Source organism: Streptomyces echinatus, assembly GCF_014203595.1.
Lineage (GTDB): Bacteria > Actinomycetota > Actinomycetes > Streptomycetales > Streptomycetaceae > Streptomyces > Streptomyces echinatus.
This window is the reverse complement of record NZ_JACHJK010000005.1, coordinates 154,105-379,603: the sequence shown is the minus strand read 5'-3', so window position 1 is coordinate 379,603 and position 225,499 is coordinate 154,105. Positions and strand designations below refer to the sequence as shown.

The 225,499-nt window shown below is 72.6% G+C and carries 203 protein-coding genes, 2 tRNA genes and 4 pseudogenes (1 of these 209 cut by a window edge); 91 read left to right on the top strand and 118 right to left on the bottom strand.

Features of this window, described 5'->3' with window-relative positions; translation table 11 throughout:
* On the top strand, positions 1-5 hold the 3' end of the coding sequence (locus tag FHS34_RS17000; protein ID WP_184966028.1) for a penicillin-binding transpeptidase domain-containing protein. The gene continues 1,630 nt to the left of window position 1, outside the view; 5 of the gene's 1,635 nt are visible here — the last part of the coding sequence; the start codon falls outside the window, past its left edge; it ends in the stop codon at positions 3-5.
* A gap of 96 nt (positions 6-101) precedes the next feature.
* Positions 102-1,769, top strand: coding sequence for a penicillin-binding transpeptidase domain-containing protein (locus tag FHS34_RS16995; protein ID WP_184966026.1), 1,668 nt, complete (start codon positions 102-104; stop codon positions 1,767-1,769).
* On the opposite strand, the gene FHS34_RS16990 is transcribed toward FHS34_RS16995, so the two are convergent.
* A complete protein-coding gene (locus FHS34_RS16990) occupies positions 1,770-2,108 on the bottom strand; it encodes an SsgA family sporulation/cell division regulator (RefSeq protein ID WP_184966024.1) in 339 nt (112 codons plus the stop codon).
* Positions 2,109-2,256: 148 nt separating this feature from the next.
* On the opposite strand from FHS34_RS16990, the gene FHS34_RS16985 reads away from it, so the two are divergent.
* The 6 genes from FHS34_RS16985 (at position 2,257) to FHS34_RS16960 (ending at position 7,234) form a co-directional block, all read left to right on the top strand.
* Positions 2,257-3,300: an energy-coupling factor ABC transporter permease gene (locus FHS34_RS16985; RefSeq protein ID WP_184966022.1), complete on the top strand. Its 1,044-nt coding sequence runs from the start codon at positions 2,257-2,259 to the stop codon at positions 3,298-3,300.
* 1 nt (position 3,301) lies between these two features.
* Positions 3,302-4,063 (top strand): cobalt ECF transporter T component CbiQ, encoded by a 762-nt coding sequence (gene cbiQ / locus FHS34_RS16980; RefSeq protein ID WP_184966020.1) that lies wholly within the window; start codon positions 3,302-3,304, stop codon positions 4,061-4,063.
* Complete coding sequence (locus tag FHS34_RS16975) at positions 4,051-4,809, top strand: energy-coupling factor ABC transporter ATP-binding protein (RefSeq protein WP_184966018.1); 759 nt, start codon at positions 4,051-4,053, stop codon at positions 4,807-4,809. Before cbiQ ends, FHS34_RS16975 begins: the two co-directional genes overlap by 13 nt.
* Positions 4,806-5,273, top strand: a complete 468-nt coding sequence (locus FHS34_RS16970; protein WP_184966016.1) for a MarR family winged helix-turn-helix transcriptional regulator — start codon at positions 4,806-4,808, stop codon at positions 5,271-5,273. The genes FHS34_RS16975 and FHS34_RS16970 overlap by 4 nt, the downstream gene beginning before the upstream one ends.
* Positions 5,274-5,470: 197 nt before the next feature.
* A complete protein-coding gene (locus FHS34_RS16965) occupies positions 5,471-5,875 on the top strand; it encodes an organic hydroperoxide resistance protein (protein ID WP_184966372.1) in 405 nt (134 codons plus the stop codon).
* Positions 5,876-6,073: 198 nt separating this feature from the next.
* Positions 6,074-7,234 (top strand): serine hydrolase domain-containing protein, encoded by a 1,161-nt coding sequence (locus FHS34_RS16960; RefSeq protein ID WP_184966370.1) that lies wholly within the window; start codon positions 6,074-6,076, stop codon positions 7,232-7,234.
* Between the two features lie 31 nt (positions 7,235-7,265).
* On the opposite strand, the gene FHS34_RS16955 is transcribed toward FHS34_RS16960, so the two are convergent.
* From FHS34_RS16955 to FHS34_RS16925, 7 genes are all read right to left on the bottom strand, one after another.
* Positions 7,266-7,547 carry a DUF1876 domain-containing protein gene (locus FHS34_RS16955; RefSeq protein WP_184966014.1) on the bottom strand — a complete coding sequence of 94 codons (282 nt, stop codon included), beginning with the start codon at positions 7,545-7,547 and terminating at the stop codon, positions 7,266-7,268.
* A gap of 99 nt (positions 7,548-7,646) precedes the next feature.
* Entirely contained in the window at positions 7,647-8,492 is an 846-nt protein-coding gene (locus FHS34_RS16950; protein ID WP_184966011.1) for an EamA family transporter, read from the bottom strand.
* Positions 8,489-9,004 (bottom strand): YbaK/EbsC family protein, encoded by a 516-nt coding sequence (locus FHS34_RS16945; RefSeq protein ID WP_184966009.1) that lies wholly within the window; start codon positions 9,002-9,004, stop codon positions 8,489-8,491. The genes FHS34_RS16950 and FHS34_RS16945 overlap by 4 nt, the downstream gene beginning before the upstream one ends.
* A 57-nt stretch (positions 9,005-9,061) precedes the next feature.
* Positions 9,062-9,241 (bottom strand): DUF397 domain-containing protein, encoded by a 180-nt coding sequence (locus FHS34_RS16940; protein WP_308288296.1) that lies wholly within the window; start codon positions 9,239-9,241, stop codon positions 9,062-9,064.
* A 2-nt stretch (positions 9,242-9,243) separates the two neighbouring features.
* Complete coding sequence (locus FHS34_RS16935; protein ID WP_184966005.1) at positions 9,244-10,095, bottom strand: helix-turn-helix domain-containing protein; 852 nt, start codon at positions 10,093-10,095, stop codon at positions 9,244-9,246.
* Positions 10,096-10,256: 161 nt separating this feature from the next.
* Entirely contained in the window at positions 10,257-12,461 is a 2,205-nt protein-coding gene (locus FHS34_RS16930; protein ID WP_184966003.1) for an MMPL family transporter, read from the bottom strand.
* A 101-nt stretch (positions 12,462-12,562) separates the two neighbouring features.
* Positions 12,563-13,168, bottom strand: a complete 606-nt coding sequence (locus tag FHS34_RS16925) for a TetR/AcrR family transcriptional regulator (RefSeq protein WP_184966001.1) — start codon at positions 13,166-13,168, stop codon at positions 12,563-12,565.
* A 211-nt stretch (positions 13,169-13,379) separates the two neighbouring features.
* On the opposite strand from FHS34_RS16925, the gene FHS34_RS16920 reads away from it, so the two are divergent.
* Positions 13,380-17,105 carry a S41 family peptidase gene (locus FHS34_RS16920; RefSeq protein ID WP_184965999.1) on the top strand — a complete coding sequence of 1,242 codons (3,726 nt, stop codon included), beginning with the start codon at positions 13,380-13,382 and terminating at the stop codon, positions 17,103-17,105.
* Positions 17,106-17,274: 169 nt separating this feature from the next.
* On the opposite strand, the gene FHS34_RS16915 is transcribed toward FHS34_RS16920, so the two are convergent.
* From FHS34_RS16915 to FHS34_RS16900, 4 genes are all read right to left on the bottom strand, one after another.
* A complete protein-coding gene (locus tag FHS34_RS16915; protein WP_184965997.1) occupies positions 17,275-17,556 on the bottom strand; it encodes a hypothetical protein in 282 nt (93 codons plus the stop codon).
* Between the two features lie 92 nt (positions 17,557-17,648).
* Positions 17,649-18,533, bottom strand: a complete 885-nt coding sequence (locus tag FHS34_RS16910) for an SDR family oxidoreductase (protein WP_184965994.1) — start codon at positions 18,531-18,533, stop codon at positions 17,649-17,651.
* Positions 18,530-19,531, bottom strand: coding sequence for an alpha/beta fold hydrolase (locus FHS34_RS16905; RefSeq protein ID WP_221509006.1), 1,002 nt, complete (start codon positions 19,529-19,531; stop codon positions 18,530-18,532). The genes FHS34_RS16910 and FHS34_RS16905 overlap by 4 nt, the downstream gene beginning before the upstream one ends.
* Complete coding sequence (locus FHS34_RS16900) at positions 19,528-21,126, bottom strand: flavin-containing monooxygenase (RefSeq protein ID WP_225817491.1); 1,599 nt, start codon at positions 21,124-21,126, stop codon at positions 19,528-19,530. Before FHS34_RS16900 ends, FHS34_RS16905 begins: the two co-directional genes overlap by 4 nt.
* A gap of 231 nt (positions 21,127-21,357) precedes the next feature.
* On the opposite strand from FHS34_RS16900, the gene FHS34_RS16895 reads away from it, so the two are divergent.
* Positions 21,358-21,999 carry a MerR family transcriptional regulator gene (locus tag FHS34_RS16895; RefSeq protein WP_184966366.1) on the top strand — a complete coding sequence of 214 codons (642 nt, stop codon included), beginning with the start codon at positions 21,358-21,360 and terminating at the stop codon, positions 21,997-21,999.
* Here FHS34_RS16895 and FHS34_RS16890 read toward each other — a convergent pair.
* Positions 21,996-23,672, bottom strand: a complete 1,677-nt coding sequence (locus tag FHS34_RS16890) for a hypothetical protein (protein WP_184965992.1) — start codon at positions 23,670-23,672, stop codon at positions 21,996-21,998. The genes FHS34_RS16895 and FHS34_RS16890 overlap by 4 nt on opposite strands.
* A 137-nt stretch (positions 23,673-23,809) precedes the next feature.
* Positions 23,810-24,613, bottom strand: a complete 804-nt coding sequence (locus tag FHS34_RS16885) for an exodeoxyribonuclease III (RefSeq protein ID WP_184965990.1) — start codon at positions 24,611-24,613, stop codon at positions 23,810-23,812.
* A gap of 78 nt (positions 24,614-24,691) precedes the next feature.
* On the opposite strand from FHS34_RS16885, the gene FHS34_RS16880 reads away from it, so the two are divergent.
* A complete protein-coding gene (locus tag FHS34_RS16880) occupies positions 24,692-25,168 on the top strand; it encodes a GNAT family N-acetyltransferase (RefSeq protein ID WP_184965988.1) in 477 nt (158 codons plus the stop codon).
* Between the two features lie 206 nt (positions 25,169-25,374).
* Here FHS34_RS16880 and FHS34_RS16875 read toward each other — a convergent pair.
* The 7 genes from FHS34_RS16875 to galU all read right to left on the bottom strand — a co-directional run bounded on the left by FHS34_RS16875 (position 25,375) and on the right by galU (position 31,061).
* Positions 25,375-25,448 (bottom strand) — tRNA-Ala (locus FHS34_RS16875).
* 85 nt (positions 25,449-25,533) lie between these two features.
* Complete coding sequence (gene sepX, locus FHS34_RS16870; protein WP_184965986.1) at positions 25,534-26,760, bottom strand: divisome protein SepX/GlpR; 1,227 nt, start codon at positions 26,758-26,760, stop codon at positions 25,534-25,536.
* A 179-nt stretch (positions 26,761-26,939) separates the two neighbouring features.
* On the bottom strand, positions 26,940-27,635 hold the full coding sequence (locus FHS34_RS16865) for a GNAT family N-acetyltransferase (protein ID WP_184965984.1): 696 nt from the start codon (positions 27,633-27,635) through the stop codon (positions 26,940-26,942).
* Positions 27,636-27,655: 20 nt separating this feature from the next.
* Positions 27,656-28,192 (bottom strand): MogA/MoaB family molybdenum cofactor biosynthesis protein, encoded by a 537-nt coding sequence (locus FHS34_RS16860; RefSeq protein ID WP_184965982.1) that lies wholly within the window; start codon positions 28,190-28,192, stop codon positions 27,656-27,658.
* Entirely contained in the window at positions 28,189-28,701 is a 513-nt protein-coding gene (gene moaC / locus FHS34_RS16855; protein WP_184965980.1) for a cyclic pyranopterin monophosphate synthase MoaC, read from the bottom strand. Before moaC ends, FHS34_RS16860 begins: the two co-directional genes overlap by 4 nt.
* 129 nt (positions 28,702-28,830) lie before the next feature.
* Complete coding sequence (gene glp, locus FHS34_RS16850; protein WP_184965978.1) at positions 28,831-30,153, bottom strand: molybdotransferase-like divisome protein Glp; 1,323 nt, start codon at positions 30,151-30,153, stop codon at positions 28,831-28,833.
* The gene (gene galU, locus FHS34_RS16845) at positions 30,150-31,061 is read right to left on the bottom strand and encodes a UTP--glucose-1-phosphate uridylyltransferase GalU (protein WP_184965976.1); all 912 of its coding nucleotides are present in this window, start codon (positions 31,059-31,061) and stop codon (positions 30,150-30,152) included. The genes glp and galU overlap by 4 nt, the downstream gene beginning before the upstream one ends.
* A gap of 134 nt (positions 31,062-31,195) precedes the next feature.
* On the opposite strand from galU, the gene FHS34_RS16840 reads away from it, so the two are divergent.
* The gene (locus tag FHS34_RS16840; RefSeq protein ID WP_184965974.1) at positions 31,196-31,777 is read left to right on the top strand and encodes a 5-formyltetrahydrofolate cyclo-ligase; all 582 of its coding nucleotides are present in this window, start codon (positions 31,196-31,198) and stop codon (positions 31,775-31,777) included.
* Positions 31,778-31,912: 135 nt separating this feature from the next.
* Here the strand turns inward: FHS34_RS16840 and FHS34_RS16835 are convergent, their stop codons facing one another.
* A complete protein-coding gene (locus FHS34_RS16835; protein WP_184965972.1) occupies positions 31,913-34,735 on the bottom strand; it encodes a penicillin acylase family protein in 2,823 nt (940 codons plus the stop codon).
* A gap of 223 nt (positions 34,736-34,958) precedes the next feature.
* On the opposite strand from FHS34_RS16835, the gene FHS34_RS16830 reads away from it, so the two are divergent.
* The 6 genes from FHS34_RS16830 to mscL all read left to right on the top strand — a co-directional run bounded on the left by FHS34_RS16830 (position 34,959) and on the right by mscL (position 40,801).
* The gene (locus FHS34_RS16830; protein ID WP_184966364.1) at positions 34,959-36,473 is read left to right on the top strand and encodes a potassium/proton antiporter; all 1,515 of its coding nucleotides are present in this window, start codon (positions 34,959-34,961) and stop codon (positions 36,471-36,473) included.
* A gap of 332 nt (positions 36,474-36,805) precedes the next feature.
* Positions 36,806-38,101, top strand: coding sequence for an MFS transporter (locus tag FHS34_RS16825; RefSeq protein WP_184965969.1), 1,296 nt, complete (start codon positions 36,806-36,808; stop codon positions 38,099-38,101).
* Positions 38,102-38,168: 67 nt separating this feature from the next.
* Complete coding sequence (locus FHS34_RS16820) at positions 38,169-38,489, top strand: FmdB family zinc ribbon protein (protein WP_184965967.1); 321 nt, start codon at positions 38,169-38,171, stop codon at positions 38,487-38,489.
* Between the two features lie 99 nt (positions 38,490-38,588).
* A complete protein-coding gene (locus FHS34_RS16815) occupies positions 38,589-39,422 on the top strand; it encodes an S-methyl-5'-thioadenosine phosphorylase (protein WP_184965965.1) in 834 nt (277 codons plus the stop codon).
* Positions 39,423-39,568: 146 nt separating this feature from the next.
* Positions 39,569-40,186, top strand: coding sequence for a CpaB family protein (locus tag FHS34_RS16810; RefSeq protein ID WP_225817490.1), 618 nt, complete (start codon positions 39,569-39,571; stop codon positions 40,184-40,186).
* A gap of 138 nt (positions 40,187-40,324) precedes the next feature.
* Positions 40,325-40,801: a large conductance mechanosensitive channel protein MscL gene (gene mscL / locus FHS34_RS16805; RefSeq protein WP_184965963.1), complete on the top strand. Its 477-nt coding sequence runs from the start codon at positions 40,325-40,327 to the stop codon at positions 40,799-40,801.
* Positions 40,802-40,820: 19 nt separating this feature from the next.
* On the opposite strand, the gene FHS34_RS16800 is transcribed toward mscL, so the two are convergent.
* Entirely contained in the window at positions 40,821-40,997 is a 177-nt protein-coding gene (locus tag FHS34_RS16800) for a hypothetical protein (RefSeq protein WP_184965961.1), read from the bottom strand.
* Positions 40,998-41,202: 205 nt separating this feature from the next.
* Here FHS34_RS16800 and FHS34_RS16795 point away from each other — a divergent pair, with 205 nt between their 5' ends.
* The 4 genes from FHS34_RS16795 (at position 41,203) to FHS34_RS16780 (ending at position 45,834) form a co-directional block, all read left to right on the top strand.
* Positions 41,203-42,441, top strand: a complete 1,239-nt coding sequence (locus FHS34_RS16795; RefSeq protein ID WP_184965959.1) for a low temperature requirement protein A — start codon at positions 41,203-41,205, stop codon at positions 42,439-42,441.
* Between the two features lie 41 nt (positions 42,442-42,482).
* Positions 42,483-43,508 (top strand): P1 family peptidase, encoded by a 1,026-nt coding sequence (locus FHS34_RS16790; protein ID WP_184965957.1) that lies wholly within the window; start codon positions 42,483-42,485, stop codon positions 43,506-43,508.
* Between the two features lie 201 nt (positions 43,509-43,709).
* Positions 43,710-44,930 carry a L,D-transpeptidase gene (locus FHS34_RS16785; protein WP_184965955.1) on the top strand — a complete coding sequence of 407 codons (1,221 nt, stop codon included), beginning with the start codon at positions 43,710-43,712 and terminating at the stop codon, positions 44,928-44,930.
* Positions 44,931-45,087: 157 nt separating this feature from the next.
* Positions 45,088-45,834, top strand: a complete 747-nt coding sequence (locus FHS34_RS16780) for a DUF6227 family protein (protein WP_184965953.1) — start codon at positions 45,088-45,090, stop codon at positions 45,832-45,834.
* Between the two features lie 39 nt (positions 45,835-45,873).
* Here the strand turns inward: FHS34_RS16780 and FHS34_RS16775 are convergent, their stop codons facing one another.
* The 6 genes from FHS34_RS16775 to FHS34_RS16750 form a co-directional block, all read right to left on the bottom strand.
* Entirely contained in the window at positions 45,874-46,125 is a 252-nt protein-coding gene (locus tag FHS34_RS16775) for a hypothetical protein (RefSeq protein WP_184965951.1), read from the bottom strand.
* A 132-nt stretch (positions 46,126-46,257) separates the two neighbouring features.
* Complete coding sequence (locus FHS34_RS16770; RefSeq protein WP_184965949.1) at positions 46,258-48,537, bottom strand: PTS fructose transporter subunit IIABC; 2,280 nt, start codon at positions 48,535-48,537, stop codon at positions 46,258-46,260.
* Positions 48,534-48,857: a hypothetical protein gene (locus FHS34_RS16765; protein WP_184965947.1), complete on the bottom strand. Its 324-nt coding sequence runs from the start codon at positions 48,855-48,857 to the stop codon at positions 48,534-48,536. Before FHS34_RS16765 ends, FHS34_RS16770 begins: the two co-directional genes overlap by 4 nt.
* Positions 48,854-49,801: a 1-phosphofructokinase gene (pfkB, locus tag FHS34_RS16760; protein ID WP_184965945.1), complete on the bottom strand. Its 948-nt coding sequence runs from the start codon at positions 49,799-49,801 to the stop codon at positions 48,854-48,856. Before pfkB ends, FHS34_RS16765 begins: the two co-directional genes overlap by 4 nt.
* Positions 49,798-50,559: a DeoR/GlpR family DNA-binding transcription regulator gene (locus FHS34_RS16755; RefSeq protein ID WP_184965943.1), complete on the bottom strand. Its 762-nt coding sequence runs from the start codon at positions 50,557-50,559 to the stop codon at positions 49,798-49,800. The genes pfkB and FHS34_RS16755 overlap by 4 nt, the downstream gene beginning before the upstream one ends.
* A gap of 244 nt (positions 50,560-50,803) precedes the next feature.
* Positions 50,804-52,324 carry an MFS transporter gene (locus FHS34_RS16750; RefSeq protein ID WP_184966360.1) on the bottom strand — a complete coding sequence of 507 codons (1,521 nt, stop codon included), beginning with the start codon at positions 52,322-52,324 and terminating at the stop codon, positions 50,804-50,806.
* A 149-nt stretch (positions 52,325-52,473) separates the two neighbouring features.
* Here FHS34_RS16750 and FHS34_RS16745 point away from each other — a divergent pair, with 149 nt between their 5' ends.
* Positions 52,474-53,436 carry a helix-turn-helix transcriptional regulator gene (locus FHS34_RS16745; RefSeq protein WP_184965941.1) on the top strand — a complete coding sequence of 321 codons (963 nt, stop codon included), beginning with the start codon at positions 52,474-52,476 and terminating at the stop codon, positions 53,434-53,436.
* Positions 53,437-53,718: 282 nt separating this feature from the next.
* Here the strand turns inward: FHS34_RS16745 and FHS34_RS16740 are convergent, their stop codons facing one another.
* Positions 53,719-54,495, bottom strand: a complete 777-nt coding sequence (locus FHS34_RS16740) for a TetR/AcrR family transcriptional regulator (protein WP_184965939.1) — start codon at positions 54,493-54,495, stop codon at positions 53,719-53,721.
* A gap of 482 nt (positions 54,496-54,977) precedes the next feature.
* The gene (locus FHS34_RS16735; protein ID WP_184965937.1) at positions 54,978-55,976 is read right to left on the bottom strand and encodes a sigma-70 family RNA polymerase sigma factor; all 999 of its coding nucleotides are present in this window, start codon (positions 55,974-55,976) and stop codon (positions 54,978-54,980) included.
* Positions 55,977-56,170: 194 nt separating this feature from the next.
* Between FHS34_RS16735 and FHS34_RS16730 the strand changes: the two genes are divergently transcribed.
* The gene (locus FHS34_RS16730; RefSeq protein ID WP_184965935.1) at positions 56,171-56,707 is read left to right on the top strand and encodes a GNAT family N-acetyltransferase; all 537 of its coding nucleotides are present in this window, start codon (positions 56,171-56,173) and stop codon (positions 56,705-56,707) included.
* 43 nt (positions 56,708-56,750) lie between these two features.
* On the opposite strand, the gene FHS34_RS16725 is transcribed toward FHS34_RS16730, so the two are convergent.
* The gene (locus FHS34_RS16725) at positions 56,751-57,542 is read right to left on the bottom strand and encodes a dioxygenase family protein (RefSeq protein WP_184965933.1); all 792 of its coding nucleotides are present in this window, start codon (positions 57,540-57,542) and stop codon (positions 56,751-56,753) included.
* A 164-nt stretch (positions 57,543-57,706) separates the two neighbouring features.
* Here FHS34_RS16725 and FHS34_RS16720 point away from each other — a divergent pair, with 164 nt between their 5' ends.
* On the top strand, positions 57,707-58,216 hold the full coding sequence (locus FHS34_RS16720; protein ID WP_184965931.1) for a MarR family winged helix-turn-helix transcriptional regulator: 510 nt from the start codon (positions 57,707-57,709) through the stop codon (positions 58,214-58,216).
* Between the two features lie 28 nt (positions 58,217-58,244).
* On the opposite strand, the gene FHS34_RS16715 is transcribed toward FHS34_RS16720, so the two are convergent.
* A complete protein-coding gene (locus tag FHS34_RS16715; RefSeq protein ID WP_184965929.1) occupies positions 58,245-59,786 on the bottom strand; it encodes an MFS transporter in 1,542 nt (513 codons plus the stop codon).
* Between the two features lie 182 nt (positions 59,787-59,968).
* Entirely contained in the window at positions 59,969-60,616 is a 648-nt protein-coding gene (locus FHS34_RS16710; protein WP_184965927.1) for a TetR/AcrR family transcriptional regulator, read from the bottom strand.
* Between the two features lie 285 nt (positions 60,617-60,901).
* Here FHS34_RS16710 and FHS34_RS16705 point away from each other — a divergent pair, with 285 nt between their 5' ends.
* From FHS34_RS16705 to FHS34_RS16695, 3 genes are all read left to right on the top strand, one after another.
* Positions 60,902-62,182: a M6 family metalloprotease domain-containing protein gene (locus FHS34_RS16705; RefSeq protein WP_184965925.1), complete on the top strand. Its 1,281-nt coding sequence runs from the start codon at positions 60,902-60,904 to the stop codon at positions 62,180-62,182.
* 148 nt (positions 62,183-62,330) lie between these two features.
* Entirely contained in the window at positions 62,331-63,998 is a 1,668-nt protein-coding gene (locus FHS34_RS16700) for an IclR family transcriptional regulator domain-containing protein (protein ID WP_184965923.1), read from the top strand.
* Between the two features lie 378 nt (positions 63,999-64,376).
* A complete protein-coding gene (locus FHS34_RS16695; protein WP_184965921.1) occupies positions 64,377-65,252 on the top strand; it encodes a PP2C family protein-serine/threonine phosphatase in 876 nt (291 codons plus the stop codon).
* A 118-nt stretch (positions 65,253-65,370) separates the two neighbouring features.
* On the opposite strand, the gene FHS34_RS16690 is transcribed toward FHS34_RS16695, so the two are convergent.
* Positions 65,371-65,847 carry a redoxin domain-containing protein gene (locus tag FHS34_RS16690; RefSeq protein ID WP_184965919.1) on the bottom strand — a complete coding sequence of 159 codons (477 nt, stop codon included), beginning with the start codon at positions 65,845-65,847 and terminating at the stop codon, positions 65,371-65,373.
* Between the two features lie 709 nt (positions 65,848-66,556).
* Between FHS34_RS16690 and FHS34_RS16685 the strand changes: the two genes are divergently transcribed.
* Positions 66,557-66,632 (top strand) — tRNA-Arg (locus FHS34_RS16685).
* A gap of 206 nt (positions 66,633-66,838) precedes the next feature.
* Here FHS34_RS16685 and FHS34_RS42600 read toward each other — a convergent pair.
* Positions 66,839-67,114: pseudogene (locus tag FHS34_RS42600) on the bottom strand (DUF3631 domain-containing protein); the annotation flags it as partial.
* Positions 67,115-67,265: 151 nt separating this feature from the next.
* Between FHS34_RS42600 and FHS34_RS16680 the strand changes: the two are divergent.
* A complete protein-coding gene (locus tag FHS34_RS16680) occupies positions 67,266-68,096 on the top strand; it encodes an alpha/beta fold hydrolase (protein WP_184965917.1) in 831 nt (276 codons plus the stop codon).
* A gap of 8 nt (positions 68,097-68,104) precedes the next feature.
* Here the strand turns inward: FHS34_RS16680 and FHS34_RS16675 are convergent, their stop codons facing one another.
* Entirely contained in the window at positions 68,105-68,416 is a 312-nt protein-coding gene (locus tag FHS34_RS16675; RefSeq protein WP_184965915.1) for a hypothetical protein, read from the bottom strand.
* Positions 68,417-68,835: 419 nt separating this feature from the next.
* Positions 68,836-69,480 carry a LysE family translocator gene (locus tag FHS34_RS16665; RefSeq protein WP_184965913.1) on the bottom strand — a complete coding sequence of 215 codons (645 nt, stop codon included), beginning with the start codon at positions 69,478-69,480 and terminating at the stop codon, positions 68,836-68,838.
* A 525-nt stretch (positions 69,481-70,005) separates the two neighbouring features.
* On the opposite strand from FHS34_RS16665, the gene FHS34_RS16660 reads away from it, so the two are divergent.
* Both FHS34_RS16660 and FHS34_RS16655 read left to right on the top strand, forming a co-directional pair.
* The gene (locus FHS34_RS16660) at positions 70,006-70,356 is read left to right on the top strand and encodes a hypothetical protein (RefSeq protein ID WP_184965911.1); all 351 of its coding nucleotides are present in this window, start codon (positions 70,006-70,008) and stop codon (positions 70,354-70,356) included.
* A gap of 218 nt (positions 70,357-70,574) precedes the next feature.
* A complete protein-coding gene (locus FHS34_RS16655; protein ID WP_184965909.1) occupies positions 70,575-71,411 on the top strand; it encodes a slipin family protein in 837 nt (278 codons plus the stop codon).
* Here the strand turns inward: FHS34_RS16655 and FHS34_RS16650 are convergent.
* Entirely contained in the window at positions 71,344-72,546 is a 1,203-nt protein-coding gene (locus FHS34_RS16650) for an MFS transporter (RefSeq protein WP_184965908.1), read from the bottom strand. The genes FHS34_RS16655 and FHS34_RS16650 overlap by 68 nt on opposite strands.
* 85 nt (positions 72,547-72,631) lie before the next feature.
* Between FHS34_RS16650 and FHS34_RS16645 the strand changes: the two genes are divergently transcribed.
* Entirely contained in the window at positions 72,632-73,642 is a 1,011-nt protein-coding gene (locus FHS34_RS16645; protein WP_184965906.1) for an ArsR family transcriptional regulator, read from the top strand.
* Positions 73,629-74,135, top strand: coding sequence for a glutathione peroxidase (locus FHS34_RS16640; RefSeq protein WP_184965904.1), 507 nt, complete (start codon positions 73,629-73,631; stop codon positions 74,133-74,135). Before FHS34_RS16645 ends, FHS34_RS16640 begins: the two co-directional genes overlap by 14 nt.
* 111 nt (positions 74,136-74,246) lie before the next feature.
* On the opposite strand, the gene FHS34_RS16635 is transcribed toward FHS34_RS16640, so the two are convergent.
* From FHS34_RS16635 to FHS34_RS16625, 3 genes and pseudogenes are all read right to left on the bottom strand, one after another.
* Positions 74,247-74,438 carry a DUF397 domain-containing protein gene (locus FHS34_RS16635; RefSeq protein WP_184965902.1) on the bottom strand — a complete coding sequence of 64 codons (192 nt, stop codon included), beginning with the start codon at positions 74,436-74,438 and terminating at the stop codon, positions 74,247-74,249.
* A gap of 189 nt (positions 74,439-74,627) precedes the next feature.
* Positions 74,628-75,484 (bottom strand): annotated as a pseudogene (locus FHS34_RS16630) (helix-turn-helix domain-containing protein).
* Between the two features lie 277 nt (positions 75,485-75,761).
* Positions 75,762-76,517 (bottom strand): GOLPH3/VPS74 family protein, encoded by a 756-nt coding sequence (locus tag FHS34_RS16625; RefSeq protein WP_184965900.1) that lies wholly within the window; start codon positions 76,515-76,517, stop codon positions 75,762-75,764.
* A gap of 181 nt (positions 76,518-76,698) precedes the next feature.
* Between FHS34_RS16625 and FHS34_RS16620 the strand changes: the two genes are divergently transcribed.
* The gene (locus FHS34_RS16620) at positions 76,699-79,596 is read left to right on the top strand and encodes a D-alanyl-D-alanine carboxypeptidase (protein ID WP_184965898.1); all 2,898 of its coding nucleotides are present in this window, start codon (positions 76,699-76,701) and stop codon (positions 79,594-79,596) included.
* Positions 79,597-79,793: 197 nt separating this feature from the next.
* Positions 79,794-81,686 carry a DUF8823 domain-containing protein gene (locus FHS34_RS16615; protein ID WP_184965896.1) on the top strand — a complete coding sequence of 631 codons (1,893 nt, stop codon included), beginning with the start codon at positions 79,794-79,796 and terminating at the stop codon, positions 81,684-81,686.
* 57 nt (positions 81,687-81,743) lie between these two features.
* Here the strand turns inward: FHS34_RS16615 and FHS34_RS16610 are convergent, their stop codons facing one another.
* On the bottom strand, positions 81,744-82,592 hold the full coding sequence (locus tag FHS34_RS16610; RefSeq protein WP_184965894.1) for a hypothetical protein: 849 nt from the start codon (positions 82,590-82,592) through the stop codon (positions 81,744-81,746).
* An 80-nt stretch (positions 82,593-82,672) separates the two neighbouring features.
* On the opposite strand from FHS34_RS16610, the gene FHS34_RS16605 reads away from it, so the two are divergent.
* Both FHS34_RS16605 and FHS34_RS16600 read left to right on the top strand, forming a co-directional pair.
* Complete coding sequence (locus FHS34_RS16605; protein ID WP_184965892.1) at positions 82,673-83,461, top strand: SDR family oxidoreductase; 789 nt, start codon at positions 82,673-82,675, stop codon at positions 83,459-83,461.
* Between the two features lie 148 nt (positions 83,462-83,609).
* A complete protein-coding gene (locus tag FHS34_RS16600) occupies positions 83,610-85,172 on the top strand; it encodes a sodium:solute symporter family protein (protein WP_184965890.1) in 1,563 nt (520 codons plus the stop codon).
* 77 nt (positions 85,173-85,249) lie between these two features.
* Here the strand turns inward: FHS34_RS16600 and FHS34_RS16595 are convergent, their stop codons facing one another.
* Positions 85,250-86,365 carry an ADP-ribosylglycohydrolase family protein gene (locus FHS34_RS16595; RefSeq protein ID WP_184965888.1) on the bottom strand — a complete coding sequence of 372 codons (1,116 nt, stop codon included), beginning with the start codon at positions 86,363-86,365 and terminating at the stop codon, positions 85,250-85,252.
* 296 nt (positions 86,366-86,661) lie between these two features.
* Positions 86,662-87,435: a helix-turn-helix domain-containing protein gene (locus FHS34_RS16590; protein ID WP_225817489.1), complete on the bottom strand. Its 774-nt coding sequence runs from the start codon at positions 87,433-87,435 to the stop codon at positions 86,662-86,664.
* A gap of 404 nt (positions 87,436-87,839) precedes the next feature.
* On the opposite strand from FHS34_RS16590, the gene FHS34_RS16585 reads away from it, so the two are divergent.
* Genes FHS34_RS16585 through FHS34_RS16575 form a run of 3 tightly spaced genes read left to right on the top strand, consistent with a single transcriptional unit; the run spans position 87,840 to position 89,398 of the window.
* Entirely contained in the window at positions 87,840-88,652 is an 813-nt protein-coding gene (locus FHS34_RS16585; protein WP_184965886.1) for a helix-turn-helix domain-containing protein, read from the top strand.
* The gene (locus tag FHS34_RS16580) at positions 88,649-88,837 is read left to right on the top strand and encodes a DUF397 domain-containing protein (protein WP_184965884.1); all 189 of its coding nucleotides are present in this window, start codon (positions 88,649-88,651) and stop codon (positions 88,835-88,837) included. Before FHS34_RS16585 ends, FHS34_RS16580 begins: the two co-directional genes overlap by 4 nt.
* A 54-nt stretch (positions 88,838-88,891) precedes the next feature.
* Positions 88,892-89,398, top strand: coding sequence for a DUF2165 domain-containing protein (locus FHS34_RS16575; RefSeq protein WP_184965882.1), 507 nt, complete (start codon positions 88,892-88,894; stop codon positions 89,396-89,398).
* Here the strand turns inward: FHS34_RS16575 and FHS34_RS16570 are convergent.
* From FHS34_RS16570 to FHS34_RS16560, 3 genes are read right to left on the bottom strand one after another with little or no spacing between them, the layout of a single operon-like run.
* Positions 89,391-89,954, bottom strand: coding sequence for a hypothetical protein (locus tag FHS34_RS16570; RefSeq protein WP_372478575.1), 564 nt, complete (start codon positions 89,952-89,954; stop codon positions 89,391-89,393). The genes FHS34_RS16575 and FHS34_RS16570 overlap by 8 nt on opposite strands.
* Positions 89,955-90,012: 58 nt before the next feature.
* The gene (locus tag FHS34_RS16565; RefSeq protein WP_184965879.1) at positions 90,013-92,598 is read right to left on the bottom strand and encodes a bifunctional FO biosynthesis protein CofGH; all 2,586 of its coding nucleotides are present in this window, start codon (positions 92,596-92,598) and stop codon (positions 90,013-90,015) included.
* Positions 92,599-92,622: 24 nt separating this feature from the next.
* Entirely contained in the window at positions 92,623-93,489 is an 867-nt protein-coding gene (locus FHS34_RS16560; RefSeq protein ID WP_184965877.1) for an LLM class F420-dependent oxidoreductase, read from the bottom strand.
* A gap of 23 nt (positions 93,490-93,512) precedes the next feature.
* On the opposite strand from FHS34_RS16560, the gene FHS34_RS16555 reads away from it, so the two are divergent.
* Positions 93,513-95,036 (top strand): CehA/McbA family metallohydrolase, encoded by a 1,524-nt coding sequence (locus tag FHS34_RS16555; protein WP_184965875.1) that lies wholly within the window; start codon positions 93,513-93,515, stop codon positions 95,034-95,036.
* Here FHS34_RS16555 and FHS34_RS16550 read toward each other — a convergent pair.
* Positions 95,029-95,541 (bottom strand): PadR family transcriptional regulator, encoded by a 513-nt coding sequence (locus tag FHS34_RS16550; RefSeq protein WP_184965873.1) that lies wholly within the window; start codon positions 95,539-95,541, stop codon positions 95,029-95,031. The two genes, FHS34_RS16555 and FHS34_RS16550, sit on opposite strands and share 8 nt — an antisense overlap.
* A 93-nt stretch (positions 95,542-95,634) precedes the next feature.
* Here FHS34_RS16550 and FHS34_RS16545 point away from each other — a divergent pair, with 93 nt between their 5' ends.
* Together FHS34_RS16545 and FHS34_RS16540 are read left to right on the top strand one after the other, a co-directional pair.
* The gene (locus FHS34_RS16545; RefSeq protein WP_184965871.1) at positions 95,635-96,204 is read left to right on the top strand and encodes a hypothetical protein; all 570 of its coding nucleotides are present in this window, start codon (positions 95,635-95,637) and stop codon (positions 96,202-96,204) included.
* The gene (locus FHS34_RS16540; protein WP_184965869.1) at positions 96,201-97,514 is read left to right on the top strand and encodes a carotenoid oxygenase family protein; all 1,314 of its coding nucleotides are present in this window, start codon (positions 96,201-96,203) and stop codon (positions 97,512-97,514) included. The genes FHS34_RS16545 and FHS34_RS16540 overlap by 4 nt, the downstream gene beginning before the upstream one ends.
* 82 nt (positions 97,515-97,596) lie before the next feature.
* Here the strand turns inward: FHS34_RS16540 and FHS34_RS16535 are convergent, their stop codons facing one another.
* Positions 97,597-98,127 (bottom strand): protease inhibitor I42 family protein, encoded by a 531-nt coding sequence (locus FHS34_RS16535; RefSeq protein WP_184965867.1) that lies wholly within the window; start codon positions 98,125-98,127, stop codon positions 97,597-97,599.
* 189 nt (positions 98,128-98,316) lie between these two features.
* On the opposite strand from FHS34_RS16535, the gene FHS34_RS16530 reads away from it, so the two are divergent.
* On the top strand, positions 98,317-98,712 hold the full coding sequence (locus FHS34_RS16530) for a nitroreductase/quinone reductase family protein (RefSeq protein WP_184965864.1): 396 nt from the start codon (positions 98,317-98,319) through the stop codon (positions 98,710-98,712).
* Positions 98,713-98,720: 8 nt separating this feature from the next.
* On the opposite strand, the gene FHS34_RS16525 is transcribed toward FHS34_RS16530, so the two are convergent.
* The 6 genes from FHS34_RS16525 to FHS34_RS16500 all read right to left on the bottom strand — a co-directional run bounded on the left by FHS34_RS16525 (position 98,721) and on the right by FHS34_RS16500 (position 106,176).
* Positions 98,721-100,172, bottom strand: coding sequence for an aldehyde dehydrogenase family protein (locus FHS34_RS16525; protein WP_184965855.1), 1,452 nt, complete (start codon positions 100,170-100,172; stop codon positions 98,721-98,723).
* Positions 100,169-102,004 (bottom strand): N-acyl-D-amino-acid deacylase family protein, encoded by a 1,836-nt coding sequence (locus FHS34_RS16520; RefSeq protein ID WP_308288295.1) that lies wholly within the window; start codon positions 102,002-102,004, stop codon positions 100,169-100,171. The genes FHS34_RS16525 and FHS34_RS16520 overlap by 4 nt, the downstream gene beginning before the upstream one ends.
* A 13-nt stretch (positions 102,005-102,017) precedes the next feature.
* Positions 102,018-103,136, bottom strand: a complete 1,119-nt coding sequence (locus FHS34_RS16515; protein ID WP_184965851.1) for an LLM class flavin-dependent oxidoreductase — start codon at positions 103,134-103,136, stop codon at positions 102,018-102,020.
* A gap of 113 nt (positions 103,137-103,249) precedes the next feature.
* Positions 103,250-104,020: an SDR family NAD(P)-dependent oxidoreductase gene (locus FHS34_RS16510; RefSeq protein ID WP_184965849.1), complete on the bottom strand. Its 771-nt coding sequence runs from the start codon at positions 104,018-104,020 to the stop codon at positions 103,250-103,252.
* Positions 104,021-104,029: 9 nt separating this feature from the next.
* Positions 104,030-104,956: an LLM class F420-dependent oxidoreductase gene (locus FHS34_RS16505; RefSeq protein ID WP_225817486.1), complete on the bottom strand. Its 927-nt coding sequence runs from the start codon at positions 104,954-104,956 to the stop codon at positions 104,030-104,032.
* Positions 104,953-106,176 carry an amidohydrolase family protein gene (locus FHS34_RS16500; protein WP_225817485.1) on the bottom strand — a complete coding sequence of 408 codons (1,224 nt, stop codon included), beginning with the start codon at positions 106,174-106,176 and terminating at the stop codon, positions 104,953-104,955. Before FHS34_RS16500 ends, FHS34_RS16505 begins: the two co-directional genes overlap by 4 nt.
* 190 nt (positions 106,177-106,366) lie before the next feature.
* Between FHS34_RS16500 and afsR the strand changes: the two genes are divergently transcribed.
* The 3 genes from afsR to FHS34_RS16485 all read left to right on the top strand — a co-directional run bounded on the left by afsR (position 106,367) and on the right by FHS34_RS16485 (position 110,896).
* Entirely contained in the window at positions 106,367-109,330 is a 2,964-nt protein-coding gene (afsR, locus tag FHS34_RS16495) for an SARP-family global regulator AfsR (RefSeq protein WP_184965847.1), read from the top strand.
* A 200-nt stretch (positions 109,331-109,530) separates the two neighbouring features.
* Positions 109,531-109,710: a regulatory protein AfsS gene (afsS, locus tag FHS34_RS16490; RefSeq protein WP_184965845.1), complete on the top strand. Its 180-nt coding sequence runs from the start codon at positions 109,531-109,533 to the stop codon at positions 109,708-109,710.
* Between the two features lie 244 nt (positions 109,711-109,954).
* Positions 109,955-110,896, top strand: coding sequence for a PDDEXK family nuclease (locus FHS34_RS16485; protein WP_225817484.1), 942 nt, complete (start codon positions 109,955-109,957; stop codon positions 110,894-110,896).
* Positions 110,897-111,073: 177 nt separating this feature from the next.
* Here FHS34_RS16485 and FHS34_RS16480 read toward each other — a convergent pair whose 3' ends face one another.
* Positions 111,074-112,672: a FadD3 family acyl-CoA ligase gene (locus tag FHS34_RS16480; RefSeq protein WP_184966350.1), complete on the bottom strand. Its 1,599-nt coding sequence runs from the start codon at positions 112,670-112,672 to the stop codon at positions 111,074-111,076.
* 111 nt (positions 112,673-112,783) lie between these two features.
* On the opposite strand from FHS34_RS16480, the gene FHS34_RS16475 reads away from it, so the two are divergent.
* From FHS34_RS16475 to FHS34_RS16465, 3 genes are read left to right on the top strand one after another with little or no spacing between them, the layout of a single operon-like run.
* Positions 112,784-113,938 (top strand): lipid-transfer protein, encoded by a 1,155-nt coding sequence (locus tag FHS34_RS16475; protein WP_184965843.1) that lies wholly within the window; start codon positions 112,784-112,786, stop codon positions 113,936-113,938.
* 5 nt (positions 113,939-113,943) lie between these two features.
* A complete protein-coding gene (locus FHS34_RS16470; RefSeq protein ID WP_184965841.1) occupies positions 113,944-114,351 on the top strand; it encodes a Zn-ribbon domain-containing OB-fold protein in 408 nt (135 codons plus the stop codon).
* Positions 114,348-115,121, top strand: coding sequence for an enoyl-CoA hydratase/isomerase family protein (locus tag FHS34_RS16465; protein ID WP_184965833.1), 774 nt, complete (start codon positions 114,348-114,350; stop codon positions 115,119-115,121). Before FHS34_RS16470 ends, FHS34_RS16465 begins: the two co-directional genes overlap by 4 nt.
* A 159-nt stretch (positions 115,122-115,280) precedes the next feature.
* Here the strand turns inward: FHS34_RS16465 and FHS34_RS16460 are convergent, their stop codons facing one another.
* The 3 genes from FHS34_RS16460 to kbpA all read right to left on the bottom strand — a co-directional run bounded on the left by FHS34_RS16460 (position 115,281) and on the right by kbpA (position 119,315).
* Entirely contained in the window at positions 115,281-115,922 is a 642-nt protein-coding gene (locus FHS34_RS16460) for a hypothetical protein (RefSeq protein WP_308288294.1), read from the bottom strand.
* 122 nt (positions 115,923-116,044) lie between these two features.
* Positions 116,045-118,402 (bottom strand): protein serine/threonine kinase AfsK, encoded by a 2,358-nt coding sequence (gene afsK / locus FHS34_RS16455; protein ID WP_184965832.1) that lies wholly within the window; start codon positions 118,400-118,402, stop codon positions 116,045-116,047.
* 178 nt (positions 118,403-118,580) lie between these two features.
* Positions 118,581-119,315, bottom strand: coding sequence for an AfsK-binding protein KbpA (kbpA, locus tag FHS34_RS16450; protein ID WP_184965830.1), 735 nt, complete (start codon positions 119,313-119,315; stop codon positions 118,581-118,583).
* A gap of 134 nt (positions 119,316-119,449) precedes the next feature.
* Between kbpA and FHS34_RS16445 the strand changes: the two genes are divergently transcribed.
* A complete protein-coding gene (locus tag FHS34_RS16445; RefSeq protein WP_184966346.1) occupies positions 119,450-120,085 on the top strand; it encodes a TetR family transcriptional regulator in 636 nt (211 codons plus the stop codon).
* 73 nt (positions 120,086-120,158) lie between these two features.
* On the opposite strand, the gene FHS34_RS16440 is transcribed toward FHS34_RS16445, so the two are convergent.
* The gene (locus FHS34_RS16440) at positions 120,159-120,611 is read right to left on the bottom strand and encodes an Lrp/AsnC family transcriptional regulator (protein ID WP_184965828.1); all 453 of its coding nucleotides are present in this window, start codon (positions 120,609-120,611) and stop codon (positions 120,159-120,161) included.
* An 82-nt stretch (positions 120,612-120,693) separates the two neighbouring features.
* Between FHS34_RS16440 and FHS34_RS16435 the strand changes: the two genes are divergently transcribed.
* Positions 120,694-121,356 carry a LysE family translocator gene (locus FHS34_RS16435; protein WP_184965826.1) on the top strand — a complete coding sequence of 221 codons (663 nt, stop codon included), beginning with the start codon at positions 120,694-120,696 and terminating at the stop codon, positions 121,354-121,356.
* Between the two features lie 9 nt (positions 121,357-121,365).
* Here the strand turns inward: FHS34_RS16435 and FHS34_RS16430 are convergent, their stop codons facing one another.
* Positions 121,366-121,851, bottom strand: coding sequence for a nitroreductase family deazaflavin-dependent oxidoreductase (locus FHS34_RS16430; RefSeq protein WP_184965824.1), 486 nt, complete (start codon positions 121,849-121,851; stop codon positions 121,366-121,368).
* Positions 121,851-123,059, bottom strand: coding sequence for an acyl-CoA dehydrogenase family protein (locus tag FHS34_RS16425; protein WP_184965822.1), 1,209 nt, complete (start codon positions 123,057-123,059; stop codon positions 121,851-121,853). The genes FHS34_RS16430 and FHS34_RS16425 overlap by 1 nt, the downstream gene beginning before the upstream one ends.
* Before the next feature lie 75 nt (positions 123,060-123,134).
* Between FHS34_RS16425 and FHS34_RS16420 the strand changes: the two genes are divergently transcribed.
* The 3 genes from FHS34_RS16420 (at position 123,135) to FHS34_RS16410 (ending at position 125,584) form a co-directional block, all read left to right on the top strand.
* Positions 123,135-124,307, top strand: coding sequence for a thiolase C-terminal domain-containing protein (locus tag FHS34_RS16420; RefSeq protein ID WP_184965820.1), 1,173 nt, complete (start codon positions 123,135-123,137; stop codon positions 124,305-124,307).
* A gap of 28 nt (positions 124,308-124,335) precedes the next feature.
* The gene (locus tag FHS34_RS16415; protein ID WP_184965818.1) at positions 124,336-125,004 is read left to right on the top strand and encodes a pyridoxine/pyridoxamine 5'-phosphate oxidase; all 669 of its coding nucleotides are present in this window, start codon (positions 124,336-124,338) and stop codon (positions 125,002-125,004) included.
* A gap of 73 nt (positions 125,005-125,077) precedes the next feature.
* Positions 125,078-125,584: a carboxymuconolactone decarboxylase family protein gene (locus FHS34_RS16410; protein WP_184965816.1), complete on the top strand. Its 507-nt coding sequence runs from the start codon at positions 125,078-125,080 to the stop codon at positions 125,582-125,584.
* Here the strand turns inward: FHS34_RS16410 and FHS34_RS16405 are convergent.
* Positions 125,565-125,984 carry a Zn-ribbon domain-containing OB-fold protein gene (locus FHS34_RS16405; protein ID WP_184965814.1) on the bottom strand — a complete coding sequence of 140 codons (420 nt, stop codon included), beginning with the start codon at positions 125,982-125,984 and terminating at the stop codon, positions 125,565-125,567. The genes FHS34_RS16410 and FHS34_RS16405 overlap by 20 nt on opposite strands.
* Positions 125,984-126,433, bottom strand: a complete 450-nt coding sequence (locus FHS34_RS16400; RefSeq protein ID WP_184965812.1) for a DoxX family membrane protein — start codon at positions 126,431-126,433, stop codon at positions 125,984-125,986. Before FHS34_RS16400 ends, FHS34_RS16405 begins: the two co-directional genes overlap by 1 nt.
* 178 nt (positions 126,434-126,611) lie before the next feature.
* Here FHS34_RS16400 and FHS34_RS16395 point away from each other — a divergent pair, with 178 nt between their 5' ends.
* From FHS34_RS16395 to FHS34_RS16380, 4 genes are all read left to right on the top strand, one after another.
* Complete coding sequence (locus FHS34_RS16395; protein ID WP_184965810.1) at positions 126,612-127,796, top strand: flavin-containing monooxygenase; 1,185 nt, start codon at positions 126,612-126,614, stop codon at positions 127,794-127,796.
* Between the two features lie 192 nt (positions 127,797-127,988).
* A complete protein-coding gene (locus FHS34_RS16390; protein ID WP_184965808.1) occupies positions 127,989-130,208 on the top strand; it encodes an acetate--CoA ligase family protein in 2,220 nt (739 codons plus the stop codon).
* On the top strand, positions 130,199-130,990 hold the full coding sequence (locus FHS34_RS16385; RefSeq protein WP_184965806.1) for an enoyl-CoA hydratase/isomerase family protein: 792 nt from the start codon (positions 130,199-130,201) through the stop codon (positions 130,988-130,990). Before FHS34_RS16390 ends, FHS34_RS16385 begins: the two co-directional genes overlap by 10 nt.
* 52 nt (positions 130,991-131,042) lie before the next feature.
* Positions 131,043-131,639: a flavin reductase family protein gene (locus FHS34_RS16380; RefSeq protein WP_184965804.1), complete on the top strand. Its 597-nt coding sequence runs from the start codon at positions 131,043-131,045 to the stop codon at positions 131,637-131,639.
* 6 nt (positions 131,640-131,645) lie between these two features.
* Here FHS34_RS16380 and FHS34_RS16375 read toward each other — a convergent pair whose 3' ends face one another.
* On the bottom strand, positions 131,646-132,953 hold the full coding sequence (locus FHS34_RS16375) for an MFS transporter (protein WP_184965802.1): 1,308 nt from the start codon (positions 132,951-132,953) through the stop codon (positions 131,646-131,648).
* Positions 132,954-133,024: 71 nt separating this feature from the next.
* Between FHS34_RS16375 and FHS34_RS16370 the strand changes: the two genes are divergently transcribed.
* The gene (locus tag FHS34_RS16370; RefSeq protein ID WP_184965800.1) at positions 133,025-134,050 is read left to right on the top strand and encodes a GlxA family transcriptional regulator; all 1,026 of its coding nucleotides are present in this window, start codon (positions 133,025-133,027) and stop codon (positions 134,048-134,050) included.
* Here FHS34_RS16370 and FHS34_RS16365 read toward each other — a convergent pair.
* The 4 genes from FHS34_RS16365 to FHS34_RS16350 all read right to left on the bottom strand — a co-directional run bounded on the left by FHS34_RS16365 (position 133,952) and on the right by FHS34_RS16350 (position 138,661).
* On the bottom strand, positions 133,952-135,217 hold the full coding sequence (locus FHS34_RS16365; RefSeq protein ID WP_184965798.1) for an MFS transporter: 1,266 nt from the start codon (positions 135,215-135,217) through the stop codon (positions 133,952-133,954). The genes FHS34_RS16370 and FHS34_RS16365 overlap by 99 nt on opposite strands.
* A 157-nt stretch (positions 135,218-135,374) precedes the next feature.
* A complete protein-coding gene (locus FHS34_RS16360; protein WP_184965796.1) occupies positions 135,375-136,424 on the bottom strand; it encodes a Zn-dependent alcohol dehydrogenase in 1,050 nt (349 codons plus the stop codon).
* A complete protein-coding gene (locus FHS34_RS16355) occupies positions 136,424-137,572 on the bottom strand; it encodes an acyl-CoA dehydrogenase family protein (RefSeq protein WP_184965794.1) in 1,149 nt (382 codons plus the stop codon). Before FHS34_RS16355 ends, FHS34_RS16360 begins: the two co-directional genes overlap by 1 nt.
* Before the next feature lie 174 nt (positions 137,573-137,746).
* Positions 137,747-138,661 carry an SDR family NAD(P)-dependent oxidoreductase gene (locus FHS34_RS16350; protein WP_184965792.1) on the bottom strand — a complete coding sequence of 305 codons (915 nt, stop codon included), beginning with the start codon at positions 138,659-138,661 and terminating at the stop codon, positions 137,747-137,749.
* 86 nt (positions 138,662-138,747) lie between these two features.
* Here FHS34_RS16350 and FHS34_RS16345 point away from each other — a divergent pair, with 86 nt between their 5' ends.
* Positions 138,748-139,674, top strand: a complete 927-nt coding sequence (locus FHS34_RS16345) for a cyclase family protein (RefSeq protein ID WP_184965790.1) — start codon at positions 138,748-138,750, stop codon at positions 139,672-139,674.
* Positions 139,675-139,920: 246 nt separating this feature from the next.
* Here FHS34_RS16345 and FHS34_RS16340 read toward each other — a convergent pair whose 3' ends face one another.
* From FHS34_RS16340 to FHS34_RS16325, 4 genes are all read right to left on the bottom strand, one after another.
* Positions 139,921-140,394, bottom strand: a complete 474-nt coding sequence (locus FHS34_RS16340) for an ATP-binding protein (protein WP_184966344.1) — start codon at positions 140,392-140,394, stop codon at positions 139,921-139,923.
* A 553-nt stretch (positions 140,395-140,947) separates the two neighbouring features.
* Positions 140,948-141,856: an acyl-CoA dehydrogenase family protein gene (locus FHS34_RS16335; RefSeq protein ID WP_184965788.1), complete on the bottom strand. Its 909-nt coding sequence runs from the start codon at positions 141,854-141,856 to the stop codon at positions 140,948-140,950.
* A gap of 2 nt (positions 141,857-141,858) precedes the next feature.
* On the bottom strand, positions 141,859-142,992 hold the full coding sequence (locus tag FHS34_RS16330) for an acyl-CoA dehydrogenase family protein (protein ID WP_184965786.1): 1,134 nt from the start codon (positions 142,990-142,992) through the stop codon (positions 141,859-141,861).
* Complete coding sequence (locus FHS34_RS16325; RefSeq protein ID WP_184965784.1) at positions 142,992-144,188, bottom strand: amidohydrolase family protein; 1,197 nt, start codon at positions 144,186-144,188, stop codon at positions 142,992-142,994. Before FHS34_RS16325 ends, FHS34_RS16330 begins: the two co-directional genes overlap by 1 nt.
* Positions 144,189-144,250: 62 nt before the next feature.
* Here FHS34_RS16325 and FHS34_RS16320 point away from each other — a divergent pair, with 62 nt between their 5' ends.
* Positions 144,251-145,798: a class I adenylate-forming enzyme family protein gene (locus FHS34_RS16320; RefSeq protein WP_221509000.1), complete on the top strand. Its 1,548-nt coding sequence runs from the start codon at positions 144,251-144,253 to the stop codon at positions 145,796-145,798.
* Positions 145,799-145,838: 40 nt separating this feature from the next.
* On the opposite strand, the gene FHS34_RS16315 is transcribed toward FHS34_RS16320, so the two are convergent.
* Positions 145,839-147,410, bottom strand: a complete 1,572-nt coding sequence (locus tag FHS34_RS16315) for a zf-HC2 domain-containing protein (RefSeq protein ID WP_313149176.1) — start codon at positions 147,408-147,410, stop codon at positions 145,839-145,841.
* Complete coding sequence (locus FHS34_RS16310; RefSeq protein WP_184965780.1) at positions 147,407-147,964, bottom strand: sigma-70 family RNA polymerase sigma factor; 558 nt, start codon at positions 147,962-147,964, stop codon at positions 147,407-147,409. Before FHS34_RS16310 ends, FHS34_RS16315 begins: the two co-directional genes overlap by 4 nt.
* Before the next feature lie 334 nt (positions 147,965-148,298).
* Here FHS34_RS16310 and FHS34_RS16305 point away from each other — a divergent pair, with 334 nt between their 5' ends.
* The gene (locus FHS34_RS16305) at positions 148,299-148,679 is read left to right on the top strand and encodes an STAS domain-containing protein (protein ID WP_184965778.1); all 381 of its coding nucleotides are present in this window, start codon (positions 148,299-148,301) and stop codon (positions 148,677-148,679) included.
* Between the two features lie 181 nt (positions 148,680-148,860).
* On the top strand, positions 148,861-149,373 hold the full coding sequence (locus FHS34_RS16300; protein ID WP_184965776.1) for an EF-hand domain-containing protein: 513 nt from the start codon (positions 148,861-148,863) through the stop codon (positions 149,371-149,373).
* A gap of 25 nt (positions 149,374-149,398) precedes the next feature.
* Here FHS34_RS16300 and purU read toward each other — a convergent pair whose 3' ends face one another.
* Positions 149,399-150,283: a formyltetrahydrofolate deformylase gene (gene purU / locus FHS34_RS16295; RefSeq protein WP_184965774.1), complete on the bottom strand. Its 885-nt coding sequence runs from the start codon at positions 150,281-150,283 to the stop codon at positions 149,399-149,401.
* Between the two features lie 45 nt (positions 150,284-150,328).
* The gene (locus FHS34_RS16290; protein WP_184965772.1) at positions 150,329-150,829 is read right to left on the bottom strand and encodes an SCO4402 family protein; all 501 of its coding nucleotides are present in this window, start codon (positions 150,827-150,829) and stop codon (positions 150,329-150,331) included.
* 117 nt (positions 150,830-150,946) lie between these two features.
* On the opposite strand from FHS34_RS16290, the gene FHS34_RS16285 reads away from it, so the two are divergent.
* Positions 150,947-152,272 carry an ABC transporter substrate-binding protein gene (locus FHS34_RS16285; protein WP_184965770.1) on the top strand — a complete coding sequence of 442 codons (1,326 nt, stop codon included), beginning with the start codon at positions 150,947-150,949 and terminating at the stop codon, positions 152,270-152,272.
* A 40-nt stretch (positions 152,273-152,312) separates the two neighbouring features.
* Here FHS34_RS16285 and FHS34_RS16280 read toward each other — a convergent pair whose 3' ends face one another.
* Complete coding sequence (locus FHS34_RS16280) at positions 152,313-153,977, bottom strand: hypothetical protein (protein WP_184965768.1); 1,665 nt, start codon at positions 153,975-153,977, stop codon at positions 152,313-152,315.
* A 201-nt stretch (positions 153,978-154,178) separates the two neighbouring features.
* Complete coding sequence (locus tag FHS34_RS16275; protein ID WP_184965766.1) at positions 154,179-155,564, bottom strand: NsdA family TPR-like regulatory protein; 1,386 nt, start codon at positions 155,562-155,564, stop codon at positions 154,179-154,181.
* Positions 155,565-155,830: 266 nt separating this feature from the next.
* On the opposite strand from FHS34_RS16275, the gene FHS34_RS16270 reads away from it, so the two are divergent.
* Positions 155,831-156,496, top strand: coding sequence for a bifunctional DNA primase/polymerase (locus tag FHS34_RS16270; protein ID WP_184965764.1), 666 nt, complete (start codon positions 155,831-155,833; stop codon positions 156,494-156,496).
* A gap of 113 nt (positions 156,497-156,609) precedes the next feature.
* On the opposite strand, the gene FHS34_RS16265 is transcribed toward FHS34_RS16270, so the two are convergent.
* Complete coding sequence (locus FHS34_RS16265) at positions 156,610-157,518, bottom strand: alpha/beta fold hydrolase (protein ID WP_184965762.1); 909 nt, start codon at positions 157,516-157,518, stop codon at positions 156,610-156,612.
* A gap of 276 nt (positions 157,519-157,794) precedes the next feature.
* Positions 157,795-158,487: an iron-dependent transcriptional repressor DtxR gene (locus FHS34_RS16260; protein ID WP_184965760.1), complete on the bottom strand. Its 693-nt coding sequence runs from the start codon at positions 158,485-158,487 to the stop codon at positions 157,795-157,797.
* A gap of 397 nt (positions 158,488-158,884) precedes the next feature.
* Here FHS34_RS16260 and FHS34_RS16255 point away from each other — a divergent pair, with 397 nt between their 5' ends.
* Positions 158,885-159,640 (top strand): SIS domain-containing protein, encoded by a 756-nt coding sequence (locus FHS34_RS16255; protein ID WP_184965759.1) that lies wholly within the window; start codon positions 158,885-158,887, stop codon positions 159,638-159,640.
* A 136-nt stretch (positions 159,641-159,776) separates the two neighbouring features.
* Here FHS34_RS16255 and FHS34_RS16250 read toward each other — a convergent pair whose 3' ends face one another.
* The 3 genes from FHS34_RS16250 to pdxH form a co-directional block, all read right to left on the bottom strand.
* The gene (locus FHS34_RS16250) at positions 159,777-161,189 is read right to left on the bottom strand and encodes a PAS domain-containing protein (protein WP_184965757.1); all 1,413 of its coding nucleotides are present in this window, start codon (positions 161,187-161,189) and stop codon (positions 159,777-159,779) included.
* A 117-nt stretch (positions 161,190-161,306) separates the two neighbouring features.
* On the bottom strand, positions 161,307-161,441 hold the full coding sequence (locus FHS34_RS43460) for a hypothetical protein (RefSeq protein ID WP_263978395.1): 135 nt from the start codon (positions 161,439-161,441) through the stop codon (positions 161,307-161,309).
* A 304-nt stretch (positions 161,442-161,745) separates the two neighbouring features.
* Positions 161,746-162,432 carry a pyridoxamine 5'-phosphate oxidase gene (gene pdxH, locus FHS34_RS16240; protein ID WP_184965755.1) on the bottom strand — a complete coding sequence of 229 codons (687 nt, stop codon included), beginning with the start codon at positions 162,430-162,432 and terminating at the stop codon, positions 161,746-161,748.
* Between the two features lie 178 nt (positions 162,433-162,610).
* On the opposite strand from pdxH, the gene FHS34_RS16235 reads away from it, so the two are divergent.
* Positions 162,611-163,711, top strand: a complete 1,101-nt coding sequence (locus FHS34_RS16235; RefSeq protein ID WP_184965754.1) for a citrate synthase 2 — start codon at positions 162,611-162,613, stop codon at positions 163,709-163,711.
* 160 nt (positions 163,712-163,871) lie between these two features.
* Here the strand turns inward: FHS34_RS16235 and FHS34_RS16230 are convergent, their stop codons facing one another.
* The 10 genes from FHS34_RS16230 to FHS34_RS16185 all read right to left on the bottom strand — a co-directional run bounded on the left by FHS34_RS16230 (position 163,872) and on the right by FHS34_RS16185 (position 177,184).
* The gene (locus FHS34_RS16230; protein WP_184965752.1) at positions 163,872-164,897 is read right to left on the bottom strand and encodes an isopenicillin N synthase family dioxygenase; all 1,026 of its coding nucleotides are present in this window, start codon (positions 164,895-164,897) and stop codon (positions 163,872-163,874) included.
* A 259-nt stretch (positions 164,898-165,156) separates the two neighbouring features.
* Positions 165,157-165,792 carry a TetR/AcrR family transcriptional regulator gene (locus tag FHS34_RS16225; protein WP_184965750.1) on the bottom strand — a complete coding sequence of 212 codons (636 nt, stop codon included), beginning with the start codon at positions 165,790-165,792 and terminating at the stop codon, positions 165,157-165,159.
* 4 nt (positions 165,793-165,796) lie between these two features.
* A complete protein-coding gene (locus FHS34_RS16220; RefSeq protein ID WP_184965748.1) occupies positions 165,797-166,543 on the bottom strand; it encodes an enoyl-CoA hydratase family protein in 747 nt (248 codons plus the stop codon).
* Positions 166,540-168,108, bottom strand: coding sequence for a 4-coumarate--CoA ligase family protein (locus FHS34_RS16215; RefSeq protein WP_184965746.1), 1,569 nt, complete (start codon positions 168,106-168,108; stop codon positions 166,540-166,542). The genes FHS34_RS16220 and FHS34_RS16215 overlap by 4 nt, the downstream gene beginning before the upstream one ends.
* Before the next feature lie 52 nt (positions 168,109-168,160).
* Positions 168,161-169,321 (bottom strand): acyl-CoA dehydrogenase family protein, encoded by a 1,161-nt coding sequence (locus FHS34_RS16210; RefSeq protein ID WP_184965744.1) that lies wholly within the window; start codon positions 169,319-169,321, stop codon positions 168,161-168,163.
* A gap of 54 nt (positions 169,322-169,375) precedes the next feature.
* Positions 169,376-171,223 (bottom strand): acetyl/propionyl/methylcrotonyl-CoA carboxylase subunit alpha, encoded by a 1,848-nt coding sequence (locus FHS34_RS16205; protein WP_184965742.1) that lies wholly within the window; start codon positions 171,221-171,223, stop codon positions 169,376-169,378.
* Positions 171,224-171,231: 8 nt separating this feature from the next.
* Positions 171,232-172,830: an acyl-CoA carboxylase subunit beta gene (locus FHS34_RS16200; protein WP_184965740.1), complete on the bottom strand. Its 1,599-nt coding sequence runs from the start codon at positions 172,828-172,830 to the stop codon at positions 171,232-171,234.
* Positions 172,827-174,542 carry an acyclic terpene utilization AtuA family protein gene (locus FHS34_RS16195; RefSeq protein ID WP_184965737.1) on the bottom strand — a complete coding sequence of 572 codons (1,716 nt, stop codon included), beginning with the start codon at positions 174,540-174,542 and terminating at the stop codon, positions 172,827-172,829. Before FHS34_RS16195 ends, FHS34_RS16200 begins: the two co-directional genes overlap by 4 nt.
* Complete coding sequence (locus FHS34_RS16190; RefSeq protein ID WP_184965735.1) at positions 174,539-175,333, bottom strand: TIGR03084 family metal-binding protein; 795 nt, start codon at positions 175,331-175,333, stop codon at positions 174,539-174,541. The genes FHS34_RS16195 and FHS34_RS16190 overlap by 4 nt, the downstream gene beginning before the upstream one ends.
* Positions 175,334-175,474: 141 nt before the next feature.
* Complete coding sequence (locus tag FHS34_RS16185) at positions 175,475-177,184, bottom strand: NAD-dependent malic enzyme (protein ID WP_184965733.1); 1,710 nt, start codon at positions 177,182-177,184, stop codon at positions 175,475-175,477.
* A 133-nt stretch (positions 177,185-177,317) separates the two neighbouring features.
* Here FHS34_RS16185 and FHS34_RS16180 point away from each other — a divergent pair, with 133 nt between their 5' ends.
* The gene (locus tag FHS34_RS16180) at positions 177,318-178,160 is read left to right on the top strand and encodes a helix-turn-helix domain-containing protein (RefSeq protein WP_372478574.1); all 843 of its coding nucleotides are present in this window, start codon (positions 177,318-177,320) and stop codon (positions 178,158-178,160) included.
* Positions 178,123-178,311, top strand: a complete 189-nt coding sequence (locus FHS34_RS16175; protein WP_184965729.1) for a DUF397 domain-containing protein — start codon at positions 178,123-178,125, stop codon at positions 178,309-178,311. The genes FHS34_RS16180 and FHS34_RS16175 overlap by 38 nt, the downstream gene beginning before the upstream one ends.
* A 93-nt stretch (positions 178,312-178,404) precedes the next feature.
* On the opposite strand, the gene FHS34_RS16170 is transcribed toward FHS34_RS16175, so the two are convergent.
* The 3 genes from FHS34_RS16170 to FHS34_RS16160 form a co-directional block, all read right to left on the bottom strand.
* A complete protein-coding gene (locus tag FHS34_RS16170; protein ID WP_225817483.1) occupies positions 178,405-179,334 on the bottom strand; it encodes an EamA family transporter in 930 nt (309 codons plus the stop codon).
* A 107-nt stretch (positions 179,335-179,441) separates the two neighbouring features.
* Positions 179,442-180,233 carry a metallophosphoesterase family protein gene (locus FHS34_RS16165; protein ID WP_184965725.1) on the bottom strand — a complete coding sequence of 264 codons (792 nt, stop codon included), beginning with the start codon at positions 180,231-180,233 and terminating at the stop codon, positions 179,442-179,444.
* Positions 180,230-183,130, bottom strand: coding sequence for an FAD-binding and (Fe-S)-binding domain-containing protein (locus FHS34_RS16160; RefSeq protein ID WP_184965723.1), 2,901 nt, complete (start codon positions 183,128-183,130; stop codon positions 180,230-180,232). Before FHS34_RS16160 ends, FHS34_RS16165 begins: the two co-directional genes overlap by 4 nt.
* A gap of 156 nt (positions 183,131-183,286) precedes the next feature.
* Here FHS34_RS16160 and serC point away from each other — a divergent pair, with 156 nt between their 5' ends.
* Positions 183,287-184,405, top strand: coding sequence for a phosphoserine transaminase (serC, locus tag FHS34_RS16155; RefSeq protein ID WP_184965720.1), 1,119 nt, complete (start codon positions 183,287-183,289; stop codon positions 184,403-184,405).
* A 140-nt stretch (positions 184,406-184,545) separates the two neighbouring features.
* Here serC and FHS34_RS16150 read toward each other — a convergent pair whose 3' ends face one another.
* Positions 184,546-185,514 (bottom strand): WD40 repeat domain-containing protein, encoded by a 969-nt coding sequence (locus tag FHS34_RS16150; protein ID WP_184965718.1) that lies wholly within the window; start codon positions 185,512-185,514, stop codon positions 184,546-184,548.
* 100 nt (positions 185,515-185,614) lie between these two features.
* Here FHS34_RS16150 and FHS34_RS16145 point away from each other — a divergent pair, with 100 nt between their 5' ends.
* From FHS34_RS16145 to FHS34_RS16130, 4 genes are all read left to right on the top strand, one after another.
* Positions 185,615-186,298: a GDSL-type esterase/lipase family protein gene (locus FHS34_RS16145; RefSeq protein ID WP_184965716.1), complete on the top strand. Its 684-nt coding sequence runs from the start codon at positions 185,615-185,617 to the stop codon at positions 186,296-186,298.
* 88 nt (positions 186,299-186,386) lie between these two features.
* Positions 186,387-186,998 (top strand): Uma2 family endonuclease, encoded by a 612-nt coding sequence (locus FHS34_RS16140; protein WP_184965714.1) that lies wholly within the window; start codon positions 186,387-186,389, stop codon positions 186,996-186,998.
* Between the two features lie 168 nt (positions 186,999-187,166).
* Positions 187,167-187,652 (top strand): carboxymuconolactone decarboxylase family protein, encoded by a 486-nt coding sequence (locus FHS34_RS16135; RefSeq protein ID WP_184965713.1) that lies wholly within the window; start codon positions 187,167-187,169, stop codon positions 187,650-187,652.
* 103 nt (positions 187,653-187,755) lie between these two features.
* Entirely contained in the window at positions 187,756-188,751 is a 996-nt protein-coding gene (locus FHS34_RS16130) for an aldo/keto reductase (RefSeq protein ID WP_184965711.1), read from the top strand.
* Between the two features lie 196 nt (positions 188,752-188,947).
* On the opposite strand, the gene thpR is transcribed toward FHS34_RS16130, so the two are convergent.
* Positions 188,948-189,520 carry an RNA 2',3'-cyclic phosphodiesterase gene (gene thpR, locus FHS34_RS16125; RefSeq protein WP_184965709.1) on the bottom strand — a complete coding sequence of 191 codons (573 nt, stop codon included), beginning with the start codon at positions 189,518-189,520 and terminating at the stop codon, positions 188,948-188,950.
* 40 nt (positions 189,521-189,560) lie between these two features.
* Here thpR and FHS34_RS16120 point away from each other — a divergent pair, with 40 nt between their 5' ends.
* The gene (locus FHS34_RS16120) at positions 189,561-190,085 is read left to right on the top strand and encodes a GNAT family N-acetyltransferase (RefSeq protein WP_184965707.1); all 525 of its coding nucleotides are present in this window, start codon (positions 189,561-189,563) and stop codon (positions 190,083-190,085) included.
* A 19-nt stretch (positions 190,086-190,104) separates the two neighbouring features.
* Here FHS34_RS16120 and FHS34_RS16115 read toward each other — a convergent pair whose 3' ends face one another.
* Together FHS34_RS16115 and FHS34_RS16110 are read right to left on the bottom strand one after the other, a co-directional pair.
* Positions 190,105-191,376, bottom strand: coding sequence for an MFS transporter (locus FHS34_RS16115; RefSeq protein ID WP_184965705.1), 1,272 nt, complete (start codon positions 191,374-191,376; stop codon positions 190,105-190,107).
* A gap of 99 nt (positions 191,377-191,475) precedes the next feature.
* Positions 191,476-191,913, bottom strand: a complete 438-nt coding sequence (locus FHS34_RS16110) for a MarR family winged helix-turn-helix transcriptional regulator (RefSeq protein ID WP_184965703.1) — start codon at positions 191,911-191,913, stop codon at positions 191,476-191,478.
* Between the two features lie 155 nt (positions 191,914-192,068).
* Here FHS34_RS16110 and FHS34_RS16105 point away from each other — a divergent pair, with 155 nt between their 5' ends.
* Positions 192,069-192,251, top strand: a complete 183-nt coding sequence (locus FHS34_RS16105) for a ribbon-helix-helix protein, CopG family (RefSeq protein ID WP_073941803.1) — start codon at positions 192,069-192,071, stop codon at positions 192,249-192,251.
* Here the strand turns inward: FHS34_RS16105 and FHS34_RS16100 are convergent.
* Positions 192,244-193,695 (bottom strand): NCS2 family permease, encoded by a 1,452-nt coding sequence (locus FHS34_RS16100; protein WP_184965701.1) that lies wholly within the window; start codon positions 193,693-193,695, stop codon positions 192,244-192,246. The genes FHS34_RS16105 and FHS34_RS16100 overlap by 8 nt on opposite strands.
* A 173-nt stretch (positions 193,696-193,868) precedes the next feature.
* Here FHS34_RS16100 and FHS34_RS16095 point away from each other — a divergent pair, with 173 nt between their 5' ends.
* A complete protein-coding gene (locus FHS34_RS16095) occupies positions 193,869-194,135 on the top strand; it encodes a DUF2530 domain-containing protein (RefSeq protein WP_184965699.1) in 267 nt (88 codons plus the stop codon).
* Positions 194,136-194,205: 70 nt separating this feature from the next.
* A pseudogene (locus tag FHS34_RS16090) lies at positions 194,206-196,596 on the top strand (HAD-IC family P-type ATPase); the annotation flags it as partial.
* 10 nt (positions 196,597-196,606) lie between these two features.
* On the opposite strand, the gene FHS34_RS16085 reads toward FHS34_RS16090, so the two are convergent.
* From FHS34_RS16085 to FHS34_RS16075, 3 genes are all read right to left on the bottom strand, one after another.
* On the bottom strand, positions 196,607-197,455 hold the full coding sequence (locus FHS34_RS16085; protein ID WP_184965697.1) for a hypothetical protein: 849 nt from the start codon (positions 197,453-197,455) through the stop codon (positions 196,607-196,609).
* Positions 197,456-197,877: 422 nt separating this feature from the next.
* Positions 197,878-201,006, bottom strand: coding sequence for a sacsin N-terminal ATP-binding-like domain-containing protein (locus FHS34_RS16080; RefSeq protein WP_184965695.1), 3,129 nt, complete (start codon positions 201,004-201,006; stop codon positions 197,878-197,880).
* 86 nt (positions 201,007-201,092) lie between these two features.
* Positions 201,093-202,055, bottom strand: a complete 963-nt coding sequence (locus tag FHS34_RS16075) for a YihY/virulence factor BrkB family protein (protein WP_184965693.1) — start codon at positions 202,053-202,055, stop codon at positions 201,093-201,095.
* A 173-nt stretch (positions 202,056-202,228) separates the two neighbouring features.
* On the opposite strand from FHS34_RS16075, the gene FHS34_RS16070 reads away from it, so the two are divergent.
* Complete coding sequence (locus FHS34_RS16070; protein ID WP_184965691.1) at positions 202,229-203,854, top strand: alkaline phosphatase D family protein; 1,626 nt, start codon at positions 202,229-202,231, stop codon at positions 203,852-203,854.
* 138 nt (positions 203,855-203,992) lie between these two features.
* Here the strand turns inward: FHS34_RS16070 and FHS34_RS16065 are convergent, their stop codons facing one another.
* Complete coding sequence (locus FHS34_RS16065) at positions 203,993-204,232, bottom strand: DUF397 domain-containing protein (protein ID WP_184965690.1); 240 nt, start codon at positions 204,230-204,232, stop codon at positions 203,993-203,995.
* Positions 204,229-205,074 (bottom strand): helix-turn-helix domain-containing protein, encoded by an 846-nt coding sequence (locus FHS34_RS16060; protein ID WP_225817481.1) that lies wholly within the window; start codon positions 205,072-205,074, stop codon positions 204,229-204,231. The genes FHS34_RS16065 and FHS34_RS16060 overlap by 4 nt, the downstream gene beginning before the upstream one ends.
* A gap of 114 nt (positions 205,075-205,188) precedes the next feature.
* Here FHS34_RS16060 and FHS34_RS16055 point away from each other — a divergent pair.
* Positions 205,189-205,602 (top strand): annotated as a pseudogene (locus FHS34_RS16055) (ATP-binding protein); the annotation flags it as partial.
* Positions 205,603-205,733: 131 nt separating this feature from the next.
* Here FHS34_RS16055 and FHS34_RS16050 read toward each other — a convergent pair.
* A complete protein-coding gene (locus tag FHS34_RS16050) occupies positions 205,734-206,657 on the bottom strand; it encodes a DUF3027 domain-containing protein (RefSeq protein ID WP_308288293.1) in 924 nt (307 codons plus the stop codon).
* Positions 206,658-206,956: 299 nt separating this feature from the next.
* On the opposite strand from FHS34_RS16050, the gene FHS34_RS16045 reads away from it, so the two are divergent.
* From FHS34_RS16045 to FHS34_RS16030, 4 genes are all read left to right on the top strand, one after another.
* A complete protein-coding gene (locus FHS34_RS16045; RefSeq protein WP_221508998.1) occupies positions 206,957-208,357 on the top strand; it encodes an MFS transporter in 1,401 nt (466 codons plus the stop codon).
* A 327-nt stretch (positions 208,358-208,684) separates the two neighbouring features.
* Positions 208,685-209,158, top strand: coding sequence for a DUF2771 family protein (locus FHS34_RS16040; RefSeq protein ID WP_184965688.1), 474 nt, complete (start codon positions 208,685-208,687; stop codon positions 209,156-209,158).
* Positions 209,131-209,880, top strand: coding sequence for a futalosine hydrolase (locus FHS34_RS16035; protein WP_184965686.1), 750 nt, complete (start codon positions 209,131-209,133; stop codon positions 209,878-209,880). The genes FHS34_RS16040 and FHS34_RS16035 overlap by 28 nt, the downstream gene beginning before the upstream one ends.
* Positions 209,870-210,718, top strand: a complete 849-nt coding sequence (locus FHS34_RS16030; protein ID WP_184965684.1) for a 1,4-dihydroxy-6-naphtoate synthase — start codon at positions 209,870-209,872, stop codon at positions 210,716-210,718. The genes FHS34_RS16035 and FHS34_RS16030 overlap by 11 nt, the downstream gene beginning before the upstream one ends.
* A gap of 36 nt (positions 210,719-210,754) precedes the next feature.
* Here the strand turns inward: FHS34_RS16030 and FHS34_RS43455 are convergent, their stop codons facing one another.
* Positions 210,755-211,138 carry a cold-shock protein gene (locus FHS34_RS43455; protein WP_184965682.1) on the bottom strand — a complete coding sequence of 128 codons (384 nt, stop codon included), beginning with the start codon at positions 211,136-211,138 and terminating at the stop codon, positions 210,755-210,757.
* A 165-nt stretch (positions 211,139-211,303) separates the two neighbouring features.
* On the opposite strand from FHS34_RS43455, the gene FHS34_RS16020 reads away from it, so the two are divergent.
* Positions 211,304-211,567, top strand: coding sequence for a hypothetical protein (locus FHS34_RS16020; protein WP_184965680.1), 264 nt, complete (start codon positions 211,304-211,306; stop codon positions 211,565-211,567).
* On the opposite strand, the gene FHS34_RS16015 is transcribed toward FHS34_RS16020, so the two are convergent.
* Together FHS34_RS16015 and FHS34_RS16010 are read right to left on the bottom strand one after the other, a co-directional pair.
* Positions 211,531-212,175, bottom strand: coding sequence for an HAD family hydrolase (locus FHS34_RS16015; RefSeq protein WP_184965678.1), 645 nt, complete (start codon positions 212,173-212,175; stop codon positions 211,531-211,533). The genes FHS34_RS16020 and FHS34_RS16015 overlap by 37 nt on opposite strands.
* A 346-nt stretch (positions 212,176-212,521) precedes the next feature.
* The gene (locus FHS34_RS16010; protein ID WP_184965676.1) at positions 212,522-213,580 is read right to left on the bottom strand and encodes a hypothetical protein; all 1,059 of its coding nucleotides are present in this window, start codon (positions 213,578-213,580) and stop codon (positions 212,522-212,524) included.
* 299 nt (positions 213,581-213,879) lie between these two features.
* Here FHS34_RS16010 and FHS34_RS16005 point away from each other — a divergent pair, with 299 nt between their 5' ends.
* Positions 213,880-216,483 carry a helicase C-terminal domain-containing protein gene (locus FHS34_RS16005; RefSeq protein WP_184965674.1) on the top strand — a complete coding sequence of 868 codons (2,604 nt, stop codon included), beginning with the start codon at positions 213,880-213,882 and terminating at the stop codon, positions 216,481-216,483.
* A 7-nt stretch (positions 216,484-216,490) separates the two neighbouring features.
* Here FHS34_RS16005 and FHS34_RS16000 read toward each other — a convergent pair whose 3' ends face one another.
* Complete coding sequence (locus FHS34_RS16000) at positions 216,491-217,030, bottom strand: hypothetical protein (protein ID WP_184965673.1); 540 nt, start codon at positions 217,028-217,030, stop codon at positions 216,491-216,493.
* 257 nt (positions 217,031-217,287) lie between these two features.
* On the opposite strand from FHS34_RS16000, the gene FHS34_RS15995 reads away from it, so the two are divergent.
* Complete coding sequence (locus tag FHS34_RS15995; protein WP_184965671.1) at positions 217,288-218,931, top strand: DNA repair helicase XPB; 1,644 nt, start codon at positions 217,288-217,290, stop codon at positions 218,929-218,931.
* Positions 218,932-218,970: 39 nt separating this feature from the next.
* Here the strand turns inward: FHS34_RS15995 and FHS34_RS15990 are convergent, their stop codons facing one another.
* The 3 genes from FHS34_RS15990 to FHS34_RS15980 are packed head-to-tail and all read right to left on the bottom strand — an operon-like array spanning position 218,971 to position 220,646.
* Positions 218,971-219,300 carry a hypothetical protein gene (locus FHS34_RS15990; RefSeq protein WP_184965669.1) on the bottom strand — a complete coding sequence of 110 codons (330 nt, stop codon included), beginning with the start codon at positions 219,298-219,300 and terminating at the stop codon, positions 218,971-218,973.
* Entirely contained in the window at positions 219,264-220,445 is a 1,182-nt protein-coding gene (locus FHS34_RS15985) for a glycosyltransferase 87 family protein (protein ID WP_372478573.1), read from the bottom strand. Before FHS34_RS15985 ends, FHS34_RS15990 begins: the two co-directional genes overlap by 37 nt.
* Positions 220,446-220,463: 18 nt before the next feature.
* Positions 220,464-220,646: a hypothetical protein gene (locus FHS34_RS15980; RefSeq protein WP_184965667.1), complete on the bottom strand. Its 183-nt coding sequence runs from the start codon at positions 220,644-220,646 to the stop codon at positions 220,464-220,466.
* A 262-nt stretch (positions 220,647-220,908) separates the two neighbouring features.
* On the opposite strand from FHS34_RS15980, the gene FHS34_RS15975 reads away from it, so the two are divergent.
* Both FHS34_RS15975 and FHS34_RS15970 read left to right on the top strand, forming a co-directional pair.
* Positions 220,909-222,975 carry a HelD family protein gene (locus FHS34_RS15975; protein ID WP_184965664.1) on the top strand — a complete coding sequence of 689 codons (2,067 nt, stop codon included), beginning with the start codon at positions 220,909-220,911 and terminating at the stop codon, positions 222,973-222,975.
* A gap of 213 nt (positions 222,976-223,188) precedes the next feature.
* Positions 223,189-223,809: an LppU/SCO3897 family protein gene (locus FHS34_RS15970; protein WP_184965662.1), complete on the top strand. Its 621-nt coding sequence runs from the start codon at positions 223,189-223,191 to the stop codon at positions 223,807-223,809.
* Positions 223,810-223,819: 10 nt separating this feature from the next.
* Here the strand turns inward: FHS34_RS15970 and FHS34_RS15965 are convergent, their stop codons facing one another.
* Both FHS34_RS15965 and FHS34_RS15960 read right to left on the bottom strand, forming a co-directional pair.
* Positions 223,820-224,518 (bottom strand): copper homeostasis protein CutC, encoded by a 699-nt coding sequence (locus FHS34_RS15965; RefSeq protein ID WP_184965660.1) that lies wholly within the window; start codon positions 224,516-224,518, stop codon positions 223,820-223,822.
* An 89-nt stretch (positions 224,519-224,607) separates the two neighbouring features.
* Positions 224,608-225,276 carry a maleylpyruvate isomerase family mycothiol-dependent enzyme gene (locus FHS34_RS15960; protein ID WP_184965658.1) on the bottom strand — a complete coding sequence of 223 codons (669 nt, stop codon included), beginning with the start codon at positions 225,274-225,276 and terminating at the stop codon, positions 224,608-224,610.
* Positions 225,277-225,499 lie beyond the last annotated feature (223 nt).

Below are 225,499 nucleotides of genomic sequence, written 5' to 3'. Positions count from 1 at the left end.
GCTGACATCACCCGCGCAGGCGGGGACCTTAAGGTGATTGCCGTCGTTGGGGATTGTGAGGGCTGCGAAGACCCTGGGAAAGGCGCGGAGGAACTGAGGCTGTGGGCAAGAGAAGACGCGTCGCCGAGCGAAGGAAGACCAGTCCCGCCGTGCTCGGCGGGATGATCGCCGTGGTGGTCGGCGGCGCCGGGTTCGGTGTGTACGCGCTGTACGACGGCGGGGCCGCGGCCGACGAGGGGTCCGCCGCCTCGGCCGGCCGCCAGGGCGTGAAGACCGGCCCGGTCACCGCGACCGAGATCCGCACGGCCTCCACCCGCTTCCTCACCGCCTGGCAGCACGGCAAGGCCGCCGAGGCCGCGTCCGCCACCGACGAGCCGTCCGCCGCCGGCAAGCTGCTCACCGGCTACGCCAAGTCCGCCCACCTGAAGGACGTCACGTTCACCCCCGGCGCGGCGAAGGGCGCCAAGGTCCCGTTCACCGTGAAGGCGACGGTGGCCTACAAGGGCCTCAGCAAGCCGCTCACCTACACCAGTTCGCTCACCGTCGTGCGCCGGGCGAGCGACGGCGAGCCGCTCGTCGACTGGCACGCGGCCGTCGTCCACCCCGACCTGCGGGACGGCGACACGCTCGTGACCGGCGAGTCCGGCACCCCGCCCGTGAAGGCGCTGGACCGCGACGGCGCCCAGATCACGGCCGCGAAGTACCCGTCCCTGGGGACGGTGCTGGACGGGCTGCGGGAGAAGTACGGCAAGCGGGCGGGCGGCACGGCGGGCGTCGAACTGCGCGTGGTGCGCGGCAAGGAGGCCAAGGAGGCCAAGCTCTCCGACAAGACGCTGCTGGAGCTGAGCAAGGGCACCCCCGGCACGGTGAAGACGACGCTCAGCCCCACCCTGCAGGCGGCGGCCGAGCAGCAGGTGGCCAAGCGCGCGCGTGCCTCGGTGGTGGTCCTGCGGCCCTCGACCGGTGAGATCCTCGCGGTCGCCAACAGCGGGCACGGCTTCAACACCGCTTTCCAGGGCTCCCTCGCGCCCGGCTCCACAATGAAGATCATCACGTCGTCGCTGCTGCTCGACAAGGGCCTGGCGGGGGTGGACAAGACGCACCCCTGCCCGAAGACGTTCACCTACGGCGGCTGGAAGTTCCACAACGACGACGACTTCGAGATCAAGGGCGGCACCTTCAAGGCGAGCTTCGCGCGCTCCTGCAACACCGCGTTCATCAGCCAGGCGAAGAAGCTGGACGACGACGACCTGACCAAGCAGGCCCAGCAGGTCTTCGGACTGTCGATGAACGACTGGGCGATCGGCGTGCCCACCTTCGACGGCTCGGTGCCGGTGCAGTCGGCGGCGCAGAAGGCCGCCTCGCTGATCGGGCAGGGCGGGGTGCGCATGAACCCGCTGAACATGGCCTCGGTCGCGTCGACCGTGCGGTCCGGCACCTTCCGCCAGCCGTATCTGGTGGCACCGTCCGTGGACCACCGCACGCTGGCCACCGCCTCGCGCACCCTGTCGGCCAAGACGCTGTCCCAGCTGCGCGAGCTGATGCGGTACACGGCCGAGGCCGGTACGGCCGCGGAGGCCATGTCGGGGCTCGGCCCGGACTACGGCGCGAAGACCGGCTCGGCGGAGGTCGACGGGCAGAAGAAGCCGAACGGCTGGTTCACCGCCTACCGGGGCGACCTCGCCGCCGCGGGCGTCGTCCAGGCGGGCGGGCACGGCGGCGACACGGCCGGACCCATCGTGGCGAAGCTGCTGAAGCTCGGGAGCTGATCAGGTCCGCACCGGCTCGACGGTGTACGTCCGCCGCAGAAATCTGACCAGCGCCTTCGATTCGAACTGCACCACTTCGACACCGTCGTCGGTGTGGAACTCGACCACGGCCTGCACCCGGCCGCAGGGCCACACCCTGACGTCGCCGCTCGCGGCCGGCGACCGCAGTCCCCGTTCGAGCAGCGCGCGGGAGAAGGTCCACTCGTGCGGGCCGGGCAGGCCCACCCGGACCGACCGGGGATCGCTGTCGGGGTCGTACCGCAGCACGACGGGTACGGCCCCCGGATCCTCCTCGTCCGTGACGATATGAGCGCGCGCGTACTGTTCGACCACAGACATCGGACCGCCCTCTCACGCACCGTGACCTATGCGAAAGCCGTGAATCCGCTTTCCATCAAGAGTCGCACACTTTCCGGTACTCGCCCTGGCGAGAAGGAGAGGTCCTCTCTCTTGCAAGGAGTTCGCAACAAGGGCCTAAAATCGACGGGTGCACGTACCTGACGGATTCATCAACGCCCCGACCTCCGCTGTCACCGGAGTGGTCGCCGCCGGCGCCCTCGCGGTGAGCCTGCGCGGCGCCCGCCGCGAACTCGACGAGCGCACCGCCCCGCTGGCCGGCCTGGTAGCGGCGTTCATCTTCGCCGTGCAGATGCTGAACTTCCCGGTCGCCGCCGGGACCAGCGGTCATCTGCTCGGCGGGGCACTCGCCGCGATACTCGTCGGCCCGTACACGGCCGTACTGTGCGTGTCGGTCGTGCTGCTCATGCAGGGGGTGCTGTTCGCCGACGGCGGCCTCACCGCGCTCGGCGTGAACATCACCGACATGGCGATCGTCACCACCGTCGTCTCCTACGCCGTCTTCCGCGGCCTGCTCGCCGTGCTGCCCCGCAAGCGGCGCTCGGTGACCGTGGCCTCCTTCGTCGCCGCCCTGGTGTCCGTACCGGCCGCCGCGGTCGCCTTCACGCTGATCTACGCGATCGGCGGCACCACCGACGTCTCCATCGGCAAGGTCGCGACCGCGATGATCGGCGTGCATGTGCTGATCGGCATCGGCGAGGCGGTCATCACCGCGCTCACGGTCGGCGCCGTCATCGCCGTACGCCCGGACCTGGTGCACGGCGCGCGCGGCCTGCGGCAGCGGCTCCGGCTGCGGGTGAACGGCGCACTGGTGGACGCGCCCGCCCCCACGGCGCCCGTGGCGGCGCGCACCTCCCGGCGCACGCTGTGGGTGACCGGCCTGGTCACCTCCCTCGTCCTCGCCGGCTTCGTCAGCTTCTACGCCTCCGCCAGCCCCGACGGCCTGGAGAAGGTCGCGCACGACAAGGGGATCGACCAGGAGGCGAAGCAGCACGCGTCGGCCGACTCGCCGCTGGCCGACTACGGCGTCAAGGACATCTCCGACGCCCGGCTGTCCGGCGGCCTCGCCGGTGTGATCGGCGTCGGTGTCACCGTCGTCGCGGGCAGCGCGGTGTTCTGGGCGCTGCGCCGGCGGCGCGGCGCCGACGCGTCCCCCGTGAACACCGGCGTCTGACATGGGCGCCGGACACGCGCACAGGCTCTACCGGCACGGGCACTCGCCCGTGCACGCCCTGCCGCCGCACACCAAGCTCGCCGCCACCTTCCTGTTCGTGGTGGTCGTCGTGTCGACCCCGCGCGAGGCGATGTGGGCGTTCGCGGCGTACGCCGTGCTGCTCGCGGTCGTCGCGTACCGCGCGCGCGTGCCCGCCGGTTTCCTCCTCGGGCGGCTGCTGATCGAGGTGCCCTTCGTCGCGTTCGCGGTGCTCATGCCGTTCGTGGCGGAGGGCGAGCGGGTGCACGTGCTGGGGCTCTCGCTGAGCGTGAACGGGCTGTGGGGCGCCTGGAACGTGCTCGCCAAGGGCACGCTCGGCGTCGCCGCCTCGGTGCTGCTGGCCTCCACCACCGAGCTGCGCGAGCTGCTGCTCGGGCTGCAGCGGCTGAAGCTGCCGCCGCTGCTCGTGCAGATCGCGTCCTTCATGATCCGCTACGGCGATGTCATCACCGACGAGATGCGGCGGATGCGGATCGCCCGTGAGTCGCGCGGATTCGAGGCGCGGGGCGTGCGGCACTGGGGCGTGCTCGCCAAGTCGGCCGGCGCGCTGTTCATCCGCTCCTACGAACGCGGGGAGCGCGTGCACCTGGCCATGGTGAGCCGGGGCTACGCCGGAGCGATGCCCGTCATCGACGAGGTGACCGCCTCCGGCGCGCAGTGGCGGCACGCCCTCGCGCTCCCGTGTGCCGCACTCGTCGTCTGTCTGCTGGGATGGTTGCTGTGACAGCTTCTCTGGAGGTCTCCGGCCTCGCCTTCGCCTACCCCGACGGCCACCAGGCCCTGTTCGGCGTGGACTTCTCGATCGCGCGCGGCGAACGGGTCGCCCTGCTCGGGCCCAACGGCGCCGGCAAGACGACCCTGGTGCTGCACCTCAACGGCATCCTGGGCGGCGGCACCGGCACGGTGGCCGTGGCCGGTCTGCCGGTCGGCAAGGAGCACATGGCGGCGATCCGGCAGAAGGTCGGCATCGTCTTCCAGGACCCCGACGACCAGCTGTTCATGCCGACCGTGCGGGAGGACGTGGCGTTCGGCCCGGCCGCCGCCGGGATCAAGGGCGCCGCGCTGGAGGAGCGGGTGCGCACCGCCCTGGAGCGGGTCGGGATGGCGGACTTCGCGGACCGGCCGCCGCACCACCTCTCCTTCGGGCAGCGCCGCCGGGTCGCGGTGGCCACCGTGCTCGCCATGGAGCCGGAGATCCTGGTGCTGGACGAGCCGTCGTCCAACCTGGACCCCGCCTCCCGCCGCGAACTCGCCGACATCCTGCGCTCCCTGGACGTGACGGTCCTCATGGTCACGCACGACCTGCCGTACGCCCTGGAGCTGTGTCCGCGCTCGCTGGTCCTCAGCGACGGCGTGATCGCGGCGGACGGTCCGACCGGCGAGCTGCTCTCCGACGACGCGCTGATGCGGGCGCACCGGCTGGAGCTGCCGTTCGGCTTCGACCCGCGGTCCGTGACAATGGGCGCGTGACGAACCAGGACCCCGCCGCCGAGGGCTCGCTGCTGCTGGACGACCAGCTGTGCTTCGCGCTGTACGCGGCACAGCGCGCCGTGACCGCCGCGTACCGTCCGCTGCTGGACGATCTGGGGCTCACCTACCCGCAGTACCTCGTGCTCCTGGTCCTGTGGGAGCGCGGCGAGACCAGCGTGAAGGAGCTGGCGGGCGCCCTCCGGCTGGACTACGGCACCGTCTCGCCGTTGCTGAAGCGGCTGGAGGGGGCGGGTCTGGTGCGCAGGGAGCGCGCGGCTGGCGACGAGCGCTCGGTGCTGGTCGCGTGCACCGGGCGCGGGGAGGAACTCAGGGAGCGCGCGGCGCGTGTGCCCGGCGCCCTGCTCGACGCCACGGCGCTGGACGGGGCGGAGGTGGCGAGGCTGCGCGAGGAGCTGTGGCAGCTCGCGCGAAGGGCCGAGAGCGCGGCGAGGCGCGCCCGCTGATCCCACGCGCCGGGTCACGCACCCGGCGGCGCCCCGATCACTCACTCCCCGGTACCCCCCGATCATCACTCCCCCCCACCTGCCCTCCCCTACCTACCAGCCAGTACCTTGTGCACGATGTACTTGTGCACCACTTGTTCCGGGAGAGGCCGGCCACGACCGAGGGCACCGCTGTCGACACACGTCCGACGAAGATCATGTACGTCGCCGAGGCCACCGCCCACGGCGGCCGGGCCGGCTACGTCACCAGCCACGACGGCCGGCTGGAGCTGAAGGTCGCGATGCCGCCGGAGCTGGGCGGCGACGGTGACGGCACGAACCCGGAGCAGCTGTTCGCGGCCGGCTTCAGCGCCTGCTTCCACAACGCGCTGATCCTGGTCGGCAACCGCGCGGGCTACGACCTCACCGGCTCCACCGTGGCCGCGAAGGTCGGCATCGGCCCGAACAGGCACCGCGGCTACGGCCTCGCCGTGGCCCTCAGCGTCTCCCTGCCGGTCCTGGACGCGGAAGTGGCGGCCGGGCTCGTGGACGCCGCCCACGAGGTGTGCCCGTACTCGAACGCCACGCGCGGCAACATCGACGTGTCCATCCTGCTGGGCTGAGCCCCCGCGCCGGGTGGAAGCACGCTCCCGGGTACAACTCCGGTGTCGCCCGGGCGGGCGGGGCAGGGGGGTGCCGTGCACGGGCGGGCCGCAGGACGCCAGACCGTAGCCGAGATCACTGTCCCACCAAGGAATCCAAGGCCGCACCCCTGTGTTTCACTCGTCGTCGCAAGCGAGGGAAGGGATCCGGGCGTGAGTGTGGACGTGAACGGCACGGTGGCCGAGGGCTTCGAGCCGGTCAGGGAGGCGTTCGCGGCGAACTTCGCGCTGCTCGGCGAGCGCGGCGCGGCCGTCGCCGTCTACCGCGACGGACACCGGGTCGTGGACCTGTGGGCCGGCACCAAGGACGTGGACGGCGAGGCCCCCTGGGAGCCCGGAACCGCGCAGATCGTGCGCTCGGCCACCAAGGGCGTGGCCGCCGCCGCCCTGCTGCTCCTGCACCAGCGCGGCGAGCTGGACCTGGACGCCCCGGTCGGCGCGTACTGGCCGGAGTACAAGGCGGCCGGCAAGGAGCACACGCGCGTACGGCACCTGCTCGCGCACCGCGCGGGCGTGCCCGTACTGGACCGCCCGCTGACCCCGGCCGAGGCGGCCGACCCCGACCTCGGCGCCGCGGCGGTCGCCGGCCAGGCGCCGGTCTGGGAGCCGGGCACGGACCACGGCTACCACGCCCAGACCTACAGCTGGCTCACCGGCGAACTGCTCCGCCGCGTCACCGGCCGGCCGGCCGGCGAGTGGATAGCCGAGGAGATCGCCGGGCCCGTCGGCGCCGACCTGTGGCTCGGCCTGCCGGAGTCGGAGCAGGCGCGCGTGGGCCGGGTCGGCCCGGTGCACGCGCCCGAGACCGCGGGCGGCCTGAAGACCCGCCCCAAGCGGGCGGTGGCCGAGGCCTACGCCGACCCGGACTCCCTCACCCGGCGCGCGTTCGCGGCGATCACCCCGCTCCCCGACGAGAACGCGGCCGCCTACCGCGCCGCCGCCCTGCCCGCCTCCAACGGCATCGCCACGGCCGACGGCCTGGCCCGCTTCTACGCCTCGCTCATCGGCGAGGTGGACGGCGGCACCCGCCTGTTCAGCCCCGGCACCACGGCACTGGCCCGCGCCGAGCAGTCCGCCGGACCGGACCGGGTCCTGGTGGTCAACACCCGCTTCGGCCTCGGCCACATGCTGCACGGCGCCGCGTCCCCGCTGCTCTCCCCCGGCTCCTTCGGCCACCCCGGCCGCGGTGGCGCCCTCGCCTTCGCGGACCCGGAGAGCGGCGTCGCCTTCGGCTACGTCACCAACGGCTTCCGGCAGAGCGTGACGGCGGATCCGAGGGCGCAGGCGCTGGTACGAGCCGTACGCACGGCGCTCGCCTGATCCGCGGGCGCCCTCGGAACCCGCCGGCCTGTCACACGTGGATCGGGTGCGAGGTACGCCCGGACTCCGCGTCGATCTCGTCGTGTGCCTTGCTCAGCAGCTGCATGGCCAGTTCATTGAGCGCGCGGGCACCGGCGATCTCCTCGCCGACCCTGGGCTGGTTGGCGTCGACCTGGTGCCTGCTGGCCCGGCCGTGCGCCCGCACCTCGGTTCCGTCGGGCAGCCGCACCAGGGCCGCCGCGCGCGTGTGCAGATCGTCCTCCTCCCTGAATTCCAGCTCGACATGCCAGCCGACAGCGGTGTGCATCGTCATCGCGACCACCTCCGAAATTCACTGCTTCCAGGGTGCGCCACGGCACCCCGGCCCGTCATGTCGGCGCCGGTGGCCGGCGGCGGTCCGCCGCCCCGCGCGCTATCCGGCGTGCAGCATCAGCCCGATGCCCACGACCAGCAGGCCCGCCGCCGCGATCCGGGGCGCGCCGAAGCGCTCCTTGAAGAACAGCGCGCCGATGGCCGCGCCGACGATGATGGACGACTCGCGCAGCGCCGCGATCGGGGCGAGGGCGGCGCGGGTCTGTGCCCACAGGACGAGGGCGTACGCGGCGACGGACAGGGCGGCGCCGAGGAGGCCGAGGGCGGCGTACGGCCGCAGCCGCCGTACCGTGTCGCCCCGCGCGCGTGCGTACATGAACGCGGGGACGAAGGCGCCCTGGACGGCCATGAGCCAGGCGATGTATCCGAGGGGCGAGTGCGCGGCCCGTACGCCCAGGCCGTCGACGACCGTGTAGGCGGCGATCGTGAGGCCGGTCGCCAGGGCGGCGCCGATCGCCGCCCAGTCGGGCCGGTTCCCGCGCAGCCCCCACAGACTGACCCCGGTCAGACCGAGGCAGGACACGGCGATGCCGGCGCCCGCCCAGGCGCCGGGCACCTCGTGCGCGAAGACGGCGGCGAGCACGGTGACCACCAGCGGGGCGCTGCCCCGGGCGATGGGGTAGACCTGCCCGAAGTCGCCCAGCCGGAACGAGGTCATCAGCAGGACGTAGTAGACGATGTGCACGGCCGCCGAGAGGAACAGGTACGGCCAGGCGGCCGCCGCCGGGAACGCGACGAACGGGGTCGCCGCGAGACCGATCAGCAGCCCGCCGCCGGAGATCAGGGTGAAGCCGACGAGTTTGTCGGTGATGCGGTGCGCGATGGCGTTCCAGCCGGCATGGGTGACGGCGGCGAGCAGCACGGCCGTCGCGACGACAGGCGTCACGCGGTCCGCTCGCGCACGTCGACCGGCGTCGCGCCCGCGTGCGCGACCAGTTCCCTGGGCTCGATCGGGAAGACGGTGTACGGCGTTCCGGCCGCCGCCCACACCAGCTCGTGCGCGAGCAGCGAGCGGTCGGCGAGGACACGCGTGCGTGTGCGGTGCCCGAAGGGCGGGACGCCACCGATGGCGTACCCGGTGGTCTCGCGGACGATGCCGGCGTCGGCGCGGGTGACCTTCCCGGCGCCCAGTTCCTCCCGCACCCGCTCCACGTCCACCCGGGAGGCGCCGTCCATCAGGACCAGCACCGGCACCCCGTCGGCGGCGAAGATCAGGGACTTGCAGATCTGGCTCAGTTCGCACCCGATCGCGGCGGCGGCCTCGGCCGCGGTCCGGGTCGCCTCCGGGAACCGCCGGGTACGGGCGAGCACGTCCTCCAGCCCCAGCGCCCGCAGCGCTTCGGCGAACCGGGGATGAGCCCCGAACTCTTCGGCGTCGGTGTCGACTGTCGTCGTCATGCCGGGCACGCTACGGCATCGCCGGAGCCGCACTCACGAGGTTTTCCCGCCCACGGCTCACTTGACGGCGTGCGTGAGGAAGTGGACCCAGGCGGAGGGGGTGACCTGCAGCCGGGCGGCGTCGGGGACCTTGGAATCGCGGATGTGGATGGTGGCGGGGGTGGTGGCGACCTCGACGCAGTCGCCGGGTTCGTTGCCGTCGCTGTAGCTGCTCTTGAACCAGTGCAATGCCGGCATGTTCATAGTCTCCCCAGCGCTTGCTCGATGAACGCCAGTGACTCCCTGGGCGTGAGAGCCTGCGCTCGGATCATGCCATAGCGCGATTCGAGGACGCGGAGATCTCTGGGGCTCTCGACCGGGCGCCCGTTGAATGCGCTGGTGGCACGTCCGATCCCCGAGCCGTCCACGAACTTCAGCACATGGATCCGGCCGTCTCCCGACATCCCGGCGTGCTCCTCCCGCTCCGTCGGCATGACTTGGAAACAGACGTTCCTCAACTGCGCCACCTCCGAGACGTGTTCGAGCTGACGGCGCAACACCATCTTGCCCCCGATCGGCCGTTCCAGCGTCACCTGCTCCTGGACAAAGCTGATCGAAGGAGCAGGATCACGCTGGAACACCGCTTTCCGCCCCATGCGTCCGGCGATCTCCCGCTCGATGACGTCCTCGGCAAGCGGTGGATGCCGCACCTCGAAGAGTGCTCTCATGTACTCCGGCGCCTGCAACAGGCCGTGGATGTTGTGGCTGCTGTACAACAGCATCTCCACCGCCCGGCTCTCCATGTCGTGCAGTTCCCGCACCTTCTTCGGATACCGGGCCCTCCTCATGTCCTCCATGAACGCCCGCAGATGCCCCTGCGCCCGCAGCACCTGGTCCGCCCTGTCCAGGAACTCGGGCCGGGGGATCCGCTGGCCGCTCTCCATCTTGCGGATCATGTCCTCGCCGTAGCCCGTGAGTTCACCCAGGTCCGAGACCCGCATCCCCGCCGACTCCCGGCACACCCTGAGCAGGCGCCCCACGGCCTGGACCACCGGTTCGATCGCGTCGCCCGGTTCCACGTCCCAGCCGGACTCGTCCACGTCCTCGTGCATCTCCACCTCCGTCGCCAGCCGTACCCCTACAACTTCCGGGACAGCCGGGACAGCACGGGACAGACCCCGGACAACGGAAAGCCGGTGAGGGTGCTGCACCGTCCCCACGGGCACCCTCACCGGCCGCTTTCCGTCCGCCGCGAGGCGTCAGGCGCGGTACGTCAGACGCGTACCAGTTCCTTCTCCTCGTCGAGGCCGGAGTGCGTACGCAGCCCCTCGCCCTCGACGTCCACGTTGGGCAGCGCGCGGTCCAGCCACTTCGGCAGCCACCAGGCCCGCTTGCCGAGCAGGGCGAGCACCGCCGGGACGATGGCCATGCGGACGATGAACGCGTCGAAGAACACGGCGATCGCGAGACCGAAGCCGATCATCTTGATCATCGCCTCGCTGGACCCGATGAAGCCGGAGAAGACGGCCATCATGATCACGGCCGCGGCTGTCACCACCCGCGCGCCGTACCTGAAGCCGGTCACCACGGCCTGGTTCGGCTTCTCGCCGTGGACGTACGCCTCCCGCATGCGGGTCACGAGGAACACCTCGTAGTCCATCGCGAGGCCGAAGACGACGCCCACCATGAAGATCGGCATCATCGACATGACCGGACCGGTCTCCTCCACGCCGAACAGGCCGGACAGCCAGCCCCACTGGAAGACCGCGACCACCGCGCCCAGCGCGGCCGTCACCGACAGCAGGAAGCCGAGGGCCGCCTTCAGCGGGACCAGGATCGAGCGGAAGACCACGATCAGCAGCAGGAAGGCCAGGCCGACCACCAGCGCCAGGTACGGCAGCAGCGCGTCGTTCAGCTTCTGCGAGACGTCGATGTTCATCGCCGTCGAGCCGGTGACCAGCACCTCGGCGTCGGTCTTCGCGGTGATGTCCGCGCCCTTGTCACGGATGGCGTGGACCAGGTCCTCGGTGGTCGCCGAGGACGGCTTGGAGTCGGGGATGACGGTGATCGTCGCGGTGTCGCCGGCCTTGTTGGGCGCGGCCGGGGTGACCGTGACGACGTCCTTCAGGCCCTTGATCTCGTCGCCGACCTCGGTGAAGGCGGCCTTGGGGTGGGCGCTGCCCTTCGCGTCCACCACGATCATCAGCGGCCCGTTGAAGCCCGGCCCGAAGCCCTCCGAGAGGAGGTCGTAGGCGCGGCGCTGGGTGGTCGAGACCGGCTGGGAGCCGTCGTCCGGGAGGCCGAGTTCCAGGGAGGAGGCCGGGATCGCCGCCGCGCCGAGGCCGACCACGCCGAGCAGGAGGACGGCGACCGGACGGCGTACGACGAAGCTCGCCCAGCGCGTACCCATGTTGGGGCGGCCCGGCTGCTTCGGCGTGCGGCCGCCGCCGAGCAGCTTGCTCTTCTCGCCGGCCGGCTTGATCTTGCGGCCCGCGTAGCCGAGCAGCGCCGGGATCAGCGTCAGGGCGATCAGTACCGCGATGGCGACCGTTCCCGCCGCCGCGACGCCCATCTTCGTCAGCATCGGGATGTTGACGACGGACAGGCCGACCAGGGCGATGACGACGGTCAGGCCGGCGAAGACCACCGCCGAGCCCGCCGTGCCGACGGCCCGTCCGGCCGCGTCCTCGCGGTCGCGGCCCTCGGCGAGTTCGGCGCGGTAGCGGGAGACGATGAAGAGGGCGTAGTCGATGCCGACGGCGAGGCCGATCATCGACGCGAGGGTGGAGGTCGTCGAGCCCAGGTCGAGCGCGGAGGCGAGCGCGGTGATCGTGGAGACGCCGATACCGACACCGATGATCGCGGTCAGCAGCGGGAATCCGGCCGCGAGCAGCGAGCCGAAGGTGATGACGAGGACGACCGCGGCGACCGCGATGCCGATGATCTCGCTGGAGCCGGTCTCGGGCGTCGCGGTCAGCGCGTCACCGCCGACCTCGACGGTCAGCCCGGCGTCCCGCGCATGCTGCGCGGCCTCCTTCAGGGCGTCCCGGGTGGAGTCCTCCAGCTCCATGCCGGAGACCTTGTACTTCACCGAGGCGTAGGCGATGGTGCCGTCCTTGCTGACGGCGTGCCCGGTGTAGGGGTCGGCGACGGAGACGACCTCGGAGCCGCTTCCCAGCTCCTTGACGGTCTTCTCGACGGCCGCCTTGTTGCCGGCGGCCGTCATCTTCTCGCCGCTGGGGGCCTTGAAGACGACCCGGGCGGTGGCGCCGTCGGCGCTCATCCCGGGGAAGCGCTGTTCCAGCAGGTCGAAGGCCTTCTGGGCCTCGGTGCCGGGAATGGAGAAGGACGTGTTGCCGGCGGCCGGCGCGGAGGCGGCACCCACCCCCGCGAGGGTGAGCAGCGCGACCCATATCAGGGCGACGAAGTGCCGTCGCCGGAAGGCGAGGCGGCCGAGTTTGTAGAGGAACGTGGCCACGGAGGCGTACTCCCGGTCAGGTCGTGGGTTCTTCAGGGCAGGGGTGATCAGCCCGACGACGTGAGCGGTGACGTCAGTGGTGGGCTTACTGGGGAGAGGTGTCAGCTGGTGGGGACGCCGAGGGCGGGGAGGACCACGGCGTCGATGTACGACAACAGGAACGCCTGGGTGGGCGGCTGGTCGTCGATCATGGTACGGGCGGCGAACCCGCCGATCATCATGTGCATCACGTAGTCGATCGCGGGGTTGTCCGCACGGACCTCGCCACGGTCGATCGCGCGTTGCAGCACGCGGCGGAACTCCGCCATCTCCGGCTCGATGAGATGTTCCCGGAACGCCCGCAGAAGGTCCGGGTTGCCGTGGACCGCCATGGCCAGGGCTCGCATCAGCGAGGCGTTCTGCGCCATCTCGCAGTCGTCCGACTTCTCGGTGAGGGCGTGCAGGTCACCCTTGAGCGACCCGGTGTCGACCTCGTCGGCGGTGCCGCCCCGCTTGTTGTGCCGGACCGCCTTGGCGACCAGTTCGGCCTTGCCGCCCCACTGGCGGTAGAGCGTGGCCTTGCTGGACCGGGTGCGGGCGGCCACGGCGTCCATGGTGAGGGCGTCGTAACCGACCTCCCGGAGCAGGTCGAGCACGGCCTCGTACAGCTCGGCCTCGCGCTCGGGCGTGATCCGACTGCGGCGTGCAGCCGCGACAGCCTCGGTCATGCCCGTCACCTTCCCGCTCCGGAGCCTTCGTCTTCGTACATGCAAGAAGATACCCTGCCAGCCTGCGAAACGAAACCGTTTCGTACGTGTCCTGGGTCACCAAGGTGAAGGCCCCATAAGCTCCGCGGTCCCGTGCCCGGAGCCGCCGCGAGCCGCCCGCTCCGGTCCGCCACGAGTTGCTGCTGCCGTGCGCCCGGAAAAGCATGGGGAGGTGAGCTATCTGCGCCTTCCCCACCTCAATGGCGACCAGCTGTGCTTCGTGACCGAGGACGACCTCTGGCTGGCCCCGCTCGACACCCCGGGCCGCGCCTGGCGCATCACGGCGGACCGCACGAAAGAGGGGCACCCGCGCTTCTCCCCCGACGGCCGCCGCATCGCCTACACGAGCTGGCGCAGTCTCGTCCCCGAGATCCACCTCGCCGACGTCGACGGGGGCGGACCCGCACGGCAGCTGACGTACTGGGGCAGCACCGACACCCAAGTCTGCGGCTGGACCCCGGACGGCGACATCCTGGCGGTGGCCTCCCACGGGCAGCCCTTCTCCTACTTCACCTGGGCCTACAAGGTGCCCACCGACGGTGACCCGGGCGGACGCCTGCCCTGGGGCCCGGTCACCGACATCCAGGTCGCCGACATCGACGGCGAGCGCAAGACCCTCCTGCTCACCGGCACCCCGCCCCACGAACCGGCCTCCTGGAAGCGGTACCGGGGCGGCGCCATGGGCCGGCTGTGGCTGCACGGCCAGCGCCTGCTGCCGGACCTCGACGGCCATCTGGCCTGCCCGATGTTCGTCGGCGGCCGGGTCGCCTTCCTCTCCGACCACGAGGGTGTCGGCAACCTCTACTCCTGCGCCTACGACGGCACCGACCTGCGCCGTCACACCGACCACGACGCCTTCTACGCCCGGCACGCCTCCACCGACGGCGACCGGGTGGTCTACCAGTGCGCGGGCGACCTGTGGCTGGTGGACGACCTCTCTCCCCGAGGCGAACCGCGCCGGCTCGACATCCGGCTCGCCGGCCCGCGCACGGGCCGGCGCCCCTACCAGGTGCCGGCCGCCCAGAACATCGACGGCATCTCGGTGGACGAGACCGGCCGGGCCAGCGCGGTCGTCGTCCGCGGCAGCCTGCACTGGCTCACCCACCGCGACGGACCGGCCCGCACGATCACCGACACGCCCGGTGTCCGGGTGCGGCTGCCCGAGATGCTGGGCTCGACCGGGCAGATCGCGTACGTCACGGACGCCGAGGGCGCGGACGCCGTCGAGATCGCCCAGCTCCCCCGCGCGAGCGGCGACCGCGCACCCCGCCGGCTGGCCTCCGGCGCGCTGGGCCGCGTACTGGAGATGGTCAGCGACCCGCTGGGCGAACGACTCGCCGTGGCCTCGCACGACGGCCGGCTGCTGCTCATCGACCTGACGGAGGAGGAGGGGGCGGGGGCGGAAGAGCAGGGAGAAGGGGAGGCCGCCGGGGCGACGGAGCCGGTGAACGCGGAAGGCACGGAGGACACGGAGAGTACGGAGAGCACGGAGGCGGCGGGGAGCCGGAACGGCTCGGAGACTGCGGTGAGTGGGGACGGCTCGGAGACGGCGGGGAGTACGGACGGCTCCGAGACGACGGGGAGTGCGGACGGTTCGGAGGTGACGGGGAATCCGGACGGTTCGGAGGCCGGGAGCGCCGAGCCCTCCGGCACCGGTGGAACCGAGGGACCGGAGATCACCGCCACCGATGACCCGGGAGCCACCGCCGCCGAGGGCTCGGGAGTCACCGGAACCGATGACCCGGGAGCCACCGCCGCCGAGGGCTCGGGAGTCACCGGAACCGCAGGGCCGGAGGCCACCGCCGCCGGGGACCCGGAGGGCAGCGGCACGGCGGGGGCGGACTCCGCCGGGCTCGCCGGCGGCGGGCCGCACGGCACGGTGTACGAACTGATCCGGTCCGTCAACGGCCCGGTCCGCGACCTCGCGTTCTCCCCCGACGGCTCCTGGCTCACCTGGTCGCACCCCGGCATCGGCCGCTCCCTGCGCCAGATCAAGCTGGCCCGCATCAAGGACCGGCTGATCGTGGACGTCACCAACGGCCGCTTCGAGGACGAGAACCCGGTCTTCACCCGCGACGGCCGCTACCTCGCCTTCCTCTCCTGGCGCGGCTTCGACCCGGTCTACGACGTCCACACCGGCGACCTGTCCTTCCCGCTCGGCTGCCGCCCGTACCTCGTCCCGCTCTCCTCGGCCACCCCCTCCCCCTTCGCCCTCAACCCGGAGGGCCGCCCGGCCGCCGGCGGGCTCGACCCGCTGGAGGAAGAGGAGACCGGGGAGGCCGGCACGGTGACCGTCGAGGTGGAGGGGCTGGCGAACCGGGTCACGCCGTTCCCGGTCATCGCCTCCAAGTACTCCGCGATGTGCCCGGTCGCGGGCGGCGGCCTGGTCTGGCTGCGCTGGCCGATCTCCGGCGCGCTGGGCGAGACCTTCGTCAACCCGGCCGACATCAGCGGGCGTCCGACCCTGGAGTACTTCAACATCACCAAGGCGAAGAAGTCCGAACTGGTCGACCACCTGGACTGGTTCACGGTGAGCGGCGACGGCTCCCGGCTGGTCGTGGTGGACGAGGGAGACCTGCGGGCGGTGCCGTCGAACGAGATCGGCGACGGCGACACGACCGTCTGGATCGACCTGCGCCGCATCCTGCACGAGGTGGACCCGCCCGCCGAGTGGCGCCAGGCGTACGACGAGGCGGGGCGCCTGATCCGCGCCTACTTCTGGGACCCGGGCATGTGCGGCATCGACTGGGACGCGGTGCTCGACCAGTACCGGCCGCTGGTCGAACGGGTGGCGTCCCCGGACGAGTTCGCCGACCTGCTCCGCGAGGTCCTCGGCGAGCTGGGCACCTCCCACGCCTACGTCACCGCCGCCCGCCGCAACGAGGGCCCGCCCCACTACCAGCGCTGGCAGGGCCTCCTCGGCGCCAACTTCGTCCATCACGACGGCCGCTGGACGGTCAAGCGCATCCTGCCCGGCGACTCCTCCGACTCCAAGGCCCGCTCACCGCTGGCCGGCACCGGCATCCGCGAGGGCGCCGTCCTGACCCACGTCGACGGCCGTCCGGTCGACCCGGTCACCGGGCCCTATCCGCTGCTCGCCGGCTCGGGCGGTACGACCGTGGAGCTGACGTTCACCCCGGCCGAGGGCGGCTCCGGGCGGGCGCGGCGGGTCGCCGTCGTCCCGCTCGTCGACGAACGGCCCCTGCGCTACCAGGACTGGGTGGCCAAACGCCGCGAGGTCGTGCGGGAGCTGAGCGGCGGCAAGTGCGGCTACCTGCACATCCCCGACATGGGCGGGTCCGGCTGGGCCCAGTTCAACCGCGACCTGCGCATGGAGGTGTCCCGGCCCGGGCTCATCGTGGACGTGCGCGGCAACGCGGGCGGGCACATCAGCGAACTCGTCATCGAGAAGCTGACCCGTACGATCCTCGGCTGGGACCTGACGCGGGACGCGCAACCGGTGTCGTACACCTCGAACGCGCCGCGTGGGCCGGTGGTGGCCCTGGTCGACGAGGCGACCTCGTCGGACGGCGACATGATCACCGCGGCGTTCAAGCTGCTGAAGCTCGGGCCGGTGGTCGGCCAGCGCACCTGGGGCGGGGTGGTCGGCATGACCGGCCGGCACCGCCTCGGCGACGGCACGGTCATCACCGTCCCGATGAACGCGGCCTGGTTCGACGCCTATGGCTGGTCCGTCGAGAACCACGGCGTCGCCCCCGACCTGGAGATCCTGCGCACGCCCCTGGACTGGGCCGAGGGCCGCTACCCCGTCCTCGACGACGCCGTCCGGCTGGCCCTGGAACTCCTCCAGTCCACCCCCGCCGCGGTCCCCCCGGACCACAGCGACGTCCCCAACCGCACCAGACCAAAACTCCCCCCAAGAGCCACCCAGCCCTAGCCCGAGGGCCGCGGGGAACTGCACGAAACCCAAAAGGGGCGCGGGGAACTGCGCGAAAAACCCACCCACCCGCACCCGACACACAACCGAACCCGCACACCCAGAACGCAGGGTGCCCCTCCCAAGGAAGGGCACCCCACGTAGCTTCGGTCAAAGCCGAGCGCAGCGACTAGGCGTCGTAGTCCCGGTCGAAGCGGTCCTCCGTCTGCTGCTCCGTGTCCTCGATGTCACGGAGGTTCTGGCCGCCCCGCCCGGGCTCCGGCCGGCCCTGACGGCTCGGCTGCTGGCCGCCGCGCTGACCGCCCTGACCACCCTGGCCGCCCTGACCACCCTGGCCGCCCTGACCACCATGGCCGCCCTGCTGACCGCGCTGACCGGCCTTCTCGCGGGCCTGGTCGATCTTCTCCTTGGCCTGGTTCTGCATCTGGCTCGACTTGTCCTTCATACCCATGTGGGTTCACTCCCGTGGTGGGTGAGTTGGGGGTTGGCCCCTCGGTGGGGCCCCGACCAGATTCACACGGCCCAACACGGAGTGCATGTCGATCAGTTACGGTGCGTGGCGCGCGCCTCCTCATCCGCCGCCCCACCTGCGCCGACGAGCCCGGACCGCATCCCCTGCAACCGCGGCGCGAACCGCTTCATCTCGCGCTGCCCGACCGTCCCGATGAGCGCCGGCAGGTATCCGCGCACGCCCTGCATCCCGCGCAGCCACCACTGCCCGTACACATGCGCCGAGCGCCGCTCGATCCCGGCGACGATCCGGTCCACCGCGGGACCCAGCGGGTACGTCTTGTTCGACGGCCACGGCAGCCGCTGCCGCAGCTCCCGCATGACGTCGTCCTGGTCGGCGCCCCGCACCATGTCGGTGTCGGTCCAGGACAGATATGCGACGCCGACGCGCACGCCCTGGTAGCCGACCTCGGCGCGCAGACTGTGCGCGTACGCCTCCACACCCGACTTGGACGCGCAGTACGCCGTCATCATCGGCGCGGGCGTGATCGCGGCGAGCGAGGCGATCTGCAGCAGGTACCCCCGGCTCTCGACCAGCACCGGCAGGAACGCGCGCGCGGTCACGGCCGAACCGATCAGGTTCACCTCGATCACGCGCCGCCACGCCCGCGGGTCGGAGTCGGCGAAGGGACCGCCGGTCGCCACACCGGCGTTGGCGACCACGATGTCGACCTTCCCGAAGCGTTCCTTCACCTCCTGCGCGACCCGGCTCATGGCCTCGTGGTCGGTGACGTCGGCGTACCAGTGGGCGCTCTCGCTGTGCAGGCGTCCGGAGACCTCCTTGAGCGCCTCCTCCTCCAGCCCGACCAGCGCGACCTTCGCACCGCGCGCGGAGAGTTTGCGTGCCAGCAGCTCTCCGACGCCGCGCGCCGCTCCCGTGACGACCGCGACCTGCCCTTCGAGGTCGGCCCTGCTCATGCGCCCTCCTTGATCTGCGCGGGGGTGGAACCCTGCTCGTGCGCGTCCGCGGGGCCGGCCCCCGTGACGTAGGTGGTGACGAGTTCCCGGATCCGGCCGGTGACCAGCTCGGGAGCCTCGATCGGGGTCATGTGGCCGACGCCGGCCAGTTCGGTGAGGCCGACGCAGCGCGGCAGCGCGGCCACCAGAGCGTGGGCGTGCACGGGGGGCGTGAGCCGGTCGGACGCGCCGTGCAGCACCGCGGTGGGCGCGTGCAACCCCCGTACCCCGTGGTCCAGATCGAGCGCCGCGAGTACCGCGCCCCACGCATGGCGCACGGCACGGGGACAGGCGTGCACGATCCGCGCGCACGCCTCCACCTGGTGGGGTGCGGAACCGGCGCCCATGGTGGCGTACTTGAGGACGCTCTTCGCGACCGGTGTCACCGGCCCCAGCGGCGCCCGTGAACCGAGCACGCGCCCGGTGATCCAGCTGCGTACCCGTCCGGCCCGCAGCGGCACCACGCGTGCCTCGGCGATGAGCCGCGAACTGCCCGTGCTGCACAGCAGGACGGCGGCCGCGTGCTCACGGAAGCGGGGGCGGTCGGCCGCGGCCATGACCGTCATGCCGCCCATCGAGTGGCCGACGATCAGTGCCTGCTCCCCGCGCGTCAGCGTCTCCGCGAGCACCGCTTCGAGATCGTCCGCCAGCACGCGGGTGGTGCACGCGGGGCTCGCGGGACTGCGCCCGTGGCCCCTCTGGTCGTAGGCGATCACCCGGTGATCGGCCGCCAGGTCCCGTATCTGGGCCGCCCAGAACGCCGTCGAGCAGGTCCAGCCGTGGGAGAGGACGACGGGGGGCGCGTCCGGCGGGCCGTGCACCTCCACGTGCAGGCGGGCGCCGTCGGCGGAGAGGACGGTGAGTGTGCGGGAGGGCGTGGGCGGGGCGTACGGGCCGGAGGTGACGGAGCCGGTCCGGGCCACCGGGGCACCGGAGGTGCCGGAGGCGCGCCGGCTCATGCGGTGGCCTCGCTGCGCTCGCCCGCCACGGCGGCCTTCTCCGACGTCGTGGCCTTCGCGCCGCCACCCTTCGTAGTATTCGTAGCTTTCGCGGCCTTCGTGTCGTGTACGGCCTTCTCCGCCGACGGTTTGCGGATGACCTCGTACTCCGCCAGGTCCACCCGGCGGGTGGCGGTGCGGAACTCGGTCGTCGTGCCGGGCCAGATGGTGGTGTTGCGACCGCTCGCGTCCAGGTACCAGCTCGTGCAGCCGCCGGTGTTCCACACGGTCCGCTTCATGCGCTCCTGGACCTTGTGGTTCCACGACTCGACGGCGGCGGGCCGGGCGTCCAGGGCGGTACGGCCCCCGAGCACGTCCAGCTGGCGCAGGTAGTCGGCCATGTAGTTCAGCTGGGACTCGATCATGAGGATCATGGAGGAGTTCCCGAGGCCGGTGTTGGGCCCGATGATCGTCATCCAGTTCGGGAACCCGGCCGCCGCGGCGCCGCGCAACGCCTGCATGCCGTTCTTCCAGGAGTCCGCGAGCGTGATGCCCTCCGCGCCGACCACCCGCTCGGCGATGGGCATGTCCGTGACGTGGAAGCCGGTACCGAAGATGATCGCGTCGACCTCGGCCTCGGTGCCGTCGGCGGCGACGACGGTCGAGCCCCGGATCTCGCCGAGCCCGCTGGCGACGACGTCCACGTTGGGCCGGGCCAGCGCCGGGTAGTACGAGCTGGACAGCAGGATCCGCTTGCAGCCGATGCGGTAGTCCGGGGTCAGCTTGGCGCGCAGGGCGGGGTCCTTGACGGCGCGGGCCATGTTGCGCTTGGCGAGCTGTTCGACGAGGCCGAGTTCGTCCGGGCGCTTGGTGAACGCCTGCACCTGCAGCTCCCGGATTCCCCACAGCAGGCCGCGCCGGGCCTGCGCGGTGACGGGCAGCCGCCGGTGCAGCCACCGCTCGGCGCCGCTGATGGCCCGGTCGACCCGGGGCATCACCCAGGGGGGTGTGCGCTGGAAGAGGGTGAGCCGGCCGACCTGGGGCTGGATGGCGGGCACGATCTGGATCGCGGAGGCGCCGGTGCCGACCATGGCGACGCGCTTGCCGCGCAGGTCGTAGTCGTGGTCCCAGCGGGCGGAGTGGAACACCTTGCCCGGGAAGGTGTCCAGCCCGGGGATCTCGGGGATCTTCGGGTCGGACAGCGGGCCGGTGGCGGAGACGACGACGTCGGCGCTGAGCGAGCCGCGCGTGGTCTCGATGTTCCACCGCAGGTTGTCGTTGTCCCAGGTCATCAGCTTGACCTCGGAGTCGAGGCGGATGTGCGGGCGCAGTCCGAAGAGGTCGGTGACGTGCTCCAGGTAGGCGCGGATGTGCCGCTGGCCGGAGAACGTGCGCGGCCAGTCCGGGTTGGGCGCGAAGGAGAAGGAGTAGAGGTGCGAGGGCACGTCACAGGCGCACCCGGGGTAACTGTTGTCCCGCCAGGTGCCACCGACGCTGTCGGCCCGCTCCAGGACGACGAAGTCGGTGATCCCCTCGCGGCGCAGCCGCACGGCGGCCCCCAGCCCGCCGAACCCGGACCCGATCACCGCCACTCGTACATGCTCGTGCTCGGCCATCCCGAAGCCTCCACGCGTCACCTAGGAACTCTGCCAGTGAACACTGGCGCAATGGGACTGTAGAGCAGCGGCGTACCGAGCGGTAGGGGGCGGGAAAAGGAAGTTACCGGCGGTACGCCATAGGCTGCGGGCGTGGCCCAGGACGCAGAACACCCGTTGACCCGACCGGAGCCGGCCGGCCCGCGGACGCACGCGGAGCCGGGCGGGCCCGGCGCCCCGCGCGAGTACCGCATGGAGGAACTGGCCCGGCTGGCCGGCATCACCGTGCGCACCCTGCGCTTCTACCGTGAGCGCAAGCTGCTCCCGCCGCCCCGCCGCGAGGGCCGCATAGCCTGGTACGACGATCACCACCTGGCCCGGCTGCGCACGATCGCGGCCCTGCTGGAGCGCGGCCACACACTGAACGGCATCGCCGAACTCGCCGAGGCCTTCGACCACGGCCGGGACGTCGCCGACCTGCTCGGCGTCGGCACCCCCACCGAGGAGGAGCCGGTCCGTCTCACACCCGAGGAACTCGCCGCCCGCTTCGAGGGCGAGGTCACCCCGGAGAACCTCGCCGCCGCCATGGACCTGGGCTATATCGGCACCGACGGCGACGAGATCGTCCACATCAGCCGGCGTCTGCTGGACGTCTCCGCCGCACTGGTCCGCGAGGGCATCCCGCTCGCCGAGGTGCTCACGGCCGCCGCCCGCGTCCGCGAGCACGCCGAGGCCCTGGCCGAACTGTTCTCGGACGTCATCCTGCGCCACGCCCCCGAGGAGGACCTGCAGCGCCTGCGACCGCTGGCCCGCAGCGTCGTGGAGGCGGAACTCTCGCTGGCCCTGGACCGCAGACTGCAGAAGGCCGGCCGGCGGGTCGTCTTCCGGGACTAGCGGATCCTCTTCAGCGTGACCTTTCCGGCCTTCTTGGTGATCAGCGCGCCACCGACGCTCATCGAGACGAGGAGGTTGTACTTCCCGGCCGGGAGGTCCGAGACGTCGATTCCGCCGGTCCCCGAGGTGAAATACCCGAAGTCGTAGTTCCCGAGATCGCCCCGCTGCTTGTGCGGGCGGACCGCCCCGGGATTCTTCTTCGCGCCGAGGGCGAAGGAATACGTCTCGGACCTTCCCTCCAGCACGAGGTAGTAGGAGGCGTGCGTGTCCCGGTCCGCATTCCGGCCGGGCAGGAAGAGAACACCCTCGGCGTGAATTTTGCGTTCGCTCTCCTCGGCTTTCACGGCGGAGAAGCACACGCCGGGGGAATCGACCCCGACAATGCTCCTCTTGACCAGCTTCAGGCCGCCCTTTCCGCCCCGGAACAGCAGCTCCGAGTCACCGCAGACCTGCCGCCGGTCCACCGCGGCCCCCGAGATCAGCCGGGTCCGCCGCTCGATGCCCTCGGCCTTGCCGGCGATGCTGACCGACACGTCGTACGTCCCCTGCGGGAGTTCGGCGAACGTCAGCTCGCCCTGCGAGGCGAAACCGCCCATTTCGTACTCGCAGAAGTACTCGTCGAAATAGTCCCGGTAGAGCCTGATCTCGCTGGTCGTCTCCAGCGGATAGGTCCAGGTCCGGCCGTCCTCCTCCAGGACCAGCCGCTTGGTCTCGTCGTCCGGCCCCTCGGGCGCCTGGCCGGGCAGGAAGGCGCGCCCCTTCAGCTCCAGCCGGCCGTCCGCGAACACGGCACGGGTCAGCACGGCCAGGGCCGTGTCCTGCCGGCGCAGCTCGGCGAGGTGCTCGGCGGCCGCCTGCGGGTCCTCGGGCGCGGAACCTATCCGGACGTCCCCCCAGCGGGGCGCGACGCCCTCCGTCACGGCGTACACGATGCTCAGGATCGACGGCAGCGCCTGCCGGACCACCTCGTCGTGCCGCCGTACCGTCGGCGAGTCCACGAACAGGAAGTTGAAGTTCTCGTACGCCCGCAGCGCGGGGAGGTAGTGCACCACTTCCTGCTCGTACTGGTAGTCCCCCGGCGAGGAGACCACGTATATGTTGCGCTCGAAGTCCTTGTCCGCGGCGAGAACGTCCTTCATCACGGCGTCCATGACCGCCACGTTCTCGTCGGGCTGTCCCTCGCCGAGAACCGCGTCCCCGAGCTGGGCGTGCCCCTTGGAATAACTTCCCAGGAAATACTGGGGCGTCGAGGCCACGATGTTCTTGTAGTCGTACTTCAGGCCGTAGTAGAGCGCCGCGCTGCCGCCCTTGGACGCACCCAGCAGGGTCACCTCGTCACGGGTCACCCGCAGCCGGCGCATGAAGTCCTGGATCAGGGCCTGTATGGAGTCCGAGACGCTGAAGTCCATGTTCCGCGCCACGTAGTACGAGGCCGCGCCGTCGAAGTGGTCACGAATCCTGAGGACGTTGCATTTCACGCTGTCCAGCGCGTTGCCGAACCCGTATTTGCTGCCCACGGACGAAAAGACCACCAGGAGATGCCGGTGGTCCCCCTGGGCCGCCCGGAACTGGAACTCCACCGGCCATGTCCCGTGCTCCTCCACGCTTTCCTTGTAGGCGCGGGTCATCTGTGCCGCATAGTTGGGCGACAGCGAAGGCACGTGATTGTTCATGATCGCGTGAGAACTCTCTGGCCGGGGATGCGCACGGGGGTGTGCTCCGGCGGAGTATACGGAGTGGCCATCCGCGGTTCACCCGCGATGCATGCACTGCCCATCCATGCTTCGGCGGCCCCCGCAAGGGCGCCCTGTCAGCGGTCGTACACGGCCGTCACGGGCGCGTGGTCGCTCCACCGCTCGGCATGACTGGCGGCACGCTCCACGTACGCCTTCACGCAGCGCTCCGCCAGTCCCGGCGTGGCGACGTGGTAGTCGATGCGCCAGCCGGTGTCGTTGTCGAAGGCCCGCCCGCGGTACGACCACCAGGTGTACGGCCCCTCGGTGTCCGGGTGCAGGGCGCGGACGACGTCGACGTACCCGCCCTCGTCCGCGGCGAACACCCGGCCGAGCCAGTCCCTCTCCTCGGGCAGGAAGCCGGAGCTCTTGGTGTTGCCGCGCCAGTTCTTGAGGTCGGCCTTCTGGTGGGCGATGTTCCAGTCGCCGCAGACGACGACCTCGCGCCCGTCGGCGGCGGCGCGCTCGCGCAGGTCCTTCAGGTGGGCGAGGAACTCACCCATGAAGCGGATCTTCTCGTCCTGCCGCTCGGTGCCGACCTCGCCGGAGGGCAGGTAGAGGGAGGCGACGGTGACTCCGGGCAGCTCGGCCTCGACATAGCGCCCGCTGCCGTCGAACTCGGCGGAGCCGAAGCCGATCCGGACGTGGTCGGGCTCACGCCTGGTGTAGAGGGAGACGCCCGCGCGGCCCTTGGCGGCGGCCGGAGCGTGCACGACGTGCCAGCCGTCGGGCTGCCGGACCTCCTCGGGAAGCTGGTGCGGCTCGGCGCGCACCTCCTGCAGGCAGACGACGTCCGCGTCGGTCGCGGCGAGCCACTCCACGAAGCCCTTCTTCGCGGCGGCCCGCAGCCCGTTCACGTTCACCGAGGTCACAGTCAGCACCCGGGCACACTACCGGCACACTGGTCGGGGTCCGAAAAACCCGGCCCCCCCCGTCTGCATAGAAGTACGATGACCAGCATGATTATACGTACCGTTCGCTTCGACCACCCTGACGCCGTGAAGCTCAACGACGAGGTCCAGGCCGAGTACCACCTGCGCTACGGCGACGGGGGCGACGCCACGGCCCTCGACGCCACGGACTTCGACCCGCCCCGGGGCGTGTACCTGATCGCGTACGACGAGCACGGCCACCCGGTGGCGACCGGCGGCTGGCGCAGCCAGGACGACAACGGCGAGGGCAACGAGGACGGGGACGCCGAACTCAAGCGCATGTACGTCGTGGAGGCGATGCGCGGCCGGGGTCTGGCGCGCCGCATGCTCGCCGCCCTGGAGGAGGACGCCCGTGGGGCCGGCCGTGTCCGGATGGTCCTGGAGACGGGCACCAAGCAGCCGGAGGCCATCGCCCTGTACGCCTCCAGCGGCTACGCGCCGTGCGTGAAGTTCGGCTACTACCGCGAGTACGAGGACAGCCGCTGCTTCGCCAAACAGCTCTGAGCCGCGCCCGCTCGCGACGTCTTCCGGCGCCGGCCGCGGGGCACGCGGCCGCGTCAGGGAATGTGACCCTCGCCACTGGCACGGCCCGGAGGCGGCGTGAGGTCTCCGCCGCACCTTCCCCGTAAACGACGAAGATCCCGTCCGATCGTGATGATCGGCGGGATCTTCGCTCACCGCTCCCGAGCTGACTCGAGAACAGTCGTGCGTGGACCTGAGGGGATTTGAACCCCTGGCCCCCTCGATGCGAACGAGGTGCGCTACCGGACTGCGCCACAGGCCCTTGCAACGAGTGAAACTTTAGCATCCCGATCGGGGTGCTTGGAAATCCGCTCCCTGACTGGTCAGGGCAGGGACGGCGGGTGGGGCTATTCGTTGGCCGCGCGGGGGCGGTCGCCGTCCTCGTACTGGTCGAAGAGGGGGGTGCGTCCGCGCTCGCGCGACCGGCGCGCCGAGGCCGCGCTGGGGGTCGTCCCGCGCGACCGCGTGCGGGCGTGGGGAAGCGCGCCGCCGAGGCCGCCCGCCGGCTTGCCCTCGGACGCGGGCTCCGGCTCGCCCGTCCCGCCCTCCGGTGCATGGCCCGCCTCGTGCTCCGGCGCCACCGCGCTGGAGCGCGCCGAACTCCAGGTGTCGGGCGCCCCCAGGTCCACGTCGGAGGTGGCGCGCGGAGCGACGGGCGCGGTCACATACGTCGGCAGCGGTACCGGCACCGGATCCCAGCTGTCCCCGTGACCGGGCCGCCGCTGCCGCTCCCGCTGCTGGTCGACCCACTCGGCGTGGTCCGTCTGCTCGACGAGCGCACGCCGGTCGGCGGCCAGCGCGGACACACCGGTGTCGGTGTCGGTCTCGGCGCCCTGGCCCTCGTCCGCGCCGTCGGTGCCGGCGCCCTCGTCGACGGACGCGCGTCGGCGCGGCTGGCGCTCGCGCAGGCGCTGGGCGGCGGCCTCGGCGTGCCGGCGGTCCATCTGGTAGGCGAAGCGGCGCCGCTCCTGCGTCCGCAGATAGGCGATGTACCCGCTGAGGAGTACCGCCGGCGCGCCGGGCACCCACAGGAACGCGAGCCCGCCGACGGCGGCGACGACCGCGCCGAGCGTGAAGACGAGGAAGAGCATCACGGTGGTGCGCCGGCGGCGTGCGAGTACCTTCGAGCGCCGGGCGCGCGCCGCGGCCGCCTGCGCCGAGGACGCACGCCGCGCCACCGGTTCACGCTGCGGTGCGGGCACGGGGGTGGACTTGGGGGCCGGCGCGGCACTCTGCTCGCGCACCGGTTCCGCACTGCCGGGTGTCTCGGGCCCGGCGTCCGCACCGACCTGACGGCGGGTCGGAGGCACGGCGAAGGCCCGGACGTCCACCGAGTCGGTGGCCGCGTCCGGATCGCCGGCGTCCGGCTCCCCCTCCTGGGCGGAGCGCGCCCGCAGGTCCCTGGCGTACCGGCGCTCCATGCCCGCCCGTCCGGAAAGCAGCCGGATGGCGGTGCTGAAGCGTTCCGTCGGACGGGCCTCGTTCAGCTCGTCCTGCCTACGGAGCCACATCGGCACCAAGTAGGCGGCCCAGGCCCCGACAATGACTGCGTAGATGAGGCCGCTGCTGCTCACGCCTCACACGGTAGAGGGGTTTGCGTGAGGCCATCCGCCAATTGGGCCGGTGTGTCGCACGATCTGGCTGATATTTCCAGCATTTTTTTCGACCGATGCGATCAGTGGACCGTCACAGTCACGAATTCAAGGGGTTCAGGAACGGTCGACAGCCGATCAATTTCGAACACACATTCCATTTACGGGCGCTCGACGGGATTCCCCGGCGCGTTCCGCGGATTCGGCGACGGGTCCGCCGTTCCCCGCCCGCCCGCGGGACCGCCCTGCCGCTCGGCGTGCCGGTCCCCCTGGGGGCGTGCCCGGTGCCACCGCGCGAGCAGCCCGTCGAGCGCCTCCTCCGCGGTGAGCGCGAAGACGAGATGGTCGCGCCAGGCGCCGTCGATGTGCAGATAGCGCGGCCGGAGCCCCTCCTCGCGGAATCCGAGTTTCTCCACGACCCGTCGGCTCGGCCGGTTCTCGGGGCGAATGCAGACCTCGACGCGGTGCAGGCCGACGGTGCGGAAACAGTGGTCCACCACGAGCGCGACGGCCGTCGGCATCACCCCGCGCCCGGCCACCGACTCGTCCACCCAGTAGCCGACGTGCCCCGAGCACATCGAGCCCCAGGTGATCCCGGCGACCGTCAACTGCCCCACGAGCCGCCCCTGGTACTCGATGACGAACGGCAGCATCCGGCCCGCGTGCGCCTCGGCCCGCAGATGCCGGACCATCTGGCGGTAGGTCGGCCGGTGCGCTATCGGGCCGCTCGGCGTGGGCGGCGGGATGGTCGCCTCCCACGGGCGCAGCCAGTCGCGGTTGCGCCGGTTCACCTCACGCCACACCCGCTGGTCGCGCAGCTTTATCGGCCGGAGGACGACATCGCCGTCCGCCAGCACGACGGGCCAGGAAGGGCTGTTCAGCTCGCACCCCCGCTGTCCGCTCCGGGGTGGTCACCGCCGCGGATCTGGTCGACGGCGTGAATCAGCAGGGGCTCCAGCACGGCGAGGCCGTCCCGCACGCCGCCGCTCGACCCGGGCAGATTGACGATCAGCGTTTTCCCGGCCACCCCCGCCAGGCCCCGCGACAGCGCGGCGGTCGGCACCTTCTCCCGCCCGTACGCGCGGACGGCCTCCGCGACGCCCGGCACCTCGCGGTCGATCACCGCCCGGGTCGCCTCTGGGGTCCGGTCGGTGGGCGAGATGCCGGTGCCGCCGGTGGTGACGACGACGTCGTAACCGGCCTCCACGGCCGCTCGCAGCGCCGCTTCCACCGGATCCCCGTCCGGCACCACCCGCGGCCCGTCCACGGCGAACCCGAGGTCCTCCAGGCCCTTCACGATCAGCGGGCCGCCCCGGTCCTCGTAGACACCGGCGGCGGCCCGGTTGGAGGCGGTGACGACCAGCGCGGCGTACGGCGCCGCCGGCGCGCCCCCGGTGTTGCCGTCCCGTGTCATGCCCGGCTCCAGTCGCCCGACTTGCCGCCCGTCTTCTCCTCCACCCGCACGTCCGTGATGACCGCTCCCTTGTCGACCGCCTTGACCATGTCGACCACGGTGAGCGCGGCGACCGTCACCGCCGTGAGGGCCTCCATCTCGACGCCCGTGCGGTCCGTCGTCTTCACGGTGGCCCGGATCTCCACGGCGTCGTCCGCGACCGACAGATCCAGTTTCACACCGGACACCGACAACGGGTGGCACAGCGGGATCAGATCCGGAGTGCGCTTGGCGCCCATGATCCCGGCGATGCGCGCGGTGGCGAGCGCGTCGCCCTTGGGCATTCCCTCACCGCGCAGCAGCTCGACCACTCTCGGTGAGACGAGGACGCGTCCGGCGGCGCGGGCGGTGCGCGCGGTCACGTCCTTCCCGGACACGTCGACCATGCGGGCCGCACCCGCTTCGTCGAGGTGCGTCAGTCGTTCCTGCGCAGGGGGTCCGGGGGTCTCCCCCCGGGAAGGCACGGTCATGGTGTGTGGTGCTCCCGGTCCGGGCCCGCCGCGGTGCGGAGCGCGGGCCTGCTGTGCGCGACACGGTACCGCCAAGCCCGCGCGCGGGGCGGACCAGGATCGTCCTGCGGACGGGTACGCGCGCGTGCGTCAGCCGAGCAGCACGACCTCCACCTCGCTGCCGGGCTCGACGCTCTCCACGTCCTCGGGGACGACGATCAGCGCGTCGGCCAGGGCCAGCGCCGCGATCAGGTGGGAACCGGTTCCGCCCACGGGGGTCACCTCACCGTCCGCGTACGACCCGCGCAGGAACTGCCGGCGTCCCTTGGGCGAGCGGATTGCCTCGTCCGCCTTCAGGGCGGCCCGCGCGCGGGGCCGGTGCAGGTCCGTGAGCCCCATCAGGGCGCGGATGGCGGGACGGACGAACAGCTCGAAGGAGACGTACGACGACACCGGGTTGCCGGGCAGGGCCAGCAGCGGCGTGTGGTCGGGGCCGATGGAGCCGAAGCCCTGGGGCTTGCCGGGCTGCATCGCGAGCTTGCGGAAGTCGACACCGCTGCCCGCCACGTCCTCGTCGCCGACGGACGACAGCGCCTCCTTCACGACGTCGTACGCCCCCACGCTCACCCCGCCGGTGGTCACCAGCAGGTCCGCGCGGATGAGCTGGTCCTCGATGGTGGAGCGGAGGGTCTCGGCGTCGTCGGCGACGGCGCCCACCCGGTAAGCGATGGCGCCCGCGTCCCGCGCGGCGGCGGTGAGGGAGAAGCTGTTGGAGTCGTAGATCTGGCCCGTGGCCAGCTGCTCGCCGGGCTGTACGAGCTCGCTGCCGGTGGACAGGACGACCACGCGCGGGCGCGGGCGCACGCGCACCGTGCCGCGGCCGATCGCGGCGAGCAGGGCGAGCTGCGGCGGGCCGAGGATCGTCCCGGCCTCCAGGGCCCGCTCGCCGGCCCGCACGTCGCTGCCCATGGCCCGCACGTGCGCGCGTGCCTCGGCGGGCCGGTACACGTGGACGTGGCCCTCGGCGCCCTCGGGAGCCGAGCTGCGCGCCCGCATACCGCTCACCGGACCCTCGCCGAGCCCGCCGTCGGTCCACTCGACGGGGACGACGGCCTCGGCGCCGGGGGGCAGCGGCGCTCCGGTCATGATGCGGGCGGCCTGCCCGGGGCCGACCCGTACCGGGTCGGCCGCGCCGGCGGCGACGTCCCCGACGACCTCCAGGACGGCCGGGAACTCCTCACCGGCGCCTTCGATGTCCGCGACCCGTACCGCGTATCCGTCCATGGAGCTGTTGTCGAACGGCGGCAGGGACACCGGCACCGTGACGTCGTCGACCAGGACACAGCCCTGGGCGTCGAGCAGTTGCAGCTCGATGGGTTCGAGGGGGCGGACGGTCGAGAGGATGTCCTCCAGATGCTCGTCCACCGACCACAGGTCGTCCTGGCCGGCGGGGCGGGTCGCGGCGCTGCTCAAGATTGCTGCATCTCCTCGGCTACGTAACTGCGAAGCCAGGCGCGGAAGTCCGGGCCCAGGTCTTCACGTTCGCACGCGAGTCTGACAATGGCACGCAGATAGTCGCCGCGGTCTCCGGTGTCATAACGGCGGCCCTGGAAGACGACGCCGTGCACGGGGCCGCCGACCTTCTCGTCCTGCGCGAGCTGCTGGAGGGCGTCGGTGAGCTGAATCTCGCCGCCGCGGCCCGGCTCGGTGGTGCGCAGGACACCGAAGATGTGCGGGTCGAGGACGTAGCGGCCGATGATCGCGTAGTTCGACGGGGCGTCCGCCGGGTCCGGCTTCTCGACCAGTCCGGTCACCTTCACGACGTCACCGTCGCCGGTGGCCTCCACCGCCGCGCAGCCGTAGAGGTGGACCTGCTCCGGCGCGACCTCCATGAGGGCGATCACGCTGCCGCCGTGCTGTTCCTGCACCTCGATCATGCGCCGCAGCAGCGGGTCCCGCGGGTCGATCAGGTCGTCGCCGAGGAGGACGGCGAAGGGCTCGTGGCCGACGTGCGGGGCGGCGCACAGCACCGCGTGACCGAGCCCCCTGGGGTCGCCCTGGCGCACGTAGTGCATGGTGGCCAGGTCGCTGGACTGCCGCACCTTCGCGAGCCGGCCGGCGTCACCCTTCTTCTCGAGCGCCGATTCCAGCTCGTAATTGCGGTCGAAGTGGTCCTCGAGCGGCCGCTTGTTGCGTCCGGTGATCATGAGGACGTCATCGAGTCCCGCCGCCACGGCCTCCTCGACCACGTACTGGATCGCCGGCTTGTCGACGACGGGCAGCATCTCCTTGGGAGTGGCTTTCGTCGCCGGCAGGAATCGGGTACCGAGGCCGGCCGCGGGAATGACAGCCTTGCTGATCCTGGGGTGGGACTGAGTCATGCCCGCAACCATATCCGGTGCCTTTGCTGGAATTCTGTGGCTCCGGGCGATTGGCCCTCATATGAACTGCATTAAGAAGGGTGCGGGAACGACCAGTGGAACACGCCGGACGTACAGGTGAGCCTGACAAGCGCATGTTGCGACGAGAGCTCCTCGGAGTGAGGAGCAGGTGGACGGCCGATGACATCCGCGAAGCGGGCCGTGAGCTGGCGGAACGCGCCCTGGAGCTGCCCGAGCTGACGCGCGGGCGCACGGTGGCGGCGTACGTCTCCGTAGGGAGCGAGCCCTGCACGCTCGCGCTGCTGGACGCGCTGCGCGCGCGGGGCGTACGCGTCCTGCTGCCCGCGCTCCTGCCCGACAACGATCTGGACTGGGGCGAGTACACCGGCCCCGATTCCCTCACGCAGGTCGAACACCTCGGGAAGATGGCGCTTTTCGAACCCTCCGGCACGCGGCTCGGACCGGACGCCGTGACGGCCGCGGACGTCGTCCTGCTGCCCGGACTCGCGGTCGACGCGCGCGGGATGCGCCTGGGGCGCGGCGGAGGGTCGTACGACCGTGTGCTGGCCCGCCTGGAGCGCGCGGACGCGCACCCCCGGCTCGTGGTGCTGCTGTACGACACCGAGGTCGTCGCGCGCGTTCCGGCGGAGGCGCACGACAGGCCGGTGCACGCGGTGGTGACGCCCTCCGGTGTGCGCCGGTTCCCGCTCGCCTGACCGGGAGCCCGCGCGTCCCGCCGCCCCGGGTCACGCGCATCGGGTACGGAAAAGGCCCTCCACGCGCGCGTGGAGGGCCTTTTCAGTGGTGTGCCGTCCGGGGCCCCCAGGCCGTGGAGGGCGCTGGGGGTGGGATCACGGCTCCAGGACGAGCGTGTCGCTCGTGCTCGCGTCCACCGCCTTGCCCGAGAACGACCAGGGCAGCAGTTCGCCGTCGGCCCACTTGCCCGTCTGGTCCGTGTAGTGCGCGTTGAACGCGTGCCCGGAGGCACCGCTCAGGTTGATCCACTTGGACTTGTCGAGGTCGGCGAGGTTGACGACCATGCGCATGGAGGGCACCCAGAGGACGTTGTAGCCGCCGGCCGCGTTCCAGCCGCTCGCGTTCACCGTCGCCTCGCCGCCGCTGAGCTTCCAGGGGCCGCGGTTCAGCAGGTACTGCAGGACCTTGGGGCCCTCGGTGCCGAGCGTCTGGTTCTTCAGGAACAGGCGGTGCAGCCGGCCCCAGCTCCAGGTGTCGATGTCCTTGCCGAGCTTGGCGGTCAGCTCCCAGCGGGCGTCGATCATGGCGCGGGCGAAGAGCTGGTCGCGGTTCTTCGCGGCGGGACGGGTGCCCGACCTGGGGGTCTTCCACCAGTCGCTGTCGGGCTTGTCCATCAGGGTGCGCACGACCTCGAACCAGCGGTCACCGCCGTCCGGCTGCGCCTGGTCGGCATCGCGCTGGCCGCACTCGCGCACCTTGGTGTCGTCGTCCACCGGGCCGGTGCTGTCGATCTTGTCGACCCACAGGCACTGCCCCTTGACGCGCACCTCCTTGGGGAGCTTGTTGCCGAAGGACAGCTTGAGGATGTTGCGCCAGACGGCGTTGAAGTAGGCGGCCGCAGCGGAGTCGGCGTCCTGGGTGTAGTCCCAGCCCTCCAGAAGCTTCTGCGCCTTGCGGACCTCGGGGTCCTTGAGGTCGATCTTCAGCAGCTTGGGCACCAGGAGCTTGGCGATCTCGCTGCTGTTGTCCAGCTGCATCTGCCGCATGTCGTCGGTCGAGATCTTGCCGCCGTCCTTGATCTTGGACTCGATCAGGTCGGTGATGCGCTGGCTGCGGGTGCCGTAGCCCCAGTCGGTGGTGAGCGTGTACGGGTACTTCGCCCGGTCCACCACGGCCTGGTTGGCGGTGACGATGTAGCCGCGGGCGGGGTCGTACTCGTAGGGCAGCTCGTCCTTCTTGACGAAGCCCTTCCAGCGGTACTTCGACTCCCAGCCCGGTGCCGGGAGGGCGCCGGCGTCCTTGTCGGAGCGCGTGGGGATCTTGCCGGGCAGCGTGTAGCCGATGTGGTTGTCCGTGCCGGCGTAGATCAGGTTCTGCGACGGCACGTCGAACAGGGCCGCCGCCGCGCGGAAGTCGTCCCAGCCGTGGGCCTTGTCGAGGGCGAACACGGCGTCCATGGAGGTGCCCGGGTCGAGCGCGGTCCACCTCAGGGCGATGCCGTAGCCGTCACCGCGGTCGGGGGCGGCGGAGTTCACGGAGGCCTTCCGGCCGACCTGGACGAGCTCGTCGTCACGGTCGGACAGGAGCGGCATCCCGTCCTGGGTCTGGCGTACGACGATCGTCTTGGCCTTGCCGCCGGCGACCTGGATGGTCTCCTCGCGGGTCTTGAAGGGCTTGACCTTGCCGTCGTACAGGTAGCCGTTCGCGCTGACCTTCTCCAGGTAGAGGTCGGTGACGTCGACGCCGGAGTTGGTCATACCCCAGGCGATCTTGGCGTTGTGGCCGATGATCACACCGGGCATACCGGCAAAGGTGTAGCCGGTGACGTCGTACTGGCACTTGTCGGAGACGGTCCGGCAGTGCAGGCCCATCTGGTACCAGACGGACGGCAGGGACGCCGACAGGTGCGGGTCGTTGGCGAGGAGCGGCTTGCCGGTGATGGTGTACTTCCCCGCGACCACCCAGGAGTTGGAGCCGATGCCCTGGCCGTTCACGCCGACGGCCGTGGGGAGGCCGTCCAGGACCTTGTAGAGGCCCCCCAGCTGGCTGGTGAGACCCGGACCCGTCCCGGTCGTCGTGGAGGAGCCGGTCGTGCCCGTCGTGCCCTGGGAGGAGCCCGTGGCGCCCTGGGCGGAGGTGCCGCCGGCCGTGCCCTCGGTGGAGCTGCCGCCGCCCTGCTGGAAGGCCTTGTTCAGCTCGTCGTACCGGCCCTCCTGCACGATCGGCTTGTTGCGGCCGTAGGGGTACGCCGGGTACAGGTCCTGGATCTGCTGCGGGCCGAGCCGGCCGGCCATCAGCGCGCGGTCGATCTCGTCCTGCATGTTGCCGCGCAGGTCCCAGGCCATCGCCTTCAGCCACGAGACGGAGTCGACCGGGGTCCACTTGCCCGGCTTGTAGTCGTTGGTGAAGCCCAGGGCCGCGTACTCCAGGGAGATGTCCTTGCCTTCCTTGCCCTGAAGGTAGGCGTTGACTCCCTTGGCGTAGGCCTGGAGGTACTTCTTCGTGGAGTCCGACAGCTTGGTGTCGTACTCCTGCCGGGCGATCCGGTCCCAGCCGAGGGTGCGCAGGAACTCGTCGTTCTCGACCTGGCTCTTGCCGAACATCTCCGACAGGCGCCCGGAGGTCATGTGCCGGCGCACGTCCATCTCGTAGAACCGGTCCTGCGCCTGGACGTAGCCCTGCGCCATGAACAGGTCCTCGTCGGAGGACGCGTAGATCTGCGGAATGCCGTAGCCGTCCCGCTTGACGTCGACCGGTCCGGACAGGCCGTCGAGCTTGATCGAACCGGTGGTCTGCGGGAAGGAGGCGCGGACCGTACTGATCGACCAGTACGCCCCGTAGGCGATGCCGCCGATGATGGCCAGTACCAGTACAAGCACGACCAGTCGGGCTTTGCGCCCCTTCTTCCTGCCGGACTTGACGGACGTGGCACCCGTGGTGGCGGTGTCACCCGTTGTGGCGGTGGTGTTGGGGGGCATCGCTGTCCTTGCTGTCCTAACGCGAGCGGCAGGTCGGGCTGTGACTTTGAATGAGCGCTGGAGCAACCATAGGCGCAGGGCCCTGTCCCGCTTGACGCGGAGTCGGGAACGAGCGCGCACGAGCGTTCGATCTTGCCCTGCCGAACGTCAAGAAAGCGTCAAGAGTTAGGTAAGGTAACGAAGTAACCGGAGATCCCCGGCTCGATCCGAGGAGGAACGCCCGCTGACTGTTCACCACCTCAACCAGCTGCTGCTCATCTGCTCCGTCGTCCTGCTCGTCGCCGTCGCGGCCGTCCGGATCTCCTCGCGCAGCGGGCTCCCCAGCCTGCTCGTGTACCTGGGGATCGGCGTCCTCATGGGCCAGGACGGCGTCGGTGACATCCATTTCAACAGCGCCGAAGTGACCCAGGTCATGGGGTACGCGGCCCTGGTGGTGATCCTCGCCGAGGGCGGCCTGGGCACGAAGTGGAAGGAGATCCGGCCGGTCCTGTCGTCCGCCTCCATGCTGGCGACGGCGGGGGTCGCGATCAGCGTGGGCGTCACCGCCGCGGGCGCGCACTATCTGGTCGGGCTGGAATGGCGGCAGGCGCTCATCATCGGCGCGGTGGTGTCCTCGACGGACGCGGCGGCGGTGTTCTCGGTGCTCCGCAGAGTTCCGCTCCCCGCGCGCGTGACGGGCACGCTGGAGGCGGAGTCCGGCTTCAACGACGCCCCCGTGGTCATCCTGGTCGTCGCCTTCTCCACGGCCGGCCCGATCGAGCACTGGTACGTCCTGCTGGGCGAGATCGTCCTGGAGCTGGCCATCGGCGCGGCCATGGGACTCGCGGTGGGCTGGTTCGGCTCCTGGGGGCTCAAGCACGTGGCGCTGCCCGCGTCCGGCCTCTACCCGATCGCCGTGCTCGCGATCGCCGTCACCGCCTACGCCGCCGGTTCCCTGGCGCACGGCAGCGGCTTCCTGGCCGTCTATCTGGCCTCGATGGTGCTCGGCAACGCCCGGCTCCCCCACTGGCCCGCCACCCGCGGTTTCGCCGAGGGGCTCGGCTGGATCGCGCAGATCGGCATGTTCGTCGTGCTCGGCCTGCTGGTCACCCCGCACGAGCTGGGCGACGACGTCTGGCCCGCGCTGGTCATCGGGCTGGCGCTGACCATGGTGGCCCGGCCGCTGAGCGTGGTGCTCAGCCTGGCGCCGTTCCGGGTGCCCTGGCAGGAGCAGGCCCTCATGTCGTGGGCCGGGCTGCGCGGTGCGGTGCCCATCATCCTGGCGACCATCCCCATGGTGAACGGCGTCGCCGGCAGCCGCCGCATCTTCAACATCGTCTTCGTCCTGGTCGTCGTCTACACCCTGGTCCAGGGGCCGACCCTGCCCTGGCTGGCACGCACCCTCCGGCTCGGCGAGAAGGGCGAGGCCTCGGACCTCGGCATCGAGTCGGCACCCCTGGAGCGGCTGCGCGGACATCTGCTGTCCGTCGCCATCCCCGAGGGCTCACGGATGCACGGCGTGGAGGTCGGCGAGCTGCGACTGCCGCCCGGTGCGGCCGTCACGCTGGTCGTGCGCGAGAAAGAATCGTTTGTGCCGCTGCCCACGACGGTGCTGCGGCGCGGCGACGAGCTGCTGGTCGTCGCCACCGATCCGGTGCGCGACGCGGCCGAACGGCGCCTGCGCGCGGTTGCCCACGGGGGCAAGCTGGCGAGCTGGCTGGGCATGAACGGGGCGAACGGACCGGGCGCCGGACGGTGAGCGCGACGGCGGGGCGGGCACGACAGGACGGCGCCCTCGTCGCGAGCTGGGCGCGGGCGCGTTAAGAGCGCATTTCGCATGATTCACGCCCGCGCCAATCACAGGCGAACAAGCCCGACGGTGCTCATTTTCACAGGTGCACAAGGCCTTGATCCCTGTAGTATCAAGGCACCCTGATCGAACCAACTCTGTCTGATGCAGAGCTGGCGCGACCGTATGGCGGCCGGAACGCCCTCTGTAGCGACACCGGTATCTACCGCAGTTCCGCGCAAGAGGACAGCTCTCGGCGCCCCCGCACGGGCGCGCTACCAGGTGGAAGAAAGGCACGGGCCGTGGTGTCCACGGTCACCACCGAGTCGGCGGAGAACCCGCCGGCGTCGTCCCGCCCCGGATACGGACAGCTGCTGCGCACCCGCGGCGCCTGGACGTTCCTGCTCCCCGGCTTCGCGGCGCGCCAGCCGTTCGCGATGCTCACCATCTCGATCGTGCTGCTCGTCCAGCACACCACCGGCTCGTACGGCGCGGCCGGCGCCGCCGCGGCCGCCACCGGCGTCTCCATGGCGCTGTTCGCGCCGTACAGCGGCCGCCTCGCCGACCGCTACGGCCAGCGCGCCGTGCTGATCCCCGGCGTGCTGGTCCACACGGTCTCCGGTCTGTCCCTGACGGCGCTCGCGCTGGCGCACGCGCCCCTGTGGGCGCTGTTCGTGGCGGCCGTCCCGACCGGCGCCTCGGTGCCGCAGGTCGGCCCCATGGTGCGGGCGCGCTGGGGCGTGCGGCTGCAGGGCTCGCCCCTGATGACCACCGCGGCGGCGTTCGAGTCCGTCACGGACGAGCTGACCTTCGTCTTCGGGCCGCTGCTGGCGACCGCGCTGTGCACCACCGTGACGCCGGCCGCGGGCCTGGTCACGGAGGCCGCGCTGACCCTCGTGGGCGGTCTGCTGTTCGCCGCGCAGAAGAGCACGCAGCCGCCAGTGACCGCCGGAAGCGGCCACGCGCGCGTGGAGCACGGCTCGGCCCTGCGCGTGCCGGGCGTGCGCGTGCTCGTCGTGACCTTCCTGGGCATCGGTTCGGTCTTCGGCGGCATGCAGGTGTCGCTCGCGGCCTTCACCGAGTCGATCGGCGAGCCCGGCCTGAACGGCGTCCTGTACGGCGTCTTCGCCGCCGGGAACATGCTGTCCGGCATCGCCTGCGGCGCGATCGCCTGGAAGGTGGCCCCGCAGAAGCGCCTGGTCGTCGGTTACGCGGCGCTCGCGCTGGTGGCCTCCGCCCTGTGGACGGCACACTCGGTGCTGCTGCTCGCGGCTCTCGGCCTGCTGGTCGGCATGTCCATCGCGCCGTCGCTGATCACCGGCTACACGCTGGTCGAGAGCCTGGTCCCGGCCGGTGCCCGCACCGAGGCGTTCACCTGGCTGACCGGCGCGGTCGCGCTCGGTCAGGCGGCCGCCGTCACGGTCTCGGGACAGCTGGAGGACCGGCTGTGGGACGGCGCGGGATTCCTGGTGCCGATGGCCGGCACCGTGCTCGCGCTGGTGACCCTGGTGGCGCTGCGATCGAGGCTCGTGCCGCAGGCACGGAACCGTACGGTGGCGCGTGGCGTCGGTCACCGCGTCCCGGTGACGGTGGACTGAGCCCCGGGAATACGTCACTATGGATCGTCGTTAGCACTCATCGAGTGAGAGTGCCAGGAGGAAGACAGTGCCGACCTACCAGTACCAGTGCACCGAGTGCGGCGAGGGCCTCGAGGCGGTGCAGAAGTTCACCGACGACGCCCTGACCGAGTGCCCGAGCTGCAAGGGCCGCCTGAAGAAGGTGTTCTCCGCGGTCGGCATCGTCTTCAAGGGCTCGGGGTTCTACCGCAACGATTCCCGCGGCTCCACGTCGAGCAGCAGCCCGGCGTCGAAGCCGGCCGGCTCCTCGTCCGACTCGAAGACGACCACGGCGACGTCCTCGTCGACTTCGTCTTCGTCGTCGTCCTCGTCCTCGACGAGCTCGACCAGCAGCACCTCCGCCGCCTGAGACCTCTCACCCGGACCCTGCCCTCGTACGACGGCAGGGTCTTCGGCGTTCCCCGGCACCGGCTCCCCCGGGGTTTCGTGGGCCGCTAGTGTGCTGGTCATGGCGAACGCAGAGATCGGCGTAATCGGCGGCTCGGGTTTCTACTCCTTCCTCGACGACGTGACCGAGGTCCAGGTGGACACCCCGTACGGGGCGCCCAGCGACTCCCTCTTCCTCGGCGAGGTCGCCGGCCGGCGGGTCGCCTTCCTGCCCCGGCACGGCCGAGGCCACCATCTGCCGCCGCACCGCATCAACTACCGCGCCAACCTGTGGGCCCTGCGCTCGGTCGGGGTGCGGCAGGTTCTGGGTCCGTGCGCGGTGGGCGGGCTGCGCCCCGAGTACGGCCCGGGCACCCTGCTCGTGCCGGACCAGCTGGTGGACCGCACGAAGTCCAGGGCGCAGACGTACTTCGACGGGCTGCCGCTGCCCGACGGCACCGTGCCGAACGTCGTGCACGTGTCCATGGCCGACCCCTACTGCCCCACCGGACGGGCCGCCGCGCTGAAGGCGGCCCGCGGACGGGACTGGGAACCGGTGGACGGCGGCACGCTGGTGGTGGTCGAGGGCCCGCGCTTCTCGACGCGTGCCGAATCGTTGTGGCACCAGGCGCAGGGCTGGTCGGTGGTGGGTATGACCGGCCACCCGGAGGCGGCGCTCGCCCGGGAGCTGGAGCTGTGCTACTCGTCGCTGACCCTGGTCACCGACCTCGACGCGGGCGCCGAGACCGGCGAGGGCGTCTCGCACGACGAGGTGCTGCGGGTCTTCGCGGCCAATGTGGACCGGCTGCGCGGCGTGCTGTTCGACGCGGTGGCGGCGCTGCCGGAGACCGCGGGGCGGGACTGCCTGTGCGTGGGCGCGCTCGGCGGGATGGATCCGGGGTTCCGGCTGCCGTAGCGCAACCCGGCGCCCGGGCGGAATCTCCCGGTCGGGTGAGCGAGTTGTCCACAATCCGTCGGTGATCCACCGGCTCCGGCGGGATCCGGCGCGAGGCCTCATCGTGGCAGCGCAAGCCGAAATCCTCGTCGCAGGCGGTGATCCCCATGCCTTCGTCCTCGTCGGCCCCGACCCCCTCCTCACTCTCTCCTCCCCCGCGCCCGCCCGTTGCCCGCTCTCCGTTCCCGCCTCCCCTGCGCCTGCCGCGTCCGCTGGGCACGGACGCCCCGGCGACCCGGGAGGTGCCCGCGTTCGGTCCGGTGCGGGTGCGCGGCGGGCGGTACCGGCTGCAGCGGCTCGTCCGGCGCCGCGGGTGGGCCGTCGCGGCCGGTCTCGCGGTGACCGCGGCGGCGCTCGTGGCCGCGGGGCCCGGGATCGGGGCGGAACCGCACGGCACGGTGCGGCCCCCGGGGCACCGGGTCACCAAACCCGTGCGGCGGACCGCGGCGGTGGACCTGGTGGCGGCGCCGGTGCGGATCGCCGACGCAGCCACGACGCGGCTGCTCCGGCCCGGTGACCGCGTCGACGTCATCGCGGCCCAGGACCCGTCCACCGGCGACGGCGCCCGGGTGCTCGCGCGCGGGGTGCGGGTGACGGAGGTGCCGGAGCCGCTGGACGGCGCGGCCGGCAGCGGGGCGCTGGTCGTGCTGTCGGCGCCGCGGGCCACGGCGGCACGGCTGGTCGGCGCGAGCGCCGTCGCACGCCTGGCGGTGACGCTGTGCTGAACCGGGCCGCGCGCACTCCTGGCGCATTGTCGTCGGTCGCCTCGGTCGCGCCACCGGACTGGACACGGTGGCCGCACCGTGCCGTAGGTTGCGGAGCGTTTCGTTCCACCCCCTGTGCACACGAGGAGAGTCCCCTAGGTGAGCGCGAAGAAGGAAGCGAACGTCTGGCAGGGCTTCAGGGCCTTCCTGATGCGCGGAAACGTCGTCGATCTGGCAGTTGCGGTCGTCATCGGCGCGGCCTTCACGAACATCGTCAACTCGGTGGTGAAGGGGATCATCAACCCGCTGGTCGGAGCGATCGGCACGCAGAACCTCGACAACTACAGCTCGTGCCTGGAGGCCCCGTGCAAGGTGGCCCCGGACGGCACGGTCAAGAGCGGTGTACCGATCCTGTGGGGATCCGTCCTGGGTGCCACACTCACCTTCGTGATCACCGCGGCGGTGGTGTACTTCCTGATGGTCCTGCCGATGTCCAAGTACCTGGCCCGGCAGACGGCCCGCAAGGCGGCGCGGGAGGGCACCAGGGAGGTCATCGAGGTGACCGAGCTGGAGGTGCTCAAGGAGATCCGCGACGCGCTGGTCGCGCAGCGCGGCCCCGGGCCCGACAAGCGCTAGCGGCGCTCCCGCGGACGGGTCAGATGTGGTGGGGCGGCTTCTCGTCGAGGAAGCGCTTCAGGTCGGCGGCGCTGTCGCCGTCCGTGCGCTCGCCCCACCCTCGGTCGGTGTCGTCCGAGGTCTGCTGGTCCAGCGGGTCGTCGAAGACCAGCGCGGGCTTCGGGGCGCGCGGCTCGGGTGCGGGGGCGGTGCTCATGCCCCCAGGGTACGGCTCGCGCCGCGACGGCCCGGCGCGGTCCTCGTCCCCGGCGCCGGCCCGCTGTCCCGCGGACGGGCGGGCGGCCCCCGGCGCCGGCGGAGGAACGGCCGTCCGACCTGGGCGGACGCGCTACGGGCATCCTCCGAGCCTTTGTGAATCCGTTCACAAGATTTCACGGCGGTTTTCTGCTGTGCTGGGAACCATGACGTCGAGTTCCGGTCAGGCGCCCGCCCCTTCGGGCGCGCCGCAGCCCTCAGGCCCCCTGCGACGGCTCACCGCGCGCGGACGCGACGAGGCGCACCGCGTCGCGTCCCCGCTGGAGCTCTTCTTCGATCTGTGCTTCGTCGTGGCGGTCGCGCAGGCGGGCGTGCAACTGGTGCACGCGGTCGCGGAAGGACACGCCGGCGAAGGCATCCTCAACTACGCGATGGTCTTCTTCGCCATCTGGTGGGCCTGGATGAACTTCAGCTGGTTCGCCTCGGCGTACGACAACGACGACGCGCTCTACCGGATCGTCACCCTGGTGCAGATCGCGGGCGTCCTGGTCCTGGCCGCCGGTATCTCCCGCGCCTTCACGGACCATGACTTCCTGCTGGTCCTGCTCGGCTATGTGATCATGCGGCTGGCCCTGGCCGCGCAGTGGCTCAGAGCCGCGCGATCGGCCACGGGCGCGGAGAGAACCACGGCACTGCGGTACGTGTACGGCGTGCTGCTGTGCCAGGTGGGCTGGCTGGGTCTGGTGCTGCTGCCCGAGCCCGCACGGCTCTGGGTGTTCCTCGTGATGGTCCTCGCGGAACTGTGCGTGCCGCTCTACGCCGAGAAGAACCACGAGACCTCCTGGCACCCGCACCACATCGCCGAACGCTACGGCCTGTTCACCATCATCGTGCTCGGCGAGACCATCGCCGCGGCCACCGTCGCCGTGAAGTCGGCGGTGGACGAGCACAACGCGCTGGCCGAGCTGCTGCCCATCGCGGCGGGCGGGCTGCTCATCGTCTTCTCCGCGTGGTGGATCTACTTCGTGGTGCCCATCCACGGCCACCTGCGCAGCAGCGGGCGGGCGTTCATCTGGGGCTACGGCCACTATCTGGTCTTCGCCTCGGCGGCGGCGATCGGCGCCGGGCTGGAGGTCGCCGTGGAACAGGCGGTCGACACGGCGCACATCTCCACCCTGTCCGCCTCGGCCGCCGTCACCCTGCCGACGGCGCTGTACCTGCTGACCGTGTGGTTCCTGCACTCGCGACATTTCAAGGTGGGCCTCGCCCAGCAGCTGGTGCTGCCGGTCGCCGCCCTGCTGGTGATCTGCTGCACCTTCCTGGGCGACTGGGCGGTGCTCGCGGCGGGGCTCGTGGCCTCGGGCGCGGTGGTGGTCGGGGTGATGCTGACGGCACGCATGGCCGGCCGGGAGCGCGAGGCCAGCGCCACGGCCCCGGCCGGCTGAGTCCGTCAAGGCAGGCGCCGGGCTGGGCCAGACTGGCGTCCATGACAGCTGACGCACTGACGGATGTCGCCGGGCTGCGGGTGGGACACGCCACGCGCCGCGGCGACGGCTGGCTCACCGGCACCACGGTCGTGCTCGCGCCCGAGGGCGGCGCCGTCGCCGCCGTGGACGTACGCGGCGGCGGCCCCGGCACCAAGGAGACCGACGCGCTCGACCCGCGCAACGTCGTGCAGCGGATCGACGCGGTCGTGCTGACCGGAGGCAGCGCGTACGGGCTCGACGCGGCGTCCGGGGTGATGGCCTGGCTGGAGGAGCACGGGCGTGGCGTGCCGGTGGGGCCGGACCCGGCGCACGTCGTACCGGTGGTGCCCGCCGCGTGCGTCTTCGACCTGGGGCGCGGCGGGAACTTCCGCGCGCGTCCGGACGCGGCGACGGGACGGGCCGCGGTGGAGGCCGCCGCGGCGGCGGCGCCGGGAGCGCCGGTGCCGGAGGGGTGCGTCGGCGCCGGCACGGGGGCCGTCGTCGGGCGCCTCAAGGGCGGGGTGGGCACCGCGAGCACGGTGCTCGACTCGGGCATCACGGTCGCGGCGCTGGTGGTCGCGAACGCCGCGGGGGCGGCGACGGACCCCGACACGGGGGCGCTGTACGGGGAGTTGCTGCGGGGGCGGGTGGAGTACCCGCAGGAGCGCGTGCACGAGGCCGCGCGCCGGCGCCTCGACGAGACCGCCGCCGCGAACACCCCGCCGCCGCTCAACACCACGCTGGCGGTGGTCGCGACGGACGCCGGCCTCTCCAAGGCCCAGGCGCAGAAGCTGGCGGGCACGACGCACGACGGCATCGCGCGCGCGGTCCGGCCGGTGCACCTGCTGCACGACGGGGACACGGTCTTCGCGCTGGCGACCGGCACCCGCCCGCTCGATACGCACCCCTTGGCGCTCAACGACATCCTGGCCGCCGGCGCGGACCTGGTGACGCGCGCGATCGTCCGGGCCGTACGCGCCGCGGAACCGGCCGACGGGCCGGGCGGGACGTGGCCGTCGTACGAAGAGCTGTACGGCGGGAGCTGAGCGTGGGCGCGGCGGCCAACGGCGCCGTGTCCGCACGGGGTTCGGGAAGGGGTGGGGCCGGGGGCTGACGGATGTGGATTGTCGCGGTTCTGTCACGTGATGGCGTTCATCGGATTCCGAGGGAACCTCGCCCGGCGTCCGCGCCCTCTCTCTTCACGCAGCGGAACGGATCACCCACACCACATGAACCTGGAGCAGCCCGTGACAACGCCGGACATTGCAGCGCGGCGCGCACTCGGGGCCTGTGCCGCCCTGATGGTCGGCGCCCTCACCCTGACCGCCTGCGGCGGCAGCGCCAACGCGAACAACGACGACGGCAAGGGCGGCAAGAACTCCCCGAAGACGTCGACGGCGAAGATAGCGATCTCGGCCAAGGACGGTTCCACCGGAGCGTCCATCAACGCCACCGGGGTGAAGGTCAGCGACGGGAAGCTGACCGAGGTGAAGATGACCGTGTCGGGGTCGGGGCAGGCCGTGCCCGGCGCGATATCGGCGGACGGCAGCACCTGGAAGCCGAAGGAGCAGCTGGAGCGGGGCACGAAGTACCAGATAGCCGCGACCGCGAAGGACTCCGACGGGCGTACGGCGGCGGCCAATGCCATCTTCACCACCGTCACCTCGTCGAACAGCTTCATCGGCACCTACACGCCGGACAGCGGCACGACGGTCGGGGTGGGCATGCCGGTGTCCTTCACCTTCGACAAGTCGATCACCGACAAGAAGGCCGTGCAGTCGCACATCACGGTCAACTCCAGCAGCGGCCAGCAGGTCGTCGGGCACTGGTTCGGTGACCGGAGGCTGGACTTCCGGCCGCAGGACTACTGGAAGGCCGGCTCCAAGGTCACGATGAACATCGACCTCGACGGGGTCGAGGGCGCGAAGGGCGCCTACGGGGTGCAGAAGAAGACGGTCTCCTTCACCGTCGGGCGGTCGCAGGTCTCCACGGTCGACGTCAACACGCAGACCATGACGGTCGTCCGGGACGGCAAGACCCTCAAGTCGGTGCCGATCTCGGCGGGCAGCCCGCAGCACACCACGTACAACGGGCAGATGGTGATCTCGGAGAAGTTCGTGCAGACCCGCATGAACGGCTCGACGGTCGGCTTCGGCGGGGAGTACGACATCGCGGACGTTCCGCACGCGATGCGGCTGACGTCGTCCGGGACGTTCATCCACGGAAACTACTGGTACAACCAGGGCAACCCGCCGTTCGGCCGGGAGGGCACCAGCCACGGCTGTGTCGGCCTCGCGGACGTGCAGGGGGCCGAGGGCGACACGTCGGCCAAGTGGTTCTACGACAACTCGCTCATCGGGGACGTCGTGGTCGTGAAGAACTCCCCCGACAGCACCGTCTCGCCCGACAACGGCCTCAACGGGTGGAACATGCCGTGGAGCGCCTGGACCGCGACAAGCGCCTCCTGACCGGCGGTTTCTGACAGCCCGACGGGCCGCGCGGGAACTTCTCGCGCGGCCCGCGCGTTTTCCCGGCGTACGTTTTCTCGGTTCCCGGACATGATGTCCGACCGAGGGGCTACGGTATGCACCCACAAGGTGACATGCAGCAACGCCGGGAGATGCCTTGAGCGTTCCGTACGAGACCGCAGCGTACGAACCAGCCGAGTCGCCCGAGTCTCCGGAGGAGCATCTCGCGCGACTCCTCGGCCGTGCCCTGAACTCCTTCGAGCTGCCCGACGAAGTGATAAGGCAGCTGGACTGCGCGCTGGCCCACGACAGTTCGCTGCACTCCGCCTACCACAGTGCGGGACTTCACCGGGAGACGTACCGGCACACCTGGCTGCTGGCCGACGGCTCGGCGGTCACGCTGTGGGAGCTCGTGCGCAACCCCGCGCCGGGCAGCCCACCGGAACACGAGGTGTACGTGGACGAGGAGGAGCTGCAGACCGCCACGGCGCGGCTCGGCCTCCTCCCCGACACCCAGGACTTCGAGCTGCCCTCGCTGATGCGGCTGTGGGCGGTGCCCGAGCCCCGGCCCGTGTTCTCCTCCGGTGACTCCGCGGACCACGCGCGCCGGCTCCTGCGCCGTGCGGAGAACCCCGACCGCCCCGGCGCGGAGACGGCGGCGCTGCTGGCGACGGCCACCGCGCACGAGATCACCCAGGCGTTCGGCCGCCCCGGCCGGGCCGGACGCACGGGGCTGAGCTACGCGCTGTACGAGCACGCCTTCCTGCTGCCGGACGACGGCGAGATCTCCCTGTGGGAGGTCGAGCACACCGCGACGCCCGACGGACGGCACATGTGCGAGGTGTACATGTCGGAGGACGCGGCCCGGGACGCGATGGAACGGCGCGCGACGCGTCAGGGATAGCGCCCGCGCCGCGAGGCGGAGGTGCGGGGCCCTCGCCGGTCAGTGGGTGCCGAGCTGCCGTATCAGTCCGGCGAAGGCGTCCTGTTCGGCGGGGGTCAGCTCCACCTTCTCCAGCGCGGGGCCGGCCTGCCGCTGGGGCGGGAGGACCGGGAGCCTGGCGGCCGGGAGCTCTCTGTACGCCTCGGCCCGGAAGCGGCGCAGCAGACGCAGGACGCCGTACGCCCAGGCCACGCCGGCCAGGGTGAGGACGACCGCGCCGGTCCACTGGAGAGTCGAGACATGCTCAGGCATGCGCCCCAGTACACACCACGGTCCGGGACTTTGGCCCCGGACCGTGACGTATCTCGCAGGTGCCGTGAACAACTCACAGCGAACTAAAGGGACAAGGATGCGCCGGGCGGCCGGCGGCCGGCGTCGGGGGGCTCAGGCCACCACCGGCTGCTTCTCCTCCTGCCGGGACGCGGCCGTACCGGCGGGGCCGGCGGCCGTGGCCCGGGGTGATCGCCCGCGCATCCCCTTGAGGAGCACCACCAAGGCCGTGGTGACGCAGACGCCGGCCGCGACGGCCACCAGGTAGAGGAACGGGTTGCCGATCAGCGGGACCACGAAGATGCCGCCGTGCGGGGCGCGCAGGGTGGCGCCGAAGGACATCGACAGGGCGCCGGTGAGCGCGCCGCCCACCATGGAGGACGGGATGACCCGCAGCGGGTCGGCCGCCGCGAACGGGATCGCGCCCTCGGAGATGAAGGACGCGCCCAGGACCCAGGCGGCCTTGCCGTTCTCGCGCTCGGCCGGGGTGAACAGCCTGCCGCGCACGGTCGTGGCCAGGGCCATCGCCAGCGGCGGGACCATGCCGGCCGCCATCACCGCGGCCATGATCTTCATGGCGGAGTCGCTGGGGTCGGCGACGGCGATGCCGGCGGTGGCGAAGGTGTAGGCGACCTTGTTGACCGGGCCGCCGAGGTCGAAGCACATCATCAGGCCGAGCAGGGCGCCCAGCAGGACGGCGTTGGCGCCGGTGAGGCCGCCGAGCCAGTCGGTGAGGCCCTTCTGGGCGGAGGCGATGGGTTTGCCGATCACGACGAACATCAGGAAGCCGACGATCGCCGAGGAGATCAGCGGGATCACCACCACGGGCATGATGCCGCGCAGCGGCGCGGGGATCCTCGCCTTCTGGATCGCCATCACCACGCCACCGGCGATCAGGCCGGCCGCCAGGCCGCCGAGGAAGCCGGCGTTGATGTCCAGGGCGATCGCGCCGCCCACGAAGCCGGGGACGAGACCGGGGCGGTCGGCCATGCCGTACGCGATGTAGCCGGCCAGGACCGGGACGAGGAACTTGAAGGCGACGCCGCCGATCTGGAAGAGCAGGGCGCCCCAGCTGTCGGCCCCCGTCCACACGAAGTGGTCCATGACCGACGGTGCCTTGTTGACCTGCCAGCCGCCGATCGCGAAGCCCAGGGCGATGAGGAGACCGCCGGCGGCGACGAACGGAACCATGTAGCTGACGCCGGACATCAGCCACTTGCGGAGCTTGGTGCCGTAGCCCTCGGTGGAGTCGCCCGCGCGCTCCACCGGCGTGCCGGCCGACGCGTGCGCCGGGGCGCTCACCTCGCCGCGCGCCGCCTTCTCGCGGACCTCGGCGACGAGTTCGGCGGGGCGGTTGATGCCCGCCTTCACGCCCACGTCGACGGTCGGCTTGCCGGCGAAGCGGTTCTTGTCGCGTACGGCGACGTCGTGCGCGAAGATCACGCCGTCCGCCGCCGCGATCACCGCCGGGTCCAGCCGGGTGAAGCCGGCCGAGCCCTGTGTCTCGACGACCAGCTCGACGCCCGCCTCGCGGCCCGCGTTCTCCAGGGACTCGGCCGCCATGTAGGTGTGGGCGATGCCGGTCGGGCAGGACGTGACGGCAACGATACGGAAGGGGCGCGCGCCGGTGCCCCGGGCGGCCGCGCCCGCGGCCCGCACACCCTCGGCACCCGCGTCCTCGGCATCGGCCTCCTCGGCACCCGCGGCCCCGGCGCTCACGTCCGGCGTGCGCGCCGTGCTGCCCGCCGCGGCGCCGGCGGAGGCCGCCACCGGCGCCGCAGCGGTGTCTTCGGAGGAGCCCCCGGCGTCCGGGGAGCCCTCGGCGGCCGGGGCGGTGCCGGCGTCCGAGGCCGTGCCGGCGTTTTCCGGCGCGTCTGCGGTGTCCGGGGCGGTGCCCGCGCCGCTGCTCCCGGTGTCCGCCGCCGCACTCCCGGCCCCCAGGCCGGAGGGCGTCTCCTCGCCCCGGATCAGCGCCGCCGCCGTCCCCGCGTCGCCCACCGCCCGCAGCGCGGAGGTGAACTCGGCGTTCATCAGCTGACGGGCGAGGGAGGAGAGGATCGTGAGGTGGGCGTCGTCGGCGCCGGCCGGTGCCGCGATCAGGAAGATCAGGTCGGCCGGGCCGTCCGAGGCGCCGAAGTCGATGCCGGCGGCGCTGCGGCCGAAGGCGAGGCTGGGCTCGGTGACATGGGCGCTGCGGCAGTGCGGGATGCCGATGCCGCCGTCGAGGCCGGTCGGCATCTGTGCCTCACGGGCGGCCACGTCGGCGAGGAAGCCGTCCAGGTCGGTCACCCGGCCCTCGGCCACCATGCGCTCGGCGAGGGCACGGGCCGCCGCTTCCTTGGTGTCGGCGGACAGGTCGAGGTCGACCAGGTCCGCGGTGATCATGTCGCTCATCGCGGGCTCCTCTGCACGCGTATCGCCCGGGGGGTGCGGTGGGCGGAGGTGGGGACGGGGGTGTTGTGGGGAGCGGTGGGGCGGACGGCGGCCGGCGCGGTGCCGTGGCGGGGACGGCGGAGCGGGGCCGTCGTGTGCCGGGTGGCGGCCGGGGCGGGGAAGGCCGGCCGGGTCCGCGAGGAACGGTGGGCCGGGGAGGGGGCGTTACGGACGGCGGACGTGGTGGCCGGGCGGGCGCCCGGCCCGGGACGGCCGGCCGGAGCGGGGACGTTCCGGATGACGAGCGGGGCGGTCGTGCCGGGCGCCGGGCGGGCCGTCATGGCGTCGGCTCCGTCAGTTCGCGGTCGACGGGGATGTACCTCGTGACGGTCACCGCCGCGGGGTTCAGATCGGCGGGGGCCGGCATCACGCTGCCGGGGAGCCGGACGGCGGCGGCGCCGTGGGCGACGGCGGAGGCGAGGGCCTCCGGACCGGTGCCGCCGGCGATGAGGAAACCGGCCAGGGAGGCGTCGCCGGCACCGACGTTGCTGCGGACCTCGGACACGCGCGCGCTGCCGAACCACGCGCCGGTGTCCGACACCAGGAGCTGGCCGTCGGCGCCCAGGCTCGCGAGTACGGCGTGTGCGCCCATCGCGCGCACCTCCTCGGCCGCCTTGAGCGCGTCGCCCACGGTCATCAGGGGGCGCGCGACGGCTTCCGCGAGCTCCTCCGCGTTCGGCTTCACCACGTCGGGCCGGGCGCGCAGCGCCTCCAGGAGCGCCTGCCCCGAGGTGTCCAGCGCGATCCGCGCACCCATGGCGTGCGCCCGCGTGACGACATCGGCGTACCACGAGGGCGCGAGCCCGCGGGGCAGGCTGCCGCAGCACGCGATCCAGTCGGCGTCGCGCGACTGCTCCCGCACCGTGTCCAGGAGCCGTTCCTGTTCCTCCGCGGAGAGTTCCGGTCCCGGCGCGTTGATCTTCGTGAGCACCCCGTCGGACTCCGCGAGCGCGATGTTGGAGCGGGTGGCGCCGGCCACCCGGACCGGCGCGACCTCGATGCCGTACGTGTCGAGCAGATCGGCGACGAGCGCCCCCGGTGCTCCGCCCAGGGGCAGGACGGCGACCGTGCGCCGGCCGGCGGCGGCGACGGCGCGCGAGACGTTGACGCCCTTGCCGCCGGGGTCCACACGCTCGCCGGTGGCACGGACGACCTCGCCGCGCTCCAGGGCAGGCACCTCGTAGGTGCGGTCGAGGGACGGGTTGGGGGTGACGGTGAGGATCATGCGCGTATCACTTCCGTGCCGCCGCGCTCGATGGCTGCGGCGTCGTCCGGGTTCAGCCCGCTGTCGGTGATCAGCAGGTCCACGTCGCCCAGGTCGCCGAAGCGGGCGAAGTGCTCCTGCCCGTGCTTGGCGGAGTCCGCCAGCAGCACCACCCGGCGGGCGGCGGCGACCGCGGCCCGCTTGACCGCGGCCTCGGCGAGGTCGGGGGTGGTCAGACCGTGCTCGGCGGAGAAGCCGTTGGCCGCGACGAAGAGGACGTCGGCGCGGATCTCGCCGTACGCGCGGAGCGCCCAGGCGTCCACGGCAGCGCGCGTGCGATGCCGTACGCGCCCCCCGACCAGGTGGAGCTGGATGCCCGGGTGGTCGGCGAGACGGGCGGCGATGGGCAGGCTGTGCGTGACGACGGTGAGGGACGCCTCCAGCGGGATGGCGGCGGCGAGGCGGGCCACCGTCGTACCGGCGTCGAGGACCATCGTGCCCTCGGCCGGCAGTTCGGCGAGGGCCGCCTTGGCGATACGGTCCTTCTCGTCGGCGGCGGTGGACTCGCGTTCGGCGAGATCCGGCTCGAAGTCGAGGCGGCCGGCCGGAATGGCACCGCCGTGCACCCGGCGGACGAGCCCGGCGCGATCGAGGGCCTTCAGATCGCGGCGAATCGTTTCCGCAGTGACCTGGAACTCCTCGGCCAGCGACAGCACGTCCACCCGGCCGCCGTCACGGGCGAGCCGGAGGATCTCCTGCTGCCGTTCCGGTGCGTACATGTCCGTCGCCTCCGCCTGCTGCCAGTCGGTCCCGTCGCCCCGGATGCCCGAATGCTTCCGGGGGACGCCCGAACGTGTGGTTTCAAGGGAAGGCTACGCCCGGTTTTCCGCGAAGTAAACAGATTCAGGCACACCCCGGGCATGAACGGACTCCCGATGCCCGACCGGACCGCGGGCCTGGCAGGCGTGCCGAAACGACGTCGAGCCCGGCACCGTCCGGTGCCGGGCTCGACGTCATTCCTGGTCAGTGCACCAGAGCCGGCTCCTTCTCCGCCGCCGGAGCCTCCGGCGCGGCGCCCTCCACGTGCTGCGCCGGACGCTTCGGCAGGGCCGACATCAGCAGGAAGATCACGCCCATGATCCCGGCGACGTACCACAGCGCGTGCTGGAAGGCGTGGACGAAGGCCGGTCCGACCTGCGCCAGGGTCAGCCGGTCACCGATCTGCCCGAAGAAGACCACCGACACCAGACCCAGACCGAGCGCGTTGCCCATCTGCTGCACGGTGTTGATCAGCCCGGACGCGGAACCGGCGTGCTCGCGCGGCACCTCCGAGAGCACCGCGTCGGTGAGCGGGGCGACGATCAGCCCCATGCCGAGACCCATCACGACCAGCGGCAGGGCCATCTGCCAGGAGGCGATGGCGAGGCCGTAGCGGTGCGCCTCCCACAGGTAGAGCAGCACACCGACGCCCATCACCAGCGCGCCCGCCTGGAGCACCTTCCGGCCGAACCGCGGAACCAGCTGCTGCACCGACAGCCCGGCCGCCACGGACACCGCGATCGAGAACGGCACCCCGGTCAGCCCGGCCCGCAGCGGGCTCCAGCCCAGGCCGATCTGCATGTACAACGTCCAGACCAGGAAGAAGATGCCGAGCGCGACACCGAAGACGGTCTGTACGGCGATGCCGGCGGCGAAGCTCTTCACCCGGAAGAGGGACAGTTCGACGAGCGGGGAACCGTCCCTGGCGGCCTTCCGTTTCTCGTACGACACCAGCGCCGCGAAGACGACCAGCGCACCGGCCATGCAGAGGTGTCCCCACAGCGGCCAGCCCAGCTCGCGTCCCCGGGTGAGCGGGTAGAGCAGCATCAGCAGGCCCAGCGAGACCAGGGCGACACCGACGAGGTCCAGCTTCAGCGCCCTGGGGGCCTTCGACTCGGTGATGAAGCGGCGGCCCAGCACCCACGCCAGGACGCCGACAGGGAGGTTGATGAGGAAGATGGGGCGCCATTCGAGGCCGAACAGGTTCCACTCCGTCAGCAGTGCGCCGAGCAGCGGGCCGGAGACCGCGCCGAGACCCACGATCGCGCCGAACAGGCCGAACACCTTGCCGCGTTCATGGGCCGGGAAGGTGGCGTGCACGATCGACAGCACCTGCGGCACCATCAGCGCGGCCATGCCGCCCTGCAGGATGCGGGAGGCGACCAGCATCTCCGGGTTGGCGGCGAAACCGCAGAGCGCGGAGGCGAGGGTGAAACCGCCGATACCGATGAGGAACAGCCGCTTGCGGCCGTGGATGTCACCGAGCCGGCCACCGGTGATCAGACCGGCGGCGAAGGCGAGGGCGTAGCCGGCGGTTATCCACTGGATCTGGCTGACCGAGGCGTGGGCGGTCCGCTCGATGGACGGAATCGCGATGTTGACGATCGTGACGTCCACCAGGTCCATGAAGGCCGCGGTCATCACGATGGCCAGGGCCAGCCAGCGGGCCCGGTCGGGGGCCGGTTCGGCGTGGGCGGCGGTGTCCGCGGTGGTCCGGCTGTCCATCGGCTGCCGCTGGTCGCGGTCCGCGGCGGAGCCGGTCGCGGACGAGGTCCCGCCCCCCTGGGCGGCGTTGCGGTCGTTCGGAGTCATGAGAGGAGACTAGAGGCCCATTAGGTCAGATCGTGTCCTAGTGGTGCGGCATTCTCGTACGCATGACAACCGACACTCCGGCCCGGCTGCTCCAGCTCCTCTCGCTCCTCCAGACGCCCCGCGAGTGGCCCGGCGGTGAGCTGGCCGACCGGCTCGGCGTCTCCCGCCGTACCGTGCGGCGGGACGTCGACCGGCTGCGGGAACTGGGCTATCCGGTGCAGGCGACCAAGGGCTCGGACGGCGGATACCGGCTGGTCGCGGGCAAGGCGATGCCGCCGCTGGTGCTGGACGACGAGGAGGCCGTCGCGATCGCGGTCGGGCTGCGGGCCGGTGCCGGGCACGCCGTGGAGGGGGTGGACGAGGCGTCGGTGCGGGCGCTGGCCAAGCTGGAGCAGGTGCTGCCCTCCCGGCTGCGCCACCGGGTGTCCACGCTGCAGGCCGCCACCACTGCGCTGACCAGCGGGGACGGGCCGAGCATCGCACCGGAGACACTGACCGTGATGGCGTCGACGGTGGCGGGACAGGAGCGGCTGCGGTTCGCCTACCGGGACAAGGACGGCAGCGCGTCCCGGCGGCTGGCCGAGCCGCACCGGCTGGTGTCGACGGGACGGCGCTGGTACCTGGTCGCGTACGACCTCGACCGGGCGGACTGGCGCACCTTCCGGGTCGACCGGGTGAGCGAGCCGTTCGCCACCGGGATCCGGTTCGCGCCCCGGGAGCTGCCGACGGGAAGCGCCGCCGAGTATCTGCGGCAGTCGATCCACCGGCGGCAGGAGACGTACGCCTTCGAGGTGCGGTTCGCCGCGTCGGCCGAGCAGGTCGCCGCGCGGGTGCCGAGGTGGCTCGGGGAGCCCGAGGACGACGGCGCGGGCGGCTGCGTCCTGCGCGGCACCACCGGCGACCCCATGGAGTGGCTGGGGGTGCGGCTGGCGATGGTGGGATGCGAGTTCTCGGTCCACGCACCCAGGGAACTGGCGGAATCCGTCCGGGACCTGGGCGGCCGCCTGAGCAGAGCGGCCGGCTGAGCGGAGCGGGCCGCTGAGCAAGGCGACCCGCTGAACAAGGCGGTCCGCTGAGCGGAGCGGCCGCGGCCCCCGGGCCGTTCGGCCCCGGCCTCGCGGGGGCCGGAATCGCCGGAGCCGTCGGTGCGTGGGCTCCCGATCCGCTTCAAGCGGGCCCATGCGGAGCCCCGGCGGCAAGGCTCCCGACCTCGCCGCCTCACCCCCGACCCTCGCCGCCCGAGGCTCCCGACCTCGCAGCCCTGGCCCGGCCTCGCCGCCCTGACCCGACCTCGCCGCCCCAGCCACTCAGCCCTCGGCCCTGCCTCCCCCGCTCCCGGTCGTGCCCTCCCCGCTCCCGGGTGCGCGTTCCCCGCCCTCGGTCGTGCCTTCTTCGCCCTCCGCCCTGCCGCCGGGGCTGCGCGTGGTCCCGGACCACCCGAAGTCCCGCAGGGCGCGCAGGTTGCGTACGGCCAGGGCCGCCGGGCCTTCGGGGCCGGTGGGCGGGGTCGTGGTGGCGGCCCAGGACTCCACGGCCACCCGTACGGCGGCACCGGCCACCGCCGCGGCGAAGCGGACTTCCGGGTGCCCGGCCGAGCCTCCCTCCCGCTCCGCGAGGATCTCCGCCAGTGCCCCCTCCGACACCTGGCACACCTCGGCCCAGACCTTGCGCAGGGCCGGGCTGGTGCCGGCCAGACGGATCAGGGTGCGCAGCCATTCCCAGGAGGCGGCCGAGACGCCGAGGCCGGGGGTGAGCGTGTGACGGACGGCGTGTTCCAGGGACTGCGGGAGAGACAGGCCGGCCGGGGCCGTGCGGACCGCCTCGATCCAGCGCTGGGCGCCGGCCGCGTACAGCGGGGCGACCGCCTCCTCCTTGGTGGCGAAATAGCGGTAGAACGTGCGCGGTGCGATGCCCGCGGCCTGGGCGATGTCCTCGGCGCGGGTGGCCCGCAGACCCTGCTGGACGAAGAGGGCCGCCGCCGCCCGGGCGATCTCCATCCGGGTCTCGGCCTTCCGGCGTTCGGTGAGAGAGACCGGCGCGGAAGCGGAAAACGGCTGGTGGACGGGGCCGGGGGTGGTGCTCATCCCGGCAGGCTATGCCCGTGTGGCAGAATCTGCCATCCGGCGGTCCACCCCGGGGTTCAGGTACGGGGTGGGCCGCCGCTCCAGTTCTCCGTCCCGGCGCGGGGCCACGGCCGCGCGTGTCCGAGCGCGCACTCGTGGCGGCATCCGCTCGCCCGCAAGAAGAAGCCGGGCTCCGGCGCCCGGGGGGGATGGGCGCCGAAGCCCGACTCTGGAAGGTCCCGGCGCCGGGGGGGGATTGCGTCGGGACGTGGCTCACGTGGGCCGGCCGGCGGGGCCGTCGGCCGGGGGTGCAGTGTGGGGGTGTTGACGGGGAGTGCGGTTCGGTTCCCAGGAGGCCCGCTTCCGGGCCCGGAAGGGTTTTTCCCTCGGGCCCGGCGGTTGAAGCGACGGGACTACGGCATGTTTGCGCCGTCTTTCGCCACCGGGCGTGCGCGTCGCGCAGTGTGCCTCCGTCCGGCGGCCGGCGGGACCGGCGCCGTCCTTTACGCCGCCGCGTCGAAGCCGGTGTCGCGGGCCAGCTTCTTCAGTTCGAGAAGGGCGTGCTTCTCGATCTGGCGGATGCGCTCGCGGGTCAGGCCGTGCTCCTTGCCGACCTCGGTCAGGGTGCGCTCGCGGCCGTCGTCGATGCCGTACCGCATCTTGATGATGGAGGCCGTGCGCTGGTCCAGGCGGCCGATCAGGTCGTCCAGTTCCTCACTGCGCAGCAGCGTCAGCACCGACTGCTCCGGCGACACCGCCGACGTGTCCTCCAGCAGGTCGCCGAACTGGGTCTCGCCCTGGTCGTCCACCGACATGTTCAGGGAGACCGGGTCGCGGGCCCAGTCCAGGACGTCGATGACGCGCTCCGGCGTCGAGCCCAGCTCGGCGGCGATCTCCGCGGGCTCCGGGTCGCGGCCGTGCTCGCGGTTGAACTCGCGCTGGACGCGGCGGATTCGGCCCAGTTCCTCCACCAGGTGGACGGGGAGCCGGATCGTGCGGGACTGGTCGGCGATGGAGCGGGTGATGGCCTGACGGATCCACCAGGTGGCGTACGTCGAGAACTTGAAGCCCTTGCGGTAGTCGAACTTCTCGACGGCGCGCACCAGGCCCGCGTTGCCCTCCTGGATCAGGTCGAGCAGGGGCAGACCGCTGCGCGGGTACCGCCGGGCGACCGCGACGACGAGGCGGAGGTTGGAGCGGATGAAGACGTCCTTGGCCCGCTCACCGGCGGCGTACAGGGCCTCGAGCTCCTCGCGGGTGGCGTCCGTCGTGGACTCCTCCTCGCCGTCGAGCACCTGCCGCGCGAACACACCCGCCTCGATGGTCTGGGACAGCTCGACCTCCTTTGCGGCGTCGAGCAGCGGCGTACGCGCGATCTCGTCGAGGTACATGCCGACCAGGTCGCGGTCTGCGATCTCGCCTCCATGAACGCGAACACTGCTTGCCGAGTCGGCCGTCTCGCCGGTGGCGGACTGACGACGGGCGACGGCACGGGTTGCCATGCGTGCTCCCTTGCGATGGTGGGCTGGCGGATGGTCCTGGTGAACGCTCGGCACTGAAGGGGCTGTCTCTGGGACTCTCCTCGAGTGCCCTGCATCCGTGGGAAACAACGACTGGAATCCGGACAGAATTCCCAACCCGCCCCCCAATTTTTCTGATCATGCAGTACCCTGTCTCGCCCACACAGGGAGGCGAGATGGCGTCGGAACGTAGTGAGGTGCAGGTCAGGGCGGGAGCCGGGAGGGATCTCGAAGCCCTCACGGAGATCTACAACCACTACGTTCGTGAGACGGCCATCACATTCGATACCGCGATCTTCACTCCGGAAGAGCGCCGCCCTTGGCTGCTCTCCCACCCGGAAGACGGGCCGCACCGGCTGATGGTTGCCACGGACACGGCCTCACAGGAGATTCTGGGGTACGCCACATCCAGCCCTTACCGGCCGAAGCCGGCGTACGCGACGTCCGTGGAGACCTCGGTGTACGTCGCCCCGGACTCGCGCAGAGGGGGCACTCCCGGCCGCCGGGGGGTCGGCACGCTGCTCTACGACGCCCTGTTCGGGGCTCTGGCGGGCGAGGACGTACACCGCGCCTACGCCGGGATCGCCCAGCCCAACGAGGCGTCCACCCGGCTCCACGCCCGCTTCGGCTTCCGGTACGTCGGCACGTACCGCGAGGCCGGCCGCAAGTTCGGCCGCTACTGGGACGTCGCCTGGTACGAGAAGGGGCTGTGACCCGGCCGGCCCGCGCCGGGATTCACCCGAACGGCACCCGCGCTCAGCCGAACTGCACCGACCGCTTCGCCATCCCCATCCAGAACCCGTCGATCACGGACTTCTGCGCGTCGAGCCCGCCGCCCGCCTCGGCCGCCCCCATGGTCACGAAGAGCGGGGCGAAGTGCTCGGTGCGCGGGTGGGCGTAGCGGCCGGCCGGGGCCTTGTCCAGGAAGTCGAGCAGGGCGTCCCAGTCGCGGGACTCCAGGGCCCGCCGGCCCCAGTCGTCGAACTCGGAGGACCAGCTCGGGACGCCACCGCCGGTGTGCCGGAGCGCGGCGAGGTTGTGGGTGAAGAAGCCGGAGCCGACGATCAGCACGCCCTCGTCGCGCAGCGGGGCGAGCTTGCGGCCGATGTCCATGAGGCGGACCGGGTCGAGGGTGGGCAGGGAGATCTGGAGCACGGGGATGCCGGCGTCCGGGTACATCTCGACGAGGGGCACGTAGGCGCCGTGGTCGAGGCCGCGGTCGGGGATGTCCTGGACCGGGATGCCGGGGGCGCGCAGCAGCTTGCGGACGGACTCGGCCAGGCGGGGGGCGCCGGGGGCGGCGTAGCGGACCTGGTAGTAGCGCTCGGGGAAGCCCCAGAAGTCGTACACGAGCGGGACGGTCTCGACCGCGCCGAGGGCGAGCGGGGCCTCCTCCCAGTGGGCGGAGACCATGAGGATCGCCTCGGGCCGGGGCAGGCCGGCCGACCAGGCGGCGAGCTGGCCGGGCCACACCGGGTCGTCGGCGAGGGGCGGGGCGCCGTGGCTGAGGTACAGGGCGGGCATGCGCTCCTGGGCGGTGGCGGACATCGCGGCGGCTCCCGGGGGTCTCCAGACACGGATGCGGCCACGGGGGTGCGGTGACGGGTGCACGCGCGGCCACACACGTAGATGCTTTAACTCTCAAGCTCTTGCACGAAACCCTACCCCTCACTTGTTCAAGTTTCAAGGAGCAGCCTCGTACAGTGGGCTCCATGAACACGGCACCGGACTCCGCGGCACGGCACCGCTGGCTCACCGACGAGGAACAGCGCGTCTGGCGCGCCTATCTGCACGCCACCACCCTGCTGGAGGACCACCTCGACCGGCAGCTGCAGCGTGACGCGGGCATGCCGCACATCTACTACGGCCTCCTGGTCGGCCTCGCCGAGGCGCCCCGCCGCCGGCTGCGGATGACCGAGCTGGCGATGCGGGCGAAGATCACCCGCTCCCGGCTCTCGCACGCGATCGCCCGGCTGGAGAAGAACGGCTGGGTGCGCCGCGAGGACTGCCCCTCCGACAAGCGCGGCCAGTTCGCCGTCCTCACCGACGAGGGCTTCGAGGTGCTGCGGCGCACCGCTCCCGGCCATGTGACCGCCGTACGGCAGGCGCTGTTCGAGCGGCTCAGCCCGGAACAGCAGAAGGCCCTCGGCGAGATCATGGAGATCGTCGCCGAGGGCCTCCAGCCCGATGAAGCGGGTGCGGACCTGCCCTGGCTCCGCTAGACCCCCGGGGGGATCACCGGACGGGCGCTCAGTGGGCCACCACCGGCACCGGCACCTCGTCCTCGGCGCCCTCGCCGGAGATCACCGTGGTGGTGGTGTTCGGCCGGCCGGCGTTGACGAAGGTGAAGGCGATCAGCGCGGCCAGTCCCAGGATGCCGACGGCGAACCAGATGGCCGCCGTGTAGCCGTGCACCAGGCCCTGCAGCTGGACCAGCTTCTGCTGCGGCCCGGCGGTGGCGCCGGCGACGTGGTCCCTGACGTACGAGGTGGTCGCCGAGGAGGCGATGGTGTTCAGCAGGGCGGTGCCGATCGCGCCGCCCACCTGCTGCGAGGTGTTGACCATCGCGGAGGCGACACCGGCGTCCCGGGGCTGGACGCCCTGGGTGGCCAGGGACATCGCCGGCATGAACGCCGTACCCATGCCGAGGCCGAGCAGCAGCATCGCGGGCAGCAGCAGGGCGCCGTACGAGGAGTCGGTCTCCAGCTGGGTCAGCAGCAGCATGCCGAGGCCGGCGACCAGGAAGCCGGGGCCCATCAGCAGCCGGGCCGGAACCCGGGTCATCAGACGGGTGCCGATCTGGGTGGAGCCGGTGATCATGCCGCCGACCATCGGCAGGAACGCGAAACCGGTCTTGACCGGTGAGTAGCCCTTCACGACCTGGAGGTAGTAGGTCAGGAAGAGGAACAGGCCGAACATGCCGATGATCGCGAGGCCGAGGGAGAGGTAGATACCGCCGCGGTTGCGGTCGGTCACCACGCGCAGCGGCAGCAGCGGGGCCTTGACCCGGGACTCCACCAGCACGAACGCGAGAAGCAGCACCACGGACGCGACGAACATCGAGACCGTCAGGGCGTCGCTCCAGCCGTCGGACTCGGCACGGGTGAAGCCGTAGACGAGGGAGACCAGGCCGAGGGTGGACAGGATCACGCCGGGGATGTCGAGCGGGGAGCGGTTACGGCCGCCCTCCGGCTCGCGGATGACGAAGTAGGCGCCCGCCGCGGCGACCACGGCGAACGGGATGTTCACGAAGAAGGTCCAGCGCCAGTCCAGGTACTCGGTGAGGAAACCGCCGAGGATCAGGCCGACGGCACCGCCACCGCCGGCGATCGCGCCGTAGATGCCGAAGGCCTTGGCGCGCTCGTTGGGGTTGGTGAACATCACAGCGAGCAGGGACAGCGCGGCCGGGGCGAGCAGGGCGCCGAAGGCACCCTGCAGGGCGCGGGCGCCGAACATCATCGAGCCGGTGGTGGCGGCGCCGCCGAGCGCGGAGGCGGCGGCGAAGCCGATCAGGCCGAGCACGAAGGTGCGCTTGCGGCCCCACAGGTCGGCGATCCGGCCGCCGAACAGGAGCAGACCGCCGAAGGCGAGGGCGTAGGCCGTGATCACCCACTGCTTGTTGCCGTCGGATATGCCCAGGTCCTGCTGGGCGGCGGGCAGGGCGATGTTCACGATGGTGGCGTCGAGGACGACCATCAGCTGGGCGAGCGCGATGAAGACGAGCGCTTTCCAGCGGTTGGCGTCACCGCTCGGTGCGACGGCGCCGGGAGCCTTGAGGGCTGTTTCGGACATGGAGGTACCCACTTCGGGACTTCGTGACTTCGTGACGGAAGACGTGACGGAAGGCTGTGGCGGAAACAGTGGCGAAAAATGGCGAGAAAACGGAGTAAGGCGGAGAGGTCAGGAGCAAGTGAGCGGCCGTGCCGGCCGTCGTGCCGTGGTGATGGACCGGACGCGGGAGCTGAACTGATCGGTCAGGAGTCGCGCAGCTCCTTGATGTCGACGGCCTCACCCGGCAGGGCGGAGCGGGCGGGGGCCCGCAGGCCGTCGAGGAACAGCTGCAGATGGCGGTGGACGAAGCGGTCGCCGCGAAGGCAGTCGGTGCCGGCCGGGGGCCGGCTCAACTGGGCCACGACGATCAGCAGATCGCCGACGCCGACGTCGGACCGGAGCTGCCCGGCCGCCTCGGCCCGGCCCATGATCTCCTCGACGAGCCGCTCGATCCGCTCGCGGGAGGCCTCCAGGTCGGGATGGTGCTGGTCGAAGGTGCTGGACACCATGGGGCACAGCGCGCTGATCCGCTCGTCGGCGGCGGCGTGCACGAAGTGCTCCAGGGCCGCGAAGGCGTCCCCGGTCTCGGCGAGGGCCACTTCGGCCGCCTCGGCCGTGCGGTCCATGACGGAGCAGACGACCTCGCGGACGAGGGCGTCACGGTCGGGGAAGTTGCGGTACACCGTGGCGTTGCCGACGCCGGCCCGGCGGGCGATCTCGTCGAGCGGCACGTCCGGGCCGTGTTCGACGAACATCTCGCGGGCGGCGGTGACGATCCGCTCCCGGTTGCGCAGGGCGTCGGCGCGAGGCCGGGACACCTTGCGCACTGCGGGGGCGGTCGTGGCGGGCACGGGTACTCCTTGGGTCGAGAGCGGTTCGAGGGTGGCGATCCGGGGAGCCGCTCCCCGTTTCGCTCGGACACAGGGCTAAACGGGGAAGACGTCCCCGGTTATTTCCCGGCCGCGGAAAGAATTGCTGTGACCTGGGACACAATCGCCACCGGCCGGGTTTCACCCCCTCGCGGACCCGCTTTCCCACCATCGGTCTCCTTCAGCGCGCGCCCGCCGCCCCGCCGACACAGGGTGAGCGCAAGGGTGCAGCCGGAGACCGGCTGCCGTGGCGCGAAAGGTCCCTGCATGCAGCCGCAGCCGCCGCCCCGCCGCCGCATACGACCGCGCCGGGTAGCCGCCCTCACCGTGGTGACCGCACTGACCCTCGCGGTCAGCACCTCGGCGGGGGCCGGACACCTGACGGCGCCCACCACCGCCGGGCCGGTCGGCCTGGCCCGCTCCTCCGCGCTCGTCCCCTGCATGGTCCATGGCGGCCTGGGCGTGCAGATGACCGAGGGCCTGCCCACCCCGCCCGGCTACTCCCGCTCCACCGGCACGGTCCGTGCCCTGACCCTCATGGTCGACTTCCCCGACGCGCCCGGCCAGGGCAAGGCGATGGACCGCTTCCACGAGTTCTTCCCGCAGACCCAGGACTGGTTCCGCAACGCGTCGTACGGCCGTCTCGACTACCGCGCCGAGACCCCCGTCACCGGCTGGCTGCGCATGCCGAAGCGGTTCCGGGAGTACGGCATAGAGCGCGGCGCACCCTTCGACCCCGGATACCGGAACCTGGTGCAGGACCTCGTGTCCGCCGCCGACCCGCGGGTGGACTTCCGCAGTTACGACCTGCTCAACGTGCTCGTCACCCCGAACGCCGGCCCCTCCGCCCTGGACACCGTGCTGTCCGTGACCTTCGCCGGCAACGACGACGCCCCGGTCGCCGACGGCGTCCGCATATCCAACGCCTCCTTCGTCTACTCCCGCCAGGACGACGGCTCCGGCTCCTACGACCGCACCGGCTACCGGGTGCTGCCGCACGAGAACGGCCACACCTTCGGCCTGCCCGACCTGTACACGCAGGACGGCGGGGGCGCGGTCGGGCACTGGGACATCATGAGCGAGGACTGGGGCGCCAACAACGACCTGCTCGGCTGGCACAAGTGGAAGCTGGGCTGGCTGGACGGCGGTCAGGTCGGCTGCGCGGCGGCACGGGGCAGCGAGGACTTCACCCTGTCACCCCTGCACGAGGCGGGCGGCGGAAAGCTGGTCCTGGTGCCGGTCACCGCGCGCACCACCTACGCGCTGGAGGTCCGCGCGCAGGGCGGCAACGACGAGTCCGTGTGCCGCCCGGGCGTCCTCATCTACCGGGTCGACGCCACGGTCGACACCGGCCGCGGACCGGTCACCGTCTTCGACAGCCGGCGCAACAGCGGCGGCTGCACCCGCAGTCCCAACGTCCACGCGGAACTCTCCGACGCCCCCTTCGCCCCCGGCGAGAGCTTCAAGGACCCGCGGCACGGCATCACCGTGCAGGTGGTGAGCACGGACGAGGACGGGAACTACCGGGTCCGGATCACTCGGACGTGAGGGAGGCCGAACGGATCCCGGCCTCCGACTGCAGCGGCGGGCGGTTCCGGGGCGGGCGGGCGTGGGGGACGGCCCTGGAGGCGACCTCGGCGGGGGGTACCGGGCGGGGTTTACCGTAGGCGTGCCGCGATGCCGTACCGGAGAGACGATGCCCGCCATGACCGCAGTGGACGCCGACACCCGTGCCGGGGCCGGGGTGCCGGGGGAGGCGGTCGGGCCGCTGGTGCGCGGAGTCGGTGTACTGCGGCGGCTGGCCGAGGCGGGCGGCAGGCTGAGCCCGAGCGCGCTGGAGCGGGCCACCGGTCTCGCCCGCTCCACGGTGGACCGGATCACCGCGACCCTGGCCCGCATGGGCCACGTCCGCCTCGACGGCCGGGACGTCGTCCTCACCCCGGGGGTGATGGAGCTGGGCAACGCCTACCTGGCCGCCCTGCGCCTGCCCGCGCTGCTCGGCGCGCGCGCCGACGCCCTCGCCGACGAACTGGACGAGTCGGTGTCGCTCGCGGTCGCCGACCTCGACGGCATCCGCTTCATCCACCAGGCCACCCGCCGCCGCGCGCTCTCCGTCAGCTTCCGCATCGGCGACCTGCTGCCGGCCGAACGGACCGCGCCCGGCGCGCTGTTCGCCGCCGAGTGGACGGAAGCCGACTGGACCCGCTGGCGGGCGCGCCGGGCCGGAGACCCGCTGGACACCCACTTCCCGGCCGCACCCCCACGCGGCGAACCCGCCGTACCGCCACGCGACGAACCCGCCGTCCCCCCGCGCGGCGAACCCGGTGGCGAGGTCGCCTTCACGCGGCGCGTGGAGCGGGCCCGGCGGGACGGCTGGGCTCTGGACGATCAGCTGATCGAACCGGGCCTGGTCGCCGTGTCCGTCCCGGTACGGGACCCCGGCACCGGCCGCGTGGCCTGCGTGGCGAGCGTGGTCAGCCACACCAGCCGGCACTCGGCGGCGGACCTGCGCACCAGCCTGCTGCCCCGGCTGCGGGCGGCGGTGGCGGCGATGGAGGACGACCTGCGGACCGCTCCCCCGCCCGAGCCCCGGCCCGCGCCCGCCGGACTCGCGGCCTGGACCACGGCGTCCAAGCACGAACTGGGCCGGGACTTCGTGGAGTCGCTGGCCCGCGGTCTGACGGTGCTGACGGCCTTCGGCGAGGGCCGCCCGGCGCTGTCCCTGACGGACGTGGCCCGGGCGACCGGCCTGTCCCGGGCCACCGCCCGCCGGGCCCTGCTCACCCACGAGCACCTGGGCCTGGTGGCCGCGCACGACGACCGCACCTTCACCCTCACCCCCCGTGTCCTGGACCTCGGCTTCCCCCCGCTGTCCCGGACGTCCCTGCCCCGCCTGGCCGAACCCCACCTGAGGGCCCTCGCGAACCGGGTTCACGAGCCGACGGCACTGGCGGTACTGACCCCGGACGGCACGGAGATCCAGTACACGGCCGGCGCCGGTGCGAGCCGGGTCCTGACCGTGCGCATCACCGTGGGCGCGCGGCTGCCGGCCGCCGCGACCTCGCTGGGCCGCGTCCTCCTGGCGGACACCGGCACCCCGCCGGCCCACGGCCTCACCGAGGTGCGGGCCCAGGGGTACGCGCTGGTCGACGAGGAGCTGGAGTCGGGCCTGCGGTCCGTCGCGGTACCGGTCCGGGACCGGACGGGCCGCACGGTCGCCGCGCTGAACGTGGCCACGCACGCGGCCCGCCGCTCCCTGGAGGAGTGCGTCCGGGACCTGCTGCCCGCCCTCCGCGCAACGGCCGACCACGTCCAGCGGGACCTGCACACCGCGTCCCGTTTCGCCCAGGTCACCCCGTCCTGACCGAGGAGCCGACACCAGCGGCCGCCACCCCCTCGGGGCTGACCTGCCTGCCTTGACTTCTGCTTTTGGGGCGAAGAAAATCACGTGAGCCTGGAGTGGTGTGCCCATATCACTCAGAGGCGATCCGGACCCCGGTGGTCGGCTCCGCCGCCCGCTGTCGTTTCGGCGTCCGGCCGTCACCGTGACGACGTCCTCGCACACCGTCGCTCTCGACCGGACACTCCGTGCCCCTCCGGATACCGCGGAGATCCGTGCCATGGACCGCACGCGCCGTCCTCGCTCACACTCGCCCCGTCACGGTCGCGGACATCGCCCGAGCGGTCAGGCGCTCGCTGATCCGTGCTCCGCCGCGCGCCCCTGTCCCAGCCAGGAGAACTTATGCCCCTGACCCTCCAGTTCACCGTCCGCAGCGACACAGGACTCGTGCGTGAGGCGAACGAGGACTCCGTGTACGCGGCGCCCCACCTGCTGGTGGTGGCGGACGGTATGGGCGGCCACGCCGGAGGTGAGGTCGCCAGCTCCCTCGCGGTCTCGCACATGGCCCGGCTGCGGCCCGTGACGGCGCAGGACGACCCGGCCGCGGCGCTGCGTGCCGTGATCCTGGAGGGCAACTCGGCGATCGCGCAGGCGGTTCGGGACACCCCCGACCTGGAGGGCATGGGGACCACGATCACCGCCGTCCTGCTGGAGGAGGACAGCGACCGGTTCGTGGTGGCCAACGTCGGGGATTCCCGTACGTACCTGATGCGGGCGGACGAACTCGTGCTGCTGACCCGCGACGACAGCCTGGTGCAGAACCTGCTGGACGCCGGCCGGATCACCGCGGCGGAGGCGGCGACCCACCCGCAGCGTTCCATGGTGACGAAGGCGCTCGTCGGCGACGAGGACCTGGAGCCCTCGCTGACCCTGCTGGAGACCCGGCCGGGCGACCGCTTCCTGCTCTGCTCGGACGGCCTGACCGATCTCGTGGGCGAGCCCGATCTGGCCACGGCGATGCAGTCACCGAGCCGGGAGGAGGCCGCCGACCGGCTGGTCGCCCTGGCGCTCGACGCGGGTGGTCACGACAACGTGTCCGTCGTCGTGGCGGACGTCGTCCTCGACCAGGACGGCACCGCCGCCATGGCCCCCTGGCAGTCGGTCCCGCAACACACCACGTCCCCGGCACAGGAGCGCCGGGGACGGGTGTCGAGGTTCATGTACGTGCTGGCCGGCGTGGCCCTGATCGCGGCCGCGGCGGCGTACCTCCTCGGCTGACCGGGACGCCGCGCTCAGCCAGATCAGACAGAGGCGAGGGCACGCGGCGCTTCATGCTCCGGCCGCAGGTGGCCGCGGCCGCGCACACACACCCGTCGGCCCGTGCGGCTACGGCAGCTCAGCCATGGGACAGCGCCTCGGACGCCGCGAGAGCGGCCAGCTCCTCCAGGACCAGCTCGGCGTGCCGCTCCGCCTCGGGCACCGGGTGGATCAGGGACCGGACCCGGCCGGCGCGGTCGAGGACGACGGCGGCCCGGGCGAACAGCGTCCGCCCCTCGGCCCGCACCTCGGGGACGCCGAGTTCGCGGCCGAGGGACAGGTCCTCGTCGCCGATCAGCGGGTAACCGAGGGCGCGGCCCTCGGCGAACTCGGCCAGGTGGCCGGGGGCGTGCGCGCTGACGCCGAGCACCCGGGCGTCGGCCCGGCCGAACGCCGCCGCCGCGTCGCGTGCGGAGCACAGTCCCGTGGTGCAGCCGCCCAGTTCGGGCAGTCGCTCACCGATGCCGGGCTCCGTGATGAAGAACAGGACGGTCCACCGGTGGTCGGGAGAGGGGACCGGAACGGAGCCGCCGGTCGTCGGGACGGTGCGCTGCATGGGATTCCTCCGTGACGTGGAACAGGTGTGCCTGTGACGGCGAATGCTCACACGAATTCCTCGTACGTCCCCAACTCCCCTGAATCACCGGGCGATGCCAGGCGTCCCTCTCGGCTGCCCTGCGGCTCTCCGGCCGGGCGGACACACCGAGTCCGACCAGGGGCACGGTGCACGCCGGTGCCCTCCTCAAGGGAGCACAGCGGGGGGGAGGTAGTGGTCAGGCCGGTAGGCGTCGACAAACAGATCGGTAAGCAGGCAACAGGCAGATCGGTGGGCAGGGCTGCGACACCCGGGGCGGTGAGTTCCCCGGCGCTCGGGGCGGCCTCGACGGGCCCTTCACAAAGCCTGGGAAGCTTCAGCCCGACGCCCTGGCCGTCGGCGAACGCGGCAGCTCGCCCGCAAAGAGTCCGCCCGGCCAAGGCAACCGCGCTGACCGCCACGCCGACCCCGCTACCTCGACATGGCGCCCCTGCCCCAGAGCGGGCGCCCCTGCCACAGAGCGGCCATCACCCGCCGGCGGCTGTCCGGCACCACGGCCTGCCCGCCCCTCTCACTCCGCTCCCCGGCACCAGCGTCCGTCCGAGCCCTGATCCGGTACCCTGTGGATCGGGCGTCCCGGCGGACGCTGTGGCGTGCGTCGTGGGCTCAGCCCGCATCGCCTCACCACAGCGACCGGCCCCAGGCCGCCCAGGGCTCGATCAAGGGCCCCGCCTTCGTAGCTCAGGGGATAGAGCACCGCTCTCCTAAAGCGGGTGTCGCAGGTTCGAATCCTGCCGGGGGCACCAGGGAAAACGGCCCGGACCGATTGAGGTCCGGGCCGTCTTGACGGCAGCAGCTGACGGCAGTCGCCTCTCAGCGAGCAGCGAGCAGTGAACCGATCAACGCGCGGGCATCACGACGTGTCCCAACGCGACGAGTCCGACGCCCACCGCGAGCAGCGACAGGGAACGGACGTTCCAGATCACCAGCATGACCAGGGCGCCAGCACCCCCCACTGCGCGAGCCGGTCGCGCAGCTCGTGTCCCTCGGCTTCGTGGACGCGGCCCGGGATGGTTCGTGTGCTCGTCGCGGGCCCTGCGGCGCATGCGCATGACGACGGACCGGGTCATGATCGTGTCGCGCAGGTACCGAGACCGGCGACGGCGACGGCGACGGCGTACGACGGGAACGCTTGAACAGTCTGGTTACCGCCGGCTCCGGGGACAGGAACGCCAGACGCGGGGTGCTGTCGAAGCAGCCGGGCGTTGACTCCACCCCTCCAAGGCTCGGCGGACGTCGGCAAGCTGCGGATGTGGCCCGCAGGGGCAGGGCGTAATGTGGGCCGTACATCCGGACCGCGCCCGCTGGGCGCGAAGTCCCGCGTGCCCCCACCGATTCCTCCGTGGCTGCGGTGCGCTTGGACGAGCGGAGGATCTGCGATGGGTACAGTCACCACCGACGACGGCACCACGATCTTCTACAAGGACTGGGGTCCTCGGGAGGGGGAGCCGATCGTCTTCCACCACGGGTGGCCGCTGAGCGCCGACGACTGGGACAACCAGATGTTGTTCTTCCTGGCGCAGGGCTACCGAGTCATCGCCCACGACCGCCGTGGCCACGGACGCTCCACCCAGACCGCGACCGGCCACGACATGGACACCTATGCCGCGGACGTGACCGCCCTGACCGACGCGCTCGACCTGCGGGGCGCCGTGCACATCGGCCACTCCACCGGCGGCGGCGAGGTCGCCCGCTACGTCGCCCGCGCCAAGCGCGGCCGTGTCTCGAAGGCGGTCCTGGTGGGCGCCGTGCCACCGCTGATGCTGAAGACGGAGGCCAACCCGGGCGGCCTGCCGATGGAGGTCTTCGACGGCTTCCGTGAGGGCGTTGCCGGCAACCGGGCTCAGTCGTTCATTGAGATTCCCTCGGGGCCGTTCTACGGCTTCAACCGTCCCGGAGCGCAGGTGTCGCAGGGCCTGATCGACAACTGGTGGCGCCAGGGCATGATGGGCGCGGCGAACGCGCACTACGAGTGCGTTGCGGCGTTCTCCGAGACCGACTTCACCGAGGACTTGCAGCAGATCGAGGTGCCCGTCCTCGTCGCGCACGGAACCGACGACCAGGTCGTCCCGTACGACGACTCGGCGCCCCTGACGGTCAAGCTTCTGAAGAACGGGACCCTCAAGTCCTACGAGGGCTACCCGCACGGAATGCTGTCGACGCACCCGGAGGTCCTCAACCCGGACATCCTCGCGTTCATCCGTTCCTGACCCCGCTCTCACCACGTGACGATCCGTGGTCCCGCCCGCGCATTTCCAGACCGCGGCCTCATGGAAGTAACCCACATGTAGACGGGCCAGGTCACGCGATGGTGGCTCATGACGAATTCCTGCACCCCTTCTGCCACAGCACCCAGCACCTCCGCCGAATCGGGTGTGGAGACCTCCGCCGACTTGATGTGGACCACGCCGACCGGTCCCAGGTCCGGGTCGCGCACGTAGTCGGTGTAGCAGAAGTCTTCGCCGGTGACCGCTTTCCCGGTGTCCTGCTCCGCCGACCTGGTGACCGTCTCGAAGGCCGATCTCGCCATGGAGAAGGTTTGCGCGGTCCAGGAGTCACAGAGCCGTCACCGGGCGGTCGAGGATGTCGTAGGTGAAGGAGCTGGTGCTGCCCGACCCGTCGCTGTAGGTGAGTGTCCGGCCCAGGGCGTCGTACGTCGAGGTGGACCGTCTTGCCGTTGGCGGTGGTGCCGGCGACCTGGCCGGTGGCCCCGTCGTAGGTGATGGTGGTGGCCCAAGTGCCTGTTCCGGTGCCGCCGGTGACGGTCGTGCCGGTAGGACGGCCCGCCGCGTCGGGCGCGGTGGTGGTCGTACGGGTCACGCCGTTGGCAAGAATTCTTGCCCAGGTCCCTCCATCGATGGTGAACGGCGTCTGCCTCGGGAGCGTTGGAGTACGCATGTCGCGGTCGGGCGGGAACGGTGTCCCGAACGCGGTGTCCCGGGCGCGGGATCAGGCGGAGACGGGTGTGCGGGAGAGGGCGGTGCGCAGGGCGAAGACGCCGAGCAGGCCGCCTGCCGTGAACCGCTGGGCGGTCATGGCGCGGGGCCGGGTGGCCAGGAATCCCGAGACCCGTGCCGCGCCCAGCATGATCAGAGCGTTCACGCAGAGCCCCACGACGATCTGCACCCCACCGAGCTGGAGCAGCTGCCCCCAGGCCGGGCCCGCCTGCGGGTCCAGGAACTGGGGCAGCAGGGCGGCATACATCAGGGCGATCTTGGGGTTGAGCAGGTTGGTCAGCAGCCCCATCGAGAACAGGCGGGCGTCGGAGACCGGAGGCAGGTCACGGGCCGGGGCGAAGGGCGAGCGGCCGCCGGGCTTGAGCATGCCCCAGGCGAGGTAGGCCAGGTAGGCGGCTCCGGCGAGCTTGACCACCGTGAACGCCACCGGCACGGCGGCGAACAACGCGGACAGGCCCGCGGCCGCGGCCAGCAGGTAGCACACGAATCCCACGGCGGTTCCGGTGAGGCTGACCAGGCCCGCCCTGCGGCCCTGGGTGATCGCGCGGGAGGCGAGGTGGATCATGTTCGGTCCCGGAGTCAGGGCCATGCCCAGTTCGACCAGGGCCACTCCTCCCATCGCGGTCAGAGTGATCAACGGTCAGCCTCCTGGTCGTTCGTCGGGCGTCTGCCACCCGGAAGTGGAGGGGGCGCCCGGCTGCGTCGACGGACGGCCGCGACGCGTCAGCGGCGCCTGCCTCCCCTGCCGCAGGATACGGTCCCGCCGCTCGCCGCCTCCCTGCGCCCGCCCCGTGCCCGGCCGGCCGCCGGCCTCGACGGCGGCCGGCACGCCCGCGGGCAGTTCCCGTGCGCGGGCCCCGCGCTCGCGGCCGTCGCGGCCAGGCCCCCCGGCCGCGACGCCCGGGACGACGACAGCGCCCGATGGCCGATTCAGGCGATGTGGACGGTAACAAGGGTGACCACGGGACACCGGTTCGACACTCGATTCCACCCGGGCGAAACCCATGGGCATGAGGCTTCCGGTGATTGCCGCATCCGCAGTTGAGGGGTCAATTACACACAGAGGGCCATAAGTGGACACATCGCGCACCGCTGGCTACGGTCGAATCACATGCGCCACACGTGCCCCACGCATCCCTCCGTCTCGAAGGAGAGGACAGCCATGCGCGCGAAGCGAATCATCCCGGTCGTGGCCGGCCCCCTCGCCGCAGCGGCACTGACGTTCTCGCCGGTGCTGACGACGCAGGCGGCGGCCGACACCACCCGAGCCCCGGTGGCGTCCGCTCCGCACGCCCCCGACGCCAAGAGCCCTGGTCACCAGGGCACGTTGGACGGGCAGAAGGCCGGAACCAAGGACGGCAAGCGCTGCAACTGGGGAAAGAGCGACAAGCCCGAGGCGAAGAAGAGCTTCTACAAGAAGGCGAAGGACTACCAGGCGTACGAGACCGCCTATGAAGCGGCGTATCAGAAGGCCTACGAGGCCGTCGACGACACCTGCGACGAGGACGAGTAGCGTCGCGACGACGGTGGCCGCACGCAGGCTTGTCCCCGGACAGGTCTTCGCGCCTCACGACGGCGATCACGACGGCGATCGGACAGCGATCGACCAACGTCGGTGCCGGGCGCGCCGGGTGCCGTTTCTTTACGGTTCCCTGATACGCCGGACGGATCCGATGACCCTCCTCCCGGTGTCCTCCCCGGTGTCCGGTTCACGTCGGAGAGGGGAGTGCCATGGAAGGCACTGTCGTGGCAGTGGTCGTCGTCGTGTTTCTGCTGCTCGTGCTGAAGAGCGGGATGCGGGTCGTCAACCAGGTGGAACGCGGGGTCGTGTTCCGGTGGGGCAAGGCGCTGCCCAGCCACCGGCAGCCGGGCATCACCTTCCTCATCCCGTTCGCCGACCGGATGCGCAAGGTGAACGTGCAGGTCGCGACCATGCCGGTGCCCACCCAGGAGGGCATCACCCGGGACAACGTGTCGGTGAAGGTCGACGCCGTCGTCTACTTCCGGGTCACCGATCCGGTGCGCGCGGCCATCGAGGTGCAGGACTACGTCTTCGCCGTCGGGCAGGTCGCCCAGTCCTCCCTGCGCTCCATCATCGGCAAGAGCGACCTGGACGACCTGCTGAGCGACCGGGAGCGGCTGCACGAGGGACTGGCCCTGATGATCGACAGTCCGGCCGCGGGCTGGGGCATCCACATCGACCGGGTCGAGATCAAGGACGTACAGCTGCCCGAGTCGCTGAAGCGGTCCATGTCGCGGCAGGCCGAGGCCGAACGGGAGCGGCGGGCCCGGGTCATCACCGCGGACGGTGAGTTCCAGGCCGCCCAGCAGCTCGCCAACGCCTCGCGGATCATGTCGGACACGCCGGAGGCCATGCAGCTGCGGCTGCTGCAGACCGTCGTCGAGGTGGCCGCCGAGAAGAACTCCACGCTGGTGATGCCGTTCCCGGTGGAACTGCTGCGGTACTTCGACCGGGCCGCGCAGAAGATCGACTCGGAGATCAGGACGGAGTCCGTTCCGGCGCAGGCTCGGGAGCAGGACGGACCGGAGACCGTCGAGCAGCGGTAGCCAGCGCCAGGGTCACGCACACCGAGACCGCCGCCATCGCGGTCATCGCCGCCGCGGGCGAGGTGAGTTGGGCCACCGCCCCGGCCAGCGCCGCGCTGGTCCCCTGCATGGTCAGCATGCCGGCCGAGTGCAGCCCCAGGGCGTGGCCCGCGAGTTCGCCGGGGGTCAGCTCCATCAGCCGCTCCTGCTGGACGAGGCTCGCGCCGAACCCGACGGAGGCCACCGTCACACAGACCGCGGCGACGGGCACCGACGGGTGCGCGCCGAACACCAGGTACGGCGCCGCCAGCAGGAGCAGCAGCGGGGTGGCCAGCCGCGCGCGCACGGCGGCGGGCAGCAGGCGGCCGACCGTCACGTCCCCGGCGAACATGCCGAGCGCCCCGCAGGCGAACAGGGTGCCGGCCGCGTGGGGGGCGTACGACACGTAGAGGGACTCGCAGCCGACGACCATGCCGTTGGGCAGCCACAGGCCCAGATAGGTGAGACGGCGCGGCCTGGACGACCACAGCACGGCGTTGGTGCGCCGGGTGGCCGAGGCGGAGGGGCGGCCCGTGGCCCGGGGCGGGCGCGCGGACAGGCCCAGGCGCAGGACCAGCGCGGCGGTCAGGTACAGGGCCGCCGCGAGCAGCAGACAGGTCCGCGGGGAGAGGACGGTCAGCAGGGCGCCGCCGGTGGCGAACCCGGTGATCTGCATCAGGCCGTTCACCATGCTGAACAGTGAGCGCCCCGTCAGGTAGCCCTCCGTGGCGAGGATCTCGTTCAGCAGCCCCCAGCGGACCCCGCCGCCGAGGGAGGCGACCAGGCCCAGCGCGAGGACGACGGCGAAGACCGCGCCGACCGGCAGGCCGGGCAGCGCCTGCACCGCCGTGCCGGCCGCGAAGGCCAGCGCGATCGCCGACAGGGCGGTGCGCGGCGGGAGCCGGTCGGCACCGGAGAGCAGGAAGGTCGCGCCCAGCACCTGGGCGAGCGAGGGGCCGAACATGCTCACCGCCGACAGCAGCGGGGAGCCGGTCGCCCGGAACACGAGCGTGCCGAGGGCGAGGCCGCCGACGGTCTGCGCGGCCGTCTGCGCGGCCGAGCCGAGGAAGAGCGGGGTGAACTCCGGGGTGCGCAGGAGAGCGCGGTAGCTGGGCATGCCGGGGAGTCTCGGCGTCCCGGAGCCGGCTCGTTATTGTTTCGCGGTACCGCGAAAGCTCGTGCGGCTCCGGGGGGAGGATCCGGTGGGGTGGTGGCAGCTCAACGCGGACACGCTCGCGCGCAGCCGGTTCGTCATCTCACCGCTCGCCGAGACCTTCGCCTGTCTGAAGCTGCTGCACGCGGGCGAGGGCGCCCATCCCGGAGAGCAGAAGTGGCTGCGGGCCCATCTGCCCGCCTACCGGGCGTGGCTGGCGGCCGAGCCGGTGACGGCACAGCTGGTACGGGCCGGGCTCGGCCGGGAGTGGATCGCCGACTTCCTGACCCCGGCTCCGCGCGAGGGGGAGGCGTTCGCGCGGGAGGTCGCCCGGGTCCGCTCGGTGGCGCCCGCCGCGGCCCGCGCCCATCTGCGCACCTCCCTCGCCGGCCCGCTCCCCGCCGGGCTGGACCGGGACGATCTGCCCGAGCGGGCGGCCGTACTGCTGGAGCGGGTGTGGGAGGAGACCGTACGGCCGTACTGGGGGCGGCGCCGGCGGGTGCTGGAGGCGGACGTGGTGGGACGGACCGCGCAGGTGAGCCGGGGCGGCTGGGTGAGCGCGCTGGACTCGCTGCGACCGGGCCGCACCCGGTGGCTCGGCGAGAACCGGCTCCAGATCAATCTGCACGAGTATCCGCCGCGCGAGATCTCGGGGGCCGAGATGCTCTTCGTGCCGGTGACCCCGCAACGGCACGGCTGGGTGGCCTGGGAGGACGGCGAGCGGTACGCGGTGGTCTATCCGTGCGCCGGTGTCCTCGCCGACGACGCCGGCCGGACCGTCCCGGCGAGTCTCGGCGCGCTGCTCGGGGCCGCCCGGGCCGCGGTGCTGGTCCTGCTCGACTCGCCCCTGAGCACCAGCCATGTGACCGCCGTGACCGGTCAGGGCCTCGGCTCGGTGGGGCGCCATCTGAAGGTGCTGCGGGAGGCGGGGCTGGTGGAGCGCCGGCGGGCCGGGCGTTCCGTGCTGTACACGCGGACGGCGGCCGGTGACGTCCTGGTGGAGGCCGGGCAAGGGGGCCGGCACCCGGCGGGGCTAGCATCCGGGCATGACGACTACTGACCACAACGGCTCTCCGCTGGACATCGAGATCGGGGCCCTCCAGGGCGGTCCCGCGAACCTGCCGCAGTTCTCGGGCAAGGCCGTGCTCATCGTGAACGTGGCCTCCAAGTGCGGTCTGACCCCGCAGTACTCGGGCCTGGAGAAGCTCCAGGAGCGGTACGCCGAGCAGGGCTTCACCGTGCTGGGCGTGCCCTGCAACCAGTTCCTCGGGCAGGAGCCCGGCAGCGCCGAGGAGATCGCCGAGTTCTGCTCGGCGACGTACGGCGTGTCCTTCCCGCTCACCGAGAAGGTCGAGGTGAACGGCGAGGGCCGGCATCCGCTGTACGAGCGGCTCGTCGGTTTCGCCGACGCCGAGGGCCACACCGGGGACATCCGGTGGAACTTCGAGAAGTTCCTGATCGGCCGGGACGGCCGGGTCGCGGCGCGGTTCTCGCCGCAGACCGAGCCGGAGTCGGCCGAGGTCGTCGCCGCGATCGAGGGCCAGCTCGGCTGAGCACGGCGGGCCACCTACGGCAAAGAGCCCTCTCGGCAAGGACGGCGACCGGTCGAGAGGGCTCTTCTGTGGTGCTTGTGCAGTTGTCCTGCCAGGGTCAGAGGGAACCCCTCACGCCTTGACCGAGGCCACGAAGGCGTTCCACGCGTCGGCGGGGAAGGCCAGGACCGGGCCCTCGGAGATCTTGGAGTCGCGGACGGCGAGTTCGGCGGCGGTGGGCGACTTGACCTCGACGCAGGCGCCGTTGCCCGCGGAATAGGAGGACTTCATCCACGTCTCCGAAGCGCCCTGAATCAGTGCCATGTCCACTCCTGTTGCGAGTTGCTGTAGTGCGGTTCACGCCAACCATGTCGTCTGATTGGCGTGATCGACGCTACCGGGCAACTGCGGTCGGTGGAGTAGTCGTTCACTCGACCGGATGGCATATTCCAAGTGAGCCTTCCACTGGAGCGCACCCACGGTGTACGATCCGGCGCCCTCTGTGACATCGGCTCAATCCGCGTACGATTTGGCCACATCCGCGATGTATTGCCGGGATGCTTCCACATTGAGGGACTGTGCCCGCAGATGCTCGTACATGACGGCGTACTTCTGCACGTCCTGCGCCTTCTCCAGGTACAGGTCGCTGGTGACGCCCTCCAGATAGACCACGCTGGAGTCGGCCGCGTCGGCGAACTCAAGGATCGCGTACTGGCCGTTGAGCCCCGGATGGGCGCCCACCTCGAAGGGCAGCACCTGCACGGTGACGTGCGGCAGCTGGGACATCTCGATCAGATGCTCCAGCTGCTCGCGCATCACCAGCTTGCTGCCGACGACCCGGCGCAGCGCGGCCTCGTCCAGCACCACCCACAGCCGAAGCGGGTTGTGGGCGGCGGTGATACGTTCCTGTCGGCGCAGCCGCACCTGGACGCGCTTGTCGATCTCGGCCGTCGACGTCTCCGGCAACGCGCCCTGCACCAGCGCCTCGGCGTAGGCCCGGGTCTGCAACAGACCGGTCACCAATTGGGGTTCGTAGACCCGCAGCGACTCGGCGTCGGTCTCCAGGCCGATGTACACGCTGACGGGATGTCGCCGAAGGTGTGCCACCACCCCTGCTGGCGCGAGTCGCGGGCCATCTCCATCAGCGAGTCGACGATCCGCTGGTCCTCGACCTCGTAGACCCCGCACAGGTCGCGCACGTCGCGCTGGCTGATGCTTCTCCGGCCGTTCTCCAGTCTGCTGATCTTCGACTGTGACACGAGCAGCCGCTCCGCCACCTCTTCGGCCGTCATGCCCTTGAGCTCGCGGAGTCTGCGCAACTCCTGGCCCAGCCGGCGCCGCCTGACGGTGGGATTGACATTGGACGCCACGGGACGTGCACCTCCGGCTGCCTGCCTGTTACTTAACACTTTGCGTATCTGCTGTTGAGCAGACTGCCACCAAGGTGCTTTCTACCGCTGGGAAACGAGGGATATGCGGCGCTCCTCGAACTCCTGGCCCCTCGAACTGCTGATTCCCCGAACTCCCGGCCCCTCGAACTCCCGCGCCTCGGACGCAGTCGAGCGGGGCGGTGAGACCACAGAGGTCTCATCGCCCCGCTCGGACCAGCGGCTCCCGAACCGGGACTGTGGTGACCGGGGTTGCGGCTCAGTGGGCCACGGCGCGTGCCATGGACCCGTGACGCGGTTGCATCGGAACCCCGCGTGCGGGCTCCGCCGCGGCCCGGGCGCCGGGCGCGGCCTGCCGGCCGGCCGGGGCCGGGCCGCGGCGCGGCTGGGCGGCCGCACCGTTCTGAACGTCCATGACGGCGTGGGCGACGAGCCCGCCCATGGGGTCGTGCCGGATCAGATCCCGCAGCCGGGACCGGGACGAGCGCCCCTCGTTCCCCGGATACAGGTGCTTGCCGAGCCCGACGGCGTGCGCCAGGGCGGCGAGTGCCGCGGTCCGCGGGTCCGGCGGTACGCCGGTGCGGATCGCGGAGTCCAGCCGGGAGCGGATCTCCCGGCTGATGGCGGTGTCCGTCGCCTGGTAGCGCGTCGTCGGCAGCACCCCGCACATCTGGCCGGGTACGGCGGCGACCATGCCGCACCGCTCCAGATGCGAGAGGTACGTCTGCCTGAGCCCCAGCCGGGGCCCGCCGATCCAATGGACGGCACGCACGGGAGCGCCACGCCTTCGCAGCAACTCCAACGCGCAGTCCAGAGTCGGATCTCCTGTCGGCCGTGGCACCACCACGGCGATACGATCCCCGTCTGGGGCTATCCGTCCGGCCAGCGCCAGCTCCACTAGCTGTGCTCCGGCCAGACCGAGGTCGAGCGACTGCGGCTGTGCAGTGGTACCCGTGGCCGGGTCCAGTGCCAGCAGCAGAAGCTCCTCCGGAATTGTTCTGCGGCTCCTGCCCATCCATGCCTCCCCGCGTGGATGAATGACAGGGTGACCCCTCTCACATTGGTCTGTCGAGGGTGCGTGACCGGTTCGTGAGGGAACCGGTAGGTATGTCGTTCTCGTCTACCACAGGGGCCAAGCCCTCACACAGGACACTGGTACATGGTTCGGACAGGGCGCGCGTGCAGACGTGCGGCGCATGGAGGAGGCATCGGTGGCGGGCGAGTCCCCCGACAGGTCGAAGCAGCGCGAGTCGTCGGCGGAACCGACGTCGGGGAGCGCGGGTTCGGTTCCCGAGGCGCGCGATCCGCGTCTCGCGGTCGCCCGCGAAAAGGATTCCTCGGGCGGCGGTACGGACACGGCGACGAAGGTCCTGACGGTGCGAACCGAGACCCCGGCCGGTTCCGGGAAGCCGGCCGAGCGGAAGAAGCCGGCCGAGCAGGAGAAGAAGCCGGCCGACGCCGAGAACTCCGCCACGCCGGACGAGGACACGGCTCTGCGCGCGGCGGTGTCGGCGTGGGTCCGCGAGCCGGGAACCGACGCGACTGCAAAGTCCGAGAAGACCGAGGCCAAGGCCGAGGGGAGCATGGGCACGAACTCCGAGTCCCCGTCCGACCCGCAGGAGAAGCGCGGGACTTCGCCCAAGGCGGCGGCCGGGGACGAGGTTTCGCCCGCCGCCCCGGCCAAGTCCGGGTCCGGGGCGCCGTCTGACGCGCAGGCCGGATCCGGCTCGCCGTCCCGCACGGAGACCGAGCGCGAGGCGCCGTCCGCCACGGACGCGGAGGCGGCCTCGGACGAGCCGACGCAAGCGGACGCCGACGAGACGGACGAGAACCCGGCCGCCGACGCGGACGAGAAGACCGCCGACGCGAAGACCGGCACGGGCGAGAAGTCCACCGCCGATGCCAAGCCCGACGCCGACGCCAAGCGTGACATGGACGCGAAGAGCAGGTCGCGCACCGAGGCAGACGCGGACGCCGAGAACGAGGCGGACGCCGGGGCCGACGCGGAAGCGAAGAACAAGGCTGAGGCGAAGAGCAGGACCGACGCCGACAGCCGGACGGAGCCGGACGCCGAGGCCGACACGGACGCGGACGCGGAGGCCAAGGGCGACGCGCCCGCGAAGAGCGGTGCCGCCTCCAAGGCGGAGGACGCGAAGGCCAAGGGCGACACACCGGCGAAGACCGGCACGGCCTCCAAGGCCACCGCGACCGCGAAGACCGAGGCGGACGCAGACGCGAAGAGCGACGCGGGCGCCAAGGCCGACGCGGGCGCGAAGAGCGAGGGTGACGCGGGCGCGAAGAGCGACGCGGGCGCCAAGGCCGGCGCGAGCACCAGGAGCGACGCCGCCACCGAGAGCGACACGGCGGGCAAGGGCGACACGGCGGGCGAAGGCGACGTGGTGGACGCCGATGGCGGGGACGGCCCGCAGGGGGCACCCGCGGACGGCGACGAGAGCCGCACGGGTGGTGCGGGTGGGAACACGGAGGACGCCGAAGGCGAAGCCGAGGCGGACGCCGTCGACCAGCCGACCACCGTCTTCAAGGCCGTACAGCCCAAGAAGCCCGGCGTCGACCAGCCCACCACCATGCTCAAGCTCGGCGGCAAACCCAAGCCCACCGAGTCCGAGTCCGAACGCACCAGCAAGTTCGTCGCGCTGAGGGACGACATGCGCCCGGCCGGCAAGCCCAAGGCCCCGGCCGCGCCCAAGGCCGTCACGCCCAAGGCCCCGGCCGCGCCCAAGGCCCCGGTCACGCCCCCCGACACCACCACCGCCGTCCCGCACGTCGGCCCGGAGCGCACCACCCAGCAGCCGCTCCCGCCCAAGCCCCCGCTGGACCTGCTGGCGGAGCTGACCAACACGCCCCCGCCCCCGGAGACCCCGGTCCGCACGGCCGTGCGCCGGGTCAAGATCTGGACCCCCCTGGTCCTGCTCCTGGCGATCGTCTTCGCGGTCGTGCAGAACTTCCGTCCGCTGCCGTCCCCCACCCTCTCGCTCACCGCCGAGGACACCTACACCTTCGACGGCAAGACGAACCTCCCCTGGCCGAACGAGGGCCAGGGCTGGATCGACGGCGACGGCATCGGCACGATGGGCCGCTTCGGCGAGCAGACCCCCGTGGCCATCGGCTCGGTCGCCAAGACCATGACCTCCTACATCATCCTGCGCGACCACCCGCTGAAGCCGGGGCAGGAAGGCCCGAAGATCAAGATCGACCCGACGGCGGAGAAGGAGGGCGGCTACAACAAGGACGGCGAGTCGACGCTCGACACCGTCAAGGCCGGTCAGTCCCTCACCCAGAAGCAGGCCCTGTCGGCCGTCCTCATCCCCTCCGCCAACAACATCGCGCGGCTCCTCGCGCGCTGGGACGCGGGCTCGGAGGCGGCGTTCGTCAAGAAGATGAACGCCACCGCCAGGGAACTCGGGATGACCCACACGACGTACACCGACCCCTCGGGTCTGAAGGAGACCACCGTCTCCACCGCCGAGGACCAGGTGAAGCTCGGCCGCGCGTTCGTCAAGGTCCCGGCCCTGACCGCCATCACCAGCTCCGCGAGCTGGACCGACCCGTCCGGCAAGTACTGGGACAACACCAACCACCTGCCGTTCAACATCGGCGCGCTCGGCATCAAGACCGGCAGCACCTCCAAGGCCGGCGGCAACCTGCTCTTCGCCTCCCGCAAGAAGGTCGGCGGGCAGACGGTGACCCTCGTCGGCGCGATCCTCGGCCAGCACAAGCCGAAGATCCTGGAAACGGCCAACGAGGTCAGCCAGACCGCGCTGGTCGCCGCCCAGAAGGCGCTGACCTCGACGAAGATCCTGAAGAAGGGGGACGTCGTCGGCTACGTGGACGACGGGCTCGGCGGCCACACCCCCATCGTGGTCACCAAGAACGTCACGGCCGTCGGCTGGGCCGGCCTGAAGGTGAAGCTGTCCTTCGCCTCCGGCACCGTGCCGCACACCGCGAAGGCCGGCACCCAGGTCGGCACGCTCACCGTGGGTGACGGCACGGCCGGCGCGGTGAAGGTGCCGGTGGCCCTGCAGAAGAATCTCGCGGAGCCCGGTTTCGGCGCCAAACTCACGCGTCTGGGCTGACCGCACGACTCTCAGCCCGCCCGCGCACCCCGTCGACGGAGCCCCACCCGGGAGCCCCGCGGCGGGGTGCGTGCTAGCGTCACGAATCGGGGCAGGTCGACGGTCACGGGACGAGGCCGCGAACTGGACGGAAAGCGGCCGGGAACACCATGGGAAGCGGCCGAGCACAGAAGACGGGACACGGGGAGTGCCTTCAGGTGGCCACAGCGGAGCCGACACGCGCCGACGACGCCGATCGGGGGCCGGGATCCGGACCGCGAATACGTCTGTCCATGACCGACACCGCGGCGGAGACGGCTGCTGACACACGGGTCGCCACTGCGGCGAACACGACGTCCGTCACGGATGGCGACGAAGGCGTCACCGGCCGCTCCGGCCTACGCACCCGGCTGCTCACCGCCCTCGAACCGCTCCGGCAGCGGCTGCTGCGGCACCCCGTGCTGTCGATCACCGCGCTCTCGGGCGTCCTGCACATCATCTGGTTCTTCACCTTCGCGAACAGCGGCGGCGATCTGGCCGCGCAGGACGCCTGGGCGGAGTTCGTCGGCCGGCATCCGGACTCGGCGTACAACCTCGCCTGGTACGGCGGCATGCACCCGGTGTCGTACAGCGTGGTGTCGCCGTATCTGATGTCGGTCCTCGGCGTCCGTACGACGATGATGATCGCCGGGACGCTGTCGGCGGGCCTGGTGACGATGATCCTCATCCGCAGCCGGGCGGTGAAGAACCCGCTGTGGGTCTCGCTCGCCGCGCTCTTCGCGCTGATCTGCAACGCGATCTCCGGCCGGGTGACCTTCGGGCTCGGCACGATGTTCGCGCTCGGCGCGGTCGCCGCGGTGTTCTGCTGGCCGTACCGGTGGCGGTACAAACGCTGGGCGAAGGCTTTGGTCGCCGGTCCGCTGGCCGCGCTCGCCACGATGGCCTCGCCGGTCGCGGGGCTGTTCGTGGGCCTGGTCGCGGTCGCGCTGTTCCTGCAGAAGCGGCGGCCGGGCGCCTGGGCGCTGGGGCTCGCGCCGTCGGCGGTGGTCGCGGTGTCGGCCTGGCTGTTCCCGTTCTCCGGCACCCAGCCGATGGGGATCGGCTCGGTGATACTGCCGCTGCTGTACGGCCTGCTGTGCCTGTTCCTGGTGCCGAAGGAGTGGGTGACCGTCCGGCTGACGGCCGCCGTCTACAGCCTCGGTGTCGTCCTGGTGTGGCTGATCAACTCGCAGATCGGGTCCAACATCTCGCGGCTGCCCATGCTGTTCGCGGGCGCGGCCCTGATCGCGGCCCTGCCGTACACCGTGCCGAAGTCCCGCACGTGGTACGTGACCGTGCTGGCCTTCCTCGGCTTCGTCGGCTGGCTCGGCTTCAAGTCGGTGGACGACATCATCCACACCACGCCGGCCGCCTCCTGGGCGCGGGAGCTGGCCCCGCTCGTGAACGAGCTGCAGAAGGCCGGCGCCGGGAAGGGCCGCGTCGAGGTGGTCCCCGCCCGCTCCCACCGTGAGGCCTCCGCGCTCGCGCCGTACGTCAACCTGGCCCGGGGCTGGAACCGGCAGGCCGACATGGAGCGCAATCCGCTCTTCTACGACGACACGCTCAACTCGGCGACCTACCACGAGTGGCTCCAGCGGTGGGCGGTGCACTTCGTGGTGCTGCCCAAGGACAACGTGGACGGGGACGGCGGCGAGCGCGAGCTGCTGCGGCGCGGGATGCCGTATCTGAAGCAGGTCTGGGGCGACACCAACTGGCAGCTGTTCAAGGTGACCGACCCGGCGCCGCTCGCCGAGCCGAACGCGACGGTGGACCGGGCCGAGCAGGGCGAGATGACCCTGCGGGTGCACAAGGCCGGGCGGATCCTGATACGGATCCCGTACTCCCCGTGGCTGAGCATCGTCGACGAGCACGGCAAGAGCGTGAAGCCGCCGCAGCCGGCCTCGGAGGCGCCGAAGACGTACGAGAACGTCAACGGGTGCCTGCTGCAGACGCCGGAGGACGGGAACGGGGACCGGTGGACGGTGCTGATCGCCCCGCGGACCGGGACGTACCACCTCGCCGCCCCGTACCAGCTGCCCCGCGGCACGCCGTGCCCCGATGAGCTGAAGTGAGTTCCCCACCGCCCGCCCGGAGCGATCCGCCGGCGGGCGGTGGCGTGCGGGCCCGCGCTACTCGCTCCCGCGCAGCTCGGCCACGTACGTGTCCGTGCCCGGCACCGTGGGGATGAACGGGGCCACGAGTTCCACCCGGCCCAGGCCCGAGTCCGCGACCTGCTCGTCCAGCCCGGCGAAGTGCTCCGCCCAGCACTCCCGCGGGTCCGTCTCCAGGAACCACAGCAGGGTCAGCCGGGTGGTCACGCCCTCCACCTGCTTGACGTAGGTCATGCGGTCGCCCGGGAGCGGGGTGGGCCGGAACACGGTCACCAGGGCGGACGGGGAGCCCGCCAGGCGGCGGGGCAGGTGGCGGGTGTGCAGCCACTGGAGGAGTTCGGCCCGCTGCTGCGGCGACTCGGCGTCGATCACCTCCAGCACGAGGCCGGCGTAGGGATGGTCGAGGGCGTGGAAGTCCCGGGGCCCCGCGGCGCCGTCCCGGTACACCGTCGTCTCGTGGTCCTGGAAGGCCGTGAAGACATGGGTGCGGGCGTGGTGGACGCGGGCGTCCCGGTTGAGCCGTTTGTTGATGGCGACCGTCCACTTCATGTGCTCGGCGTAGCGGCCGGCGGTGATCCAGTAGGTGGAGAGGTAGCAGCCGGCCGTGACCGGCTGGGCGATCGCCGACTTCTCCGGGTAGCGCAGGAGCTGCAGCTCCCGGGTCGCGACCCAGCGGCGGCCCGCGTACATCCAGGGCATGGCCATCGCGCCGGCGTAGTAGTGGTCGTCCTCGTACCAGCGGTTGTAGGCGTACTCGTGGCCCGGGTGCGGCTCGACCATGGTGATCAGGGCGTGGCCGGGGCGGACGCCGTACGGTCCTGCGGCGGCCAGCTCGGCGTACAGCTCGCTGTGGGTGTCCTCGCTCATGCGGCTCCCCTTCCGTCCTCCCGCGGACGCCCATACTCTGACGCTCCGTCAGATAGAACGCCATACCCCGGGAGGCCCCGATGTCCCTGCTCACCGGCAAGACCGTCGTCGTCTCGGGCGTCGGGGCCGGGCTCGGCCACCAGATCGCCGCGGCCGTCGTACGGGACGGCGGGAACGCGGTGCTCGGGGCGCGCACCGAGGCCAATCTCGCCAAGAGCGCGGCCGGGATCGACCCGGACGGCACGCGCACGGCGTACCGGGCGACCGACGTCACGGACGAGAGGCAGTGCGAGGCGCTGGCGGCACTGGCGCGGGAACGGTTCGGCGCGGTCGACGCGGTGGTGCACGTGGCCGCCTGGGACTCGCACTTCGGCGGGCTGGAGGACGCCGACTTCGAGACCTGGCGGTCGGTCCTCGACGTGAACCTGCTGGGGACGCTGCGGATGACCCGGGCGTGTCTGCCGGCGCTGAGGGCGGGCGGGGGCGGGTCGGTGGTGTTCATCGGGACGCAGTCGGCCGTGGCCGCCCCCTCACAGGTGAAGCAGGCCGCGTACGCCGCCTCGAAGGGGGCGCTGACCAGCGCGATGTACTCGCTGGCGCGGGAGCTGGGGCCGTACCGGATCCGGGTCAACACCGTGCTGCCGGGCTGGATGTGGGGGCCGCCGGTGCAGGCGTACGTCCGGTTCACCGCGCACACGGAAGGGGTGCCGGAGGACGAGGTGCTGGGCCGGCTGAGCGAGCGGATGGCGCTGCCGGAGCTGGCCACCGACGGGGACGTGGCGGACGCGGCGGTGTTCCTGGCCTCGGACCGGGCGCGGGCGATCACGGGGCAGTCGCTGCTGGTGAACGCCGGGGAGCTGATGCGGTGACGGGGCGTCCGGCGGTGGCCGCAGCGACCGCAGTGACTGCCAGATGATTCATGTACATGAACTCAGGTCATCAAGTCGAACATTTTTACCGTGACTTGACTTACAGCTTGCTTGTCGCGTTCATGTACGCGCACCCACGATCGGGCACATGAACAGTCTCGACTGGGCCGTGCTCATCGGCTACTTCGGAGTGATGGTCGCGATCGGCGTCTGGTCGCACAAGCGCGTGGACAGCGTCTCCGACTTCTTCACGGCCGGCGGCAAGATGCCCTGGTGGCTGTCCGGCATCTCGCATCACATGTCGGGCTACAGCGCCGTGATGTTCACCGGGTACGCGGGCATCGCCTACACCTACGGCGTCACCTCCTTCATCACCTGGTCCTTCCCCATCGCGCTCGGCATCGCCATCGGCTCGAAGCTGTTCGCGCCGCGCATCAACCGGTTGCGCTCCCGGCTCCATGTGGCCTCCCCGCTGGAGTACCTGAAGAACCGCTACAACCTGCCGACCCAGCAGGCGCTCGCCTGGTCCGGCATGCTGCTGAAGATCGTGGACGTGGGCGCCAAGTGGGCGGCGATCGCCACGCTGTTGTCGGTGTTCACCGGGGTCTCACTGAACCAGGGCATCCTCATCACCGGGGTGATCACCGCCGTCTACTGCACGATCGGCGGCCTGTGGGCGGACGCGCTGACCGAACTCGGCCAGTTCGTCATCCAGTTGCTGGCCGGTGTCTCCATGTTCGTCGCGGTCGTGGTGAAGCTGAGCGACAAGAACATCGGCTTCTTCGGGGCGTGGGACGAGCCGGCACTGCACGGCCACGGCAAGCCGCTGGTCGGACCGTACGGCACGGTGTTCCTGCTGGCGTTCCTGTTCATCAAGCTCTTCGAGTACAACGGCGGCATGCTGAACCAGGCCCAGCGCTACATGGCCACGGGCAGCGCCCGCGAGGCCGAGCGCTCGGCCCGGCTGTCGGCGATCCTGTGGCTCGTGTGGCCGGTGGTCCTGTTCTTCCCCATGTGGATGTCGCCGCTGCTGGTGCACGCGCAGAAACCGGACGGCTCCGACTCCTACGCGCTGATGACCGAACAGCTGCTGCCGCACGGGCTGCTGGGCCTGGTCATCGTCGGTTTCTTCTCCCACACCATGGCCATGTGCTCCTCCGACGCGAACGCCATCGCGGCGGTGTTCACCCGGGACGTGGCGCCGGTGCTGTCTTCGAGGGCGCGGGCGTGGGGCGAGCGGTCGGGGCTGATCGCGGCCCGGGTCACGACGGTCGTCTTCCTGGGTCTGTCCATGGCGGTGGCGACCCAGGTCAACTCCCCCGCGTTCAAGGACATCATCACGGTCGTCATCAAGTGGGTGGCCGGTCTGATGGGTCCGATCGCGATCCCGATGATGCTGGGTCTGCTCCGGCCGTTCCGCCGCTCCGGACCGACGGCGGCGCTGACCAGCTGGGCGGCGGGGCTGCTGGCGTTCTGGCTGGTCAACTACCCCATCAGCTGGAACGTCGACGGCGGCGTCCCGCTCCAGTACCAGGTCTCGATCCCGCTCGCGGTCTCCCTGGTCCTGTACGTCCTGATCGGCTACCTGAAGCCGGAGGACACCCCGGGCCGGCTGGCCGTCATCGAGAAGGTCAACACGGACGACGAGGGCGCCGCGCTCGCCGTACCGGTTCCGGCGGGTGCGGGGGACGACGTGGTGGGGGCGCCGTAGGGGTACCGCCGGCCTTCGGGTGCGGGATCGTCGTGGCGGGGTACGTGGCTCCTCGCGCCCCTGGGGACCCTGTCGGGTCAGGCTCGTGGGTAGCGGGCCAGCCAGCCGGGGGCGGAGCCGGCCGGGCCGTGGAGGGCCGGGCCCTGGGTCATCTCCATGGAGAAGTCGTCGGCGAGTTCCAGGATCGTCGGGCGGCCCTCCAGCTCGACCAGCCAGGCCGGGGGGAGGGCCGTCTCGCCGTGCAGGGCGCCGAGGAGGCCCCCGGTCAGCGCCCCCGCCGCCGCCGACGGACCGCTCTGGTTCACCGCCAGGCACAGGCCGTGCCGTACGTCCTCCCCCACCAGCGCGCAGTACACGGACGCGGCGAGCAGTCCGTCCGCCGTGCCGTCGCCGGCCAGTTCCTCCACCCGGGCCGGGGTGGGCATCCCCTGCCGTACGGCGCCGAGGGCGTGCTGCAGGGCGTCGGAGACCGGCTGGTGGCCGGGCCGGGCGGCGAGCAGGGCGAGCGCCCGCTGCACGGCGCCGTCCAGGCTCTCGCCCCGGGCCAGCCCGTGCACGATCACGGCGTACGCGCCCGCCGACAGGTAGGCGATGGGGTGACCGTGGGTCTGGGCCGCGCACTCCACCGCAAGCTGGACGACGAGCTGCGGCTCCCAGCCGACCAGCAGGCCGAACGGTGCCGAGCGGGCGACGGCCTCCGGGCCCAGCTCCCCGGGGTTCTTCGGGGTCTCCAGCGTGCCCATGGTCTCGTCGCCGAAGCCGACGAGCAGCGCCCGTCCCGGATCCCGGCGGGCGTACAGCCACTCCTCGCGGGCCAGCCACCCGTCGTCCTTGCGGCGTTCGTCGGGCCCCCAGTCCCGCTGGGTCGCCGCCCAGCGCAGATACGCCCGGTGCAGATCCGTCGGCGGATGCCAGGCGCCGGTGTCGCGGCGCACCTGCGCGCGGATCAGCCCGTCCACGGTGAACAGGCTCAGCTGGGTGTGATGGGTGACCGTGCCGCGCCGGCCGTGCCCGAAGGCCAGGTCCAGCAGCCCCTCGCCGCCGTACGCGGCCCGGATCTCCTCCAGGGACAGCGCGTCGGCGGGTCCGCCCAGGGCGTCGCCCACCGCGGCCCCGAGCAGCGTGCCGCGCACCCGGCCGCGGAAGTCCTGCTGCTCGGCGCGGCCCCAGACGGCACCGGACGTCGCGCTCACCGGAACTCCCCTCGACACCGTCCGCCTGTACGACGCCCAGCACTGTAATCGACCGGGGACGGTCCGATCAGCGGGACAAATCTGCCCCGGCCGGTCATTCCCGATCAGCTTGGGACCGGGACGGGGTCAGCCGTACCACGTGACGTCGCAGACATACACGCACTCGTGCCGCGGCACGGCCAGGACGTAAGGGCCGCTCACGGTGACCTCGGCAGGTGTGCCGGTCCTCGTACGGTACCGGTGGAACCGTCGATGCGGCGGCTGCGCGAGGCGGCACGTCGACCCTGGTCCCGGAGTCACGCCACCGCGGACCGGCGGCAGCTCCGGCAGCGGCCCGGGTGGGGGGAGCGGAAGGCCCGGTCGCAGCCGTCGCAGGTCTGGAGGGGGTCCGGGCGGGGTGGGGTGATGGTCCGCGGCGGCGCGGGGAGGTGCGGCGGCAGTTGAGCGGTGAGGCGGTGCGCCAGGAAGGCGGCCGGATGCTTGATCGGCTCTGCGGGCAGCCCGGTCGTGAGAGTGCGGACGACCGCCGTGGGAGGCACGCCCCGCTCCAGCCACTCGGAGACGGCCGGCGCCAGGCGGTGCACGTCCCGCTCGGTCAGGAGCAGGCGGGAATCACGGGCCCGGAGCCCGGCGAGCAGTTCGGTGGCCTTGCCGGGCGGCGGGGGCGCCTTCGGCGGAGCCTCGGGCTCGGGGGCGACCGGGGCGGCGAGGGCCACCGCGAGCCTCGGCTTGTTGTACGAGATCGTCCGGGTCGTCACCTGTCCCGATTGAAGACGCTCCCTGGGACGCGAGAGGTATCCGTGTTCCTCCAGCTCGCGCAGTGCCGCCGCGATCCGGATCTCCCCCTCGGGGAACTTCGCCGCCAGCGCCTTGATGCCGATCGGCGTCCCCTCCGGCAGCGACTGGATGTGCAGCGCCAGGCCGATGGCCACGAGCGACAGCTCGGCGTGCTGGGCCAGGTGGTTGCCGACGACGGTGAAGTTGTCGTGATGGGGTTCGTTCACGTGGGTGACGCCCGAGGAATGCCGGGTCCTGGGCCGCGCGGGAGCGTTACGCTTCTTGTTAGTCATCAGGAAGTTCTTGCCTTCCTCGGTGATCAGGCCCTCGCACTGGGATGGCAGTCCCGGCGGGGGCCGATGCATGTTCGGGGTGGTCGTCGCCGACACTGCCCGACAACTCCCCTGCCGCGCCAGTTGCGTCGGGCATATTCACTCCGGCGAGTGAGCGACGGGGGCGGTGGGGGTGGGTTCGGTTCTTACCCCGGTTCTTTGGTCTTCTGGGGTCGGGCACCACCGGGTCGTGGCCCCCCGCGCCCCGGTACGGACCGTAGCTCCAAGTGCCGGGTGTACAAGGGGCGTTCACCGGGTCGTGGACAGTCGGGACGCGGCCGGCCATCGACTTTCCCATTGGCATCCCCTGGCGCGGTCTGCCACCCCTACGCTGTCGCGTGACGGCGCCAATACGGAGGGTGAGCATGGAGGACGAGGAGGCCGCAGCCGTACTCAAGGCGGTCGGGCGGCAGATCAGGGTGTGGCGGGAAGCCGCGGGCCTGAAGCAGGGAGAACTGGGCGCGCGCATCGGCTACGGCATGGATCTGGTCTCCGCAGTGGAAAGAGGAGTACGAGTCCCCCAACCGGAATTCCTGGACGCGGCAGATGAGGTGTTGGGCGCTGCCGGGAAGCTGGCGGCGATGAAGGAGGACGTCGAGAAGGCCAGGTACCCGAAGAACGTCCGGGATCTGAAGAAACTGGAGGACGAGTCGGTCGAGATGGGCGCCTACGCCGCTCTCCACATCCACGGACTTCTCCAGACCCCCGAGTACGCGCAGGCGTTGTACGAGATGCGGCGCCCTTCGTACTCCGAAGAGGAGATCGACCGGCTCGTCACGGCGCGTATGTCACGGAAGTCCGTGTTCGAGCGGGTACCGAAGCCGCTCATCACCTTCGTGCTGGAAGAGGTGACGCTACGGCGGCCCGTCGGAGGCAGACTGGTCCTTCGGCAACAGCTCGAACACCTCTTGGAACTGGCTGCGTTGAGGCACGTGGAGATCCAGGTGATGCCTACCGACCGCGAGGATCACGCGGGCATGATGGGCTCGTTCCGTGTGCTGAAGCTCCGCAGGGGCAAAACGATGGGCCAGACCGAAGGCCAGCTGTACAGCCGAGTGATCAGCCAGCCACAGGAAGTACAGATCCTGGAGATGCGCTATGGAATGATCCGAGCGCAGTCACTCTCGCCTCGGGAGTCCGTGGCTCTCATCGAGAAGATTCTGGGAGAAGAGACATGACCACCGACAAGCTGACCTGGTTCAAGAGCAGCTACAGCGGGAACGACGGCCCCGACTGCGTCGAGGTAGCCATAACCCCCGCCACCGTCCACGTCCGCGACTCCAAGGATCCCGCGCGCGCCCGGCTCGCGGTCGGCGGTGGCACCTGGACGGAGTTCCTCGGGTTCGCCTCCCGCCTGGGATAACTCTGGCTCAATGATCGCGAGCCAAACCGGTGTTGGGCGGGGGAGAATCCAGCCATGACCACCACCCCCACACGCCACACCGGCCTCAGCCTCGCCGCCGGTGTCCTCACCGGCATACTCGCCCTCTACATCGCCCTCGTCGCCCTCGGGAACATCACCGACTTCGGGACCAACCAGCAGTTCGTCCGGCATGTGCTGGCGATGGACACGACGTTCAAGGACGACGACCTGATGTGGCGCGCGATCACCAGCACCGCGCTGCAGGACACCGCCTACGTCCTGATCATCGCCTGGGAGACGGTGGCGGCGCTCGTGCTGATCTGGGGCGCGTGGCTGTGGGCGCGGCGGGACCACGACCGGGCCCGGCGGTTCTCCACCTACGGCCTGCTGATGCTCCTGCTGCTCTTCGGCGCCGGGTTCATCGCGGTCGGCGGGGAGTGGTTCGCGATGTGGCAGTCGAAGACGTGGAACGGGCTGGACGCCGCGACCCGGGTGTTCCTGCTCAGCGGGGTGGCGTTGATCGTCAACCAGTTGCCCGCCGGCCGCCGGGACGCTAGTTGACGACCGCCACCTTGGTGCCCTGATCGCCGAAGGACCACAGCGCGGCCCCGTCCTCCTTGTGGAGGCGGATGCCGCCCCGCTTCTGGCCGTTCGCCGGCGGCGGCGAGGAGCCGTCCAGGGCGTTGGAGAAGGCGACGTTCACGCCGGACACCTTGGTGAAGTACATGACGTGCTCGATCTCCACGCCGTCCGAGCCCTTGAGGGACTGGGTGCGCAGGGTGACCGAGTAGCGGCCGGGCTGCGGGTCCACCGTGCCCGGCCACACCGTGAACGTGCGGACCGGCTTGCCGGTCGCGTCGACCAGCCACACCCGCTTCCCGGCCACCGAGTACACGATCCGGCGGCCCTCGCCGGAGGCGTCCGGCAGGGCGGGCGCGGCCGGCGCCTTCGGGGAGACGGTCGCGTGGGGTGTCGCCGACGCCGACGCGCCGGGCCTGGCCACGGCGGCCGTGGGTTGCGGCGCCTGGTTCGCCTGTATCGCGAGGGCGACCACGGCGGCGGTCGCCCCGGCCGTCAGACCGGTGACCCAGGCCCACGAGGGCAGTCGGGCAGCCACGGGACGCATCTCCTCCGCTACGGGGCCCCGTCCAGGATCGGGGGTCGGATCATCGTACTCAGTCCAGGACCGGCAGCAGATCCGGCAGGTGCCCGTCGGACGCCTCGGCGGCCCGTCGCCGCTCCTCGGTGACCTCGCCGTAGAGCGTGGTGCGCGGCTTCGCGGGACGGCCGGCCGCCTCCGCCACCGCGACCAGGTCACGGATCGACTTGTACGAGCCGTAGGAGGAGCCCGCCATGCGGGAGATCGTCTCCTCCATCAGCGTCCCGCCGAGGTCGTTCGCGCCGGAGCGGAGCATCTCCGCCGCCCCCTCCGCGCCCAGTTTGACCCAGCTTGTCTGGATGTTGGGGATCCAGGGGTGCAGCAGCAGCCGGGCCATCGCCGTCACCGCCCGGTTGTCCCGCACGGTCGGGCCGGGGCGGGCGATACCGGCCAGGTAGACCGGCGCGTTGGTGTGGATGAAGGGCAGGGTCACGAACTCCGTGAAGCCGCCCGTCTCGCGCTGGATCCCGGCCAGGGTGCGCAGGTGGCCGAGCCAGTGGCGGGGCTGGTCCACATGTCCGTACATCATCGTGGAGGACGACCGGATGCCCAGCTCGTGGGCGGTCCTGATCACCTCGATCCAGGTGGCCGTGGGCAGCTTGCCCTTGGTCAGCACCCAGCGGACCTCGTCGTCCAGGATCTCCGCCGCCGTACCGGGGATGGAGTCCAGGCCCGCCTCCTTGGCGGCCGTGAGCCATTCGCGGATCGGCATGCCGGTGCGGGTCGCGCCGTTCACCACCTCCATCGGGGAGAAGGCGTGCACGTGCATGCCGGGGACGCGCTCCTTCACCGCCTTCGCGATGTCGAAGTACGCCGCGCCGGGCAGATCGGGATGAATGCCGCCCTGCATGCACACCTCGACCGCGCCCACGTCCCACGCCTGCTGGGCGCGGTCCGCCACCTGATCCAGTGACAGGGTGTACGCGTCCGCGTCCGTGCGGCGCTGCGCGAAGGCGCAGAACCGGCAGCCGGTGTAGCAGACGTTCGTGAAGTTGATGTTGCGGGTGACGATGTAGGTGACGTCGTCGCCGACGGCCGACCTGCGGACGTCGTCGGCCACCCGGCACAGCGCGTCCAGCGCGGGACCGTCCGCGTGCAGCAGGGCGAGGGCCTCGGCGTCGGTGAGCCGGGTCGGGTCGTCGGCGGCCGTGCGCAGCGCCTCGCGCACATCGGTGTCGATGCGCTGCGGGACCATGCCGGGAGCCGCCGCCTCGCGCAGCGCCTCCCAGTCGCCGTAGACCTCGTCGAAGTCGTCACGCCGGTCGGAGGTGCGGCCCTCGGTGTCGATGGAGGCGTGCAGGTCGGTGCGGCCGGAGGCGGTGAACGCCTCCTCCGGCTCCTGCCAGGGACGGCCCTCGACCGGCGCGTCCGGCAGGGCGAGGCCCGTCACGGGGTCGGCCAGGGCCGACACGTGCGGGCGCAGCCGCGGATCCAGCCAGGGCTCGCCACGGCGCACGAACTCCGGGTACACACACAGCCGTTCGCGCAGCTCGAAGCCCGCGGACCGGGAGCGCTCGGCGAGTTCCTCGATCTGCGGCCAGGGGCGCTCGGGGTTGACGTGGTCGATGGTCAGGGGCGAGACCCCGCCCCAGTCGTCGATGCCGGCGCCGATCAGCCGCTCGTACTCGGAGTCGACCAGGTTCGGCGGGGCCTGGAGGCAGCCGCTCGGTCCCATGATGTGCCGGGCGACGGCCACCGTGGCCACCAGCTCGTCCAGTTCGGCGTCCGGCATGCCGCGCATCGCCGTGTCCGGCTTGGCGCGGAAGTTCTGGATGATCAGCTCCTGGATGCCGTGGTAGGAGCGGGCGATCCGGCGGAGGGCGAACAGCGACTCCGCGCGCTCCTCGTACGTCTCGCCGATGCCGATGAGCAGGCCGGAGGTGAAGGGCACGGAGGACCGGCCGGCGTCCTCCAGGACGCGCAGCCGTACGGCCGGCTCCTTGTCCGGGGAGCCGTGGTGCGGGCCGCCGGGCTCGGACCAGAGCCGGGTCGCGGTCGTCTCCAGCATCATGCCCATGCTCGGCGCGACCGGCTTCAGGCGCTGGAAGTCCGTCCACGTCATGACGCCCGGGTTGAGGTGGGGCAGCAGGCCCGTCTCCTCCAGGATGCGGATGGAGATGGCGCGGACGTAGGCGATGGTGTCGTCGTAGCCGTGCGCGTCGAGCCACTCGCGCGCCTCAGGCCAGCGGTCCTCCGGCTTGTCACCGAGGGTGATCAGGGCTTCCTTGCAACCGAGCGCGGCACCCTTGCGCGCGATGTCCAGCACCTCGTCGGGGGACATGAACATCCCGTGCCCGGCGCGGCGCAGCTTGCCGGGCACGGTGACGAACGTGCAGTAGTGGCACTTGTCCCGGCACAGCCGGGTGAGGGGGATGAAGACGCTCTTCGAGTACGTGATGACGCCGGGCCTGCCCGCCGCCGCCAGGCCCGCGTCCCGCACCCGGGCCGCGGAGGCGGCGAGGTCGGTCAGGTCCGCTCCGCGTGCCTGCAGGAGCACCGCCGCCTCGCCGGCGTCGAGGGCGACGCCGTCCCGGGCACGTTTGAGGGCGCGACGCATGGAGTTCTCGGTCGGGCCGGTTCCGGAGGTCGCGGAAGTCGTCATTTCTTGAGCATACGTTCGCGCTGATCACGTCCGGGGCGTGCCGTCCGCCAGGAGAGGGCCGTACGCGTCGAGCGCGCGCAACACGTCCGCCTCCCCGGCCGGCGGCAGCTGCACCACGACCTCCTCGATGCCGAGTTCCGCGTAGTGGCCGAGCTTGCCGGGGGTGGGCTGCACGGCGTACGGGACGACCTCCAGGTCCGCCGGGTCACGGCCCGCGTCCGACCACACCGAGCGCAGCACGGGCAGCGACCCGGTGAGCCCGCGTCCGCCGATCGGCAGCCAGCCGTCGGCGTACTCGGCGATGTGCGCGAACAGCTTCGGCCCGGCCGCCCCGCCGACGAGGGTGCGGGGGCCGACGACCGGGCCGCGCGGCTTGCGTACGGGCTTGGGGTGGGCGAAGGCGGCCCGTACGCTCCCGAACCGACCCGCGTACGCCGTCGGTTCCGGCGACCACAGCGCGCGCATCAGGGCCATCCGGTCCCGCACCAGCTCCCGCCGGGTCCGCCAGGTCACACCGTGGTCGGCGGCCTCCTCCACGTTCCAGCCGTAGCCGAGGCCGAGGGTGAAGCGCCCGCCGGACAGGTGGTCCAGCGTGGCGATCCGCTTGGCGAGGTCGATCGGGTCGTGCTGGGCGACCAGGGTGACCCCGGTGCCGAGGCCGAGGCGCTCGGTGACGGCCGCGGCCTGGCCGAGCGCGACGAAGGGGTCGAGGGTGCGGCCGTACTCACGCGGCAGGTCGCCGCCGGCCGGGTAGGGGGTGGTGCGTTCGGCGGGGATGTGGGTGTGTTCGGGAAGGTACAGCCCGGCGAAGCCACGCTGTTCGAGTTCGCGGGCGAGGCGGGCCGGGGTGATGGTCTCGTCCGTGAGGAAAATCGTGACGGCGATACGCATGAGCGATCTGTACCGGGTGCCGGATGGTATGTCCATACCGACTGGACGGGACCGTCAGGGGGCGGGCCGGCCGGACACGGCCCCTGGGCCGGGCCCACGCGCCGGAGGCGCATTCGGTACTGTCCCGCGCCCCCGGGTTGCCCTACGTTGAGGATGTGGCGACGTTGCGCGGCACTCTGGCACCCGGTTCACCGGACTACGTCTACCTTCCCGTCGACATCCCTCCCGGAACGGCGGAGTTGAAGGTCTCCTACACCTACGACAGACCCGCCGTCCCGCCCGGCGTCCCCGGCAACGCCCTCGACATCGGGCTCTTCGACGAGCGCGGCACGGAGCTCGGCGGGCGGGGCTTCCGGGGCTGGTCGGGGGGTGCGCGGACGGAGTTCTTCGTGCGGGCGGACGAGGCGACGCCCGGCTACCTGCCCGGCCCGCTGAACCCCGGCACCTGGCACATCGTGCTGGGCCCGTACACGGTGGCCCCGCAGGGGCTGTCGTACGAGGTGACGGTCACGCCGACGCCCGGAGCGGCCGGGGCGGTACCGGTGCCGGTGTATCCGCCCGGCCGGGCCCGGGGCCGGGGCCGGGACTGGTACCGGGGCGACTGCCACCTGCACTCCTGGCACTCCGACGGCCGCCGCACCCCGGCCGAGATCGCCGGCCTGGCCCGCGCGGCGGGCCTGGACTTCCTGGGCAGCTCCGACCACAACACGAACGCCTCGCACGCGCACTGGGCGGACGCGGCCGGCGAGGACCTGCTGGTGCTGCTCGGCGAGGAGGTCACCACCAGGAACGGGCACGTCCTGGCCCTCGGCACCGATCCGGGCACCTTCGTCGACTGGCGCTACCGGGCGCGGGACGGCCGCTGGGCGCACTTCGCGCGGGCGATCCACCGGGCCGGAGGTCTCGTCGTACCGGCCCATCCGCACGCCGACTGCGTGGGCTGCGGCTGGAGGTTCGGTTTCGCGCGGGCGGACGCCGTGGAGGTGTGGAACGGGCACTGGACGCCGGACGACGAGACGACCCTGGCGGCGTGGGACGCGCGCCTGACGGCGTCGGGGCGGGACGGACGGCACTGGTTGCCGGCGATGGGCAACAGCGACGCCCACCGCGACCCGGACGTGGTCGGCCTGCCCCAGACGGTCGTCCTCGCCGACGACCTGACCCGCGAGGCGATCCTGGCGGGCCTGCGGGCCGGCCGCTCGTACGTGGCCGAGTCGCGGCAGGTCTCGCTGGCGTTCTCCGTGACGGCCGAGGGAGGGGAACAGGCGGGGATCGGCGAACGGCTGGCGGTCGGCGAGGACACCTCCGTGACCGTCCGGCTGGAGGTGACCGGCGCGCCGCGCTGTTCGGTCCGGTTCGTCACCGACCAGGGCGTGCTGTACACCGCCGGGCCGCTGCCGGTGTCCGGGACGGGCACCGTGGAGTGGCGGACGACCCCGGCCCGCGCGTCCCGTGTGCGGGCCGAGGTGCGGCACGAGACGGCGCTGGGGCCGGTGCCGGGCGCGATGGCGGCGTTCACCAACCCGATCTTCCTCGGGCCTACTTGATCTGCTCCGCCGCCCACTCGGCCCACTCCCGCCGCATCGCGTTGAAGCGCAGGCCGTACTCCAGGGCGATCCGGCCGTGGACCGAGAGGTTGTCGTCGTCCCAGTCGATGGAGTCGGCGAGCCGCCGCAGCTGCTCGTACCCCTCCTGGGACATCTCGATCAGGCTGCTGAGGTAGTCCCGGGCCTGCTCGGGCCGCAGCACCCCGAGGAAGAACACGCGCAGCAGGACGTCGCTGCGGGTGTTGCGCTGGGGCCGCGTCTCGGTCAGCCAGTGGCGCAGCTCGGTCATCCCGTCGTCGGTGAGGGCGTACTCCTTGCGGCCGCGCGGACCCTCGGCGGTCACGGTGATCAGCCCGGAACCGGCCAGCTTGGTCAGCTCGGTGTAGATCTGGCTCTGCGTCGCCGGCCAGACGTTGGCCAGCGAGGTCTCGAACGTCTTCAGCAGGTCGTAGCCACTGGCGGGACGCTCCGAGAGCAGGCCGAGCAATGCGTGTCTGAGGCTCATACCCCCACCTTACCTTCCACTATTGACATGTCGAGTACCGACCTTCTACTTTTGACATGTCGAAACCGGAACTCAGACCAACCGGGGGTCCCCATGTCGTACCTGCGCACCTTCCTGCCGTGGATCGTCTTCGCCGCCGTCCCCTCGGGCGACTGGCAGTGGGGCGCCCTGGCCGCCCTGCTCGTGGCGGCCGGACTGATCGCCCGGGAGAAGCGGTCCGGAACCGGCTTCGACGCCCTCGTCATCGAGTCCGGCTCGGCCGTCTTCTTCGCGGTCCTCGCGGCCGTCGCCTTCGCCGATCCGCACTCGGGCGTGCACGACTACTCCGCCGCCCTCTCCTCCGCCACCCTCGCCGTCATCGCCGGCCTCTCGCTCGCCGTCGGCCGGCCCTTCACCCTGGGCATCGCCAAGCGCACCACCCCGCGCGAGCTGTGGACGCTGAAGCCGTTCGTCCGCACCAACGTGGTCATCACCGCCGTCTGGACCGCCGCGTTCGCCCTGACGGCCGTCGTCCTCGCCGCACTGGACCACTCCGGCCACGCCCACTCCACGCCCGCGACCCTCGTCCAGATCGCCGGCTTCGCGGCCCCGATGCTCTTCACCGTCCGCTACGTCGCCCACGTCCAGGCGCAGGCCCAGGCCGCCGGGCAGGTGGCCCGGTGACCACCGCCCCCCAGCACCTCTCCGGCAACTACGCCCCGGTCGCCGAGGAACTCACCGCACACGACCTGCCGGTGACCGGCACGATCCCGCCCGGGCTGTCCGGCTGGTACCTGCGCAACGGCCCGAACCCGGCGGACGCCGCCTCCGGGCACTGGTTCTTCGGCGACGGCATGGTCCACGGGGTGCGGCTGGAGGGCGGCCGGGCCGTCTCCTACCGCAACCGCTGGGTCCGCACCAGCCGCCTCACCGACGGGGCGCGGATGTACGACGACCAGGGCCGCCGGGACCTCACCGCCGGCCCCGCCAACACCCATGTCGTCCGGCACGCGGGCCGCACGCTCGCGCTGGTGGAGACCGCCCTGCCCTACGAGCTGACCCCCGAACTGGACACCAAGGGGCCGTACGACTTCGACGGCCGGCTCCGCACCGCGATGACCGCCCACCCGAAGACCTGCCCCGTCACCGGCGAACTGCACTTCTTCGGCTACGGCATGCTGGAGCGCGCCCACCTCACCTACCACCGGGCCGACGCCACGGGCGAGCTGGTGCTCAGCAGGCCGGTCGAGGTGCCCGCGCCGACCATGCTGCACGACTTCGCCCTCACCGCCGGGCACGTCGTCTTCATGGACCTGCCGGTCGTCTTCGACGTCGAACTCGCCCTGACCGGCGGCACGATGCCGTACAGCTGGGACGACGGACACGGGGCGCGGCTCGGCGTACTGCGCCGCGACGACCCGCACGGCGAGGTCCGCTGGTTCCCCGTCGACCCCTGCTACGTCTTCCACGTCCTCAACGCCCACGACGCCCCGGACGGCACCGTCGTGCTGTACGTGATGCGCTACCCGGAGATGTGGCGGCGCACCGCCGACGGCGGCACGCGGCCGCAGCGGGCCGTGCTGTGGAAGTGGACCGTCGACCTGGCCCGCGGCACGGTCCGCGAGGAGCAGCTCGACGACCGTCCCGGTGAGTTCCCGCGCGTCGACGACCGGCTGACCGGGCTCGCCGCGGGCCACGGGCACATCACGTGCGGCACCTCGCTGGTCCGCTACGACCTGGGCTCCGGGGCCGTCACCGCCCATGATTTCGGGCCCGGCCGCACGCCCGGCGAGGCGGTCTTCGTGCCCGCCGACGCCACGCCCGGCGGGGCGGGCCTGCTCATGACGTACGTCCACGACGCCGGGTCCGGGCGCAGCGAGCTGGTGATCCTGGACGCCGACGACCTCACCGCGGCCCCGGTCGCCACGGTGCACCTGCCGGTGCGGGTGCCGTTCGGCTTCCACGGCAACTGGCTGGCCGACGCGACGGCTTGACCGTGCCGACGGGCTCCGTCGATCGGGTGCGGCCGCGTCGTGGCCGGTCGCACAGTTCCCCGCGCCCCTTGGCGGCGCTTCGTCAGTGGACCGTGATGGAGAAGATGGAGAAGGCGGCGTCGGCGTGGGCGGGTGGGACGGCGGTCATGGTGGGGTACGGGGACGCCGTGCCGGGGCCGGTGCACGTGTTCAGCGGGCAGCGCAGCAGCCGGACCGTCGTCCTGCCCTTCGCCAGCGTGACGAAGTCGAAGGACTGGGTGCCGCCGGTGTCGCCGTCGGCGTCGCTGCCGCTGCCGGACGTCCGGTCGCCCCGGTGTCCCAGCACGGCGGGGTCCGGCCCGGGGCCGGCCAGGTACCAGCGCTCGCCCAGCGTCGCGGACGACGGCACGGTGAGGGAGAACCGTTCGCCCGGGTCGAGGGTGACGGTCCGGTGGTCGAGGCCGTACCCGGTGCGGGTGGTCACGCCCGGCGTGGCCGTTCCCCCGGCCGTGGCCGTCGCGGCGGGGGTGCCGGTCGGGGTGGGGGTGCCGGCTCCGTCGTGCCCTCCGCAGCCGGTGAGGGCGAGCAGGCAGGAGAGGGCGGCCGGGGCGAGGAGAGCTGCGCGTGACGTCATGGTGGATCGCTGATTCCCTCCCCCGTTGCGAGAGTCCGTGGCCGCGGGGGAGGCTGACACGCGCCGGTCGCACGGCAGTCGGCGTATCACGCGCCCCGCACGGGGCCGGCACACCATCCACGCGGGCGCCTCCCCGGCGCCCGGGAGGGCACCCGTGCGTGCCCCGAGAGAACAGGAGAGCCGAAGGACATGTCAGGCCCCACAGACCGCAAGCACCGCGTCGTGACCCTCTTTCAGCGGTACCTCGCCAACCCGCTCAACCGGCGCCTGCCGTTCCAGGTCCTGCTGGAGACCACCGGCCGGAAGTCCGGACTGCCCCGGCAGACACCGGTCGGCGGCCGCCGGGTCGGTGACTCCTTCTGGCTGGTCTCCGAGTTCGGCCCGAAGTCGCAGTACGTGCGCAACATCCAGGCCGACCCCGTGGTCCGGGTCCGTATCGCCGGCCGCTGGCACCACGGCACCGCCCACCTCCTGCCCGACGACGACGCGGTGGCCCGGCTGCGCGCCCTGCCCCGCTTCAACAGCGCGGCGGTACGGGCGTTCGGCACGGACCTGCTGACGGTCCGGGTGGACCTGGTGGACTGAGCGCCGGCTCAGCCGGGCCAGACCAGGGACTGCACCTCGCTGTACGCGTGCAGGGCGTAGACGCCGACGTCCCGGCCGACCCCGCTCTTCTTGAAGCCGCCGAACGGGGCCTCCATGTTCCGGGCGACCGTGTTGATGCCCACGCCTCCGGCCCGCAGCCGCCGCGCCACCCGGAAGGCGCGGGCCACGTCACCGGACCAGACGTAGTCGATGAGGCCGTAGTCGGAGTCGTTGGCGAGGGCCACCCCCTCGTCCTCGTCGTCGAACGCGATCACCACCACGACCGGCCCGAAGATCTCCTCGCGGGCCACCCGCATGTCGTTGGCGCACCCGGCCAGCAGCGTCGGCGCCACGTAGAACCCCCGTTCCAGCGGGGGCCGTTCGCCCCCGGCGACCACGTCCGCGCCCTCCTTGCGGCCGAGTTCGACGTACGACTCCACCCGCGCCCGGTGCTCCGCCGAGATCACGGGGCCCACGACGGTGTCCGCCGCGCCGGGGTCCCCCACCGGCAGCCGCCCGGCATACGCCCCGAGCCGCTCGACGAGCCGTTCGTACACCCCGCGCTGGGCCAGCACCCGCGTCGGCGCCGTGCAGATCTGCCCGCTGTAGAAGGAGAAGGTGGTGCCGATGCCGGCGACGGCCGAGGCGAGGTCGGCGTCGTCGAAGACGAGTGCGGCGCCCTTCCCGCCCAGCTCCATCAGCTGCCGCTTCATGTCCCGCCCGCACACCTCCGCGATGCGCCGGCCGACGGCCGTGGACCCGGTGAAGCTGACCATGTCGACGTCGTCGGACGCGACCACGGCCTCGCCCACCGCGACGTCCCGCCCGGAGACGACGTTCACCACGCCCGGCGGCACCCCGGCGTCCGCCAGCGCCTCGGCCATCCGGTACACGGACAGCGGATCCTGCGGCGCCGGTTTCACCACCACCGTGTTGCCCATGGCCAGGGCCGGGGCGATCTTTCCGGCCGGGTTGGCCCACGGATTGTTGTACGAGGTGATGCAGGTGACGACCCCCACGGGCTGCCGTACCGCGAGCGCCCCCATCACCCCGGCCCTCCCCATGGGTCCGGCCTCGTTGATCTGCGGGGCCACGGCCCACTCGGCGGGCTCCACGGTCGCGTACCGGCGGAAGCGGGCGGCGGCCACCCCGACCTGCATCGCGCGGGCGGTCCCGGTGGTCGCCCCGGTCTCGGCCCGGGCCAGATCGGCGTACGGCAGCAGCCGGTCCCGGATGATTCCGGCGGCCCGCGCCAGCACCTCCGCGCGCTCCTCCGGGCGGGTCCGCGACCACGGCCCGAACGCCTCCCGGGCCGCGGCGCAGGCCGTCCGCGCCTGCTCCGGCGACGCCTCCGGCGCCCGGCCGACGGTCTCCTCGGTGGCCGGATCGGTCACCGGGTAGTGACCGCCGTCGGGCGCCACCCACGCCCCGCCGACGAACAGCGGCTGTCCCTCGCTCACCGTGTGCTCACCGTCCGGGTGTCCCGCCCGGAGCGCAGCACCCGGCCCGGTACGGCCCCGCTCACCACGTCGTCCCGGATCGCCTCCACGCCGTTGACCCACACGGCCCGTACCCCGATCGCCCGCGAGTCCAGCCGCGGGCTGTCCCCCGGCAGGTCGTGCACCAGACGGGCCTGGCCGGCGTCGATCCGCTCCGGGTCGAACAGCACCAGGTCGGCGTGCCAGCCCTCCGCCACCCGGCCCCGCTCGCGCAGCCCGAAGAGCCGTGCCGGGTCGTCCGTCAGCATCCGCACCGCCTGCTCCAGGCCGACCAGTCTCCGGCCGCGCAGACAGTCCCCGAGGAACCGGGTGGTGTACGGCGCCCCGCACATCCGGTCCAGGTGGGCGCCCGCGTCCGAGCCGCCGAGCAGGACGTCCTCGTGCTGCCAGGTCTCCGCGCGCAGGGCCCAGGAGGCCGGGTCGTTGTCGCTCGGCATGGGCCACAGGACGGTGCGCAGTCCGTCGGCGGCGCAGATCTCCACCAGGCAGGCGAACGGGTCCTGGCCGCGCTCGGCGGCGATGTCCCGCACCACCCGGCCGGTGAGTCCCCGGTTGGCCTCGCTGTAGGTGTCCCCGATGACGTACCGCCCGAAGTCCGCGAGCCGCCGGAACACCCCGGCCTCCTTCGACCGGGCCCGCCGCAGCAGTTCCTCCCGGACGCCGGGGTCACGGAGCCTGGCGATGCGCTCGGGCACGGGCAGCGCGAGGACCGGCCCCCACCCGGGGATCAGGTTCAGGGCGCAGAACGTGCCGAGCGACATGTTCATCGGCGTGAGGATCGGCATGGTGAGGGCGACGACCCGGCCACCGGCCTTCCGCGCCCGCTCGCTCGCGCTCAGCTGCCGGGGCACGCGCTCGGGGACGGCCGCGTCGACGGTCAGGACGTTCCAGTTCAGGGGCCGCCCGGCGGCCGCGCTCAGCTCCACGAGCAGGTCGATCTCGGCGTCGCTGAACTGGTCCAGGCACCCGGCGACGATCGCCTCGATCTGCGTGCCCTCGTGCTCACCGACGGCCCGGGCGAGCGCCAGCAGTTCCTCGGGCCGGGCGTGCCGGGAGGCGACGGGCCGCCCGTCACCGTCGGAGTGGGTGCCGGACTGGGTGGTGGACAGGCCCCAGGCCCCCGCGTCCATGGCCTCGTGCAGCAGGCCGGCCATCGCGCCGAGCTGCTCCTCGGTGGGCTGTCCGCCGACCGCCTCCGGGCCCATGACGTGCCGGCGCAGCGCGCAGTGCCCGACCATGAAACCGGCGTTGACCGCGATACGGCCTTCGAGGGCGTCCAGGTACTCCCCGAAGGAGTGCCAGTTCCAGGGCGCCCCCTCCTCCAGGGCGACCAGGGACATCCCCTCGACCTTGGACATCATCCGCCGGGTGTAGTCGGCGTCCTCGGGCCGGCCGGGGTTGAGGGGCGCGAGGGTGAAGCCGCAGTTGCCGGCGGCGACGGTGGTCACCCCGTGGTTGAGGGACGGGGTGGCGTACGGGTCCCAGAAGAGCTGGGCGTCGTAGTGGGTGTGCGGGTCGACGAAGCCGGGGGCGAGGACGAGCCCGTGCGCGTCCTCGGTGGTGCGGGAACCTTCGGTGATCTTGCCGATGACGGCGATTCGGCCACCTCGTATGCCGACGTCGGCGGTGCGCGCGGGCGCGCCGGTGCCATCCACGACGGTGGCGCCCTTGATGACGTGATCGAGCATGAGGGCTCCTCTTCGACTCCGGGAGGCTGACCTGCCTAGGGGCGCGGGACTGTGCCGATCTGCGGCTCCGCCGCGTGGGCGCGAGCGGCCACGACGGACCCGCACCCGCCCGCGGCGGTCACACGGCGGCCCGGAACCGCGAGGTCCGGTGCACCGGATCCGTGTCGATCTCCGGGACGACGTGCTCGCCGATGAGCCGGATCGTCTGGAGGGTCTCCTCCTTCGGCACCCCCACCGGCAGTCCGAAGCTCAGCTGGTCCGCCCCGGCCTGCTCCCACCGCTTGCACTGGCGCAGCACCTCGTCCGGGTCCCCGCAGATCAGCAGCTCCTCCTCGATGAGCAGCTCCACGAACTCCGGCGTGTACGGGGGCAGCGTCTCCGGCCACACCGGGAAGCCCTCGGGCCGGGGGAACGTGTCGTGGTAGCGGAAGACCAGCGAGGGCAGGTAGTGCAGCCCGCCGTTGACCGCGATCTCGATGGCCTCCGCGTGCGTCGGCGCGCAGATCGCGGTCGTGGTCACCATCACGTTGTCGTTGACGAAGTCCCCGACCGGCTCCGCGTTCACGACGGCCGTCTTGTACTGCTCCAGCACCCACTCCATGTCGGAGACCTTCTGGATGCTGAAGCCGAGCACGCCGAGCCCCTTCCTCGCGGCCATCGCGTAGGAGGGCGGCGAACCGGCCGCGTACCACATCGCCGGGTGCGACGTCCCGTACGGCTTCGGGAGGACCTTCCGCGGCGGGAGCTGCCAGTGCTTGCCCTGGAAGCCCTCGTACTCGTCCTGGAGCCACATCTTGGGGAACTCGGCGATGGTCTCTTCCCAGATCTCCTTGGTGTGGTTCATGTCGGTGATGCCCGGCAGGAAGCCGAGGATCTCGTGGCTGCCCGCGCCCCGGCCGCTGCCGAACTCGAACCGGCCCTCGCTGAGGTGGTCGAGCATGGCGACCTTCTCGGCGACCTTCACCGGGTGGTTGACCTGGGCGAGGGGGTTGAAGATGCCCGATCCCAGGTGGATCCGCTCGGTCGCGTGGGCGAGGTAGCCGAGGAAGACGTCGTTGGCGGACAGGTGCGAGTACTCCTCCAGGAAGTGGTGCTCGGAGGCCCAGGCGTACTTGAAGCCGGACTTGTCCGCCTGGATCACGTACTCGGTCTCCTCCATCAGCGCCTTGTGCTCGGCGAGCGGGTCGGTCTCGGCGCGCTTGCCCACGTATCCCTGTACAAAGAGCCCGAATTCCACGGCGGTTCACCGTCCCAGTTTTTCTGACGCTCCGTCAGTTATTGGCTGTCGGCCGACTGTCGCACCGGCCGCCGTGACCGTCAAGAGCTGACGGTCAGTCAGATAACGTGGGCTCAGACGACGCTGACCCCCGCCAGCCAGCCCCCGTCGATCACGAACGGCTGGCCGGTGATGTAGGAGGAGTCGTCCGAGGTGAGGAAGAGGGCGAGCCGGGCGACCTCCTCCGGCTGCCCGACCCGCCCGAGCGGCACGAGCCCCCGGTACAGCTGGTCCAGGGCCCGGCTCATCTCCTCGGGGTCGGCGCCCGGATCCAGCCGGGCCGGGTTCGACATCGCGGTGTCGATGGCGCCCGGGCAGATGGCGTTGACCCGGATCCGCCGGCCCGCCAGCTCCAGCGCGGCCACCCGGGTCAGCCCGAGCACGGCGTGCTTGGTGGCGGCGTACGTCCCCACGGCCGCCATGCCCGTCAGGGCGGTGTAGGACGCGGTGTTGACGATCGTGCCCCCGTCCGCCATCTCCGGCGCGACGGCCTTCATCCCCAGGAAGCAGCCGACCTGGTTCACCTGCACGACCTGCATGAACTCGTCCAGCGGAGTGTCCACCAGCGCGTTGAAGCGCAGGATGCCCGCGTTGTTGACCAGCCCGTCGACGCGCCCGTACGCCTCCTTGACGAGCCCGACCGCCTCCCGCCAGCCGTCCTCCGTGCCCACGTCGAGATGGACGTACAGCGCCCCTATCTCCTTCGCGAGCGCCTCGCCGAGGTCGTCCAGCACATCCGCCACGACCACCCGCGCACCCTCCGCCCGGAACAGCCGGGCCTCCTGCTCGCCCTGTCCGCGCGCCGCCCCGGTGACGATGACGACCCGCCCGTCCAGCTTGCCCATAGCGTCTCCTCAGTCCAGCCGGGGCGCGACCTCCGCCCCGAACACGCCGATCTGCTCGATGAGTTCGGCCCGGCTCCGACTGCGGAACCGCACCTGGATCTGGTCCACGCCCATCGCCCGGTACGCGCGCAGCGACTCGGCGATCTCCCCCGGCGTCCCGGTGAGGGTGCGCCGGCCGGTGTCCCAGCCGGGCCGGCCGACGTACAGCGGCTCGGCGATGGCGCCGACGGTGTACTCCCCGTCGAGGCCGGCCTCCTCGCGCAGCCGCCGGATGCGGGCGATCTGCGCCGGAAGCCGGTCACGGGGATCGCCCTGCGGCAGCCAGCCGTCACCCTTCAGCGCGGCCCGGCGGACGGCGGCGGGCGAGGAGCCGCCGACCCACAGGGGGACGTGCGGCTGTGCGGGACGGGGCCGCTGTCCGAGCCCGGCGAAGTCGTAGTGCTTCCCGTGGTGCTCGGGGAACTCCTCGGGACCGAGGGCGGCCCGCAGCGCGTCGACCACCTCGTCGAGGACGGCCCCGCGCCGCTCGAAGTCCACCCCGAGCGCCTCGAACTCCTCCCGCACGTGCCCCGCCCCGACCCCGAGGAGCAGCCGCCCGCCGGACAGGTGGTCGAGGGTGGCGTACTGCTTGGCGGTGAGCAGCGGATGGCGCAGCCCGACGACGGCCACGTGGCTGAGCAGCCGGACCCGCTCGGTGACGGCGGCGAGATGGGCGAGGGTGGCCACCGGGTCGTACCAGACCGTGCTCATGGCCGGGGCCAGCCGTCTCGGGACGCCGACGTGATCGCAGCAGGCGATGTACGCGAACCCCGCCGCATCGGCCGCCCGCGCGACCGCGACCAGGTCCTCAGGCCCGGCCCCCGCCTCCCACGGCTCGGTGTAGAGGGTGCTCTGGGACTGGACGGGCAGCTGGATGCCGTACGCCGGGGCACTCACCGCCACAGCCCTTCCGGTGTGAGCCCCAGCAGCCCGATCGCGTTGCCCCGCACGATCCGCTCGACCACGTCCGCCGGCAGATGCCCCATCTGCGCCTCGCCGACCTCGCGCGACCCCGGCCAGGTGGAGTCGGAGTGCGGGTAGTCGGTCTCGTACAGGACGTTGCCGACACCGATGGCGTCCAGGTTCCTGAGCCCGAAGGCGTCGTCGAAGAAGCAGCCGTAGACGTGCTCGGCGAACAGCTCGGACGGCGGCCGGAGCACCTTGTCGGCGACCCCGCCCCACCCGCGGTTCTCCTCCCACACGACGTCCGCGCGCTCAAGGATGTACGGGATCCACCCGATCTGCCCCTCCGCGTACATGACCTTCAGATTCGGGAAGCGCTCGAACTTGCCGCTCATCAGCCAGTCGACCATCGAGAAGCAGCAGTTGGCGAAGGTGATGGTGGAGCCGACGGCGGGCGGGGCGTCGGCGGAGGTCGAGGGCATCCGGCTGCTGGAGCCGATGTGCATGGCCACGACCGTGCCGGTCTCGTCGCAGGCATCGAGGAACGGGTCCCAGTCGTCGGTGTGCACGGACGGCAGACCGAGGTGCGGGGGTATCTCGGAGAAGGCCACGGCCCGGACGCCCCGCGCCGCGTTGCGCCGCACCTCCTCGGCCGCCAGCCGGGCGTCCCACAGGGGGATGAGGGTGAGCGGCACGAGCCGTCCCCGCGCCTCGGGCCCGCACCACTCCTCCACCATCCAGTCGTTGTAGGCGCGGACGCACAGCAGGGCGAGTTCCTTGTCGGAGGCCTCGGTGAAGGTCTGCCCGCAGAAGCGGGGGAAGGTCGGGAAGCACAGGGCCGACTGGACGTGGTTGACGTCCATGTCGGCGAGCCGGGCGGACACGTCGTACGACCCGGCCCGCATCTGCTCGTAGGTGATGACCTCGAGCCTGACCTCGTCCCTGGCGCAGCCGACGGCGGTGTCGAGGCGGGTGAGCGGCCGGTGCAGGTCCTCGTAGACCCACCAGTCGCCGAGCGGGCCGTCCGTGCCGCCCGGCTCGCCCATGACGGGCTTGAACCGCCCGCCGAGGAAGGTCATCTCCTTCAGCGGCGCGCGCACGATCCGGGGTCCGGCCTCCCGGTACCTCCTCGGCAGCCGGTCCTGCCACACGCCCGGGGGCTCAACGGTGTGGTCGTCGACGGAGATGATCAGCGGGAACTGTGTGGTCTCCATGTCCCTCACGGTAGCGCCGATCTGACGGTCCGTCAGCTACGCTGCCCGGGCAACCGGGATGCGAAGACCGTGTGAGGGCCTTGTGCGCCACCACCCCCGTCCCTGTGATCGGCGTCTCGCACGGCTGACGCAACCGCCCGGAACAAGGCAAACTGACGGGGTTGTTCGTGATGCCGAGGGGGACGAACGCATGGACGGTGGGCCGCGAGTACCCGAGCAGCGGCGCGCCGGCTCCGGGGCCACCGCGGAGTCCGGCCCGCTGCGCTTCGGCGTGCTCGGTCCGGTGCGGGCCTGGCGCGGCGCGGAGACGCTCAGCACGGGCTCCCCCCAGCAGCGCGCCCTGCTGGCCGCCCTGCTGCTGCGGGAGGGCCGTACGGCCACGGCGGCCGAGCTGATCGACGCGCTGTGGGGGCCGGAGCCGCCCTCCCAGGCACTCGCGGCGGTCCGCACGTACGCTTCCCGGCTCCGCAAGGTCCTCGACCCCGGCGTCCTGGTCAGCGAGTCCGGCGGCTACGCGGTGCGTTCCTCGGGCGAGGGCGCGCTGGACCTGGTGGTGGCGCAGGACCTGGCGGCGGAGGCCGAGAAGGCGCGCGGCACCGGGGACCTGGGCCGGGCCCGGTCCCTGCTCAACGAGGCACTGGCCCTCTGGGACGGCGAACCCCTCGCCGGCGTCCCCGGCCCGTACGCCGAGGCGCAGCGGGCCCGCCTGGAGGAGTGGCGCCTCGGCCTCCTGGAGTCCCGCCTCGACCTGGACCTGGAACAGGGCTGCCACGCCGACGCGGTCTCCGAACTGACCGCGCTGACGGCGGCGCACCCCCTGCGGGAACGGCTGCGCGAACTGCTGATGCTGGCGCTGTACCGCAGCGGCCGGCAGGCGGAGGCGCTGGCCGTGTACGCCGACACCCGCCGCCTGCTGGCCGAGGAACTCGGCGTGGACCCCCGCCCGGGCCTGAGCGAGCTCCAGCAGCGCATCCTCCAGGCGGACCCGGCCCTCGCGGAGCCCTCGGCCCCGGTCACGGAGCCGGCGCTCGCCCCCGTCCGCCCCGCCCAGCTCCCGGCCTCCGTACCGGACTTCACCGGCCGCGCCTCCTTCGTCACCGAGCTGAGCGAGGTGCTCGCCTCCGCGTCCGAGGCGGAGGGCCGGGTGATGGCGGTGTCGGCGCTGGCCGGGATCGGCGGCGTCGGCAAGACCACGCTGGCCGTGCACGTGGCCCACCGCGCCCGCACCGCCTTCCCCGACGGCCAGCTGTACGTGGACCTCCAGGGCGCGGGTCCGCGCCCCGCGGAACCCGAGACGGTGCTGGGCTCCTTCCTGCGCGCCCTCGGCACGGCGGACACGGCGATCCCCGACTCCCTGGAGGAACGGGCGGCCCTGTACCGCTCGGTCCTGGACGGCCGCCGCGTCCTGGTCCTGCTGGACAACGCGAAGGACGCGGCCCAGGTACGCCCGCTGCTCCCGGGCACGGAGGGCTGCGCGGCCCTCGTGACCTCACGCGTCCGGATGCTGGACCTGGCCGGCGCGCACCTGGTCGACCTCGACGTCATGTCGCCGGAGGAGGCCCTCGCCCTCTTCACGCGGATCGTGGGCGAGGAGCGGGTCGCGGCGGAACGCGAGGCCGCCCTGGACGTGGTCGCGGCGTGCGGCTTCCTGCCCCTGGCGATCCGTATCGCGGCGTCCCGCCTGGCCGCCCGCCGCACCTGGACGGTCTCCGTCCTGGCGGCGAAGCTGGCGGACGAACGCCGCCGCCTGGACGAGCTCCAGGCGGGCGACCTCGCGGTCAAGGCCACCTTCGAACTCGGCTACGGCCAGCTGGAACCGTCCCAGGCCCGGGCCTTCCGCCTGCTCGGCCTGGCCGACGGCCCCGACATGTCCCTCGCCGCCGCGGCCGCCGTCCTGGACCTCCCTCCGGAGGAGACGGAGGACCTGCTGGAGTCCCTGGTCGACACGTCCCTCCTGGAATCAGCCGCCCCCGGCCGCTACCGCTTCCACGACCTGGTACGCCTGTACGCCAGATCCTGCGCGGAACGCGGCGAGGAACCAACGGGCGACCGCGACGCGGCGATGTCACGCTTGCTGGACTTCTATCTGGCCACGGCGGCACGGGTGTACGCGATGGAGCGGCCGGGGGACCGGCTGGTGGATCACCTGGAGCCGACCGAGTACCCGGGGCTGAACCTCAACGACCGGCAGAAGGCGCTGGACTGGCTGTACTCGGAAGCCAACTGTCTCCTGGCATCGGCTCGCCAGGCCCTGGACGGCCCCAGACGCCGACGGGGCGTGGACCTGCTGTGGGCGGCGAAGGACCTGGGTGAGTCAGGGGCCAACTCCAGGCAGTACGAGTCGGTCGCGCTCACCGCGAGGGATGCCGCACAGGCCTCGGGTGACGCCCACGCCGAAGGCCGCGCCCGCACCGTGCTGACCAACGTCCACCTTGTGGCGGGCCGCTACGGCGAAGCGGACGAGGAAGCCCGGCTGGCAGGCGTGCTCGCGGACGCGGCCGCAGATCCCACGCCCGTATTCTGGACAAGCAATGACCGCGGGATCATCGGTCTCAACCAGGGGCGCTACACGGACGCGGAGCAACATCTGATGCGAGCCATCGAGGCGTCGCGTCACGGTGGAAACCTCGCGGGTGAAGCGAGCGCCCTGTGCAATCTGTCGCGCGTCCACCTGGCCATGGGACGAACAGATCACGCCATAGCGCTCGCGCAGCAGGGCATCGATCTGTACGACCGCCTCGGAGCCACCGTCCGGCTGGCGAACGCACGGTACGCCCTGGGCCTCGCGCTGACTCAGGCCGGACGTCCGTCCGAGGCACTCGCGGAGTTCACGGACGCCTTGAACGCGTTCCAGGTGAACCGGCAGCGCCTCTGGGAGGGAACGACCCACTTCCGTATCGCGCAAGCTCATCTGGTGGGGCGCCAGCACACGCTTTCTGCCACGCATGCCGAACAAGCCCTGGCCATCGGATGCATCGGCGGTGACCAAGTGCGCGCCGGTGTTCTGACCACCTTGGGCCGTTCCCTGGCTGCCCTGGGCCAGGTCGATCGCGCACGGGTCTGCTGGCTCGAGGCGCTGCCCCTGTACGAGCAGTCCAGCTCCCCGGAGGCCGACGCAGTACGGGCGCTGCTGGCGCCGCTCTCAGCCGCCTGATCAAGGACGGCTACGTTCATCAATCGTTTATGCCTCGCTGGCATGCTCAACGCATCGATCCGTCGCGTCGGGGGGCAGGCGGATCACCGAGGGACTCAGCAGGTGTGCGAGAGTCCTGTCAGGTTCCTGTCCGGCAGCCCTCGGGGGAGTTGCCGGGCAGGGATCGCCCGGAACCGACATACCTTCAGGGGAGCTGCACCATGGCCGAGGCCGAGAAGAAGTCCGAGGACATCACCACGATGGACAACCACTCGCCGGCTCCGCCGAGCGACGTGATCACCACCAAGGACAACCACTCGCCGGTTCCGCCGAGCGACGTGATCACCACCATGGACAACCACTCGCCCGCTCCGCCCGCCCTGGACCTGGACCGCAAGTAGCCAGGGCTGCGACGGGGGATCGGCCGCGGCGGCGCGGAGGGGAAGCCGCCGCGGCCGAGTCATTCCCGGAGCCACCTGAGCCCGGGCGGAGATTGGCGGATCCGTTCCACCGGTACCCGGCGTTTGTGCAGGTCACCCGACCGGGCCCTGGAACCGATCTGCCAATCCCCGCTTCCAGCAGGGCTGCCGGGCCGAGTTGTCCACAGGGGGCCACGGGGGTGGGGGACTTGGGCAGAGTAGAGGGGTGGCGCTGACTGAACTGAGGGGGCTCGTCGAGGGTGGTGTGTTGCTCACCTCGCGGGCGTTGGCGGAGGGGTGGCCCCGGGTTCCCCTGGCCCGACGGCTCCGCTCGGACGGGTGGAGCCGGATCAGGAGCGGGGCCTGGGCGGAGCCCGGCCGGGAGGTCGGGCTGCCCCTGCGGCTGAGGGCGGCGCAGCTGCTCCGGCCGCAGCTCGTCGTGAGTCACCGCTCGGCCGCTCACCTCTGGCGGATCGAGACGCTGACGACGGGAACACCGGACCAGCTGGCATTCACCGACCCCGCGCTCAGTGCGCGGCCGAGCCTCTCCGAAGTACGCGTCCACCGGATTCCTCTTCCGGAGACCGACATCGTGAACCGGGCGGGGATGCGCGTCACGCGGGTCCCTCGCACAGTCGCCGACCTCCTCCGGGCCGGGCCGAGGGACGACGCCCTGGTCGCGGTGGAGTCGGCACTGACCTTTCGCCGGGTCGGCGGGCAACGCCGGGCACCGGTCACCACCCTCGCCGCGGTGCGCCTCGCCCTGGAGGCACCTCGGCTGGGAGCCGCCCGGGCCAAGGACTGGCTGCGCCTGGCAGATCCACGGGCCGGCTCGCCCGCCGAGACAGTGGCCCGCCTGCGGATGCTCGACGCCGGGCTGCGGCCGGAGCCCCAGGCAGAGGTCCACACCCCGGACGGCCGCCGTCGCTATCTCGACTTCCTGTTCCGGGAAGCCGGTCTGGCCGTCGAGATCGAGGGGTACGCCTACCACGGCAGCCGAGACGCCCACCGCCGGGACATCGCCCGCTTCAACCAGGTCCTCCAGTGCCCCGAGGTCCGCCGCCTCCTCCGCTTCAGCGCCGAGGACGTCTTCAACCGGCCCGCCTGGATGATCGGGGAGATCCGGAACGCCCTGACCGAGCTGACCGAGCTGCCGGAACGGCGGTAGGGCCCGCGACGCGCGGTCGGGCGGTCGCGGCCGTCGCGGCGGAGGGCCGTACACCGGTGCCGACAGCCACTGCCAGGCGGAGAGTGGTGGATTCGTGCCTTGCGGTCGGGAGAGTTCACAGGTGGAGGGCCGGTCGGGGCGGGCGAGGTGGAACGGATCTGCCGATCGTGGCCACCCTCACCCCCTCCCCCGCAGAAGCCCCTTCACCACCTTGCCGCTTGCGTTTCTGGGGAGTTCGTCCAGGAACGTGACCGATCTGGGGACCTTGTAGTTCGCCATCTCCCGGCGGGCCCAGGCGATCAGGTCGTCGGCGGTGAGGGGGGAGCCGGGGGCGCGTACCACGAAGGCCCTGCCCACCTCCCCGAGGCGGGTGTCCGGCACGCCGATGACCGCCACGTCCCGCACGTCCGGGTGGAGGGCGAGCAGTTGCTCTATCTCCGCGGGGTAGGCGTTGAAGCCGCCGACTATGAACATGTCCTTGATCCGGTCGGTGATGCGCAGGTTGCCCGTCCCGTCCAGCACGCCCACGTCGCCCGTGCTCAGCCAGCCGTCGGCGGAGATCGCCTCGGCGGTCGCGCCGGCGTCGTCGTAGTAACCCCGCATGACGTTGAAGCCCCGGACCAGCACCTCGCCCGGGGTACCGGGCGGCACCGGTGTGCCCGAGGGGTCGGTCACCCTCACCTCCGTGCCGGGGATCGCCCGGCCGGAGGTGGAGGAGATCACCGAGGGGGCGTCGCCGCGCCGGCACATCGTGACGATGCCGGACGCCTCGGAGAGGCCGTAGGCCGTCAGGACCGTGCCGACACCGAGTTCGCCGCGCAGGCGTTCCACCAGGCGCAGCGGGACCACGGCCGCCCCCGTCACCACGAGCCGCAGCGCGGACAGGTCGTGGGCGTCGCGTGCCGGATGGTCCAGGATCTGCTGGTGCAGGGTCGGCGGGCCCGGCAGGACCGAGATCCGCTCCGCCGCGATGTTCGCCAGGGCGGTGCCGACGTCGAACACCGGCTGCGGGACCATCGTCGCCCCGCGCATCAGGCAGGCGATCACCCCCGCCTTGTAGCCGAAGGTGTGGAAGAACGGGTTGACGATGAGGTAGCGGTCCGTGGGGCGCAGGCCCGCCAGGTCCGCCCAGATCCCGTAGGCGCGCAGGGTCTGGCCGTGTGTGATCACCGCGCCCTTGGGGCGGCCCGTCGTACCCGAGGTGTAGGTGATGTCCGAGAGGGAGGCGCCGGTCAGCTGCCGTGAACGGGCCCGCACCTGGGTGGGGGACACGGCCTCGCCGCCCGCCAGGAAGTCCTTCCAGGTGCGGAAGTCGGCCGGCGCGTCGTCCGAGAGGACGACCACCTGCTCCAGTTCCGGCAGGCCCGGCAGCGGGCCCCGGCCCTCCGGTACGCCCTCGCCGGCCGCGCGGCGCAGGGAGGCGACGTACGACGTGCCCAGGAAGGTCCCCGTCACGAACAGCAGCCGGGTTCCGCTGCGGCGCAGTACGTCGGCCGCCTCCGCGCCCTTGAAGCGGGTGTTCAGCGGGACGAGGACCGCGCCCGCCGTGACCGCGCCGAGGGCCGCGACGATCCAGTCCAGGGAGTTGGGCGCCCAGACCGCGACGCGGTCGCCCGCTTCCACTCCGCAGGCGAGGCAGGCTGCCGCCGCGCGGTCGATCCGGGCGCCCAGTTCGGCGTACGTGATCCGGGTGCGGCCGTCCACCACGGCCTCCGCGTCCGCGTACCGTCCGGCCGCCGACCGCACCAGTTCCGCAATGGTCTCCCACTCGACCACGGCCCAGCCTCCCTCACCGAAAAGCCAGTAGCTGTCCCCCACCGGAAAGCCAGTAGCTGACTGACCGTCAGATTAGCTGTAACCTGACGGCCTGTCAGGAGAGGGGGCAACATGGCAGCACCAGGGCTCAAGGACGCCACCGCCATCGTCGGGATCGGGCAGACCGCCTTCGCCAGACACCTCGCCGAGGACGAGAAGACGCTCGCCTGCCGGGCCGTGCTCGCCGCGCTCGACGACGCGGGCATCGCACCCGGCGAGGTCGACGCCCTCGCCTCCTACACCATGGAGGAGACCGACGAGGTCGAGCTGGCGAAGGCCGTCGGGTTCGGGGATCTCACCTACTTCGGCAAGGTGGGGTACGGAGGGGGCGGCTCCTGTGCCACCGTCGCCCATCTCGCCGCCGCCATCGCCGCCGGGCAGGCCACGGTGGGGGTCGCCTGGCGGTCGAGGAAGCGGGGCAGCGGGCCCCGGCCGTGGACGAACACCGCCGTGCAGCTGCCGGCTCCGGCCCAGTGGACGCGGCCGTTCGGGCTGCTCAGGCCCGCCGACGAGATCGCCATGCTGACCCGGCGGTACATGCACGAGTACGGCGCCACCCGGGACCACCTGTTCAACGTGGCGCTGGCCTGCCGCAACCGCGCCAACCAGAACCCCGCCGCCGTGATGTACGAACGGCCGCTGACCCGCGAGATGTACATGACCTCCCGGTGGATCAGCGAGCCGCTCTGCCTCTTCGACAACTGCCTGGAGACGGACGGGGCCCTCGCGTGCGTGGTCGTCGGCCGGGAGCGGGCGCGGGACTGCCGGCAGCGGCCCGTCTATGTGCACGCCGCCGCGCAGGGGCTGCCCGCCCAGCACCACGGCATGGTCAACTACTGGAACGACGACCCGCTCACCGGGCCCGCCTGGACGGCCGCCCGGCATCTGTGGAAGCACGCCGACCTCACCCCGGAGGACGTCGACGTGGCGCAGATCTACGACGCCTTCACCGCCCTGGTCCCGCTGTCGCTGGAGGGCTACGGCTTCTGCGCGCGGGGGGAGGGCGGCGCCTTCACCGAGCAGGGCGCCCTGGAGCTGGGCGGGCGGCTGCCGGTCAACACCGGCGGTGGTGGGCTCAGCGAGGCGTACGTGCACGGCTTCAACCTCGTCAACGAAGGGGTGAAGCAACTGCGCGGCACCAGTACCGCGCAGGTCCCCGGGGCCGCCGCCTGCCTGGTCACGGCCGGTGAGGGTGTGCCCACCTCCGCCCTTCTGCTGAGGAGCTGACCGGCATGCTGAGTCCCGTCCCCGACACCGACGGCGCGCCCTTCTGGGAGTACGCGGCCCGTGGCGAGCTGCGCGTCCAGGCGTGCGGCGACTGCGGTGAGCCGCGCTTCCCGCCCCGGCCCTGCTGCCCCCACTGCCAGTCCTTCGCGAGTGAATGGCGGCCGGTGTCGGGGCGCGGCCGCGTGTGGTCGTACGTCGTCCCGCATCCGCCGCTGCTGCCCGACTACGCGGAGCAGGCGCCGTACAACGTGGTCGTCGTGGAGCTGGAGGAGGCGCCCCGGATACGGCTCGTGGGCAACGTGGTCGCCCACCCCGGGGCCCGGCTGGACTCCGTGGATCCGGCGCGCCTGAGGATCGGCGCCCGGGTGCGGGTGGTCTTCTCCGGCGGGCTGCCGCAGTGGGTGCCGGCGTGAACACCGTGCGCCTCGACGTCGACGCGGACACCGGCGTCGCCGTCGTCACCCTGGACCGGCCCGAGCGGCTGAACGCCGTCGACCTGGAGATGGTGCGGGAACTGGGCGAGGTGTGGCGGGCGTTGCGGTTCGAGGACGCCGTGCGGGCCGTCGTGCTCACCGGGGCGGGCGAGCGGGCGTTCAGCACGGGCATCGACCGGGACGCGGTCGTGCCGCAGCCCTCGTCGCCGTACATGCAGGACGATCCGCTGCTGGCCGTGGGGCCGAAGGCGAACGGCCTGTGGAAGCCGGTCGTGGCCGCCGTGCGCGGGATGGCCTGCGGCGGCGCCTTCTATCTGCTGGGGGAGAGCGAGTTCGTGGTCGCCGACCCGACGGCCGTCTTCTTCGATCCGCACACGACGTACGGCATGGTCAGCGCCTACGAGTCCGTGCTGATGGCCCAGCGGATGCCGTACGGGGAGGCCGCGCGGATGATGCTCATGGGCACGGCGGAGCGGATCTCCGCGCGGCGGGCCCACGAGGTCGGACTGGTCTCCGAAGTCACGGAGGAGGGTGGGGCGTTGGCGGGTGCCGTGCGCTGTGCCGCCGTGCTCGCCGGGTATCCGCCGGAGGGGGTGCAGGGGACCGTGCGGGCGCTGTGGGCGGCCAGGGAGACGGCGCTCGCGCAGGCGTTCGCGCAGGCGCCGCATCTCGTCGCGCTGGGCAATCTGCCGGCCGAGCGCCAGGCGGAGCTGTTCGCGGGGCGGCCGAGGGAGTACCGGGTGCGCTAGGGGGCTTCGTTGGATCAGCCCGGGTCCGCGACGCCCGGCACGGCATCTCGCCGCGTTGTCGGACCACCCGAGTACGCCCAGTACGCGGATGGTCCTCCGCCTTGCGATGCACCGCACCGGACGCCGCGGCCTGATCCGACCTGATCCAAACGAAACCCCCTAGGTCCTGAGCCGGGCGACCGGGTCCACGGTGCAGTGGTCGAGCCGGAGCACGAGGCCGTCGTCGCGGACTCCGAAGCCGCCGACCAGCTCCACCTGGACGCGCGCCGTGCCCTGGGCCGGGACGGTGACCGTGGCGGTGTTGTCGCCGATCGCCGAGCCCTGCCCGTCGTCGAACTCGACGTGCGCCTTGAAGTCGGCTTCGCGGCCGTTCGGGTTGCTGACCTCGACGGTGGCGTACTGCGCCTTCTCGGTCGCGCAGCTCACCAGGCGCGCCCTGCCGTCCTTCAGCGCCGTCCCGCTGCCGGAGGAGGGCGTCGAGCGGTGCGTGGGCCGGCGGTGATAGGACCCGCCGCCGGTGCCGCCTCCCGTACTGCTCGTACCGCCGCTGCCGTACGAGTCGCCGTAGGAGGTGCCGTAGGAGTCGTCGTCGGGGTCGCCACCGGAGCCGTCGTACGAACCTCCGCCCGAGGTGGACGAGGAGGAGCTGTCGTGGTCCTGGTGGGAGCTGCTGCATCCGCCCCCGCCGCCCGAGCCGTGGCCGCTGTGGTGCCGTCCGGTGGTGAACCCGGTGAGGCTGAGGACCACGAAGGTCAGTGCGGCCGTGAACTTGAGCGTGCGCGTTCCGGTATGCATGTGCATGCCATCACCCTATCCATCCGCGCACCGCCTGGCGGGAGCCTGTCACCGGGGGTAGCGTCAGCCCTGGGACGGCCGCCGTCTGGAGCCCTTCCGTGCAGACCCGGTACGACGGCCGTCACGCACTACGCGGTCCGCGCGGTTCCCGTGCCCTTCTCCGCGTCCAGCGCGTACACGCACCGGTCCTTGCTGCACGCGTACACCACACCGTCCTTGACCACCGGCGATCCGGTGATCTCGCCGCCGGTGGCGAGCTTCCAGCGCAGCCGGCCGTCGTCGGCCTTCAGGGTGTACAGGAGATGGTCGGTGGAGCCGAAGTGGATGCGGCCCTCCGCCACGGCGGGCGCGCCCACGACGTCCCCGCCGGCCTGGAAACGCCACTTGGGGGTGCCGGTGACCGCGTCCAGGGTGTAGAGGCCCTTGCCGCTGCCGACGTGGACGTGCCCGGCGGCGACCAGCACGGGCTCGACCGAGGAGCGGGCCTCGGTGGCGATGCGCCAGCGGTCGCGGCCGTCGGCGGCGTCGAGGGCGTAGACCGTGCCCAGGTAGTCGGCGAGGTACACCCCGCCGCCGGTGACGGCCGGCCCTGGGGCGAAGGCCGGCGGGCACAGGAAGACCGCCGGGGCCTCGAAGTGCCAGCGGACCAGGCCGCTCGCCGCCTCGACGGCGAGGACCCGGCTGCCGGCGGAGACGTAGACACGGCCGTCGTCGGCCGGGGCCAGGCGGACCGGGACACCGCCGCAGGAGGCCGCGTCGCCGATGGGGTACGACCAGCGCTCCTCGCCGGTGCGGGCCTCCAGGGCACGCAGCCGGGCGTCCTGCCAGACGTAGACCGTGCCGTCGTGCACGATCGGCCCCGCCTCCGGGGACTCGAAGTCGGTCTGGCAGCCGGTGATCTCCCACAGCTTCTGCCCGCCGGCCGCCTCCCAGGCCTGGACACCGCCGCCGCGGGTGCCGGTGACGACCGTGCCGCGGTCGGCGCTGAGCGAGTACACCCAGGCGTCCGTGGACAGCCGCCACAGCTCGCCGCCCTCACGGGCCTCCAGGGCGAACAGGGTGGGGCCGTCGGAGGCGTGGATACGGCCGTCCGCCACGGCCATCGACCAGGCGACGTCCCGGGTCTTGAAGCGACGGCGGCCGGTGGCCACGTCCAGGGCGTGCACCTCGAAGGAGGTGACGTAGACCAGGTCGCCGTCCACGGACGGGGTGCCCCACACGTCGTTGGACATGCGGAACCGCCAGGGGCGCCAGCCCGCCGCCGCTTCCGGCGGGGCCGGCGGCACGGGCGGTACGGCGGGGTCGGCGCCGGCCAGGCCGGGGCGCGGCCGGGACCAGCTGGCCACCAGGCCGGCCTCGGGCGGGGGCGCCTTGACGGCGGCCGCCCGGGCGTCGGCGACCCGGGGGCCGGGGCCGATGGGCACCTGGGCGCCGGCCAGCCGGACCGGGCCGGTGTCGGGGGCGCCGGCCGGGAGGGGGACCGGCGCGGAGTGCGGGACCGGGGGGTCGTACGGCGGAGGCGGGGGCACCGCCTGCCGGCCGCCGCTGCGCGGTCCGCCGGTCGGGGCCGGGGCGGGCGCCGCGGCGGTGCGTCCGCCGCGGCGGGACTCGATGAGGGCCACCGCCTTCTCCGGCAGCCAGGCGGAGGCGGTGCCGCTGTCGTCGGAGCCGGAGCCGAACAGGTGCGGGGCGAGCTGGGCCTGGAGGTCGGCGGGGTTGGGCCGGCCGGGCGCCTCCATCTGCATGCAGGACTCGATCAGCGGGCGCAGCTCGTCCGGCAGGCCGGTGAGGTCCGGGCCCTCGCGGAGCAGCATGAACACGGTCTCGACGGGGTTGGCGCCGTGGAAGGGCGGGTGGCCGGTGGCGGCGAAGACCAGCATCGAACCGAGCGAGAAGACGTCGCTGGCGCCGGTGACGCTGCGGGAGTCCTTGGCCTGCTCGGGGGACATGTAGGCGGGGGTGCCGACGGCGACGTTCGTCATCGTCAAACGGGTGTTCGAGACGCCCGAGGCGATACCGAAGTCGATCACCCGGGGGCCGTCCTCGACCACGAGCACGTTGGACGGCTTCAGGTCACGGTGGACCAGTCCCGCGCCGTGGATGGACTGCAGGGCCTCGGCCACGCCGGCCGCGAGCCAGCGCACGGCCTGCGCCGGGAGCGGCCCGCACTCGTTCACTATCTCTTCCAGCGAGGGCGCGGGGACATAGGCGGTGGCCAGCCAGGGCACGGCGGCGCGCGGGTCGGCGTCGACCACGGCCGCCGTGTAGAACCCGGAGACCGCGCGGGCCGCCTCGACCTCGCGGGTGAAGCGGACCCGGAAGAGCTGGTCCTCGGCCAGTTCGGTGCGCACCGTCTTGATCGCCACGCGCCGGCCCGACGCCGAGCGCGCGAGATAGACCAGCCCCATGCCGCCGGCCCCCAGCCGGCCCAGCACCTCGAACGGCCCGATCCGCCGCGGATCGTGCTGTGTCAGCTGATCCACCACTTGCCTGCCACCTCCCCGTACGAGCCGCGCCGCCCACCTGCGCACGCGGCCGAAGTGCAGCGTCTCACCACCGCACCGCCATGGCGGCACGCACCCCGATTCTTCCTGGCCGGGCGGCCGGTTGCGAACCCGGTGACAATCGGGGTGTCTCGTGCCGAATCATTCCAGAGCGGACGCATCAGCGTTGCAGCAGTGCGAACGACGCCCCCTGATTGTCGGTGACGACGGCCACTCGTCCGTACGACGTCTCGAAGGGTGGAGCCTGTACCCGCCCGTCGAGCCGCTGGACGGTCCCGAGGGCGTCGTCCAGGTCCGTGACCCGGAAGTGGGCGACGAAGTGCGGGGGCATCTCGGCCGGGAAGACCTCGGTGACGACCGCGCGCCCGAAGTCGGGCCGGGCTTCGGTGCCGAACAGGGCGTCGTGGAAGAGGCCGCCGTAGAAGGAGTTGGCCGCGGCGGTGTCCCGGGTGTACAGCTGGGCCCAGACGAAGGTGTTCGGCTCGCGCCGCCGCCCGAAGCCGGGGTGGGTGCCGGGCTGCCACAGGCCGAACACCGCGCCCTCGGGGTCGGTGGCCAGGGCGGCCGTGCCGAGGTCGCCGACCGGGAAGGGGGCCATGACCATCCGCCCGCCGGCCGCCGTGATCCGCCGGCCGAGGGCCTCGGCGTCCGTGGTCGCGAAGGAGACCGTCCAGACGGTGGGCATGCGGCCGTCCGTCTTGGGGGCCAGCGAGGCCACGCGGTCGCCGGCCAGCAGGGCCCACACGGAGGAGCCGTACGCCTCCTCGAAGGTCCACCCGAAGAGCTCACCGTAGAACCGCTTGCCCGCCTCCACGTCGGGCAGCTCGGCGTCCACCCAGCAGGGGACGCCCTCCCCGTATGTCTCTTCGTTCGCGGATGCCCTGTTTTCGGCCATGCCGTCAAAGTAACCGGGCCGCGCGCACCGCGCAGACCAGGCACACCATCCCCGAGATCCCCGTGCACCCCATTTGCAGTCGGCCGAATCGCGCTCCGATCACCCCTCGGTAAGCTGACGGCATGACAGGACAAGTGCGTACCGTCGACGGCCGCGTGGCCGGCCGGCGTGGGCAGGCGACCCGGCAGAAGCTGCTCGACTGCCTCAGCGAGATGCTCAGCTCCTCCCCCTACCGGGACGTCAAGGTCATCGATGTCGCCCGGAAGGCGGGCACTTCGCCCGCGACCTTCTACCAGTACTTCCCGGACGTCGAAGGTGCCGTCCTGGAGATCGCCGAGCAGATGGCGACCGAGGGCGCCGGTCTGACCGAACTCCTCGAAGGGCGCACCTGGACCGGCAAGTCGGGCTGGCAGACCGCCCAGGAACTCGTCGACGGCTTCCTGGAGTTCTGGCGCCGCAACGACGCCATCCTGCGGGTGGTCGACCTCGGCGCGGCCGAGGGGGACAAACGGTTCTACAAGCTCCGTATGAAGATCCTCAACTCGGTCAACAACTCCCTGGCGGACTCCATCGCGGAACTGCAGTCCAAGGGCCGCGTCGACAAGGACGTGAACCCGGCGGCGGTGGCCGGTTCGCTGGTCGCGATGCTCGCGGCGGTGGCGGCGCACCAGAAGGGCTTCTCCTCCTGGGGCGTGAAGCAGGCCGAACTCAAGCCGAACCTGGCGCTGTTGGTGCACCTGGGTGTGACCGGCAAGAAGCCTTCCAAGTAGGCACGCCTCTTTTTCCGGAGTCCAAGTCCTGTCTGGTGGGCGGTGGTTCACGCGATGAGCCACCGCCCGCCGTCTACGCCGGCAGCGGCCGGTCCCGCACCACGTGCTTCATCACCAGCGTCGACGTCAGCCGCTGCACCCCGGGCAGGGTCGCCAGCCGCTCGTCGTACAGCCTCTGGAACGCGGCCAGGTCGGCGGTGGCCACCCGGAGCAGATAGTCCGGCTCACCGAACAGCCGCTGCGCGTCCAGTACGTGCTCCAGTTCACTGACCGCCCGCTCGAACTCGGCGACCGTGTCCCGGTCCTCCTGGCGCATGGACACGAAGACCAGCGCCTCGAAGTTCAGCCCGAGCGACGGCGGGTCCACCACCGCGCGGTAGCCCTGGATGGCGCCGGACCGCTCCAGCTCGCGCAGCCGCCGGTGGCAGGGCGAGACGCTGAGCCGCACCCGGGCGGCCAGCTCGGTCACGGTCAGCCGCCCGTCCTGCTGCAACTCGGCAAGGATTTTCCGGTCCACGTCGTCCATGAGGGAAATACTTGCCCACATGACGCGATCATGAGCAAACTTCGGGAACACTTTCGGGCCATTCGCGCCTAATGTCGCCAGCATGGATTCCGGGCTGCTCCTCTCCTTCCTCGCCGTCGATCTGCTGCTGGTGTGCGTACCGGGCGCCGACTGGGCGTACGTCATCGCGACCGCCCTGCGCGGCACCTCGGCGGCGCGTGCGGTGGCGGGGCTGGTCTGCGGATACGCCCTGCACACCGCCCTGGCGACGGCGGGCCTGGCGGTGCTGGTGGCGGGCTCGCCCGGACTGCTGACGGTCCTGACCGTGGCGGGCGCCGGCTATCTGCTGTGGCTGGGCTGGGGCGTGCTGCGCCGCCCGGCGATCCCGACCGCGGCGGCCTCCACGGTCCCGGGCGCGGCGGCCTCCACGGTCCCGGGCGCGGCCGGCCCGGCGGCCGACGGCCGGCTCTTCCTGCGGGGCGCCACGATCAGCGGCCTGAACCCCAAGGGCCTGCTTCTCTACCTCTCCGTGCTCCCCCAGTTCCTCACCCTGCGCGGCGCGCACCTTCCGGTGCCCGTGCAGACGGCCACGCTGGGGCTGCTGCACATGGCGCGCTGCGCGGCCGTCTACCTCACCGTCGGCCTCCTCGCCCGCGTCCTGCTCGCGGCGAGGCCCGCGGCGGCCCGGGCGGTGACACGGACGTCGGGTGCGGCGATGCTGGGGATCGGCGCGTTCTTGCTGGTGGAGCGGCTGGCCACGCTGTAGCCGCGGGAGTCACCGGCGCGTGAGCCGGAAGAGCCGGATCTCCCGTTCCACCCGGGACTGGTACGCGGCGTACGGCGGCCAGAACGCGAGGACGGCCCGCCAGGCCGCCGCGCGTTCCTCTCCGGCGAGGAGCACGGCGGTGACCGGGATGTCGTGCCCCTTCCAGCTCACGGTGGCCTCCGGGTGGGCCAGCAGATTGTGGGTCCACGCGGGATGGCCGGTCCGCCCGAAGTTGGAGCCGACGAGGATCCAGCTCCGTCCGGCCGCCTCCGCCTCCGGCATGCAGGCGAGCGGCGTCCGGCGCGGCAGCCCGCTCCTCGCTCCCGTCGAGGTGAGGATCACACCGGGCAGCATCCGGGCGCTGAGCAGCACCTTGCCCCGGGTGAGCCGGTGCACGCCCCGGTCGAGCGCCGGGATCACATGCGGGGCCACTCGTGCGAACAGCCGGGTGGAGGACACCTTCTGCACGAGCCGGACGCCGGCGGCGAGGGCCATCAGACGGCCACCTCCCCGCCCGTGAGGAGCCCGGCCTTCCCGCCCGTGAAGAGCCCGGCGGCCTCGGCGGCCCGGTCGCGCAGCCGGTGCGCCGGGCCGAACAGCAGCTCGTCCCCGGCGGCCCGCTTGAAGTACAGGTGGGCGTCGTGCTCCCAGGTGAAGCCGATCCCGCCGTGCAGCTGGACGCCCTCGGCGGCGGCACACCGCAGCGCCTCCAGCGCCTGGGAGAGCGCGAGCCCGCCGGCCCGCTCCCCCCGCCCGGCCGCCCAGGCCGCGTAGTAGGCGGCCGACCGTGCCGCCTGCACCCCCACGTACACGTCCGCCAGCCGGTGCTTGACGGCCTGGAAGGACCCGACGGGCCGCCCGAACTGCACCCGCTGCCCGGCGTACTCCACGGTCCGCTCCAGCATCCGGTCGGCCGCGCCCACGGCCTCCGCGGCGAGCACGGCGGCCACGGCGTCCCCGGCCCCGGCGAGGGCGGGCAGCACGTCCGCCTCCTCCGAGCCCAGCAACCGGGCGGACACGTCCCGCAGTTGGACACGGGCCCGGGGCCGGGTGGCGTCCAGCGCGGTCTGCCGCACCCGCGTCAGGCCCGCCTCGTCCTCGGGCACCAGGAACAGCAGGGTCCGCGGCCGGGTGAACCCCCCGGTGTGCGCGGCGACGAGCAGCACCCCCGCGCTGTGCCCGTCCAGTACCTGCCCGGCCTCCCCGTACAGCCGCCATCCGTCCGCCGCCCGCCGCGCCTGCACCCCGCCGGCCCGCCCGCCGCCGGCGCTGTACTCGCCGTTTCGGCGGGTCAGGCCGAGGGCGGTGGTGAGCGCGGGCCCGGGGACGGCGAGCGCGGCGGTGAGGGAGCCGGCGGCGATGCGCGGCAGCAGCTCGGCGCGCTGGGCCTCGGTGCCGAGGGCGAGGATCAGCGGGGCGGCGAGGAGGCAGGTGGCGAGCAGCGGCGAGGGGGCGAGGAACCGGCCCGTCTCCTCGGCGGCGAGGGCCAGTTCGGTGACCGAGCAGCCGACCCCGCCGTACGCCTCCGGGAGTGCGAGGCCGGGCAGTCCGAGCCGGCCGGCGAGGGCGGACCACAGGAGGGGGTCGTACCCGGCCGGCCCGTCCACGGCGGCGCGGACCTCCCCCGGTCCGCAGCGTTTGCGCAGCAGCTCGCGCAGGGTCCGGCGGATCTCGTCCTGCTCGGCGGTGAGGCGCGTGTCCATGGCCTTCCCTCCATATCTGACGGGGCGTCATATTAGGAGGGCCGGAACGAGATGCCCAGAGGGAGGAGCCCTCTCATGAGTCGCGGAAGCCGGAAGGTCGCCGTGGTCGGCGTGGCCCTGTCGGACTGCGGGCGCGTGGACGACGCGACGGCCTACGCCCTGCACGCCCAGGCCGCCCGCCGGGCCCTCGCCGACGCGGGCCTGGACCGCTCACTGGTCGACGGCTTCGCCTCCGCGGGCCTCGGCACGCTGGCCCCCGTGGAGGTCGCCGAGTACCTGGGCCTGCACCCGACCTGGGTGGACTCCACCTCGGTCGGCGGCTCGGCCTGGGAGGTGATGGCGGCCCACGCGGCGGACGCGATAGCGGCGGGCCACGCGAAGGCGGTGCTGCTGGTGTACGGCTCGACGGCCCGGGCGGACATCAGGGCGGGCCGCAGGACGGGGGACCTCTCCTTCGGCTCCCGCGGCCCCCTCCAGTTCGAGGTGCCCTACGGTCACACGCTGATCGCCAAGTACGCCATGGCGGCCCGCCGGCACATGATCGAGTACGGCACGACGATCGAGCAGCTGGCCCATGTGGCGGTCCAGGCGAGGGCGAACGCGGCCCTGAACCCGGAGGCGATGTACCGCGACCCGATCACGGTGGACGACGTCCTGTCCGGACCGTTGATCGCCGATCCCTTCACGAAACTGCACTGCTGTCTGCGCTCGGACGGCGGCGCGGCGGTCCTGCTGGCGGCCGAGGAGTACGTACGGGACTGCCGGACGGCCCCGGTCTGGGTCCTCGGCACCGGCGAGCACGTCTCGCACGCCGCCATGTCCGAGTGGCCGGACTTCACCCTCTCCCCGGCGGCGGTGAGCGGCCGGCTGGCCTTCGGGCGGGCCGGGGTGACCCCGGCGGACGTCGACTTCGCGGAGATCTACGACGCCTTCACCTACATGACCCTGGTGACCCTGGAGGACCTGGGCTTCTGCGCGAAGGGCGAGGGCGGGGCGTTCGTGGGGAAGGACCGGCTGCTGGTGCGGGGCGGGGAGCTGCCGGTGAACACGGACGGGGGCGGCCTGTCGGCCCAGCATCCGGGGATGCGGGGGCTCTTCCTGCTGGTGGAGGCGGTGCGTCAGCTGCGCGGGGAGGCCGGGGAGCGGCAGGTGCGGGCACGGGACGGCGGGCTGCCGCGGCTGGGGGTGGCGTCGGGGACCGGCGGGTGGTTCTGTTCCTCGGGGACGGTGGTGTTGGGGCGGGACTGAGAGCCGGGCCACCGGTGATACTCGCCCCATGGCACAAAAGGATCTCCACGAACTGCTCCGGTCGCTGCGGGTCTGGGAGCCCCGGGTGACGCACCTGCGGCCGTTCGACCCGGACACCGCCCCTCCCACCCCGCTGGCCCTGTTCACGAGCTGGTTCGCGGAGGCGGTGGCGGCGGGGCAGCCGGAGCCGCACACCATGTCGCTGGCGACGGTGGACGAGGAGGGCCGGCCGGACGTGCGGATCGTGATGCTGCACGGCGCCGACGCCGACGGCTGGTCCTTCGCGACGCACGCCACGAGCCGCAAGGGGCGCGCGCTGAGCGCCCGGCCGTACGCGGCCCTCGCCTTCTACTGGCCGGCCCTGGGGCGGCAGGTGCGGGTGCGGGGGCCGGTCGCGTCGGCGCCGGCCGAGGAGAGCCAGGCCGACCTGCACGCGCGGTCCACGGGCGCGCTGGCCGCCGCGCTGACCGGACGGCAGAGCGAGGAGCTGTCCTCGCTGGCGGAGCTGCGCGAGGTGTCGCAGGCGGCCTGGGAGCGGGCCCGGCAGCACCCGGACGAGCCGTCGCCGACCTGGACCCTGTACCGGCTGCGGCCTCAAACCGTGGAGTTCTTCCAGGGGGACGCGGAGCGGCGGCACGTGCGGCTGGAGTACCGGAGCACGGAGTTCGGCTGGAGCCGGGGTCTGCTGTGGCCGTGAGGGTGCCGGTCACGTTTGCGCGGCGCGATCCGTCAGGGCGGTGAAAGCAACCCGAGAGCCCGAGGAGACGGCGATGGAAACGCGTTCGATCACGGCGGAGATCCCGATGACCCCGCGGATGCCCGAGGACCCGGCGGAGCTCGTCCCCGAGCTGGCGCAGGTGTCGGCGGCCCTGTTCCGGGCCACCGGCAACGGTTCGGTGCCGCGCTCCACGATCGGCCTGGTCCAGCTGAGGGCCGGGCAGATCGTCGGCAGCACCTATCTGACCGTGCTGCACACGGGTTTCCTGCGCAAGGCCGGGGAGCCGGAGGAGCGGATCACCTCGGTGGCGTCCTGGCAGGACTCGCCGTACTTCACGGCCGCCGAGCGGGCGGCGCTGGCGCTGACGGAGGCCGTGCTCCAGCCGTCCGCGGCGGGCGAGCGGGTCCCGGACGAGCTGTACGCGCAGGCGGCCGGGCACTACACGGGGAAGGCGCTGGCCACGTTGATGTTCGCGATCGGCCAGGTCAACTTCTTCGTCCCGATAGCGCTCATCGCCAAGCCGGTGCCCGGCCGGTCGTTCACCGACCCGTGGAAGTGAGGCCGCCCGGGGCCGCCCGGAACACCGGGATCCGGTCCCGGAAGGTCACCTCCAGCGGCATCCCGGCCCGCACGGTGTCCTCGGGGCAGTCCACGAGTTCCGTCATCATCCTCGGGCCCTCGTCGAGGTCGACCACCGCGGCCAGGTAGGGGGTGCGGCCGGTGAACGGGGGGAGGTCGTTGTGGTGGACCGTGGACCACGTGTAGAGCGTGGCCCGGCCGCCGGCCTCCTCCCAGGTCACCTCGTCGCTCCAGCAGTGCGGGCAGAACTCGCGGGGGTAGTGGTGGGCCCGGGCGCAGGCCGCGCAGCGGCGGATCAGCAGGCGGCCGTGGGCCGCGGCCTCCCAGTAGGTGCGGGTGAAGGCGTCGGGTTCCGGGAGGTCGTGGCGAGCCGCGCCCATCAGAACCACCCCAGCCAGGCGTCCAGCGACCACGTCTGCCAGGCCATGCCGAAGAAGCCGACCAGGGAGATCAGGGCCATCATCGAGTTCTGGCCCTGTTCCGCCCAGTCGTGGATCATGAGGATGAAGTAGACCGCGTTGAGCAGGAGGCCGGCCGCCAGCGCGACCGGGGTCAGGAAGCCGAGGATCAGGCCGAGGCCCAGGGACAGCTCGGCGTAGGCCACGACGTACGCCATCAGCTTCGGGTTAGGTTTCACCACCGCCTCGAATCCCGAACGCACCGCCGCCCACCGGTGTTCCGCCGCCACGTCCGCCGCCCAGGCGATGCCGCTCCCGCGCTCGAACCAGGCCTTCTTGTCCTTGTGCCGCCAGCTCTCCAGCCACCACAGACCGAGGCCGATGCGCAGCACCGCCAGCCACTGAGCGCCGTCCAGCCATATCGCGTCCATGGATCTGACGGTACGTCAGATCCGCCGTCCTGCCGAGGGGCCCGGCAGGTGTTCCGGACCCGGCGGCGCGGTTTCCTTCACGGCCCGGGCACGCTTCCCGTGCACACGTGATCAATCCGCAACCAATTCCGGTCTTGACCGAGACCCATCAACCGGGTGGGTGATTACGCTCCCGCTCATGGCCGACTCCCGTCCTTCTCCCGTACACCTCTCGGCGACCCCCGCCGACCGCCCGGTCTATGTGATCGGCGCCGGTCCGGGCGGCCTCGCCGCCGCTCACGCGCTGCGGGCGCGGGGCATACGGGCCGTGGTCCTGGAGCGGTCCGACCTGGTCGGCGCCTCCTGGCGCGGCCACTACGACCGTCTGCGGCTGCACACCACCCGACGGCTGTCCGCGCTGCCGGGCCTCGGCATGCCCCGGAAGTTCGGGCGCTGGGTCTCGCGGGACAACGTGGTGCGGTACCTGGAGAAGTACGCCGAACACCATGAGCTGGAGATCGTCACCGGCGTGGAGGTCCACCGCGTCGAGCGGACCGGGGACGACACCGGGTGGCTGCTGCACGCCTCCGGCGGCCGGGAGCTGACCGGCAGCGCGGTGGTCGTCGCCACCGGCTTCAACCACACCCCCCGGCTGCCCGACTGGCCGGGCCGTGAGAGTTACGGCGGTGAGCTGCTGCACGCCGGCGGCTACCGCGACGCCGAGCCGTACCGCGACCGCGACGTGCTCGTCGTCGGGATCGGCAACACCGGCGCGGAGATCGCCGTGGACCTGGTGGAGGGCGGGGCCGCCCGGGTGCGGCTGGCGGTGCGCACGGCGCCGCACATCCTGCGCAGGTCGACCCTCGGCTGGGCCGCCCAGTACACGGGCGTGCTGGTCCGGCGACTGCCGGTGCGGCTCGTGGACCGGCTCGCCGGGCCGGTGGGGCGGCTCAGCACGCCGGACCTGTCCGGGCACGGGCTGCCGCGCCCGGACACCGGCCTGTACAGCAGGGCCCGGCAGGGCGCGATCCCGGTCCAGGACGTCGGTCTGATCGACGCGGTACGCAAGGGGAAGGTGGAGATCGTGGCCGCCGTGGAGGCGTTCGAGGACGGCAAGGTGGTCCTCGCCGACGGCAGCCGGATCTCGCCCGACGCGGTGATCGCGGCGACCGGGTACGTCCGCGCGCTGGAGGGGCTCGTCGGGCATCTCGGGGTGCTGGACGGGCGCGGCAGACCGGTGGCGCACGGCGGCCGTACGCACGCGCAGGCGCCCGGCCTGCACTTCACCGGGTTCACCAATCCGATCAGCGGGATGCTCCGTGAGCTGGCGATCGACGCGGGGAAGATCGCGCGGGCCGTGGCGAAGGGTTTTCGCACCCGGTAGCCGGCGGGTATCACCCCCTGGGAGCGGCCGACCCCCAGCCCGATCCCTGTCCGCTGACCGTCCGCCGCCCGCCCCGTTTTCCCACCCGGCGGTAACTTTGGCGGTCCGAGCAGTTCCTGACGTACCGTCAGTTCAGTAATCTGACTAGGCGTCAGTTACCAGGTGGCTGTCTCACAGGAGGCGGGCGGAACGATGCTCGGATCGACCCACGGCACCCTCACCACCGACTCCCGCCGGGCCCTGGTCATCGCCTGCGGCGAGCAGCGGACCGGCCCCGTCGTGCACGACCGGGTGGCGGACCTCGACGTCGGAGGCCGCCCGCTGCACGCGGACGTACCCGACCTGACCCGGTTCTTCCGGCCCGGATCCGTCGCCGTGATCGGCGCCTCCGACACCGAGGGGCGGCCCAGCACGGGGATCACTAGGCAGCTGCTCGACTGGGCCGGGCGGGTCGGGGCGCGGGTGCACCCGGTGCATCCGACCCGCTCGTCCGTGTTCGGCCTGCCCTGCGCGGCCACCGTCGCCGAGCTGCCCGAACAGGTCGACCTGGCCGTGCTGCTGGTGGCCGACCCGCTGCCCGTGATCGAGGAACTCGCGGAGGCGAAGGTGAAGTTCGCGGTGGCCTTCGCCTCCGGGTTCGCCGAGACCGGGGAGGCGGGCGCCGAGGCGCAGGAGCGGCTGGCCGAGGCGGTACGGCGCTCGGGCCTGCGGCTGCTCGGCCCGAACACCAACCTCAACGCCTTCGAGCGGTTCCGGGAGGACCTGTCCGGGCCGGCCATCGCGCTGATCACCCAGTCCGGGCACCAGGGCCGGCCCGTGTTCGCCCTGCAGGAGCTGGGCATCCGGCTCTCGCACTGGGCGCCCACCGGCAACGAGGCCGATCTGGAGACCGCCGACTTCCTGTCCTGGTTCGCCGAACAGCCCGAGGTCGGCGCCATCGCCTGCTACATCGAGGGGCTCAAGGACGGCCGCTCCTTCCTCCTGGCCGCCGACCGCGCCGCCCGCCGCAAGGTGCCGGTGGTCGCCGTGAAGGTGGGCCGCACCGAGACCGGCGCCCGGACGGCGGCCTCGCACACCGGCAAGCTCACCGGCGCCGACGACGTGGTGGACGCGGCCATGCGGCAGTACGGCGTGATTCGCGTCGACGCCCTGGACGAACTCCAGGACACCGCCGCCCTGCTGGCGCGGGCCAGGCCGCCGCTGGCCGAGGGGGTGGCCGTCTGCTCCATCTCCGGCGGCACGGGCGCGCACGTCGCCGACCTGGCCGCCGGGGCCGGGCTCCGGCTGCCGAGGCTGTCGCCGGAGAAACAGGCCGAACTGCACCAGTGGATACCGGAGTACCTGAGCGTGGCCAACCCGGTGGACAACGGCGGCCACCCGGTGGGTGACTGGCGTGGCCGCAAGATCATCGACGCGATCCTCGCCGACCCGGCCGTCGGCGTGCTCATCTGCCCGGTCACCGGCCCCTTCCCGCCGCTCAGCGACCGGCTCGTCCAGGACCTGGTCGCGGCCGCCGAGGAGACGGACAAGCTGGTGTGCGTGGTGTGGGGCTCGCCGGCCGGCACCGAGCCGGCGTACCGGGAGGTGCTGCTCGGCTCCTCCCGCGTGGCCACCTTCCGGACCGTCGGCAACTGCCTGACCGCCGTCCGCGCCTGGCTGGACCACCACCGCTTCGTGACGGACTACCGCTCCCCCTTCGAGGAGGCCCCGCGCACCCCGTCCCCGTCCTCCCGCAAGGCCGAGGCGCTGATGCAGCCCGGCCGGCAGCTCAGCGAGCACGCGGCCAAGCAGCTGCTGCGGGCCTACGGCATCCGGGTGCCGCGCGAGCAGCTGGTGACCAGCGCTGCGGCGGCCGTGCGGGCGGCCGGGCAGGTGGGCTACCCGGTGGTGATGAAGGCGTCCGGCGCGCAGATCGCCCACAAGACCGAGCTGGGCCTGGTGAAGATCGGCCTGACCTCGGCGAGCCAGGTCCGGGAGGCGTACCGGGAGCTGACCGACATCGCCCGCTACGAGGGCGTCGGGCTGGACGGGGTGCTGGTGTGCCAGATGGTCGAGCAGGGCGTGGAGATGATGGTCGGCGTCGGCCACGACGACCTCTTCGGGCCGACGGTGACGGTCGGCCTCGGCGGGGTGCTGGTGGAGGTGCTGCGCGACGCGGCGGTCCGCGTCCCGCCGTTCGGTGAGGACCAGGCCCGCGCCATGCTCGGCGAACTCCGCGGCCGGGTCCTGCTGGACGGGGTCCGGGGCCGCCCGCCGGCCGATGTGGACGCGCTGGTGGAGGTGGTCCTGCGGGTCCAGCGCATGGCCCTCGAACTGGACTCGCGGATCGCCGAGCTGGACATCAACCCGCTGATGGTGCTGCCCCGGGGGCAGGGCGCGGTGGCACTGGACGCGTTGGTGGTGTGCCGGTGACGGACGTCCGCCACGCAACTCGCGACCAGGTCGCGTACATCACCCTGGACCGCCCGGACGCGCTCAACGCCCTCACCCCCGCCATGCGGGACCGGGTCGTCGAGCTGCTGGCGGAGGCGTCCGCCGACCCCGCCGTACGGGCGGTCGTCCTGACCGGGACCGGGCGCGGTTTCTGCGCCGGAGCCGATCTGCGCGCGGGTGCCGGGACCGGTGAGCGGCTCACCGGGGACGTGGCCCGCGTGCTGCGCCTCGGCGCCCAGCGCCTGATCGCGGCCGTCCTGGACTGCGAGAAGCCGGTGCTGGCCGCCGTGAACGGGACGGCGGCGGGCATCGGCGCGCATCTGGCCTTCGCCTGCGACCTGGTCCTGGCCGCCGAATCGGCCCGGTTCATCGAGGTGTTCGTCCGCCGCGGCCTGGTCCCGGACGGCGGCGGCGCCTATCTGCTCCCCCGGCTGATCGGACCCCGGCGGGCGAAGGAACTGATGTTCTTCGGGGACGCGCTGCCGGCGGCGGAGGCGGAGCGGCTGGGCCTGGTCAACCGGGTCGTCCCGGACGCCGAGCTGGAGAAGACGTCCCACACGTGGGCGGCCCGCCTGGCCTTGGGTCCGACGAGGTCCCTCGCCCTGACCAAGCACCTGGTGAACACGTCCCTCGACGGCGACCGCGCGTCCGCCTTCGCCGCCGAGTCCTGGGCCCAGGAGATCAACATGACGACGCGGGACGCCCAGGAGGGCCTGCGGGCCTTCGTGGAGCGCAGGGAACCGGATTTCCGGGGGCGGTGAGCCCCGCCCGGCCCTTCCTATCTGATGGCTCGTCAGTTTCAATGGAACGGTGATGGGACACGCAGGAGCGGCGGCCTTCGCCGTGCGGTATCTGGGGAGCGGGCCCGTGGAGGCCCTGCCGCGGCCCGAGTTGCGGTGCGTGCGGGAGGGCGAGCGGGCACCGGTGGGGCAGGCGGAGTTCCGGCGGGTGCTGGGGAGATTCGCCAGCGGCGTCACCGTCGTCACGGCACCGGGCGCCGAGGGGGGACCGGGGCCCGCCGGGTTCGCCTGCCAGTCCTTCTCCTCCCTCTCCCTCGAACCGCCCCTCGTGTGCTTCATGGTGGGCCGCGCCTCCACGACCTGGCCGCGCATCGCCCGCGCCGGCGTCTTCTGCGTCAACGTGCTCGGCGCCGGCCAGGACGAGCTGTGCCGGGGCTTCGCGGTCAGCGGCGCGGACAAGTTCGCGGGGGTGGCGTACGACCCGGCGCCCGTCTCCGGTTCGCCGCGGCTCGCCGGTGCCGCCGCCTGGATCGACTGCACCGTCCACGCCGTGCACACCGGAGGCGACCACCTCATCGTCGTCGGACGGGTGGACGCCCTCGGTACGGACGGACCTCCACAGCCGCTGCTCTTCCACCAGGGCCGCTTCGCCCGGCTCGCCGGTGACTGACCGCGTTCAGGACACGGCGGGCGTGAGGGCGGCCGGGCCGGTGCGCCGGATGACCAGGGACATCAGGGCCGCCGCCGCGCAGAGCGTGCCGGAGGCGTACCAGACGACGTCGTAGGAGCCGAAGACGTCCCGGGCCAGTCCGCCGAAGTAGGCGACGACGGCCGCGCCGACCTGGTGGGAGGCGAGCACCCAGCCGAAGACGATGGCGCTGTCCTCGCCGAACTGCTCACGGCACAGCGCCAGGGTGGGCGGCACGGTCGCCACCCAGTCGAGGCCGTAGAAGACGATGAAGAAGAGCATCGGCGGATGGACGGCGGGGCCCAGCAGCATCGGCAGGAAGAGCAGGGACAGGCCGCGCAGGGCGTAGTAGACGGCGAGCAGGCGGCGCGGTTCGAAGCGGTCGGTGAACCAGCCGGAGGCGATCGTGCCGACGACGTCGAACACACCGATGACCGCGAGCAGGGAGGCCGCCGTCGTCACGGGCATCCCGTGGTCGTGCTCGGCGGGCACGAAGTGGGTCTGCACCAGGCCGTTGGTGGAGGCGCCGCAGATCGCGAAGGTGCCGGCGAGCAGCCAGAAGGTACCGGTGCGGACGGAGGAGGAGAGAACGGCCAGCGTCCGGCGGGCGGCGCCGGTGACGGGCGGCGGCTTGGGCACGAACTCCCGTGCCCCGTACGGCGCCACGCCCACGTCGGCCGGGTGGTCCCGCAGCAGCAGCCAGACGAGCGGGACCACGGCCAGGGCGGTCAGGGCGACCGTGACCGCGGCGGGACGCCAGTCGTGGCGGTCGACGATCCAGGACAGCAGCGGCAGGAAGATCAGCTGGCCGGAGGCGGAGGCCGCGGTGAGGATGCCGGTGACCAGGCCGCGCCGCTCGGTGAACCAGCGGTTGGTGACCGTCGCGGCGAACGCCAGCGCCATGGAGCCGGTGCCGAGCCCCACCAGCAGACCCCAGCACAGCAGCAGCTGCCAGGCCGCCGTCATCCACACCGTCAGGCCGGAGCCGAGCGCGATCACGGTGAGCGCGAGGGCGACCACCCGGCGGATGCCGAAGCGGTCCATCAGCGCCGCGGCGAACGGCGCGGTGAGGCCGTAGAGCGCGAGGTTGATGGAGACGGCCGCGCCGATCGTGCCGCGCGACCAGCCGAACTCCTGGTGCAGCGGGTCGATGAACAGGCCGGGCAGGGAGCGGAAGGCCGCCGCGCCGGTGATCGTGACGAAGGTGACGGCGGCGACGAACCAGGCGCGGTGCAGGCGGTGGCGCCGGCCGGGCGGGGCCTTGACGGGGGCTGCGGCTGGGCTTGTCTGAGTCACGTCCCCCAGCCTCCGCTCCGCATGCCCGCGCATCGAGTGGCCCGGAAGTCATCCTTCGCTAGGATCGGGCCATGACGAGCGCAGGGGAATTCCGGCCGCACCGGGTCGTCGTCCTCGCCCTGGACGGTCTGCTGCCCTTCGAGCTGGGCATACCGCACCGCATCTTCGGCCGGCCCAAGGACGCGCAGGGACGGCTGCTGTACGAGGTCGTGACCTGCTCGGTACGGCCGCCCGGCCCGGTCGAGACGGACGCCGACTTCGCCGTGCACGTCCCCAACGGCCCCGAGGCCCTGGCGAGCGCCGACACGGTGATCGTCCCGGCCTCGTTCGAACTGGGCCCGGTCTTCGAGGCGGGCCGGCTGACCGACGAGCTGGCCAGCGCCCTGGCCCGTATCCGCCCGGGCACCCGGCTCGCCTCCATCTGCACCGGCGCGTACGTCCTCGCGGCGGCCGGTTACCTGGACGGCCGCCCGGCCACCACGCACTGGGCCGACGCCGAGCGCTTCCAGCGGCTGTTCCCGAAGGTCAGGGTCGACGCGGACGTGCTGTTCATCGACGCCGGCGACGTGCTGACCTCGGCCGGGGTGGCCGCCGGCATCGACCTGTGCCTGCACATGGTGCGGCGCGACTTCGGCACGGCCGTCGCCAACGATGTGGCCCGCCGCACCGTCGTACCGCCCCACCGCGACGGCGGCCAGGCGCAGTACATCGAGCGTCCGGTGCCCGACCCGCAGCTGTCGACCACGACCGCCGCCCGCGCCTGGGCGCTGGGCCGGCTGCACGAGCCGATCCAGCTGCGCGACATGGCCGGGCAGGAGTCGATGTCGGTGCGCACCTTCACCCGCCGCTTCCGCGAGGAGACCGGCATCAGCCCGGGCCAGTGGCTCACCCAGCAGCGCGTCGAGCGCGCCCGGCAGCTGCTGGAGTCCACCGGACTGCCGATGGACCAGGTGGCCCGGGAGTCGGGCTTCGGCACGGCGCAGTCGATGCGCCAGCACCTACAGGCGGCGCTCGGGGTCACGCCCACCGCGTACCGGCGCACCTTCAGGGCCGCCGGCGGCGCCGAGCGGCAGGACGGCGCCGGCGTCCGGCGCTGACCGGCCGGCGCGGGTCTCGCCCCACCAGCCGACCGACGTCAGCAACAGGGTGAGGGCCACTCCCGCGAGGATCGCCGTCGAGGGCGCGGCGTGCGGCAGCAGGGCACCGGCGAGGGAGCCCGTCGCCGCGTACCCGGCGCCGACGGCGGCGTACATGACCGAGTAGCCGGCGGCCAGGGCGTGCGGTGGCAGCACCTCGCGCAGGGACAGGTTGCGGGTGAGCATCGCGCCCGACTGGAGCAGCCCGGCCAGGGCGAGCGCCGCCGCCATGCCCGGCGCCGCGGGTATCAGGGCGACCAGGGTCACCGCGACCGACATCCCCGCCATCAGCACCAGGCTGCGGGTGCTCAGCCGGCCCGGCCAGGACCGCAGGCCGTACACGAAGGCGCCGGCGGCGGAGGCCACCGACATCGCCGTGAGCAGCGGGCCCGCCCAGCCCACGCCGATGCCGCGCTGTTCCAGCAGGGCGGGCAGCACGAGTTCGGCGAGGGCCAGCAACGACAGGCTCGCGGCGCCCGTGACGTACACCGGCCAGGCGCGGGCCAGCACCCGTAGCCTCGACGCGCCCCGCTCCTCCTGCCCGTCCCGGCCGTCCGCCGCCCAGCCGGCCGGCAGAAACCACAGCCCCACGACGGACGACGCCATCAGGACGGCTTGGAGCAGCAGCGGGAGGCGGGCGTCGACGCCCAGCGCGAGACCGGTGACGGCAGCCGGGGAGACGGCCCAGACGCCGAACGTGAGCATCGACTCCAAGGACAGCGCCTGGGTCGCCGCGTGCCCCGGGACCAGGGAGGTGAGCAGCGTGCGCAGCCCGCCGGGCGCCGCGGCCGGACCGGCACCGGCGAGGAAGGCGAACGCGGCGAGCACCGGGCCGGGCGCGCCGGACAGCGCGCCGAGGCCGGCGAAGCCGGCGGCGCCCGCGACGAGACCGGCGGCGAGATGGGGACGGGCCCGCGCGGGGTCCAGGCGCATGCCGAGCACCGGGGCGCCGACGATCTCACCGATGACGTAGGCGGCGGCGAGGGCCGCGCCCAGGGAATATCCGCCGGGGCGCTCGCGGACCAGGAAGACCAGGGCCAGCGGGGCCATGGCCACCGGCATGCGGGCGCCGACGGCCACCAGGGCCCAGGTCAGCACCCGCCGGGAAACGACGTCGCGGTAGCTCATGCCCCGACGGTAGGGGCCGCCACCGACACGCGCCGACCCGTTTTCCCCCGCCTGTGGAAAACTTCGGCCGGCATCGGCTGACGGACCCTCAGCAGGCGCCCACGGGCGATCCCCGTGGCCGCCGTCCGGCCCGGACCCGTGCCGGGAAGCGGGCGGTTCAGAACGTGAGCACCGCCCGTGCCACCCGGCCCGCCTCCGCGTCCGTCCGGGCCTTCTCGAAGTCCTCCACCGGGTAGACGGCCGACACCAGTTCGTCCAGCAGCAGCCGTCCTCGGCCGTACAGCCCGGCGTACAGGGCGATGTCCCGCTGGGGGCGCGAGGAGCCGTAGCGGCAGCCGAGGATCGACTTGTCCAGGAAGAGGGAGGAGACCAGGAAGGACGCCTCGGCGGTGGCCGGGGGCACGCCCAGCAGGATCGCCTGGCCGCGCCGGTCGAGCAGGTCCACGGCCTGCCGGATCAGCTCCACCCGCCCGACGCACTCGAAGACGTGGTCGGCGCCGGCCGGCAGGAGGTCCCGGACGCCCTCCACCGACGTGAGGAAGCCGGTCGCGCCGAACTGCCGGGCCACCGCCTCCTTGGCCGGATTGGCGTCCACGGCCACGATCTCCAGGGCGCCCGCGAGCCGCGCGCCCTGGAGGACGTTCAGCCCGATCCCGCCCGTGCCGATGACGACCACGCTGTCCCCGCGGTCCACCCGTGCCCGGTTCAGCACCGCACCGACCCCGGTCAGCACCCCGCACCCGATCAGCGCGGCGGACGTCAGCGGGATGTCCCGGGGGATCCGCACCGCCTGCACGGCCTTGACGACCGTACGTTCCGCGAAGGCCGAGTTGGCCGCGAACTGGTACACCGGCTCGCCGCCCCGTGTGAACGGCTTCCCCGGGCGCCCGATCGCCTGCCGGCACATCGTCGGCCGGCCCCGGTCGCACTCCGCGCACGTCCCGCAGCTGGCCAGCGTGGACAGGGCCACGTGGTCGCCGGGGGCGACATGGGTGACGCCCGCGCCCACCGCCTCCACGACCCCGGCGCCCTCATGGCCCAGCACCACCGGCACCGGGAACGGGATGGTGCCGTCCACCACCGACAGGTCGCTGTGGCACAGCCCGGCCGCGGCGACCGCGACCAGCACCTCGCCCGGCCCCGGCTCGCGCACGGCCAGGTCGTCGACGACCCGGACCCGACTGCCGTCGAACACCACACCACGCATCACACGGCCCCCTTCGGCTCACCCGGCAGACCGAGCACGCGCTCGGCGATGATCGTGCGCTGGATCTGGTCCGAGCCGCCGTAGATCGTGTCGGCCCGGCTGAACAGGAACAGGTGCTGGTCCGCGTCGATCTCGTACGGCGACGAGGCCGACCAGTCCACGGGCCCGGCGGCCGCCGCGGCGCCCCTGACCTCGACGGCCAGCTCGCCCAGCCGCTGGTGCCAGTTCGCCCACAGCAGCTTGGCCACGCTGGGCGCGCCCGGGTCGCCGGTGCCGCCGAGGGTGCGCAGGGCGTTGCAGCGCATGGCGCGCAGCTCGGCCCACTGCCGCACGAGCCGGGCGCGCAGCACGGGGTCCCGTACGGCCCCGGTCTCGGCGGCCGTCACGACGATCGCGGCCAGCTCGGCGGCGAACCCGATCTGCTGGGCCAGCGTCGACACCCCGCGCTCGAATCCCAGCAGGCTCATAGCCACCCGCCAGCCCTGCCCCTCTCCCCCGACGACGTGCTCCACGCGCGCGCGTGCCCCGTCGAAGAAGACCTCGTTGAAGTCGCTCGTCCCGGTCAGCTGCCGGATGGGCCTGACCTCGATCCGGCCGGGCTGGTCCATGGGCACGAGCAGGAAGCTCAGTCCGCGGTGCCGGCTCTCCTCCGGGTCGGTCCGGGCCAGCACGAAACACCAGTCGGCCTCGTGGGCGAGGGAGGTCCAGATCTTCTGCCCGCTGATCCGGTAGTCCGCGCCCTCCCGCACCGCCGCCGTCCGCACCCCGGCCAGGTCGGAGCCGGCGCCCGGTTCGCTGTAGCCCTGGCACCACAGTTCCTCGCCGGCGGCGACGGGCGGGAGGAAGCGGCGCTTCTGCTCCTCGTCGCCGTGCGCGACGAGGGTGGGGGCGAGGAGGTTCTCGCCGATGTGCCCGGAGCGCGGCGGGGCGCCCGACCGGGCGTACTCCTCGGCCCAGACGACCTGCTGGGTGAGACCGGCGGTCCGGTTGCCGTAGCCCGGCTCCGGCCAGCCGAGCCCTATCCAGCCGGCCTTGCCCAGCGTCCGTTCCCACGCCCGCCGCCCCGTCACGGAGCCGACGTGGGCCTCCAGCCAGGCACGCGCCTCCCCCCGGAACACCTCGTCCTGCGCACTGAACCCGAACTCCATGCCCGTCTCCGCTCGGTTGCCGAAGCGCCCCGAAGGGGCGCGGGGAACTGCGCACCCAGCCACCACGACCCCGCAGCCGCCGCACATGACCGGCCCCACCAGGGGCGCGGGGAACTGCGCGAACGCGACCAGCCACCACGAACCCGCAGCCGCCGGACGGCAGTCGCACCCGGGCTAGTGGGCGTTCGGCCGCTCCCCACCCCGCGCCGCCTCCTCCATCGCCGCCACCCGCGCGAGCATCGGCATCGGATCCACCCCCACCGACCCCGGCAGGAACTCCGCGATCGCCTCCGGCGTCCACCCACCGGAGGCGTACGCCGAGCGCAGTTCCCTCGGCTGCGCCCACACCGCGATCTTCGGCCCGGCGATCGTGTACACCTGCCCGGTGATGCCCTGCCCGGCGGCCCGCTCGGACAGCAGGTACACCACCAGCGCGGCCACGTCCTCCGGCTCCCCGATCTCCGTCAGCTCCGTCGGCACGTTCGCCGACATCCGGGTGCGCGCCACCGGCGCCACCGCGTTCGCGGTCACCCCGTACTTGTGCAGGCCGAGCGCCGCGCTCCGCACGAGCGAGATGATCCCGCCCTTCGCCGCGCTGTAGTTGGCCTGGGAGACGGAGCCCTGGTGGTTGCCGCTGGTGAAGCCGATGAGGGTGCCCGACCGCTGCCCGCGCATGACGGCGGAGGCGGCCCGGAACACGGTGAACGTGCCCTTCAGATGGGTCGCGACGACCGGGTCCCACTCCTCCTCGGTCATGTTGAACAGCATCCGTTCGCGCAGGATGCCCGCCACGCACACGACGCCGTCGAGACGGCCGTACGACTCCACCGCCGCCTCCACGACCCGCCGGCCGCCCGCCATGGTGGAGATGTCGTCGGCGACCGCGACGGCCTCGCCGCCCGCCGCCTCGATCTCCTTGACGACGGCCTCCGCGACCTCGCTCGTGGGCGAGGCGCCGTCCACCGCGACGCCGTAGTCGTTGACGACGACCTTCGCCCCCTCGGCCGCCGCGGCCAGCGCGACCGCCCGCCCGATCCCGCGCCCGGCACCCGTCACGGCGACGACCTTGCCTGCCAAGAAGTTCCCCACGCCCGGCCCCTTCCCGCGGTTTCTGACGGTCCGTTAGATTTTATGGCCCGCCGCACGTACGGACACAAGCCCCGGGGAGGCACCGGATGGCACTGCCGGAGGAGTTCCACGAGATCGCGGGGCGCGTGAACAACTGGGGGCGCTGGGGCGCCGACGACGAGATCGGCACGCTGAACCTGGTCACGGGCGAGGTCGTGCGCCGGGCCGTCGGCGAGGTGCGCACCGGGCATCGCGTCCCCCTCGCCCTCCCGCTGCGACAGGACGGCGTGCAGACGGGGATGATCCCGGGCCGGGTCAATCCGCTGCACGCGATGGTGCAGGTCAATCAGGAGCTGTTCGGTCCGGGCACGGTGGCGTGCAGCGACGACGCGGTGACCATGGGGCTGCAGGCCGGCACCCACTGGGACGCGCTGACCCATGTCTCGCATTCCGGGAAGCTCTACAACGGCCGCCCGGCACGCACGGTCACCGCGCACGGCGGCGCCGAGTTCAGCGGCATCGACAAGGTGCGGCACCTCGTCTCGCGCGGGGTGCTGCTGGACGTGGCACGCGCGCGCGGCACGGACCGGCTGGCGGGGGGTCACGCGGTGACGCCGGAGGACCTCGCGGCGGCCGAGGAGTTCGGCCGGGTCCGGGTGCGGGCCGGGGACATCGTGCTGGTGCGCACCGGGCAGACGCAGGTGTATCTGGCCGGGGACAAGCACGGGTACGGCTATCCGTCGCCGGGGCTCTCGGTGCGCTGCCCGGAGTGGTTCCACGCGCGCGATGTGGCCGCGGTCGCGAACGACACGCTCACTTTTGAGATATTTCCGCCCGAGATAGAGAATCTGTGGCTGCCCGTGCACGCCCTGCACCTGGTGGAGATGGGAATGCTGCAGGGCCAGAACTGGAATCTCGAAGAGTTGTCCACAGCCTGTGGAGAAACGGGGCGGTACGCGTTCCTGCTGTCGGCGATGCCCGAACCGTTCGTCGGCGCGACGGGGACACCCGTGGCACCGGTGGCGGTCTTCTGAGGGCCGACGGGAGAGCGGCTGGCGGCGCGCCTCCCCCACCGTCGCGCGCGCCGCCACCCGATGCGACCCACACTCGACGAGGACCGCCGGTGGCCGGGCCCTCGCCGTCCCCTCGCAGCGAATCGACGCCCACCAGCCTGATCAGGTGCCCAGGAGACGTCAACGCCGGTACGCGCATGTGTTGCGGCACGCCGATCGCGGCGCCCGCGCACGGTCGCACACCCGGCGCACCGCGGCCGTGAGCCGCTACACCGCCTCGAAGGCGAGACCCTCGTACGCGGACAGTCCGCCCCCGTACGCCAGCGCCGCGCTCTGCCGGGACGCCGAACAGCGGTCCAGCTCGCACCAGATGCTCTTGCCGACGCCCTCGGGGCTCCAGCCCCAGCGGTCGGCGAGACAGTCCACGAGGGCCAGGCCCCGGCCGCCGGTGGCGTCGCCGTCGGCACACCGGGGCACGGGCGCGCGGGAGCTGGTGTCGGCCACCTCGACCCGCACCGTGACCGACGCGCCGCTCTCGGCCGCCGGGGCCGGCAGGCACAGCCGCAGCACGGCCGGCCGGGCGGTGTGCACCACGGCGTTGGTCACCAGCTCGGAGACGAGCAGGATCAGGGTCTCGGCCAACGGCTCGTCCGCCGTTATCCCCGACCCGGCGAGCCGCGAGCGGGCCCACCTCCGGGCTCGCCCCACCTCCGTGGGGTCGGGCCGGATCTCCAGCTGCACTCTAAGCACCTGCACCGCTCACACCATCCGAACCGGCGGACCCATGACCCCGCGCCGTCCGTGCGCCACGGCGTCGGCCGAGGCGACGATCACGACGAGGGCCACGATCGTAGCCATTCTCTGCATGGCCAGAACAACGGCCAGAGCAAGGGTCACGGACTGTGACTCCCTTGCGAGACAGCATGGTTGACGTACAGTCACCCCAACAAGCGCTTCAGGCATATTCCCGCGCGAAGGAGTACGCGTAGGGCATACTGTGCGACGCTCGTGCCGGGGAGTCGAACAGGCGGGGGCAACGGCCCTGACCGCCCCGCGAGCTGCGGCGCGCACCGCGCGGCCCGGCATCGCCCCGGGGGCTTCGCCGGCCCTGCTCGTACGCGCGGCCACTCGCATCCCCCACAAGGTACCCGAGTGGGCCCGTGACTCCGGGCCGTGACGAGTCCGGCGAAGGACACAACCGGATATCGACGCTCCGTGACGCCGGCCCACCACCGGCCGCAACATCGTGGGCCATGACTTTTCGGGTGTCACAGGCGGGAGCGCCGTCGGCGGCTCAGTCCGCCAGGGCGGCGGCGAGCAGCTCCTCACTCTGGGTGCCTCCCCCGGCGCGCCGCTCCCGCACCCAGGCCCGCTTCAGATGCAGGTGGACGTCCGCTTCCCAGGTGAACCCCATGCCGCCGTGCACCTGGAGACAGTCGCGGGCGCCCCGCACGGCGGCCTCGTCGGCGAGCAGCCGGGCGGCGGCGATGTCGGCGGGGTCGGCGGTCACGGCGGCGGCGTAGACGGCGGCGCGCGCGGTCTCGACCCGCACCAGCAGGTCCGCGCACAGGTGCTGGACGGCCTGGAAGGCGCCGATCGGCCGTCCGAACTGCTCTCGGGCCCGGGCGTGTTGCACGGCCAGTTCGCACACCCGTCCGGCCGTGCCCAGCTGCTCGGCGGCGGTGAGGAGGACGGCGACCGGGTCCGGGGCGGCGGCGACCGGTGCCGGCAGGCCGGCCACGGGGTCCGGGGCGGCGGTGCCGGGCAGGCGGTGCAGCGGTGTGAGGGGGTCAACCGACCGCAGCGGTACGGCGCCGGAGGCGTCCCCGCGGACGACGTCCGCCGCGTCCAGCCACTCCGCCAGCTCCCCGTCGACGGCCGCCACGACCGTCTCCCCGCGCGCCGCGCCCGGCACGCCACCGGCCGCGAGGTGGGTGGCCACGAGCGGGCCGGGCAGCAGCGCCCGGCCCGCCTCCTCGAAGGCCAGCACGGCCTCCGGCAGCCCCAGTCCGACGCCGCCGTCCGCCTCGGGCAGCCGCAGCGCGAAGAACCCCGCCTCCCCGAGGGTCCGCCACAGCGTCCGGTCCAGCCGGCCCGGTGCGCGGACGGCGGCACGCAGCGCCTCCCGTCCGAAGCACCGCGCCAGCAGCTCCCGCACCCCCTCGCGCAGCGCCCGCTGGTCGTCCGTGAGCCGGAAACGCATGTTCATCTCCCCCTGGGCAGGCCGAGGATCCGCTCGGCCACGATGGAGCGCTGGATCTGCGAGGTGCCGGCGGCGATGGTGTACGACAGCGAGGACAGCCGGTCGAGCACCCAGGGCCGGTCCAGGTCGAGTGCGCCCGGGCCGAGGACCTCGGCGGCGGTGTCGTACAGCTCCTGCCGGGCGTGCGAGTAGCGGAGCTTGAAGACCGAGCCGCCGACGCCCGGCACCCCGCCGCTCGCCTCCGCCGCGCTGACGTTCCACTGGGTCAGCCGCCACAGCGCCCGGAACTCCGCGTCGAGCCGGCCAAGGCGGCGGCGCAGCGCCGGGTCGTCCCAGCGCCCGTCGCCCCGTGCCGCGCGGGCGAGTTCGCCGAGGACGCGGCGGCAGGCGACGACCTCGCCGACGAAGGCGGTGCCGCGTTCGAAGGAGAGGGTGACCATGGTGACGCGCCAGCCGTCGTTCTCCTCCCCCACCCGGTCGGCGACCGGCACCCGTACCTCGTCGAGGAACATCTCGGCGAACTCCGCCGACCCGGCGAGCGTGCGCAGCGGCCGTACGGTGATCCCGTCGGCGTCCATGGGCATCGCGAGCCAGGTGATGCCCCGGTGCCGGGGTGCGTCCGGGTCCGTGCGGACGAGCAGCTCGCACCGGTCGGCGACCTCCGCGTGCGAGGTCCAGATCTTGGAGCCGGTCACCACGTAGGCGTCGCCGTCCCTGCGCGCGCGGGTGCGCAGCGACGCCAGGTCGGAGCCGGCGTCCGGTTCGCTGAAGCCCTGGCACCACACCTGCTCGCCGCGCAGGATCGGCGGCAGCCAGCGCGCCCGCTGTTCGGCGGTGCCCTCGGCGGCGATCGTCGGTCCGGCGTGCAGCAGCCCGACGAAGTTGGCGCCCACGTAGGGCGCGCCGGCCCGCTCGGTCTCCTCCAGGAAGATCAGCCGCAGGGTCGGGGAGGCGTCCCAGTGGACGCCGGCGTACCCGGCGTCGTACAGCATCCGCTGCCAGCCGAGGTCGTAGGCGCGGCGGCCGGGCCAGTCGTCCGGGGACGGCCTCGCAGGCAGGATGGGCAGCGCCTTGGCGAGCCACTCGCGCAGCCGGGCCCGGAACTCCTCCTCCTCGGGCGTGTACGAGAGGTCCATCAGCGGTCGAGGTCCAGGCCCAGCATGCGGATGGCGTTGCCGCGCATCAGCTTGTGGACGGTCTCGTCGTCCAGGCCCTTCACATGGTCGAGGGCGACCTCCTTGGTGTGCGGGAAGGTCGAGTCGACGTGCGGGTAGTCGGTCTCGAAGGTGGCGTTGTCGCGGCCGACGACGTCCAGGGACGCGACGCCGTGCTTGTCGCGGAAGAAGCAGCAGAAGATCTGCCGGTAGTAGTACGTCGATGGCGGCTCGGGGATCAGGTCCCTGACCCCGCCCCAGGCGCGGTGCTCCTCCCACACGTCGTCGGCGCGTTCCAGGGCGTACGGGATCCAGCCCATCTGCCCTTCGGAGTAGGCGAGCTTCAGCCGCGGGAACTTCACGAGGACCCCGCTGAAGAGGTAGTCCATCATCGAGGCCATCGCGTTGTTGAAGCTCAGGGACGCCTGGACGGCGGGCGGCGCGTCCGGGGAGGCGGCGGGCATCTGGGAGCTGCTGCCGATGTGCATGTTGACGACCGTGCCGGTCTCCTGGCAGACGGCGAAGAACGGGTCCCAGTGGCCGGAGTGGATGGAGGGCAGCCCGAGGTACGTGGGGATCTCGGAGAAGGTGACGGCCCGCACCCCGCGCGCGGCGTTGCGCCGGATCTCGGCGACGGCCAGCTCCACGTCCCACAGCGGGATCAGGCACAGCGGGATGAGCCGGCCGCCGCTGTCCCCGCACCACTCCTCCACCATCCAGTCGTTGTAGGCGCGCACGCAGGCGAGGGCGACCTCCTTGTCGTGGGCCTCGGCGAAGGTCTGCCCGCAGAAGCGGGGGAAGGTCGGGAAGCAGAGGCTGGCCTCGACGTGGTTGAGGTCCATGTCCTCCAGCCGGGCCTTGGGGTCCCAGCAGCCGCGCCGCATCTGCTCCCGGGTGATGCCCTCCAGGGTCATCTCGTCCCGGTCGAAGCCGACGGCGGCGATGTTCCGTTTGTACGGGAACTTCAGGTCCTCGTAGATCCACCAGTCGGTCGGCGGGCCCTGCGGGTCCATGGTGATCTGGTACTTGCCGCCGACGTAGGCCAGGTCCCCGATGCCGGCGGTGAGCGGGCGGGGTCCGCGGTCCCGGTACTTGGCGGGCAGCCAGGTGTCGAAGAGATGGGCGGGCTCGATCACGTGGTCGTCGACGCTGATGATGCGGGGCAGTTCGGTCGCCATGGGTCCCCTCCGCCGGACGGTGCTCGACTGGGCACTGCCTATCTGATGGGTCGTCAGATAGCATGTCACCTGACGAGTCGTCAGCCAAGCAGGGGGCACCCGTGAACGAGACCCCGCACACCCTCGGTTCCGCCCGCACACTGTGGGACCTGGTCGACCGCCGCGCCGGCCTCACCCCCGGCCGTCCCGTCCTGCTGCAGGCCGGCCGCCGGCTCACCTTCGGCGAGCTGCGCACCCGCGCCGAACGCGTCGCGGCGGGCCTGTACGGCATGGGCGTGCGCCCCGGCACGGTGGTCGCCTGGCAGCTGCCCACCCGCATCGAGACCGCCCTGCTGTCCTTCGCCCTGGCCCGCCTGGGCGCCGTGCAGTCCCCGGTCATCCCCTTCTACCGCGACCGGGAGGTCGGCTTCGCGCTGCGCGAGTCGAAGGCGGAGTTCTTCGCCGTACCGGGCGTCTGGCGCGGCCACGACCACACGGAGATGGCCCGCCGCCTCGGCGCCAAGGGCGTGTTCGAGGCCTACGACACCCTCCCCGACGGCGACCCGTCCGTCCTGCCCCCGCCGCCCGCCGAGGGCACCTCGGTGCGCTGGATCTACTGGACCTCGGGCACCACCTCCGACCCCAAGGGCGTGCTGCACACGGACCGTTCCCTGATCGCGGGCGGCTCCTGCCTGGCCCACGCCCTGCGCCTCACCCCGGACGACGTCGGCTCGATGGCCTTCCCCTACGCCCACATCGCCGGCCCCGACTACACGGTGATGCTCCTGCTCTACGGCTTCCCCGCGGTCATGTTCGAGCACTTCGCGCTGCCGGACGCGCTGGCCGAGTACCGGCGGCACGGGGTGACGGTGGCCGGCGGGTCCACGGCCTTCTACTCCCTCTTCCTGGCCGAACAGCGCAGACGGCCGGGCGAGAAGGTGATCCCGAGCCTGCGCCTGCTCGCGGGCGGCGGCGCGCCCAAACCGCCCGGGCTGTACCACGACGTGACCCGCGAGATGGGCGTCCGGCTCACCCACGGCTACGGCATGACCGAGGTCCCGATGATCACCATGGGGGACCCGGAGGACACCGCCGAGAACCTGGCCACGACCGAGGGCCGCCCGCCGGCCGGCATGGAGATCCGGGTCGTCGACGGCGAGATACGGCTGCGCGGCGAGGCCGTCTGCCGGGGCTATCTGGACCCCGCCCAGACGGCCGCGGCCTTCGACGCCGCCGGCTTCCTGCGCACCGGGGACCTGGGGCACGTGACGGAGTCCGGGCACCTGGTGCTCACCGGCCGCCTGAAGGACGTGATCATCCGCAAGGGGGAGAACATCTCCGCCAAGGAGATAGAGGACCTGCTGGCCGCGCACCCGGCCGTGGCGGACTCGGCGGTGGTCGGCCTGCCGGACGCCGAACGCGGCGAGCTGGTCTGCGCGGTGGTCGAGCAGCCGCCCGGGGCACCCGGGCTGACCCTGCCGGAGATCGTGTCCTTCCTCCGCGCGGAAGGACTGTCCGTGCACAAGCTGCCGGAGCGGCTGGAGGTGGTGGACGCCCTGCCGCGCAACGACACCCTGCGCAAGGTGCTGAAGTACCGGCTGCGGGAGCGGTTCTCCGCACCGTCGTCCTAGACGGGCGGCTGCCGGGGCAGCGTGCCGTCGCCGTCCGGGCTCACATCCGGCTCAGGCTCGCCGCCGCGTACAGCACGTCCCTGATCGCCTGGCGGTCGCCGCCCTGGCCCACCGCCGCGTCCTCCGGCGACACATGCCCCGCGGCCAGCCTGCAGAACTCCACTCCGTCCAGGGCCACATGGGCCACCGCCAGGTCCGCGGAGCCCACCGCCGCCGGTGAGTCCAGGGGGATCAGCCACTCGCCCCCGGCCGCGCCCTCGATCTCCAGCCGCAGACTGCGGCCGGGGGCACCGGCCGGGACCAGGTGCGGGGTGCGGCGGCCCGGCTCCGACAGGCCCGCGCGGCGGCGCTCGGCGAGCACCGCCGGCAGCAGGCGGGCCGCCAGGTCGATCATCCGGTTGAGGTGCCGGGGCGCCGGCGGCTGGTACGGGTAGTCCACCGCCTCGGCGATGTCCTCGGCGTGCACCCAGCACTCGAAGGCGCGGTCCAGCATCGCGTCGTGCAGCGGCAGCGCGAAGTCGCCGTACGGCACTTCCAGTCCGCCCGCGTGGCCGCCGGTGAACGACACCGTCCGCACCAGGCCGTGGCTCTGCTCCCGCCAGGGCCCGCGCACCGAGCGGGTCGGCGGGAAGTGCGAGGCCCGCCAGAACGCCTCGGTGCGGCCGGCCGGGCCGAGGGTGCCCGGGTCCGCGGCTCCGGCGACCTCGGCCAGCGGGTCCGCCAGGCCGAGCGCCGTGGCGATCAGACCGTCCACCGACAGCAGGTGCGCGATCACCCCGGCGACCGTCGTACGGCGGCTCGTGGCGGTGTCGGCCTCGAACCAGCGCAGCCGTACCGGCGCGTGCCACTCCGCGTCCCCGAAGTCCTGCAGCAGCGCGTCCAGTCGCGCGGTCTCGGCGTCGTACGGCGCCGCCCAGTCGGGCACCGGGATGCGCGGCGGCCGGCGGCTGAGGCAGCCCTCCAGGACACGGGTGCGCAGCGAGGGGGCCAGGTCCAGGCTCTCCGGCTGGTGCAGCAGGCCGACCGCCTCGCGCAGCCGGCGGGCCTCGTCGGCACAGCCGCCGCAGCCGCCCAGATGCTCCTCCACGGCCGCCGTCTCCGCGGCCGAGCAGGCGGCCAGCGCCCAGGCGCCGAGCAGCGACTTCAGGACGTCGTGCGAGAGGTCGAGCGGCACGGGTGCGAGGTCCCCCAGGTCGGCGAGGTCGGGCAGCGGAAGCCCGCTGTCCTCCACGGAGGCGCGGGGCGTGGGTATGCGCGGGGCCGGGTCCGGTCCGTCGCCGCCGGTACCGCCCTGGACGTCCCCCGCGCCACCGCCGTGTCCGCCGGGACCGGTGCCTGCGCGTCCGTCGTTCCCGGGGCCGCCGGGACCGCCGTGTCCGTCCGCGTCCGGTCCCCCGGGTCCGGATTCCCGCTCGCCGGACCCGGTGTCCTCGGGTGGCCGTCGTCCGGGCGGCCGCTCACCCGGCGACGGGCTCCCGTGCCGCCGGGCCTCTTCCCCCGCGCGGCCGTCGTATCCGTCGTATCCGTCACGACCGTCGTATCCGTCACGGTCGTCGTGTCCGTCACGGTCGTCGTGCGTCTCGAAACGGTCGAACCAGCCCGCCCCGCTCACACCGCACCCCGGTATCCCGGCGGTGTGCCTGTGTCGTGGGCGGTGGAGAGGAGCTGGAGGCCGAGGCGGAGCCGGCGGCGGGCCTCGTCCTCGGTGACACCGAGGTCGGCCGCGGTCTGGCGGTAGTCACGGCGCTGGAAGTAGGCCGAGTCCAGGGCGGCGCGCAGCGGGGCGGGCATGGAGTGGACGATGAAGTCGGCGCGGGCGGCGACCGAGGCGCGGCGGACCGTGCTCTCCAGCTCCTCGCGCCGCGGCTGTTCCCGCTCCTCCCGGTCCCGCAGCCGCTGCACGGCGACCCGGTGGGTGACCGCGGCGACCCAGGAGCGCAGCAGGCCCTGCTTGGGGTCGAAGGTCTCGGGGTGCTCCCAGACGTGCGCGAAGACCTCGCGGGTGACCGCGTCGGCGGCCTGTTCGTCGCCGAGGACGCGGTGGGCGAGGCTGTGCACGAGGGAGGCGAACCGGTCGTACAGCTCCCCGAGGGCGGCCGCCTCACCGCGGGCGAGCCGCTGCTGCATCCTGCGGTCCCAGCGGGGCGGTACGTCCTTCCCGGCCATGCGGTCCCTCCCCTCACCGTGTCCGGCCCATCCAGCCTGTCGGTCCTGCCCTCTCGAATGTAGTCGGCACGTCCGACAACGCACGCCCCTTTGTGTCAATGTGCGCCCCCGGGAGCGTCGCAGGTGATAGTGCCCCCTTCACATAACCTTCACACAAGACGCGTTCACCATTGATCGAACAGGATCGATAGTGACCGAAACAAGCCCCTTGTCGATCACCTGCCGTTTGGCGCGCCACGTTTCAGGGAACGGCCGCTGGGCAGCCGCGCGGAAAGAAACGTAGGAATCGCTTCCGTTTCCGGGCGGTTCCGGGAGATCCGGCGAGCGGAGGGGCGTGGCCGTGGCATTCAATGTGACCGGCGTCGAACAGGGCGAGTGGGCCGTGCTCCGGGTGTCCGGGGAACTGGACCTGATGACCTCGCCGGTGCTGCGTCAACGCGTGCACGACGTCGTCGCCGAGGGGCACCACAGCCTCGTCGTGGACCTCTCCGACGTGTTCTTCTGCGATTCCAGCGGGGTCGGCGTCCTCATCGCCGCCCGGCGGCTGATCCGTTCCTGTCAGGGCCGGCTGCGGCTGATCCTGCCGGACCGGGGCGCCGACGACGGCTCCCACGTCAACCGCGTCCTCGGCGCGCTCGGCGTGCGCCGGCTCTTCGACGTCCGCCCCGACCTCGACTCCGCGACCACGGACGAGGCGGATCCGCTCTCCGCCTGAGCGGCCGTCACGCCCCCGCGCATCGGCCACACAGTTGTCGCAGTATTCCCCCGGTCTTGGCACAGTCGCCGGTTTTCCGCCGTTCGGCGGCCACCCGCGTCGTACGCTCCCAGCCGGACCGGCCCACCGGCCGGCCAGGACCCTCCCGTACGACCCTCATGTGAAGGCGGCCCGAAGAGACATGGTCAGCACCGAGTACGAGCGCAGGATCGCCGCCCGGTTCGCCGGCTTCGACCAGGACGGCAACGGCACCATCGACCGCGAGGACTTCAGCGCGGCGGCCAAGGCGCTGCTCGCCGAGTTCGCCGTGCCCGCCCGCTCCGACAAGGGGCAGGCGCTGTACTCCGGAGCGGAGGCGTTCTGGCAGGGCATGGCCGGCATCGCCGACCGGGACGGCGACCAGCGCATCAGCCGTCAGGAGTTCGTCACCGGCGCGGTCAAGCGGCTGCGCGACAACCCCGACCGCTTCGCCGAGATCGCCCGCCCCTTCCTGCACGCGGCACTGGCGGTGGCCGACACCGACGGCGACGGCCGCATCGACATCGCGGACACCGTGCGCGTGCTCAGGGTGCTGCACGTGCCGGCCGGCGTCGCCGAGGCGACCGCCGCCGCCCTCGACGCCGACGGCGACGGAAGGGTCGGCGAGGCGGACGTCGTCCCGGCCTTCGCCCGCTACTTCACGGTGCCCGAGTAGGCGCACCGCCCCCGGGGCCGGAGCCCTACGCGAACACCACCGTCCGCCGGCCGTTGAGCAGGATGCGCCGCTCCGCGTGCCACTTCACCGCACGCGCCAGCGCCTGGCACTCCACATCGCGGCCGACGGCGACCAGCTGGTCCGGCGTCACGTCGTGCCCGACCCGCTCGACCTCCTGCTCGATGATCGGCCCCTCGTCCAGGTCCGCCGTGACGTAGTGCGCCGTGGCCCCGATCAGCTTCACACCCCGCGCATGCGCCTGGTGGTACGGCTTCGCGCCCTTGAAGCTCGGCAGGAACGAGTGGTGGATGTTGATGATCCGGCCGCTGAGCTGCTTGCACAGGTCGTCCGAGAGGACCTGCATGTAGCGGGCGAGGATGACCAGTTCGACCTTCTCCTCGCGCACGATCTCCAGCAGCTGCGCCTCGGCCTCCGACTTGTTGTCCTTCGTGACCGGAATGTGGTGGAAGGGGACGTTGTAGGAACCCACCAGTTCCTCGAAGTCGGTGTGATTCGACACCACGCCCACGATCTCCACCGGCAGCGCGCCGATCCGCGCCCGGAACAGCAGGTCGTTCAGGCAGTGCCCGAACTTGCTGACCATGAGCAGGATGCGCATCTTCTGGTCGGCCCGGTTGAGCTGCCAGGCCATGTGGAAGGAGTCGCCGATCGCGGCGAAGCTCGCCCGCAGCTTCTCCACCGTCACCGGCGCCTCGGCCGAGAAGTGGACGCGCATGAAGAACAGTCCGGTGTCGTGGTCGCCGAACTGCTGGCTGTCCTCGATGTTGCAGCCGGTCATGAACAGGTAGCTGGACACCGCGTGCACGATGCCCTGCTTGTCCGGGCAGGACAGCGTGAGAACGTACTGGTCGGCCGGTGCTGCGGCGGAAGAGGCGGACTGCTCAGTCATGCACTACAGGTTCCCACACCCGCCTTCCGCGCGGGCCGCCGTCCGCTACGCGGACCTCGTCAGGATGCGCAGCACTTCCAGGCTCTTCGGCGGTGTGTCCGGGTCCTCCCCGTCGCTCACCGACATCCGCACATGCGCGTCCTGCGCCGCCCGCACCGCGTCCGGCCAGCCGGTGTGGTCCAGATAGGCGGCGACCGGCGCGTCCGGGCCGACCTGGTGCATGATCCGCAGCACCCGCAGCACGGCGGTGTCGACGAGCGCCGCCTCCTGCGAGTCCCGGAATATGGTGCCGACGTACTTCTCCGCCGACCAGTTGTCCAGCCAGGTGTCCTCCACCAGCCGGTACACGGCGTCCGTGACGTCGCCGTATCCGTCCGCACCGGCCAGCCAGACGTCCCGCTGGAACACCGGGTCGGAGAGCATGTGCAGCGCCGAGCGCACATTGCAGCGCCACCGCCACCACGGCATGTCGTTCAGGGGCATGCCGCCCATGGTGGAGGAGCGACGGCCGCGACGGGAAGAGTTCTCCGAACCTTGCACGGTCATCGATCGTACGTTCCCCGTCCCACGGGTCGCACCAGCCCCTCCAATTCACCTCCATGTCACCTTGCGTTGACCAAGAGTCACTCCCGGGTTAGTGGTGTGAGGGAATCGTGCGTGTCCATGACCGGCAGGCGACGCACCCGCGACACCCCCCGTCCCGCTCTCCCCCGCCCCGTCAGAGCCACTGCCCTCGCCGCAGGTGCCGTGGCCCTCTGTGCGTCGCTCACCGCCGCATGCGGGGTCATCCCCGGTGCCACGGGGGGCTCCGGGGATGACCCGATCAAGGTGATGACCTGGGCCCCGCAGGACACCGACGCGACCAACAAGCCCGGCATGCCCGCGATGGCCCTTGCCTACGCGAAGTGGGTCAACGCGCACGGCGGCATCAACGGCCGCGACCTCGAGGTCCTGACCTGCAACGACCAGAACGACAGCGTGGGCGCCGCGAAGTGCGCCCGGCGCGCGGCGAGCGAGAACGTGGTCGCGGTCGTCGGCTCCTACAGCCAGTTCGGCGACTCCTACCTCGCCCCCCTGGAGGGCGCCGGAATCCCCTACGTGGGCGGCTACGGGGTCACCAACGACGAGTTCACCGGCGCCCTGTCGTACCCGGTCAACGGCGGCCAGCCCGCCCTGCTGGCCGGCCTCGGCAAGGCTCTCGCGGCCGACTGCGGCAAGGTCGCCCTGGTCCGCCCCGACAGCATCGCCGGCGACGAGCTGCCCGCGATGCTCGACTCCGGGCTGAAGTCGGGCGGCCACGCGAACGCCGACGACCAGCTCGCCGCCGAGGACGCCACCGAGTACGGCGGCCAGGCCGACCGGGCGCTGCGCCGCGCCACCGAGGACGTGACCCGGAAGGGCTGTGTGGTGCCCGCGCTCGGGGACCGCACGGACACCTTCATGGACTCCTTCCGGCGGGCCCGCGAGAGCTACCCGGACGTGCGCACGGCGACCGTGCTCGGCAGCGTCGACCAGACGGTGGTCAACGCCACGGGCGGGGCGTCCGGACCGTACGAGGGGGCGTACATCACCAGCTGGTACCCGGTCGCCTCCGACCCCCGCTGGGAACCGATGAAGAAGGTGATCAACGAGGAGGCCTTCGGCGACAACCGCATCGACCCCGCGGACGCCGGCGTGCAGACCACGTGGATCGCCTACACCGTGCTCAAGGCCGTCCTGGAGAAGATCGGCGCCGGCGAGGTGAGCGCCGACACCGTGCGGCGCACCCTCAACGGCGGCCTGCGGGTCTCCACCGGCGGCCTCACCCCGACCCTGTACTGGCCCTACGAGGGCAAGCTCGCCGGGGTCGGATTCCCGCGGCTGGTCAACGCCCACGTCACCCTGCAGGTGGTGCGGGACGGCAAGCTGGTGGCGGCTCGCAAGGGCATCGGCGGTGCCGACGGGATCGCCGACCTGACCTCGGTCCTGGAGCACGCCGAGGTGCCGTGACGGGCCCCGCGTCCGGGGCCCGCCGGGGCGATGCCGGAGGTCAGAGCTGGGTGGGCTGGCGCTGGGTCAGACCGTACTTCTGCGCGATGGTGTTCCACAGCCCCGCCGCCCGGCCCTTCTGCTGGCTGGCGGTACCGCTCTCCCGGTTGCCGGCCTGGGTCTCGCCGGTGGTGCGGGCGTGGCCCTTGCGGCAGCCCTTGTGGCCCTTGGCCTGGCCGGCCCAGGCCGCGTAGTGGTTGTCCGCCGCGGCGGACGCCTGCCACGCCTTGGTCAGGGCGTCCCTCAGCTGACCCTGCGCCTGGAGCTTGTCCGTGGTCAGCTTGCCGAGCCGGGTCACCAGCTCGTTGCGCTGCTTGGCCGCGTCCCGCAGGCTCGACGCGGCCTGGTCGAGGTTGTCGCACTGCTTGACGTCGGCCACCGCCTGGATCACGGAGGCCCGGCTGCTGCCGCTGTCCGCGAGCAGCTTGTCCAGCTCGACCGCCTGCTGCCGGGCGGGGTCGACGGTGGCGCTGGGCGAGGCGGAGCCCTGCGACTGCGCCGGCGAGGCGGCGGCGACCGTCTGGTCCTTGTCGTCACCGCCCTGGTCGTCGCCGCCACCGCCGATCAGCGCGCCGGCGCCGACACCGACCACGATCAGGCCGATCCCGACGGCGGCGATCAGCGGCACCCGCGAGCGGCCGGTGCGCCGCCCCCCGCCGTCGTCCGGCTCCATGTCGTACGACGACTGCGCCGGGCGGTACGACGACCGCGCCGGGCCGGGGTAGGCGTCCGGCTGCTGGACGAGCGGGAGCTGCTGGGTGGATCCGGCCGGGCCGTCGTCGGCCGCCGCACCACCGCGGAAGAGGTTGTCGAACTCGGCGGGCGGGTGCCGGTCCGCCCCCTGCGCCTGCCCCGGGGCGGCGTAGGGCGGGATGTACTGCGTGGCCTCGGCGTCGGAGGGCGCGGGCGCCGTCTGCCGGGGCGCCTGCCCGAGGTAGCGCGTCTGCTCGCTGCCCGACTCCGGCGGCAGCGAGCCCGGCGTCACCGGCGGTATGTACTGGGTGGCCGCGTCGTGCCCGGGCCCCGCGGCGACCGGCGGGATGTACTGGGTCGCGCCGTCGGCCGGCGCGGCCTGCACGGGCGGGATGTACTGGGTCGCGCCGTCGGCGGCCGGGGGCAGCGGGGCGCCCGTGGCCGGATACGCGTCCGGCAGCGGGGCGGCGGGCTGCGCCGGGTACGGCTGCTGGTGCTGCTGGTGCTGCTGGTAGGGGTCCGGCGTGCCGTACGCGGGCTGCTGAGGTGCGCCGTAGGCGCCGGGACCGGCCTGACCGCCGGGGACCTGACCGCCGTAGGAGGGGGCCTCGCCGCCGTAGCCGGGTGCCTGGCCGCCGTAGGAGGGCGCATCGCCGCCGTAGCCGGGCGCCTGGCCGCCGTACGAGGGGGCCGGGGCGCCCTCCGGGGGCAGCGGGCCGGGGCCCGCGGGGGCCGGGGACTGCTCGGGGCCGGTCCACTGCTGGGCCGGCGCCGGGGACCAGCCCTGGCCCGCCTGGGGCGCCTGCTGTCCGGGGCCCCAGGAACCGCCCCAGGCCTGGCCTCCGGCGGGGCCGGCGGGCGCGGGCGTCGCGGTCATGCCCGGCAACAGGGGCTCGCCTCCGTCGGAGGGCAGCACGATGCCTTCGCGCGCGGGCTGCGCCGAGGGCTCCTCGCCCTGTCCACTCTGCGTCACCGGGACTCCTACTAATGGGGGACCTTGTGAATCGTCGGCTCACGCTACCGGGTCCCCCGAGCCGGGTGCCACGCAGCTCAGGGCGTGATCTTCCTTCCTGTGACAGCTGTAACAGAACCGCGCCGCGAGACGCTGTTACAGGGCACCCGGCGCACGCCGGGTGCCGTTCTCCGCGGGTTCACCGGTCCGCGGGGCCGGTGATCAGGCGGCCTGCTGGAGATCGAGACGCGCCCCGAACTCCCTCACCACCGCCTCGTCCCGGAAGGGATCCAGGCGCTGCTGGAGGTCGTCCAGGTACTCGGCGCCCCGGTTGGAGCGGAGCGTCTCCAGCAACTCCACCGCTCTCATGCCCGTGTTGCAGGCCTGCTCGATCTCACGCTGCTGCACCTGGGCCGTGGCGAGCAGCACATAGCCGATGGCGCGCCGGCGGGCCCGGGACTCGGGATGCCCGGCCAGCGACTGCTCGGCGTACCGCGCCGCCTGCTCGGGCTGCCCGAGGTCGCGGTGGCAGTGCGCCAACTCGTCGGCCAGATAGGCCTCGTCGAAGTGCGCGATCCACACCGGATCGTCCCCCGAGGAGCCGTCCGCCCGCTCCATCGCCTCGATCGCCCGCCCGCCGGACGTCTGCGCCGCGCGCGCGTCGCCGAGCAGGGCGTGCCCGCGCGCCTCGGCGGCGTGGAACATCGCCTCCGCGCGCGGGGTCACGTGCCCGCGCGTGCCCTCCTGCGCCGCCCGCGCCAACTGGGAGATCTCCCGCGGGTTCCCGAGCTGCGCGGCGAGATGGCTCATGGACGCGGCGAGGACGTAACCGCCGTACCCGCGGTCCCCGGCGGCCTGCGCGAGCCGCAGCGACTGGATGTAGTACCGCTGGGCCAGGCCCGGTTGGCCGGTGTCGACGGCCATGTATCCGGCCAGCTCGGTCAACCGGGCGACGGCGGCGAAGAGTTCCCGGCCGGCCGCCTCCCGGTACGAGCCCGCGAGGAGTCCGGAGACGACACTGTTGAGGTAGTGCACGACGACCGGGCGCACATGCCCGCTGCCGTACTGGTGGTCGAGGTCCACCAGCGCCTGGGTCATGGACCGGACGGCGGCCACGTCGGCCTGGCCCACGCGCGGGCCGGCCTGCCGGGCCACCTGGGCGTCCGGCGCCGAGATCAGCCAGTCGCGGCTGGGCTCGACCAGCGCGGAGGCCGCGACGGAGGAGCCGGACAGGAAGTCCCGGCGCCCCACGTCGCTGCGCCACAGCTCGCAGACCTGCTCGATGGCCCCCAGTACCGTCGGCGAGAACTGGAGACCGACCCCCGAGGCGAGGTTCTTGCCGTTGGCCATGCCGATCTCGTCGATCGTGACCGTACGGCCGAGCTTGCGCCCGAGCGCCTCGGCGATGATCGCCGGGGCCCGGCCCCGCGGCTGCTGGCCGCGCAGCCAGCGGGCCACGGACGTCTTGTCGTAGCGCAGGTCGAGACCGTGCTCGGCGCCGCACATGTTGACCCGCCGGGCCAGCCCGGCGTTCGAGCACCCCGCTTCCTGGATGAGTGCCTGCAGTCGTTCGTTCGGCTGCCTCGCCACGAGAGGCCTTGCGGCCATGTGCTACCCCCTGCGTTGCGATCCCCTGGAGCGTGAAGTTCCGGCCGGAAGATCACTGCCCAGCTGACATACCGTCAATGCGCGACATGTGCGGTTTGCCGGGGTAAAGACGCATGCCACCCCCATCCCTGGCTACCCACCCCTCGCCCCGCTTCCTCCCGCGCGCCCCTCGCTGTGCACCCATGCGCCCCGACTGCCGAATCGATGCTCCTCCCCCGCGCGCGCTACAGCCGTAACCCACGGTGAGTGCGGGAGTTGAGTGGAGCGTGGAAGAGACGATCGCGGGCGCCCAGAACACTCAGATGGCCGGTCACATCCCGCAGCAGCGCGGGGAATCGCTGCTGGAGACCGCCGTACGGTACGCCGAGGAGCGGCACTGGGACGTGTTCCCGGGCACCTGGCTGGAAGCCGTCGACGGGACGCAGCGCTGCTCGTGCGGGGACGCCACCTGCCCTGCGCCGGGTGCGCACCCCACGCGCCCCGACTGGGCGACCCAGGCGACCGGCAGTGCGACCGTCGCGCGCCGGATGTGGCAGAAGCAGCCGACGGCGTCGATCCTGCTGCCGACGGGACGGACGTTCGACGCGCTGTCCGTCCCGGAGAGCGCGGGGTTCCTGGCGCTGGCCCGGATGGAGCGGATGGAGCTGACGCTCGGGCCGGTCACGCTGACGCCGGACCGGCGGATGCAGTTCTTCGTACTGCCGGGGGCGTCGGTGAAGGTGGCGGACCTGGTCCGCAAGATCGGGTGGTCGCTGTCGTCGCTGGATCTGGTGGCTCTGGGCGAGGGTGCGCACGTGGCGGCGCCGCCCACCCGGTTCGGGTCCCGCGGGGCGGTGCAGTGGGCCTGCCGGCCCACCCCGGCGAACCGGTGGCTGCCGGACGCGGAGGAGCTGATCTCCCCGCTGGCCTATGCGTGCGGGCGGGACCGGTAGCCGGTTCGCCCACGCGTCAGCCGGCAGTGCAGCGCCCTGAAGGGGCGCGGGGAACTGCGCGAGAAACCCACCACGCACCCGCGCTCGCCGGCGTACCGGCGGACGCCCGGGCGCTATCTTCCAGGCAGCGAGTCGAGGAACGGCGAGACGGCCGCCCGCCAGGCCTCCGGCAGCTCGTAGTGGGCCAGGTGCCCCGCGTCGGCGACTTCCGCGTACTGCCCGCGCGGCAGCACCCGCACCATCTCCTGCGCCTCCGCGCGCCCCAGCTCACCGTCCACACCACGCACCACCAGCGTCGGGCAGCGCACCTGGGCCAGTTCCTCCCAGTGCGCGTCGTAGACCCACGTCTCACGGGAGCTGAGCATCTGCTCGGGCTCGAACACGGGCCGCCAGCCGTCCTCGCCCTCGTGCATCACCTCGGCGTAGAACGCCCCGCGCGCCGGGCTGGGCCGCTCCACCCAGGGATCGTCCTCGCCGAACCACTTGCGGACGTCGGCCAGGCTGGCGAAGGGCACGGGCCAGGAGCGGAACCAGTCACCCCACTCGCGCTGCGAGGCCGTGCCCAGCGCGGAGGCCCGCATGTCGCAGATGATCAGACCGCGCACCAGGTCGGGGCGTCTGGCGGCGAGCTGCCAGGCGGTCAGCGCGCCCATGGCGTGACCGACGAGGAGGGCCGGGCCGAGCCCGAGCTGTTCGACGGCGGCCTCGGCGTCCTCGACGTAGGCCTCGCGGGTGTACGCGGCCCGCGCCGACTTGTCGCTGCGGCCGTGACCGCGCTGGTCCAGCGCCACGGCGCGATGGCGTCCGGCGAGCCAGCGGGCGGTGGCCGCCCAGTGGGAGGCGCGGCCCATCAGGCCGTGCAGTAACAGCACACCCGGAACGCCGCCCTCCGCCCCCTGTGCCACGGCACCCGGCCGCTCTGGCGGAGGGGCCGGCTCCGCCTCCGGTTTCGGGGGTTCGGCGAACTCCCAGGCGGCCAGGCGCACGCCGCCCGCTCCCGTCACATCGATACGCCGTGCCATCGAACTGGTACCCCCCAGCTCCGCCTGTCTCGTCGTCCAGCCGCCTCAGATTATCGAATGCCTATTCGAAGATTCCGTATCCGCGGACAACACCCCTCATTCGAGTGACACCTCTCGGGGCATGATCGCCGCAGCCGAGGGGATCTCTTCTGGCGGGAGGCGGACCGCTCGGGGAAAAGCCGGTCCGAGGGGAATGACCCTGAGAGCTCGGGGCTCCGGGTCAGCACAGGGGAGGACAGGCCCCGGCGCCACACGGCGCCGGGGCCCTCTCCCGTCTCAGCGCTTGGCGACGAACACGTGGGAGGCGACGTCCGCCTCCAGCTCGGCCGCCTCGCCGCCGCTGCCCACCAGCACGCCGCCGGGCGACTCCGTCACGCTCACCACCGAACCGGGCTGCACACCCGCCCGCCGCAGCGTGTACATCAGCTGCGCGTCCGTCTGGATCGGCTCCCCGATGCGGCGGACGACGACCGTCTTGCCGTCCGTCCCCGCGTCCAGGTCCGCCAGCGAGACCATGCCCTCGTCCAGGAACGGGTGCGCCCCGTCCTTCTCGCCCAGCTCCTCCAGGCCCGGGATGGGGTTGCCGTACGGCGACTCGGTGGGGTGCCGCAGCAGCTCCAGCACGCGCCGCTCCACCGCCTCGCTCATCACGTGCTCCCAGCGGCACGCCTCCGCGTGCACCTGCTCCCACTCCAGCCCGATCACGTCGACGAGCAGACACTCGGCCAGACGGTGCTTGCGCATCACGCGCGTCGCCAGCCGGCGCCCCTCGTCCGTGAGCTCCAGATGCCGGTCGCTGGCCACGGAGACCAGACCGTCGCGCTCCATCCGCGCCACCGTCTGGCTCACCGTCGGCCCGCTCTGGTCCAGCCGCTCCGCGATGCGGGCGCGCATGGGGACGACGCCTTCCTCTTCGAGCTCGAGGATGGTGCGGAGATACATCTCCGTGGTGTCGATCAGTCCGGACATACGTGCCCCTCGATTACCTCTGCCGGCAGCCCGGCGCGTGCGCTGGCCCTGGCATCAATTCTGCCGGATCCCACTGACAAGCGGGGGCCGCGGCCGAAACAGGGCGGAGCGGATGACCGCCCCCGGGGTCTCCGGCCGTCGCCGGCCACAGGTACGGGCCGGGCCGCCCGCCCGGTTCACCGCACCCCGCAGGGCACCCGCGCCGCCGGGGCCGTCGCACCCCCGCGGGCGGTCGTGCCGCCGCGGGCGGGCGCGCCTCGACGGACGGCCGCGCCGCGGGGACGGCGCGGCCGGAACGACCCGCGCGACCGGGGTGGCGGGCGCGCCGCCGTATTGACACCGCACTGGTCCAGACCGCACCGTGATCCGCGACACAGACGCTGCGAAGGGGCACCGCATGAGCGACGGCACGCCTGCCGACCTGTTCTTCGACGCCGCCGTCGGCCTGCTGCGCCGGGTCCGCGACGAGGAGGCCGGGGCGATCGCCGCGGCCGGCACCCTGCTCGCCGACACCGTCACGGCCGGCGGCCGCCTGTTCGCCTTCGGCGCCGGACACTCCTCACTGGCCGCGCAGGACGTCGTCTACCGCGCGGGCGGCCTGGCCCTGATGAACCTGCTCACCGTCCCCGGCGTCGTGGGCGTCGACGTCACCCCGGCCACCCTCGGCTCCGCCCTCGAACGCGTGGACGGCCTCGCGAGCGCCGTCCTGGACACCTCACCGCTCCGCGCCGGCGACGCCCTCGTGATCATCTCCCTCTCCGGCCGCAACGCCCTGCCCGTGGAGATGGCCACCGGCGCCCGCGCCCTCGGCGTGAAGGTCATCGGCGTGACCTCGGTCGCCTACGCCACCGAGACGAAGTCCCGCCACACCTCCGGCACCTTCCTCAAGGACCACTGCGACGTCGTCCTCGACTCGAAGATCGCCGTCGGCGACGCGGAACTCACCCTCGACACCATCCCGGCACCGTTCGCCCCCGCCTCCACGGTCGTCACCACCGCCCTGCTGCAGGCCGTCATGGCGACCACCGCCGCCACCCTCGCCGACCGCGGCGTCGAGCCGCCGCTGCTGCGCTCCGGCAACGTCGACGGCGGACACGAGTGGAACGGCCGGGTGATGAACGAGTACGCCGACCGGATCTTCTACCGCCACTGACGGCACGGCCACGGGCCCGGGGTCCACGGCACCCGGAGCCCACCGGACCGGGAGCCACACGAGACCGGGGAGCCCCCGGGAACCGGGCGGCCACGAACCGGGAACCCGCCGGCCCAGGAGTGCACGGCACCGGGCCCTACCGGCCCTGGTCCCCCGGCCGTCCCCGGACCGCCTCCGCCAGATCCAGGGCCACCGCGATCCGGGCGGCCACATCCTCCGCGTAGGCCGTGTCGGACCGCTCGAAGCGGCTGCGGCCGGCGCCGCGCAGGAAGGTCACCACGCCCAGCGTCCGTCCCCGGCTGCGCAGCACCACGCACAACGCGTGCACCGCGTCGTCGGGCCACTGCCGTTCCAGCGCCCACTCCCGCGCCCGCTCGGCCGGCACCGTCCCGGCGTCCGCGCGCACGGTCCCGGTCCGCTGCACGCACTGCAGCGCCGGATGCCCCTCCTCGTAACAGACGGGCAGCCCGGCGGCGCCCGTGAGCACGCTCGGCCCCGGCGCCCCCGCGGGCGTGGCCGCGAGCCGCACCAGCCGGACGGGCTCCGAGCCACCCTCGCCCTCCGCGCGCGGGCCGCCCGCCACCCGGTCGATCAGCGCGTGGTCGGCGAAGCCGGCGAGCGCGAAGTCCAGATGCACGGTGGCCGCCTCCGCCGGGTCCTCGCACTCGGCGGCGGCCCGGGCCGCACGGTGCAGCTGATTCACCCGGAACCGCAGCAGCGACGCCTCCTGCTGGCCGTGCCTGGCCTCGGTGACGTCCTGGAACAGCCAGCCGACACCGAGCGGCACCGGCTCCTCCGCGAGCGGCGAGGCCAGCCGCAGGAACCCGCTCCGCCAGCAGCGCCGCTGCTCACCCTCCGCCGTCCGCACGGCCACCCACATCTCCGCGGGCGCGGGCGGCGCGCCCTCGGCCAGGACGTGCGTCAGCGCGGCCTCCAGCTCCTCCACGCCCTGCGCGAGCAGCTCACCCAGCGGCCGGCCCAGCGCCGACGTACGGCCGACGCCCAGCGCCCGCGCCGCGTACGCGTTCACCACGGCCGGCCGCAGATCGGCGTCGACGAGCACCACGCCCCAGGCCGCGTCCTCGAACAGGGCCTCGCTCAGCGCGATCGACCGCTCCAGGTCGATCTGCGCGTGCACCTCGCTGAAGGCGCAGTACAGTCCGGCGGGCTTCCCGTCGGGCCCGCGCACGGCGGCGGACTGGGTGCGTACGAGCACCCGCCCGCCGCCCTTGGTCACCAGCGCGAACTCGTGCACCTGCCGCCCCGGCGCGTGCATCGCGGACATCAGCCGGGACTGCACCTCCTCGGCGTCGGCGCTGCGCACCGCCCAGCCGGCGAACCCGTGCCGCCCGACGGCCTCGGCGGCCGTCCACCCGAGGATCCGCTCGGCCTCCCGGTTCCAGTGCGTCACCACCCCGTCCGCGTCGAAGGCGCACAGGGCCGCGTCCATCCCGTCGAGCAGAGCGGCGAGCAGGTCGGAGCCCCCCGGCTCGCCGGGCTCGTCCGGCCCCAGCTCGTCCGTGGTCCCACTCCGCCGCGAAGCACTCACCTGGACCCCCTGGAGGCTGCGTCAGCGCACGTCCACACGGCGCTCGGTTCCCTCACTGGCCCTCATTCAACTGGAACGTGACGCACCCCACATACTGTTCCCGCAAGATTGCGTGGATCAATGCCCGTGGCCGCCCGGCGCGAGCCGCAGGTCCGCCCACTCGTCGCTCTCCCCGTCCAGCGCATACCGCTCGACCTCGGCGAATCCCCGCCGCCCGGCGGACCGCGGCCCGTCCTCGTTCACTGCGAGCACACACGTCTCGATCACCCGCGCCGCCGGACGGAAAAAACAGTTGAGCGCCTCCCGGACGCTTCCTAGGGTGTGGGATACACGAGAAGGGAGGTGGTTCGGCAGATGTATGAGAACCGGACGCGTGAGGTGGCTGCGGGCTAGCGGCCCGGCACCACAGCATGTGCGGTGCCGGACCAGTACGCGATTCAGGCGTGCGGCCGGCCCGATTCCCAAGCAGTCACCCGACCCGCGGGCTGCCGGTACGTCCGGCCGGCTCCTCCACGGAGGAACCCAGCCCGCGGGTCGTCTGCGTTCCCGGACGGGGTCACGGGCTGAGGCGTTCGACCTTCCAGCTGCCGTTCGGCCGGGCGACGTAGCGCAGACGGTCGTGGAGGCGGTTCACGCGGCCCTGCCAGAACTCGATCGTCCCGGGGGCGACGCGGAAGCCGCCCCAGTGCGGTGGGACCGGGACCTGTTCGTCCTCGGGGTAGCGGGCCCCGAGTTCGGCGTAGGCGGTGTCCAGTTCGGTGCGGGAGGCGATCACCGTGGACTGGGCGCTGGCCCAGGCGCCCAGCTGGGAGCCGTGCGGGCGGCTGCGGAAGTAGGCGGCGGTCTCGTCGCGGCCGGTGCGCCGGGCGGTGCCGGTGACGATGACCTGGCGGGCCAGCGGGTGCCAGGGGAAGAGCAGCGAGACGTGCGGGTTCTCCGCGAGGTCGCGGGCCTTGCGGGAGTCGTAGTTGGTGTAGAAGACGAAGCCGTCGGTGTCGAACTGCTTCATCAGGACCGTGCGTGAGCTGGGGCGGCCCGTCGCGTCCGCCGTGGAGACGACCATCGCGTTGGGTTCGTAGAGCGTGCCGTGCAGGGTCGCCCGCGCGGCGTCCTCGAACCAGCGGGCGAACTGGTCCATCGGGTGGGTGGCGAGGTCCTCTTCGGCGAGGCCGTCGGCCCGGTACTGCTTGCGCATGGCGGCGGGGTCGAGCACGGGGTCCGGAAGCGGGTCGCGATCGGTCACGCGGTCATCCTGCCGTATCGAACGGGTATGGCACTCAGTGTCGTGTGGTCTCCCCAACCATGGCACCGGGAGTTATCGTGCTGCTCCCCCCTTGCGGTTGGGTTGACCGCGGGTGACGACCGGCGGATCGGGGCATCACCGGGGTGACCACCGCCCACACATCACGAGGAGCCGCCTGATGTCCGATTTCGTACCCGGGCTCGAAGGTGTCGTCGCGTTCGAGACGGAGATCGCCGAACCGGACAAGGAGGGCGGCGCCCTGCGCTACCGGGGCGTCGACATCGAGGACCTGGTCGGGCACGTCTCGTTCGGGAACGTGTGGGGGCTGCTGGTCGACGGCGCCTTCAACCCCGGTCTGCCGCCCGCCGAGCCGTTCCCCATCCCGGTGCACTCCGGTGACATCCGCGTGGACGTGCAGTCGGCGCTGGCCATGCTCGCGCCGGTGTGGGGGCTGCGGCCCCTGCTCGACATCGACGAGGGGCAGGCGCGGGAGGACCTCGCGCGGGCCGCCGTCATGGCCCTGTCCTACGTCGCCCAGTCCGCGCGCGGGCAGGGGCTGCCGATGGTGCCGCAGCGGGAGATCGACAAGGCCGGCTCGGTGGTGGAGCGGTTCATGATCCGCTGGCGGGGCGAGCCGGATCCGAAGCACGTGGCGGCCGTGGACGCGTACTGGACGTCCGCCGCCGAGCACGGCATGAACGCCTCGACCTTCACGGCCCGGGTCATCGCCTCCACGGGTGCGGATGTCGCCGCCGCGCTGTCGGGTGCGGTGGGCGCGATGTCCGGGCCGCTGCACGGTGGTGCGCCCTCCCGGGTGCTGGGAATGATCGAGGAGATCGAGCGGACCGGGGACGCGGAGGCGTACGTCAAGGGCGCGCTGGACCGCGGTGAGCGGCTGATGGGCTTCGGGCACCGGGTGTACCGGGCCGAGGACCCGCGGGCGCGGGTGCTGCGGCGTACGGCACGGGAGCTCGGGGCGCCGCGGTTCGAGGTGGCCGAGGCGCTGGAGAAGGCCGCGCTGGAGGAGCTGCACAACCGCCGTCCGGACCGGGTGCTCGCCACGAACGTGGAGTTCTGGGCCGCGATCATGCTCGACTTCGCGCAGGTGCCGGCGCACATGTTCACGTCGATGTTCACGTGCGCCCGTACGGCCGGGTGGTCGGCGCACATCCTGGAGCAGAAGCGGACGGGGCGGCTGGTGCGGCCCTCTGCCCGGTATGTGGGGCCGGGGTCGCGGCGGCCTCAGGACATCGAGGGGTTCGACGACATCGCCCGCTGAGGGGCGGCTCGGGGCGCGTGACGGCCGCGGGCGGGTGGCGGCCGCCCGCGCCGCGGCGGGCGCTCGGTGTCGACGCGGCCCGCGCCTTGGAGCGGCCCCGTGCCTTGGAGTCGCGGCCGGTTCTCTCACCCGGCCGTCAGCAGGTGCGTCGGCGGGTTCCTCACGCGGGCGTCAGCAGGGCCGCGTGGTGTCGCCGGGCCGCCAGTGGGTGAGCCCTGAGCTTGCCCTTCAGCTCGTTGTAGCCGTACTCGGCGTACAGCGGGTTCGTCGGGTCCGTGGTGATGCCGGGGGCCTGGGCGGCGTGCGGGAAGGGCAGGGGCTCGATCCTGGCGTCCAGACGCGGGTTGTAGAAGAACGGGACCGAGAAGCGCTCGGTGGCGCCGGGCGGGCTGACGACCCGGTGGTTCGTGGCCAGCAGGTAGCCGTTGGTCGCCACTTCGAGCAGTTCGCCGAGGTTGACGACGAACGCGCCGTCGAGGGGCGGTACGTCGTGGAAGCGGCCGTCCTCGCGTTCGACCTGGAGGCCGCCGACGGTGTCCTGGAGGAGCAGGGTGAGGAAGCCGTAGTCCTTGTGGGCGCCGACGCCCTGGCCGGTGCCGTCGGCCGCGCTCCCGGGGTAGCGGACGAGCTTGAGGTGCGGGTGGGCGTGGTCGCCGAATACCGGGTCGTAGAAGTCGGCCGGGGCGCCGATGGCGGTCAGGAGTTCGCGCAGCAGGCGGTCGGCCACCGTGCCGAGCCTGTCGATCCAGGTGAGGGCGGCCGTACGGAGGCCGGGGAGGGCGGCCGGCCACTGGTTGGGACCCTGCAGCCACCAGTACGGGGGTTCGCCGGGGGCGGGGATCCGGGCGGGGCGCTCGGCGCCTATGTCGAGCTGGTCGCGCCAGTCGCGGGCGCCGGCGGTGTGCTCGTCACCGGTGCGGGTGTAGCCGCGGAAGTGCGGGGATCCGGTGTTGTCGAGGGCGAGCCGGTCGGCCTCGGGGAGGGCGAAGAAGGCGCGCATGGCGGTGAGCAGCGCGTCGGTCTCGGCCCGGGTGACACCGTGTCCGACGAGCTGGAAGAAGCCGACGTCGTGGGCGGCGCTGTGCAGCTGGGCGTGGAGCAGGGCGCGGGCCTGGGGGCCGCGGTCGGCGGCCGACAGGTCGACGATCGGGAGCTGGTCGTACGACGTCGCTGTGTGCGTGGTCATGAGGCGTCCGCAGGGTGTACGGGGCGCGAGTGGCCGCCGGGGGGTGGAGGCGGCCCCCGGTGCCGGAAAAAGGGAGAGAAAGAAAGAGATGCAGGGGGCTCGTCAGGCGGAGAAGCGCCGACAGCCCATGCTCGTGACGCGCACGTAGTCCACGTGGCGGCGGCGGACGAGCATCGGAAGCATGGGGCAAGGGTACTGCGTGCCACGCGGAAGGCCTGTGGCCCCCCTCACAGGGCGGGGCGTGGCCGACGCGGGCGGGTCAGCCGAGCGCTTCCTCCAGCAGGGCCGCCCACTGGGCGACGACGCGTCTGCGGCGGCCGGCGTCGTCGGTGAGGAGGTTGGCGAGGCCCAGGCCGCGGGCCATGTCCAGGAAGCCCTGGACGGTCTCGCGGACGCCGGGGCGGGATTCGTCGGCGCCGAGGAGGTCGACGGCGATCCGGTGGGTCTCGCGGCCGACGCGCGCCTCCAGCTCGGTCACGCGCGGGCGCAGCTGGTCCTCGTTGGAAGCGGCGACCCACAGGTGCAGGGCGGCGCGGAAGAGCGGGCCGGTGTAGAGGTCGACGACGGCGGAGACGACGGCGCGGCGGTCGGCGGCGCCGTCCGGGAACAGCGCCCGCAGGGCGAGGGAGCGTTCCTCGGAGACGTACTCGACGGCCGCGGTGAAGAGGTCCTCCCGGGTGGGGAAGTGGTGCTGGGCGGCGCCCCGGGAGACGCCGGCGCGTTCGGCGACGACGGTGACCGTGGAGCCCGCCCAGCCGTGCTCGGCGAGGCAGGCCACGGCGGCCTCCAGGAGCCGCTGCCGGGTGGCCCGGCTGCGGTCCTGTTTGGGGCTGCGGTCGGGCCTCGTGCCGCGGTCCTGGCGGGGCAGGGGGTCGCGTTCCGCCGTCGTGCTCATCCGGTCACACCACCCATGCCGCGTCCCGTCTTTCCAGGAAGGCCGTCATCCCCTCTCGGGCCTCGCCGGAGGAGAACAGCCGGGCCGAGAGGGCGGTCAGTTCCGCCGCGTCCCGGTCGAACGTCTCCAGCACCCTAGCCGTGAGCAGCCGTTTCGTCTCGGCCAGGGCCTGCGGGGCGGAGCGGCGCAGGCCGTCCAGGACGGGGGCGAGGGCGTCGTCGACGTCGTCCGCCGTCACCGTCAGCAGCCCCAGGCGTACGGCCTCGGCCGGGCCGAAGCGTTCGCCGGTGAGGTAGTGGCGGGCCAGGGCGCGGGGGTCGGCGCGGGGGATGACGGGGAGGGAGATCACCGCGGGGGCCACGCCGATGCGTACCTCGGTGAAGGCGAAGGTGGCGTCGGCGGAGGCCGCGGTGATGTCGCAGGCGGCGAGCAGTCCGAGGCCGCCCGCGCGGACGTGGCCGGTGACGCGGGCGACGACCGGTCTGGGCAGTTCGACGATCTGCCGGAGGAGGGCCACCAGCGCGTCCGGGTCGGGCGGGTCGCGCAGGTCGGCGCCGGCGCAGAAGGTGGTGCCGGTGTGGGTGAGGACGACGGCCCGCACGTCGGGGTCCTTGCCGCAGTCGGCCAGGGCTTCGGCGAGGGCGGACACCAGGGGAGCCGAGAGGGCGTTGCGGGTGCCGGTGGCGTCCAGGCTGAGGGTGGTGACGGCTCGCGTGCGGGTGCGGCCGATCGGTGCGGTCGGGTCGGTCACGTGTGCTCCCTGAGCTGTCGGCGCAGGATCTTGCCGGAGGCGGCGCGGGGGACGGTGTCGATGAAGGTGATCCGGCGGACGCGTTTGTAGGGGGCGACGCGTTCGGCGACGTGGAGCAGGACGTCGTTCTCGGTGAGTTCGCCGGCGCCGGCGTGGCGGACGACGAAGGCGTGCGGGATCTCGTTGCCGTCGTCGTCGAGGGCGCCGATGACGGCGGCGTCGGCGATGCCGGGGTGGGTGAGCAGGAGGGCCTCCAGTTCGGCGGGGGCCACCTGGAAGCCCTTGTACTTGATGAGTTCCTTCACCCGGTCCACGACGAACAGCCAGCCGTCGGCGTCGGTGTGGCCGACGTCCCCGGTGTGCAGCCAGCCGTCGGTGTCGATCATGGCGGCGGTGGCGTCGGGGCGGCCGAGGTAGCCCTTCATCACCTGGGGGCCGCGAATGAGGATCTCGCCCGCCTCGCCGGTGCCGAGGTCCTTGCCGGGGTCGTCCAGGGAGACGATCCGCATCTCGGTGCCGGCGATGAGCCTGCCGACGGTGCCGGCGGGGGCGTCGTGCAGGCGGTCGAGGGGGACGACGTGGGTGCCCGGGGACAGTTCCGTCATGCCGTAGGCCTGGCCGATCGGGGGCAGGCCGAGCCGCTGTGCGCAGGCGTGGGCGAGCTGGGCGTCCAGCGGGGCGGCGGCGCTGAGGACGTATTGCAGGGACGAGAGGTCGTAGCCGCTGACCGCCGGGTGTTTGGCGAGGGCGAGGACGATCGGCGGGGCGACGTACAGGCCGGTGATGCGGTGGTTCTCGATGGCGGCGAGGAAGGTGTCCAGCTCGAAGCGGGGGAGGACGACGACGGTGGCGCCCTGCCTCAGGGGGGCGTTCATCAGGGCGGTGAGGCCGTAGATGTGGAAGAACGGCAGGACGGCGAGGATGCGGTCGCCGGGGCCGGCCGGGACGGCGGGCTCCAGCTGGGCGAGGTTGGTGGCGATCTGCCGGTGGGTGAGCATGACGCCCTTGGGGACGCCGGTGGTGCCGGAGGAGTACGGCAGTGCGGCGATGTCCTCGGCCGGGTCGATGTCCAGCCGTGGTTCGGGTCCGTCGAAGGCGAGCAGGTCGCTCAGCGAGCGGTGCCCGGGCGCGCTGTCGCACACGAGTATCTCCCGTACGCAGCCGGCGATCTCGGCGGCGCGGCGGGCGGTCTCCAGCAGGGGGGAGACGGTGACGATCCAGCGGGCGGCGCTGTCGCGGAGCTGTTTGGCGAACTCTTCGGCGGTCGCGAGCGGGTGCACGGTGGTGACGGCGGCACCCGCGCGCGTGGCCGCGTAGAAGGCGGTCGGGAAGGCGATCGTGTTGGGGCTGTGCAGGGCGAGGACGTCGCCCTTGCGGACGCCGATGTCGGCGAGGCCGGCGGCGATGCGGCGGTGGAACCGGTCCACCTGCTCGTACGTGAGGGTGGTGCCGTCCGTGCCGTCGACGAGGGCCGGCCGGTCGCCGAAGGCGGCGGCGCGGCCCAGGACGGCCTCGTGGATGGGGAGTTCTACGGGCGGGACGTCTGCGTACTCGCTGCGGAACACGGTTCCTCCAAGACGGGCGCCTGGTACGACCTGGGCAGGCCCGGGCCCCGCCCTAGTACGACTTGGGCAGACCCAGGGTCTGGTGGGAGACGTAGTTGAGAATCATCTCCCGGCTCACCGGTGCAATACGAGCCACGCGTGCGGCTGTTATCAACGAGGCGAGGCCGAATTCGCGCGTGAGGCCGTTGCCGCCGAGCGTGTGGACCGCCTGGTCGACGGCCTTCACGCAGGCCTCGCCCGCCGCGTACTTGGCCATGTTGGCGGCCTCGCCCGCGCCGATGTCGTCTCCGGAGTCGTAGAGGTGGGCCGCCTTCTGCGTCATCAGCCGGGCGAGTTCGAGGTCGATGTGGGCCTGTGCCAGGGGGTGCGCGATGGCCTGGTGGGCGCCGATGGGGGACTTCCAGACGGTGCGGTCGCGGGCGTACTCGATCGCCTTGGCGAGCGCGTAACGGCCCATGCCGATGGCGAAGGCGGCGGTCATGATCCGCTCGGGGTTGAGTCCGGCGAACAGCTGGAGCAGACCGGCGTCCTCGTCGCCGACGAGGGCGTCGGCGGGCAGCCGTACGTCGTCCAGGACCAGCTCGAACTGCTTCTCGGCGGCGTTGAGTTCCATGTCGATGGGGTGTTTGTGGAAGCCCTCGGCGTCCGTCGGGACGATGAACAGGCAGGGCTTGAGGTTGCCGGTGCGGGCGTCCTCCGTGCGGCCGACGATCAGTACGGCGTCGGCCATGTCGACGCCGGAGATGAACACCTTGCGGCCGGTGAGGAGCCAGTCGGTGCCGTCCCGCCGGGCCGTGGTGGTGATGCGGTGGCTGTTGGAGCCGGCGTCGGGTTCGGTGATGCCGAAGGCCATGAGACGGGTGCCGTCGGCGATTCCGGGGAGCCACCGCCGCTTCTGGGCCTCGGTGCCGAAGCGGGAGATCACGGTGCCGCAGATGGCCGGTGAGACCACCAGCATGAGCAGGGGCGAGCCTGCCGCGCCGAGTTCCTCCAGCACGAGGGAGAGTTCGGTGATGCCGCCGCCCCCGCCGCCGTGCTCCTGGGGGAGACTCACGCCGAGGTATCCGAGTCTGCCCGCCTCGGACCAGAGCTCGGTGAGGGGCTTGCCTTCGGCGACGGTGCGGGTGAGGTACTCGCGGCCGTAGCGCTTGCCGAGGGCGGCCACTGCGGATCGGAGGGCCTTGTGTTCTTCGGATTCGATGTGGGTGGTCATCGGACTCCTTCGGGCTGCGGGTGATCCGTGGCTGGGCGCGCGGTTCCCGCGCCCCTAGGGGGTCTGCACCACCGCCAGCAACATGCCCGGCTCCACCTGCCGGCCCGGCTCGGCGTGCAGGGCGGTGAGGGTTCCGGTGGCCGGCGCCGAGATCTGGTGCTGCATCTTCATCGCCTCCAGCCATATGAGGCCCTGGCCCGCCTGAACCGTTGCCCCTTCCGTCAGGCCGTCGGCGATCTTGACCACCGTGCCGGGCATCGGGGCCACCAGCGAACCGGGGGCGAGCTGGGACGCCGGGTCGGGGAAGCGGGGCAGGGCGGTGAGGCGGACGGTGTTGACGTGGACCTGGTCGCCGTACCGGCACACCTCGAACGTCCGCCGTACCCCGTCCACTTCGAGCACCACCAGACCCGCGTCGGCGTGCACGACCCGGACCCCGTCGGCGGCCAGGCCCTCCCTCGTGTACCGGTAGCGGACCTCGTGCTCCTCCCCCGCCATCTCGTACCGCTTGGCCTGCGGCTGCGAGGGGAGGTTGCGCCAGCCGCCGAAGCGGGAGCGGGAGCGGGCGTCGGCGAGGGCCGCGGCCAGGGGGGCGTACGGGTCGGGGGCGGGCTCGGTCAGTCCGGCGAGGTGGCGGTCGTAGAAGCCGGTGTCCATGCGGGCGGCCGTGAACTCCTCGTGGCGCAGGGAGCGCACCAGCAGGTCCCGGTTGGTGACCGGGCCGTGGATCGCGGCGGACTCCAGTGCGCCGGCGAGGCGGCGGATCGCCTCGGCGCGGGTGGGTGCGTGGGCGACGACCTTGGCGAGCATCGCGTCGTAGTGGACGCCGATGGTGTCGCCGTCGGTGTAGCCGGTGTCCAGGCGGACGCCGTCGGGGACGGCGAGGCGGTGCAGGGTGCCGGTCTGGGGGGCCCAGCCGTGGGCGGGGTCCTCGGCGTAGAGGCGGGCCTCGATCGCGTGGCCCCGCGGGCGGGGCGGGTCGCTCTCCAGGGCGTGACCCTCCGCGACGCGAATCTGCCCGGCGACCAGGTCGAGTCCGAACACCGCCTCGGTGACGGGGTGTTCGACCTGGAGGCGGGTGTTCATCTCCAGGAAGTGGGCGCGGCCGTCGGCGACGAGGAACTCGACGGTTCCGGCGCCGACGTACGAGACGGCGCGGGCGGCGCGCACGGACAGCGCGTGCAGCTCCTTGGTGAGCTCCTCACCGATCCCGGGCGCCGGGGCCTCCTCGACGACCTTCTGGTGGCGGCGCTGGAGGGAGCAGTCGCGGGTGCCGAGCGGCCAGACGGTGCCGTGGGTGTCGGCGAGGATCTGCACCTCCACATGGCGGCCGTGTTCGAGGTACGGCTCCACGAAGACCTCGCCGTCGCCGAAGGCGCTCGCGGCCTCGGCGCGCGCGCCCTCCAGCGCGTCCGGCAGCTCGTCCAGGCGGCGCACGATCCGCATGCCGCGCCCCCCGCCGCCGGCCGCCGCCTTCACCAGGACCGGCAGGTCGGCCTCGGTGACCTCGGCCGCGTCCAGGGGCGCGAGGCCCATCAGCCGTTTGGCGCGGGTCTTGGACGCCATGGCCTCGATGGCCTCCGGGGGCGGGCCGATCCAGGTCAGACCGGCGTCCACGACCGCGCGGGCGAAGCCGTCGTTCTCGGAGAGGAAGCCGTAGCCGGGGTGCACGGCGTCGGCGCCGGAGGCCAGGGCCGCCTTCACGATTCTGTCGCCGCGCAGATACGTCCCGGCGGGTGCCGCGCCGGGCAGCCGTACCGCCGTGTCGGCCACGCGGGTGTGGAGGGCGTCCGCGTCCGCGTCGGAGTACACCGCGACCGTCCGGATTCCCAGCTCACGGCAGGTGCGGAAGATACGGCAGGCGATCTCGCCGCGGTTGGCGACGAGCACACTCGAAATCACGTGGTCCCTCACATCCGGAAGACGCCGAAGCCGCCGCGCGCACCCTCGTAGGGCGCGGTGTGAACGGCGGAGAGGCACAGGCCGAGAACGGTGCGGGTGTCGCGCGGGTCGATGACGCCGTCGTCGTACAGCCGCCCCGACAGGAACATGGGCAGCGACTCGGACTCGATCTGCTGCTCCACCATGGCGCGCAGAGCCGCGTCCGCGTCCTCGTCGTACGGCCGGCCCTTCGCCGCCGCCGACTGCCGGGCGACGATCGACAGCACGCCCGCGAGCTGCTGGGGGCCCATGACGGCCGACTTGGCGCTGGGCCAGGCGAACAGGAAGCGGGGGTCGTAGGCGCGGCCGCACATGCCGTAGTGCCCGGCGCCGTAGGAGGCGCCCATGAGGACCGACAGGTGCGGGACCCTGCTGTTGCTCACCGCGTTGATCATCATCGCGCCGTGCTTGATGATGCCGCCCTGCTCGTACTCCCGGCCGACCATGTAGCCGGTGGTGTTGTGCAGGAAGAGCAGCGGGATGTCGCGCTGGTTGGCGAGCTGGATGAACTGGGCGGCCTTCTGGGACTCGGCGCTGAACAGGACTCCCCGGGCGTTGGCGAGGATGCCGACGGGGTAGCCGTGCAGGGCTGCCCAGCCGGTGACCAGGCTGGTGCCGTACAGCGGTTTGAACTCGTCGAAGTCGGAGCCGTCCACGATCCGGGCGATGACCTCACGCGGGTCGAAGGGGGTCTTCAGGTCGCCCGGGACGATGCCGAGGAGTTCCTCGGGGTCGTACTTGGGCGGCTCGGCGGGGCCGGGGTCCGGATACGCCTTGCGGTGGTTGAGGCGGGCGACGACCCGCCGGGCCTGGCGCAGCGCGTCGGGCTCGTCCACGGCGAAGTAGTCGGCGAGTCCGGAGACCCGCGCGTGCATCTCGGCGCCGCCGAGGGACTCGTCGTCGCTCTCCTCGCCGGTGGCCATCTTCACCAGCGGCGGCCCGCCGAGGAACACCTTGGCGCGTTCCTTGACCATGATCACGTGGTCGGACATGCCGGGGACGTAGGCGCCGCCGGCGGTGGAGTTGCCGAAGACGACGGCGACGGTCGGGATGCCGGCGGCGGAGAGCCTCGTCAGGTCCCGGAAGATGGCGCCGCCCGGGATGAAGATCTCCTTCTGGGAGGGCAGGTCGGCGCCGCCGGACTCGACCAGGCTGATGCAGGGCAGCCGGTTGGCGAGCGCGATGTCGTTGGCGCGCAGGGCCTTCTTCAGGCTCCAGGGGTTGCTGGCGCCGCCGCGCACGGTCGGGTCGTTGGCGGTGATCAGGCACTCCACGCCCTCGACCACACCGATGCCGGTGACGAGGGAGGCGCCGACGGAGTAGTCGCTGCCCCAGGCGGCCAGCGGGGACAGTTCGAGGAACGGGGTGTCGGGGTCCAGCAGCAGCTCGATGCGCTCGCGGGCGAGCAGCTTGCCGCGGCCGCGGTGCCGTTCGACGTACTTCTCGCCGCCGCCGGCCAGCGCCTTGGCGTGCTCGGTCTCCAGATCGGCGAGCTTGGCGAGCATGGACCGGCGATGGGCCTGGCAGTCGGGGCCGGTGGGGTCGAGAGCGGTCTGCAGAACCGTCACAGCAGGGTCTCCGGGATGTCCAGGTGGCGGGAGCGCAGCCATTCACCGAGGGCCTTGGCCTGCGGGTCGAAGCGGTGCTGGGAGGCGACGCCCGCGCCGAGGATGCCCTCGACGACGAAGTTGAGGGCGCGCAGGTTCGGGAGCACGTGCCGGGTGACGGGCAGGTCCCGGGTCTCGGGCAGCAGCCGCCGGAACGCGTCGGTGGTCAGGGTGTGCGCGAGCCATCGCCAGGCGTCGTCCGTCCGCGCCCACACGCCGACGTTCGCGTTGCCGCCCTTGTCCCCGCTGCGGGCCCCGGCGACGAGACCGAGGGGCGCGCGGCGGGCCGGGCCGGGCGGCAGGGGTTCGGGCAGGGGCGGTGGCGGTACGGCGTCCAGGACCCGGGTCTCCCGGGGAGCCGGCACGGGGACACGGCGTCCGTCGTGGAGGACGGCCATATGGTCGACGTCCCCATGGGGCACGTACACATCCTCGAACACCCCATACGGGGCGCCCTTTCCTGGTGGGGACAGCACATGGAAGCCCGGGTAGCCGGCGAGCGCCAGTTCCACGGCGGCCCCGCTCAGCGCCCGCCCCACGACCCGCTCGTCGGGGTCCCGTACGACGAGCCGCAGCAGCGCGCTGGCCGTCTCCTCGGTGTCCGCGTCGGCCCGGTCCGTCCGCACCAGGTCCCAGCGGACGTCCGCGGGCGGCGACTTGGTGAGCGCGTCGGCGAGCTGCTCGCGCACCAGGGCCGCCTTGGCCTCGATGTCGAGTCCGGTGAGGACGAAGACGACCTCGTTGCGGAAGCCACCGATCAGGTTGATGCCGACCTTGAGCGTCGGCGGCGGCGCCTCCCCGCGCACGCCCTCGATCCGCACCCGGTCGGGACCGTCCTGGCCGAGCCGTACGGTGTCCAGCCGGGCGGTGACATCGGGCCCGGCGTACCGGCCGCCCCCGGTCTCGTACAGCAGCTGGGCGGTGACCGTGCCCACGTCCACGAAACCGCCGGTGCCCGGGTGCTTGGTGACGACACTGCCGCCGTCGGCGTGGATCTCGGCGAGCGGGAAGCCGGGCCGGCGTACGTCGCCCTCCCGGAAGAACGCGTAGTTGCCGCCGGTCGCCTGGGTCCCGCACTCCAGGACGTGCCCGGCCACGACGGCCCCGGCGAGCCGGTCGTACTCGTCCGGCCGCCAGCCGAAGTGGGCGGCGGCGGGCCCGGTGACGAGCGCCGCGTCGGTCACCCGGCCGGTGATCACCACGTCGGCGCCGGCCCGCAGGCACTCGGCGATGCCGAAGCCGCCGAGGTAGGCGTGGGCGGCGAGGGCGCCGTCGGCGGTCCCGCCGGGCCGGGCGCGGCCGAGCAGCCGGGGGAGGCCGGCGGTCAGATCGTCGCCCTCGACGTGCGCGACCCGGACCGGGATGCCGAGCCGGCCGGCCAGCGCCCGCACGGCGTCGGCGAGTCCGGCGGGGTTGAGACCGCCCGCGTTGGTGACGATCCGCACCCCGCGCTCGTGGGCGAGGCCGAGGCAGTCCTCCAGTTGGCGCAGGAAGGTGCGGGCGTACCCGGCGGAGGGGTCCTTCAGCCGGTCGCGGGCGAGGATCAGCATGGTCAGCTCGGCGAGGTAGTCACCGGTGAGGACGTCGAGTCCGCCGCCGGTGAGCATCTCGCGCAGGGCGTCGGAGCGGTCGCCGTAGAAGCCGGAGAAGTTGCCGATGCGCAGCGGGTTCACTCGGTGCCCTCCTTGGGCGGGCGGCCGGTGCCGGGCGGGCCCGCGAAGGCCTGGGCGATGTCGAGCCAGCGGTCGGCGTCCGGGCCCACGGCCGTCAGGGCGAGGTCGGCGCGGTGGGCGCGCTGGGTGACCAGGAGGCAGAAGTCCAGGGCGGAGCCGGTGACGCGCTGGCGGGCGCCGGACGGTCCGTGAGCCCACACCTCCCCCGACGGCGCGGTCACCTCGATGCGGAACTCCTCGTCCGGGACGGGCAGGCCGCGCACCCCGAAGGCGAAGTCCCGCGCCCGCACCCCGATGCGGACCACATGCCGGAGCCGGTCGGTCGGGGCGCGCACCACACCCAGGGCGTCCGCCACGTCCTGCCCATGGGCCCAGGTCTCCATGAGACGGCCCGTGGCCATTGAGGCGGCCGACATGGGCGGCCCGAACCAGGGGAACCGGGTGCCGCTCGGTGCCGCCCGCAGTGCCCGGTCCAGTGCGGTCCGGCCCTCCCGCCACCGGGCGAGCAGCTCGGCGGGCGCGAGCCGGGCGCCTTCCTCCGCGGCCTCGTCCACGAAGGAGTCGGGGGCCGCGAGCGCCCGCTTCACGGCTTCCTGGAAGCCGTCCTGGTCCGTGACGGCGAGCAGTGCGGCCTGGTCGGTCCAGTGCAGATGGGCGATCTGGTGGGCGATGGTCCAGCGCGGCGCGGGCGTCGCGAGCGCCCACCGATCCTCACTCAACTCGCCTACCAAGAGGTCGAGTTGGTCGCTTTCCTCGCGCAGGTCGTCGAAGACGGGCGTCGGGTCGGACATGGAGGGGAGCATGGCAGCGGGGCCAGAAACAATCAAGCATGCTTGCATTAATTTGGCCGAAGCGAACCGTGCGGCCCTCCCCCGGCGTCCGTCACGCGCTCTCGCGGGCGTGCGTCACGCGGGCGCTCTCGCCGGCGTCCGTCACACCGCTTCCACCGGTGGGTACGCCGGCTCCCAGCGGGCCGCCCGCACCGCCGCACCGACATCGTCCGGGACGGTCCGGGCCACTCCCTCCGCCACGGCCGTCCGGGCCACGGCCACGGCGACCGCTTCCGAGGTGGCGCGCAGGTCACGGATCGGCGGGAGGACCGGCGCGTCGGCGCGGGCGACCGCCGTGTCGCCGGTCCGGCGGGCCACCGCGTCGGCCGCCGCGCGGAGCATGCGGTCGGTGATGCGGGAGGCGCGGGTGACGATCACGCCGAGGCCGAGCCCGGGGAACACCAGCGCGTTGTTGGCCTGGCCGATCTCGTACGTCGTGCCGTCCCGCTCGACCGGCGCGAAGGGACTGCCGGTGGCCACCAGGGCCTTGCCGTCGGTCCAGTCGAGCAGGTCGGCGGGGGTGGCCTCGGCCAGGTCGGTGGGGTTGGACATGGGCAGGATGATCGGCCGCCCGGCGTGCTCGGCCATGGCGCGCACGATCTCCTCGGTGAAGGCGCCGCCCCGGCCCGAGGTGCCGATCAGGATGGTCGGACGGACCCGGCGGACCACCTCGCCGAGCGGGATGCCGGGCAGGTCCTCGTCCCGCCGCCAGCCCTCGACCTCACCGGCCGGGCGCGCGTACGCCCGCTGGACGTCGCGGAGCTGGTCGCCCTGGTCGCCGGTGAGCAGGCCGTACCGGTCGACGCACCAGAAGCGGGCGACGGCCTCGGCCCCGGTGAGCCCCTCGGCGATCAGGGCGTCGCGGAGCTGGTCGGCGACGCCGATGCCGGCGGTGCCCGCGCCGAAGACGACGATCCGGTGCTCGGGCAGGGGTGTTCCGGTGGCGCGGACGCCGGACAGGACGGCGGCGAGGTTCACGGCGCCGGTGCCCTGGATGTCGTCGTTGAAGGTGCAGACCCGGTCGCGGTAACGGTCGAGGATGCGGCGTGCGTTGGCGGTGCCGAAGTCCTCCCAGTGCAGCAGGGCGTCCGGGAAGAGCCGGGTGGCGGTGGTGACATAGGCGTCGATGAACGCGTCGTAGGTGTCGCGGTCGGCCCTCGGATGCCGGTTGCCGAGGTAGAGGGGGTTGTCGAGGAGCTCCCGGCGGTTGGTGCCGGCGTCGAGCATGACCGGCAGGGTGCGGCGCGGGTCGATGCCGACGGCGGCGGTGTAGACGGCCAGCTTGCCGACGGCGATGTCGATGCCGCCGACGCCCCAGTCGCCGATGCCGAGGATGCCCTCGCCGTCGGTGGCCACGATCAGGTCGACGTCGCCGGCGCCGAGCCCGCTCGCGCGCAGGGAGCGTTCGATGTCGTCGGGGGCGTCCACGGAGAGGTAGATGCCGCGCGGGCGGCGGTACTCGTAGCTGTAGCGCTCGATGGCCGTGCCCACGGTCGGCGTGTAGACGATGGGCAGCATCTCTTCGAGGTGGTCGCCGACGAGCCGGTAGAACAGCGTCTCGTTGCGGTCGTGCAGGTTGGTCAGGTTGACGCTCTTGGCCAGGTCGTTCGGCTGCTCACGGAACTGGGCGTAGGCGCGTTCGGCCTGCTCGTCCTGGGTGAGCACGTGCGGCGGGACCAGGCCGACGAGGTCCAGGGCCCGGCGCTCCGGCCCGGTGAACGCCGTACCGCGGTTGATCCGGGGGTCGGAGAGCACGGCCCGGCCACGGGCGGTGATCTTCAGGGGGCGGATGGAGTCGCTGTTCCCGGTCACTGGATCACCTCTCCGGTTCCGATCTGCCTCTTCAGGGTGACGGAGGAAAGGGGGATCCGCAGGGTGACATTCCCGCGTTGCCGACTCCACGGCGCATGCCGGTCGCTACCGTCGGTGAGGGGAGGTGGTGGGTGTGCGCAGCCGCGAACTGGATCCGAGCGCGTCGCCGCTGGACTACTACGGCTACGAGCTGCGGCGGGCGAGAGAGTCGGCCGGCCTGACGCTGGCACAGCTCGGCGCGATCGTGTTCTGCACGGGGTCGCTGATCGGGCAGATCGAAACGGCGGCGAGGGTGCCGCAACGGGACTTCTCCGAGCGGTTGGACGCCGCGCTGGGGACGGACGGGTTGTTCTCGCGACTGGTGGGACTGGTGTTGCGCAGCCAGCTGCCGAGTTGGTTCCAGCCGTACGCGGAGCTGGAGGCACGGGCGGCGTACATCTCCACGTTTCAGGCGCAGCTGGTGGACGGACTTCTACAGACCGAGGCGTACGCGCGCACCGTGCTGGGCCTACGGGATCGTACGGACCTCGACTCGCGGGTGGCCGCCCGACTGGAGCGGCAGCGGATCCTGGGCCGCGATGAGCCGCCGGCGACCTGGGCGGTGCTCAGCGAGGCCGTACTGCATCAGGAGATCGGCGATCGGCACGTCATGCGAGAACAACTCGCGCACCTGTTGACCATGCAGCACCGCTCTTGGGTGACCGTTCAGGTGCTGCCGTTCTCCGTCGGCGCCCACGCCGGCCTCATGGGGTCGTTCGCTCTCCTGCGCTTCGAGAAGGACCCCGACATCGTCTACAGCGAGGACTTCGTCCAAGGCCACATGACGGCCAATCCGCAAGCCGTCAAGGAAGGTTCGGTCCGTTACGATCAACTTCAGGCTGCGGCGCTCTCCGCCGAGGACTCGGCGGCGCTGATCACGCGCGTGATGAAGGAGCGTTATGGAAACGAACCGACACCTAGGCGCGACCTGGCGTAAGTCCTCCTACAGCGGTGACACCGGCGGCCAGTGCGTCGAAGTGGCCGCCCTTGACCCTCACATAGCGGTCCGCGACTCCAAGGCCCCCGCACCCATCCTCCTCTTCCCGGCCACCGCCTGGTCGGCGTTCATGGAGTCGGTGAAGGGCTGAACCGCCGCCCGCGGCCGGAAACCCAGGACGTCGCGGAACTCGCCGGGGCGGTGAGCGGGCGCCGGATCTCGGGGCGGGACCGGGCGTGACGCGTCACGCCTCCGGAGCCTGGGGCAGCCGCTTGCCGCGGCCCACCTGGGTGCGGACCGCGCCGATGCTCGCCGCGACGACCAGGGCGATGGCGGCGGCCTCCGGCACCGACAGCGACTGGCCGAGGATCAGGAAGCCGGCCGTCGCCGCGATCGCCGGTTCGAGACTCATCATGATCGCGAACGTGGAGGCGGGCAGGCGGCGCAGGGCCAGGAGTTCGAGGGTGTAGGGCAGGACCGAGGAGAGCAGGGCCACCGCCGAGCCCAGGGCGATGGTGGTGGGGTTCAGGAGGCGGGTGCCCGCCGAGACGATGCCGATCGGCAGGAAGAGCACGGCCGCCACCACCATGGCCAGGGCCAGGCCGTCCGCCTGGGGGAAGCGTCGGCCGGTACGGGCGCTGAAGACTATGTAGGCAGCCCACATGGCTCCCGCTCCGAGGGCGAAGGCGACACCTATGGGGTCCAGGTCGCCGAAGCCTCCGCCGCCGAGCAGGAACACACCCCCGAGGGCCAGGCCGGCCCAGAGCACGTTGATCGCGCGGCGGGAGGCCAGGACGGACAGGGCCAGCGGGCCGAGGACTTCGAGGGTGACCGCCGGGCCCAGCGGGATACGGGCCACCGCCTCGTAGAACAGGCCGTTCATCGCACCCATGGCGATACCGAAGACGACCACCGTGCCCCAGTCGGTGCGCGAGTGGCCCCGCAGGCGGGGGCGGCAGACCAGGAGGAGGACGATCGCGGCCGCGACCAGGCGCAGGGTCACCACGCCCGCCGCGCCCGCCCGGGGCATCAGGGTCACCGCGAGCGCGCCGCCGAACTGCACCGAGACACAGCCGGCCAGCACCAGCCCGACGGGGCCGAGCGAGCCGAGGCGATGCTGCCCCGCGACGGGGGCGACCGGGGTCTTGGTGTCGGTGCTGGGCGAGGCGGTCACGGGCGGTCCTGTGCTTGATCGGGTTCGTTCATCGCGATGTACTTCCAAGTCCAGGGTAGTGGACTTCGTCAGGTGCGTGAACCCCTCAAGCGACTGTCCCGGATGCATCAGCTTCCCCTGCCCGGCCTCCCCGTCCCGGAACAACGGAGGTCCTTCGGCCCCCACGCCTCCAGTACCTCCGTGTCCGTCGCGCGCGCGTTGAGGAAGTAGTCGGCCCATTGCGCGATGTCCGGGTAGGCGCAGTCGCGGATCAGCCGGGCCGTCGCCGCCGGGATGTCGTACGGCGTCACGCGCAGGTCGGTGCCGGGGCCGAGGAGGCACCAGTGGGCTCCCGGGCGGCCGTAGGGCATGCCCACGCTTCCGGGGTTGACCACCAGACGGCCGTGGGCCAGGCGGACGTACGGCATGTGGGTGTGGCCGCAGACGACGGTGCCGATGTCGGAGGGCAGGCCGGCGAAGACCTCCGCCCAGCGGGCCGGGCGGGAGTCGACCAGGACCAGTTCCTCGTCGTCGCGCGGTGTGGCGTGGCAGAACAGCACCTTGCCGAGGCCGCGCACGCGCAGGGTGAGGGTGCGGGGCAGGGCGGCCAGGAAGCCGACCTGCTCCGGGCGGAGTGCCCGGGCGGCGTACGGGCCGATGGGGTCGGGGATCCGGGCGCGCTCACCGCGCCGGTGCTCCACCAGCTCCCGGTCCGCGTTCCCGCCGACCCACAGCACCCGGTCGCCCTGCTCCCGCAGCAGGTCCAGCACCTCGGCCGGCTGCGGGCCCGCCGTGATGTCGCCGGTGAGGACGATCCGGTCGGCGGCGGCCACCTCGGGCTCCGCCAGGACCGCCTCCAGGGCGGGCAGCACACCGTGGATGTCCGACAGGACGGCCAGGCGTGTGTGTTCCTCCGTCACTCCCCCGCACCGCCTTCCTCCAGCGCCTGCGCCAGTACCTCCGCCAGGTGCCGGCCCCGGATCCCGGCGAGCTGTTCCAGCTGGGTGCGGCAGGAGAAGCCGTCCGCCAGGATCACCGTGTCCTCGGGCGCCTGCCGTACCGACGGCAGCAGCTGGTCCTCCGCGCAGGCCCGGGAGACCTCGAAGTGGCCCTTCTCGAAGCCGAAGTTGCCCGCGAGACCGCAGCAGCCTCCGCTGAGCTCGCCGGTCAGGCCGGCGGCGGTGCGCAGCCTTCGGTCGGGGGCGTCGCCGAGCACCGCGTGCTGGTGGCAGTGGGTCTGGCCGGCGACCGGGCGGCCGACGGCGGGCGGGGTCCAGTGCGGGGCGTGCCGCTCCAGGGCTTCGGCGAACGTGCGTACCGCGGCGGACAGCCGGGCGGCTCGCGGGTCGTCCGGCAGGAGCTCGGGCAGGTCGGTGCGGAGGGCGGCGGCACAGCTCGGTTCCAGGACGACGACGGGGACACCGGCCCGCAGCACCGGTTCCATCAGGTCCAGCGTGCGGCGCAGCACCGTGCGGGCGCGGTCGAGCTGGCCGGTGGAGAGGTAGGTCAGGCCGCAGCAGACCCGGGCCCGGCGGGCCGTGAGCAGCGCGGTCGCCGCCCGGGTCCGGCCGTCCGCGACCGCCCCGCGGCCCGGCGGCAGCGTGGGCGGGAGTGCCACCCGCAGCCCGGCCGCCTCCAGCACCCGGACGGCGGCCCGGCCGACGGACGGGGAGAGATGTTCGGTGAAGGTGTCCGGCCAGAGCACGACCAGCTCACCGGAGTCCTCCCCGACGGGCTTCCGCCCGCGCCACCAGCCGGTGAACGTCCGCGTCGCCAGGCGGGGGAGCCGCCGCTCGGGTGCGATACCGCCCAGGTGTTTGGCGAGCCGCGCCGACGGTCCGCCCCGTGCGAGCGCGTTGAGCAGCGGGGCCGTCCGGGTGGCGGCGGCCAGGTGGAGCCACTCCGGCAGCCGGCCCATGCTGTGGTGGGCGGCGGGGCGTCGGCGGCCCGCGTAGTGGTGGTGCAGGAACTCGGCCTTGTAGGTGGCCATGTCCACGCCGACCGGGCAGTCAGAGCGGCAGCCCTTGCAGGACAGGCAGAGGTCGAGGGCGTCCCGGACCTCCGTGGAACGCCAGCCGTCGGTGACCACCTCGCCCGCCAGCATCTCGTGCAGCAGCCGGGCCCGGCCGCGGGTGGAGTGCTCCTCCTCGCCGGTGGCGCGGAAGGAGGGGCACATGACGGCGGGTCCGGCCGCCGTGGCCGTACGGCACTTGGCGACGCCGACGCAGCGGCGGACGGCCGCGCGGAAGTCGCCGCCGTCGGCCGGGTACCCGAAGGCCACGTCGACCGGGCGGCGGGGCAGCACCGAGAAGCGGAGGTTGTCGTCCAGCCGCGCCGGCCGGACCAGCATGCCGGGGTTGAGCAGGTCGTCCGGGTCCCAGAGCGCCTTGGCCCGCTCGAACAGCGCCACCGTCTCCGCGCCGTACATCCGGGGCAGCAGTTCCGCGCGGGCCTGGCCGTCGCCGTGCTCCCCGGACAGCGAACCGCCGTGGGCCACCACCAGGTCGGCCAGTTCCTCGGAGAAGCGGCGGAAGCGGCCGACGCCGGCCTCGGTGAGCAGGTCGAAGTCGATGCGGACGTGGATGCAGCCGTCGCCGAAGTGCCCGTACGGCGTGCCGCGCAGTCCGTGGGCCGTCAGCAGGGAGCGGAAGTCGCGGAGGTAACCGCCGAGCCGGGCGGGCGGCACCGCGCAGTCCTCCCAGCCGGGCCAGGCCTCCGTGCCGTCCGGCATCCGGGTGGCCGTGCCGCTCGCGTCCTCGCGGATGCGCCACAGCACGCGCTGGGCCGCCGCGTCGGTCACGACCAGCGCGTCCACGACGTCCGCCGCGCGCACGATCTCCTCCGCACGCGCGCGTGCCTCGGCCGGTGTCCCGCCGCCGGTCTCCACGAACAGCCAGGCGCCCCCGGCGGGCAGCCCGGCCCCGGCCGGCACCAGGTCGGCCGCCATGCCCTCCACCGTGAGCGGCCGGAACGGCAGCAGGCCCGCAGCCGCCTCGGCGGCGGCGCTCTCGTCGGCGTACGACAGCACGGCCAGGGCACGCGCGCGGGGGTCCTCGACCAGCCGGACCACGGCCTCGGTGAGGATGCCGAGGGTGCCCTCGGAGCCGCAGAAGGAGCGGGCGACGTCCGCGCCCTTCTCGGGCAGCAGCGCGTCCAGCGCGTAGCCGGAGATGCGGCGGGGCAGGTCCGGGAAGCCGGTGCGCAGGCGGGCCAGTTCGGTCTCGGCCAGCTGCCGCAACCCGTCGGGGGCGCCGGCCCAGCCGGGGCCCGGCCGCAGCCGCTGCCCACGCGCGGTGACGACGGACAGCTCCCGCACGCTGTCCGCGGTCGTGCCCCAGGCGACCGAATGGGAGCCGCACGAGTTGTTGCCGATCATCCCGCCGAGCGTGCACCTGCCGTGCGTGGAGGGATCGGGGCCGAACCGCAGTCCGTGCGGGGCGGCGGCCTCCTGGAGCCGGTCGAGGACGAGCCCCGGCTGCACGACGGCGCTGCGGCTGCCCGGGTCCAGCTCCAGCAGGCCGGTCATGTGCCGGGTGAAGTCCAGCACCACGCCGGTGCCGGTCGCCTGCCCGGCGATGGAGGTGCCGCCGCCGCGCGCCACCACCGGGACCCCGCGCGCCCGGCACACCTCCAGCACGGCGGCCACGTCGCCGGCGTCCCTGGGGGCCACCACCCCCAGCGGGACCCGCCGGTAATTGGACGCGTCCATGGTGACGAGCGCCCGGGCGGTGGCGTCGAACCCGACCTCGCCCCGGACGGCCTTGCGCAGCGCTCCCGCAAGTTCCGCGACATCCGCAACTTCCGCACGATCCGTCATGCGTCCAGGATGCATCCGATCACGGACAGTCACCGAGGGTTTTCCACAGCCCCGCACCGATCGTCGTACGACATCACAAGTCCGCGTCCCGGTGATCTCGTCTCATCGAACGGACACGTCTCCGCCTCGCTTTCCGTCAGCGGTTAACCTCCTTGCGTGGCCGACATCCAGATTCCCGCTGACATCAAGCCCGCCGACGGACGCTTCGGCGCGGGCCCCTCCAAGGTGCGGACCGAGGCGCTGGACGCCCTCGCCGCCACCGGTACGTCCCTGCTGGGCACCTCCCACCGTCAGGCGCCGGTCAAGAACCTGGTCGGCAAGGTCCGTGAGGGCATCTCCGAGCTGTTCTCGCTGCCCGAGGGCTACGAGGTCGTCCTCGGCAACGGCGGCTCCACCGCCTTCTGGGACATCGCCACGCACGGTCTGATCGAGAACAAGTCGCAGCACCTGAACTTCGGTGAGTTCTCCTCCAAGTTCGCCAAGGCGGCGAAGCTCGCCCCCTGGCTGGCCGAGCCGACCGTCATCGCCGCCGACCCCGGCACCCACCCGGAGCCGCGGGCCGAGGCGGGCGTCGACGTCTACGCCTTCACCCACAACGAGACCTCCACCGGTGTCGCCATGCCGATCAGGCGGGTGGCCGGTGCCGACGAGGGCGCGCTCGTCCTCGTGGACGCCACCTCCGGCGCGGGCGGCCTGCCGGTCGACATCGCCGAGACGGACGTCTACTACTTCGCCCCGCAGAAGTCCTTCGCCTCCGACGGCGGCCTGTGGATCGGCGTCTTCTCCCCGGCCGCGATCGAGCGCGCGGAGCGGATCCACGCCTCCGGCCGCCACGTCCCGGAGTTCTTCAGCCTGCCGACGGCGATCGACAACTCCCGCAAGAACCAGACGTACAACACCCCGGCCCTCGCCACCCTGTTCCTGCTGAACGAGCAGCTGGAGTGGCTCAACGGCCAGGGCGGCCTCGCCTGGTCCACGGCCCGCACCAAGGACTCCTCCAGCCGCCTGTACTCCTGGGCGGAGGAGTCCAAGTACGCGACCCCGTTCGTCGCGGACCCGGCCAAGCGCTCGCAGGTCATCGGCACCATCGACTTCTCCGACGAGATCGACGCCTCCGCCGTCGCCAAGGTGCTGCGCGCGAACGGCATCGTCGACACCGAGCCGTACCGCAAGCTGGGCCGCAACCAGCTGCGTGTCGCGATGTTCCCGGCGATCGACCCGGCGGACGTCGAGGCGCTGACGAAGTGCGTCGACTACGTGATCGAGAAGCTGTGACCGAGAAGCTGTAGCCGCATCCGGCAGCAGTCACCGCGTCGTTCGCGACGGCTGAGGGCGCCCGGCGGACACCGGGCGCCCTTCGCGCGTTCCACCACCCCGCGGCCGCGGATTCCCGCTCCGCCGACGGGGACCGGAGTTCACCTCCGCCGCAGCCACCGCAGCCCGAACAGGGCCGCCACGCCGACGGCGACGACCACGACGCCCGTCCTGAGGCCCGAACTGCCGCCGTCGTCCGCAAAGGCGCCGGAAGTCCCGCTCGCCGACGGTGACTTCCCGCCCGGCCGGCCGGGGGCGTCCTCCGCCCGCACCGCGCTGTCCGCGCCCTCGCTGCCGTACATCAGCTTGGTGCCGTCGGCGGAGTACGACACGGACTCGCCCTGCCCCTGCAGGGGCACCTCCAGAGAGCCCTCGCGCTTGATCCGGCCGCCGTTCCAGTCGTAGCGGATGCCGCCGAAGTAGCCGCGCACGGCGAGCTGACCGCCGTCCGGGGAGAAGGCGGCGTCGGTGGCCCAGAGGTCGACGGCGGCGACGGGCTTGAAGACGTTGGCACCGGACGTGGAGAGGGTGGCCGGGCCCTCGTACAGGTGCCCGCCGTCCTCGTGCTTGTCGATGATGTAGACGCGCCCGGTCTTCGGGTGCACGAGCAGCGACTCGGCGTCGCGCGGCCCGTTCTCGTACTTCACGACGTACTGGGTGGCCGTGACGGTCTGGTCCGTCAGCCGCTCGGGCTCGGGCAGCCGGTAGATCCACACGTACGGCCATCTGCCGCCGAAGTTGTCGCCGATGTCACCGACGTAGATCTCGTTGTGCGGCCCGATGGAGATGGCCTCGACGTCGCGCGGAGAGCCGATGCCGCGCAGGGTGATCCGGGCGACCGTCCGGCCGGTGGCGCTGTCCACGGCGTACAGGTACGGCCCGTCGTCGCTGTCGTTGTGCGTCCAGTAGACGCCCGGATGCAGCCGGGAGGCGGCGAGCCCGCTGGACTCGGTGATCCGCGGGTCCTTGATGGTGAATCCTTGGTCACCGGCCGGGCCGGCGGCGGAGGCGGGCAGCACGCTGGCGCCGGTGAGCAGCACCCCGGCGAGAACGGCGAACGATCGACGCATGCCCCCAAGACTGCCATTCCCGGCGGGCGTTCAGGGGACGTGGCCCGCCTCACAGGCCCCACCGACCCCACCGGTCACGGCGATCGTCCATCATGAGCGCATGCTCAGGTTCATGCCCGTGGGCGACTCCATGACGATCGGGAGCGCGGGCGAACACACATGGCGTCACCGTCTGTGGCGGCACCTGTGCGTGGCGTACGGCGGCCCGGTCACCTTCGTCGGCCCGCGCGAGACGCTGTACGACAAGCAGGCCGACGCCCCGACGTCCCTCGCCTACGCCGACCCCGGCTTCCCCCGTGCCCACCTGGCGGGCTGGGGCGAGGGCTGGCAGCACATGGCCCCGCTGATCGGCGACGCGGTGCGGGACCACCGCCCCGACATCCTCCTGGTCTCCCTGGGCCTGATCGACCTGGGCTTCTACACGAACGCCGAGCAGACGGCTCAGAACGTACGCGCCTTCGTCGCCGGGGCCCGCGAGGCCGACCCGCGCATCCGCATGGTGCTGCTGCCGGTCATCCCGAACATCCGGGCCGCGGCGGACCCGCCCTTCGCCGAGCAGGTGGACCGGTTCAACGTCCTGCTCGCCAAGACGGTCGCCGACCTCGACGAGCCCCGCTCGCCGCTGTTGCTGGCCTCGCCGCCCGAGGCGTACGACATCCACACCGACACCTACGACGGCACCCACCCCAACGCGCGCGGGGAGCACCTGATCGCGGAGGCGTTCGCGGGGGCGATGTGGGAGGCGTGGGGGCTCGGACAGGCGTACGCGACCGGAACGGACTGACCTGATTCCGGCGTCACCCGGTCACGGTGCGTATCGTTGAACCGCGCGGCTGCACTCGTCCGTGGGGCAGCCGGGGAGGAGCGCCACGATGACCGTCCTCGAAGACAGGATCGCCATGGCCGACGCCGACGACGAGACCGAGCGCCTGGACGAATGGTTCGAGCGCCTGGAGCGGATGCCCGTCCCCGAAGGATTCAGGGCCGAGATTGTCGAGGGCAGCCTGTTCATGACGCCGCAGCGGGACATTCACTGGGAGATCATTCGCCGCATCGTGCGGGCACTGGAGGACAAGTTCGGGATGGACCTCAAGGTGTTCTCCGACGTCCGCATCGACTTCCCGGGGCGCGAGAACGGTTTCTGTCCGGACATCGCCCTGCTGAAGGACTCCGCGGAGAAGGACGACACCGGCCACTGGCGGTACCAGGACGTCGAGTTCGTCGCCGAGGTCATCTCCAAAGGCACGGCCCAGAACGACTACGGCCCGAAGAAGACCGCCTACGCGGTCGCCGAGGTCCCCCTCTACGTCATCGCCGATCCCTACCAGGGCCGTTGCTCCGTCTACACGCACCCCAAAGACGGCGACTACGCCATGAGGACGTCGGTGGACTTCGGCACCGACATCGACCTGACCGGCACCGTGGTCGACCTGGTCCTCAGGACCGGCGACTTCCCCCGCGACCAGTCCAACGCCCCTGCATAGAGCGCCTCCCCCGACCCGCTCGGCATCAGCCACCCTGCCGGGCCGGTGAGGTGGCGCAGGTCACATCGTCGGGGCTGTCACAGGGGCGGGCCGGGTGGCGTCTCGTGGTCGTCATGACGCCGCGCCGGCACCGCGCGCGGCGCCTCCTCCACACCCGAGGACCACGCCATGGAACCCCGTCTCAACCTGATGAGCACCGAACTCGGCGCCAGGCTCGGCAAGCGCTTCGGCGGCCTCAGCACGGCGATCATGCAGTCGGCGCTGCCCAGGAGCACGCAGGAGCTGATGATGCTGCGCGCCAGCCAGATCAACGGCTGCGGCTTCTGCACCGACCTGCACACCAAGGAGGCCACGGCGGCCGGTGAGACCGCGGTCCGCCTCCACCTGGTGGCCGCCTGGCGCCACTCCACCGTGTTCACCGAGCCCGAGCGGGCCGCGCTGGCGCTCGCCGAGGAGGGCACCCGGCTCGCCGACGCCCACGAAGGCGTGTCCGACGAGACCTGGGAGCAGGTGCGCAAGCACTACGACGACGACCAGACCACGGCGCTGGTCTATCTGGTCGCCATGATCAACGCGGCCAACCGGCTCGGCGTGATCGCGCGCAACCAGGGAGGCTCCTACGAGCCCGGCATGTTCGGCGAACTCCCGAACTGACCGGCGAGCACCGCGCGCCCGTCCGGCCCCGCCCGGTCCGGACGGGCGCGCGGTCCCGCATGCCCTTGCCTAGAGCGCACTCCAGGCCGTTGGCTGGTGGACCATGGAGTACACGCAGCTCGGACGCACGGGACTCAAGGTCGGCCGACTCGTCCTCGGGACGATGAACTTCGGTCCGCAGACCGACGAAGCCGACAGCCACGCGATCATGGACGCGGCGCTGGACGCGGGCATCAACTTCTTCGACACCGCCAACGTGTACGGCTGGGGCGAGAACAAGGGGCGCACCGAGTCCATCATCGGCAACTGGTTCGCCCAGGGCGGCGGACGCCGTGACAGGACCGTCGTCGCCACCAAGGTGTACGGCAACATGGCCGCAGACGGCGAGGCCGCCTGGCCCAACCACGACAAGCTCTCCGCGCTGAACATCCGGCGCGCGGTGGACGCCAGCCTGAAGCGGCTGCAGACGGACCACATCGACGTCTACCAGTTCCACCACATCGACCGCAGCACCCCCTTCGACGAGATCTGGCAGGCGATCGACGTCCTCGTCCAGCAGGGCAAGATCCTCTACGCCGGCTCGTCCAACTTCCCCGGCTACAAGATCGCCCAGGCCAACGAGGCCGCCGCCCGCCGCGGCGGCACCATCGGCCTGGTCAGCGAGCAGTGCCTGTACAACCTCGCCGAGCGCCGCGCCGAGATGGAGGTCATCCCGGCCGCGCGGGAGTACGGCCTCGGTGTCATCCCATGGTCGCCGCTGCACGGCGGTCTGCTGGGCGGGATCATCAAGAAGGAGGTCCAGGGCGGCCGCCGCGCCTCCGGCCGGGCCGCGGACACCCTGAACGACCCGGCGGCCCGCGCACGCATCCAGGCCTACGAGGACCTGCTCGACAAGCACGGTCTGGAGCCCGGCGAGGTGGCCCTGGCCTGGCTGCTCACCCGCCCCGGCGTGACCGGACCGATCGTCGGCCCGCGCACCGCGGGACAGCTGGAGTCGGCGCTGAGGGCCGTGGAGCTGGAGCTGGGCGAGGAGCTGCTGAGCGCCCTGGACGAGATCTTCCCGGGCCCCGGCCCGTCGCCGGAGGCCTTCGCCTGGTGAGCGGCCCGAAGGGGCGCGGGTGACCGCGCGACCGGCCGGGACAAGGCCCGCGGCCGTCACCCGGCCGCGGGCCCCGCCCCTCGGGCGCACTCCACGCCGCTACCTGACGGCCGAGGCCAAGGCGACCACCACGAACATCAACACAAGCGCACCGGCCATGATCCGGTTCCGGGTTTTCGGGTCCACGTATTCGAGACTAACCGGCCCCGGCCAGTGCCCAGCGGTCGACCACCTCGTACCGCGGCTGCTCCCCCCGCACCCCGGACCTCGGCAGTTCGCTCCGCATCAGCGCCACGTCGGTGACGCTCCAGCTCCGGCCGGTGAACTCGCGCAGCAGGTCCACGTAGGGCCGTACGTCCACCGCGTCCCGGCTGCGGGCCAGTGTCAGATGGGCCTTGTAGCGCCGGTGTTCCCCCATCGGCACCCCGGCCTTCCGTGCCGCCGCCTCCGCGCGGTCGGCCAGCAGCCGCAGCTCCTCCACGTCTCCCCGGGCGCCCGCCCACAGCGCGCGGCCCTGCCCGAAGTGGCCGCCGCCCGCGACGGCGAGTGTGAAGGGCGCCGCGCGGCGGGCGGCGCGGGCCAGGCGGTCCGACAGACCGGGGACGACGTCGTCGGCGACCTCGCCGTAGAAGGCGAGGGTGAAGTGCCAGCCGGGGCGCCCGGTCCAGCGCAGCCGGCCGGCGCCCGGCAGCTGCCGCAACCGGGCCACTTCCGCGGCGATTTCGTCGGCGACGTCCTCCGGGGGCAGTACGGCGGCGAAGAGTCTCATGGACCTCACGATCCCAGACCCCGGCGGGCATCATGGGGCGATGACGATCACCATCCGAGAAGGCGGCCCGGAGGATCTCCCGGCGATACTCGGCATGCTCGACAGCAGCGTGGAGTGGCTGGTCTCACAGGGACGCACCGTCCAGTGGGGCACCGAGCCGCTGTCGAAGCGCGAGAAGGCGGTGGAGGCGGTCGCGGGTGCCATGGCCGGGGGCACCACGTACATCGCCGAGGCCGACGGCGTCCCGGCCGCCACCCTCACCCTCACCGACGGGCCCGGCTCCTACCTGTCCCACCTCCCGGCGCCCGGCGAGCCCGAGCGGTACATCCACTGGCTCGCCTCCGACCGCCGCTTCAAGGGGCGGGGCGCGGGCAGCGCGCTGCTCGCGCACGCCGCCGAGGTGACCCGGCAGGCGGGTGTGGGCCTGCTGCGGGTGGACTGCTACGCGGGCGGCGACCGGGCGCTGGTCGCCTACTACGAGGCCAACGGCTTCACGCCGACGCACACCTACACCCACGGTCCGGACGACTGGCCGGGGCAGGTGCTGGCCCGGAGGGTCCGCTAGCCGGAACCCTCCGGGACGCTCACGCGGCCGTGGCCAGCCGCTCCCGGTCGCGCGGGACGAAGCGGACCCGCGGGTGGCCGTGGTGCCAGGCCACCGACAGCCGCAGTCCGCCGATCCGGGCCAGGACCAGGCCGATCGCACCGGCCGCGACCGCCGAGACCACGCCACCGGCCGCGAAGCCGACCCGGGCGCCGTAGGTGTCGGTGATCCAGCCGACCACCGGCGCGCCCAGCGGCGTACCGCCCATGAACACCATCATGAACAGGGCCATCACCCGGCCGCGCATGGCCGGGTCGGTGCCCATCTGCACGGCCGTGTTGGCGGTGACGTTCACCGTCAGGCCGAAGACCCCGATCGGCACCATGAGCAGTGCGAACAGCCAGTACGACGGCGCCACCGCGGCCACCGTCTCCAGCGCGCCGAAGGCGAGCGCGGCGGCGATCAGCACCCGCAGCCGGGCCGTGCCGCGCCGGGCGGCCAGCAGGGCACCGACCAGGGAGCCGACGGCCATCAGGGTGTTGAAGAGGCTGTAGGCGCCGGCTCCGGCGTCGAAGACGTCGTCGGCGTAGGCGGACAGCCACACCGGGAAGTTGAAGCCGAAGGTGCCGATGAAGCCGACCAGGACGATGGGCCACATCAGCTCGGGCCGCTTCGCCACGTAGCGCAGCCCTTCCCGCAACTGGCCCTTGCCGCGCGGCGCGCGCTCGACCACGTGCAGTTCGCGGGCGCGCATCAAGAGCAGGCCGGCGATCGGCGCGGCGAAGGACAGGCCGTTGGCGAGGAACGCCCAGCCGGTGCCCACGCCGGTGATCATCAGGCCGGCCACGGCAGGGCCGACCAGCCGGGCGGACTGGAAGTTCGCCGAGTTCAGGCTGACCGCGTTCTGCAGCTGGTCGGGGCCGACCATCTCGGAGACGAAGGACTGGCGGGCCGGGTTGTCGACGACCGTGGCGAGGCCGACGGCGAAGGCCGCGACGTAGACGTGCCAGACCTGGACGTGGCCGGTGAGGGTCAGCGCGGCGAGCGCGAGTCCGGTGACGGCCATCGAGGCCTGGGTGACCAGCAGGGCGGGCCGCTTGGGCAGGCGGTCCACGAGGACGCCGCCGTACAGACCGAACAGCAGCATCGGCAGGAACTGCAGGGCCGTCGTGATGCCGACGGCCGCGGAGGAGCCGGTGAGACTCAGGACCAGCCAGTCCTGGGCGATGCGCTGCATCCAGGTGCCGGTGTTGGAGACGACCTGGCCGGCGAAGAAGAGGCGGTAGTTCCGGATCTTCAGCGAGCTGAACATCGAGGACTTGCGGGAAACGGGGGTGGTAGTGGCCGGTGCGGGGGCGGAAGGTGTTCCGGATCCCGTACTCAAAAGGGTTCGCCTCCTCGGGTGGTGCGCTTACAGGTGTGCGAGCTTCTCCAGCACGGGGGCGGCGGCGCGCAGGGCGGCCCACTCGTCCTCGTCGAGGCCCTCGACCAGGCCGGCCAGGAAGGCGTTGCGCTTGCGGCGGCTCTCCTCGAGCATCGCCTCGGCCTGCTCGGTCTGGGTGACGACCTTCTGGCGCCGGTCCTCGGGGTGCGGCTCCAGCCGGACCAGCCCCTTGGCTTCGAGCAGCGCGACGATGCGGGTCATCGACGGCGGCTGGACGTGCTCCTTGCGGGCCAGTTCGCCCGGGGTGGCGGAGCCGCAGCGGAAGAGGGTGCCGAGCACCGACATCTCGGTGGGGCTCAGCGACTCGTCGACCCGCTGGTGCTTGAGCCGACGGGACAGCCGCATCACGGCGGAGCGGAGAGCGTTCACGGCGGCAGCGTCGTCGCCATGGGTAAGGTCCGGCATGTTCTTTAGAGTAACTCATTACTCTGACTAAGGACCACCGGGGCGCGCCCAGGATGCCCGTGACCCCCGCCACTGAACCACCCGATCACCCGTATGGGTGAGCCGACTCCGGAAAGCGACGCATCGGACGGCCGGCTGTGGCGACCCTCGTACGCATGGGGACCAGTGTGCTCAGCCTGCGGATAGACGGGGAGCTGCTCGAAAGGCTCCGGCACCACGCGGCGAAAAGAGGAATGAGCGTCCAGGACTATGTCGTCCGGACGCTCATTCGGGATGACTTCGACGAACGGTTCCAGGCCGCCGTCGAGGAGACGGAGAAGTTCTACGGGGTCACGTGAGGCCCAGGGCCGGCATCAGGTAGTAGAAGGCGAAGACGGCCGAGACGATGTACATCGGCACCGGGATCTCCCGGCCCCGTCCGGCGGCCAGGCGCAGCACGGTGAAGGTGATGAAGCCCATGCCGATACCGTTCGTGATCGAGTAGGTGAACGGCATCATCAGCATCGTCACGAACGCGGGGATCGCGATGGTGTAGTCCGCCCAGTCGATCTCCTTGATGGAGTTCGACAGGATCAGGAAGCCGACCGCGATCAGCGCCGGGGTGGCCGCCTGGGACGGGACCATCGTGGCGACCGGGGTGAGGAAGAGCGCCACGGCGAAGAGGCCACCGGTGACGACGTTCGCGAGCCCGGTGCGCGCGCCCTCACCGACGCCCGCCGTGGACTCCACGAAGGCGGTGGTGGCCGAGGAGGAGGTGCCACCGCCCGCGGCGACCGCGAGGCCGTCGACGAAGAGGACCTTGTTGATGCCCGGCATGTAGCCCTCGGCGTCGGTCAGCTTGGCCTCGTCGCTGACGCCCATGATCGTGCCCATCGCGTCGAAGAAGCACGACAGCAGGACCGTGAAGACGAACAGGATGCCGGTCAGCACGCCGACCTTGGAGAAGCCCCCGAACAGGCTGACCTGGCCGACCAGGCCGAAGTCGGGGGTGGAGACGGGGTTGCCCGGCCACTTCGGGACGGTCAGGCCCCAGGACGGGATCGTGGCGACCGCGTTGATGATCACCGCGAGCACGGTCATGCCGACGATGGAGATGAGGATCGCGCCCGGCACCTTGCGGACGATCAGCGCGAAGGTGAGCAGCGCGCCCAGGATGAAGACGAGCACCGGCCAGCCGGTGAGATGGCCGCCCGTGCCCAGCTGGAGGGGGACGGTGGTCTGGGCGACGTCCGGCATACGGGTGACGAAGCCGGAGTCGACCAGGCCGATCAGCATGATGAACAGGCCGATACCGATCGAGATCGCCTTGCGCAGGCCGAACGGCACCGCGTTCATCACGCGCTCGCGCAGACCCGTGGCCACGAGCAGCATGACCACGAAACCGGCCAGCACGACCATGCCCATGGCGTCCGGCCAGGACATCCGGGGTGCCAGCTGCAGGGCGACGACCGAGTTCACGCCGAGGCCGGCGGCGAGCGCGATGGGGACGTTGCCGATGACGCCCATGAGCAGCGTGGCGAACGCGGCCGTCAGCGCGGTGGCCGTCACCAGCTGGCCGTTGTCCAGGTGGTGCCCGTACATGTCCTTCGCGCTGCTGAGGATGATCGGGTTCAGCACGATGATGTACGCCATCGCGAAGAAGGTGGCGAGACCGCCGCGGATCTCACGGGCGACGGAGCTGCCGCGCTCGGAGATCTTGAAGTAGCGGTCGAGGGCGCCGAAGCCGGGAACGCCGCCCGGCTTTTCGGGGGTGGGGACCTTGGCGGGTGCCGAGGTGGACATGCGAGACCTCATCACCAGCGGGGTTCCCCCGAGCCCCGTTGGAGTTTCATACGAGCGGAAGTGGTCATAGACAAACGGTTTCAGTATGAACGTATGAGTGCGAGATCGCTATCTCCGCGCGTAGACACGATCGCCGCGCCGACGGGGCACCCACGGCCCATAAGCTGTCCCCCATGGCCAAGTGGACCCCCAAGCACGAGGCGCCCGAGCCCCTGGAGGGCCCCGTGGTCGCCACCATCACCGGGGGCACGATCGTGTGGTTCGTGCTCTTCCTCGTCCAGCTGCCCTTCTACGGCTGGTTCGACGATCACGGGCACCTGTGGTGGCTGTGGACCTGCCTGGCCGGGGGCGGGCTGGGCCTGATCGGCATCTGGTACGTGCGCAAGCGGGACGCGGCCATCAAACGCGACGCCGCGCTGCGCTCGGCCCCGGCGGAGTAGCCCGCCCGCCGGCCCTCCCGGTCGGCCGGAAAGCGGGCAAGGGGGGACATCCCCACGTACCGTCGAATGCATGAGCCATATAGACGCGGGTGCCGAACTCGATCCCGTGCACCCGGTGGCCCTTCCCGTGAGCCCGTCGACGGGACTGACCGGCGCCGAAGTGGCGGACCGCGTCGGACGTGGGCAGGTCAATGACGTGCCGGTGCGCAGCAGCCGGTCGCTGGGGGAGATCGTCCGGGCGAACGTCTTCACCCGGTTCAACGCGATCATCGGCGTGCTCTGGCTGATCATGCTGTTCGTCGCGCCGATCCAGGACAGCCTCTTCGGCTTCGTGATCCTCGCCAACACCGGTATCGGCATCGTCCAGGAGTGGCGGGCGAAGCAGACCCTGGACTCGCTCGCGGTGATCGGGGAGGCCCGGCCGACCGTGAGACGGGACGGCGTGGCGACCGAGGTGGCCACCAGCGAGATCGTCCTGGACGACCTCATCGAGATCGGTCCGGGCGACAGAATCGTGGTCGACGGGGTGTGCGCCGAGGCGGACGGGCTGGAGATCGACGAGTCGCTGCTCACCGGTGAGGCCGACCCCGTCGTCAAACACCCCGGCGACCAGGTGATGTCCGGCAGCTTCGTGGTCGCGGGCGGCGGCGCCTTCCAGGCCACCAAGGTCGGCCGCGAGGCCTACGCCGCCCAGCTCGCCGAGGAGGCCTCCCGCTTCACGCTCGTCCACTCCGAACTGCGCAGCGGCATCTCCACGATCCTGAAGTACGTCACGTGGATGATGGTCCCGGCCGCCGTCGGGCTCGTCATCACCCAGCTCGTCGTCAAGAGCGACGACTTCAAGGACGCCGTGGCCCGCACGGTCGGCGGGATCGTGCCGATGGTGCCCGAGGGGCTGGTGCTGCTCACCTCCGTGGCCTTCGCCATCGGGGTCATCCGGCTGGGCCGCCGGCAGTGCCTGGTGCAGGAGCTGCCGGCCATCGAGGGCCTGGCCCGCGTCGACACCGTCTGCCTGGACAAGACCGGCACCCTCACCGAGGGCGGCATGGACGTCACCGAGCTGCGGCCGCTCGACGGGGTGGACGAGACGTACATCCGCAAGGTCCTCGGCGCGCTCGGCGAGTCCGACCCCCGCCCGAACGCCTCCCTCCAGGCGATCATCGACGCCTATCCGGACAGCGTGGACTGGCGCTGTGTCGAGTCGCTGCCCTTCTCCTCGGCCCGCAAGTACAGCGGGGCCGCGTTCAGCGAGGGCGACGGCGAGACCAGCACCTGGCTGCTGGGCGCCCCGGACGTCCTGCTCGGCGCCGACGACCCGGCCCTGGCCGAGACCGAGCGGCTCAACGAGCAGGGGCTGCGGGTGCTGCTGCTGGCCCGCGCGCGCCGCGATCTGGACGACACCGAGCCGGCCCGGGGCGCCCGCCCCACCGCGCTGGTCGTGCTGGAACAGCGGCTGCGGCCCGACGCGTCCGACACCCTGCGCTACTTCGCCGAGCAGGACGTCCGCGCCAAGGTCATCTCCGGGGACAACGCGGTGTCGGTCGGCGCGGTCGCCGGGAAGCTGGGCCTGGAGGGTACGGCGGTGGACGCGCGGCGGCTGCCCGCCGACCCGCCGGCGATGGCCGAGGCGCTGGACGCGGCCACCGTCTTCGGGCGGGTCACCCCGCAGCAGAAGCGGGACATGGTCGGCGCGCTCCAGTCGAACGGGCACACGGTCGCGATGACCGGCGACGGTGTGAACGACGTGCTGGCCCTGAAGGACGCGGACATCGGGGTCGCCATGGGCTCCGGTTCGGAGGCCACGCGGGCGGTGGCCCAGATCGTGCTGCTGGACAACAGCTTCGCGAGCCTGCCCTCGGTGGTCGGCGAGGGCCGCCGGGTGATCGGCAACATCACCCGGGTGGCGACGCTGTTCCTGGTGAAGACGGTCTACTCGGTGCTGCTGGCGCTGCTGGTGGTGTGCTGGCAGGTGGAGTACCCCTTCCTGCCCCGGCACCTGACCCTGCTGTCCACGCTCACCATCGGCGTTCCCGCCTTCTTCCTGGCCCTCGCCCCCAACAAGGAGCGGGCGAAACCCCACTTCGTGCGCCGGGTGATGCGGTACGCGGTCCCCGGCGGCGTGGTGGCCGGAGCGGCGACCTTCGTGACGTATCTGCTCGCCCGGCACCACTACTCCGGGGCGGGCGCCCTGAACGCGGAGACCAGCGCCGCCACCCTGACCCTGTTCCTGATCTCCATGTGGGTGCTGGCGATCATCGCCCGTCCCTACACCTGGTGGCGGGTGACCCTGGTGGCCGCGATGGGCGTGGCCTTCCTGCTGGTCCTCGCCGTGCCCGCGCTTCAGGACTTCTTCGCCCTGAGACTGGTCGGCATGCCGATGCCATGGACGGCGGTCGGCGTGGCGGTGGTGGCGGCGGCCGCCCTGGAGTACCTGTGGAGGTGGGTCGGCCGCCGCTTCCCGGACCAGGCGTCTACCGCACGTCGACGTAGTCCATCGTGGCGAGGGCGGACGAGGCGTACGTGCTGCCGGCGTAGCTGAAGCGCCAGTAGCCGTCGTAGGTGGCGGTGGTGGTGGCCTTCAGGTTGCCGTACGCGTCGGACTTGGCGGTCTTCACGTTGGTGACCGTGCTGGTGCCCGCCTTCTTGAACTGCAGCGTGACCGTCTGGCTGGTGAAGGCGTGGTACTTGTGGTCCTGCCAGTCGACCCGGGTCAGCTTGCCGGTCGTGGTGAGGGTGGCGCCCTTCGTCACCGGCTCGGGGCCCGCGTTGGCGGTGACGGCGACGTTGCGCAGCAGCCTGGTGGTGCCCAGGCCGCCCTGGTCCTTGAACCCGACCTTGCTGTAGTCGACGTTGTCGGGGTCCTGGCCGTTGAGGGCGCCGGCCTCCGCGGCGACGTTCCAGGTGCCGACGTCGGTGTTCAGCAGGTCGCCCTCGGACGGGTAGAGGTCGATGGTGCCCTTGCAGGTGGCGGTGCCGGAGGGGGCGGCGTTCTTCGTGCAGGTGGCGAAGTCGGACTTGTCGTAGCCCAGTTCCCTGGACGTGTCGGAGTCCAGCGTGCCGCGATAGAGGTAGGCCTGGCTCCAGAAGTCGGGCTGCTCGATGTCCACGTCGGAGCCGTACGTCAGCGTGTACGAGTAGGCGATCTTGAAGGCGCCGGTGGGGGCGCCGATCCTGGACGACGAGGCGATCTTGAGACCCGAGAAGCTGACGTTCAGGGGGTACGGCGTCCCGTCGGTGCCGGTGGCCTGAGCGGCCGGGGCGGCGAAGGCGGCAAGGGCCAGGGCGCCGGTGACGGCGGCCACGGTGGCACGAATGCGCATGTGTGTGTCCCTGATGGGAGAAGTGATCGTGGAGTCGGTTGACTCAGGCGATCTGATCGCCGAGGGGCACGGAGGGTTGTACCGCAAGAGCGGTTCCCGCCAATTGTTGATCTGAGGATTACCTGTTCGTTGCATAAGTGAGAGGAAACGTTCCGCCCCCGCACGGATACGCGCGTTTTTCCCCACGTCAGTTCCTGAAGAGCCGGACGGCTCCGCTGATGCGACGTGGGGTCAAAGCGAAAGTTTGTACGAGTAGTGAAGAGATAGTGGAGGAGTTGTCGGGCTCGGGCGGCCCGGGACCCGCCACCGGCTTCGGCGGCTCGCGTTCCTGTCCGAACGGGACGCGGCATAGCGCGACGGCCGTGTCACCGGTACGCCTCCGGTGGCACGGCCGTCGGTCTCCGGGCCGGGGACCGCCGCGGTCAGTCGAACCAGCGGTCCCGGGCCAGTTCCTCCGTTCGCGACGGGTCCTCCAGGAGCGCGGCCACCTCGAAGCGTCGTGGCCACTGGCCCGCCGCCCAGGCGAGACCCGCCGCCACCCCCTCCAGGGTGGCCGCGTGCAGTACGCCGTCGTCGGTCAGGCGCCAGTCGATCTCCACGCCGTCCACGACCAGTTCGTCGTGCTCGACGTACGTCTCCGGCGTCCGCGGCCCGAGCAGCACCCGCACCGGGTCCGGCACGTCGTGCTCGGCGCCCTCGGAGTGCACCTCGCCGGTGACGGACTCGCTCAGCCGCCGCACCTGGAACAGCTCGGCCAACTCGGCGGCGCGCGCGGGCCGGACCGGCAGCAGCGGCACACCGGAGGTGAACGGCAGCAGGTCCGGCGAGTCGACCACGACGGCCGACCCGGCGTCCACGACCTCCACCCGTCCGTCCACGACGGCCCGCAGCTCCTCCGGCAGGGTCACCTGTTCCGGATCCAGCTCCGCCAAGGCACCGTACAGACCGTGCAGTTGGGCGGAGGTCACCCGCCGCTCCGGGTCGGCGAGCCGGTCCAGCAGCTCGGCGGCACCGCCGGGCTCGTCCAGCAGCGCGCCGACGGAGGTGCGCACGCCGAGCGCCCGCAGCACCTGCTCGTCCTCGAACCCGGTGGCGTCGGCCTCGTCGTACAGACCGCGCAGCAGCGGATCCCCGCCGGCCGCGAGCAGACCGGCCGGGCGCCGCCCGTCGAGCACCGGGTGCCCGCGCAGCCACCACGCCGTGTACGGCCGAACGACCTCGTGCGTGCCGTCGGGCAGCAAAATCCGCACGGGCTGGGTCAGGGCGTCCCGCAGCGGCGGCCGGGCCAGCAGGGACAGCGCCTCGGGCCAGTGGTCGTCGTCCACCAGATCCAGATCGCGGACGGCGACCAGTTCGGTGGCGACGGGCGGCACCGGGCTGTCCGGGAACCGGTCGAGGATGTCCTCGCACCACACGTCCACGGCGTCCAGCAGCCCCGCGTCGTCCGGCTCGGCGAAATCGCCCTCGCGGGGCTCCAGCTCGTCCGGGTCCAGCACGACGTCGGTGGCGCGGACCAGCGCGAAGCCGGCGAGCACGCCGCACGCGGCGAGCGGCCGCTCCCCCCATCGCTCGGCCACGTCGGCGTCCACGGCGGCCAGTTCGCCCGCACGGATGACCCGGGCGAAGGGGCTGCCGGGAAACACCAGCTCACCGGCGGGCGCCGGCTCACCGTCCTCGTCGGGCAGCGCGAGCGCGCCCAGCCAGGGCTCGTCCCCGGGCTCCAGACCCGCGTCCCGGACGAGGGCGAGCACGGTGTCGGCCAGCTCCTCGGCGTCCGGCGCCTCCTCCTCCCAGCTCAGACCGCCGTCGTCGTCCAGGGAGCCCGCCACGGCGGCCCGCACCTGGGGGGTGGTCAGCACCGCGCGCGGGGTGGCGGGCAGCGCGCCCAGCTTCTCCAGCAGCGGATGCGCGGCGTCACCGTGGGCGACCTTCAGCCCCAGCCGCCCCAGCACATCCGGATCGAGCCGGGCCGCGTCCGGGGTGGGCAGCAGCACCTGCCGGGGCCCGATGGTGGTCCGCCCGTCGGCCAGCGGCACCGGGAGCCCGGACAGCCGGTCGGGGTCGACCCCGGCGAGGCTGTCGTACAGCCGCCACCACCACTCCGGCTCCTTCTCCAGCCCGGCGAGCCGGTCGACGGCGTCGGCGAGCGGCAGCCGGGCGACCCCGAGGGTCCGCAGCTCCACGCGCCGCTCCAGCCCCGCCGGGAGCAGGGTCGGCAGCACCTCGGCCAGCACCCGCACGGTGTCGGCCCCGGCCCCCTCCACGACCTCGGCGTCCCGGGGCCGCAGCGCCTCCGGCAGTTCGTCGTCGGCCTTCGGCTCGACGGCCGGCGGCAGGAACGCGGTGCGCGGCAGCCGGTCCAGCACGGCCTGGCGCAGCGACCCGTCCAGTTCGCCCTTGCCGAGCGGCCCGGGGACCAGGTCGACGATGCCCGTCCCCACCGGCCGCCAGCCGGCGAGCAGTTCGGCGTAGGCGTCGGCCGCGCGCTGCACCAGGAAGTCGGTGAGGGGGCCCGGGGCGGCGTGCCGCCGGGTGGTGTCCAGCGGGAAGGAGGCGATGAGCAGCGCGGGCACGCCGAGGGGCTCGTCGCTCGGCGTCGGCGCGTGCACGACCGGGCTCGTCCGGGGCCGGACCGGGGCCCCGTAGGCGTCCACGGGCACGGCCCAGGTCACCGACCACTGGGGCCGCAGCCTCTCCTCCACCGGCCGGTCGGCGAGCAGGTCGGGGGTGAGCGGCCCGTGCGCGGAGACGGACCGCCAGTTGGTGACGCCGTCCCGGGAGTCCTCGACGACCGTGAAGGGGCCGTCGGTGCGGCGGGTGAGGGTGCGCGGCGCCTCGCCTTCGATCTCCACGACGACCTCGGCCAGCCCCGGCAGGGCGAGCAGCAGGGCGTCGTCGACGCCGCCGAGCAGCCGCTCGGCGAGATCGGCCGCGGCGGCGTCGCGCAGGGGCAGGATGACGGCGGTGTCGTACGGCTCGGGGGCGGTGCCCTCGGCGGCGAACGGCAGCCGGAGCAGCGGCACATGACCGTCCCTGCGCCGCACCTCGTCGCCCAGTCCGGGGCTGTGCCGAGCGGTGCCGGCGGCCAGCTCCCGGGCCTCGGCGAGGGACCAGCGCACCCCGCCGTGCCGGCCCACGATCGCCGGTTCGTCGGTCACCGCAAGGACGGCGGCGAACCCGACGCCGAACCGCCCGACGGCCCCGTGCGTGGCCGTGGCGTCCCGCTTGGCGGAGGCCCGCAGCGTGGACAGCGACTCGACACCGGCCGCGTCCAGCGGGGCACCGGTGTTCGCGGCCACGAGCACGTTGTCGCGGAGGGTGAGCCGCAGCCGCCCGGCGGCCCCGGCCCGCGCGGCGGCGTCGGCCGCGTTCTGGGCCAGCTCGACGACGAGCCGGTCCCGGTAGCCGCCCAGGACGAGGTCCTCCTCGGCGTTGGCGTCCTCCCGGAACCGGGCGGGGCTGGTCGCCCAGGCGTCGAGGACACCGCGGCGCAGACGGGCCGTCCCGAAAGGATCGGCACCCTCGGCCGCCGGCCGCACGAACTTGCTCACGTTCACTCTCCTCCTCCGCGTGAGGACGAAGGTACAGCGCGGGCGGGCCGGAGGCCGAAGGGGACGTGGTCGTACCGCGGCCGGGGTCAGGCGCCCGGGCCGGGGTCCGGCCGCACGGCCTGTCCCAGGCCCGCGCGGGCCGCCTCCAGCTGCGCGGCGAACGCGATGCCCAGGAACAGGGCGACACCCGTCAGGTTGGCCCACAGCAGCAGGGCCACGAAGGCCGTGAGCGGCCCGTACACGGCCCCGAACGCACCGCTGCGGGAGACGTAGAGCGCCAGCAGCCAGGTGGCGGACACCCACAGCACCAGGTGGACGGCGGAGCCGAACGCCAGCCAGGTGTACCCGGGCTGTCTGCGGCGCGGCGACCAGCGGAAGACGACGGCGGAGGCCACCCAGGCGAGGGCCGTGCCCACGGGGATGTCCAGCACCCCCCACCACGCCGGGGGCCCGGGCCGGTCCAGGGCCTCGGTGGTCGCGGCGCCGACGGCCTCGCCCGCGACGAGGACCAGGAAACCCAGCACCATCGGGACGCCGGCGGCGAAGGCGAGAAGCACGGCCCGGCCGTACTTCCGGGGGAAGGGCCGGTCCCGTTCGATGCCGTAGATGCGGTTGGCGCCCCGTTCGACCTGGCCCAGGGCCGACGCCAGGTTGAGGACGGAGAAGACCAGCCCCAGGCAGAGCGCGACCGTGCTCCAGGTGCCGGACCCGGCGGTGCGGCGGGTGCCGCGCAGGGCGTCCTCGATCACGTCCGACCCGTCACCCGGCACGATCCGGCCGAGCGTCAGCTCGATGACGCGCCCCACGCTCTCCGTGTGCGCGGCCGTGGCGAGACCGACGAGCGCGATGGTGAACGGCACCATGCCCAGCACGATCTGGAAGGCGAGGGCACGGGCGTTGGTGAAGCCGTCGGCGTAGCGGAACCGGGAGAAGGCGTCGAACAGCAGCCGCACACCCCCGTAGCGGCGCAGCGCGGCGAAGGCCTCGTCCCCGGAGAGCTCGTCCCCGATCATGTCCCGCGTCTGCGGAACGCGCACCACCGTCCCCATAGCCCGCCTCTCCCCTCGTCCCCCGGCCGCCCGATCTCCTTCCACCTGCCCGCACCCGGACGCGGTACCCGCCGCACCATCGGCCGCCACCCCCGCCCCCCTGTACCGTCTCCACGGCCGTTCCTTTCCGTACGCCACGAGATCCGTACGCCACGAGACAGGAAGACGCTCACATGGCCGAACTGCGTCTGGGACCGCTGCTGAGGTACACCGACGGCTCGTGCGCGACCGTGTGGGTCGAGACGAGCCGGCCCTGCACGGCGGAGGTGCGCTGCTCGGACGGCGCGAGCGGCACGGCCCCCACCTTCCAGGTGGCCGGGCACCACTACGCGCTGATCACGGTGACCGGCCTGCAGCCCGGCACCGCACCGTCGTACGAGGTCCACCTGGACGACACCCCGGTCTGGCCCCTGCCCGACTCCCGCTTCCCGCCCTCCGTCATCCGGTCCTCCGCCGCCGGCGACGCCGTCCGGGTCACCTTCGGATCGTGCCGCTGGGCCGCGCCCCCGGCCGACGGCAAGGACCCGGTCGGCCCCGACGCCCTCGACACCCTCGCCCGCCGCCTGGCGTCCGACCCCGACGCGACACCACCCGACGTCCTGCTCCTGCTGGGCGACCAGGTCTACGCGGACGAGACCTCCGAGGAGACCCGCCGCTGGCTGGCCGGCCGCCGCGACCTCGACGTGCCGCCCGGCGGCCAGGTCACCGACTACGAGGAGTACTGCCACCTCTACTACGAATCCTGGCTCGACCCCGAGATCCGCTGGCTGCTGTCCACCGTGCCCAGCTTCATGATCTTCGACGACCACGACATCGTGGACGACTGGAACACCTCAGCCGCCTGGCTCGCCGACATGCGCGCCACCGACTGGTGGCAGCAGCGGCTGCTGGCCGGCCTGATGTCCTACTGGGTCCACCAGCACGTCGGTAACCTCTCCCCCGCCGAACTGGCGCACGACCCCACCTGGGCAGCCGTACACGCCACCCCGGACGGCACGAACGCATTGCGCGCCCTCGCCGAACGGGCCGACACCGATCTCGCCTCGGTCCGCTTCAGCTACCGCCGCGACTTCGGCCGCGTCCGGCTGGTGATGGTGGACTCCAGAGCCGCACGCGTCCTCGAAGAGGACCACCGCGCCATGCTCGACCCGGGCGAGGCCGCCTGGCTGCGCGACCAGGTCCCGGCCGACGGCTCCTACGACCACCTCCTGATAGGCACCTCCCTCCCCTGGCTGCTGCCCCACCTGGTGCACCACACCGAAGCCTGGGACGCGGCCCTGTGCGCCGGGGAACGCGGCGCCCGCTGGGCCCGCCTCGGCGAGCGCCTGCGCCGCGGGGCCGACCTGGAGCACTGGGCGGCCTTCCCGCGCTCCTTCGCCGCCCTCGCCGCGCTCATCGCCGAGACCGGCTCCGCACCCAACGGCCCGGCCGGCGTGTGGGTGCTCTCCGGAGACGTCCACCACGGCTACCTGGCCGAGGCGTCCTGGCCCTCCGGCGGCCCCTCCGTCCCCGTCATGCAGCTCACCTGCTCACCCGTGCACAACTCCGTCCCCCTCACCCTGCGGCTCGGCTTCCGCATCGGCTGGAGCGCCCCGGCCCGCCTCCTGGGCCGCCTCCTCGCCCGCCATGGCCGCTGCGCCCGCCCACCGGTGAAATGGCGCAAACGGGGCGGCCCCTGGTTCGGCAACCAGCTCATGACCCTGACCCTGCGGGCCCGTTCCGCCCACCTACGCCTGGAACGCACCACAGCGAACGACACCCTGCACACCGTCCACGAAGCCCACTTGACCCCCGAATAGCCGTCGCCGACGCACAGGAGCGAGCGATAGGCAGATTCGTTCCAAACAGCCCCACTCATTCCCCAGCAACCAGGCCAGCAGCGCCACCAGCGGACGGAACGAATCTGCCAATCAGCACCAAACCCGCAGCCGACCCTGTCAGCGCCGGGCAGCGTACGAAACGAAGTCGACCCAGCTGACGGGCGCGACGGTGAGGACATCTCCGCCGGTCTGCTTGGAGTCCCGGATGTGAATGGTGGAGGGGGTGGGGGCTACTTCTATGCAGGAGTCGCCTTCGGGACCGTCGCTGTAGCTGCTCTTGAACCAGTCCAGGCCCACTTCGACGCAGGAGTCGGGGTCTGCACTACTGCTGTAGCTGCTCTTGAACCAGAGGATCATGTCTCTCCCAGCAGTTGTTCAATGAAGGCGAGCGACTCCCGTGGGGAGAGCGCCTGCGCCCGGATGATGCCATACCTCAGTTCGAGGATTCGGAGATGCCTGGGCTCGGAAACGGGACGGCCGTTGGCCACTCCTGGGGAGCGCCCGACCGCCGAGCCGTCCTCGAACTTCAGCACCTCGATGCCGCCTTCCGTTCCAGCATGCTCCGGGCGATCCATCGGCATCACCTGGATTTCGACGTTCCGCAGCTGGCCTATTTCAAGAGCGTGTTGCAGCTGCTGCCGTAGCAAGGACCGCCCATCCAAAGGGCGGCGAAGCACCCACTCCTCCAGGACGAAGCTGAGTTCCGGTGCCGGATCACGCGCGAACACCGACTTCCGGGACGTCCGCGCCTTCACCGCTCGCTCGATGTCGTCCTGCGTGATGGCGGGGCGCCGCATAGTGAACAGCGCCTGTGCGTACTCGGGCGTCTGCAGCAGCCCGTGGATGTTCAGCGGATCGTAAAGGGCGATCTCGACCGCCTTGGCCTCCATCTCGGCCAAAGCCCGCACCTTCTTCGGATACCGGACCTTCTCCACATCCTCCTTCATCGCGGCCAGCAGCCCGCGCGCGTCCAGAACCTTGTCGGCCTTGTCGAGGTACTCCGGCCTGGGGATCCGCTTCCCGGACTCGACCTTGTAGACCATGTCCTCGCCGTACCCGACGGCCTTGCCGAAGTCGGCCGCCCGCATCCCCACCGCTTCCCGGCGCAGCCTCAGCTGACGCCCGACCGTGGCGATGACGGCGAGCCCCCACTCGTCGTCCGGGTCGACCTCCCACCCCGGCTCCCCTTCCTCGCTCACGCCACCGCACCCCTTCTCGACAGCCCGGACACCACCGGACAACCCCCGGACAGTGACCGTACGCAACCGCATCGTCACTGTTCACAGGTAGCAGGCACGGCCACTCTGAGTGATGTGAACCAGGAAATCTCCACCCCCATCCCGAACTTCACGGCGCAGCTGTCCCCCACACCACGCGGCGCCCGGCTCGCGCGACAGCTGGCCGGAGAACAACTGCGCGCCTGGGGACTGCCGTTGGACCCGGCGGAACTGATCGTCGGGGAACTCGCCGCCAACGCCGCCACGCACGGCCGCGTGGCCGGCCGGGACTTCAGGCTGACGCTCTACGTCGTCGGTGACACCCTCCGTATCGAGGTGACCGACACGCGCGGTGACCGGCTGCCGTGCCCGGTGTCCGCTCCGCCGCCGGACGCCGACGGCGGGCGGGGGCTGCTGCTCGTGGCGGCGCTGGCCGAACGGTGGGGCACGGCGCCCGGCCTGTCGCCGCGCAAGACGGTGTGGGCCGAGGTGCGGGTCGGGCCGGCCGAAGGGGAGATCGGGCCGGCCGGAGTGCGGAACGGCTCAGGCCACAGCCCGGCGGCAGCGCCAGCCGCAGCCCCAGCCCAAGCCGCAGCCCCAGGGGCCGGCCCCCGGTTCCGGTCCCAGCTCCCGGCCGCCCCTCAGGAGTGGCCGAGTTCCGCCGTCTCCTCGTCGCCCATGTCCGGGACGGAGCCGGAGTCGCGGACCGGGCGGAGCGGGAAGGGGTCGACCCGGGTCTCGTCGACGACCGGCGCGGCCGGCTGCGGGGGCTTGGGCATGACCGCCGCCTCCGAGTGGGCTCCGCAGCCGTAGGCGAGGGAGACCACGCGGCCGTCCGCCGGGGAGAACTCGTTGGCGCAGACGCCGAAGGCCTGGCCGAGGGAGCCGCCGATGGGCGTCAGGAAGCCGCAGGTCTGGCAGGTCGCGGGGGCCGCCTGGGCCATCGGGGTCTTCGGGCCGTAGGCGTCCTCCCAGCGGTCGGCGGCGATGTGCAGCCCGTAACGGGACAGGACACGCGCGCGCCGCATGCCGAGTTCCTCGGCCACCGAGGCGATCGAGCCCCGGGTGGGGACCGTCGGCTGGGCGGCGGGGGCGCCGGCGGTGACGTCGGCGTCCTCGGCCTCGGCCAGTTCCCGCAGCTCCTCGGAGACCAGGGAGTTCGCCGGCGGCTCCTCCTCGGGCGTGTAGCCGGGCTCCAGGCGCAGGTCGTCCTGGTCGGTGGGGAGCAGGTCGCCGGGGCCGAGGTCGCCGGGGCGCAGGCGCTCGCTCCAGGGGACCCACTCGGGGGCGAGGAGGGCGTCGGGGCCGGGAAGGAGGACGACCTCGTCCAGGGTCACCACCTTGGCGCGGGAGGCGCGGGCCACGGTCGCGGCCCAGCGCCAGCCCCGGTAGCCCAGCTCTTTGCACTCGAAGAAGTGGGTGACAACGCGGTCGCCCTCCGACACCAGGCCGGTGTGCTCACCGACCACGCCGGGGGCGGCGGCCTCCTCGGCGGCGGCACGGGCGAGGTCGACGGCCTCGGCGCACAGGCGGTCGGGGGTGCGGCTTCGCGTTGTCGCGCTCACAGGTATCGCTTCTCTCCTACGCCGTCTCGTCGAGTGCGGCTGCCTCCGGCGGTTTCGCCGACGGAGCGGACCTGGGGACCGCATCGACGTCTGCATCCGCGCGCCTGGGCGCACCTCTGCCATCCATTCTGCGTTATGGCTGAGATAGGCACGCTACACCGGACGGGATTCTTGGATATTCCCACCCGCCCACCTGTGCCGGCCAGCCGGAAGCCGAGGGCACCGTCGTGCGGGGCTGTGCGCGGTCGTGCGCCGCCATCCGTGCCGTACCGCACTATCGGGCCGCATCTCGGGGCACTATGAACGTCGTGACAGCCGCGGACAAGGCGAGTGATCAGGGCGGCGGTTCGGGCCGGGTGGGTGGTGCCGTCCGCGCGATGGGCCGTGCCCTGCACTTTCCTGTCACGGGCACGGCACGCGGCATCCGCAAGGCGACGCACGCGCACGGCGCGGGCGAGTCGGGTCTGGGCAAGCTGATCGAGCTGCACGCGGTGAACGGCGCCGGGGACGTCATGGTGACGGTGGCGCTGGCCTCGACGGTGTTCTTCTCGGTGCCCACGGACGAGGCGCGGGGGCGGGTCGCGCTCTATCTCGCCATCACGATGGCACCGTTCACGGTCCTCGCTCCGGTCATCGGCCCGCTGCTGGACCGGCTGCCGCACGGGCGGCGGGCCGCGATGGCCGGGTCGATGCTGGCGCGGGCGCTGCTCGCGCTGGTGATCTCGGGGGCGGTGGCGAGCGGCAGCCTGGAGCTGTATCCGGCGGCGCTGGGCGTGCTGGTGGCCTCCAAGGCGTACGGCGTGGTCCGCAGTGCCGTCGTGCCGCGGCTGCTGCCGCCGCGGTTCTCGCTCGTGAAGGCCAATTCCCGGGTGACCCTGGCGGGGCTGCTGGCCACGGGTGCCGCCGCGCCGATCGCGGCGGGTCTGCACGCGCTCGGTGACCCGTGGCCGCTCTACGGCGCCTTCGTGATCTTCTCTGCAGGTACGTTTCTGTCGTTCTCCCTGCCGCCCGTGGTGGACTCGGCCAAGGGCGAGGACGTGGCGCTGCTCGCGGCCGACGAGCAGCATCTGCACGGGCCGTGCCGCAAGCGGGCCAGGCGGCCGGGGCTGCGGACGGTCGGGCCCGCGGTCACGCACGCGCTGGGCGCCAACGCGGCCCTGCGCTGCCTGTCCGGCTTCCTGATCTTCTTCCTCGCCTTCCTGCTGCGCGAGCATCCGCTGACCGGGCAGAGCGCGGCGGTGTCGCTGGGGATAGTGGGCGTCGCGGCCGGGGTGGGCAACGCCCTCGGGACGGCCGTGGGCGCCTGGCTCAGGTCACGCGCTCCGGAGATCATCATCGTGACCGTCGTCGCGGTGGTGCTCGGTGTCTCGGTCGTCGCCGGGGTGTTCTTCGGGACGTTCCTGGTGGCCTGTGTGGCGGCGGTGGCCGGGTTCGCGCAGGCGCTGGCCAAGCTGGCGCTGGACGCGCTGATCCAGCGGGACGTGCCGGAGCAGGTGCGCACCTCGGCGTTCGCCCGCTCGGAGACGCTGCTGCAGATGGCGTGGGTGTTCGGCGGCGCGGTGGGCATCGTGATGCCGCTCAACGGCACGGTGGGGCTGTTGGTCGGCGCCGCGTTCGTGGCCGCCGGCTGGCTGACCACGCTGAAGGGGCTGCTCGCCTCGGCCCGGCACGGCGGCCGGCCACGGCCCAGGGTGGCGTAGACCGGACCCGGCACCCGCCCCCGGGCACCCGCGACACAGCGAACCCGGCACGGCACCCCGCCCCCGGGCACGCGTGGCGTAACGATCCGGGCACGGTGTCCTCGCCCCCGAAGCCCCCCAAGCCGCCCCGGAACCGCCCCGCGAACCGCCCGCCGAGCCGCCCCGGAACCGCCCTCCCGAGCCGCCCGCCGAGCCGCCCCGGAACCGCCCCCCGAGCCGCCCGCGGAACCGCCCCCGGGGCCGTCCCCGGGGCCGCGTGGCGTAACGAACCGGGCACGCCGCACCCCACGTGGGCGGACGGCTGTGGGCGCCCGATAGCCTTCGGCCATGACCACGCTGCAATCCGTTGTGCGACGCCGCCGCGCCGTCGCTGTCGCCGGCGCCGTTTCCGCCGGACTGCTCGTCCTGTCGGCCTGTGACAAGCCGACGCCCGTCGCGACGGTCACCGTCGGCGGGGACTCGGTCAGCTCCGAGGCCCTCTGCTACAACGACGGCGAGAAGCTGAACGCCGAGTCGCTGAAGGACTGTGTCAAGAACGCCGACGACGTGAAGACGATCGAGGTCGGCCCGGACGAGACGGTCCGCATCGGCGTCGACCCGAAGATCGCCGAGGCGGGCTGGGTCGTGCTGGTCAACGGCCGCCCGTTCAGCGAGAACAGCAAGCAGACGTACCACACGATCCCGTACGGCGCGTTCTTCCAGGAGCAGTACGGCACCGGGGGCACCACCAACACCCTCGCGATCCAGATGGGTGAGAAGAACACCAAGGGCGTGTGGTCCTTCAAGCTGAAGAAGGGCTGATCACGACTTCCGCCGGAAGGGTCCTGGCCGTCACCGCGGTTCCCGTCGAGCGGGACGCGGTGGCCCGGGCGTTGCCCGCGGCGGCCGAGGAGGTACGGCTGCCGGGCGCGACCCTGTGCCGTACGGCCGCGGACTGGGACCTGCTCGCCGCCGGTGTGGGTCCGGCGCTCGCCGCCGCCTCCACCGCCGGCGCCCTCACCGCCGCCGCGCTGGCCGGCCGCCCCTACGGTCTGGTCGTCTCGGCCGGCATCGGCGGCGGCTTCCCGCACGGGGCGCCCGTCGGCTCCCTCGTGGTCGCCGACGCGATCACCGTGGCCGACCTGGGGGCCGAGACCGCCGACGGTTTCCTCCCGGTCACCGAACTCGGCTTCGGCACCGTCACCCACCGCTCGCCGGAATCACTCGTTCGAGTCGCATCCGAGGCCACCGGTGCCCGTATCGGCACGATCCTGACCGTCTCCACGGTGACCGGCACCGCCGCCCGTGCCGCCGCCCTGCGCGCCCGGCACCCCGGCGCGCTCGCCGAGGGCATGGAGGGCTTCGGGGTGGCGGAGGCCGCCGCCGCGCACGGCGTGCCCGTCCTGGAGATCCGCGCGGTCTCCAACCCGGTCGGCCCCCGCGACCGGGCCGCCTGGCGCATCGGCGACGCCCTCGCCGCACTCACCGAGGGCTTCGGGAAGCTCGCGCCCGCACTGGAGAGTTGGAACGCCCATGAGCACTGAGCCACTGCAGATCGCGTACTCCCCCTGCCCGAACGACACGTTCGTCTTCGACGCCCTCGCCCACGGCCGCGTCCCCGGCGCCCCCGCGCTGGACGTGACCTTCGCCGACATCGACATCACCAACGGCATGGCCGAGCGCGGCGAGTTCGACGTACTGAAGGTGTCGTACGCGGTCCTGCCGTACGTCCTCGGCAAGTACGCGCTGCTGCCGTGCGGAGGCGCGCTGGGCCGGGGCTGTGGGCCGCTGGTGCTGACCCGGGAGCCGGGAACGGACCTGACGGGCCGTACGGTCGCCGTGCCGAGCGAGAAGTCGACGGCCTATCTGCTGTTCCGCCTGTGGGCGGCGGACACCCTGCCGGGCGGGGTCGGCGAGATCGTGGTCATGCCGTTCCACGAGATCATGCCGGCCGTGCGGGACGGCAAGGTGGACGCGGGCCTGGTCATCCACGAGGCCCGGTTCACCTATCAGAACTACGGGCTGCACAAGCTCGCCGACATGGGCGAGCACTGGGAGCGGACCACCGGGCTGCCGATCCCGCTGGGCGCGATCATCGCCAAGCGCTCGCTGGGCGCCGAGGCGCTCGGCCGGCTCGCCGACTCGGTCCGTGCCTCCGTGCGCGCCGCCTGGGACGACCCGGAGGCCTCCCGGCCGTACGTCATGGCGCATGCCCAGGAGATGGACCCGGCCGTCGCCGACCAGCACATCGGGCTCTACGTCAACGAGTTCACCGCCGGCCTCGGAGAGCACGGCTACGCGGCGGTCCGCGGGCTGCTCACACGAGCGGCGGCCGAGGGACTCGTACCGCCCCTCGGCCCGGACGCGCTCGCGTTTCCCTGACGGATTCCCGGATTCCGGGTCCCGTCGGAACAGGGATCAGACGTCCAGCTGGTCGGCGACCGCGCGGAGCAGACCGGCGATCTTCTTGCCGGAGGCCTTGTCCGGGTAACGGCCCTTCTCCAGCATCGGCGTGATGTTCTCGAGAAGGGTCGTCAAATCCTGCACGATCGAGGCCAGCTCGTCCGGCTTCTTGCGCTGGGCGGCGGCGACCGACGGCGTCGGGTCGAGCAGGATCACCGACAACGCCTGGTCGCCGCGCTGACCGGCGACGACTCCGAACTCCACGCGCTGTCCCGGCTTGAGCGCATCGACTCCGTCGGGGAGAACCGAGGAATGGACGAAGACGTCACCGCCGTCGTCGCGGGAGAGAAAGCCGAAGCCCTTCTCACTGTTGAACCACTTGACCTTGCCGGTAGGCACGTCTGTCCTCGTCCTCGTACTCGTCGGGAAAACTACTTCGGAAACGGCTCTTGATAGCACTGGGGCGGGTCGACCATGACCCGCCGCTACCAAGGCTAATGGTCTTCGGGCGGGTGACAAGACGTTCCCCGGTTGTTCTCTCGCGCAGGGAACTACCCTGGTCCGGTGCGTGACAAAACCCAAACGAATTCCGCCGCGCCCGGTGACCGACTGATCCGCGCCGGGGCCGTCGTCTTCTTCCTCGGAGCGGTCGCCACCCTCGTCACGGTGGCCCCGCTGTTCGTCGGGGCGAGGCCTTTTCCTACGTACATGTTCGGCCTGAGCATGCTCATGGCCGTCGGATTCCTCGTCGCCGGCGCCGGTGTCCTGCGGTCGGTCACCGCCGGGCGGCGTCAGGCGCGGGGGGCCGCACCGGGCGCCTCGCGGTAGCCGGAGAGCCACGCCGGGAAGGCGGACAGACCGGTGAGGACGACGTCCGCACCGGCCGCGGCCAGTTCACCGGCCGGGCACGGACCGGTCGCGACGGCGACCGAAAACGCACCCGCCGCGCGGGCTCCGCGCACGTCCCCTACGTGGTCGCCGACGTACACGCCGGCGCCGTACTCGCGCAGCGCCGCCGCCTTCTGCTCGGCCCACAGGTCGCCGACGACCACGTCCGGCTCGATGCCGAGGTGGGCCAGGTGCAGCTTGGCGTTCGGCTCGTACTTCGCCGTCACCACCATCGTCCGTCCGCCGGCCGCGCGCACCGCGTCGATCGCCTCCCGGGCACCGTCCATGGCGGGCGTCGCGGCGATGGCTATGGAGGGGTACATCTCCCGGTACAGGTCGGCCATCGCCGGCACCTGCTCGGGCGGGAACCACTGGATCAGCTCCTCCGCCAGCGGCGGCCCCAGCCGGGTCACCGCCAGATCGGCGTCGATGAACGTCCCCGTGCGCTCGGCGAGGGCCAGGTAACAGGCACGGATGCCCGGCCGTGAGTCGATGAGGGTCATGTCGAGGTCGAAGCCGACGGTGAGGTGGAAAGCCATGGGGGCCATTCTGCCGGGCACCGCCGGGGCGGGGTGGATGAGCGGACGACGCGGTGACGGGGCCGACCGTGTGGGGTTGTTGATGCGGGGTGGGTGAGTGCGGGGGGCGGATCCGCGCCGTGGGGGTGGCCGCCGTCTGCCGGGTGCGGTCCGTGCCGGGCCGATCGCGCAGTTCCCCGCGCCCCTTTGGGGCGCTGCGGCGCCGGCGGCTTTCGGAGCGGGCCGGCTGGTCCCACCCAGGGGCGCGGGGAACTGCGCGACCTGCCACGACGCGGCGGCAGCCGGACGACGGCCGAAGGCAGCGCGGCGCAGCCGGATGGTGAGCGTGGGCAACGCGGCGCAGCCCGGGCGTGGGTCAGTTCTTTTTCTGGGAGCGCCAGACCAGGTAGGCGGCCGAGGCCAGGGCCGCTCCGCGGATCACCCAGGGCCAGGTCTCGCCTACGGCGTCGTTCAGGTGGCCCTGGGCGATCGGCTCACCCCAGCGCCCCTCGTTGCGCCCCCACAGCCACACCAGCCCGGCCCCGACCGCCGTGCCCGGCAGCACCATCACCGCCCACTTGGTCTCCGCTGCCGTCAGGCGCCGGGAGCCGTAGGCGATCACCCAGCCCAGGAGCAGCGCGAACCAGTTGCCGAGCACGGTCCCGGCGACGAGCGCGGCGGCGGCCAGCAGCAGGAGCGGGTTGGACCAGCGGGGCAGGAGCCGGCGCGCGGGGGTGTCGGCCGGCGCGGCCGCGCGGGCGGGGCGCAGGCCCAGGAGCCGGCGGCGCGGGGCGGCGGCGGGCGCGGGGCCGGCGGGGTCCGCCGCCGGCTCGGTCTTCTCGGTGGCCGCTTCCGCCGCGTCCCGGGCCGGAGGGCGCCTGAGCATGTCCGGGATCTCCACCCCGCCGACGAACCCCGGCACGGAGTCGATGTCCGCCTGGGGACCGCCGGTGCCCACCCGCCACCAGTCGGGCGGCAGGGCGCCGTCCCCCAGCTCGTGCGCGGGGGCGAGGTGCGGCGGGGCCGGCCCGTCACGCGGCGCGGGCGGCTCGGGCTCGGCGGGGCGGGGGCGCGGTACGACCCGGCGCAGCCCCTTCGGCCGCTCCCGCTCCGCCGGCTCCCGCGTCCGCTCCGCCTGCTTCCGCGTCCGTTCGCCGGCGGCGGGCTGTGCCGGTACGGCGGCGGAGGGCGGTTGCGGAAGCGCGCCGTTGCCGCCCGCCGCCGCGACGACCTCGTCGGGGGTGCCGATGTGGTCCAGGATGCGGCGGACGGCGGCGGGTGAGTCGACCGTCGCCTTCGCCCGGCTCCGGTCGATCTCGTTGCGCAGCTCCGACACGAGCCGCATCCGCGTCGCCGACGGCAGCTGCCGCTGGTGGGCGATGTCTCCGACGCGGCTCAGATACTCGTAGACGACCTGGTCGCTCTCGATCCCCACGGAACCCCTCCGGGGTGCGCCGACTGATTCCCCGTGAGGACGGTACCGGTTCTTTCCTGTTGGCCGTGCGAGCGGCCTCGGCGGTCGTCCGGCCGCGGGCCGGGCGGGCCTGTTCGCGCAGTTCCCCGCGTCCCTGCCGGGGCCCGGGCATGTGGCCTCGGTCGTCGGCCGGGCGCGGGTTCGTCGGGGCTGGGCGCGCAGTTCCCCGCGCCCCTTTTGGGCGCCGTAGTGCTGGTGCTGTCGGGGCGGGGGCGGTCGGGCTCTCGGGTGGGGCGGGGTTGTCCGCTACCGTTGGCCGGATGAGCCCCGAGGCCCACTCAGCCCCTCGGTCCCTCGCGGAGGCGCTCCGCGTGCGGGACGACGCCTCCCTGGCCGCGCTGCTGCGCAGCCGTCCGGACCTCGTCACCCCCGTACCCACGGATCTCACCCAGCTCGCCACCCGCGCCGGTACGCGCGCCTCGGTGCTGCGCGCCCTGGAGCGGCTGGACCGGTTCGCGCTCCAGGCGGCGGAGGCGCTGGCGGTGGCCCCGGACCCGGCGTCGTACGGCACCCTGCTCGGGCTGATGGCCGGGGACGCCGGCGACGAGGCGGTGGCCGGCGCGCTGCCGCGGGCCGTCGCCGCCCTGCGCGAGCAGGCGCTGGTGTGGGGCGAGGACGACCGGCTGCGGCTGGTGCGGACCGCCCGCGAGCTGCTCGCGCCGTCGCCGCAGCATCCGTCCCCGACCGGGCTCGGCCCGACCGTGCAGGAGGCCACCTCGGGCATGTCGCCGGGGCGGATCCAGGAGATCGTGGCGGCGGCGGGGCTGCCGTCCACGCACGACTCGGTGTCCGCCGTGACCGCGCTGACCACGCTGTTCACGCACCGGAAGAAGATGGCGAAGCTGCTCGCCGGGGCCCCGGAGGCCGCCCACGAGGTGCTGTCCCGGCTGGTGTGGGGACCGCCGTACGGGCAGGTCACCGCGGAACCGGCGGCGCACTTGCGCTGGCTGCTGGACCGCGGCCTGCTGCTGCCGACCGCACCCGGCACGGTCGTGCTCCCCCGCGAGGTCGCCCTGCACCTGCGCGAGGGCCGCGCCCACCGCGCGCCCGAACCGGTGCCGCCCGCCGTGGCGCCGGCCGCGGCCCACGGCCCGCAGGTGGTGGACGCCACCGCGGCCGGGCAGGCGTACACCGCGCTGGCCACCGTGGAGGAGCTGCTGAAGGACTGGGACGAGGGCGGGCCCGCCGTGCTGCGGGCGGGCGGGCTCAGCGTCCGTGACCTGAAGCGGACCGCCGTGGCGCTGGACGTGTCCGAGCCGGTCGCCGCCTTCTGGGCCGAGCTGGCGTACGCGGCCGGCCTGGTCGCCTCCGACGGGGAGGCCGACGAGCGGTACGCGGCCACTCCCGCCTACGACGAGTGGCTGGAGCAGCCGCCGGCCGAGCGCTGGGTCCGGCTCGCCCAGGCATGGCTGACGGCCACCCGCACCGCCGGGCTGGTCGGCGGCCGGGACGCGAAGGACCGGGCCCTGTCGGCGCTCGGGGCGGGCCTCGACCGGTCCGCCGCGCCCGAGGTACGGCACCGGGTGCTGTCCCTGCTGGCCGGACTCCCGCAGGGCGCGGCCCCGGACGCCGGGTCGGTGCTGGCCCGGCTGCGCTGGGAACGGCCGCTGCGGGGCGCCCAGCGCGACGGCGACGACGATCTGCGCTCCCGGCTGGCCCGCTGGACCCTGTCGGAGGCGGAGCTGCTGGGCGTGACCGGCCGGGGCGCGCTGGCGGCGCACGGGCGCGCGCTGCTCGGGCTGCCACCCGCCGCCGGGGCCGGCTCGTCGAAGGCGGGCCCGGCCGGGACCGGCGCCCCGGCCCCCGGCTCCCTGGCCGCCCCCGATGCCGGTTCCCCCGTGCCGTCCGGTCCCGGCGACAAGCTCCCGGTGCACCACCACCGCGCGCCCGACCGGCTCGCGCCCCTCTCCGCCGCCGACCAGGCCGTCGCGGCCGCCGCCGCGGCCCGGCTGCTCGCCCCGCTGCTGCCCGAGCCCCTGGACCACGTCCTGCTCCAGGCCGACCTGACGGCGGTCGCCCCCGGCCCGCTGCGGCGGCCGCTCGCGGACATGCTGGGCGTGCTCGCGGACGTGGAGTCCAAGGGCGGCGCGACCGTGTACCGGTTCACGCCGGCGTCCGTGCGCCGGGCCCTGGACGCCGGCCGGGCCGCCGCCGACCTGCACGCCTTCCTCACCGAGCACTCCCGAACCCCGGTCCCGCAGCCGCTCGCCTATCTGATCGACGACGTGGCCCGCCGGCACGGCCATCTGCGGGTCGGCGCGGCCTCGGCGTACGTCCGCTGCGACGACGACGCCCTGCTGAACGAGATCCTCGCCGACAAGCGGGCCGCCGCCCTGCGCCTGCGCCGGCTGGCCCCGACCGTGCTGGCCGCCCCGGCCGATCCGGCGACGCTGCTGGAGGGGCTGCGCGCGATGGGGTACGCGCCCGCCGCGGAGTCCGCCGAGGGCGATGTCCTGATCACCCGCGCCCACGCCCACCGCACCCCGCCGCGCACCGCGCCCGAGCCGGTGCCGGACGGGCCGCCGCCGCCGGACGCCACGCTGCTGGCGGCGGCGATCCGCGCGATCCGGGCCGGTGACCTGGCCGCCACCGCCCCGCGCAAGTCGGCGGGCGAGCCCCTGGCGGGCGGTGAGCTGCCCCGGACCTCCTCCGCCGAGACCCTGGCCACCATGCAGGCCGCCGTCCTGACCGGCGACGCCGTGTGGATCGGCTACGTCAACGCCGAGGGCGCCGCCAGCCAGCGGGTCATCGCCCCGATCCGGGTGGAGGGCGGCTTCGTGACGGCGTACGACCACACGGCGGACGAGGTGCGGACGTATCCGCTGCACCGGATCACGGGGGTCGCCGAACTGGCGGACGACTGAGTACGGCTCAGCAGTCTCCGACCGGCGCGTTCGCGGGCAGGCCGAAGCGGGTGCGGGCCGCGCTCTCCAGGGCGGCGGCCGACATGGGTCTGCCCAGGGCGGCGCTGCCGACGCGGCCGAAGTGGTCCTTGGTCCAGCGGGCGTTCCCGGCACCGTCGGGCGCCTCCTCGCGCGCCACGACCCGGTAGCCGCCGTCCGCGGTCCGGGCCAGCCGCAGCACCTGCGGAACCTGTCCGGCGCCGCATTCCACCAGGCTGCCGTCGCGCACACCGTACTCGACGCAGAGCGTGTTGACGCCCGCGCGCACCTCGCCACCGCGGTCGTCCAGGTCGAGCGCCTCGGCCCGGCAGAACCAGTGCGCCTCCAGCGCGGGCACGGTCCCGCCGTACCCGGTCCCCCGGTTCTCCGCCGCCAGCCGGGCCTCGATCACCGGCCGTACCTCGCTCCAGAGCCGTGCGTCGACCTGCCCCGGCCACATCGCCCAGACGCCGGTGGCCACCAGCACCACCACGGCCCCCGCCCCGGTTCCCCACCTGACTGCCGGCATCACCCGCACTCCTCACCGCCCCCGCGCCACACCGCTTCGCCGGAGTAGACACCCGGACCCGGGGCGGGGTTGCCCCGCGAGGACACGTGCGTCGGCAGGGGCGCGGACGGCCGGCTCTTCGTCGTGGAAGCCGCGCGCTGACCCCGTTTCCGCAGGTGGTGAAAGCAGGTACGGCCGGCTGACCCCATGGGCAATCCGGCCCGATGCGGCACACTGGTTGTTTGGCCACGTCCAGCCGTTCGGAAAGGCAGCCGCGCGTGAACGGTCCCCTCATCGTCCAGTCCGACAAGACCCTGCTCCTGGAAGTCGACCACGAGCGGGCCGACGAATGCCGGCGGGCCATCGCGCCCTTCGCCGAACTGGAGCGGGCGCCCGAGCACATCCACACCTACCGGGTCACCCCGCTCGGCCTGTGGAACGCGCGCGCCGCGGGCCACGACGCCGAGCAGGTCGTGGACGCCCTCGTGCAGTACAGCCGCTACCCGGTGCCGCACGCGCTGCTCGTGGACATCGCCGAGACGATGGACCGCTACGGCCGCCTCACCCTCAGCAAGCACCCCGCGCACGGACTCGTACTCACCACCACCGACCGGCCGGTGCTGGAGGAGGTGCTGAAGTCCAGGCGGATCACCCCGCTGGTCGGCAACCGCATCGACCCGGACACCGTCGCGGTGCACCCCTCGGAGCGCGGCCAGATCAAGCAGATGCTGCTGAAGCTGGGCTGGCCGGCCGAGGACCTCGCCGGGTACGTCGACGGCGAGGCGCACCCGATCGAGCTGCTGGAGGACGGCTGGAACCTGCGGCCGTACCAGAAGCAGGCCGTGGAGAACTTCTGGCACGGCGGCAGCGGCGTCGTCGTGCTGCCCTGCGGCGCCGGCAAGACGCTGGTCGGCGCCGGGTCCATGGCCCAGGCGAAGTCGACCACGCTGATCCTCGTCACCAACACCGTCTCCGCCCGGCAGTGGAAGCACGAGCTGGTGAAGCGGACCTCGCTCACCGAGGACGAGATCGGCGAGTACAGCGGCACGAAGAAGGAGATCCGCCCGGTCACCATCGCCACGTACCAGGTGCTGACGACCAAGCGGAAGGGCGTCTACCCGCACCTGGAGCTGTTCGACTCCCGGGACTGGGGGCTGATCGTCTACGACGAGGTGCATCTGCTGCCCGCGCCGGTGTTCAAGTTCACCGCCGACCTCCAGGCGCGCCGCCGGCTGGGGCTCACGGCCACCCTGGTGCGCGAGGACGGCCGGGAGTCGGACGTGTTCTCCCTCATCGGGCCCAAGCGGTTCGACGCGCCCTGGAAGGAGATCGAGGCGCAGGGCTACATCGCGCCGGCCGACTGTGTCGAGGTCCGGGTGAACCTGACCGACTCCGAGCGGCTGGCCTACGCGACGGCCGAGACGGAGGAGAAGTACCGCTTCTGTGCGACGACGGCGACCAAAAGGAAGGTCACGGAGGCGATCGTCCGCCGCTTCGCCGGGCAGCAGATCCTCGTCATCGGCCAGTACATCGACCAGCTGGACGAGCTGGGCGAGCATCTGAACGCCCCCGTCATCAAGGGCGAGACCTCCAACGCCCAGCGCGAGAAGCTCTTCGACGCGTTCCGCGAGGGTGAGATCAGCGTGCTGGTGGTGTCGAAGGTCGCCAACTTCTCCATCGACCTGCCCGAGGCCACGGTCGCCATCCAGGTGTCCGGCACCTTCGGCTCCCGGCAGGAGGAGGCCCAGCGGCTCGGCCGGGTGCTGCGCCCCAAGGCCGACGGCCACCAGGCCCACTTCTACTCGGTCGTCGCCCGCGACACCATCGACCAGGACTTCGCCGCCCACCGGCAGCGCTTCCTGGCCGAGCAGGGCTACGCCTACCGCATCGTGGACGCGGACGAGATCCTGGCGGAGGGCTGAGCCCGCCCAGGAGGACGGGCGCGGCGCCTGGAGAGGTGCCTAGAAGAAGGCGTGGTACTCCATCCAGCCCTTGGTCTTGCCGGACTTGCCGTAGTACCAGTCGCCGCCCTTCGCGGTGCAGTACACGCGCACGTTGCTGCCCACGAAGACGGACTTCTTCACCTTGGACTTGAAGCTGGGGCTGGTGTACATGTCGGCGTGGTCCCACTGGACGACCTGAAGGGTCTTGTCCTTGATGTTCTTGGTGCAGCCGGAGGAACCGACGGCCGAGGCGCCGGGCGCGGCCAGGACGGTGGCGCCGAGGGCGAGGGCGGTGGCGGCGGTCAGACCGCTCACCGCCTTGCGGAGCGGAAGCTTCGAGAAGGGCATGTCGATTTCCCCGTTTGCTCGGTCGAAACGATCGGACAACGGCTGATCATGCTGTCATACGAGATGGCCAGCCCGAGCACCAGGAGCGGGTAAGCAGCTGCCAACGGTTGCTGCCACCAAGGAAGTTCCAGGTCGAGGGCGCCCTCGTGGGGCACCAGCCATATCGTGCGGGCGGTGAAGACGAGGGCCACCAGCGCGGCCGTGCGGGTCCGCCCCTCCGCCAGCAGCACGGCGAGCAGCGGCACGCACCACACCCAGTGGTGGGTCCAGCTGACCGGGCAGACCAGCAGGGCCGTGAACGCGGCCAGCAGGATGCCGTGGCTGTCCCGGCGGGCACGGGCCGCCAGCGCCAGGCCCGCCACCGCGACCGCTGCCGCCGGCAGCACCCACAGGAGGCCCGGCTCGGGATCGCCCAGGGCCCGTGCGGCCAGCCCCCGAAGGGACTGGTTGTCCACGATCCACGCCTTGCCGACCCGGCCGGTCTCGTACAGGCGCCGGGTCCAGAAGTCGGCGCTCGCGGAGGGGAGCAGGACGGCACCCAGCGCGACCGTCCCGCCGAAGGCCGCCACCGCCGTCACCGCCTCCCGCGCCCGGCCCCGCAGCAGCAGGTAGGCCACGAACACGGCCGGGGTGAGCTTGATGCCGGCCGAGATCCCGAGGGCGAGGCCCTTGGCGCGGGCGCCCGCGGGCCGGGTCAGGTCCCACAGGGCCAGACAGGCGACGGCCAGGTTGATCTGGCCGAACAGGAGCGTCTGGAAGACCGGCTCCAGCCAGAGCGCGGCCGCGGTGGCCGCGCAGAGCAGGGGCAGGTGCGGGGGCAGGCGCAGGGGCCGGGACGCCAGGCGGGCGGAGAGGGCGACGAAGACGGCGAGCAGGAGCGCGTTGCCCGCCAGGAACGCCGCTTTCAGAGCCGGCACGGAAAGCCAGGTGGCCGGGACGAAGAGGACCGCCGCGAAGGGCGGGTAGGTCGCGGGGAGCCGCCACTCGGTGACGGTGAAGCCGTAGAGGTCGGTGCCGTGGGCCACGGCCGCGCCCTCGGCCCGGTAGACGAGGAGGTCGGCCATGGGTGCGCCGCGCAGGGCGCACAGCGTGACGAAGGAGGTGAGGGAGAGGGCGAGAAGGAGCAGGGACGTCCGTTTCCGCACGGACGCGACCCTATGCCGTTACTTGCGGCGTATGCCCGCTTCCTCGCCGTACTCGCCGAGGATCGCGACGCTGAACGCCGCCTCGGCGAACACCTTCAGGGCGCGCAGGGCGTTGCCCAGCGGGTGGTGGTGCGGGCCGTCCACCGCCGTGGCGCCGGACGGGGGCCGGACGGGGGAGGGAGAGATGGTTGCTGCGCTCATGTCTCCATGGTGGAACTCGGGACCCCTCTCACGCATCGGTCCACGGGTCCGGTTCCGGACGGCCTTTCGTAGATCTCCGGGTGGACCCCGCCCCTACGCCGGGGGCACCTCGTCCCCTAGGGGACGGATATTCGTTGGACCCGCGCCCCCGCGCCCCCTAAAATCTCCGCTCTTGCCCGCCTCCTCACGGAGAGCCGCCGTCCGGCCGGAAACCGGACGGCACCGTCGTAGCCCACGCCACAGGCCCAACGGAGGCACCCCCTTGTCCGCGCCCACCCACGAACCGCCCGCCGGCCCGTCCGTCGACCCCCTCGCCCGAGAGCGGTCCCACCTCGCCTCGTCCCGCGCCGCCCTGCGTGCCATGCGCGAGGACGTCGAGGCCCTGGACATCCGCGACGTCACCGCGAACTGGGTGAACGCCGAGGTGCTCGCCCGCCAGATCGACGAACGCATCAAGGCCCTGGCCGACCTCAGCGACACCCCGCTGTTCTTCGGGCGGCTGGACTACCTGCACGCCCCCGGCGCCGAGCAGGCCGAGGGCGCCGAGGGCGAGCAGTTCTACATCGGGCGCCGTCATGTGCACGACGCCGGCGGCGACCCGATGGTCATCGACTGGCGCGCGCCGGTCTCGCAGCCGTTCTACCGGGCGTCCAAGAAGGACCCCATGGACGTCGGGCTGCGCCGGCGCTTCGGCTACACCGGCGGCGATCTGACCGCGTACGAGGACGAGCACCTCTCCGACCCGGCCGAGGCGGCCGCCACCAGCAAGCTGCTCCAGCAGGAGATCGAGCGGCCGCGCGTCGGCCCGATGCGGGACATCGTGGCCACCATCCAGCCGGAACAGGACGAGATCGTCCGCTCCGGCCTGTCCGGCACGGTCTGCGTGCAGGGCGGCCCCGGCACCGGGAAGACCGCCGTCGGCCTGCACCGGGTCGCCTACCTGCTCTACGCCCACCGGGAGCGGCTGGCCCGCACCGGCACCCTGGTCATCGGGCCGAACCGGTCCTTCCTGCACTACATCGAGCAGGTCCTGCCCGCGCTCGGCGAGCTGACCGTCCGGCAGGCCACGGTGGACGACCTCGTCGCCCATGCCGAGGTGCGCGGCACGGACGACGCCGCCGCCGCGCTGGTCAAGGGCGACGCCCGGATGGCCGAGGTGCTCAGGCGCGCCCTGTACGCGCACGTGACCCTGCCCACCGAGCCGGTCGTGGTCGTGCGCGGCTCGCGGCGCTGGCGGGTGCCGGCGTACGAACTGGAGGAGATCGTCCGCGAGTTGCTTGCGCGGGGCATCCGCTACGGCGCCGCCCGTGAGGCCCTGCCGCAGCGCATCGCGCACGCGGTGCTGGTGCAGATGGAGCGGGCCGGGGAGGCCCCGGACGACCGGGTGCAGGACGCGGTCGCCCGCAACAGCGCGGTGAAGGCGGCCGTGAAGGCCCTGTGGCCGGCCGTGGACCCGGCGAAGCTGGTGCTGCGGCTGCTCGGCGAGGCGGAGTTCCTCGCCGAGCACGCCGCCGGGATCCTGGACGAGGACGAGCAGAAGACGGTGCTGTGGGCCAAGCCGGTGCGCAGTGTGAAGTCGGCCAGGTGGTCGGCGGCGGACACGGTGCTGATCGACGAGGCGGCCGACCTGATCCAGCGCACCCACTCGCTCGGCCATGTCGTGCTGGACGAGGCGCAGGACCTGTCGCCGATGCAGTACCGGGCCGTCGGCCGCCGCTGCACCACGGGCAGCGCGACCGTCCTGGGCGACCTCGCGCAGGGCACGACCCCGTGGGCGACCCGGAGCTGGGCTCAGGCGCTGGCCCACCTCGGCAAGCCGGAGGGCGCGGTCGAGGAGCTGACGGCCGGTTTCCGCGTGCCGACGGACGTCATCGCGTACGCCTCCCGGCTGCTGCCGCACATCGCGCCCGGCCTGGCCCCGGTCGCCTCCGTCCGGGAGAACCCGGGCTTCTTCGAGGTCCGTACGGCCGCCGGGACGTCCGACGTGGTCGCCGCCTGCGAGGAGTTGCTGCGCAACGAGGGCTCGACCGGTCTGATCGCCGCCGACGCCCGTGTCCCGGAGCTCGCCGAGGCCCTGGCGGCGGCCGGCATCCCCTGCCTCGCCCCCGGTGAGGAGACCACCCGCGAGACCCGGCTGACCCTCGTCCCTGCCTCGCTCGCCAAGGGCCTGGAGTACGACTACGTGGTCCTGGACGAGCCGCAGGCGGTGGTGGACGGCGAACCGGACGAACGCACGGGGCTGCGGCGTCTGTACGTGGCGCTGACCCGTGCGGTGTCCGGCCTGATCGTGACGCACTCGGCGCCGCTGCCCGCGCAGCTCGCCGAGTAGGGTGCTGTGCCGTTCCGGCATGTCCCCCTGGAAAGGCACCCGTTGAGCACGCCCCAGCCGCACTCCGCGCACCCGTACCGACAGCCGCCGGGGCCGTACCAGCAACCTCCGGCGCCGCACCAGCAGCCCCCGGGCTCGTACCACCAGCCCCAGGCGCCGTACCCGCCCGCCGCCGGGCCCGGCCACGGGCCCGGGTGCGAGGTGTGCGGGGCGATGCCCGCCGCGCCGGTGACGGTGCGCGGGCACCAGGGCATGGTGGTGGTCATGCGGTTCCTGCGGCGCCGGGGCGTGCTGTGCCGCACCTGCGGGCTCGCCGTGTTCCGGCAGATGCAGGCGGACACGCTGGTGCGGGGCTGGTGGGGTGTGCTGTCGATGCTCATCACCCCGGTCGTCCTGCTGCTCAACCTCGGTGCACTGTCGGGCATCCGCAGGCTCCCGCCGCCGGCGACGGCCGCCTGGCGTCCGCCGCTGGACCCCGGCCGCCCGGTGCTGCGGCGGCCGGCCGCTCTGTTCGCGCTCATCCCGCTCGGCGGGCTCGCGATACCGCTGGTCGCCGTACCCGTGCTGATGGTCTCCGGGACCTCGAAGGAGCCGAGCGGCGTCCACTTCACGCCCAGGCGGAACCTCGACCCGCTCTCGGTGGGGGCCTGCGCGCACAACGACCGCGAGTGGCCGCACCAGGATCTCAGGAACGTCCCCTGCGACTCCGCGGACGCCCAGTACCTGATCACCGAGCCGAAGAACGGCTACTGCGCGGCCGGCGACTACGTGGCCCACCTCCAGTACAGCGTGGACGGCGACTCCACCCTGTGCCTGCGCCCGGTGAAGAGATGACCGGCGACGGCTAACCGGCGGCGCCGTCCACCGCCGTGCGCCACCGGGCGACCGCGTCCGCCGAGACCGGTCCCCGCCAGCCGTCGGGGCGGGCCGCCCCGCCGATGTGGAACGCCTTGATCCGGCCGGCCCGGAGCCGGGCCACATGATCGAGGCGGAGTCCGCCGCCGACGAGGATCTGCTGCTCGTACCCGGGCTCGCCGTCGTGCGCGGCCTCGGCGAGCAGCGTGGGCAGGCCGTCGTCCACGCCCGAGGCGGAGCCGGCGGTGAGGTAGGTGTCCAGGCCGGGCAGATCGGCGAGCTGCTTGCGCAGGGCGTCCCGGTCGGCGGCCCGGTCGATCGCCCGGTGGAAGGTCCACCGGCAGCCGCCGAGCGCGTCGACGACCCGCTCCACCGCGGCCAGGTCGACCCCGCCGTCCGCGGCGAGGAAGCCGAGCACGAACTGGTCGGCGCCTGCCTGCCGCAGTTCCCCGGCCACGCCGGCCAGCCGGTCCACGTCCCCGGCCGCGAACCCGTCCGCGAGGCGGAGCATCACGCGCAGGTCGATGTCGACGGCGGCACGGATCGCGGCGACGGTGGCGGGCGAGGGGGTGAGCCCGTCGGCCGCCATCTCGGTGACCAGCTCCAGCCGGTCCGCGCCTCCGGCCTGGGCGGCGACCGCGTCCTCGACGTCGAGGGCGATCACCTCCAGGACTGCACGCTTGCTCATGGCACCCCATTCATCGGCATTCATCGGGCGACTACAGGTCTAGTCCAATTCAAGAGTACGCCGGTCCCGGTGCGCCACGGTGCCCTCACTCACCCGAAGATGTTCAGCTCCGTCTCCCGCGCCCCGGCAAGCTCATACGTCACGCCCGTAAGGGGACGCCCCGCGTACAGGCGCAGCAGCGTGGCCGCCCCGCCGATGTACCGCGCGGGCGGCCCGTCCGCGGCGGCGGCCCCGAGCCGTACCGGGTCGTCCATGTCGTCGAGGTCGGCGTGCAGCGGCAGGTGCCCCTTCTCCCGGGTGATCCGCGCCAGCAGGGTCAGCGCGTCCGGCAGCCCGGCCCCCGCGTAGGCCCCCGGCTCCTTCCAGGCGTCCCGCACGTCCCCGGCGTGCACCCACTCACCCAGGGCGATCACGTCCAGCCGTCCGTCCCCCCGGGCGATCACCGGCCCGGCCTCGGTCATGCCGCGCTCCAGCTCGTCCACGACCCGCGCGTTCGCCCAGCCGGCCCGCTCCGCGATGTCCCGGTCGTTCGACTCCGGTGAGAACGCCTCCCTGTCCAGCCGGCCCTCCACCACGCGCATCAGCGCGGCGGAACAGTGCGCCAGCACATCCCGCACGGTCCACCCGGGACACGCGGCCGCCGGCAGCGCGAAGTCGGCGCCGGGGCGGGAGCGCAGCAGCGGTACGAGGGCGTCGCGCTCGACGGCCAGCAGCCGTCCGGGGAGTTCGGGGTCGCGTACTTCCGGCGTGTCCGTCATGGCGGTCACGGTAGGGGTGCCGCGGGGCGGCCGTCACGGGGGCCGAAGGACAACGGCCGGCCAGGAAAGCCGAGAAGGACCGGCGGGGCGACGGGCGGTGGCACCGGCGGGCAGCCGGACGGTGGGGACCGGCGGGCAGCCGGACGGTGGGGACCGGCGGGCAGCCGGACGGTGGGGACCGGCGGGCAGCCGGACGGTGGGGACCGGCGGGCAGCCGGACGGT

Excerpts from the sequence above, each read along its gene's own strand:
- FHS34_RS16990 (WP_184966024.1), bottom strand. The coding sequence starts at position 2,108 with ATGTCTGTGGTCGAACAGTACGCGCGCGCTCATATCGTCACGGACGAG.
- cbiQ (WP_184966020.1), top strand. The coding sequence starts at position 3,302 with ATGGGCGCCGGACACGCGCACAGGCTCTACCGGCACGGGCACTCGCCC.
- FHS34_RS16975 (WP_184966018.1), top strand. The coding sequence starts at position 4,051 with ATGGTTGCTGTGACAGCTTCTCTGGAGGTCTCCGGCCTCGCCTTCGCC.
- FHS34_RS16965 (WP_184966372.1), top strand. The coding sequence starts at position 5,471 with ATGTACGTCGCCGAGGCCACCGCCCACGGCGGCCGGGCCGGCTACGTC.
- FHS34_RS16955 (WP_184966014.1), bottom strand. The coding sequence starts at position 7,547 with ATGACGATGCACACCGCTGTCGGCTGGCATGTCGAGCTGGAATTCAGG.
- FHS34_RS16945 (WP_184966009.1), bottom strand. The coding sequence starts at position 9,004 with ATGACGACGACAGTCGACACCGACGCCGAAGAGTTCGGGGCTCATCCC.
- FHS34_RS16940 (WP_308288296.1), bottom strand. The coding sequence starts at position 9,241 with ATGCCGGCATTGCACTGGTTCAAGAGCAGCTACAGCGACGGCAACGAA.
- FHS34_RS16935 (WP_184966005.1), bottom strand. The coding sequence starts at position 10,095 with ATGCACGAGGACGTGGACGAGTCCGGCTGGGACGTGGAACCGGGCGAC.
- FHS34_RS16925 (WP_184966001.1), bottom strand. The coding sequence starts at position 13,168 with ATGACCGAGGCTGTCGCGGCTGCACGCCGCAGTCGGATCACGCCCGAG.
- FHS34_RS16915 (WP_184965997.1), bottom strand. The coding sequence starts at position 17,556 with ATGGGTATGAAGGACAAGTCGAGCCAGATGCAGAACCAGGCCAAGGAG.
- FHS34_RS16910 (WP_184965994.1), bottom strand. The coding sequence starts at position 18,533 with ATGAGCAGGGCCGACCTCGAAGGGCAGGTCGCGGTCGTCACGGGAGCG.
- FHS34_RS16905 (WP_221509006.1), bottom strand. The coding sequence starts at position 19,531 with ATGAGCCGGCGCGCCTCCGGCACCTCCGGTGCCCCGGTGGCCCGGACC.
- FHS34_RS16900 (WP_225817491.1), bottom strand. The coding sequence starts at position 21,126 with ATGGCCGAGCACGAGCATGTACGAGTGGCGGTGATCGGGTCCGGGTTC.
- FHS34_RS16895 (WP_184966366.1), top strand. The coding sequence starts at position 21,358 with ATGGAGGAACTGGCCCGGCTGGCCGGCATCACCGTGCGCACCCTGCGC.
- FHS34_RS16890 (WP_184965992.1), bottom strand. The coding sequence starts at position 23,672 with ATGAACAATCACGTGCCTTCGCTGTCGCCCAACTATGCGGCACAGATG.
- FHS34_RS16880 (WP_184965988.1), top strand. The coding sequence starts at position 24,692 with ATGATTATACGTACCGTTCGCTTCGACCACCCTGACGCCGTGAAGCTC.
- FHS34_RS16860 (WP_184965982.1), bottom strand. The coding sequence starts at position 28,192 with ATGACACGGGACGGCAACACCGGGGGCGCGCCGGCGGCGCCGTACGCC.
- moaC (WP_184965980.1), bottom strand. The coding sequence starts at position 28,701 with ATGACCGTGCCTTCCCGGGGGGAGACCCCCGGACCCCCTGCGCAGGAA.
- galU (WP_184965976.1), bottom strand. The coding sequence starts at position 31,061 with ATGACTCAGTCCCACCCCAGGATCAGCAAGGCTGTCATTCCCGCGGCC.
- FHS34_RS16840 (WP_184965974.1), top strand. The coding sequence starts at position 31,196 with ATGTTGCGACGAGAGCTCCTCGGAGTGAGGAGCAGGTGGACGGCCGAT.
- FHS34_RS16835 (WP_184965972.1), bottom strand. The coding sequence starts at position 34,735 with ATGCCCCCCAACACCACCGCCACAACGGGTGACACCGCCACCACGGGT.
- FHS34_RS16815 (WP_184965965.1), top strand. The coding sequence starts at position 38,589 with ATGGCGAACGCAGAGATCGGCGTAATCGGCGGCTCGGGTTTCTACTCC.
- FHS34_RS16810 (WP_225817490.1), top strand. The coding sequence starts at position 39,569 with ATGCCTTCGTCCTCGTCGGCCCCGACCCCCTCCTCACTCTCTCCTCCC.
- FHS34_RS16800 (WP_184965961.1), bottom strand. The coding sequence starts at position 40,997 with ATGAGCACCGCCCCCGCACCCGAGCCGCGCGCCCCGAAGCCCGCGCTG.
- FHS34_RS16795 (WP_184965959.1), top strand. The coding sequence starts at position 41,203 with ATGACGTCGAGTTCCGGTCAGGCGCCCGCCCCTTCGGGCGCGCCGCAG.
- FHS34_RS16790 (WP_184965957.1), top strand. The coding sequence starts at position 42,483 with ATGACAGCTGACGCACTGACGGATGTCGCCGGGCTGCGGGTGGGACAC.
- FHS34_RS16775 (WP_184965951.1), bottom strand. The coding sequence starts at position 46,125 with ATGCCTGAGCATGTCTCGACTCTCCAGTGGACCGGCGCGGTCGTCCTC.
- FHS34_RS16770 (WP_184965949.1), bottom strand. The coding sequence starts at position 48,537 with ATGAGCGACATGATCACCGCGGACCTGGTCGACCTCGACCTGTCCGCC.
- FHS34_RS16765 (WP_184965947.1), bottom strand. The coding sequence starts at position 48,857 with ATGACGGCCCGCCCGGCGCCCGGCACGACCGCCCCGCTCGTCATCCGG.
- pfkB (WP_184965945.1), bottom strand. The coding sequence starts at position 49,801 with ATGATCCTCACCGTCACCCCCAACCCGTCCCTCGACCGCACCTACGAG.
- FHS34_RS16755 (WP_184965943.1), bottom strand. The coding sequence starts at position 50,559 with ATGTACGCACCGGAACGGCAGCAGGAGATCCTCCGGCTCGCCCGTGAC.
- FHS34_RS16750 (WP_184966360.1), bottom strand. The coding sequence starts at position 52,324 with ATGGACAGCCGGACCACCGCGGACACCGCCGCCCACGCCGAACCGGCC.
- FHS34_RS16745 (WP_184965941.1), top strand. The coding sequence starts at position 52,474 with ATGACAACCGACACTCCGGCCCGGCTGCTCCAGCTCCTCTCGCTCCTC.
- FHS34_RS16740 (WP_184965939.1), bottom strand. The coding sequence starts at position 54,495 with ATGAGCACCACCCCCGGCCCCGTCCACCAGCCGTTTTCCGCTTCCGCG.
- FHS34_RS16735 (WP_184965937.1), bottom strand. The coding sequence starts at position 55,976 with ATGGCAACCCGTGCCGTCGCCCGTCGTCAGTCCGCCACCGGCGAGACG.
- FHS34_RS16730 (WP_184965935.1), top strand. The coding sequence starts at position 56,171 with ATGGCGTCGGAACGTAGTGAGGTGCAGGTCAGGGCGGGAGCCGGGAGG.
- FHS34_RS16725 (WP_184965933.1), bottom strand. The coding sequence starts at position 57,542 with ATGTCCGCCACCGCCCAGGAGCGCATGCCCGCCCTGTACCTCAGCCAC.
- FHS34_RS16720 (WP_184965931.1), top strand. The coding sequence starts at position 57,707 with ATGAACACGGCACCGGACTCCGCGGCACGGCACCGCTGGCTCACCGAC.
- FHS34_RS16715 (WP_184965929.1), bottom strand. The coding sequence starts at position 59,786 with ATGTCCGAAACAGCCCTCAAGGCTCCCGGCGCCGTCGCACCGAGCGGT.
- FHS34_RS16705 (WP_184965925.1), top strand. The coding sequence starts at position 60,902 with ATGCAGCCGCAGCCGCCGCCCCGCCGCCGCATACGACCGCGCCGGGTA.
- FHS34_RS16700 (WP_184965923.1), top strand. The coding sequence starts at position 62,331 with ATGCCCGCCATGACCGCAGTGGACGCCGACACCCGTGCCGGGGCCGGG.
- FHS34_RS16695 (WP_184965921.1), top strand. The coding sequence starts at position 64,377 with ATGCCCCTGACCCTCCAGTTCACCGTCCGCAGCGACACAGGACTCGTG.
- FHS34_RS16690 (WP_184965919.1), bottom strand. The coding sequence starts at position 65,847 with ATGCAGCGCACCGTCCCGACGACCGGCGGCTCCGTTCCGGTCCCCTCT.
- FHS34_RS16680 (WP_184965917.1), top strand. The coding sequence starts at position 67,266 with ATGGGTACAGTCACCACCGACGACGGCACCACGATCTTCTACAAGGAC.
- FHS34_RS16675 (WP_184965915.1), bottom strand. The coding sequence starts at position 68,416 with ATGGCGAGATCGGCCTTCGAGACGGTCACCAGGTCGGCGGAGCAGGAC.
- FHS34_RS16660 (WP_184965911.1), top strand. The coding sequence starts at position 70,006 with ATGCGCGCGAAGCGAATCATCCCGGTCGTGGCCGGCCCCCTCGCCGCA.
- FHS34_RS16655 (WP_184965909.1), top strand. The coding sequence starts at position 70,575 with ATGGAAGGCACTGTCGTGGCAGTGGTCGTCGTCGTGTTTCTGCTGCTC.
- FHS34_RS16650 (WP_184965908.1), bottom strand. The coding sequence starts at position 72,546 with ATGCCCAGCTACCGCGCTCTCCTGCGCACCCCGGAGTTCACCCCGCTC.
- FHS34_RS16640 (WP_184965904.1), top strand. The coding sequence starts at position 73,629 with ATGACGACTACTGACCACAACGGCTCTCCGCTGGACATCGAGATCGGG.
- FHS34_RS16635 (WP_184965902.1), bottom strand. The coding sequence starts at position 74,438 with ATGGCACTGATTCAGGGCGCTTCGGAGACGTGGATGAAGTCCTCCTAT.
- FHS34_RS16625 (WP_184965900.1), bottom strand. The coding sequence starts at position 76,517 with ATGGGCAGGAGCCGCAGAACAATTCCGGAGGAGCTTCTGCTGCTGGCA.
- FHS34_RS16620 (WP_184965898.1), top strand. The coding sequence starts at position 76,699 with ATGGAGGAGGCATCGGTGGCGGGCGAGTCCCCCGACAGGTCGAAGCAG.
- FHS34_RS16610 (WP_184965894.1), bottom strand. The coding sequence starts at position 82,592 with ATGAGCGAGGACACCCACAGCGAGCTGTACGCCGAGCTGGCCGCCGCA.
- FHS34_RS16605 (WP_184965892.1), top strand. The coding sequence starts at position 82,673 with ATGTCCCTGCTCACCGGCAAGACCGTCGTCGTCTCGGGCGTCGGGGCC.
- FHS34_RS16600 (WP_184965890.1), top strand. The coding sequence starts at position 83,610 with ATGAACAGTCTCGACTGGGCCGTGCTCATCGGCTACTTCGGAGTGATG.
- FHS34_RS16590 (WP_225817489.1), bottom strand. The coding sequence starts at position 87,435 with ATGACTAACAAGAAGCGTAACGCTCCCGCGCGGCCCAGGACCCGGCAT.
- FHS34_RS16585 (WP_184965886.1), top strand. The coding sequence starts at position 87,840 with ATGGAGGACGAGGAGGCCGCAGCCGTACTCAAGGCGGTCGGGCGGCAG.
- FHS34_RS16580 (WP_184965884.1), top strand. The coding sequence starts at position 88,649 with ATGACCACCGACAAGCTGACCTGGTTCAAGAGCAGCTACAGCGGGAAC.
- FHS34_RS16575 (WP_184965882.1), top strand. The coding sequence starts at position 88,892 with ATGACCACCACCCCCACACGCCACACCGGCCTCAGCCTCGCCGCCGGT.
- FHS34_RS16565 (WP_184965879.1), bottom strand. The coding sequence starts at position 92,598 with ATGACGACTTCCGCGACCTCCGGAACCGGCCCGACCGAGAACTCCATG.
- FHS34_RS16560 (WP_184965877.1), bottom strand. The coding sequence starts at position 93,489 with ATGCGTATCGCCGTCACGATTTTCCTCACGGACGAGACCATCACCCCG.
- FHS34_RS16555 (WP_184965875.1), top strand. The coding sequence starts at position 93,513 with ATGGTATGTCCATACCGACTGGACGGGACCGTCAGGGGGCGGGCCGGC.
- FHS34_RS16550 (WP_184965873.1), bottom strand. The coding sequence starts at position 95,541 with ATGAGCCTCAGACACGCATTGCTCGGCCTGCTCTCGGAGCGTCCCGCC.
- FHS34_RS16545 (WP_184965871.1), top strand. The coding sequence starts at position 95,635 with ATGTCGTACCTGCGCACCTTCCTGCCGTGGATCGTCTTCGCCGCCGTC.
- FHS34_RS16535 (WP_184965867.1), bottom strand. The coding sequence starts at position 98,127 with ATGACGTCACGCGCAGCTCTCCTCGCCCCGGCCGCCCTCTCCTGCCTG.
- FHS34_RS16530 (WP_184965864.1), top strand. The coding sequence starts at position 98,317 with ATGTCAGGCCCCACAGACCGCAAGCACCGCGTCGTGACCCTCTTTCAG.
- FHS34_RS16510 (WP_184965849.1), bottom strand. The coding sequence starts at position 104,020 with ATGGGCAAGCTGGACGGGCGGGTCGTCATCGTCACCGGGGCGGCGCGC.
- FHS34_RS16500 (WP_225817485.1), bottom strand. The coding sequence starts at position 106,176 with ATGGAGACCACACAGTTCCCGCTGATCATCTCCGTCGACGACCACACC.
- afsR (WP_184965847.1), top strand. The coding sequence starts at position 106,367 with ATGGACGGTGGGCCGCGAGTACCCGAGCAGCGGCGCGCCGGCTCCGGG.
- afsS (WP_184965845.1), top strand. The coding sequence starts at position 109,531 with ATGGCCGAGGCCGAGAAGAAGTCCGAGGACATCACCACGATGGACAAC.
- FHS34_RS16475 (WP_184965843.1), top strand. The coding sequence starts at position 112,784 with ATGGCAGCACCAGGGCTCAAGGACGCCACCGCCATCGTCGGGATCGGG.
- FHS34_RS16470 (WP_184965841.1), top strand. The coding sequence starts at position 113,944 with ATGCTGAGTCCCGTCCCCGACACCGACGGCGCGCCCTTCTGGGAGTAC.
- FHS34_RS16460 (WP_308288294.1), bottom strand. The coding sequence starts at position 115,922 with ATGCACATGCATACCGGAACGCGCACGCTCAAGTTCACGGCCGCACTG.
- kbpA (WP_184965830.1), bottom strand. The coding sequence starts at position 119,315 with ATGGCCGAAAACAGGGCATCCGCGAACGAAGAGACATACGGGGAGGGC.
- FHS34_RS16440 (WP_184965828.1), bottom strand. The coding sequence starts at position 120,611 with ATGGACGACGTGGACCGGAAAATCCTTGCCGAGTTGCAGCAGGACGGG.
- FHS34_RS16435 (WP_184965826.1), top strand. The coding sequence starts at position 120,694 with ATGGATTCCGGGCTGCTCCTCTCCTTCCTCGCCGTCGATCTGCTGCTG.
- FHS34_RS16430 (WP_184965824.1), bottom strand. The coding sequence starts at position 121,851 with ATGGCCCTCGCCGCCGGCGTCCGGCTCGTGCAGAAGGTGTCCTCCACC.
- FHS34_RS16425 (WP_184965822.1), bottom strand. The coding sequence starts at position 123,059 with ATGGACACGCGCCTCACCGCCGAGCAGGACGAGATCCGCCGGACCCTG.
- FHS34_RS16420 (WP_184965820.1), top strand. The coding sequence starts at position 123,135 with ATGAGTCGCGGAAGCCGGAAGGTCGCCGTGGTCGGCGTGGCCCTGTCG.
- FHS34_RS16415 (WP_184965818.1), top strand. The coding sequence starts at position 124,336 with ATGGCACAAAAGGATCTCCACGAACTGCTCCGGTCGCTGCGGGTCTGG.
- FHS34_RS16410 (WP_184965816.1), top strand. The coding sequence starts at position 125,078 with ATGGAAACGCGTTCGATCACGGCGGAGATCCCGATGACCCCGCGGATG.
- FHS34_RS16405 (WP_184965814.1), bottom strand. The coding sequence starts at position 125,984 with ATGGGCGCGGCTCGCCACGACCTCCCGGAACCCGACGCCTTCACCCGC.
- FHS34_RS16400 (WP_184965812.1), bottom strand. The coding sequence starts at position 126,433 with ATGGACGCGATATGGCTGGACGGCGCTCAGTGGCTGGCGGTGCTGCGC.
- FHS34_RS16395 (WP_184965810.1), top strand. The coding sequence starts at position 126,612 with ATGGCCGACTCCCGTCCTTCTCCCGTACACCTCTCGGCGACCCCCGCC.
- FHS34_RS16390 (WP_184965808.1), top strand. The coding sequence starts at position 127,989 with ATGCTCGGATCGACCCACGGCACCCTCACCACCGACTCCCGCCGGGCC.
- FHS34_RS16380 (WP_184965804.1), top strand. The coding sequence starts at position 131,043 with ATGGGACACGCAGGAGCGGCGGCCTTCGCCGTGCGGTATCTGGGGAGC.
- FHS34_RS16370 (WP_184965800.1), top strand. The coding sequence starts at position 133,025 with ATGACGAGCGCAGGGGAATTCCGGCCGCACCGGGTCGTCGTCCTCGCC.
- FHS34_RS16365 (WP_184965798.1), bottom strand. The coding sequence starts at position 135,217 with ATGAGCTACCGCGACGTCGTTTCCCGGCGGGTGCTGACCTGGGCCCTG.
- FHS34_RS16360 (WP_184965796.1), bottom strand. The coding sequence starts at position 136,424 with ATGCGTGGTGTGGTGTTCGACGGCAGTCGGGTCCGGGTCGTCGACGAC.
- FHS34_RS16355 (WP_184965794.1), bottom strand. The coding sequence starts at position 137,572 with ATGGAGTTCGGGTTCAGTGCGCAGGACGAGGTGTTCCGGGGGGAGGCG.
- FHS34_RS16345 (WP_184965790.1), top strand. The coding sequence starts at position 138,748 with ATGGCACTGCCGGAGGAGTTCCACGAGATCGCGGGGCGCGTGAACAAC.
- FHS34_RS16335 (WP_184965788.1), bottom strand. The coding sequence starts at position 141,856 with ATGCGTTTCCGGCTCACGGACGACCAGCGGGCGCTGCGCGAGGGGGTG.
- FHS34_RS16330 (WP_184965786.1), bottom strand. The coding sequence starts at position 142,992 with ATGGACCTCTCGTACACGCCCGAGGAGGAGGAGTTCCGGGCCCGGCTG.
- FHS34_RS16325 (WP_184965784.1), bottom strand. The coding sequence starts at position 144,188 with ATGGCGACCGAACTGCCCCGCATCATCAGCGTCGACGACCACGTGATC.
- FHS34_RS16320 (WP_221509000.1), top strand. The coding sequence starts at position 144,251 with ATGTCACCTGACGAGTCGTCAGCCAAGCAGGGGGCACCCGTGAACGAG.
- FHS34_RS16310 (WP_184965780.1), bottom strand. The coding sequence starts at position 147,964 with ATGGCCGGGAAGGACGTACCGCCCCGCTGGGACCGCAGGATGCAGCAG.
- FHS34_RS16300 (WP_184965776.1), top strand. The coding sequence starts at position 148,861 with ATGGTCAGCACCGAGTACGAGCGCAGGATCGCCGCCCGGTTCGCCGGC.
- purU (WP_184965774.1), bottom strand. The coding sequence starts at position 150,283 with ATGACTGAGCAGTCCGCCTCTTCCGCCGCAGCACCGGCCGACCAGTAC.
- FHS34_RS16290 (WP_184965772.1), bottom strand. The coding sequence starts at position 150,829 with ATGACCGTGCAAGGTTCGGAGAACTCTTCCCGTCGCGGCCGTCGCTCC.
- FHS34_RS16285 (WP_184965770.1), top strand. The coding sequence starts at position 150,947 with ATGACCGGCAGGCGACGCACCCGCGACACCCCCCGTCCCGCTCTCCCC.
- FHS34_RS16275 (WP_184965766.1), bottom strand. The coding sequence starts at position 155,564 with ATGGCCGCAAGGCCTCTCGTGGCGAGGCAGCCGAACGAACGACTGCAG.
- FHS34_RS16265 (WP_184965762.1), bottom strand. The coding sequence starts at position 157,518 with ATGGCACGGCGTATCGATGTGACGGGAGCGGGCGGCGTGCGCCTGGCC.
- FHS34_RS16260 (WP_184965760.1), bottom strand. The coding sequence starts at position 158,487 with ATGTCCGGACTGATCGACACCACGGAGATGTATCTCCGCACCATCCTC.
- FHS34_RS16255 (WP_184965759.1), top strand. The coding sequence starts at position 158,885 with ATGAGCGACGGCACGCCTGCCGACCTGTTCTTCGACGCCGCCGTCGGC.
- FHS34_RS16235 (WP_184965754.1), top strand. The coding sequence starts at position 162,611 with ATGTCCGATTTCGTACCCGGGCTCGAAGGTGTCGTCGCGTTCGAGACG.
- FHS34_RS16230 (WP_184965752.1), bottom strand. The coding sequence starts at position 164,897 with ATGACCACGCACACAGCGACGTCGTACGACCAGCTCCCGATCGTCGAC.
- FHS34_RS16225 (WP_184965750.1), bottom strand. The coding sequence starts at position 165,792 with ATGAGCACGACGGCGGAACGCGACCCCCTGCCCCGCCAGGACCGCGGC.
- FHS34_RS16210 (WP_184965744.1), bottom strand. The coding sequence starts at position 169,321 with ATGACCACCCACATCGAATCCGAAGAACACAAGGCCCTCCGATCCGCA.
- FHS34_RS16190 (WP_184965735.1), bottom strand. The coding sequence starts at position 175,333 with ATGTCCGACCCGACGCCCGTCTTCGACGACCTGCGCGAGGAAAGCGAC.
- FHS34_RS16175 (WP_184965729.1), top strand. The coding sequence starts at position 178,123 with ATGGAAACGAACCGACACCTAGGCGCGACCTGGCGTAAGTCCTCCTAC.
- FHS34_RS16160 (WP_184965723.1), bottom strand. The coding sequence starts at position 183,130 with ATGACGGATCGTGCGGAAGTTGCGGATGTCGCGGAACTTGCGGGAGCG.
- FHS34_RS16150 (WP_184965718.1), bottom strand. The coding sequence starts at position 185,514 with ATGCGTCGATCGTTCGCCGTTCTCGCCGGGGTGCTGCTCACCGGCGCC.
- FHS34_RS16145 (WP_184965716.1), top strand. The coding sequence starts at position 185,615 with ATGCTCAGGTTCATGCCCGTGGGCGACTCCATGACGATCGGGAGCGCG.
- FHS34_RS16140 (WP_184965714.1), top strand. The coding sequence starts at position 186,387 with ATGACCGTCCTCGAAGACAGGATCGCCATGGCCGACGCCGACGACGAG.
- FHS34_RS16135 (WP_184965713.1), top strand. The coding sequence starts at position 187,167 with ATGGAACCCCGTCTCAACCTGATGAGCACCGAACTCGGCGCCAGGCTC.
- FHS34_RS16130 (WP_184965711.1), top strand. The coding sequence starts at position 187,756 with ATGGAGTACACGCAGCTCGGACGCACGGGACTCAAGGTCGGCCGACTC.
- thpR (WP_184965709.1), bottom strand. The coding sequence starts at position 189,520 with ATGAGACTCTTCGCCGCCGTACTGCCCCCGGAGGACGTCGCCGACGAA.
- FHS34_RS16120 (WP_184965707.1), top strand. The coding sequence starts at position 189,561 with ATGACGATCACCATCCGAGAAGGCGGCCCGGAGGATCTCCCGGCGATA.
- FHS34_RS16115 (WP_184965705.1), bottom strand. The coding sequence starts at position 191,376 with ATGTTCAGCTCGCTGAAGATCCGGAACTACCGCCTCTTCTTCGCCGGC.
- FHS34_RS16110 (WP_184965703.1), bottom strand. The coding sequence starts at position 191,913 with ATGCCGGACCTTACCCATGGCGACGACGCTGCCGCCGTGAACGCTCTC.
- FHS34_RS16105 (WP_073941803.1), top strand. The coding sequence starts at position 192,069 with ATGGGGACCAGTGTGCTCAGCCTGCGGATAGACGGGGAGCTGCTCGAA.
- FHS34_RS16100 (WP_184965701.1), bottom strand. The coding sequence starts at position 193,695 with ATGTCCACCTCGGCACCCGCCAAGGTCCCCACCCCCGAAAAGCCGGGC.
- FHS34_RS16095 (WP_184965699.1), top strand. The coding sequence starts at position 193,869 with ATGGCCAAGTGGACCCCCAAGCACGAGGCGCCCGAGCCCCTGGAGGGC.
- FHS34_RS16085 (WP_184965697.1), bottom strand. The coding sequence starts at position 197,455 with ATGCGCATTCGTGCCACCGTGGCCGCCGTCACCGGCGCCCTGGCCCTT.
- FHS34_RS16075 (WP_184965693.1), bottom strand. The coding sequence starts at position 202,055 with ATGGGGACGGTGGTGCGCGTTCCGCAGACGCGGGACATGATCGGGGAC.
- FHS34_RS16070 (WP_184965691.1), top strand. The coding sequence starts at position 202,229 with ATGGCCGAACTGCGTCTGGGACCGCTGCTGAGGTACACCGACGGCTCG.
- FHS34_RS16065 (WP_184965690.1), bottom strand. The coding sequence starts at position 204,232 with ATGATCCTCTGGTTCAAGAGCAGCTACAGCAGTAGTGCAGACCCCGAC.
- FHS34_RS16045 (WP_221508998.1), top strand. The coding sequence starts at position 206,957 with ATGAACGTCGTGACAGCCGCGGACAAGGCGAGTGATCAGGGCGGCGGT.
- FHS34_RS16040 (WP_184965688.1), top strand. The coding sequence starts at position 208,685 with ATGACCACGCTGCAATCCGTTGTGCGACGCCGCCGCGCCGTCGCTGTC.
- FHS34_RS16030 (WP_184965684.1), top strand. The coding sequence starts at position 209,870 with ATGAGCACTGAGCCACTGCAGATCGCGTACTCCCCCTGCCCGAACGAC.
- FHS34_RS16015 (WP_184965678.1), bottom strand. The coding sequence starts at position 212,175 with ATGGCCCCCATGGCTTTCCACCTCACCGTCGGCTTCGACCTCGACATG.
- FHS34_RS16005 (WP_184965674.1), top strand. The coding sequence starts at position 213,880 with ATGAGCCCCGAGGCCCACTCAGCCCCTCGGTCCCTCGCGGAGGCGCTC.
- FHS34_RS16000 (WP_184965673.1), bottom strand. The coding sequence starts at position 217,030 with ATGCCGGCAGTCAGGTGGGGAACCGGGGCGGGGGCCGTGGTGGTGCTG.
- FHS34_RS15990 (WP_184965669.1), bottom strand. The coding sequence starts at position 219,300 with ATGCCCTTCTCGAAGCTTCCGCTCCGCAAGGCGGTGAGCGGTCTGACC.
- FHS34_RS15980 (WP_184965667.1), bottom strand. The coding sequence starts at position 220,646 with ATGAGCGCAGCAACCATCTCTCCCTCCCCCGTCCGGCCCCCGTCCGGC.
- FHS34_RS15970 (WP_184965662.1), top strand. The coding sequence starts at position 223,189 with ATGCCCGCCGCGCCGGTGACGGTGCGCGGGCACCAGGGCATGGTGGTG.
- FHS34_RS15965 (WP_184965660.1), bottom strand. The coding sequence starts at position 224,518 with ATGAGCAAGCGTGCAGTCCTGGAGGTGATCGCCCTCGACGTCGAGGAC.
- FHS34_RS15960 (WP_184965658.1), bottom strand. The coding sequence starts at position 225,276 with ATGACGGACACGCCGGAAGTACGCGACCCCGAACTCCCCGGACGGCTG.